The organism is Streptomyces niger (assembly GCF_000718305.1).
Taxonomy (GTDB): Bacteria; Actinomycetota; Actinomycetes; order Streptomycetales; family Streptomycetaceae; genus Streptomyces; species Streptomyces niger.
Genome location: NZ_JOFQ01000002.1, coordinates 1 through 227685, shown reverse-complemented (window position 1 = coordinate 227685; position 227685 = coordinate 1). Strand labels below are relative to the sequence as shown.

Below are 227685 nucleotides of genomic sequence, written 5' to 3'. Positions count from 1 at the left end.
CCCCGAGACCGGTGCGCGGACCGACGAGGCCGCCGCCCTGATCGGCGACGCACGCCGCCGGATCGACGATCTCGACGGCCGGATCATCGGCCTCGTGCAGGAACGGATGGCCGTCTCGGCGGTGATCCAGAAAGAGCGCATCGCCTCCGGCGGGCGCCGGGTGAACCTCTCCCGCGAGATGGAGGTCCTGGAGCACTTCCGGGAGCAGCTGGGCCGGCCCGGCACCGCGCTCGCGATGACGCTGCTGGAGCTGTGCCGCGGGCGCATCTGAGTTCGGGCGGCCTCTCACCCGTACGGACCGTGACCGGGCGGCGCGGGGCTTCGTTGTTCCCGGTGCCACGCCAGCCAGGCGCGGCCTGCAGGGCTACGCGTAGACGCCGCCCCGTGGGCGGGAACGCCGGAGCGATGAGACGCCTGCCGCGCTGAAGCGGCCGGCGCCGTGGGACCTCGCTGCGGTGCTGTGACCGGTCGGCAGGGGACAGCAGTCCGGTCACATCCGATGGGGCGGTCGGCCCCGGGGACGCCTGGGGCCGACCGCATCCGGTCGAAACGGTTGCGCCGGATGAGGCGTATCCAGCACGATGCATGAAGAGCCAAGCACCTCGGACCGGGGTGGCTTCCGGCATCGCCATTGGTCTATACCACCGGAACGTATCGTTCCTGCAGACGACAGGCGGTACCGGCCATCCCAGTACGCCCCAAAGCCTCATAGGCGCTTCCCCCCAGCGCCTTCCTTCGGCGCCGCCGCTGCCCTGACGCCGGCGCCGGGCAGCAAGGGCCCCGCGGTCGCCCGCACCCCCTCGCGGACGGCGCCCGGGGCCCTTCGCTCTGCCCCCTCCCTGCCGGGCCCCCCGCTGCGCCCCTCTCGCAAATATGCGCGATCTTGCGTGCAACCTTTTCGGCATACGGCTGGTCATGTACGTGTAAACGCACGGCCATACCGCGCCCCACCGCGACGGCCCGCTACCGCTTTCGTGCCGCCCACTCGGCACTCCGGACCCCGAAGAGGTCTTGACACGATGAAGCTTCGCCGTGCACTGACGGCTGCCGCAGCGACGGCCGTCCTCGCTCCCACCGCGCTGCTGGCGGCGCCCGCGGCGTTCGCGACGGACGAGCCCGGCACCACGCCGTCCGCCGAGGCGCCGACGGAGCCGGGCGACGGGGACACCACGACCGACCCGACGACCGACCCGTCCGAGCCGACCACTCCGGCGCCCTCCGGGTCCGCCGGGCCGACGGAGCCGCCGACGACGGACGAGCCCACCGCTCCCGGCCCGAGCGTCGACCCCTCCCACCCCACCGACGACCCGACCGACGGCACCACCCCGCCGGCCACCGACGAGCCGACCGACGAGCCCACCGAGGACCCGACCTGCGAGGACGCGTCGGACGAGGCGGCGATCTCCACCACGCTGCGCGGGCTGCCCAGCAAGGTCGTGGCGGGTTCGGGCTGGCACAACTTCACGTTCCGCGCCTCGAACACCTCCGACAAGGCGATGAAGTCGGTCGACGCGTACGTCATGCTGTCGGCCATCGACAAGGGCGACTTCGACGACGTCTCCGGCCTGCTGAGCGTGCAGTGGTACGACGAGGACGCCGGTGCCTGGGAGAACGTCGACGAGTACGGCTACTTCGCCTCCCTCGCCGACCTCGCCCCCGGTGAGTACGCCGACGCCAAGCTCCGCCTGAAGGTCGACGCCAAGACGCCGGGCAGCTACGGCTTCGCCTTCGCGGTCGGCGCGTACCACGACGAGGACGACCTCTGCGGTTACTCGGAGGGGTCGGAGTACGAGTTCGACGTCCTGGTCGCGGGCAGCAACCCGGGCAACGTGCCGCCGGCGACCGGCAAGCCGAGCGACCACAAGCCCGGCAAGCCCGCTCCGCAGGGCGGGCTGAAGGAGCTGCCGGTCACCGGCAAGCTCGCCGAGACCGGTTCCTCCTCGGCGCTGCCGATGATCGCGGCGGTGGCCGGGGTCACGATGGCCGTGGGCGCGGGTGCGATCTTCGTCGTCCGCCGTCGCAAGACGGACGGTGTTGCCGCGTAACACCGGCGACTGCGTGAGGGGCCGCACCTGGTTCGCCGGGTGCGGCCCCTCATGCGTGAGCGGTCAGCTCTTCGCCTTCGGCGGGATCGCCGGTACCGGCACGAAGGGCAGCTTCAGGGCCGCGAAGGCCTTCTCCGGTACCGCCGGGTGGTGCGGCTCCACCGGCGACAGGCGTTCGTAGGGGCGGCCGGGGGCCGGGCGCGGGTCGGCCTCGCCCTTGTTCGGCCAGAGGGACATCGCGCGTTCGGCCTGGGCGGTGATGGTCAGGGACGGGTTGACGCCGAGGTTGGCGGAGACCGCCGAGCCGTCGACGACGGAGATGCCGGGGTGCCCGTGGAGCCGGTGGTACGGGTCGATGACGCCGTGGTCCGCGTCCTCGCCGATCGGGCAGCCGCCGAGGAAGTGGGCGGTCAGCGGGGTGCCCATCAGCTCGCCGACGTTGCTGCCGGCGAAGCCGTTGATCTCCTCGGCGATCAGGGTGGCGGCCTCGGTGGCGGCCGGGATCTGCGCCGGGTTGGGTGCGCCGTGGCCCTGGCGCGCGGTGAGCAGACCCTTGCCGAGGCCACCCGGCTTCCGGTACGTGGTCAGGGAGTTGTCCAGGGACTGCATGACCAGGCCGATGATGGTCCGCTCGGACCAGCGGCGGTTGGAGAGCGAGCGGGCCAGCAGCACCGGGTGGCGCACGGTCCTGCCGAGCCAGCCGAGGACGCGGGCCGCGCCGCCGTCGCGTACGGGGACCTGGAGGATGGACAGGCCGCCCATCGCGTTGGAGCCCTTGCCGTAACGGACCGGCTCGATGTGGGTGTTGGCGTCCGGGTGGATGGACGAGGTGATCGCGACGCCGCGGGTGAAGTCGACCTTCTGCTCGCCGGTCTTCTTCCGGTACCGGCGGTTGTCGGTCAGCGCGCCGACCAGGGCCTCGGAGTTGGTGCGGGTCAGCTCGCCCAGCTTGGGCGAGAGGTGCGGCAGCAGGCCGGTGTCCTTCATCCGGTGCAGCAGGGTCTGAGTGCCGTACGTGCCGGCGGCGAGCACGACCCGGCGGGCCGTGAAGATGCGGCCCTTGCCCTTGCGCTTGTCGTCGGTGGGCAGGGTCTGGACGGCGTGGCCGCCGCGGGAGTCCTCGGTGACGGCGACGACGGAGGTCATCGGGTGGATGACCGCGCCCGCCTTCTCGGCGAGGTAGAGGTAGTTCTCGGTGAGGGTGTTCTTCGCGCCGTGCCGGCAGCCCGTCATGCACTCGCCGCATTCGGAACAGGCCCTGCGGGACGGGCCCGCGCCGCCGAAGTAGGGGTCGGGCGCCTCGCCGCCGGGCGTCGCCTTCGCCGTGCCGTCGGCGTCCTTGCCGTCGCCGAAGAAGACGCCGACGGGGGCGAGGTGGAAGGTGTCGCCGACGCCCATCCGCTCGGCGGCGGCCTTGAGGTGGACGTCGGAGGGGGTCACGGTCGGGTTCAGCCGTACGCCGAGCATGCGCTGGGCCTGGTCGTAGTACGGCTTGAGCTCGTCCTGCCAGTCGGTGATGTGGCCCCACTGCTGGTCGTCGAAGAACTGCTTCGGGGGGACGTAGAGGGTGTTGGCGTAGTTGAGCGAGCCGCCGCCCACCCCGGCGCCTGCCAGGACCATGACATTGCCGAGCAGGTGGACGCGCTGGATGCCGTAGCAGCCCAGGGCCGGGGCCCAGAGGTAGTTGCGGATGTCCCAGGAGTTCTTGGGCAGCGTCTCGCGGGTGAAACGGCGGCCGGCCTCCAGTACGCCGACGCGGTAGCCCTTCTCGGTGAGGCGGAGGGCGGTGACGGAGCCGCCGAAGCCGGAACCTACGACGAGGACGTCGTAGTCGTAGCCGTCCGCGGGCTCCTGGTTCTGGGCAGAGTTCTCCCCTGGCATCGGCTCTCCTCGGGTGCGCGCGGGTGCGGTTCGGGTGCGGGGTGCGGCCTTCTGGTGGTGAGGGGTGGACGTGCGGGTGGGGCGTGTGGGTGGGGCAGGTCAGCGGAGACGGAAGGCCTTCATGGCCTTCAGACTGCGGGACATGAACGCCGCGTACTTCTCGTCGTCCATGCCGAACGACGGGGCGAGCGGCATGACCCGCTGGTGGGCGACGGTCTGGGCCTCGGTGTACTTGAGGATGCCCTCGGAGCCGTGGCGGCGGCCGAGGCCGGAGTCGCCCATGCCGCCCATCGGGGACTGGACGCTGCCGTAGCCCGCGGCGTAGGACTCGTTGACGTTGACCGTGCCGGTGTTCAGCTCGGCGGCGACCTTGCGGCCGCGGCGGCCGTCCTTGGTCCAGACGCTGGAGTTCAGGCCGTACGGGGTGGCGTTGGCGAGGGCGATCGCCTCTTCCTCGGCGCGGAAGCGGTAGAGGGAGACGACCGGGCCGAAGGTCTCCTCGTGGCACACGGCCATCGGGGCCTGGACGCCGTCGAGGACGGTGGGCTCGTAGAAGAGCGGACCGATGTCGGGTCGCGGCCGGCCGCCCGTGAGCAGCTTCGCGCCCTTGGCGACGGCCTCCTCGACGTGCCGGGTGACGGTCTCCAGCTGGCGCTCGCCGACGAGCGAGCCCATGTCGGCGCCGTACGCGAGGGCGTTGCCCAGCCGCATGGCCTTCGTACGGGCCACGAAGCGCTCGGCGAACTCGTCGGCTATCGACTCGTGGACGTACAGCCGCTCGATGGAGATGCACAGCTGGCCCGCGGAGGAGAAGCAGCCGCGGACGGCGCCGGCGGCCGCCTTGTCGATGTCGGCGTCGTGCAGCACCAGCATGGCGTTCTTGCCGCCCAGTTCGAGGGAGCAGCCGACCAGCCGGGCCGCCGCGCCCTGCGCGACCTCGCGCCCGGTGCGGGTGGAGCCGGTGAAGGAGACGTAGTCGGCGTGCTTGACGACCTCGGGGCCGACGACCGGCCCGTCACCGATCACGACCTGCCAGACCTCCGGCGGCAGGCCCGCCTCGATCAGCTGCTCGCGGGCCCACAGGGCGGTCAGCGCGGTCTCGGTGTCGGGCTTCATCACGACGGCGTTGCCCGCGACGAAGGCGGGGAGGGCGTCGCCGACGGACAGCTCGAAGGGGTAGTTCCAGGGGGCGATCTGGCCCACCACGCCCTTGGGCTTGCGGAGTTCGGTGACCTTGGTGAGGGTCGGCACGACGCCGGTGTGGCCCTTGGGCTTGAGGTACGCGGGGGCCTTGCGGCCGTAGTGGCGGGCGGCGACGGCGACCGCCTGGACCTCTTCGTGGGCGTGCAGCCGGGCCTTGCCGGTCTCCAGCTGGATGAGATCCAGCACCTCGGCCTGGCGCTGGAGGACCAGGTCGTGGAAGCGGAGCAGGATCGCGGCGCGCTTGCGTACCGGGGTGGCCGCCCACTGGCGCTGGGCGACGCGGGCCCGCTCGAAGGCGTCCGCGACGTCCTCGGGGGTGGACTCGGGCAGCTCGGCGAGGACGTCGCCGGTGAACGGCGTGTGGTTCGCCGTCCGGCCGCTGCCCACCACGCCGCGCGTCAGGCGGGCGACCAGGTCCTTGGTGACCACGTCGGCAGCGGTGCGGGTGCCCGCCGCTGCGGAGGCGACCGGGTTGCCGTCGGCGGGTGCGGTCTGTGCGGTGTCCAGCGAGTCCGTCATGGCGCCGAGGGTATGCCTCCGCGGAGGCTTTGTGTACCCGCCGGTAATAGGTTTTCACCGACCGCCCACAATCGCGCCAGTAATCGCTGGCCAGAACGCCGCTGGGCAGGGGATTCAATGCCGGCGGGTGGCGGACGGTCAGCCCGTGGCCGGGGTTCGCAGCACCTGGAAGGTGGCCAGCGCGGTATCGAAGTGTCGTTTCGCCACCGCCCGGTCGCCGAGCGGCGCGGAGATCCACACGTCGTACATCCGGCCGCCCTCGGTCCAGCTGAGGTCGTAGGTGCGGCGCGGCCCGCCGTCCCCGGATCCGCCGTCCCAGGTGAACTCCCACAGCGCCGCCCGGTGCCCCTGGTGGGTGGTGGCGGTGACCCGGCCGTCGCGGTAGCCCCGGTAGTTCTGCGGCCCCTTGATGTGCGCCTCCCGCATCGTGCCGAGCGGCCCGCCGGGCTGCGGCGGCTGGACGTGGATGCCCAGCCGGAACCGCTTGCCGGCCGAGTAGTAGTACACCCGCGGCTTCTCATAGGACCGCGTGAACCCGTCCGGCACGACGAGCGCGAAACCCTGCGGGTCGCGGACGGTGCGGTAGCCGGGCGGGGCGGTCGCGCCCGGACCCGGATTCCCCGACGCCGTCGCGCTCGGACCCGGATTCCCCGACGTCGACGCCGTCGGGGCCGGCCCCCGCCCGCCGTCGCCGTCCGTCCCCTTCAGCACCAGGACCGCGGCGCCGGCACCCGCGCCCGCCAGCGCCAGCGCGGCCGTCACGGCGAGCAGCACGGTACGGGTACGCCCGGTGTGCGGCCGGGCGGCGGCGGCCAGCGCCCGCCCGTCCAGCGCGTCCCGCAGCGGCGCGGACGCCCCCCGGGCGGGCGCGGGCGGCAGCGGCACCTGCTCCTCGGGCGTGAGGTCGGCGCCCGGCTCCGGCATCCGCCCGGTCTGGAGGTAGCCGCGCAGCAGCCGCTCGGTGCCCGCGACGGTCAGCCGGCGCTCCGGGTCGCGCTCCAGCAGCCCGCTGACGACCGTGTGCAGCGGCCGGGCCGCCTCGGGGATGCGGATCTCGTCGGAGAGCACGGCGTGCAGCACACCACCGAGGGAATCGCGGTGGAAGGGCGTCCGGCCGCCGCTGAGCACCGTGCACAGCAGCACACCCAGCGACCACAGGTCGCCCTCGGGACCGTGGCCGCGGCCCGACATCCGCTCCGGCGCGGTGTACTCGGGCGAGCCGACGAACGTCCCCGACTCCGTCAGCGTCGACCCGCCCGGCACCTGCGCGATGCCGAAATCGGTGAGCACCACCCGGCCGGTGCCCGCCTCCAGCAGCACGTTGGCGGGCTTGATGTCACGGTGCAGGACACCGTTGGCGTGCGCCACGCGCAACGCACCGAGCAGCGCGACCCCGATGCGGGCGGCCTCCCTCGGGGCCAGCGGGCCGCCGGTCGCCAGCCGGTCGGCCAGCGAACCGCCGTCCACCAACTCCATCACGATCCACGGACGGTCGTCCTGGGTCACCACGTCGTGCACGACGATGACGTTCGGGTGCTTGATCTGCGCGACCGTACGGGCCTCGCGCAACATCCGCTCGCGCAGGACGGACACGTCCCCGGCCCCCCGAAGGCCGTCCGTGCCGCGGAAGCCGTCGGTGCCACGGAAGCCGCCGTTACCGCGCGAGCCACCGCTGTCACCGAGATCGTCGTCGAGGTTCAGCTCCTTCACCGCGACCTGCCGGCCCAGCAGTTCGTCGGTGGCCCGCCAGACCGTGCCCATCCCGCCACGGCCGAGCCGGCCCGCCAGCCGGTAGCGGCCGGCGATCAAGCGGCCGTGTCCCCCGAAGCTCCCCATGGAGGCCATCTTGCCCCACCGTTCGCGAAGCGGAAGAAGGCACCGACCGCTCCGCACCCTGTCGCGAACGGACACCCAAGTGATCAACTGGCCATATGGAGGCAGTAGTCACGAGCGTGGTCGCGGTGGTCGGCACGTTGCTCGGCGCCGGCACCACCCACCTTTTCCAGCGCCGCGAGACCGAACGCAGCCACGCTCTCGCCCGCGAGGAGAAGTTGCGGCAGGAACGCATCGACGCGTACTGCGCCTACGCGGGAGCCCTGCTGGAGTACCGCAGGGTGCTGGTCCACCGGTGGTTCGTCCTGCACGAGGGCGACGAGCTCTGCGGCGAGGACACACCCGAGCTGCGCGAGGAGCAGTACAAGGCCCGGCGCGCCGCCCATGAGGCGATGTTCCGCGCCCAGATGGTCAGCGACGACGCCGGGGTGGTGGAGCTCGCCGAGCAACTGATGGCGGACGTGACGGAGCTGCACTCCGTCGAGACCCGGCGGTCGCTCACCGAACTCCGCGCCCACACCCGCCAGGAGATCCGCGACTTCGTCTCGCTGGTCGCGGGACGGCTGCGCTGAGCGGCGCGCGACGCGCCCGGTCCCGTTCCGTCCCGTCCCGTCCCGTCCCGTCCCGTCCCGTCCCGTCCCGTCCCAGGAGACATACCGCGGGGCCCGCAGCACACAGAGGGAACCTCCGCGCGCACGCGCACCGTCCTTGAACAATGACAGGGGACGGCGGGCGCACCGCACGACGGGCGACCGCGGACGACGGCACGACGCACGGCGCGACGACGCACGGCGGATCGGGGGTCGGTCATGGTGATGCGGGACGGCGGACTGCTCGACGTACGGCCGGGCGCCGACTCCGGCCGGGCCGCTCCCGAACACAGCGGCGCCTATCTCGCGGCCGGACTGGCCCTGGCGCTGTACGCGGGCGCGCTGCTCGCCTGGGTGGTGACCGGCGCGGTCGACGCCCGGGTGAGCCCCCTGGACTTCGCCGAAGGCCTCTTCAACCCGCTGGCCGGGCCGGTGGGCGCGCTGGAGCCGCAGGAGTGGGCGCTCGCGGTGGCGCTGGCCGCCGTCGCCGGGGCGGCGCTGGCGCAGCGCACCGTCGCCCGCCCCGCCGCCGTCCTGCTCGCCTGCCTCGTCCTCGCCCGCTCGCTGCGGGAGGGCGTCGGGCTGCTGCACCCCGGGTACCGCTCCGCCTACCGCTTCGAAGCGATGGGCGGCTGGACGCTGGCCACCCACGTACTGGGCCTGCTGACCGGCATCGTCGTGCTCTGCGTCCTGCTGCCCGCGCGCCCCGAAGCGCACCAGGGCCGGGACGCCGGCTCCTGGTGGCAGGGCCGGGTCTCCCGGATCTGCGGGGTGCTGTTCCTGCTGGCCGGGCTGTTCGAGACGGCCTGGATGGTGCGGCTGCTCACCGCGGGCGCGCAAGGGACGGGGTCCTACCTGGCCGGCGCCGTCGACGCGGCGGTGAGCCCGTCGGTGGACGCGCCGGTCGCCGGGGTGGCCTTCTCCGCCCTCGCCTCGCTCGCGACCTGGCTGATCGTCGGCCGGCTCGCGCTGAGCGGGCGACGGGACGTACGGGGCGCGCTGCTGGTCTTCGCCGCCGTCCAGCTCTACCTCGTGGTGCGGACGGTGGTGGGCTACACGGTCACCGGGGCCTTCGGCGCCGGGACGCGGACCGTCGAGGGAACGCTCGACCTGGCCTGCACCGCCTACTTACTGGCCGCGATGACCTCGGTACTGGTACTCACCACGGGGCGGGCGTTCAGCCCCCGCCGCGGCAGCACGCACTCCTGGGCGCGCACCCGACCCGAGTGAAACCGGGCCGGGAGAGAAGCGGGCCGGGTGAGAACGAACCGGGAGAGAAGCGGGCCGGGTGAGAACGGGGCCGAAGAGGACGTTCGGTACCGAACACACCGATGGCGGCCGTCGCGTGTGGGGGTCGCGGCGGCCGCCGGTGTGAGCTGCACCGCGTGACCCGCTCGTGGCCTCCTCAGTGGTGCAGCATGAGGAGCACTCTGCCCGCGGGTGCCGTCCCGCGGCATCCTCCGCAGGTCGCGTGCGGACCCCCGCCCAACGGCGGGGGTGCGGGCCCGCCTCGCGGAGTCGGTACGGCACGACAGGAAGGGGCGACCGGTGATCCGTGTCGCTGTGGTGGACGACGAGCGGTTGGTCCGGTCCGGGCTGCGGATGATCCTGGGAACGGCGCCGGACGTGGAGATGGTCGCGGACTGCGGCGGCGCCACGGCCGTCGAAACGGTACGGCGCAGCGGAGCCGAGGTCGTACTGCTCGACATCCGCATGCCGGACGTCGACGGTCTCACCGTACTCCGCGGACTGCGGGCCGCGCCCGAACCCCCCGCCATCGCCATGCTCACCACCTTCGACGCGCAGGAGTACCTGACCGCCGCGCTGCGCGAAGGCGCCGCCGGCTTCCTCCTGAAGGACTCCGACCCCGAGCAGCTGATCCGCGCCGTGCGCACGCTCGCGGCGGGCGGCAGCGTGCTGGACCCGGGCGTCACCCGCGCCGTCATCGGCGGCTACCTCACCGCCGAGACGCAGGCCGCCGCCGCGGAGGCCGTACGCGCCCTCACGCCGCGCGAGTCGGAGGTACTGGCACTGCTCGGCGAGGGCCTGGGCAACGCACAGATCGCCGGCCGGATGGGCCTCGCGCCCAGCACGGTCAAGGACCACGTCAGCGCGCTGCTCGCCAAACTGGGCGGCATCAACCGGGTACAGGCGGCGATCGTCGCCGACCGCGCGGGACTGGTCACGGGAGGCCCCAGATGAGACCGACCGACACGCCCCCGGAAACGCCCTCGGAAACGGCCTCGGAAACGGCCTCGGTGACGAACGCGGAAGGCACGGGAGGCACGGAGGGCGCGGGAGCCATGAGAGGCACGAGAGGCACGAAAGGCACGGAAGCCATGAGAGGGCCGGGAGGCGAGCCAAGCACGGCGGACAGGAGAGGAGCGGGAGGTGCGGAAAGTACGGGCGGCATGAGAGGACCGGGAAGCGAACCAAGCACGGCGGGCATGAGAGGGCCGGGAGACGCGCAAGGCGCGGGGGACATACCGGCGGCCGCCCGCCGCACCGGCATCCGCGCGCCCCGACTGCGCCGACAAGCCGTCCTCGTCGTCCCCGCCCTGCTCGGCATCGCCGACTCCTTCCTCGTCAACGACGTCGACCAGCCCCTAGAGCTGGGCGTCTCCCTCTTCGCCGCGCTCGCCCTGCTGCTGCGCCGCCGGCTGCCGCTCACGGTCTTCCTGGCGACCCTGCCGGGCCTCTACATCGGCTACATCTGGTTCGCGCCGATGATCGCCCTGTACACGGTCGCCGCACTGCGGCCGAGCCGCCTCCGGCTCGGTGCCTGCGCGTTCCTGCTGATCGCCGCGCACTTCTTCCCGTACCCGATCGGCGACTGGGAGCCGACCGCATACCGGGAGAACACCCTCGTCCTGATCGACGCCTCGGTGACCTCCGCCGGGCCGATCGGGCTGGGCCTGCTGGTACGCACCCGGCGCGAACTGGCGGCCCGGGTCGCCGACCTCACCCGCAGCCTGGAGCGCGAGGACCGGCTGATCGCGGACCGCGTGCTGGCCACGGAGCGGGCCCGGCTGGCGCGCGAGATGCACGACGTGGTGGCCCACCAGGTCAGCCTGATCAGCCTGCAGGCGGGCGCGCTCCAGGTCGCCTCGGAGGACGCCGGGGCGCGGGAGGGCGCGCGGACGATCCGGCAGCTGTCGGTGAGCACGCTGGAGGAGCTGCGGCACATGGTCGGCATCCTGCGGGCCGCGGGCGGCAGGGCACCCGAGGAGCAGGACGGGGCGGCGCAGCCCGCGCCGGCGCCCCAGCCGGACCTGGCCGAACTGCCGCGGCTGATCGAGATGTCGGCGCTGGACGTGACGTACGAGAACGGCGTGGAGGGGGACGCGCCGACGGACCGGACGGTGGAGCGAGCGGCGTTCCGTACGGTCCAGGAGGCGCTGACGAACGTCCGCAAGCACGCGCCGGGCGCCCAGGTACGGATACGCGTCGCGCAACCGCCCACCGCCGAGGCGGGCCTGCTGGTCGAGGTGCGGAACGGGCCGCCGGACGCGGACGCGGACGCGCCCCAGCTGCCCGGCGGCGGTCACGGCCTCGTCGGCCTGCGGGAACGCGCACAGAGCCTGGGCGGCACGCTGGAAGCCCGCCCGACCCCGGACGGCGGCTTCGTCGTACGCGCGGAATTCCCACCACGGGCGGCCTGAGGGAGCGGCGAGATCGGAGGAGCGGGGGGGAGAAGCGCCCGGGGGGGGACGGTGCCGGGGCGTTGTCGGACCCTGGGGCTACTGTGTTGAGAAGGGGACCTCGCGCTCCCCCCATGGGGGAGAAATCGGGGGAAACGGTACGCCGGGAAGGCGTCAGGCAGACAGCGGCGCGGCGGTTTCGTCGACGGCGGTGGACACGTCGGGGTAGACCTCGAAGAGGCGGCGCACGCCGAGCGCCGCGAGCACGCGGTTCACGTGCGAGCCGTCGACCGCGCCCTGGGCTGGCAGGATCAGCCGCAGTCGGCCCTGGCAGGAGCGCATCAGCCGGCGCGCGGCGATCAGTACGCCGACGCCGCTGGAGTCGCAGAACTGCACGCCGGACAGGTCCAACACCACGCTGCGGCGCCCCTCCGCGACCGCGTCGTGCACGTGCTGGCGCACCGAGGGGGACGTGACCAGATCCATTTCACCGGACACCCGCAGCACCGCCCAGCGGCCCTGCTCGTCCTCTGCCACCTTCAACGTCACGCGCTCGAAGCCTTTCGCTCGCTCTCGGACCGGACGCCTCCGGAGCCATCCGGAACGCACCCTTCCCCGCATCGGCTGCCCGGACCTGCTTCCCCGAAACTCCTGAGAAATTCCTCGCGCAACAGGCCGCCACGTCCCAGGCTATGCCCTGGATCACTGGCTTTCCTCCCCGCATCCGGTCACACACGAATAACGTGCGGGCAAAAAAGGGCATGAACGATCCGTATCAGTCGACTTTCGTCAGGAACTTCAATCAGAAAGTGACGGGACCTATACCATCCGCAGTCGCCGCACGGCTCGTTTTGCCGTAAAGGAAGGTGCGCCGGCGGACCGGAGCACTACATTCGATGACACGGCGCACACACGACGGACTCTGTGACGATGAACTTCTGTGACGGTGGGCACAGCGGCGACGGGGAAGGGGGCCGTGGATGGTGAACGAAGCGCCGCCGCGCTGGGACAGGCGGATGCAGCAGCGGCTCGCCCGCGGTGAAGCGGCCGCGCTGGGCGAGCTGTACGACCGTTTCGCTTCGCTCGTGCACAGCCTCGCGCAACGCGTTCTGGAGGACGAGGGCGCCGCCGACCGGATCACCCGCGAGGTCTTCGGCTACATATGGGAGAACCCGGACGCGTACGACCCCAAGCAGGGTTCGCTGCGCTCGTGGGTCGCCACGCTCACGCACCGCCAGGCCGTGCACCGGCTGCGCCAGACCGAGGCCGCCTCCGCGCTGGACTGCGGCGCCGACGCACCGGAACCGGCCGAGATCGAGCAGAAGATCAACGCCGCCTCGACCGCGGCCCGCGCCGACTACATCGTCACCTCCATGCCGGCGCCGCTGCGTGCCGCGCTGGAACTGGCCTACTTCCAGCGGCGCGACTACCGCCAGACCGCCGCCGACCTCGGCGTCACCGAGGACGAGGCGCGCCGCAGGCTCCGGCTCGGCCTGCAACTCCTCGCCACCGCGCACAACCACCAGGCGGGCCCGCCCACGCCGGGCCGCCCGGGCGCCCTGCCCCCACCGCCGCCACCGCCGACCGGCTCCGGATACGGGCGGGCACTGTGAACGGCCCCGAGGACTGGGACCGTTTCGGCCCGCAGGGTCCCGAGGAGCCGGGCCGCCCCTGCCCCGGCCGCGGCGAGCGACCCCGCATACCGGCCCCGCGGCGCCCCGCCGAGGACCAGGGCCCGCTGCCGGACGTGCGCGTGCCGCGCCCCGAGCCGGACCCGCCGGCGGAGCGGGACGCCCCCGAGGACGACACGAACAACGCGAACAGCCCGGACAGCCCGGACGGCGGTGCCGAGCGCGCCGCCACGCAGAAGGACGGGACCACGGACCAGGACCCGGCCGGCACCGACCGGCCCGAGCCGCCGCACGCGGTGCTCAAGTCGCTGCTGGGCGCCTGGGCATTGGCCGCCTGTTCGGCCGAGGAGACCGCCGCCGTCGAGGCGCACCTCACGGACTGCGCCACGTGTGCCGATGAGGCGCTGCGGCTGCGGGACGCGGTGGGTCTGCTGCACCCGGCCGACAGCCTGGACCTGGACCCGCTGCTGCGCAGCCGGGTCCTGGAGGGCTGCCTGGGCCGCCGTCCCGCCCGTATCCCGGTGCCCGAGTGGGCGGGGCCGTACGACGCGGAGACCGCCAAGCTGGACGCGTTGCTGCGGGACATGGGCGAGGCGGAGTGGCGGGCGCCGGTCCGGCTGCGGTGGTTCGAGAACGACCGGGCGGCCGGCCGGACCACGACCGTGGCGGGCGTCATCGGCCATCTGATGTCCGTGGACGGCCTGGTGGCAGGCGCCCTCGGCCTCACCGACCCGCTGGGCGCCGAGATTCCGGAGGACTCCCCCACCGATCCGACGGAGCGCACGCTCGCGTACTGGCGTACCTCGGTGCACGAGGAGTCCCCGCTCGCCACCCGTGAGCCGTGGCGCGAGCAGACCCACGCGCTGATACGGACGGTGGCGTTCGCAGGCCGTGGGGTCGCCGAACTGGCCGTGCCGTACGGCGACTTCCGGCTGCCGCTGCGCGACTCCATGCTGGAGCGGGCCTTCGAGTGCTGGGTGCACGCCGGTGACATCGCCGACGCCGTGGACTATCCGTACGAGGCGCCGGCCGCCGACCACATGCACGGCATGGTCGACCTGGCCGCCCGGCTGCTGCCCTCCGCGCTGGCCGTGCGGCGCCGGACCGGACTGGCGACGCCGCCGCGGCGGCTGGTCGAGGCGGGCACGCCGGGCCGCACGCTGCACCTGGAGGTGGAGGGCAGCGGCGGCGGGCACTGGTACATCTCGCTGGACTCGCCGGGCGCGCTCGGCACGCCGGACCACACCGTCGCGCACATCGCCCTGGACAGCGTGGAGTTCTGCCAGCTGGCCGCGGGGCACGTGTCGCCCGAGGACGCGGCGGCGGGCCAGCACGGCGAGCGGGACGCCATCCGCGACGTCCTCTTCGCGACGGCGTCGCTCTCGCGCCTCTGACCGGTCAGAGGCGCGAGGGACGGAGCCAGAGGCGCGAGGGACGGGGTCAGAGGCGCGAGGGGCGGGGCCTCAGGCGCGAGGGGCGGGGCCTCAGGCGAAGACGACCGTGCGGCTGCCGTTGAGCAGCACGCGGCGCTCGCTGTGCCACTTCACGGCCCGGGCGAGCGCCTGGCACTCCACGTCCCGGCCGACGGCGACGAGCTGGTCGGGCGTGACGCCGTGGCCGACCCGCGCGACCTCCTGCTCGATGATCGGGCCCTCGTCGAGGTCGGCGGTGACGTAGTGCGCGGTGGCACCGATCAGCTTCACGCCGCGGGCGTGCGCCTGGTGGTACGGCTTCGCGCCCTTGAAGCTCGGCAGGAAGGAGTGGTGGATGTTGATGATCCGGCCCGACAGCTCCTTGCAGAGGTCGTCGGAGAGCACCTGCATGTACCGGGCCAGTACGACCAGCTCGACCTGTTCGGCGCGGACCAGCTCCAGCAACTGCGCCTCGGCCTGCGCCTTGGTGTCCTTCGTCACCGGGATGTGGTGGAAGGGGATGTCGTAGGAGGCGACCAGCTCGGCGAAGTCGGTGTGGTTGGAGACCACGGCCGCGATCTCCACCGGCAGCGCGCCGATGCGGGAGCGGAAGAGCAGGTCGTTCAGGCAGTGCCCGAACTTGGACACCATCAGGATGACGCGCATCTTCTCGTCGCCCCGGTGGATCTGCCAGTCCATCTGGAAGGAGTCGCCGACCGCGGCGAAGCTGGCGCGCAGCTTCTCCAGGGTGACGGGGGTCTCGGCGCGGAAGTGGACCCGCATGAAGAAGAGTCCGGTGTCCCGGTCCCCGAACTGCTGGCTGTCCACAATGTTGCACCCGGTCATGAAGAGGTAGCTGGACACCGCGTGGACGATGCCCTGCTTGTCCGGGCAGGACAGGGTCAGGACGTACTGATCGGAGAGGGCGGGCTTCGACTGGCTCATGAGGACAAAGGGTCGCACATTCCGGCCCCTCGTACACCGTCCGGTCGCCGCCGCCAGCCCGGGCCTCGTGTGGCCCGGCTCACTCCTGCGGTTCCAGGCCCCTGGTGAGGATGGCCAGCACCTCGAGGGAGCGCGGCGGTGCGTCCGGGTCCTCGCCGTCGGCGGTCGCCATGCGGACGTGGGCGTCCCGCGCGGCTCGTACGGCCTCGGGCCAGCCGTGGTGCTCCAGGTACGCGGTCGCCGGGGCGTCCGCGCCGACCTGGTGCAGGATGCGCAGCACCCGGAGGACGGCGACGTCGACCAGCGCGGCTTCCTGGGAGTCCCGGAATATGGTGCCGACGTACTTCTCGGCGGACCAGTTGTCCAGCCAGGTGTCCTCCACCAGCCGGTACACGGCGTCGGTCACATCGCCGTAGCCGGGGAGGCCGGCCACCCAGGTCTCCTGCTGGAAGGCGGGGTCGGAAAGCATGTGCAGCGCCGAGCGCACATTGGCGCGCCAGCGCCACCAGGGCATGTCGTTGAGCGGCATGGCGCCCATGGTGGTCGAGCGGCGGCCGCGACGGGAAGACTTCTCCGAACCTTGCACAGCAATCGATCGTACGGTCTCGGTCAGGAGGCGGTGGCCGGGCCTCCCCCGTCACCGGACGAATCGTGCCGTCGGGGCCTTCCCGCCACCGGATGAGCAAGCCGTCGAGGCCTCTCTCGCTGTTCACCTCCGTGTCACTTTCCGTTACCCGGACAGCACTCAGGTGTTCCGTCCTGGCCGGAAAAGTGCGGGGACATGACCGGACGGCGTCGTTCCTTCCCCCGTTTCTGCCACCGCGCCACCGCTATCCGTTCAGCGACGGCGTGCACGGCGGTGCTGGCGTCCTTGCTGACCGGTTGCGGCTCGCTGCCCGGCGCCTCGGGCAACGCCGCCGGCGCCGGGAGCGGCGCTCCGATCACCGTCATGACCTGGGCCCCCTCGGGCACCAAGGGCACGAACATGGCCGGCATGCCCGCCATGGCCGAGGCGTACGCGCGCTGGGTCAACGCCAAGGGCGGCATCGCCGGCCACCAGCTGCGGGTGCTCACCTGCAACGAACGCAACGATTCGGTCGCCGCGGCGCGCTGCGCCCAGAAGGCCGTCGACCACCACGCCGTCGCGGTCGTCGGTTCGTACAGCCGCCAGGGCCGGTCCTTCATGGGCCCGCTGGAGGCCGCGAACATTCCGTACATCGGCGGGTACGGCGTCTCCACGGAGGAGTTCGACAGCCCGCTGTCCTACCCGGTCAACGGCGGTCAGGCGGCCCTGCTGGCGGGCAACGGGCGGCAGCTCGCCGACGAGTGCGAGCGGGTCTCGCTGGTCCGCCCCGACACCATCCAGGGCGACCAGATGCCGCCGCTCCTCAACTCCGGCCTGGCCACCGGCGGCCGCACGGCGGCCCACGACGTCCGGGCGCCCGAGAACGCCACCGACTACACCGGAGCGGCGCAGCAGGCGATGGACGAGGTCGGCGCCGACCCGGCGTTCTACGGGACGGCGGAGTTCGGCGCCCGGGCCAAGGGCGCCTGCGTCACCGCCACCCTCGGCGAGCACACCGACACGTTCTTCGACTCCTTCCGCCGTCTCCAGGAGGACAAGCCGAAGGTCCAGATGGCGTCCGTGCTGGGCAGCGTGAACCAGACCCTGGTGGACCGTACGGGCGGCAAGTCCAGCCCGCTGGAGGGCGCGCTGGTCACCGGCTGGTACCCGGACGCGCGCGACCCGCGCTGGAACACCATGCGCGACGTGATCACCGAGCACGCCTTCGACGACAACCGCATCGACCCCGCGGACGCCGGCGTGCAGACCACGTGGATCGCCTACACGGTGCTGCGCGCGACCGTCGAGCAGGTCACCGAGGAGGGCCGGGACGTCACCGCACGCTCCCTCCAGCAGGCGCTGGACAGCGGGGACCGGGCGGTCGACACCGGCGGCCTCACCCCGAAGCTGCGCTGGCGCTACGACGACATGCTCGCCGTGCAGTCCTTCCCCCGGATCGTGAACGCGATGGTGACCTACCAGGTCGTACGGGACGGCCGACTGGTCACCACGCACTCCGGCTTCGTGAACCTCACCAAGACGCTGGAGAAGCCGCGGAAGGACGCCTGAGGGAGGCCGACGAGCCTACGTGGCGTACGTGGCTCGGAGCAGCTTCGGGCCGGGCCTCAGAGCTGCTCCGGGCTGTGCTCGGTCAGGCCGTACTTCTTGGCGACCGGGTTCCAGAGCTTCGCGGCTTCCTTCTTGTTCGTGGTGGCCTGGCCGCTGGCGGTGTTGCCCTGCACGGCCGCCTTGGTGCCACGCGCCTTGCCCTTGTGGCAGCCCTTCTTGCCCGCGTGCGCGATCTGGTCGGCCCAGGTGGCGTAGTGGTTGTCGGCCGCCGCCGAGGACTTCCAGGCGTTGGTCAGCGCGGTGGTCAGCGCCAGGTGGTCGGGCACCTGGTCGACGGAGAGCTTGCCCAGCCGGGCGACCAGCTCGTTGCGCTGCTTCGCCGCGTCCCGCAGGTCCTTGGCCGCGTCGCCGAGCTTGGTGCAGGACTTGATGTTCCCGACCGCGCCGATCACCGCTGAGCGGCTGTTGTTGCTGTCCTTGAGCAGCGCGTCCAAGTCCTTGGCCTGGGCCTCGGCCGGGTCCGCCGTCGGCGACGGCTGTTCCCGCTTCACCGTGCCCGCCGACGACTTGCCGCCCTCCTGCTTCGTGCTGTCGTCGTCGCCGCTGCCACTGAGGGCGTAGCCGACACCCAGCCCGGCACCGACGCACACCACCACGACGGCCCCGATGATCGCGGCGGGCGCGAGCTTGCGACGGCGCCCGCCGCCACCGCCGTGCCCCTGGCGGTCCTCGGTGGGGAAGCCGCCCTGCGGCGGGAAGCCGGCCGGCTGCGGAGCCGGGCCCGGCTGCTGCTGCGACGCCGGGGGCTGCGCCCCGTACGGCTGCTGCCCTCCGAAGCCCTGCGCGGCGGGCTCCTCGAAGCGCGGCATCTGCTGGGTGGCGGCCGGGGAGTCCGCCTCGGCGGCACCGGCCGGCCCGTCACGGAAGAGGCCGTCGAACTCGGCCGGCGTCGGCCGGTCGCCCGGCATGCCCGGCCGGATGGCGAACGGCGCGCCCGACGGCGGCTGCGGCGCACCGCCGCCGACCGGCGGGATGAGCTGGGTCGCCGCCTCGGTGCCGTCGGGCGAGGCGGGCGCCTTCGGCATGGTCGGCCGCCGCAGCATCGTGGTGGACTCGGCGTCCGACTCGCGCCGCTTGTTCTCGGGCGGCAGCGAGCCGGGCATCGGCCCGGGCGCGCCCTGCGCCGGCGGCATCGGCTGCGCACCGGGGCCGGCGTGCCGACCCGGCCCGCCCTGCTGCCCCGGTCCGTCCTGCCGGCCCGGCTGGCTCTGCTGGCCCGGCTGGCTCTGCTGGCCCGCGAACGGCGGGATGAGCTGGGTGGCCTCGCTGTCCCCGGCCGTGGGCGGCAGGTACTGCGTGGCATCGGCCTCCCCGGCGGCGGGCGGCAGCGGGCCGGCGCCCTGGCCGCCGGCGGGCGGCGGCAGCGGCGCACCCGCCCCGTGCTGCTGGTCGGCCGCGGGCGGCAGCGGCGCAGCGGGCTGCCGCTCGGCCCGCACGAGCGCGCCGCCGGAACCGCTCCCGGCCCCGTCGGTACCGGACTGCTCAGGGGCGGCGGACTGCTGGGAAGCGGCGGGCTCCTGGGGGTAGCCGTAACCGCCGTTCGCGCCGGTGCCCCGGTCGGCGTCCGTGCCGCCGCCGTAGACGCCCTGGCTGCCGCCGTACGCGTTCGGGGCACCGTAGGTGCCCTGGCCGCCGTACGGGGGCTGCTGCGCTGCCGGGGGCTGCTGGCCACCGAAAGGAGCCTGCTGGCCACCGAAGGAAGGCTGCTGGCCATACGCGTTCTGCGCGCCACCGTAGGAGGGCTGCGCACCGCCTTGGAAGGACTGCGCACCGCCCTGGGAGGGCTGCGCACCGCCCTGGGAGGGCTGCGCACCGCCCTGGGAGGGCTGCGCGCCGTAGGAAGGCTGCTGCCCGAAGGCGCTCGGGGCGTCGCCGTACGAAGGCTGGTGCGGCGCGTCCCCGTGCCGACCGCCGTGAGTGCCATGGCCGCCGTAAGAGGGCGGGGCGTCGTAGGAAGGCGGCTGCGCCTCGAAGGAAGCCTGCGCCTCGAAGGAGGGCTGCGCGCCATAACCGGACTGCTGACCGTAAGCGCCGCCCTGGCCGCCGTACGAGCCCTGCGCGCCGTACGCGTCCTGGCCGCCCGGGTGTCCCGGACCGGCCGACGGCTGCGCCGGCGGCATCGGAGGCACCGGTGCCTGGCCCTGGGGCGGCGGGTAGGCGCCCTGCTGCGGCGCCCCGAAGGAGTCCTGCTGCGGGGCCCCGTAGACACCCTGCTGCGGGGCCTGGGAGGGCCCCCAGGGCTCGCCCCACGGCTGGCCGGCGGCGGGCGCTGACTGCTGGTCCGGCACGTACGGCTCGCCGCCGTTCGCCGGCAGCACCACGCCCTCGCGCGCGGGTCCGCCCGCAGGACTCTGCGGGTCGCCACCCTGTCCGCTCTGCGTCACCGGGACTCCTACTTCTGCTTCTTACGAAATCGTCGGCTCACGCTACCGGGTAGCAGTCGCGTTCGACCACGTCCCCTGGTCACCGGCCACTTGACACCCACCAGTCGCACGCGTCGATGTCAGCAGATCCACGGACAAAGGTGACGCACGACAGAACGGCACACAGCAGACGGCCGCCGCTCCCCGAAGGGAGCGGCGGCACCGCCCTGCTCCGCCTACGCCGCCCGCAGCTCCAGACGCGCCGCGAACTCCCGTACCACCGCCTCTTCCCGGTACGGCTCCAGCCGCGCCTGGAAGTCCTCCAGGTACTCCGCTCCTCGTGAGGACCGCAGCCCGCTCAGCAACTCGGCAGCGCGCGTACCCGTGTGGCACGCCTGCTCGATCTCGCGCTGCTGCACCTGCGCGCTCGCCAGCAGCACCAGCCCGATCGCGCGCCGCCGCGCCCGGCTCTCGGGGAGCCCGGCGAGCGCCTGCTCGGCCTGCTGGCCGGCCGCGGTCGCCTGCCCCAGGTCGCGGTGGCAGTGGGCCAGTTCGTCGGCGAGGTAGGCGGGGTCGAAGTGCGAGATCCACGCCGGGTCGTCGCCCGCGTCCGTACCGGCCTCGGCCCGCTCCATCGCGCCGACCGCCCGCGCGGCCACGCTCTGGAACGCCCGCTCGTCCCCCATCAGCGCGTGCCCGCGCGCCTCAGCGGCGCAGAACATCGCCTCGGCCCGCGGCGTCACGTGCCCGCGCGAGCCCTCCTGGGCCGCCCGCGCGAGCTGGGCGATCTCGCGGGGGTTGCCGAGCGAGGCGGCGAGGTGGCTCATGCTCGCGGCGAGCACGTACCCGCCGTACCCGCGGTCGCCGGCCGCCTGGGCCAGCCGCAGCGCCTGGATGTAGTACCGCTGCGCAAGACCCGGCTGCCCGGTGTCGACGGCCATGTAGCCGCCGAGCTCGGTCAACCTGGCGACGGCTGCGAAGAGTTCGCGGCCGACCGACTCGCGGTACGAGCCGGCGAGCAGCCCGGAGACGACGCTGTTCAGGTAGTGCACGACGACCGGGCGGACGTGCCCGCTGCCGTACTGGTGGTCCAGCTCGCTGAGGGCGCTCGTCATCGAACGCACCGCCTCGACGTCCGAAAGGCCCACACGGGCCCCGGCGTTGCGCGCGACCTGGGTGTCGGCGCCGGTGATCAGCCAGTCGCGGCTCGGCTCGACCAGCGCGGACGCGGCGACGGTCGAGCCGCTCAGGAAGTCGCGGCGGCCCACGTCACTCCGCCACAACTCGCAGACCTGCTCTATCGCGCCGAGGACGGTGGGCGAGAACTGCAACCCGACGCCGGAGGCGAGGTTCTTGCCGTCGGCCATGCCGATCTCGTCGATCGTGACCGTGCGCCCCAGCTTGCGGCCCAGCGCCTCGGCGATGATCGCGGGAGCCCGGCCGCGAGGCTGCTGGCCGCGCAGCCATCGGGCGACGGACGTCTTGTCGTAGCGCAGATCCAGGCCGTGCTCGGCGCCGCACACGTTGACGCGGCGGGCGAGTCCGGCGTTGGAACAGGCAGCTTCCTGGATGAGCGCCTGCAGCCGTTCGTTCGGCTGCCGCGCTACGAGTGGCCTGGCGGCCATGCTGTACCCCCTGTGTACTGCGGCGCGTTCACCGTCGAACGCCGTCCCCGTCCATCATTTCCCGCCCGTACCCGTGATATCCGTGATACCCGCCATATCCGAGTTGCTCGGGATATCGGAGATATCAGCGAAATCCAGCGGTACCTTCCGCATGCTGCCAATTGCCCGCCGGGCCGGCCCCTCCCTCCGTTCCCTCCATGAGCTTCCGCTGCGGACACGGGCAGGTACGAGCACATACGGGAAGCGCGCGGCGCCCGCCTTCTGTGTGCGTACGCGACGTCACCGCACCGGAACGCCGCCTCTTGGGACGCCCACACGACGCACGGCCCGCCGCCGGGCGGCCTTCCCGCCCTCACGCAAGTGGCTACCCACCGTCCGCCGCGCGGCCCCGTACGCGCCCCCGCCCGTGCATCCATGCGCCCCACATGCAAGAACGTTGCGCCGGGCCGTGCCACGGGTTGGCCGTAACCCTTGGTGACAGCGGAAGTTGTCCCCTTCGTGGAAGAGAGCAGCGGAGTCACTCAAGCCCCACAAGTCCCTCAGCAGCGCGGTGAGCGGCTGCTCGACATTGCGGTGCGTTACGCGACGGAACGGCATTGGGACGTACTCCCCGGCGCATGGCTGGAAGACGACGGCGCGACGCCGTATTGCTCGTGCGGCGCCCGTGATTGCCCCGCCCCCGGCGCCCATCCCCTCGCGGCCGACTGGTCCACGGCCGCCACCGGCAGCGCCTCGGTCATCCACACCCTGTGGACGAAGCATCCGCGCGCGACCATCCTGCTCCCGACGGGACGTACCTTCGACGCCCTGGACGTGCCCGAGACCGCGGGCTGCCTGGCGATGGCCCGCATGGAACGGCGCGACGTGCCGCTCGGCCCGGTCATCCGCACCCCGGCCCGCCGCATGCTCTTCCTCGTCCTCCCCGGTGCCGCCGCCAAGGTCCCCGACCGCGTACGGAAGCTGGGCTGGTCCTCCCCCGCCGGCCTCGACCTGATCGTCCACGGCGCGGGCACCTACCTCCCCGCCCCACCCACCCGCACCGGCCGCCACGCTCCGGTCCAATGGGCCGTTCCCCCCACCCCCGTCAACCGCTGGCTCCCCGACGCCGAGGACCTCCTCAACCCCCTCGCCTACGCCTGCGGCCGAGAAGCAGCAAACCTCCGCTCCTCCTGAGGCGGAGCCCCGGCGGAAGCGGGGGGTGAGGTCGGGGGCTGGGGGCGGGGGCGGAGCTCTGGGACGCTGAAGGCTGAGGGACGGTGGGGCTGGGCCGGGGGACTTGGGCGGGCGTTGGGGTGGGGGCCGGTGGGTGCGGGACCTGGCCCCTTCGGGGGCCCTCCCCCCGGATTGTGATCTTGAGCGTTCTGTTGCGTCATGCCGGTTTGTCACCGGCCGCCTATCGTTGGCGGGGGCGGGGGCGTGACCAGTCTCTGCCGAGACGTCTATCGACAGGGGAACCGGTGACGACCGAAGGTTCGGGTGTTGTGGAACAGGCTGGCACGGCGGGTGTGCCGGCGGCTGTGCGTATCCACAACCTCTGGAAGAAGTATGGAGATCACACTGCCGTCGCGGGCATTGATCTGACGCTGCCCGCGGGGCGGTTCATCGGGCTGGTCGGCCCGAACGGCGCGGGCAAGACCACCACGCTCTCGATGGTCACCGGCCTGTTGCGGCCGGACTCGGGGCAGGTGGAGATCGGCGGGCACGACGTCTGGCAGGACCCGGTCGCCGTGAAGTCCCGCATCGGCGTACTGCCCGAAGGACTGCGGCTGTTCGAGCGGCTCTCCGGTGCCGAACTCCTCTCGTACATCGGTCGGCTGCGGGGGCTGCCCGGCGACGAGGTGGACAAGCGCGCCGACCAGCTGCTGGACGTGCTCGACCTGTCGGGAGCGCGGAACAAGCTGGTCGTCGACTACTCCACCGGTATGCGGAAGAAGATCGGGCTGGCGGCCGCGCTGCTGCACAATCCGGAGATCCTGTTCCTGGACGAGCCGTTCGAAGGAGTGGACCCGGTCTCCGCGCAGACCATCCGCGGCGTGCTGGAGCGCTACACCCGTTCCGGTGCGACCGTCATCTTCTCCAGCCACGTGATGGAGCTGGTCGAGTCGCTGTGCGACTGGGTGGCCGTGATGGCGGGCGGCAAGATCCGCGCGGACGGGCCGATCGCCCAGGTACGCGGGGAAGCGCCCACGCTCCAGGACGCCTTCCTCGAACTGGTCGGCGCGGGCCGCACCCGGGCCGGTCAGAACCTGGACTGGCTGGGCGGGGGCAACGCCCGATGAGTACGCAGGTCCAGCCGGTGAGCCGGCAGTCGGCCGCGAGACCGGCCCCCGCCCTCACCCCCCTCTTCGTACGGCTCAAGCTGACGCTGCTCAAGAACGGGCTGCGGCAGTCGGCCGGCCGCACCGCGGCGTACGTCACCTCGATCGTCGTCACCCTGGTCATCGCGGCCGGCCTGTTGCTGGGCATGATCCTGCTGCGCGGCGTGCCGGGCGCGGCAACGCTGGCCGTGCTGCTGACCGGGCTGGTCACCCTCGGCTGGGCCGCGATGCCGCTGTTCTTCCCGAGCGGTGACGAGACGCTGGATCCGACGCGGCTGGTGATGCTGCCGCTGCGGCCCCGGCCGATGATCGTTTCGCTGCTGATCGCCTCGCTCATCGGCACCGGGCCGGTCTTCACCCTCGTCCTGGCGGCCGGTTCCGTCATCGCCGTGGCGCACGGCGCGGCGGCCGCGGTCGTCGGAGTCGTCGCGACGGTACTGGTGCTCCTGGTGTGCGCGGCGCTCGCGCGTGCCATCGCCACCGCGAACGTACGGCTGCTCAGCAGCCGCCGCGGCCGTGACCTGGCGGTCCTCAGCGGGCTGTTCGTCGCGGTCGGCGCGCAGGGCATCAACCTCGGGGCGACGAAGCTCTCCCAGGCGCACAGCCTGACGGTGCTGGAGCCGGTCTCCGACGTGCTGCGCTGGATCCCGCCGGCCTCCGCCGTGGACGCCGTGGCCGCGACGAGCGAGGGCGCGTACGGGCGTGCCGCGATCGGGCTCGCGCTCTCGGTACTCGCGCTGGTGCTCCTCCTGTGGTGGTGGCTGCGCACCCTCACCCGGGTCATGACCTCGCCCGACTCCTCGACCCTGCAGGCCGCGGAGACCGACAGCGGCCGCAAACGGGCCGGCAAGGCGGGCGGCGGCTGGGCACGGTTGCTGCCGGGCGGGCGTACGGGGACGGTCATGCAGCGCACGCTGCGCTACGCCTGGCGGGACCCGAAGACGAAGATGGGCTGGATCTCCGGACTCGGCGTCGGCCTGCTGCTGCCGGTGGTGTCGGTGGCGCAGGGCAACGGCAGCGTCTACACCGCCTGCTGGTCGGCGGGGCTGCTCGGGATGCAGATGTACAACCAGTTCGGTCAGGACACCTCGGCGTTCTGGATGGTCGCCTCGACGATCTCCACGCGGCGGGACGCCTACGTGGAGCTGCGCGCGCGTGCGCTGGCGCTGTGCCTGGTCGCCGTGGTGTACGTCTCGCTGGTCACGGTCGGCGCCGCGGCGGTCCTCGACGACTGGGAGGTGTTCCCGGAGGTGTACGGGCTCGCGCTCGCGCTGCTGGGTGCGCTGGTCGCCGTCGGCGCGTTCGCGTCGGTCTTCTTCCCGTACTCGGTGCCTTCGGAGGGCAACAAGAATGTCGCCCCGGGGCAGGCCGGGATCGCCTGGATCAGCATCTTCGGCGGGATGGTCGCGGGCGCGGTGCTCTGCGCCCCGATCCTCGGCCTGACGATCGGCCTGCATCTGGGAGGGCTGCACGGGCTGCTGTGGCTGGTGCTGCCGGTGGGCGTGGTCTACGGGGCGGGCATCGCCCTGCTGGGGCTGCGGCTGAGCGCCCGTCATGTGCCGGGCCGGCTGCCGGAGATCCTGGCGGCGGTGAGCAAGGGCTGAGCTCCACCAGGGGCCGAGCCACACCAGAGGCCGGGCTCCACCAGAGGCTGAGCTCCACCAGGGGCTGAGCCGACTTAAGGGCTGAGCCGGCCGGTTCCGCCCCGCGGGGCCCGCCGCCCATCGTGAGACGCGTGCCCCGGAGCCTGAGCTCCGGGGCACGCGCAGGTGCGAACGGCGAGACGGTTCCGACGAGGCGGGACAGCCCCGGCGAAAGGATCCGCCCCGCCCGCCGCCGGCGGCCCGTCAGGCCGGCAAGGCCGTATGCAGGAACGGTTCGAGGCACCGGCGCCACTCCTCGGGGCGTTCCCACGGGAAGAAGTGGCCGGCGTCGGGGATCTCGGCGTACGCGCCGCGCGGGAGGACGCGGACCATCTCCTGCGCCTCGGCGCGGCCCAGTTCGCCGTCCAGGCCGCGGACGACGAGCGTGGGGCACTCCACCAGCGCCAGTTCCTCCCAGTGCGCGTCGTGCACCCAGGCCTCGCGGACGGCGAGCATCTGGCGGCGGGAGAAGACCGGCCGCCAGCCGTCCGCGCGTTCGGCCATCACCTCCGCGAAGAACTCGCCGCGAGCCGGCCGGGGCCGCTCCAGCGTGGGGTCGTCCTCGCCGAACCATTTGCGGACGTCGGCGAGCGTGGCGAAGGGGACCGGCCAGGAGCGGAACCACTCCTCCCATTCACGTTGCGAGGCCGCGCCCAGCGCGGAGGCCCGCATGTCGCAGATGACCAGGGCGCTGACGAGGTCGGGACGCCGGGCGGCGAGCTGCCAGGCGGTGAGCGCGCCCATGGAATGGCCGATGAGTGCCACCGGTGCGAGGTGCAGCTCCTCGATGGCGGCGATGGCGTCGTCCACGTACGTCAAGCGGTCGAACGGTCCGTCGCCGGGCTTCTCGCTGCGGCCGTGGCCCCGTTGATCCAGGCCCACGGGGCGGTAGCGCGCGCCGAGCCAGCGGGCGGTCTCCGCCCAGTGCGCCGCGCGCCCCATCAGGCCGTGCAGGAGCAGCACACCGGGACCTCGTCCGTTGTGCTTCTGCTCCGATCCCTCGCCGTAGGCCTTGGGAGGGTCGGTGAACTCCCAGGCCGCGAGCCGTACGCCCCCGCTACCGGTCACGTCGATGCGCCGCACCATTGCTTGGCACCCCCATCCGTCCCCTTGAGCAGCCCCACACTATCGAACCCATATTCGAATGTACTGCCGTCGCGTCTCAACACCCCTCGTACGAGTGACCATGCTCAAGGATTGGCCGCCCGCGGCAGGGAAAGAGTGTGAGCGGGAGGCGGGCCCTGACGGGAAGAGGGCCCGCGGGGGAAGACCCTGAGAGCTCGGGGCTCCGGGTCTTCGCGGGGGGACATGGGGAGGCAGGGCCCCGGCTGCTCGCAGCGCCGGGGCCCCTGCTGTCGGTGGCCCCCCAGCCAGGCGACGTTTCCGTCCGCGGACTCATCCGAGCCCCCTCCCCAAGGGGTGCACGGCGACCGCTCGGATGGTCCCCAGCCACCCGCCGCCGCCCGTCCCCAGGTCCTCGACGCCTCACGACCATGCGTCCGCGCGCATGTGACAGCGCCAGGGTGACACGGAGCCGCGCCCACCGCTCGCATTCCGCCAAGTCCATGGCGGGCGAGCGGCCGGAGCCCGCCTTCGTACCGGCAGTCGCTCCAGGTCAGGGGCACAAAACAGGCGGAAGGGGCAGCGAAAAAATCTTCGCGGGACCACGAAGCGGAACGTGCCCCGGGAAACGGCGTTGTAGCCGTTGCACCGGGTGGGCGCCTGCGCACGGCATGCGGAAGCGGCGCCCCGCCGGTGAAGCGGAGCGAAGTTGCGCGGACGGAGCGAGCGCCGCGACGGCCCCGGCGAGCGGGCCGCCGACGCTCAGCGCTTCGCCACGAAGACGTGCTGCGCGATGTCCGTGGCCAACTCGGCGGCCTCGCCGCTGCTGCCGACCAGCACCCCGGCCGGCGACTCCGTCACGCTCACCACGGCCCCCGGCTGCACCCCGGCGCGCCGCAGCGTGTACATCAGCTGGGCGTCCGTCTGGATGGGCTCGCCGATCCGCCGTACGACGACGGTCTTGCCGTCGGCACCCGGGTCGAGGTCCATCAGGTTCAGCAGGCCGTCGTCCAGGAACGCATCGGCCTCGGCCTTCTCGCCCAGCTCGTCCAGGCCCGGGATGGGATTGCCGTACGGCGACTCGGTCGGGTGGCGCAGCAGCTCCAGGACGCGGCGCTCGACCGCCTCGCTCATGACGTGCTCCCAGCGGCAGGCCTCGGCGTGCACCTGCTCCCACTCCAGGCCGATCACGTCGACGAGCAGGCACTCGGCGAGCCGGTGCTTGCGCATCACGCGCGTCGCCAGGCGGCGCCCCTCCTCGGTCAGCTCCAGGTGCCGGTCGCCCGCGACCGTCACCAGGCCGTCCCGCTCCATCCGCGCAACGGTCTGGCTGACCGTCGGGCCGCTCTGGTCGAGCCGCTCGGCGATTCGAGCGCGCATCGGGACCACACCTTCCTCTTCCAGTTCGAGGATGGTGCGGAGATACATCTCCGTGGTGTCGATCAGTCCGGACATGCGTGCCCCTCGGCTGTGTCGTGCGATGGCCCTGAACTCAATTCTGACGCATCCCACCGACAACGGTGCCGCCCGCGGGCCGAAGGACGCTCCCGCGTCCTGCCCGCAGCCGGCCCGCGGGCGACCGTCCGGCCCGTGACCAGGGCCGTCCCGGGCAGCGCTCGATGACCATCGGCACCTTTCGGCCGTACGGAGCGGTCGCCGTATTGACAGGGCACTGGTCCAGACCGCAACGTGAGCCGCGCCACGACCGCGGGACCGGCCACGACCGAGCGCCACAGGCGCGACCGTGTACCGCTGCGGGCGGCCGTGCACGACTGCGGCGGGAGACTCCCCTCCGGCGCCGACCGGCCGGACGGGACCATACGAGGAGAAGGGGCGCTCCGCGATGGGCGAGGGCGAGAGCAACGGGCTGGCCGGGCAGTACTTCGACGCCGCGATCGGCCTGCTGCGGACGGTGCGCGACACCGAGGGCGGGCGGATCGCCGAGGCCGGGACGCTGATCGCCGACACCGTGGCGGCCGGCGGCCGGATCTTCTGCTTCGGCGCCGGGCACTCCTCGCTGCCCGCCCAGGACACGGTCTACCGGGCCGGCGGACTGGCGGTGATGAACCTACTGTCCGTGCCGGGCGTGGTGGGCGTGGACGTGATGCCGGCGACGCTCGGCAGCGCGCTGGAGCGGGTCGACGGGCTGGCCGCCGCGGTCCTGGACTCCAGTCCGGTGCGGGCCGGCGACGTGCTGGTGATCATCTCGCTGTCCGGCCGGAACCCGCTGCCCGTGGAGATGGCGATGAACGCCCGCGCGCTGGGCCTGAAGGTCATCGGGCTGACCTCGGTCGAGTACGCGGACGGCACCAAGTCGCGACACGTCTCCGGTACGTACCTCAAGGACCACTGCGACCTCGTGCTGGACAGCCACATCCCGGTCGGTGACGCGGAGCTGACGGCGCCGGGCGTCGAGGCGCCGTTCGCGCCCGCTTCCACGGTCGTCACCAGCGCGGTCATGCAGGCGGTGGTGGCGACCGCGGCCGGGGCGCTCGCCGAGCGCGGCATCGATCCGCCGCTGCTCCGCTCGGGCAACGTCGACGGGGGCCACGACTGGAACGGCCGGGTCATGCGCGAGTACGCGGACCGGATCTTCTACCGGCACTGAACGCCCCGGGCTCCGGCTCCGAGCAGCCCGGGCTCGGGCACGTGAACGAGCCGGACTCCGGCACTGAACGGCCCGGGCTCGGGCATGTGAACGGCCCGGCGCTCCGGCACTGAACGCCCCGGGCCCCGGCTCCGAGCAGCCCGGGCTCGGGCACGTGAACGAGCCGGACTCCGGCACTGAACGGCCCGGGCTCGGACATGTGAACGGCCCGGACTCCGGCACTGAACGACCCGGGCTCCGGAGCTCGGCGCTCCGGAGCCCGGAAGCACGGGGCGGCGCGGTGTCGGGACCGCGCGCCCAGTCGTCATCTCTTCCGCACCACGTCCGCCAGGTCCAGGGACGCGGCGATGCGGGATGCGACGTCCTCGGCGTACGCGGCGTCCGCGCGGTCGAACGGACGGCGGGAGGCGCCGCGCAGGAAGGTGGCCACCCCCACCGTCCGGCCTCGGCTGCGCAGCACCACGCACAGGCCGTGCACCGTCCCCTCGGGCCACTTCCGGGCCGCCGCCCAGCCCTCCGGGGAGGCCGCGAGGCCCGCGCTGGCCCGGACCGAGCCGCGGCGCCGGTACGCCTGGACGGCCGGGTGGCCCGGTACGTACGCCAGCGGGATGCCGGTGACCGCGACGGGCTGGGAGGGGCCGGGCGAACCCGTGGGCGAGGCGAGGGCGCGGACCAGCCGGGGCGCGGGGTCGGCGGTGTCCTCGGGCTGCGCGCCCAGGTCGGCGTCCTCCAGGGACGTGGCCGCGTCCAGGTCGGAGAGCGGCGGGCCGGCGGGCGCGGGCGGGACGGCCAGGTCGACCAGGCCGTGGTCGGCGAAGCCGGCCAGCGCGAAGTCCAGCTGGACGGCGGCGGCCTCCATCGGATCCTCGCACTCGGCGGCCGCCCGGCCCGCGCGGTGCAGCTGGTGGGCGCGGAAGCGCTGCAGCGAGCTGTCCTGTTCGCCGCGCTTGATGTCGGTGATGTCCTGGAAGAGCCAGCCGACGCCGAGCGGTACCGGTTCTTCGGCGAGCGGGGACGCCAGCCGCAGGAAGCCGCTGCGCCAGCATCGGCGGGGCTCCTCGGCCTCCTCGGAGCGCAGCGTCACCCACAGTTCGGTGGCGGCCGGCGGCGCGCCTTCGGCCAGGACGTGTTGGAGGGCGCCCTCCAACTCCTCGACCCCTTGGGCGAGCAGGTCCCCCAGCGGGCGCCCGAGGACGTGCGTGCGCCCGAGCCCCAGGGCGCGCGCCGCGTGGGTGTTGACGACGGCGGGGCGCAGGTCGGCGTCGACGAGGACCACGCCCCAGGACGCGTCGTCGAAGAGGGCCTCGCTGAGCGCGATGGAGCGTTCGAGGTCGATCTGGGTGTGCACCTCGCTGAACGCGCAGTACACCCCGGCGGGCGTGCCGTCGGTGCCGGTGACGGCGGAGGACTGGGTACGGACCAGGACCCGGCCGCCGTCCTTGGTGAGCAGTGCGAACTCGTGCACCTGGCGGCCCGGTGCGGTCATGGCGGCCATCACGGCCGCGTGCACCTCGTCGGCGTCCTCGGGGCGCACGGCCCAGCCGGCCAGGCCCGGGCGGCCGACGGCTTCGTCGGCGGTCCAGCCGAGGATGCGTTCGGCCTCGCGGTTCCAGTGGGTGACGGTGCCGTCGGCGTCGAAGGCGCACAGGGCGGCATCCATGCCGTCCAGGAGGGCCGCGAGCAGGCCGGAGTCCTCGCTGTCGGGTGGCGGCGGTGGGTCCGTTTCCGCTCCCTGGTCGTGGCTCTGGTTCGGACGGCCCGGCTCCCCGGGCAGCGCGGCATTGAAGTGGCGGGACGAAGCAGTCACTGGCACCCCCTGCTGGACGCGGCTGCACGTGCTGCACGTCGGATCATTCAACTGGAACGTGATGCAGCCCACACCCCATTCCGGAAAATCTCTGCCCGCCGGAAATTCGGTTGTGGAGGGCCGGAGGGGTTCCTAGTGTGTGGAGCACACGAGAAGGGAGGTGGTTCGGCAGATGTATGCACACCGGACGCGTGAGGTGGCTGCGGGCTAGCGGCCCGTCGCTTCACTCAGTGCAGCGCCGGACCAGCGCACGAGACCTGTGCGCAGCCGGCCAATCCCAAGCAGTCACCCGACCCGCGGGCCGCCGGTTCGTCCGACCGGCCCCCGGCGCCTCCCGGCGCCGGGGAGAAGGCCCGCGGGTCGTCTGCGTCTCCGGCCGCACGGCAGGGGCTCGTACGGCGCAGGGCGCTCCCCGCCCTACGGGGCCAGGCGCTCCACCGTCCAGCCGCCGCCCGGCGTACGGACGTACCGCAGGCGGTCGTGCAGGCGGTTCTCGCGCCCCTGCCAGAACTCCACGCTCTCGGCGGCGATCCGGTAACCGCCCCAGTGCGGCGGCGCCGGCACCTGCTCGCCTTCGGGGTAGCGGGCCGCGAGGTCGGCGTACGCCCGCTCCAGCTCCTCGCGGGAGGCGACCACCGAGGACTGTTCGCTGGCCCAGGCGCCCAGCTGGGAGCCGTGCGGGCGGGTGCGGAAGTACGCGGCGGTCTCGTCGCGGCCGATGCGCTCGGCGGTGCCGGCGACGATGACCTGGCGGGCGAGCGGGTGCCAGGGGAACAGCAGCGAGACGGCCGGATTCCGCCCCAGTTCGCGGCCCTTGCGGCTGGTGTAGTTGCTGAAGAAGACGAAGCCCCGGTCGTCGAAGGCCTTCAGCAGGACCGTGCGGGAGCTGGGCCGCCCGTCCTCGTCGGCGGTGGAGACGACCATGGCGTTGGGTTCGTGTATGCCGCTCGCGGCCGCTTCCTTGAACCAGCGCGCGAACTGTTCGTACGGGGTGCCCGCGAGGTCCTCCTCGGTGAGGCCGTGCGCGCGGTACTGGGCGCGCATCGAGGACGGGTCGGGGTGGGCTGCGGATGCGGCGTCGGCAGGGTGCACGCGCATATCTTGCAGCATCCGGCGGGCGGTGCGGGCGGCCGACGGCCGGCCCGTGCGCCACTCGTGGCCCGGCAGTCTGCCCGTCTTCGGGAGCGCGTAACCCTCCCGTCAGGAAATCGCACAGTGTGCCGGATGTCACGCTTCCCCGCACGTGCGGAACCCACCAAAATCATCTGCGGGGACGCTGTGGACTCCGCACATCCGGAGATATGGTGTCCGCCCCTGAAACGCACTGAACGCCGGAACCGAACCGGTGACGCGCCGTCACCGCACGCGGTCCGACCGGAATGCGGGGACCGCCGGGCGAGCGAGAGCAGTCCAGGCAAGGAGTTCCGAGACCGCATCACACGTGACCGCACGGCCCCGACCGCACGGCACCGTGGCCACGAGCCGCGCCGCCGTCCCTAGCTTGAGGAGCAGCCTGATGTCCGACTTCGTACCCGGGCTCGAAGGAGTCGTCGCGTTCGAGACGGAGATCGCCGAACCGGATAAGGAAGGCGGCTCGCTGCGCTACCGCGGCGTCGACATCGAAGACCTGGTCGGCAACGTGTCGTTCGGCAACGTGTGGGGTCTGCTGGTCGACGGGGCCTTCAACCCGGGCCTGCCGCCCGCCGAGCCGTTTCCCATCCCGGTGCACTCCGGTGACATCCGGGTGGACGTGCAGTCCGCGCTCGCCATGCTCGCCCCCGTGTGGGGCCTGAAACCGCTGCTGGACATCGACGAGGCCGAGGCCCGCGACAACCTGGCGCGCGCCGCGGTCATGGCGCTGTCCTACGTCGCCCAGTCGGCCCGCGGCCAGGGCCTGCCGATGGTGCCGCAGAAGGAGATCGACAAGGCGGACACGATCGTCGAGCGCTTCATGAAGCGGTGGCGCGGCGAGCCCGACCCCAAGCACGTGAAGGCCGTCGACGCGTACTGGACGTCGGCCGCCGAGCACGGCATGAACGCCTCCACCTTCACCGCCCGCGTCATCGCCTCCACGGGCGCGGACGTGGCCGCCGCGCTCTCGGGTGCGGTGGGCGCGATGTCCGGTCCGCTGCACGGCGGCGCGCCGTCCCGCGTGCTGGGCATGATCGAGGAGATCGAGCGCACCGGTGACGCCAAGGCGTACGTGAAGCAGGCCCTGGACCGCGGCGAGCGGCTGATGGGCTTCGGGCACCGCGTGTACCGCGCGGAGGACCCGCGCGCCCGCGTGCTGCGCCGTACGGCCAAGGAGCTGGGCGCGCCCCGCTACGAGGTCGCCGAGGCGCTGGAGAAGGCGGCGCTGGAGGAGCTGCACAACCGCCGCCCCGACCGGGTGCTGGCCACCAACGTGGAGTTCTGGGCGGCGATCACGCTGGACTTCGCCGAGGTGCCGGCGCACATGTTCACCTCGATGTTCACCTGCGCCCGTACCGCCGGGTGGAGCGCGCACATCCTGGAGCAGAAGCGCACGGGCCGGCTGGTGCGGCCGTCGGCGCGGTACGTGGGCCCGGGCGCCCGCAGCCCGCGCGAGGTCTCGGGCTTCGAAGACATCGTGGCCCGCTGACGGCCTGCGGACGGACGGGACGGGCGCCCCGGCGGGGCGCCCGTCCTCATGTCCGCAGCGCCTCGTCGAGCAGCAGCGCCCACTGCGCCACCACCCGGTCGCGGCGGGCCGTGTCGTCGCTGAGCAGAGTGGCGAGGCCGAGGCCGCGGGCCATGTCCAGCAGGCCCTGGACGGTCTCGCGTACCCCGGGTACGGCCTCGTCGGCGCCCAGCAGCTCCACGGCGATGCGGTGCGCCTCGCGGCCGACCCTGGCCTCCAGTTCGGTGACCCGGCCGTGCAGCTGGTCCTCGTTGGCGGCGGCGACCCACAGGTGCAGTGCGGCCCGGAAGAGCGGGCCGGTGTAGAGGTCGACGACGGCGGTGACCACGGCCCGGCGGTCAGCCGGCGCGGAGGCGGGGAAGAGGGCGCGCAGCGCCTGCGAGCGCTCCTCGGCGACGTACTCGACGGCCGCGGTGAACAGGTCCTCGCGGGTGGGGAAGTGGTGCTGCGCCGCGCCCCGGGAGACGCCCGCGCGCTCGGCCACGACGGACACCGTGGAGCCTGCCCAGCCGTGCTCGGCGAGGCAGGAGACGGCCGCTTCCAGCAGCCTGCGGCGGGTGGCGCGGCTGCGGTCCTGCTGCGGCTCCTTGGGGGCGCGGGTCATCGTGCCCATGACGGCTCCCGGCGCTCCAGGAAGGCCGTCATGCCCTCGCGGGCCTCTTCGGAGGAGAAGAGGCGGACGGACTGCTCGGCGCGCGCGTCGGTGTCCCGGTCGAAGGCGCGCAGCACGGCCGCCGAGGTGAGTTTCTTGGACTCCGCCAGGCCCTGTGGCGAGCCCTTGCGCAGGCCTTCCAGCACCGGTGCCAGCGCCGCGTCGACGTCCTCGGCGGCCAGCGTCACCAGGCCCGTGCGCGCGGCCTCCGCGGCGTCGAAGCGCTCGCCGGTGAGGTAGTAGCGGGTCGCGGCGCGGGCGTCCATGCGCGGCAGTACCGGCATCGAGATGACGGCCGGGGCCAGGCCGAGCCGCGCCTCGGTGAAGGCGAAGGTCGCGCCGGGCCCGGCCACGGAGATGTCGCAGGCGGCGAGGAGGCCGAGGCCGCCGGCCCGTACGTGGCCGGTGACCCGGGCGACGACGGGGACAGGCAGTTCGACGATCTCGCGCAGCAGCCGGGCCAGCCCCAGCGGGCCGTCCTCGGCCGCGCCGGACGTCGCCTCGGAGAGGTCGGCGCCGGCGCAGAAGGTGGTGCCGGTGTGGGTGAGGACGACGGCGCGGGTGCCCGGGTCGGCGGCGGCGTCCGCGAGGCCCTGTCGCAGTTCGGTGACCAGTCGGGCGGAGAGCGCGTTGCGGTTGCCGGGCGAGTCCAGGGTGAGCGTGGTGAGGGCGCGCTCGTGTGCCCGCGGCACCAAGGGGGTCTCGGGTGCGTCGGTCATGAGTCCTGCGAACTCCTTTCCCGGGCGCGGAGTTCGCGCCGCAGGATCTTGCCGGTGGCGGCGCGCGGCACGGTGTCCGTGAACTCCACCCGGCGGATCTTCTTGTAGGGGGCCACCCTGTCCGCAACGTACGCGATGATCTCCCGTTCGGTGAGCAGAGCCCCCGGTTGCGGTACGACGTAGGCCTTGGGGATCTCGTTGCCGTCGGCGTCGGTCACGCCGATGACGGCCGCGTCGGCGATGTCCTCGTGCCCGAGCAGCAGTGCCTCCAGGTCGGCGGGGGCCACCTGGTACCCCTTGTACTTGATCAGCTCCTTGACCCGGTCGACGACGTGCAGCCAGCCGTCCGCGTCGCAGTGGCCGATGTCGCCGGTGTGCAGCCAGCCGTCGGCGTCGATCATGGCGTCGGTGGCCTCGGGGCGGCCGAGGTAGCCCTTCATGACCTGCGGGCCGCGGATGAGGATCTCGCCGGTGGCGCCGGGGCCGAGGTCGGCGCCACCGGCCAGGTCGACGATGCGCATCTCGGTGCCGGGCAGCAGCTTGCCGACCGCGCCGGGCGGCGCGTCGCGGGCGTCCCGCGGTACGACATGGGTACCGGGCGAGAGTTCGGTCATGCCGTACGCCTGGAGGAGCGGCGGCAGCTTCAGGCGCGCGGCGCAGGCGGCGGCCAGTTCGGCGTCCAACGGGGCCGCGGCGCTGAGCAGGTACTCCACGGACGAGAGGTCTCTGCCCTCGACGGCCGGGTGCTTGGCGAGCGCCAGGACGAGGGGCGGGGCCACGTACACGGCGGTGACCCGGTACTTCTCGATGGCCCCGAGGAAGGTGTCGAGGTCGAAGCGGGGCAGCACGACGACGGTGGCGCCCTTGCGGAGCGGGGCGTTCATCAGGGCGGTGTAGCCGTAGATGTGAAACATGGGGAGGACGGCCAGAACGCGGTCGCCGGGCTCGGCGGTGAGGACACCGTCGAGCTGCACGAGGTTGGTGGCGATGTTGCGGTGGGTGAGCATCACGCCCTTGGGCGCGCCGGTGGTGCCGGAGGAGTACGGCAGGCATGCCAGGTCCTCGGCCGGGTCCAGGTCGACCTGCGGCTCGGGCGCCCCGCCGGCCAGCAGGTCGGCCAGGGAGCGGTGGCCCGGCGCGGCGTCGCACACGAAGATCTCGGTGATGCCGCCGCACTTCTCGGCGGCCGTACGGGCGGCCGGCAGCAGCGCCGAGACGGTCACCAGCCAGCGGGCGCCGGAGTCGTGCAGCTGCTTGGCCACCTCGTCGGCGGTGGCCAGCGGGTGCACCGGGGTGACGGCGGCGCCGCAGCGGGAGGCGGCGTAGCAGACGACGGGGTAGGCGACGGAGTTCGGGCTGTGCAGGGCGAGCACGTCGCCCTTGCGGACGCCCGCGGCGGCGAACGCCGCGGCGAGGCGGCGGGTGCGGACGTCCAGTTCGGCGTAGGTGAGGGTGGTGCCGGTCAGGCCGTCGATCAGGGCCGGCCGGTCGCCGTGCTCAGGGACCGACCGGCCGAGCACGGCTTCGTGGATGGGCTGGTCGAGGGGGGCGACGTCGGGGTACTCGCTGCGGAACACCATGGACTCACGGCCCTTCGCTCGGTGGACGCAGCCGGCTGTGGCGGCTGCGGTGTCGGACGATGTTCCGCAGCATGGCGGTCTCAGTAGGACTTGGGGAGCCCCAGGGACTGGTGGGAGACGAAGTTGAGGATCATCTCGCGGCTGACCGGGGCGATTCTGGCCACCCGCGCCGCGGTGATCATCGAGGCGAGGCCGTACTCCGCGGTGAGGCCGTTGCCGCCGAGGGTGTGCACGGCCTGGTCGACGGTCTTCACCGCGGCCTCCCCCGCCGCGTACTTGGCCATGTTGGCGGCCTCGCCCGCGCCCATGTCGTCGCCGCTGTCGTAGAGATGGGCCGCCTTGTGCATCATCAGCCGGGCCAGCTCGATGTCGATGTGGCACTGCGCGAGCGGATGGGCGATGGCCTGGTGGGCACCGACCGGCACCTTCCAGACCTGCCGGTCGCGGGCGTACTCCACCGCCCGGCCCAGGGCGTAGCGGGCCATGCCGAGGGCGAAGGCGGCGGTCATGATGCGCTCGGGGTTGAGCCCGGCGAAGAGCTGGAGGAGCCCGGTGTCCTCTCCCCCACTGTCGAGAGCGTGGGAGGTGCCCCCACCGACGAGCGCGTCGGCGGGCAGCCGCACGTCGTCCAGTACCAGCTCGAACTGCTTTTCCGGGGCGGCGAGTTCCATGGTGATCGGGGTGCGGGAGAAGCCCGGCGCGTCCCGCGGGACGATGAAGAGGCAGGGCTTGAGCCTGCCCGTCCTCGCGCCTTTGTCAGACACAGCCTCGGTGCGGCCGACGATCAGCGTGGCGTCGGCGATGTCGACGCCGGAGATGAAGACCTTGCGGCCGTTGAGTATCCAGTCGCCGGTCTCCGGGTCGCGGCGGGCCGTGGTGGTGATGCGGTGCGAGTTGGAGCCGGCGTCGGGCTCGGTGATCCCGAACGCCATCTTGCGGGACCCGTCGGCGAGGCCCGGCAGCCACTGCCGCTTCTGCTCCTCGGTACCGAAGCGGGCGATGACGGTGCCGCAGATGGCGGGCGAGACGACGAGCATCAGCAGGGGGCAGCCCGCGGCGCCCAGCTCTTCGAGGACGATGGCGAGTTCGGTGATGCCGCCGCCTCCGCCGCCGTACTCCTCGGGCAGGTTGACGCCCAGATAGCCGAGTTTCGCCGCCTCGGCCCAGAGGTCGTCGGTGTGCTTGCCCTCGGCCACGACGCGGGTGAAGTACTCGCGTCCGTAGCGCTTGCCGAGCGCGGCGACGGCGGCACGGAGGGCCTGCTGCTCTTCGGTTTCGATCACGGGGGTGCTCACGGGAACTCCTTCGAGGGGGAGAAGCGTGCGGTGTCAGTCCGAGACGACGGCGAGCAGGGCGCCGACCTCGACCTGGCGTCCCGGTTCCGCGTGCAGCGCGGTCACCGTGCCGGTCGCGGGCGCTGTGATCCTGTGCTCCATCTTCATGGCTTCCAGCCACAGCAGCGGCTGGCCGGCCTCGACGACGGCCCCCTCGGCGATCCCGTCCGCCACGCGGACCACCGTTCCGGGCATGGGCGCCAGCAGCGATCCCGGCTCCTGGCGGGCCGTGGGGTCGGGGAAGCGGGGCAGGGCGACGAGGGCCGTGGCCCCGAGGGGCGAGTCGACGTAGGCCCGGTCGCCGTACGCGGTGACCTCGTACGCACGCCGCACGCCCGCGACCTCCAGCACGACCCGGTCGGGACCCGCGTGCACGACCAGCACGCCGTCGGCAGCCAGGCCGTCACGGGTGTGCCGGTAGCGGACCTCGTGCTCCTCGCCGCCAGGCTCCGTCCGGTACCGCTTGACCTGCGGCTGGGAGGTCACGTTGCGCCAGCCGCCGAAGCGCGAACGACCGTGCGCGTCGGCGAGGGCGGCGGCCAGCGGCGCATACGGGTCGGGGGCGGCGGCCGTGAGGGCGGGCAGCTGCCGGTCGTAGAAGCCGGTGTCCATCGTGGCGGCCGTGAACTCCGGGTGGCGCAGCGACCGTACGAGCAGGTCGCGGTTGGTGACCGGGCCGTGGATCCGGGCCCGCTCCAGGGCGCCCGCGAGCTTGCGCACGGCGGCGGTGCGGGTGGGCGCCCAGGCGACGGCCTTGGCGAGCATGGGGTCGTAGTGGATGCCGATGGGGTCGCCGTCGGCGTAGCCGGAGTCCAGGCGGATGCCGGGTACGTCGAGGCGGTGCAGGGTGCCGGTCTGCGGGGCCCAGCCGGCGGCCGGGTCCTCGGCGTACAGGCGGGCCTCGACCGCGTGGCCGCGCGGCTCCGGGGGCGTCTCCGGCAGCGCCTCGCCCTCCGCGACACTCAGCTGGAGCGCGACCAGGTCGATGCCGAAGATCTCCTCGGTCACCGGATGTTCGACCTGGAGGCGGGTGTTCATCTCCAGGAAGTGCGCGGTGTCGCCGACGACGAGGAATTCGACGGTGCCCGCGCCGCGGTAGTCGGTCGCGCGGGCCGCCCGTACGGCCATCTCGTACAGCCTCGCGGTCAGTTCGGGCGTGAGGCCGGGCGCCGGGGCCTCCTCGATCACCTTTTGATGGCGGCGCTGGAGGGAGCAGTCGCGGGTGCCGAGGGCCCAGACGGTGCCGTGCGCGTCGGCGAGGATCTGCACCTCGACGTGGCGCCCGTTCTCGAGGTACGGCTCGACGAACACCTCGCCGTCCCCGAAGGCGCTCGCGGCCTCGGCCCGCGCTGCCGCCAACTCGCCGTTCAGCTCGGCGAGTTTCCGTACGACGCGCATGCCGCGGCCGCCGCCGCCCGCCGCCGCCTTCACCAGCACGGGCAGGTCGTCCGCCGTGACCTCGGCGAGCGGGGCGATACCCATCAGCTCCTTGGCCCGGGTCTTGGACGCCATCGCCTCGATGGCGGCGGGCGGCGGGCCCACCCAGGTCAGGCCGGCGTCGGCGACCGCGGCGGCGAACTCGGCGTTCTCGGAGAGGAAGCCGTAGCCGGGGTGCACGGCGTCGGCCCCGGCGTCCAGCGCGGCCTTCACGACGAGGTCGCCGCGCAGGTAGGTGTCGGCGGGCGCGTCGCCCGGGAGGCGGACGGCCGCGTCGGCCTCCCGGACGTGCGGCGCGCCGGCGTCGGCGTCGGAGTGCACGGCGACGGTGGCGATGCCCAGCTCCCGGCAGGTGCGGAAGATGCGGCGGGCGATCTCGCCGCGGTTGGCGACGAGCAGGGAAGAGATCACTGAAGCGTTCCTCGCAGCACTGGTCACTGGACCCCTCACATCCGGAAGACGCCGAAGCCGCCGCGCGCACCCTCGACGGGTGCGGTGTGGATCGCGGACAGGCACAGGCCGAGGACGGTGCGGGTGTCGCGCGGGTCGATGACGCCGTCGTCGTAGAGCCGCCCGGACAGGAACATCGGCAGCGACTCGGACTCGATCTGCTGCTCGACCATGGCGCGCAGCCCGGCGTCCGCCTCGTCGTCGTACGGCTGTCCCTTGGCGGCGGCCGAGGCGCGGGCCACGATCGACAGGACGCCGGCGAGCTGCTGCGGCCCCATGACGGCGGACTTGGCGCTGGGCCAGGCGAAGAGGAAGCGCGGGTCGTAGGCGCGGCCGCACATGCCGTAGTGGCCGGCGCCGTACGAGGCGCCCATCAGCACACTCAGGTGCGGCACCGTCGAGTTCGACACCGCGTTGATCATCATCGCGCCGTGCTTGATGATGCCGCCCTGCTCGTACTCCTTGCCGACCATGTAGCCGGTGGTGTTGTGCAGGAAGAGCAGCGGGACGTCGCGCTGGTTGGCGAGCTGGATGAACTGCGCCGCCTTCTGCGACTCCGCGCTGAAGAGGACGCCCTGCGCGTTGGCGAGGATGCCCACCGGATAGCCGTGCAGCCGGGCCCAGCCGGTCGTCAGCGAGAGCCCGTACAGCGGCTTGAACTCGTCGAAGTCCGAGCCGTCGACGAGCCGGGCGATGACCTCGCGCGGATCGAACGGGGTCTTCAGGTCGCCGGGGACGATGCCCAGCAGCTCGTCCGCGTCGTACTTGGGCGGTTCGGGAAGCGCGGGTTCCGGGTGTGCCTTGCGCCAGTTCAGGCGGGCGACGACCCGGCGGGCCTGCCGCAGCGCGTCCGGCTCGTCCACCGCGAAGTAGTCCGCGAGCCCGGAGGTGCGGGCGTGCATCTCGGCGCCGCCGAGCGACTCGTCGTCGCTCTCCTCGCCGGTGGCCATCTTCACCAGCGGCGGCCCGCCGAGGAAGACCTTGGCCCGCTCCTTGACCATGATCACGTGGTCGGACATGCCGGGGACGTACGCGCCACCGGCCGTCGAATTGCCGAAGACCACGGCGACGGTCGGGATGCCGGCCGCGGAGAGCCGGGTGAGGTCCTTGAAGAGCGCCCCGCCCGGGATGAAGATCTCCTTCTGACTGGGCAGGTCGGCGCCGCCCGACTCCACGAGCGAGACGACGGGCAGCCGGTTGGCGTACGCGATCTCGTTCGCCCGCAGCGCCTTCTTCAGCGTCCAGGGGTTGGAGGCGCCGCCGCGTACGGTCGGGTCGTTGGCGGTGACCAGGCATTCCACGCCCTCGATCACGCCGATCCCGGTGACCAGCGAGGCGCCCACCGTGTACTCGGGGGAGGCGCTCCCCCAGGCGGCGAGCGGGGACAGCTCCAGGAACGGGGTGTCGGGGTCGAGCAGCAGCTCGATGCGCTCGCGGGCGAGCAGCTTGCCGCGCCTGCGATGCCGCTCGACGTACTTCTCCCCGCCGCCGGCGACCGCCTTGGCGTGTTCGGCGGCCAGCTCGTCCAGCTTGGCGAGTAGTGCCGCGCGGTTCTCCGCGTACTCGGGGCTCGCGGTGTCCAGCCCCGTGCCGAGCACGGTCACAGCAGTACCTCCGGTATGTCCAGGTGGCGGGCGCGCAGCCACTCGCCCAGGGCCTTGGCCTGCGGGTCGAAGCGGGCCTGCGAGGCCACGCCGGCGCCCAGCAGCCCGTCGATCACGAAGTTCAGCGCCCGCAGGTTCGGCAGCACGTGCCGCTCGACGGGCAGGTCGGCGGTCTCCGGGAGGAGCGTGCGGAGCCGTTCGGTGGTCAGCTCGTGCGCCAGCCAGGCCCACGCCTCGTCCGTACGCGCCCACACCCCGACGTTGGCCGCACCCCCCTTGTCGCCGCTGCGGGCCCCGGCGACGAGGCCGAGGGGCGCGCGGCGGGTGGCGCCGTCGTGGTGCAGCGGCTCGGGCAGCATGGGGGCACCCCCGGCGGTCGCTGGGGGAGGATCGACCTCGCGCACCAACTCCTGTGTGGTGTCGGGTGGTTCGATCGCCACGCGACGGCCGTCCGGCAGTACGGCGGTGTGCGCGACCTCCCCGGCCGGTACGTACGCCGCCTCGAAGACGCCGTACGGGGCGCCCTTGCCGGGCGGGGCCGTGACGTGGAAACCCGGGTAGCTGCCGAGGGCCAGCTCGACCGCGGCCCCGCTGATCACCCGGCCCACGGCTTCCTGTTCCGGGTCGCGGACCACCAGCCGCAGCAGGGCGCTGGCCTCCTCCTCGGACGCCGCGTCGGGGTGGTCGGTGCGGGCGAGCCGCCAGTCCACCTCGGCGGGCCGCCGGCCGGCCGCGTCGAAGGCCGCCGCCATCTGCTCGCGCACGAGCTGGGCCTTGAGGTCCACGTCCAGCCCGGTCAGCACGAAGGTGACCTCGTTGCGCCAGCCGCCGAGCCGGGTCAGGCCGGTCTTGAGGGTGGGCGGCGGCGCCTCACCGCGTACGCCGTCGATGCGTACCCGGTCCGGGCCGTCCTCCGTGAGCCGGACGGTGTCCAGGCGGGCCGTCACGTCGGGCCCGGCGTACCGCGCGCCCGTCGTCTCGTACAGCAGCTGCGCGGTGACCGTGCCGGGCGTGACGGCGCCGCCGGTGCCCGGGTGCTTGGTGATCACGGATGAGCCGTCGGCGGCGATCTCGGCGAGCGGGAAGCCGGGTCTGCGCACGTCGAGCGCGCCGAAGAAGGAGTAGTTGCCGCCGGTGGCCTGGGTGCCGCACTCCAGCACGTGCCCCGCGATCACCGCCCCCGCCAACCGGTCGTGGTCGTCGGGCCGCCACCCGAAGTGCGCGGCGGCGGCCCCGCTGACCAGCGCGGCGTCGGTGACCCGGCCGGTGACGACCACCTCGGCGCCGGCCCGCAGGCACTCCGCGATGCCGCCACCGCCGAGGTAGGCGTTGGCGGTCAGGGTGCCTTCGGGCCAGCCCGGGCGGCCGAGCAGGTCGTCGCCCTCGACGTGTGCGACGCGCACCGGGACGCCGACCTTCGCCGCCAACTCCCGTACGGCGTCGGCGAGACCCGCCGGGTTCAGCCCGCCCGCGTTGGTGACGATCCGTACGCCGCGCTCGGCGGCCAGCCCGAGGCCGGTCTCCAACTGCCGCAGGAACGTCTTGGCGTAGCCGCGCCCCGGGTCCTTCAGCCGGTCGCGGCCGAGGATGAGCATGGTCAGCTCGGCGAGGTAGTCACCGGTCAGGATGTCGAGGGGGCCGCCGGTGAGCATCTCCTCCAGCGCGTCGAAGCGGTCACCGTAGAAGCCGGAGGCGTTGCCGATACGGAGGGGGCCCGGGGGCGCGGGCTCCTCGGATGTCGCGGGGGTCACGCGGTGGGCTCCTTCGGGGCGGCGGCCGGGCGGGGGCCGCGGCCCGGGCCCGGCGGCCCGGCGAAGGCCTGCGCGATGGTCAGCCACCGCTCGGCCTCTGCGCCCTCGGCCCGTACGTCCACGTCCGCGCGGTGCGCCCGCTGCGTGACCAGCAGGCAGAAGTCGAGCGCGGCACCGGTCACCCGCTGTGCCGCGTTCTCGGGGCCCCACGTCCAGAGCCCGCCGTCCGGGCCGCGCAGCTCGACCCGGAACTCCTCCTCCGGGGGCGTGCGTCCGTGCGCGACGTAGGCGAAGTTCCGGGCCCGCACGCCGATGTGGGCGACGTGTCGCAGCCGGACCGTGGGCTCCCGTACGACACCGAGCGCGTCGGCGACGTCCTGGCCGTGCGCCCAGGTCTCCATCAGCCGGGCCGTGGCCATCGAGGTGACGCTCATCGGCGGCCCGAACCACGGCAGCCGGCCGCCGGCGTGCCCGGCGAGCGCCTCGTGCAGGGCCGCCCGGCCCGCACGCCAGTGGGCGAGCAGCTCGGCGGGCGGCCGGCGGGCCCCTTCCTCGGCCCCCTCGTCCACGAAGGTGTCCGGGGAGGCGAGCGCCGCCTCGGCGGCCCGCCGGAAGCCGTCGGGATCGGTGGCCGCGCGCAGCGCCTGCTCGTCGGTCCAGGCGAGGTGGGCGATCTGGTGGGCGATCGTCCAGCCGGCGGCGGGCGTCGGCAGCGCCCAGCGGTCTTCGGCGAGCTGCCCCACGAGGCCGTCCAGCGCCTCCCCCTCCGCATGCAGGTCGGCGAGGACCGGGCTCGGATCGGACACGCTGCACTCCCCTCGTCCACCCCCTGGAACGCCTGAAACGCAGGCGCTCAGGGGGCGTTGGTGTGTGTGGGTGGTCGTGCGGTGATGCGTGTCAGAGCGTGGCAGCGCGCCGGACAGGAATCAAGCATGCGAGCATGATTTTTTCGACGACACACTCGCGGCTTGCCCGCATCACGCCCTGCCGGGCCCGGCAGGGCACCGCAGGGTACGAGAGATGGGGTCAAGGTTCGCGTCCGCCGAGGCACGCCCCGCGCAGGGGGACGCGGACATCAGCAGCAGGCATGAGGGGTTGCCTCTTTGACGGAGCCGTCGGGCTTATGGACGCCCTCACCAAGAAGGTGGATGCGGCCGAACAGGAGGGGCGGGCATTGTGCGAGTTGTGACGCGCATGGCCGACGGAGTGCACCGTCGGTGACCCGATAGCTCGGTGCGTCATAAGGCCGGGAGACGTCGACCTCCCGGCCTCCCTGCTCCCCAGGCTGCCACATACAGGACTTCTCTCAGCTCACCACCGTAGGCTGCGCCCGATGATTGAGACTGTCGTGTTCGATGTGGGTGAGACGCTGGTCCGGGACGATCGCTACTGGGCATCGTGGGCCGACTGGCTCGGCATCCCCCGGCATACGCTTTCGGCGCTCGTCGGTGCTGTGGTGGCACAGGGACGCGACAACGCCGACGCGGTACGGCTCGCGTGTCCCGGCGTGGACCTCGCGACCGAATACGCCAAGCGGGAAGCGGCCGGGCGAGGAGAGGCTCTTGACGAGAGTGACCTGTACGACGATGTGCGGCCCGCATTGGCGCAGTTGCGGGCATCGGGCGTCCGCGTCGTGGTCGCTGGGAACCAGACGGAGCGTGCCGGGAAGCTGCTGCGTGGTCTTGATCTGCCCGCCGACTTGGTGGTGACCTCGGGCGAGTGGGGGGTGGCCAAGCCGGCACCGGGATTCTTCGCCCAGGTGCTTGCGGTGTCGGGCGCTGCCGCTGACGCGACCGTTTACGTGGGCGACCATCCGGCCAACGATGTGTTCCCGGCGAAGGCGGCCGGACTGCGGGTGGCACATGTGCGGCGGGGCCCGTGGGGGTTCTTGTGGGCCGATGACCCGGTCGTGGCACAGAAGGCCGACTGGCGCATCGATTCGCTGACCGCGCTGGTGGGAATCGTGCAGGCAGACCGTCGAGGGCGCCACACCTGATCGTGGCGAGAACGGTCCGTCCGGGGGCACGGGGCGGCACTGAGCGGTACGGTCCGGGTGATCGCTGTCGTGCCGGACGGAGCCGCGATGCGTGCCGATGCACACGGAAGGGTGGGGCAGCGGATCGCTGCCGCTCGCCGTGTTCGCCGTATGACCCAGGCCGAGCTCGCCCGCGGGTCTTTCGTCTCGCTCAGCATGCTCCGCAAGATCGAGCAGGGGCACCGTTTCCCCAGTGAGGACACGCTGGATGCCATTGCCGGGGCCCTCGAAATCGATGCCTCGCGGCTACTGACCGATCGCGCGGGCCATGACAGTCGTGTCCGTAGCGCTCTGCCCGCACTCTCGGACGTCATCGGCACGTACGACATCCCCGAGGACGGGCCGGTAAGGCCTCTGCAGCAACTGCGTACGGCGGTACAACAAGCCGTGGACTGGCGTCTCAGCGCTCAATACACGCGAATCATAGGTGCACTTCCCGGGCTGCTCGGCGAACTGGCACGGGCGCTGGACAACGCTCGGGGCCGGCGCCGGGAAGCGTTGGCAGGACTGCTGACCGACGCGTACCGGGCCGCGGACGCTGTGGCTTACAAGTACGGCGCCTACGATCTTTCCGCCCGGCTCGTGGAGTTGATGCGCTGGGCCGGTGCGCAAGCCGGCGACCCGTTGCTGGACGCGGCAGTCGCTTACGTTCGCACCGAGACCTTCTTCGCGGCGCGTGCCCACGGCCCGGGGTTGCGTGCGCTGGAACGGGCACTCGACGCCGTCCCGCCCCCGGCCACGGCGATGGCAACCGCCGCACGCGGTGCCCTGCACATGCGAGCCGCCGTGATCGCCGCCCGGGTACGCGACGCCGACAGGGCAGGTGTTCACCTGGAATCAGCGCGGGAGCTGGCGGACCGCGTACGTGAAGGCGTGTACCAAGGGACCGCCTTCGGGCCGGACAGTGTTCGGGTGCATGAAGTGTCAGTGGCGGTAGGCCTGGGTGACGAGAACGTGGAGCGGGCTCTGCACCGCACGAAGTCATGGACGCCGCCGCCGGCGATGGGCGCCGAACGCCGCTCAGGTTTCTACATCGAACTCGCACGCGCTCAGCTCTGGGCCGGGCGCCCTGACGAAGCCTTCACCAGCCTGGGGACCGCTCGGTCGATCGCGCCGCAGCACACGCGCGAGCATCCGTGGGCGCGTGAGGATGCGGCCACTCTTCGCCGCCTCAAGCGCGCGGATGCCGAATCACTCACGCATTTCGTGGAGTGGATCGGCGCTGTCTGATCCCTGCGCGCGGTGACACCACGTGTGTCACTTGCGGGCCGCCGGGAGACGCACCATCGGCACGGTCATGAGAACCGATCCAGTGGAGGCCACCATGCCGAACGCGTCCCCGGGCGCCGGGACAGCCACCTCGCACAGGGGGCAGGCCGCCCTTCTCGAAAAGGCTGTGGTGGAACGAGAGTGGGGAATGGGGTTCAAGCTGGTCGATGCCTCTGTTCCGCAGGCTCGAATGCACACCAGATGTCTCCTGACGCTTTGGGAGTGGGGAGGGGACGTCGAGGACGCCGCTCTGGTCGTGGGAGAGCTGGTCACCAATGCGGTACGCCACGGACGACGGGCCGGGCATGTGCTGTTCCTGCGCCTGGCGATACTGGACATTGGCGCGCTGCGCATTGACGTATCGGACCCGGTAGCGGCCCTCCCCGGCTTCGAGAGCGACCGCCCGGGACGGATCGACGCAGACGACGAACACGGGCGCGGCCTCGCTCTGGTACGGGCCCTGGGTGCGGACGTGAGCTGGTTCTTGCGGCGGAACTGCGGCAAGACCGTACGCGCCTGCCTTCACCCGCGCCCTGCGGTCCCGGCGCCTGTCACCGGTCATGCCGGAGGGCATGGTGACCGGGCTGGTGCCCTGCGGTAGCGACAGTGCGCGGTGCGGACACACGGTGATCCGCGACGTGTGACAGCAGGTCATGTACCTCAGCTGTCCCGCAGCCCTCTTCTTCGTTCTCTCCGTCGGCGTCCTCGGGCGCCGACGTGACCGAGGCGTACACGCCCGCTCTGCGGCCCGGATGGCCGCTTGACTCGAGCGGGGGCACGACAGGGGCGGGACTGTCCTGCCCAGCAAACACAAGGGGAGTGCCATGGCCTTGACGAGGCTCGCCGTTCTGCGAGTGGACCCGGAGGAGGACGACGGGCAGGGTGGCAATCCGCCCACTGGCGACAGTGATGACGGCCGCGACTACTACAGCTGACCGGCCGTAGCCCGCTGCGCCACTTGGGGCCGGCTCTGTGCCAGGGCCGGCCCTGCCGCTGAGAGGACGAAGATGCCCGGGCAAGGACCATTCGATCTACCGAAACATGTCGCCAACGCCATTACGCCGTTGAGCAGACGACTCGTGGTCAACCGGCGTGGCTCGACCGTGTGGGACGTGGTGACGGCGGACGGGCGGAAAGCGGTCAAGCTGGGGTACCCCACTCAGAAGCACCGATGGACGGCGCTCGCGCCCGCACGAGAGGTCTCGGTCCTGCGCCAGCTGATTCCCGAAGACGTCCATTGCGGCGAATGGGAGCACGGCACGTGGAGTGCTCAGCCGTGGCGCGAGGGCGAATCTCTTTTTGACCTGTGGAAGCTCCATCGGCATCCGACGAAACCGGCACCGCCGGACCTTGAGGTAGCGCATTCCTGTGCCGTAGCACTGACCGGCCTGCATGGGCGCGGTTGGGTGCACGGCGACGTCCAGCCCAACCACTTCGTTGTCGGGCCCGCCGGCACAAACCTCATCGACCTGGCGCTCGCACATGGCGGGAATGTCCCGGACAGCTACGACTTTCCGTATCGCGGCTGCCTGGTCCACTACGAAGCACCGGAGATCTCCCGCGGCATCCTGGAGCACGGCACCGCCGTGCCGACGGAGCAGGCAGACGTCTATGCGCTGGGCGCATCGTGGTTCATCTCTGCTACCGGCTGGCGGCATGTCGACTATCCCGACGCGGCCTCCCGGTTGGATCAGCGTCAGGCCATCGTGAGCAAGCCGCATCGGCCGATCAACGTACCGGGGCCGTTGGGCGGGATTATTGAGCAGATGATGAGCCGCAACCCCGCCGATCGGCCGGGCGCCGATGATGTTTGCCGTGAGCTGCGCACCGCACGCTGAAACGCCCCGGAGCACGCGGGGTCGTGCCTCTGCCGGACACGACGCCACCTTCCACGTCTCAGTTGCCGTGCGCGTACAAGGAGAAGCGGCGGCGGTTGACCTTGCCCGAGGTGAAGCCCGCGACCAGGCGGTCGCCGCCGCGGCGCAGGACCGCCAGCCCCTCCGGTTCGCGCGGGCTGAGGTTCCGCCCGGCCGTCGTGCGGACTTCCTGCAGGACGGTGCCGGTACGCAGGTCGATACTGGCCAGGCGGGCGTTGCCGAGTCCGGAGGCGGGGTTGCCGCGGCCGTACGGACTGCCGGTGAGCTGGTACGCGTAGTCCCCCGAGAGCGCCAGGCCCTGATAGAAGACGCCCTTGCGCAGCGGCGGCTGCGCAACGTCGGTGAGCGGCTCGGGCTTCGCGCCGCGCGGGCCGAAGTCGTCCAGGTCGTAGAGCGCGTAGCGGTAGACGCCCCGGCGGCGGTAGCGGAGCAGCAGCCGGCCGGTGACCGTGTCGATCGCCGGCTGGTTCTTCGTGGTGCCGGGCTGCGGGCGGAAGGTGGCCAGCGAGCGGTCGCCGGCCCGCAGGACGCGGTTCGGGGCGTAGGTGAAGCAGGCGATGCCGCGGCCGTAGCCGGAGGTGGGGTTGACGTCCCACTCCGTCCACAGCAGGGGTGCCCGGCCCGGCCGTTCCTGGACGCCGAGCGAGCCGCCGTGCCCGAAGCCCTTGAGGAACATCCGGTCCTTCAGCCGCCCGGACATCGTGAGGCGGTTCAGCGTCAGGTCGCCGCGGGCGACCCGCTGGGAATGGGTGTACGTGCGCGTCTCGCCCTTGAGGCGGACGCCGCCCTGGACGACCTGGAGGGCGTAGACGTAGCCGTTGTCCTCGTCGAACGCGAAGGACTGCAGGACCGAGCCGTGCGTGAGCCGCTTCTTCTGGAACAGCGAGGTGGCCGGCCCGGAGAGGTCGATGTACCCGCCGCTCGGTGCGGCCGCCGGCAGGTCGATGTCGGGCATGCCGACCTCGGCGGGGACCGGCTTCACCATGGGGACCGGCTCGCGGCCCGGCCCCGGTGGTCGCGGGGCCGCCTCGGCCCGGTCGGTGAGCAGCGCCGGACCGCCGAGAATCGCGGCGCCTCCGAACCTGAGAAGTTCCCTGCGCCCGATCCCCGTCATACCGCGTCGCCCCACCGTCGCCGTCCCGTGATCGCCGTCCGTACGTCCTCGTTCCGTACGGGAGACGTGCCACGTCCTCGTTCCCGTACGGGAGACCTGTGACCGGGGAGGGACAGCCGCCACACGCGATTTCCGGCGGCTTCATCCATCCGCCCCCGGCCCCTCACACCAACGGCGGCAGGGGACGGGGCGGAGCGGGCGTCGGCGAGGGAGGTGGGCGCGGTCACCTTCCCGGCCGCGGTCGCCGTGGCGGGAGTGTCAGTGGCCGGAGCTCGCGGAGCGGACGGCGCCGACGCTCGCGAGGACGACCATGGCGATGGCGGCGATCTCCGCCCAGCCGAGCGACTGGTGCAGGACCAGGAAGCCGGCGGTCGCCGCGGCGGCCGGCTCCAGGCTCATCATCACCGCGAACCCGGAGGCCGGGAGCTTGCGCAGGGCCAGCAGCTCCAGGGTGTACGGGGCGACCGAGGACATCATCGCGACGGCCGCGCCGAGGCCGATCGTGACCGGGTCGAGCAGCGCCGTCCCGGCGCTCGCGATGCCCAGCGGGAGGCTGAGGACGGCCGCGACGGTCATCGCCAGCGCCAGCCCGTCGGCCGCCGGGAAGCGCTGCCCCGCGCGGGCGGCCAGCAGGATGTACGCCGCCCACAGCCCGCCGGCCGCCAGCGCGCAGCCGGCCCCGACCAGGTTCAGGCTGTCGAAGCCCTGCCGGCCCAGCAGCGCGACGCCGCCCAGCGCGAGCGTCGCCCACACCAGGCTCAGCGCGCGCCGCGAGGTCACGATCGAGAGGATCAGCGGGCCGAGGAACTCCAGGGTGACGGCCGCGCCCAGCGGGATGCGGTCGATGGCCTGGTAGAAGAGCGAGTTCATGCCGGCCAGCGCGACGCCGTAGGCGAGCACGGTAGCCCAGTCGCCGCGCGAGTAGCCGCGCAGCTTCGGGCGGCAGGCGACCAGCAGGACCAGCGCCGCGACGACGAGGCGCAGGGTGACCACGCCGAGCGCGCCGGCCCGCGGGAAGAGCAGTACCGCCACCGAGGAGCCGAACTGCAGGCAGATGATCCCGCCCATGACCAGCCCCACGGACACCATGCGCCCGCGGGGGCCGTTGGCCGCTTGCGCCCGCTCGGCCCGTCGTACCTCTTCGGAGGCCGGTACCGCGACGGGCACCGCGCCCGCGTCGGCCGCCGTGAGCTTCGGGGATGCACCGGCGTCCGTGAGGCCGGAGGTGGCACGGGAGCGAGGGCCGGCCTGCGTGCCGGTCTGGGGAGACGAATGATTCACGTCCCCCAAGCTACGGTCCGACCGCCACTCGAAAAAATGCACTTTCCGCGACTTCGTTGCGATCGCACATTTCCGGCCGTTCCGTCACAGGTGCTCCGCCAGCACCTCCGCGAGGTGACGTCCGGGGCGTTCGCCCAGCTGAGCCAGTTGAGTACGGCACGAGAAGCCGTCGGCGACGATCTCCGCGGACGGAACCGCATTCCGTACGGCGGGGAGTAGTTGCTCTTCCGCACACGCCACGGAAACGTCGTAATGGCCCTTCTCGAAGCCGAAGTTGCCCGCGAGGCCGCAGCAGCCGCCGCTCAGCTCCCCGGTCAGCCCCGCGCGCTCCCGCAAGCGGCGCTCGGCCGCGTCACCGAGCACGGCGTGCTGGTGGCAGTGGGTCTGACCGGCGACGGGGCGGTCGATCCGGGGCGGCTGCCAGTCCGGCGCGTACTCCTCCAGGTACTGGGCGAGGGTGCGCACCGAGCGGGCCAGCTCCGCCGCGCGCGGGTCGTCCGAAAGCAGCTCGGGCAGATCGGTGCGGAGAGTGGCGGCGCAGCTGGGCTCCAGGACGACCACCGGGCCGCCGAGCGCCGGGCCGATGCGGTCCAGGGTGCGCCGCATGACCTTGCGCGCCTGGTCGAGCTGGCCGGTGGAGACGTAGGTGAGGCCGCAGCAGACGGGCTTGGCGCGCGGCCCCGCCGGGTGCAGGACCTCCTTCCCGGCCGCCTCCAGGACCTGGACGGCGGCGCGGCCGACGGACGGGGCGAGGTGGTTGGTGAAGGTGTCCGGCCAGAGGAAGGCGACCTGGTCGCTGGAGAAGAGGTGCGTGCCGGAGCCGAGGCGGGCCCGGGACCGGCGGGCGAACCAGCGCGTGAACGGCTCCGGCGCCAGCTCCGGGATCGTCCGCTCCGGCGCGATGCCACCCGCCCGCTTGGCCAGCGCGGCGAGCGGCCCGACGCCGGCCGCCGCGTTGAGCACCGGGGCCAGCCGGGCGACGGACGCGGCGCGCAGCCACAGCGGCAGCCGGCCCATGGCGTAGTGCGCGGCGGGCCGCAGCCGTCCCGCGTAGTGGTGGTGCAGGAACTCGGCCTTGTACGTCGCCATGTCCACGCCCACCGGGCAGTCGCTGCGGCAGCCCTTGCAGGACAGGCAGAGGTCGAGCGCGTCGTGCACCTCGGCCGAGCGCCAGCCGTCCGTGACCACCTCGCCCGCCAGCATCTCGTGCAGCAGCCGGGCGCGGCCGCGGGTGGAGTGCTGCTCCTCCCCCGTCGCGCGGAAGGACGGGCACATCACGCCCGCGCCGGAGACGGCGGTGTTGCGGCACTTGGCGACGCCGACGCAGCGGCGGACGGCGGCGGAGAAGTCCCCCTTGTCGTGCGGGTAGCCGAACTCCACGTCGACGGGCTGCCGGGGCAGCACGGCGAAGCGGAGGTTGTCGTCCATGCGGTCGGGGCGGACGAGCATGCCGGGGTTGAGCCCGCCCGCCGGGTCCCACATGTCCTTGAAACGTCCGAAGAGACCGACGAGTTCCGATCCGTACATCTTCGGCAGCAGCTCGGCGCGGGCCTGCCCGTCACCGTGCTCGCCGGACAGCGACCCGCCGTGCGCGACGACCAGGTCCCCCAGGTCGTGCGAGAAGGCTCGAAAGCGCCGGATGCCCGGCTCGCTCAGCAGGTCGAAGTCGATGCGTACGTGGATGCAGCCGTCACCGAAATGGCCGTACGGGGTGCCGCGCAGCCCGTGCTGGGCGAGCAGCGCCCGGAAGTCGCGCAGATAGCCACCGAGCCGTTCCGGCGGCACGGCGCAGTCCTCCCACCCGGGCCACGCTTCACTGCCGTCGGGCATGCGGGTCGCCGTCCCCGAGGCGTCCTCCCGGACCCGCCACAGGACGCGCTGCCCCGCCGGGTCGGAGACGACCATGTGGTCCGTGACGCCGTCGGCGGCCGCCGCCCGGCACAGCTCCTCGGCCCGCGCCCGCGCCTCCTCGGGCGAGGCGCCGCCGGTCTCCACGAAGAGCCAGGCACCGCCCTTGGGCAGCCCGCCCGCGTCCGGTACGAGGTCGGAGGCCATGCCCTCCACCGTCAGGGGCTGGTACGGCAGCAGGGTGTGCGCGGCCTCGGCGGCGGCGCTCTCGTCCGGGTACCCCAGTACGGCCAGGGCGCGCGCCGCCGGCGACTCGACCAGCCGCACGGTGGCCTCGGTGAGCACGCCGAGCGTTCCCTCGCTGCCGGTGAGCGCCCGCGCCAGGTCGACGCCCTTCTCGGGGAGCAGGGTGTCCAGCGCGTATCCGGAGATCCGGCGCGGCAGCTCGGGGAAGCCGGTGCGCAGCAGCGCGAGGTGCTGATCGACCAGGGCGCGCACGCCGTCCGCGAGGGCGCCCGGCACCCCGTCGAACCCCTGGCCGGCGCGGACCCGCTCGCCCCCGTACGTCAGCACGTCCAGCGCGCTCACGTTGTCCGCGGTCGTCCCCCAGGCCACCGAGTGCGAGCCGCAGGAGTTGTTGCCGATCATGCCGCCGATCGTGCAGCGGCTGTGCGTGGACGGATCGGGCCCGAAGGTCAGGCCGTGCGCGGCGGCCGCGGTGCGCAGCTCGTCGCAGATCACGCCGGGCTGGACCACGGCGGTCCGCGCGTCGGGGTCCAGCGACACGATCCGCCGCATGTGCCGGGTGAAGTCCAGCACCACGCCCGTGCCGGTGGCCTGCCCGGCGATGGACGTCCCGCCGCCGCGCGGCACCACCGGCACACCGTGCTCCCGGCAGACGCCCAGCGCCGCCGCGACGTCCGCCGCGTCCCGGGGCGCGACGACCGCCCGCGGCACCCGCCGGTAGTTCGACGCGTCCATGGTCACCAGCGCCCGGTCCGCCGTACTGCCCGACACCTCTCCGCGTACGGCCGCCGTCAAGGCCCGTACCAGCTCCCGGTCCGCCGTTCCTGTCCCTGTCTCCCTCTGCGCACGCTCAGCCATACCCCTCAGCCTGCCCCGCGGGACGCCGGGTGATGGCCTGCGACGCCCGGCCCTCCCCCGGCACGCCACCCGGCCCGTCCTCGGACACTCCTGTCTCAACGGCTGGACTCCGGTCAGAATGCGGCGGCGCGACGGATTAGGCTGCGCACGTGGCTGATATCCAGATTCCCGCTGACATCAAGCCCGCCGACGGTCGCTTCGGCGCGGGCCCCTCCAAGGTGCGTACGGAGGCGGTCGACGCGCTGGCCGCCACCGGAACCTCCCTCCTCGGCACCTCCCACCGCCAGGCACCGGTGAAGAACCTGGTCGGCAAGGTGCGCGAGGGCGTCCGCGACCTCTTCCAGCTCCCCGAGGGCTACGAGGTCGTGCTCGGCAACGGCGGCTCCACCGCGTTCTGGGACATCGCGACGCACGGTCTGATCGAGCGCAAGTCCCAGCACCTCACGTTCGGTGAGTTCTCCTCCAAGTTCGCCAAGGCCAGCAAGCTCGCGCCCTGGCTGGAGGAGCCCACCGTCATCTCCTCCGACCCCGGTACGCACCCGGAGGCGCGGGCGGAGGAGGGCGTGGACGTCTACGCCTTCACCCACAACGAGACCTCCACCGGTGTCGCCATGCCCATCAAGCGGGTGGCGGGCGCCGACGAGGGCTCGCTCGTGCTGGTGGACGCCACCTCCGGCGCCGGCGGCCTCCCGGTCGACGTCTCCGAGACGGACGTCTACTACTTCGCCCCGCAGAAGTCCTTCGCCTCCGACGGCGGCCTGTGGATCGGCGTCTTCTCCCCCGCCGCCCTGGAGCGCGCCCGCGCCGTCCACGCCTCCGGCCGGCACGTGCCCGAGTTCTTCTCCCTCCCCACGGCGATCGACAACTCCCTCAAGAACCAGACGTACAACACCCCGGCCCTCGCCACCCTCTTCCTGCTCAACGAGCAGCTGGAGTGGCTGAACGGCCAGGGCGGTCTGGACTGGGCGGTCCGCCGCACGGCGACCTCCTCGCGCACCCTGTACGGCTGGGCCGAGGACTCCAAGTACGCCACCCCGTTCGTCACCGACCCGGCCAAGCGCTCGCAGGTCATCGGCACGATCGACTTCAACGACGACGTGGACGCCGCGGCCGTCGCCAAGGCGCTGCGCGCCAACGGCATCGTCGACACCGAGCCGTACCGCAAGCTCGGCCGCAACCAGCTGCGCATCGCGATGTTCCCGGCCATCGACCCGGCCGACGTCGAGGCCCTGACGAACTGCATCGACTACGTCATCGAGAAGCTGTGACCAGCCGCCTCCACTGACACCCTCACGGGCCCCGGCGAAACGATCGCCGGGGCCCGTGGCCGTCCCACGACACCGTCCGCGCTCAGCGGCGGCCGCGGCGGCGGACGGCCAGGATCGCGGCGATCGCGATGCCGATGACGATGACGCCGGTGACGGCCGGGCTGCTCTTCTCCGAGTCGCCGGAGCCGGAGTCGGAGGAGTCGCCGGAGCCGCCCGGGCTCTTGTCACCGCCAGGGGTGGCGGAGCCGTCGTCGGAGACCGAGTCCGGGAGCTGCTCGCCGCTCAGGCCGACCGGCTTCACCTGGCTGTCCCTGCCCTCCGACCCGAACATCAGGAACCGCCCGTCCGGCGTGAACGTCACCGACTCGCCCTGTCCCTGGAACGGCACGCCGATGGATCCGATGTCGTCCTTCGGGCGGCCGTCCCGCCAGTGGTACATCCGGCCGCCGAAGTAGCTGCGCAGCATCAGCCGGCTGCCGTCCGGCGAGAACGCCCCGTCGGTGACCCACATGTCGATGCCGGAGACGCGCCGGAAGACGTTCGGCCCGGACGTGCTCAGCCGTTCGGGCCCGGCGTAGAGCGCGGCGCCCCCGTCCTCCTTCTTGGACACGAGGTAGACCCGCCCGGTCTTCGGGTGGACCATCATCGCCTCGGCGTTCCGCGGCCCGTCGGCGTACGTCACGTCGTACTGGGTGGCCGTCACCGTCTGGTCGCGCAACTGCTTCGGCTCCGGGAAGCGGTAGATCCAGACGTGGTCCCAGGAACCGTCGAGGTTGTCGCCGATGTCGCCGACGTACAGGTCACCGTCCGCGCCGACCGATATCGCCTCCACGTCGCGCGGGTCGCCGACGCCGCGCATCGTGACGGTCGCGACCGTCCGCCCGGTCCGCGAGTCCACGGCGTAGACGTACGGCCCGTCGTCGCTGTCGTTGTGCGTCCAGTAGACGCCGGGGTGCGCGCGGCTGGCGGCCAGGCCGCTGGACTCGGTGATCCGCGGGTCCTTGATCGTGAACGGCTCCGGGTCACCGCCGGGCGCGGCCACGGCGCCGGCGGCCGACGCGAAGAGCAGTACCCCCGCGGCACCTGCCGCGCACAGAAGCGAACGCATGCCCCCAGCTTCCCATCAGCACCCCGCTCCTCGGGGACGCGTGGCCAGCGTCACGTACCGGCCGGGCCGGCGATCGGCGAAAATGGCCGGATGCGGATCATGTTCGTCGGCGACTCCATGACCATCGGCTCCGCCGGCGACTACACCTGGCGCTACCGCATGTGGCAGCACCTCAACCGGACGTACGGCGGCCCCTACCGCATCGTCGGCCCGCGCGACACGCTCTACGACGTCGCCGCCGCCGCGCCCGTCTCGCCCGACTACGGCGACCCCGCCTTCCCCGAGCGCGCCCGCCGCCACCTCGCCGGCTGGGGCGAGGGCTGGCTGCACATGGCCCCCCTCATCGCCGACACCGTCCGCACCCACAAAGCCGACACGCTGCTCATCTCCCTCGGCCTCATCGACCTCGGCTTCTACACGGACGCGGAGCAGACCGCCGCCAACGCCCGCCGCTTCCTCACGGAGGCCCGTTCCGCGCGGCCGCGCCTCCGCGCCGTGCTCCTCCCCGTCATCCCCAACGTCCGGGCGCTGTCGGACGTTCCGTTCGCCGCCGAGTGCGACCGCTTCAACGAACTCCTGGCGAAGGCCGTCGCCGACCTCTCCACGCCGCAGTCGCCGCTGCTCCTCGCGTCCCCGCCGGCGGACTACGTCCTGGACCGCGACACGTACGACGGCACCCACCCGTCCCCTTCGGGCGAGCACCTGCTCGCCGCGGCGTTCGCCGACGCGATGCACCAGGGCTGGGGCGTGGGCGAGCCGTACCTTCCCGCGGCCCCGTGAGCCCGGACCGGTGCGCTCCGCGGGAGGGCGCCCGGGGGCGGCGGAGGACTTACCTGGCCGTGGACGGCGGCGCCACCGCCTGATCCGCCGCCCTAGGTGGCCCCGGCCACCACCCGCACGACCATCTCCTGCAGCAGCTCCGGCTCGACGAACGGCGCTTCCGCGCAGGGCAGTGACCGCCAGTCGAGCGGCCAGGTGTCCCCGTACAGCGCGGGTACGCCCACGAAAGCCGTGTGCCGTGCGTCCCGCCCCATCACCTCGGCCCCCACCGGCCAGGCGTATGCCGCGGCGGTGCGCGGCGGCAGCAGGAAGTAGGAGTTCCGACCCCGGGTCGAGGCCCGCACGATGGGCCCGGCCCGGAAGTCGGTGAACGCCATCAGCTCGTACGCCACTTGCTCCCCCAACAGGTCCCCGATGCGGATGGCGTCGAAATGGACGCCGACGAGCCGCAGGGCATGCCCTGACGCGGGCAGCCAGGAGGGGACGAAATCGGGTGACATTCGCGAGTTCATGCCGATGACGATTCCTCGCCGCGGTTCACTGTGACCAGTGCCACACGATTGCCGTGCACGACGGTGCACTTCAGGGAGGTAGCTGTGCACTCACGTGAGAACGGCTCGGGTAACTCGAAGGCATTCGGCGCGTTGTTGCGCTTCCACCGGGAGCGGACCGGCCTGTCGCAGGAGGCCCTCGGGCGCCGCGTGGGCTATTCCAAATCCCAAGTAGCCATGGTGGAGCGCGGAGAGCGGCCGCCCAAAGGCCACTTCGTGTCCGTCGCGGACGAGACGTTGGGTGCACAAGGTGCACTTCTTGCAGTGGCAGAGCAATTGCGCACCAGCCACATGCCGTCCTGGTTCGACGAGTACGCGGCCGAAGAAGCAAAGGCCGTCGCCGTCCACACTTACGCGAATCACGTTATGGCGGGCCTGTTGCAGACCGAGGCGTACGCTCGCGCGGTCTTCGGTTGTCACTGCCCGCCGCTGGACGACGAAACCGTCGAAGGAAGGGTCGCGGACCGCCTGGAACGCCAGAAGCTGTTTCACCGCAAGCCCGTGCCCATCATCAGCATGGTGCTGGAGCAGGTCGCGATCACCCGACCACTCGGCGGGCCGGGCGTCCTCCGAGAGCAACTCCGTCATCTGCTCGACGTCGCACGGCTGCGGCACGTCGAGATTCAGGTCATGCCGACGGACCGTTGGACACATGGCGGACTGGACGGGCCGATGATCCTGCTGGAAACGGACGAGCACCGACAGCTCGCCTACATCGAAGGGCAGGACGGTGGCTACTTCGTGAGCGAGCAGGCTCAACTCGGTAACCTGCTCAGCAAATATGGCATTCTGCGAGCTCAGGCCCTCACTCCCGAGGAGTCCGCCGAACTCATCGAACAGGTGGCACGAGGACTATGAGCACCGACCTGCAGTGGTTCAAAAGCTCGTACAGCGGCACCCAGGGCGAATGTGTCGAGGTCGCTGTCGAATGGATCAAGTCCAGCTACAGCGGCAGTCAGGGTGGCGATTGCGTGGAGGTGGCCGTCACCCCCTCCGTCGTCCACGTTCGGGACTCCAAAGACATAGCGCGGCCCGGCGTTACCGTGTCCCCCGACGCGTGGGACAGCTTCACGTCCTTGATTCGAGTGGACTCCAAGGCGTTGGCTGTGGAGTCATGGAGTACACGCAGCTAGGACGTACGGGGCTCAAGGTCAGCCGGCTCGTGCTCGGCACGATGAATTTCGGGCCGCAGACCGACGAGGCCGAAAGTCACACGATCATGGATGCCGCGCTGGGCGCGGGCGTCAACTTCTTCGACACCGCCAATGTGTACGGCTGGGGCGAGAACAAGGGCCGCACGGAAGAGATCATCGGGTCCTGGTTCGCCAAGGGCAGCGCGCGGCGCGACAAGGTCGTGCTCGCGACGAAGGTCTACGGGAACATGTCGCCGGACGGCGACAGCGTCTGGCCCAACGACGACAAGCTGTCCGCCGTGAACATCCGGCGGGCCGTGGACGCCAGCCTCAAGCGGCTGGGGACGGACCACATCGACCTCTACCAGTTCCACCACGTGGACCGGGCCACGCCGTGGGACGAGATCTGGCAGGCGATCGACGTCCTCGTGCAGCAGGGCAAGATCCTGTACGCGGGTTCCTCGAACCACGCGGGCTGGCACATCGCGCAGGCCAACGAGGCGGCCGCGCGGCGCGGGTCGTACGGGCTGGTCAGCGAGCAGTGCCTGTACAACCTCGCCGAGCGGCGGGCCGAGATGGAGGTCATCCCGGCCGCGCAGGGCTACGGGCTCGGCGTGATCCCGTGGTCGCCGCTGCACGGCGGGCTGCTGGGCGGCGCCATCCGCAAGGAGCAGGCGGGCGGGGGCGGCCGTACCGCTTCCGGGCGGGCCGCCGACACGCTCGCCGACCCCACGGCACGGGCGCAGATCCAGGCGTACGAGGACGCCGTGGACAAGCACGGGCTGGAGCCGGGCGAGGTCGCCCTGGCGTGGCTGCTCACGCGGCCCGGCGTGACCGGGCCGATCGTGGGGCCGCGTACGACGGATCAGCTCGCGTCGGCGCTGCGGGCCGTGGAGCTGACGCTGCCGGACGAGCTGCTGCGGTCGCTGGACGAGATCTTCCCCGGCCCTGGCCCGTCCCCGGAGGCCTTCGCCTGGTGAGTGCGGGGGGGGGGGCGGCGCCGCGCCGTTGTCACCGGCGGCGTAGCCGTCACTGCACGGCGGCCGCCACGATGACGACGATCAGGAGTACGGCGAGCAGGCCGGACATGATCCGGTTACGGGTTTTGGGGTCCACCCTTCGAGCGTAACCGGACTGCGGGGCGGGCCCGCAGCCAGTACCGGCGTCCGCCCGGCTCCTCGGCTCCCCGGCGCGCTCAGCGCCCCAGTGGCCAGGTGGCCACCGTCTCGTAGCGGGGCTGTTCGCCGGGGACGCCGGAGGCGGGCAGGTTGCTGCGGACGAGGGCCAGGTCGGACACCGTCCACTCGGCGCTCCCGTATGCGGTGAGCGCGTCGACGAAGGGGACGAGGTCCAGGCGGGCCTCGCCGCCGCGGGCGCGGGCGAGGGTGAGGTGCGGGGTGTAGGGGCGGTGCTCGTCCATGTCCACGCCGGCCCGGCGCGCCGCGGCCCCCGCGGCGTCCGCCAGGTACCGCATCGGCTCCAGGCCGCCCGCCGCGCCCGCCCACAGCACCTTGTGGTCGAACCGGCCGCCGCCGCTGATCCGCAGCGGGAACGGACGGTGCCGGTGGGCGGCGCGGGCCAGCCGGGTGTGCAGCTCGGGGAGGAGGCCGTCGGCCACCTCCCCGTAGAAGGCGAGCGTGAAATGCCAGCCCGCGTGCCCGGTCCAACGAAGCCGCTCCGCGCCGGGCAGCCGGCGCAGGTCCGCGGTCTCCGCGGCCAGTTCGTCGATCACCGCCTGCGGCGGAAGAACCGCTGCGAAGAGTCTCATGCGGCCATTCTGGCGTGCGCGGTCGCGCCGTGGTTGCGCGCAGTTCCCCGCGTCCCTGAGGGCAACGGCAGCTCGGCCGTACGAGCTCCCTCCCAAGGTTGCTCGGGCAAGGGGAACCCCCATACTCTCGCCACGACGCCAGCAGAAGGAACGGCCATGCCGCCCACTGGACGTGGAGATCGACGAGGAGGTCCGGAAGCCCTCGTCGCCTGACCGTCTCCAGAAGGAAGGTCGCTCGTGACCACCGCCGCTGTCCCTCCCGCCGGGTCGCCCGTCCCCCGCCCGGCCCAGACTCCCGACGCGCTCAGAGAGGCTCTCGCCGTCGTCGCCCCCGATCGGCTCGACGAAATGGCGGCGAGCAAGGACGAGGCTTTCGCCCAAGCCGTCGAACAGCAATCCCTCACCCCGGTACGGGCATGGGTCCTCACCTGGGCCCGGGACATCGAGATCGCCCGCCGCCCCGACCTCGCCGCCCGCTACCAGCACGCCAACAGCCACCTTGAGGACGAGGACCCGGACACCGCCCGGAAGGCTCTCGAAGAACTCACCGCCGTGCTCGATGAAGCACTGGCGGAGGTACGTCGGTGAGCTGGAGGTGGGAGTACGCCTTCGGCGCTGAGCAGGCGTCCCACACAGCACCGCCGGAGTTCGTCACCGAGGTGGAGAAGAAGGTCGCGGAGGTGGTGCGGATGTGCGAGGCGAAGTACCTGGACGGCACCCTCCACCAGGACGCCAGCTCCAGGGGCGGCGACATCACCGTCCGCGGGGGGATGTTCCGGTATCAGATCGTCGTCCGCCGCGAACGGGTCTACATCGTCCAGGTCACCTATCTCGGCTTCTGACCGACGGTCCCCGCGCCCCCGGAGGGGCGCGGGAAGGCGGTGGTCAGGCGGCTGTCGCGACCTGGTCCGGGGTGGCGGGGTGGCGCGGGACGAACGCGACGTGCTGGTGGCCCCGGCGGAGGTCGATCTTCAGGCGCAGGCCACCCGCGCGGGCCAGGAAGAGTCCGACCCCCACCGCCGCCAAGGCGGAGATCGCGCCGCCGGTGAGGAAGCCGATTCGGGCGCCGTACGCGTCGGTGACCCAGCCGACGAGCGGTGCGCCCAGCGGCGTACCGCCCATGAAGACCATCATGAACAGGCTCATCACGCGGCCGCGCATGGCCGGGTCGGTGGCCAGCTGGACGCTGGAGTTGGCGGTGACGTTGATCGTCAGGCCGCACATGCCGATCGGGACCAGCAGGAGCGCGTACAGCCAGAACGCCGGGGAGAGCGCGGCGGCGATCTCCAGGACGCCGAAGAGCAGCGCCGCGCCGACGAGGAGCCGGAGGCGGGAGGTGCCGCGCCGCGCCGCGAGCAGCGCGCCGGCCAGCGAACCGGCCGCCATGAGCGTGTTGAGCAGGCCGTACGTGCCGGCGCCCGAGTGGTAGACCTTGTCCACGAAGGCGGTCAGCCAGATCGGGAAGTTGAACCCGAAGGTGCCGATGAAGCCGACCAGGACGATCGGCCAGATCAGGTCCGGGCGGCCGGCGACGTAGCGGAGGCCCTCGCGGAGCTGGCCCTTGCCGCGCGGCACCTGCTTCCCCGGGTACAGCTCGGCCGGCCGCATCATCAGCAGGCCGATGATCGGCGCGATGAAGGACAGGCCGTTGAGCATGAAGGCCCAGCCGCTGCCGACGGCGGTGATCAGTACACCGGCGACGGCGGGGCCGACCAGCCGCGCCGACTGGAAGTTCGCGGAGTTCAGGCTGACGGCGTTGCGCAGGTCGTCGGGGCCGACCATCTCCGAGACGAAGGACTGCCGGGCCGGGTTGTCGACGACCGTGACCAGGCCGAGCAGGAAGGCGACGAGGTAGACGTGCCAGACCTGGACCTGTCCGGTCAGGGTCAGTACCGCGAGGGCGAGTCCCGTGAGGCCCATCGCGGACTGGGTGAGCAGCAGCAGCTTGCGCTTGGCCAGCCGGTCGGCGATGACGCCGCCGTACAGGCCGAAGAGCAGCATCGGGAGGAACTGGAGCGCGGTGGTGATGCCGACCGCGGTGGAGGAGCCGGTCAGGCTCAGCACCAGCCAGTCCTGGGCGATGCGCTGCATCCAGGTGCCGGTGTTGGAGACGACCTGGCCGGTCGCGAAGAGACGGTAGTTGCGTATGCGCAGCGAGCTGAAGGTGCCCTTGCGCGGCTTGTCGGCAGCCGCGGCGGGTTCCGCGGGGGCGTGGGCAGCGCCGGTCCCGCGGTCGTCGGGGTCAGGTGCGGGGGCGGAATCTGTTCCGGATCCCGTACTCAAGTGGGTTCGCCTCCTCGGCGGTCGGTGGCTCTGTCACGGTGCGCACAGGCGGCTCCGGCGGCTGCGGCTCGTCCTTCTCGGCCCGGTGCTGCGCGCTAGAGGTGCGCGAGCTTCTCCAGTACGGGAGCGGCGGCGCGCAGCGCCTCCCACTCGTCGTCGTCCAGGCCCGAGGCCAGCTCGGCCAGCCAGACGTTGCGCTTGCGGCGGCTCTCTTCGAGCATTTCCTCCGCCTGCTCCGTCTGCATGACGACCTTCTGACGCCGGTCGTCGGGGTGCGGCTCCAGCCGGACCAGCCCCTTGGCTTCGAGCATCGCCACGATGCGGGTCATCGACGGCGGCTGGACGTGCTCCTTGCGGGCCAGCTCGCCGGGGGTGGCGGTGCCGCAGCGCGCGAGGGTGCCCAGCACCGACATCTCGGTGGGGCTCAGCGATTCGTCGACCCGCTGGTGCTTGATCCGGCGGGACAGGCGCATGACGGCGGACCGCAGCGCGTTCACGGCGGCAGCGTCGGCGCCGAGGGACAGTTCCGGCATGTTTGTTAGCGTAACTCATTACTCTGGCTAAAGAAAGCCGGGGAACGCCGGACTGTATGTATCACCCAAACGAGTGAGAGGGTGGCGGAAAGTGACGCGCCAGAACGGGCCGGACGTGGAACGTTGACCGCATGGGATCGAGAGTGCTCAGCCTGCGCGTCGACGGTGAGCTGCTGGAGCGCATCGGACAGCACGCGGCCAAACGCGGCATGAGCGTCCAGGATTACGTGATCCGGACGCTCATGCGCGAGGACTTCGACGAACGCTTCAAGACGTCGGTCGAGGAGACGGAGCGGTTCTACGCCGCTCCGCCGATATAGCGGAGCGGCACCGCTCCCGTGGATTCGGTCGACGGACCCCGGTGACTACTTCAGGCCGAGCGCCTGCTCGATCGGGTTGAGCAGGAAGTAGACCAGGAAGCAGAGGCCGACGACGTTCAGCAGCCACGGGACCTGCCGGAACCGGCCGGTCGCGGCGCGCAGCAGGATGAAGGCCACGACACCGATACCGATACCGGTGGTGATGCTGTACGTGAACGGCATCGAGACGATCGTCAGGAACGCCGGGATGCCGACCGTGAAGTCGCTCCAGTCGATCTCGCGGACGTTGGACGACATGATCAGGAATCCGACGACGAGCAGGGCGGGGGTCGCGGCCTGCGACGGCACCACCGTGGCGAGCGGGTTGAAGATCAGTGTGAGCAGGAAGAGCCCGCCGGTCACGACGTTCGCCAGGCCCGTACGGGCGCCCTCGCCGACGCCGGCGGTGGATTCAACAAAGCAGGTGTTGGCCGAGCAGGAGCCGAGGCCGCCGCCCGCGACGCCGATGCCGTCCAGCATCAGGATCCGGCCCATGCGCGGCAGCTGGCCGTTCTCGTCGGTCAGGCCGGACTCCTCGCCGACGCCGATGATCGTGCCCATCGCGTCGAAGAAGCCGGAGAGCAGCACGGTGAAGACGAAGAGGCAGCCGGTGAGGATGCCGACCTTCTGAAAGCCGCCGAACAGGCTGATCTGACCGACCAGGCCGAAGTCGGGGGTGCCCACGACCGCGTCCGGGATCTTGGGCACGGCCAGGCCCCAGGCGCTGTCCGGCAGGCCGGCGACGGTGTTGATGATGATCGCGACGATCGTCATGACGACGATGCCGATGAGGATCGCGCCCTTGGTCTTCCGTACGGTCAGCACGAACATCAGCGCCAGGCCGAGCACGAAGACCAGCACCGGCCAGCCCTGGAGCTGGCCGCCGGTGCCCAGGCCCAGCGGCACGGTGGTGTGCGCGGAGTCCGGGTTGCGGCTGACGAAGCCCGAGTCGACCAGGCCGATCAGGCTGATGAAGAGGCCGATGCCGATGGCGATGGCGCGGCGCAGCCCGTTGGGGATCGCGTCCATGACGCGCTGCCGCAGGCCCGAGGCGACCAGGATCATCAGCACGATGCCGGCCCAGACGACCATGCCCATCGCGTCCGGCCAGGTCATCTGGGGCGCGAGCTGGAGCGAGACCAGCGCGTTGATGCCCAGTCCGGCGGCGAGCGCGATGGGGACGTTGCCGATGAGGCCCATCAGGACGGTGGTCAGGCCGGCCATCAGCGCGGTGGCGGTGACCAGCTGGGCGTTGTCCAGGTGGTGCCCGTTCATGTCCTGCCCGCCGGCCAGGATGATCGGGTTCAGGATCACGATGTAGGCCATCGCGAAGAAGGTGGCCAGACCGCCGCGCACCTCACGGGCGACCGTGGAGCGGCGTTCGGAGATCTGGAAGAACCGGTCGAGACCGTTCTTGGGCTCGGGCGTGGCGCCGGAGGGGGAATCGGCGTCGGCCCGGGTGGTGGCCGGGGTGGGCATCGGTGAAGACCTCAGTGGTACGGGCCTGGGGAGGCGTGGGCGGCCCGGTTCCCGGACCACACAGACGATCGGATCAGTTTTGTTCTATCAGACGAGAGAAACCGGTCAGATCCGGAAAGGTTCAGTATGAATAAACAAATCGATGATCGCTATCTCCGCGCGTAGACCCTTGCGCCGCAAGGCCGGAACCGGGTTCCGACACGGTGCGGCGAGTGCCGGGGACGGTCGGCGGAGCGGCCCGCCGTAAGCTTGCTGGTATGTGGAAGAAGTCCGAACTGCGCGAGGCCCCCGCTCCCCTGGAAGGGCCCGTCGTCGCCACCATCACCGGCGGCACCGTCATCTGGTTCGTGCTCTTCCTCGCCCAGCTGCCGTTCTACGGCTGGTTCGACGACCGGGGCACCACCTGGTGGGTCTGGACCTGTCTGGCCGGCGGCGGCCTCGGCCTGCTCGGCGTCTGGTACGTCCGCCGGCGCGACGCCGCGATCAAGCGCGACGCGGCATTCAAGCGCGACGCGGCGGCGAAGCGCGACGGGGGCCGGGCCGCACCCGGCGCCTGACCCCCGGCCGTTCCGTTCGGCTCCCGTCAGTCGAACCAGCGCGCCCGCGCCAGCTCCTCCGTACGGGTCGGATCCTCCAGCAGCGCCGCCACCTCGAAGCGGCGCGGCCACTGCCCGGTGGCCCAGGCCAGCCCGGCCGCCACGCCCTCGAACGTGGCCGCGTGCACCGTGCCGTCGGCCGCGCGCCGCCAGTCCAGCTCGGTCTCCCCGGCGTCCGCGGCCACCAGCAGTTCGTCGTGCTCCACGTACGTACCGGGCGTGTCGGGGCCCAGCAGCACGCGCACCGCGTCCGGCACCTCGCGCTCCGTGCCCTCGCTCCGCACGTCGGCGGTGCACTCCTCGCTCAGGCGGCGTACCTGCAGCAGCTCGGCCAGCGCGGCGGCGCGGTCCGGGCTGACCGGCAGCAGCGGCCGGTCGCCGGCCAGCGGCAGCAGATCGGGCGCGTCCGCGATGACCGCGTCGGCCGCGTCCACCACCCGTACCGCGTCCCCCACCACGGCCCGCAGCTCGTCCGGCAGCGTGACCTGTTCGGGGTCCAGCCCGGCCAGCGCGCCGTACAGCGCGTGCAGCTGAGCGGCGCTCACCTCGGCGTCCTCGTCGGCCAGCCGCCCGAGCAGTTCGGCGGCGCCGCCCGGCTCGTCCAGCAGCGCCCCGACCGAGGTCCGTACGCCCAGGGCACGCAGCACCTGCGCGTCGACCTCGCCGGCGTCCGCCGCCTCGTACAGGCCCGCCAGCAGCGGGTCGCCGGCCGCGGAGCGCAGGCCCGCCGGGCGGCGTCCGTCGAGCACGGGGTGGCCGCGCAGCCACCACGCCGTGTACGGGCGCACCGTCTCCGTCGTGCCGTCCGGGAGCAGCACCCGCACCGGGGTGGTCAGCGCGTCCCGCAGCGGCGGCTGCGACAGCATGGCCAGCACCTGCGGCCAGGCGTCGTCGTCGACCAGGTCCAGGTCGCGGACGGCGATGATCTCGGTGGCGACCGGGGGTACGGGGGTCTCGGGCAGCCCGTCGAGGGCGTCCTCGCACCACACGTCCACCGCGTCCAGCAGGCCGACGTCGTCCGGCTCGGCGAAGTCGCCGTCCCGGGGCTCCAGCTCGTCCGGGTCCAGGACCACGTCCTGGGCGCGGACCAGCGCGAAGTCCGCCAGCACGCCGACCGCGGTCAGCGGCTGCTCGCCCCAGCGGGCCGCCAGCTCCGCGTCCACGCAGGCCAGTTCGCCGTCCCGGATGACGCGCTCGAAGGCGCTGCCCGGATAGACCAGTTCGCCTGCGGGGGCGGGCTCGCCGTCCTCGTCGGGCAGGGCCAGCGCGCCCAGCCACGGCTCGTCGCCCGGTGCCAGCCCCGCGTCGCGGACCAGCCCGAGCACCGCCTCGGCCAACTCCTCGCCCGCCAGCGCACCGCCGGGGCCGTCCGCCGCCTCCTCGGCGAAGACGTCGTACTCGTCCTCGGCGTCGTCCAGGGAGTGCGCGACCGCCGCGCGCACCTGAGGGGTCGTCAGGACGGCGCGCGGCGTGGCGGGCACCGCGCCCAGCTTCTCCAGCAGCGGGTGGACCGCGTCCGGGTGCGCGACCTTCAGGCCCAGCCGGGCCAGGGTGCGGTGCCGGGACGCCGTTTCCGCGCCCTCCTCCCGAAGGGGCAGCAGCACCTGGCGGGGGCCGATCGTCGTCCGGACTCCACCGCTCTCCTCGGCCGGCCCGCCCGCGAGCGGTACGGGGAGCCCGCTCAGCCGGTCCGGGTCGGTGCCGGCCAGCGAGGCGTACAGCCGCCGCCACCAGGCCGGCGCGCGCTCCACCCCGGCCAGCCGGTCGACGACCTCGCCCAGCGGCACCCGGGCCACGCTCAGCGCACGCAGCTCGGGCCGGCGCTCCAGGCCTGCGGGGAGCAGGCTGGGGAACAGCTCGGCCAGGACGGCGACGGTCTCGGCGCCCGCGCCCTCCACCAGTTCGGCCTCGACGGGGCGCAGCACGTACGGCCCGTCGGCCTCGGCAGCGGCCGGTTCGTCAACCTCCGGCCAGGTGCCGAGCCCGCGGGCGGCCTCGCGGCGCACCGCGGCGCCCGTGCCGGCGCCGGGCAGGAACGGGATCCGCGGCAGCCGCTCCAGCACCAGGCGGCGCAGCTCGCCGTCCAGGCCGCCCTTGCCCAGCGGCCCCGGCACCAGGTCCAGGGTGGAGACGGAGGCCGGCTCCCAGTCCCGGAGCAGCGCGGCGTAGGTGTCGGCGGCACGCTCGGCGACGAAGTCCGCGAGCGGCCCCGGCGCGACGTGTCGGCGGGTCGGCTCCAGCGGCAGCGACGCGATGAGCAGCGCGGGCAGGCCCAGCGGCTCGTCGGTGGGGGTCGGCGCGTGCACGACGGGCGCGGTGGCCGGGCGTACCGGCTCGCCCTCGGCGTTCACCGGCACCGCCCAGGTCACCGACCAGGCGGGCCGCAGCCGTTCCTCGACGGGGCGGTCACCCAGCAATGCCGGGTCCAGGGGGCCGGCGTCGGACGCGACGCGCCAGCGCACCGTGCCGCGCACGCTGTCCTCGACCACGACGTACGGGCCGTCCGCGCCGCGCCGCAGCGTGCGGACGCCCTCGGCCGTCTCGATGACGACCTCGCTCAGGCCCGGCAGGGTCAGCAGCAGCGCGTCGTCGGCGGCGGCCAGCAGGCGGTGCGTCAGATCCTCGGCCGCGCCGTCCCGCAGCGGCAGCACGACCGCCGTGTCGTACCCCTCGGGGGCCGTGCCCTCGGCGGGCAGCGGCAGCCGCAGCAGCGGCACGTGGCCGTCGCGGCGGCGCAGTTCGTTGCCCAGGCCCGGGCTGTGGGCCGCCACGTCCAGGGCCATCGAGCGCGCCTCGGCCAGCGACCAGCGCACGCCGCCGGTCCGGCCGACCACCGCCGGTTCGTCGGTCACGGCCAGCACGGCGGCGAAGCCGACGCCGAAGCGGCCGACCGCGCCCGCCGCCGCGTCGCCGTCCCGCTTTGCGGAGGCGCGCAGGGTGGACAGCGACTCGACACCCGTGGCGTCCAGCGGCGCGCCGGTGTTGGAGGCCACCAGGACCGCGTGCGCGCCGTCCTCGCCGGGGTGCAGCGTCAGCCGCAGCCGACCGGGCACGCGCGCGCGGGCCGCCGCGTCGGCCGCGTTCTGGGCCAGTTCGACCACGAGCCGGTCGCGGTACCCGCCGAGCGCGAGGTCCTCCTCGGCATTGGCGTCCTCGCGGAACCGGGCCGGGGAGCCGGCCCAGGCGTCCAGCACGCCCCGCCGCAACCGCGCGGCTCCGAAGGGGTCCGCGCCATCGACGGGGTTCTGGACGGTCGCCCTACGGCTCACGGCTGCTCCCTCACACCCAGCTTCCCGCCCCGCGGGGCGGCTTCGCGTGCCATTCTTCCGCCTCGGGTGCCCCGCGAACGGCCGGGGTACGACACGCCCCGATCGACGGGGCGAGAACGAGAGGGCTCGCACCCGGCGTACCCAAGGGCACGGGGTGCTCCGGCGTACGCCGAGTGGGCCGCAGGGCGCGCGTGTACCGGGATGCGCTCCGAGATGCGGCTGCGCGGCCCGGAATTCGAACTCCGGCCGCGGCTGCGGCTGCGGCGGCGGCTCGGCGTACGGCAACCCCGGCCCCGTGCCCGTGCGGGCGGCGGGCCGTCGCTCCCGCGGATCAGCCGTGGCCGCCCGCGGGTCAGCTGTGGCCGAGCTCTTCGGCCGGTTCGCCTTCCGAGACGGAGCCGCCGGTGCGGTCCGGGCGGAGCGGCATCGGCTCGACGACGGTCTCGTCGATGACCGGCGGGGCCGGGCGCGGCGGCTTGGGCATCACGGCAGCCTCGGAGTGCCCCCCGCAGCCGTACGCCAGCGAGACGACCCGGCCGTCCGCCGGGGAGAACTCGTTCGCGCAGACGCCGAAGGCCTGCCGCAGGGATCCGGCCAGCGGTACGAGGAAGCCGCAGCTCATGCACGCGGCGGGGGCGGCCTGCGCCATCGGGGTCTTGGCGCCGTACGCCTCCTCCCAACGGTCCGCCGCCGTGTGCAGGCCGTACCGGGAGAGCACCCGGGCGCGGCCCATGCCCAGCTCCTCGGCGACCGCGGCGATGGAACCGCGGGCGGGCGCCGTGGACTGGTGCGCGGGGGTGCCGGCGACCACGTCGGCGTCCTCGGCCTCGGCCAGCTCCGCGAGCGGCCCCTGGCGGGCCTCGGTGGTCTCCGCGGCGCTCGCGGCAGCCTCGGTGCCGGCGCCGGGCGCGGTCCGCGCGGCGCGTGCCGCGTCGGCGCGGTCCGCCGCCGTCGGGCCGGTCGCGTCCGCGTCCGGTGAGCCGGGGGCCACGGCCGGGACGCCCACGCCGCCGTTGTCGCCGAACGTCTCGTCGGCCGCGAACCCGGGCTCCAGCCGCAGGTCCTCGGACTCGGTGGGCAGCAGATCGCCCGGGCCCATGTCGCCGGGGCGCAGCCGCTCGCTCCACGGCACCCATTCGGGGGCCAGCAGCGCGTCGGGGCCGGGCAGCAGCACCGACTCGTCGAGCGTGACGACCTTGGCGCGGGAGGCGCGGGCGACGGTGACGGCCCAGCGCCAACCTCGGTACCCGGGCTCCTTGCATTCGAACAGATGAGTGACGACGCGGTCCCCGTCGGCCACTGCGTCGACGTGCTCACCGACCATGCCCGGCAGGGCGGCCTCCTCGGCCGCCCCGCGGGCGAGTTCGACGGCCTCGGCGCAGAGGCGGTCGGGCGTACGGCTTCGCATCGCAGCACTCACAAGAATCGATTCTCTCTTCCACGCCGTCTCACGAGCGCGCCGGCCGGAGCCGTCCTGAACCTGTCCGGACGACCGACGGGCCGGGGCGGGCGGAGCGGACCTGGGGACCGCGTCGACGTCCGCGCCCGATCAGCCCTCCATGAGCAGCGCACCTTCACGAACCATTCTGCGGGATCGAGGCAAGGCGCGCGGACAAGAGCGACCGCCGGTGGCGCGCTACACACGCTACCCCTTCAATCGTGTACGACCCCCCGGCGGGAGCGGCAAATGTCAGCGGCAGCCGCCCGCGGCCCCTCCACCACCCCGTGCCCGCCCGGGAAGGAACCCGCGGAAACTCATGGAAACTGGCATCAGCTGGGCGAGTTGGGGCGCCGATTCGGGCACTATGACGAGGTGGCCGCCGCCAGGGCATCGACCGAAGGCAGCGGCCCGGTCCGTGGCACGGGCCGGGCCGTCGGCCGCGCGAGCCGGGCCGCCGGGGCCGCGGCACGCCGTCCGTTTGCCGCCGTCGGGCGCGCCGTCCGCCGCGCGACGCACGCGCACGGCGCGGGCGAGTCGGGCCTCGGGAAGCTGATCGAGCTGCACGCGGTGAACTCCGCGGGCGACATGCTCATCACCGTCGCGCTCGCCTCGACCGTCTTCTTCGCCGTCCCCACCGACCAGGCGCGCGGCCGGGTGGCCCTGTATCTGGCGGTCACGATGGCCCCGTTCGTGCTCCTCGCGCCCGTCGTGGGGCCGCTGCTGGACCGGGTTCCGCACGGCCGGCGCGCCGCGATGGCCGGGGCGATGCTGGCCCGCGCGGTGCTCGCGCTCGGCATGTCGGGCGCGGTGGCCTCGGGCGGCCTGGAGCTGTACCCGGCCGCGCTCGGCGTGCTGGTGTCCTCCAAGGCGTACGGCGTGGTGCGTTCGGCCGTGGTGCCCCGGCTGCTGCCGCGCCGCTTCTCGCTCGTGAAGGCCAATTCGAGAGTCACCCTGGCCGGGCTGCTGGCTACTGGAGCGGCCGCCCCGCTGGGCGCCGGGCTGTACCTGCTCGGCCCGGCCTGGCCGCTGTACGGCGCGTGCGCGGTGTTCGCCGCAGGCACGTTTCTCTCCTTCTCGTTGCCGCACAAGGTCGACTCGGCGCGCGGCGAGGCACCGGTTCCTCCGGCGGGCCGGCGGACGCGCCCCCGGCCCGGCCTGCGCACGGTCGGCCGGTCCGTCCTGCGCGGTCTCCAGGCGAACTCCGCGCTGCGCGCGCTCTCCGGCTTCCTCATCTTCTTCCTGGCGTTCCTGCTGCGCGAGCACCCGCTGGGCGGGCTGAGCCCGGCGGCGTCGCTCGGACTGGTGGCGGTGGCGGCGGGCGCGGGGAACGCGCTGGGCACGGCGATCGGGGCCTGGCTGCGGGCGCGCGGCCCGGAGGTGATCATCGCGGTGGTGCTGGCGCTGGCCCTCGGCGTGACGGTGGCCGCCGCGCTCCTCTACGCCGTACTGGCCGCGGTGATGGTGACCGCCACCGCGGCGACGGCCGGGCTCTGCCAGGCGCTGGCGAAGCTGTCGCTGGACGCGCTGATCCAGCGGGACGTGCCGGAGACCTTCCGCACGTCCGCCTTCGCCCGGTCCGAGACGCTGCTGCAGCTGTCGTGGGTGGTGGGCGGCGCGCTGGGCATCGCGCTGCCGCTGCACGGCGTGCTCGGCCTCGCCGTGGCCGCCGCCGTGCTGGCCCTGACCGCCGCCACGACCGTACGGGGGCTGCTCGCCGCCGCCCACCGGCACGGCGCGGCGCGCCCCCGCGTGGCGTAACGACCGAGGCGTGCGCATCGCCTCGCATGGCGTAACCCGCTCCACACGGAGCGCCGCGCACCGTACCCCGGCGTCGTGCGGGCCCGGCGGCCAGATAGCCTGCCCGCATGACCGCGTTCTCCTCCTCGCTCCGGGGCAAGGGCCGCCGTGCCGTCGCCGCCGCGGGCGCCGTGTCCCTGGGACTGCTCGTCCTCTCCGCCTGCGACCAGCCCACGCCGCGGGCGACCGTGACCGTCGGCCAGGACTCCGTCACGGCCGAAGCCTCCTGCTACGAGGACGGCAAGACCATCGGCGACCTGACCTCCAAGCAGAAGGCGGAGCAGGCCAAGTTCGAGAAGTGCATGACGGCGAAGCCGGACCAGACGATCACCGTGCACCCCGGTGACAAGGTCCGCCTCGGCGTCGAGCCGGACATGGCCGAGCAGGGCTGGATCGCGATGGCGAACGGCATGCCGGTGACCAGCCTGAGCAAGCAGACCTACACGTCGGTCGAGGGCGACCGGGTCTTCTACAACCAGCAGTCCCAGCAGATGGCGGACTCCGCGACGATCTCGATCATGACGTCCAAGGGCGGCAAGTACACCGGCGTCTGGAACATCAAGCTCAAGCGCGCCGCCTCCTGAACACCTTCGAACCGCCCGGTCACCTGATGCACATCCTGGTCGTCACCGCCGTCCCCGCCGAACGCGACGCGGTCACCGCCGCGACGGCGGAACGGCCCGAGTGCCTCACCCTGCCGGGCGGTTTCGTGTTGCACCGCACCGTGCGGCGCGACTCCGCCGAGGGCCCGTACGCCCTCGACGCCCTCGCCGCCGGCGTGGGACCGGCCGCCGCCGCGGCCGGCACGGCCACCGCGCTGACCGCCGCCGCGCTCCGCGAGCGCCCCTACGACCTCGTGGTCTCGGCCGGCATCGGCGGCGGCTTCGCACCCGGCGCGCCCGTCGGCGCGCTGGTCGTCGCCGAGGAGATCGCGGCCGCCGACCTCGGCGCCGAGTCCCCCGACGGCTTCCTGCCGGTCACCGCGCTCGGCTTCGGCACGGACGCGCACCGCCCGCCCGAAGACCTGGTCGCGGCCGTCGCCGCGGCCACCGGCGCGCTGCCCGGCACCGTCCTCACCGGTTCCACCGTCACCGGCAGCACGGCCCGTGCCGCGGAGCTGCTGGCCCGCCACCCGCGGGCGCTCGCCGAGGCGATGGAGGGCTTCGGCGTCGCCGAGGCCGCCACGGCGCACGGCGTGCCGGTGCTGGAACTCCGTACGATCTCCAACCCCGTCGGCCCGCGGGACCGCGCCGCCTGGCGGATCGGGGAGGCGCTCGCCGCCCTCACCGCCGCCTTCGCCGATCTGCCGCGAGCCCTGTCCTCAAGGAGCACGCCATGAGCCAGGCGCTCAAGATCGCGTTTTCGCCCTGCCCGAACGACACCTTCGTCTTCCACGCCTGGGCACACGGCAAGGTCCCCGGCGCCCCCGCGCCGGAGGTCACCTTCGCGGACATCGACCTCACCAACGGCATGGCCGAGCGCGGCGAGCTGGACGTGCTGAAGGTGTCCTACGCCGAACTGCCCTGGGTCCTGGACGAGTACGCGCTGCTGCCCTGCGGCGGCGCGCTCGGCCGCGGCTGCGGCCCGCTGGTGCTGACCAAGGACGCGGCCGCCCCGGCGGACCTCAAGGGCCGTACGGTCGCCGTGCCGAGCGAGCGCTCCACCGCGTACCTGCTCTTCCGGCTGTGGGCCGCCGACCAGGTGCCCGGCGGCGTGGGCGAGGTCCGCGTCATGCCGTTCGACGAGATCATGCCCGCCGTGCGGGACGGGCTCGTCGACGCCGGACTCGTCATCCACGAGGCCCGCTTCACGTACCAGAACTTCGGCCTGACCTGCCTGGCCGACATGGGCGAGCACTGGGAGACCACGACCGGGCTGCCGATCCCGCTCGGCGCGATCATCGCCAAGCGGTCGCTGGGCGAGGAGGCGCTGCGCGAGCTGGCCCGCACGATCACCACGTCCGTACGCATGGCGTGGGACGACCCGGAGGCTTCGCGCGCCTACGTCCTGGAGCACGCGCAGGAGATGGACCCGGCCGTCGCCGATCAGCACATCGGGCTGTACGTGAACGAGTTCAGCGCCGACCTGGGCGAGGACGGCTACGCGGCGGTGCGCGGGCTGCTCACCCGCGCCGCGGCCGAAGGGCTCGTACCGCCCCTCGGCCCGGACGCGCTGAAGTTCGTATGACGGCCGGCCCCCGCGGGACCTCCCGCGGGGGTGCTTCCGGACGGCCGGTGCGCCGGCCTCAGACGTCCAGCTGGTCGGCGACCGCGCGCAGCATGCCGGCGATCTTGCCGCCGTGCGCCTTGTCGGGGTAGCGCCCGCGCTCCAGCTGCTGGGCGACGCCTTCCAGGAGCGTGGTGAGGTCCTGCACGATCGAGGCCAGCTCGTCGGGCTTGCGCCGCTGGGCCGCCGCGACGGAGGGTGCGGGGTCGAGGAGGGTCACCGAAAGTGCCTGGTCACCACGCTGGCCGGCCACGACGCCGAATTCGACGCGCTGGCCCGGCTTGAGTGCGTCCACGCCGGCGGGCAGCACCGAAGAGTGCACGAAGACGTCACCGCCGTCGTCGCGGGAGAGAAAGCCGAAGCCCTTCTCGCTGTTGAACCACTTGACCTTGCCGGTAGGCACGTCTGTCCTCGTCCTCGTACTCGTCGGGAAAGAATGGGGTAGCTGCGCACACAACAGCTCTGGATAGCAATGCAGCGGGTCTGCAGACCCGCCGGCACCAAGGCTAATGGTCCGGGGCCGGGTGACAAGACGTCGCCGGGTGGTTCCTCACCGCTTCCGAGCGGGGACTTACCCTGGTCGTGTGTCTGACAATCCTCCCGTCCGGGGTGCGACCCCGGCGATCGCCGAAGGTCCGCGCGCCGGGGACGCCCTGGTCCGGATCGGCGCGATCGTGTTCCTTATTGGCGCCTTCGCCACGCTCGCGACGATGGCACCGCTTTTCCTCGGTTCCGACCCGTTGCCGCCGGTCTTCTACTGGGTCTGCATGCTCATGGGCGCGGGCTTCCTGATCGCCGCCGCCGGAGTGCTGCGCTCGATCGCCGCCCAGCGGCGGCAGGCCCGCGAGGCGTCGGCTCAGCCGCGCGGGGCGTCCGCGAGGTAGCCCTCCAGCCACGCCGGGAAGGCGGTCAGGCCGGGCAGGACGACGTCCGCGCCGGCCGCCCGCAGCTCCTCCTCGGAGCACGGCCCGGTGGCCACCGCGACCGAGAGCGCGCCCGCGGCGCGGGCACCGCGCACGTCGCCGGTGTGGTCGCCGACGTAGACGCTCGCGCCGTACTCCCGCAGCGCTTCCGCCTTCCCCTCCGCCCACAGCGAGCCGACGACCGCGTCGGCGTTGATGTCCAGGTGCTTCAGGTGCAGCTTGGCGTTGGGCTCGTACTTGGCGGTGACGACGATGGCGCGCCCGCCCAGGCGCTGCACGCCGGCGATCGCCTCCCGGGCGCCCGCCATCGCGAGCGTGCCGGTGATGGCGTGCTCGGGGTAGAGCGCGCGGTAACGGTCGGCGATCTCGGCGACCCGCTCCTCGGGGAACCAGTTGCGGATCTCCTGCTCCAGCGGGGGCCCGAGCCGGGTGGTCACGAGGTCGGTGTCGATGTACGTCCCGGTGGCCGCGGAGAGCGCCTCGTAGGCGTCCTTGATGCCGGGACGGGAGTCGATCAGGGTCATGTCGAGGTCGAAGCCGACCGTCACAGTATGCGTGGGCATGACACCCATTGTGCCTCTGGCCCTCGGCGCCACGATCCGTACACTTAGCGTGGCCTTACCTGCATCCTCCGTAGGCGTACGCTCCCCTCCCCCACGCGTGTAACCACCCCTCTGCACACTGGCTCCCGCGGAAGGGAACCGATGTCAGTCGCCCCGGTCGGCAGCCCCCGAGCCCCTCTCACCCGACGCCGCCTCTGCCGGACCGCCGCAGCGGTGCTCGCGCTGCTGCTCGCGGTGGCCCTCTCCCTCGCGGTGGGCAACCGCGCGATCGCGCCCCGCGAGGTGCTCGACGCGCTGTTCCACGGCGGCGACACCGAGGCGGCGCAGATCGTGCTCTTCCTGCGGCTGCCGCGCACCCTCGTCGGGCTGCTGGTCGGCGCCGCGCTCGCGCTGGCCGGCACGGCGATGCAGGGCCTCACCCGCAATCCGATCGCCGACCCCGGCGTCCTCGGCATCAGCCAGGGCGCCTCGGCCGCTGTGGTCCTGGCCATCGCCTTCGCGGGCGTGCACTCGCTCTCCGGCTACGTCGGCGTCGCGTTCGTGGGCGCCGCGCTCGCGGCCGTCTTCGTGTACGCCGTCGCCGCGCGCGGCCGCGGCGGTGCCACCCCCGTCAAGCTCGCGCTGGCCGGCGCCGCGATCAACGCGCTGCTGGTCGCGGTCACCATGGCGGTGCTGACGACCAGGGCGGCAGCGCTGGACGAGTTCCGCTTCTGGCAGGTCGGCTCGCTGACCGGCCGGGACGCCGCCGTGGCGTTACGGATCTGGCCGTTCCTGATGGTGGGCGCCGTGCTGGTGATCGCCGTCGCGCGCGGCCTGGACGCCCTGGCGCTCGGCGAGGACGTCGCGAAGGGGCTGGGCCAGAAGGTCGCCACCGTACGGATCGTGGGCGGGCTCGGCGCCGCCCTGCTGACCGGCGCGGGCGTCGCGGCGGCCGGCCCGGTCGCCTTCGTCGGCCTCGCCGCTCCGCACCTGGCCCGCGCCCTCGTGGGCAGCGACCACCGCTGGGTGCTGCCGACGGCCGCGCTGATCGGCCCGGTGATGGTGCTGGTCGCCGACACCGTGGGCCGAATCCTCTACCCGCCCTCCGAGGTGCCCGCCGGGGTGCTGACCGCGCTGATCGGCGTCCCGTTCCTGGTCACACTGGTCCGCCGGAAGGCGGTGGCGGCATGACCACGACCGCCGCCGCACCGGCCCCGATACGCCCGGCCGGCTACGCGCTGCTGCGCGCCGGCCCGGCCGCCTTCCTGATCCACCGCCGGGCCGCGCTCGTCGCCGCCCTGCTCACCCTCGTGCTGGCCGCGGGCTGCGTCGGGTACCTGTCGCTCGGCGAGCACGTCGTGGCACCCGGCGAGGTGATCCAGGTGGTGCGGGGGCGGCCCTCGCCGGACGGGCTGGTGGTCGGCGCCCTGCGGCTGCCCCGGCTGTGCGTCGGGCTGCTGGCCGGCGCGGCCTTCGGCGTGGCCGGCGCCCTCCTCCAGACCGTCGCGCGCAACCCGCTCGCCAGCCCCGACATCATCGGCATCACCCAGGGCGCGAGCGCGTGCACCGTGGCCGCGCTGACCTTCGGCATCGGCTCGTACGCCGTACTGCCCTACCTGTCCGTCGCGGGCGGCCTGCTCGCCGCCGCGCTGGTCTACGTCTTCGCCTGGCGCGGCGGGCTGCACGCCACCCGCTTCGTCCTCATCGGCATCGGCTTCGCCGTCGCCCTCCGCTCGGTCACCCAGCTGTTCCTGACCAAGGGCGACTACCTCGTGGCGCAGAAGGCCCAGGTCTGGATGGTCGGCTCGCTCAACGGGCGGGGCTGGGCCGAGGCCGTGCCGCTCGCCTGGGCGCTGCTCGTCCTGGTCCCCTGCGTCCTGTGGGCGGCCCGCGCCCAGCGCACCGTCTCGATGGACGACGACACCGCGACCGCGCTCGGCGTACGGCTGGGCCGCACCCGGCTCGGCCTGGCCACCCTCGGCGTACTGCTGGCCGCGCTGGCCACCGGCGCCACGGGACCGGTCGACTTCGTGGCGCTGCTGGCCCCGCAGATCGCCCGCCGGCTGACCCGTACGGCACAGATACCGCTGCTCTGCTCGGCGCTACTGGGAGCGTGCGTGGTGGTCCTCGGCGACCTGCCGGCCCGCATGCTCTTCGCGCCGACCGAGCTGCCGGTCGGCGTGCTGACCGCGGCCATCGGCGCCCCGTACCTGATCCATCTGCTCGTACGAGGGCACAGCGGCCGCCGCCGTGCCGCGGGAGGAAGCGCGTGACCACCACCGGCGACCGCACCGCGAGCAGGCTCACGGCCCGCGGCCTGACCCTCGCCTACGAGGACCGCACCGTCGTCGACGGGCTGGACCTGGACGTCCCGCACGGCGCCGTCACCGTCGTCGTCGGGCCGAACGCCTGCGGCAAGTCCACGCTGCTGCGGGCGCTGGGACGGCTGCTGAAGCCGCGCCGGGGCGCGGTGCTGCTGGACGGTACGGACCTCGCCCGCCTCCCCACCAAGGAGATCGCCCGGTCGGTCGGCCTGCTGCCGCAGACGCCGGTCGCGCCCGAGGCGATCACCGTCGCCGACCTCGTCGCGCGCGGCCGCCAGCCGCACCAGCACTGGTGGCGGCAGTGGTCGGCGGCGGACGAGCGGGCCGTCACCGAGGCGATGGCCCGTACCGACGTCACCGACCTCGCCGACCGGCCCGTGGACGAGCTCTCCGGCGGCCAGCGGCAGCGCGTCTGGATCGCCCTGGCCCTGGCCCAGGAGACCGACCTGCTCCTGCTGGACGAGCCCACCACCTACCTGGACATCGCGCACCAGGTCGAGGTGCTGGACCTGGTGCGGCAGCTGAACCACGAGCGCGGCCGGACCGTCGTCGCCGTCCTGCACGACCTCAACCAGGCCGCGCGCTACGCCGACCACCTGGTGGCGATGAAGGCCGGGCGGATCGTCGCCCAGGGCCCGCCCGCCGAGACCGTCACCGCCGCGCTGGTCCGCGACGTCTTCGGCCTCGGCTCGGTCGTCGTCCCCGACCCCGTGACCGGCTCCCCGCTGGTCGTCCCCGGCCGGCCCTGGCAGTCCCCCGCCGACGGCTGACCGTCCCGCTCCGCAGCCTCCCTCGGCTCCGGGCCCCCCTCGGCTCCGGGGCCTCTCCTCCGTCCCCCTCCGAAAGGCCCGCTCATGGTCTCCGTACCCGGCCCCCTCCGCGCCGCCGCCGTTCTCGCCGCGGGCGCCGTGGCCCTCTCCGCCTGTGGTGCCACCGGCGCCACCGGGTCCAAGAACGGCGGCGGCTCCTTCAAGGCGGCCGACTGTCCCGCCCAGCCGAAGACCACCTGGGCGAAGCCGGCCGACGGCGCGCACACCGTGCCCACCGCCATGGGCGGCGTGCGGGTCCCCGCCCACCCGAAGCGCGTCGTCGTCCTGGACACCGCCGAACTGGACTCCGCCCTCACCCTGGGCGTACGGCCGGTCGGCGCCACCCACGCCGACGTGGCCTCCGGCTTCCTGGCGTACCTGCCCAAGAGCGAGGTCGCCGGGATCGAGGACGTGGGCACGATCGGCACGCCCGACATGGAGGCGATCGCCGCCCTGAAGCCGGACCTCATCCTCTCCAGCAAGGTCCGCGACGGGCAGCGCTACGCACAGCTGGAGAAGATCGCCCCCACCGTGCTGACCGAGACCACCGGCTACCCGTGGAAGCAGAACTTCGCCACGCACGCCGACGCACTCGGCAAGGTCGAAGCAGGGAGGAAGACGGCCGCCGCGTACGAGAAGCACGCGGCGGAGGTCACCGACGCGCTCGGCGGCGCCGACGCGGCAGCCGGGCGGACCACCAACGTCGTCCGCTTCGTCGAGGGCGCCGACACCCGCATCTACGGCTGCCGGAGCTACCTCGGCACGATCCTGGACGACATCGGCACCGCCCCCACCGACGTGGTGAAGGACGCCAAGGACGGCCTGATGACCGAGATCGGCCCCGAGCAGATCACCCGCGCCGACGCGGACGCGGTCTTCCACTCCGCGTACGGCAGCCCGGAGAAGTCCAAGGAGAGCCAGGTCACCGGCGGGGCGCTGTGGAAGAACATGAAGGCCGTCAAGAACGGCCACGCCTTCCGCGTCGCCGACCAGCTCTGGTTCCAGGGCATCGGCTACACCGCGGCCGACAGGATCCTCGACGAGCTGCAGAGGGACCTGACGGAGTAACGACCGGTTCGCGCCCGGGGCTCCGGCCCCGGCCCCTCACCGCGGCCGTCGTCGCATCCGCCACAGCAGGAACAGCGCGGAGGCGACGGCCGCGACACGGACGACGACCGGGAGCGCCTCGGTCAGCTCCGGACCGAGCCGGTCCTGGCCGAGGGGGTCGCCCCACTTGCCGGCGAACCGGCCCCACAGCCAGACCAGCACCGCCGCGCACACCAGGCCCGGCACGCCCAGCGCCGCGAACTTGGCCTCGGCACGGGACAGCTTGCGCGAGGAATACGCCACGACCCAGCCGAGCGCGGCGGCGAGCCAGCTGCCGACCGCGGCCCCCGCAGCGAGCAGCAGCACCGCCAGCACCAGCACCGGGCTCGGCTTCGGACGCGGCGCCGCAGCCACCGCCTCGCCGGCACCTTCGGCCGCGGGCGCGGCGGCCGGCGCGGCAGCCGCCTCCCGCCGCCGGGGCAGCACCTTGCCCGTGGCCTTCTTCAGCACGCCGGGCAGCCCGCGCCGGCCCTTTTCCGCGGCCTCCGTGCCGACCGCCGCCGCGTTCTCGGACCCCTCCCCCTCGGACCCCTCCTCGTCGGTCTCCGGCGGGCGCCGTATCTCCTCGATCTCGATGCCGCCGACAAAGCCGGGCACGGTCTCCCCGGGGCCGTACTGCTGGACCGTGCCGAACGGCTCGGCCCCCACGCGCCACCAGTCCGGCTCCTCCTCGGGCGCCGCCTCCCGGTCGGGCGCCGCGTCCCGGCCGCCGAGCTGGTCCAGGTCCGCGAGGTGCGGCGGCGGGGCGCCCTGCTGGGGTACCACCGGCTGCGCTCCGCTGCGCGGCGACGGCACCGGCCCGCCGCCCTTCTTCGGCTGCCGCTTGAGCAGCGAGGGCAGCGCGCCCGACCGCCGCTCCATCGCGGCGGCGGGCGGCTTCTCGGGTACCGGCTCCTCGCCGTTGACCGCGGCCGCCACCCACGCCTCGGGCGTACCGAGCTTGGCCAGCAGCCGTTTGACGTCGCCGCCCTGCGTCCGGCCCGTGTCTATCCGCGCCCGCAGCCGCGCCACCAGCTCCATGCGCTGCCGGGCCGTCAGCCCCCGTCCCTGCGCCAGGTCGCCGACTCTGCTCAGGTAGTCGTAGACCAGCTGATCATTCTCGATCCCCACCGAAACACCTCTGCGCCAGGCCGATTCCCGCCGCTCCGACGGTACCCCTCCGGCCGCCGCCCACCGCGTTTTTCCACAGGCGACGGAGCACGCTTTTCCCCAGGGGACGGACACGGAGTCCGGGCGCGCACCCATCGGATCATCGGCCGCCAGGCGGTAACGTGGGGCGAATGAGCGGCAGCAATCCGTCCCCCCGCACGCTGGCCGAGGAGTTGCGCAACCGGCCGGACGACGACCTGTCCGCTCTGCTGCGGTCCCGGCCCGACCTGCTCAACCCGGTCCCCGGCGACCTGACCCAGCTGGCCACCCGGGCCGGCACCCGGGCCTCCGTGGTCCGCGCCGTGGAGCGGCTGGACACCTTCGCGCTGCAGACCGCCGAGGCGCTCGCCGTCGCCCCCGACCCCTGCCCGTACGGCACGCTCGCCGCGCTGATGACGGGCGACGCGGACGCCGCCGACACCGACCCGGGGCTGCGCGAGGCCGTCACCGACCGCCTCCCCGAGGCGCTGGCCACCCTCCGCGCCCAGGCGCTGGTCTGGGGCCCCGACGACCGTCTCCGGCTGGTCCGCACCGCCCGCGAACTCCTCGCCCCGAGCGCCACCCACCCCTCCCCCACCGGCCTGGGCCCCACCGTCGCCGAGGCCTCCGCCGGCATGTCCCCCGGCCGCCTCCAGGAGATCCTGGCCACCGCCGGACTGCCCGCCACCCCCGACCCCGTGACCGCCGTCGCCGCGCTGACCTCGCTCTTCGAGGACCGCACCGCCATGTCGGCGCTGCTGGACGAGGCGCCCGCCGAGTCGCTGGCCGTCCTGGACCGGCTGGTCTGGGGCCCGCCGTACGGCTCGGTGACCGCGCAGCCCGCGCCGCACCTGCGCTGGCTGCTGGACCGGGGCGTGCTGCTCCCCGTAGGCGCGCGCAACGTCGTCCTCCCTCGCGAGGCCGCCCTGCATCTGCGCGCCGGGCGCGCGCACCGGACGCCGGAGCCGCAGCCGCCCGCCCTCGCGCCGGCGACCGCGCGCGACCCGGAGATGGTGGACCGCACCGCCGCCGGCCAGGCGTTCACCGCGCTGGCCACCCTCGAAGAACTGCTCAAGGAGTGGGATCTCGGCGGCCCCGCCGTGCTCCGCGCCGGCGGCCTGAGCGTCCGCGACCTCAAGCGGACCGCGACCGCGCTGGACACCGGCGTGCACACGGCCGCGTTCTGGCTTGAACTGGCGTACGCGGCCGGCCTGGTGGCCTCCGACGGCGAGGCCGACGAGCGGTACGCACCGACGCCCGCCGCCGAGGACTGGCGGCAGCTGCCCGCCGAGGAGCGCTGGGTCCGGCTCGTCACCGCCTGGCTGGCCGCGACCCGCACGGCGGGCCTGGTCGGCACCGCCGACGCCAAGGGCCGCACCCTCGCCGCGCTCGGCCCGCACCTGGACCGCTCCCCGGCCCCGGACGTACGCCGCCGCGTCCTCGCGCTCCTCGGCAGCGTCCCGCCCGGCACCGCCGTCCCGCAGGACGCCGTACTGGCCCGCCTGCGGTGGGAACGGCCGCTGCGCGGCGCCGCCCAGGCCGCCCCCGGCACCGCCCCCGAGAACGGCCACGCCGCCGACCACAACGCCCACACCGCCCACACCGCCCACACCGCCCACAACACGGCCCAGAACGCGGCGCACGCAGCCCCGCAGGACCTCCGCTCCCGCATCGCCCTGTGGTCCCTCCATGAAGCCGAACTCCTCGGCCTCACCGGTCGCGGCGCCCTCGCGGGCCACACCCGCGCGCTCCTGGAGGCGGGCCCGGACGCAGCCCCCGAAGAGGCGAGCCGGGCCGCCGCCACCGCCCTCGCGCCGCTGCTGCCCACCCCCCTGGACCACGTCCTTCTCCAGGCCGACCTGACCGCCGTCGCGCCCGGCCCCCTGGAGCGCCCGCTCGCCGACGCCCTCGACGTCCTGGCCGACGTGGAGTCCAAGGGCGGCGCAACGGTCTACCGCTTCACGCCCGGCTCCGTACGCCGCGCCCTGGACGCCGGCCGTTCCGCGGCCGACATCCAGGCCTTCCTCACGGCCCACTCCCGTACGCCGGTGCCGCAGCCGCTCGCGTACCTGATCGACGACGTGGCTCGCAGACACGGGCAGTTGCGAGTGGGCGCCGCCTCCGCCTACGTGCGCTGCGACGACGACGCGCTGCTGAACGAGATCCTGGCCGACCGGCGCGCCGACGGGCTGCGGCTGCGCCGCCTCGCACCGACCGTGCTGGCCGCCCAGGCCGCGCCGGACGCGCTCCTGGAAGGGCTGCGCGCGATGGGGTACGCGCCGGCCGCCGAGTCCGCCGAGGGGGATGTGGTGATCGCCCGCGCGGACGCGTACCGCACCCCGCCGCGTACCGCCCCGGCCCCGGTCCCCGACGGCCCGCCGCCCCCGGACGACACGCTGCTGGCGGCCGCCGTACGGGCCATCCGCGCGGGCGACCTCGCGGCCACCGCCGAGCGCAAGCCGGGCACGCCGGCCGCAGCGCCCGCGCCGGGCCGGCTGCCGCGCACGACGTCCGCCGAGACGCTCGCCACCGTGCAGGCCGCCGCGCTGACCAACTCGGCGCTGTGGATCGGCTACGTCAACGCCGACGGCGCCGCCAGCCAGCGCGTCATCGCACCGGTCCGGGTCGAGGGCGGCTTCGTGACCGCGTACGACCACACCGCCGACGAGGTCCGCACGTACGCCCTGCACCGCATCACCGGCGTCGCCGAACTCGCCGACGACGCGGCTTCGTGACGATCACGGGTGCGCGCGTACTTGAGACACGTACCGGAGACGCGTAACGATCATGGGTGCGCGCGTACTAGAGGCACGTACCGGAGACGCGTATCTGAGAGGCGTGCCCGATGCCCGCATCTGAAACGCGTACCCGAGAGGCGTACCTCCTGAGAGGCGTACCCGAGGCGCGCATCCGAGACGCGTATCTGAGCTGTCGGGGCGCGCGCATCCGGCTGCAGGGGCGCGCGCCCGCACGCCCGCACTCCAGGCCCGCCGCCCGCTTCGGCACGGATGCGGCACACTGGACGTTTGCCGTACGTACGGACGGCGGGCCTTCCGGTGACGGCGGCGGGCGCAGGCGAAGCGAAAGGCGAGGCGCGTGAACGGACCCCTCATCGTCCAGAGCGACAAGACGCTGCTGCTGGAGGTGGACCACGAGCAGGCGGACGCGTGCCGGCAGGCCATCGCCCCCTTCGCGGAGCTGGAGCGCGCCCCGGAGCACATCCACACCTACCGGGTGACGCCGCTGGGCCTGTGGAACGCGCGGGCCGCCGGCCACGACGCGGAGCAGGTCGTGGACGCGCTGGTGGCGTACTCCCGCTACCCGGTCCCGCACGCGCTGCTCGTCGACATCGCCGAGACGATGTCCCGGTACGGCCGCCTCACGCTCTCCAAGCACCCCACGCACGGCCTGGTGCTCACCACCACCGACCGCCCGGTGCTGGAGGAGATCCTGCGGTCGAAGAAGGTGCAGCCGCTGGTCGGCGCCCGGATCGACCCGGACACGGTCGCGGTGCACCCCTCCGAGCGCGGCCAGATCAAGCAGACGCTGCTCAAGCTGGGCTGGCCGGCCGAGGACCTGGCCGGCTACGTGGACGGCGAGGCGCACCCGATCGAGCTGGCGGAGGACGGCTGGTCGCTGCGCCCGTACCAGCAGCAGGCCGTGGAGAACTTCTGGCACGGCGGCTCCGGCGTCGTCGTCCTGCCGTGCGGCGCGGGCAAGACCCTGGTCGGCGCGGGCGCGATGGCCGAGGCCAAGGCCACCACGCTGATCCTGGTGACGAACACGGTGTCCGCGCGCCAGTGGAAGCACGAGCTGGTCAAGCGCACGTCCCTGACCGAGGACGAGATCGGCGAGTACAGCGGTACGAAAAAGGAGATCCGGCCGGTCACCATCGCGACGTACCAGGTGCTGACGACCAAGCGGAAGGGCGTCTACCCGCACCTGGAGCTGTTCGACTCCCGGGACTGGGGCCTGGTCGTCTACGACGAGGTGCACCTGCTGCCCGCGCCGGTCTTCAAGTTCACCGCCGACCTCCAGGCGCGGCGCCGCCTCGGCCTGACGGCCACCCTCGTACGCGAGGACGGCCGCGAGTCCGACGTCTTCTCGCTCATCGGCCCGAAGCGGTTCGACGCGCCGTGGAAGGAGATCGAGGCGCAGGGCTACATCGCGCCGGCCGACTGCGTCGAGGTCCGGGTCAACCTGACCGACTCCGAGCGGCTGGCGTACGCCACGGCGGAGAGCGACGAGAAGTACCGCTTCTGCGCGACCACCGCGTCCAAGCAGAAGGTCACCGAGGCGCTGGTCCGGCGGCACGCGGGCGAGCAGACGCTGGTGATCGGGCAGTACATCGACCAGCTGGACGAGCTGGGCGAGCACCTGGACGCGCCGGTCATCAAGGGCGACACCAGCAACGCGCAGCGCGAGAAGCTCTTCAACGCGTTCCGCGAGGGCGAGCTGTCCGTGCTGGTCGTCTCCAAGGTCGCGAACTTCTCGATCGACCTGCCCGAGGCGACGGTCGCGATCCAGGTCTCGGGCACGTTCGGCTCCCGCCAGGAGGAGGCGCAGCGCCTCGGCCGAGTGCTCCGCCCGAAGGCGGACGGCCACGAGGCGCGCTTCTACTCGGTCGTCGCGCGCGACACCATCGACCAGGACTTCGCGGCCCACCGCCAGCGCTTCCTGGCCGAGCAGGGCTACGCGTACCGCATCGTGGACGCCCACGAACTCCTGGCGGACGAGGGCGCGTAGAGCCGAGCGGGCCGGCACGCCCGAGGTGCCGGGGGCCGCTGCCGGGGCTTCGTTGTCAGTACCCCTCAGTACTGTGTTGAGAAGGGGCCCCAAATCTCCCCCATGAGGGGAGATGAGGGGCGAAACGGTACGCCGAGCCCGCGCCCCACTCCTCACGCCCCGCCCCCCGCCCCCGCCCCCTAACGCGGTGTCCGAGGTGCCGGGACGGTTTCGTGGCCGGGCGTGGCCGGGCGGACCAGTGCCCCCGCCGCCACCCCGGTCAGCGCGCCGCCGCGCCAGAGCACCGCCGCGAGCAGCACGGCCATGCCGATCAGGGGGTACGGCGCGGCCAGCGGCTGCTGCCACCACGGGAGCGCCAGGTCCAGGTCGCCCTTGTGCGGCGTCAGCCACATCGTGCGGGCGGTGAACAGGACGGTCAGCGCCCACCAGGCCGCGCGCCGCCACGCGTCCCCCCGTACGTGCGTGGCCAGCACCGCCAGCAGCGGGACGCACCACACCCAGTGGTGGGACCAGCTGATCGGCGAGACGAGCAGCGCCGTGAGCGCCGTGCACAGCACGCCCCACGCCTCCCGGCCCGCGACCAGGCCCGTCCGGCGGGCCGCCGCCATCCCCACCACGGCCGTGAGCACGGCGCCGGCTGCCCAGACGGTGCCGGGGTGCGGGGTGTGCAGCAGGCGTGCGACCAGGCCCTGCAGCGACTGGTTGTCGACGATCCAGGCCTCGCCGACCCGGCCGGTCTCGTAGAGCCGCTCGGTCCAGAACTCCACGCTGGCGCCGGGCAGTGCGACGACGCCGAGCAGGACGGTGCCGAGGAAGCCGGCGAGCGAGACCAGTGCCGCGCGTACCCGCCCGGTGAGCAGCAGGTACACCGCGAAGAGCGCGGGGGTGAGCTTGATGCCGGCCGCGATGCCGATGGCCAGGCCCTTGCCGCGGGCGCCGGCGGGCCGGGTGAGGTCCCACAGTACGAGGCAGGTGAGCGCGAGGTTGATCTGTCCGAAGACCAGCGTCTGGTACACCGGCTCCAGCCAGACGGCGAGCGCGGTGGCGGCGAGCAGCGAGGGGACGCGGTGGGTGGCGCGCAGTCCGGCGAGGCGCGCCGAGAGGTGGATCAGCAGGGCGAGGAGCGCGACGTTGACGAGTACCGAGGCGGCCTGCAGGACGCCGGGCGAGAACCACGCCAGCGGGACGAACAGCAGGGCGGCGAACGGCGGGTAGGTGGCAGGGAGGTGCCACTCGGTGACCCGGAAGCCGTAGAGGTCGCCGCCGGTGAGGACGGAGTCGCCCATCGCCCGGTAGACGAGGATGTCGGAGGTCGGCATGGGCACTATGAGGTGCACGATGCCGAGCGCGGCCAGGGAGGCCGCGAGCAGCGCCGCCGCGGGGAGCGTGTGGCGCGGGAGGGTGCGGGGCGGTCGAGGGGCCCGGGTGGGGACCGTACGGCCCGCCGGCGGGTCCGGCGTTTCCCGGGTGGTGCGTGGTCTGCCCACGAGGGGCGTTGTCCGCTGGATCGGCTTCCCGTCGGCGGCAGACACGCGGGTGACCCCTCCTTGTCGCCATATGCTGATTGCACCCTGTTTACAGCGACGTTAATCGATCACACACGAACTTTCGTGACGGTTTCCGGACGTCCGGATGTCATTCCCTGGGCCGTACGGTGCCGGGGTCCGAGGTCCGGTCGGCACCGGGTGCCCGGTCGTCGGCGTACTCGCCCAGGACGACGACGCTGAGGGCGGTACCTGCGAAAACCTTCACGGCCCGCAGGGCGCTGCCCACGGGGTGCCGGTGCCGGGCGTCTTCGGCGACGGCGCGGGCGCCGTGTCTGGCACGGCCGGCCGCCTTGGGGTCGGGTGGCGTGTTCAGGTGACTGGTCATGTCTCCATGATGGGATTCACCCGGACGCCGCACATCCGACCAAGGACCGATCCGCGTGTCGCGCGGCGTACAGCCCCGGACGCACCGCGCGACGGCCCACCCCTAGGGGTCGCGGGCCCCTTTTTTATTCGGTCGCGCGCGCATTGGGTGCTGACTACAATCGCGCGTCTGCCCGCTTCCCGCCGACCCCGTCGCGGAGCGCCGCCGCCCGGACGGAAACCGGCCGGCCCTCATCCACCCACGCATTCCGCCCGGAGGCGACGCCGTGCCCTCGCACGCCCCTGACCAGAAGGAAGAGCACCACCCGGACGACCCCCTCGACCCCCTCGCACATGAGCGAGCTCATCTCGCCGCTTCCCGTGCCGCCCTCCGTGCCATGCGCGAGGACGCCGAAGCGCTGAACATCAAGGACGTCACGGCGAACTGGGTCAACGCCGAGGTCCTGCAGGGCGAGATCGACGCCCGTATCAAGGCGCTCGCCGACCTCTCCCACACCCCGCTCTTCTTCGGCCGCCTGGACTACCTGCACGCCCCGGGCATGGATTCGGCCGAGGGCGCGGAGGGGGCTGATTTCTACATCGGGCGGCGGCATGTCCACGACGCCGACGGCGACCCCATGGTCATCGACTGGCGCGCGCCGGTCTCCCAGCCGTTCTACCGGGCCTCCAAGAAGGAGCCGATGGACCTGCGGCTGCGCCGCCGCTTCGGGTACACCGGCGGCGAGCTGACCGCGTACGAGGACGAGCACCTCACCGACCCGGCCGAGGCGGAGCGGACCAGCAAGCTGCTCCAGAGCGAGATCGAGCGGCCGCGCGTGGGCCCGATGCGCGACATCGTGGCCACCATCCAGCCCGAGCAGGACGAGATCGTCCGCGCCGGGATCGGCGGCACCGTCTGCGTCCAGGGCGCGCCCGGCACGGGCAAGACCGCAGTCGGCCTGCACCGGGTCGCGTATCTGCTGTACGCGCACCGCGAGCGGCTGGCACGGGCCGGCACCCTCGTCATCGGGCCCAACAAGTCCTTCCTGCACTACATCGAGCAGGTGCTGCCCGCGCTGGGCGAGCTGGAGGTCAAGCAGGCCACTGTCGACGATCTCGTGGCGCACGTGGAGGTGCGCGGCGCGGACGACGCCGCGGCCGCCACGATCAAGGGCGATGCGCGGATGGCGGAGGTGCTGCGCCGCGCCGTGCGCTCGCACGTCACGATGCCGACCGAGGCGTGCGTGGTGGTCCGCGGGTCGCGTCGCTGGCGCGTCCCGGCGTACGAACTGGAGGAGATCGTCACGCAGTTGTTGGACCGCGGCATCCGGTACGGCGCGGGCCGGGAGGCGCTGCCGCACCGCATCGCGCACGCCGTGCTGGTCCAGATGGAGCGGGCCGGCGAGGCGCCCGACGACCGGGTGCAGGACGCGGTCGCCCGGAACGCCGCGGTGAAGGCGACGGTCAAGGCGGTCTGGCCGCCGGTCGATCCGGCCAAGCTGGTGCTGCGGCTGCTCGGCGACGCGGACTTCCTGGCCGAGCACGCCGCCGGGATCCTCACCGATGAGGAGCAGAAGACGATCCTGTGGACCCGGCCGGCCCGCAGCGTACGCAGCGCCAAGTGGTCCGCCGCCGACGCCGTCCTGATCGACGAGGCGCACGACCTGGTGGAGCGCACCCCTTCGCTGGGGCATGTGGTGCTGGACGAGGCGCAGGACCTCTCCCCCATGCAGTACCGGGCCGTGGGCCGGCGCTGTTCGACGGGCTCCGCGACCGTGCTCGGGGACATCGCCCAGGGGACGACGCCGTGGTCCACGGACACGTGGGAGGAGGCGCTGGCCCATCTGGGCAAGCCGGAGGCCGCGGTCGAGGAGCTGACCCAGGGCTTCCGCGTGCCGCGCGAGGTGATCGCGTACGCCTCGCGGCTGCTCCCGGCGATCGCGCCGGACCTCTCCGAGGCGACCTCCATCCGTGAGTCGCCGGGTGACTTCGCGATCCGCCCGGCGGCGCCGGACGCGCTGGACGCGGCGGTGGTCGACGCCTGCCGGGACGCGCTTTCGAAGGAGGGCTCCATCGGTCTGATCGCCGCCGAGCCGCGGCTGCCCGTGCTCCGCGAGGCGCTCGCCGCGGCCGGGCTGGCCACGCTGGAGCCGGGCGAGGAGACCTCGCCGGATGCCCGGCTCACGCTGGTGCCCGCCACCTTGGCCAAGGGTCTGGAGTACGACTACGTGGTGTTGGACGAGCCGGCGGCGTTGGTGGACGCCGAGCCCGACCATCGGACCGGGCTGCGCCGCCTGTACGTCTGTCTCACGCGTGCCGTGTCGGGGCTGACCATCGTGCACGCGGCGCCGCTGCCGGCGGAGCTGGCGGGCTGACGCGCCGCGCCCGGCGCGCTGCGCAGCGCGTTCGCCGGCCGCGGGCCGCTCAGCCGTCGAGTGCCGTGCGCCAGGTCTCGACGGCGGCCGGGGAGACCGGCGCCGTCCAGCCGTGCGGGCGCGCCGCGCCGCCGATGTGGAAGGCGGTGACGCCGGCGGCCCGGAGGTGGGGCACGTGGCCGAGCGCGAGGCCGCCGCCCGCCATGATCTGCGGGTCGTACCCCGGTTCGCCGGTCGCGGCGCGGGCGGCTTCGGCCAGCAGGACCGGCAGTCCGTCGTCGACGCCGGCTGCGGAGCCGGCGGTGAGGTAGGTGTCCAGACCGGGCCGGCCGTCGAGGCGCTTGCGCAGGCCGTCGCGGTCGGCGGCGCGGTCGATGGCCCGGTGAAAGGTCCAGCGGCAGCCGTCGATCGCCTCGGCCAGCGCGTCCAGCGCTGCGAGGTCGGGGCCGCCGTCCTCGGCCAGGAAGCCGAGCACGAACTCCTCGGCGCCCTCCGCCCGGAGGGCCGCGGCGTCCGCGCACAGCGCGTCGAGCGTCCGGGCGTCGCCCGCCGCGAAGCCGTCCGCGGCGCGCAGCATGACGCGCAGCGGGATGTCGACGGCGGCCCGTACGGCGGCGACGGTCTCGCGCGGCGGGGTCAGTCCGTCGGACGCCATGTCCGTGACCAGTTCGAGGCGGTCCGCCCCTCCGGCCTCGGCCGCGGCGGCATCCGCGGCATCGAGCGCGATCACCTCAAGGATTGGTCTAGACATGTGAGACACGTGCTCAAGAGTGCCACACTCGGCAAGCCATCGCTACGGAGCGACACCGATACGGCGCGAAAGCGATCCGGATGGGGCGGCCGGGCACTCGACGAGGTCGGGCGGGACACAGCGGCGATCGACGCGGAGCACGGTGGTGGGGCGATCGGTCCGGATGCGCACAATGGGCGTATGGCTTCCACTCCGACGGACCCGACGGACCGCCCGGACCAGGGCGACGACCTGCGCGGTCGCTGGCACGACGCCGTATCGGCGCTCCGGGACGCCGGTGCCGGCACCTCCGGCGCCGCCCCTGCCGCGCTGCCGGATCCCGCCCCGTACGCCGACAACCTGCTCGCGCGCTGGGCCGAGCCGCAGCGCCGATACCACACGACCGCTCACCTGGCCGCCGTGCTGGACCGGATCGACGAGCTCGCCGCGCACGCCGCCGAGCCGGACGTCGTACGGCTCGCCGCGTGGTTCCACGACGCCGTCTACCGGCCCGACCGCTCCGAGAACGAGGAACGCAGCGCGGCGCTCGCCGAACGGGCGCTGCCCGAGCTGGGGATCGACGCGGAGCGCACGGCGGAGGTGGCGCGGCTGGTGCGGCTGACGGTCACGCACGATCCGGCCGAGGGCGACCGCAACGGCGAGGTGCTGTGCGACGCGGACCTGGCGGTGCTGGCGGGCGCTCCGGAGCAGTACGCCGCGTACGCGGCCGCGGTCCGGGAGGAGTACGGGTTCGTGCCGGACGACGCCTTCCGTGCGGGCCGGGCCGACGTGCTGCGGCAACTCCTGGCCCTGCCGCGGCTGTTCCGCACGCCGGCGGGGTACGACAAGTGGGAACGGCTGGCCCGGCGGAATCTCAGGACGGAGCTCGACCTGCTGACCTCGTGAGGCCGACGGTCGGGGTGGGGCGGTCGCGCCGGGGTCCGGGGCGCGCCGCACGCAGGTTCACCGCTCCTCGCTCACTCCGCTCAGCGACGCTCCCCCCGGCTGCGCGCGTTCGCCAACGCCGTGCGGGCGGCGAGCCGTTCGCGCGGAGTGGCCTCCCGGGCGTCGGACGGCGGGCAGTCCCATTCGCGGCCGCCCCCCGGCGGGCGCAGCTGCACGTAGGGCCCCTCGTGCCCCATCACCTCGCCGATCCTGCCGAACCGGGTGTCAACCACGTACGACCCCTTCGCCGGGAGCGTCACCGGGTACCTCATCTCTCCGGTCGCTGACCTCACTGCGCCTCACCGCGCCTCACTGCGCCTTATCGCGCTCCGTCGCGCCTCACTGGTTGTGTCTATATGGTGACGGTCCGGGGTTAAGCTTGACAGAGGGTGACATCCAACAACACCAGGTGCACGACAGGGAGTGGGCCATGCCGAAGCCGAAGCAACTGGACGCGTCGCTTTCACCGAGGGCGCTCTACGGCGCTGAGCTGCGATTCAAGCGGGAGAGGGCAGGGCTTACGCAGGCCGAGCTCGGAGCACCCATGTTCGTGAGCGGGTCGTTCATCGGCCAGCTCGAATCAGGCGCACGACGTATGCAGACGGAGTACGCACAGCGGATCGACGAGATCCTCGACACCGACGGGTTCTTCGCGCGGAACGCCGAAGCCGCTCAGCGCTCGCGCTATCCGGAACACTTCGCGGACGCCGCGGAGTTCGAATCGTTAGCCGTGTCGATCAGGGAGTACGCACCTCTGCTCGTCCCGGGGCTGCTGCAAACGGAGGAGTACGCGCGGGCCGTGTTCCGTGCGGTGCATCCGGTGGCCCCTGAGAGCGTCATCGACGATCTGCTGTCGGCGCGGCTGGACCGCGCCCGCATCCTCGACAATCCAACAACCCCGTTGTTCTGGGCGGTGCTGGACGAGAACGTGCTGCGCCGTCCGGTGGGCGGTCCGGGCGCGATGCACGCCCAGCTGACCCATATCGCGGCACTCATGCGTCGAAATCGCGTCATCGTGCAGGTGCTGCCCTACTCGGAGGGGGCCCACGCCGGTCTCGAAGGTTCGCTGAAGCTGATGACATTCGCAGATGCACCGCCCGTCGCGTACCTACAAGGCCTTGAAACAGGTCAGATGTTGGATGAGCCTTTGCGTGTGGAACGGTACGGCCTGGCTTACGATCTCGTCCGGGCCGCTGCACTGTCACCCGAAGCGTCCCTCGTTCAGATCGAGTCGGCGGCGAAGGAATTCCAGGATGGACATGGATAACGACACGTTCCACTCGGCGCGGCACCGCGCCGTTCCCGGCGCGGGCCACGGTGCGCACAGCACCGCGGCCCGCCGCCCGTCGGGCCACGCGCCCGACCTCTCCGGCGTCCGCTGGCGCAAGAGCAGCTACAGCGGCGGCAGCGGCGGCGACTGCGTCGAGATGGGCCTCGGCGCGCCCGGCGCGGTCCCGGTGCGGGACAGCAAGGTCCCGTGCGGCCCGGCGATCGTCGTGGCGCCGACGGCCTGGTCGGCCTTCGTCACGGCGGTACGGGACGGCGCGCTGGACCGGGTCGCCGGCGCCTGACGGCCGCCGGAGCGGGGCGCGGCGGGTAACGGCCGCGTCGCCTGCCGATGACGGCAGCCGTTCGGGCCGATGACGGTCACGTCGGCGCGACCCCAGCGGGAATGACAGGCCTGTTCACACTGTTCATGCGTGTCATGCCTGTCCCTTCCGATCGCGCCGAACGCGCCCGAATGCCCATTGCCGTCTATATCCTCGGCCTGTCCGTCTTCGCTCTCGGCACGAGCGAGTTCATGCTCTCCGGAATCCTCCAGCCACTGGCCCGGGACATGGACGTCACCATCCCGCAAGCCGGACTGCTCGTCTCGGCTTTCGCGATCGGCATGGTGGTCGGCGCTCCGACGCTGGCCGCCGCCACTCTCCGCCTGCCGCGTCGGACCACGCTGATCGCGCTGCTGGCGGTCTTCGGGCTCGGCCAGGTCGCGGGCGCCCTCGCGCCTTCGTACCCGGTGCTCTTCATCTCCCGTGTGGTGAGCGCGCTGGCCTGCGCGGGTTTCTGGGCGGTCGGCGCGGCGGTGGCCGTCTCGCTCGTGCCGTTCACGGCGCGGGCCCGCGCGATGGCCGTGATGGTCGGCGGTCTCTCCATCGCCAACATCGCGGGGGTGCCGGCCGGCGCGCTGCTCGGCCAGACGGCCGGCTGGCGCGCCGCGTTCTGGGGCGTGGCGGCCCTCTCCGCGATCGGTCTCGTGGGCGTGGTCGCCCTCGTGCCGCGCACGGAGGTGCCCACGGGTGAGGACCGCCCGCAGCTCCGCCGCGAGCTGGCGATCTACCGGGACAAGCAGGTCTGGCTCGCGCTCAGCGCCACCGCGCTGAACGGCGCCGCGGTCTTCGCGCTGTTCTCCTACCTCTCCCCGCTGCTCACCGACACCGCCGGGCTGGCGGAGAGCTGGGTGCCCACGGTCCTGGCGCTCTTCGGCGTCGGCGCGCTCATCGGTACGTACATAGGCGGCCGGATCGCCGACGCGCACCTCTTCCCCACCCTCTTCGGCGGCATCGCGGCCTCCACCGTCGTACTGGCGGTGCTCGCGCTGACCGCGCACAACTCCGTCGCCGCGATTGCGCTGTCGCTGATGCTGGGCGTCACGGCGTTCGCCACGGCGCCGGCCCTGAACGCCCGGATGTTCAACGTGGCCAACGCGGCGCCGACGCTGGCAGGCGCCACCACGACGGCCGCGTTCAACATCGGCAACACGCTCGGCCCGTGGCTCGGCGGCCTGGTCATCAGCGCCCACTGGGGCTACCCGGCCGTGGCCCTGACCGGTGCCGCACTCGCGGCGGCCGCCGTCCTCGCCACCGGCCTCTCCTACCGGGCGCAGCGCTCCGCCGGCTCGGCCTCCCGCCTGGTCGCGTCCTCGGACGAGCCGGGCACTCACGAGCCGGCCGCGCACGAGATGGCGGCGGAGGACCGGAGCGCGCCGGCGGGCACGAAGCGCCTCTGAGAAGACCGCACCTCACCGCGTACGAAGGGGCGGCGCCACGGCTCCTCAGCCGTGGCGCCGCCCCTTTCCTTCAGGTGTCAGTGCGGCCGGTGCTTCGGGCGGCGCAGCCCTGCGGCGGTGAGCCGGCGTACCAGTTCCTTGCTGCCGATCTCGACGGCGCCGGCTCCCACGGCGTCGGCGTACCGTTCCGCCGGCAGGTCGTAGTGGTCGCGCTCGAAGGCCCGCCGCGGCGCGCCGATCCCGGCGGCGAAGGCGTGCAGCTCCTCGAACGACACGTCGCTCACCAGATGCGACCACAGGCGGCCGTGCCCCGGCCAGGTCGGCGGGTCGATGTAGACCGTCACGCCGGGTCCTCAGTGCCCCGGGGTGCCCAGCGAGCCGACACGGGCCACCGAGACCGCCGTCTTCGCGCAGACCCAGTGCGGGTCCGGCCCCAGCTCCGGCTCGACGTCCAGCGCGTGCGGGTCGCCGCCCTCGGTGCACACCGGGCACAGCGGCCAGCGGCCGTACCGCTCCAGCAGGGAGTCCTGAACGTCCTGGGCGACGAGCCCGGCGACGAATTCCACCCCCTCCGGCCACTGCTCGACCCACCACCGCCGGTGCGCGACCGCGTCCTCCACCAACGAGACGATGTCCGCGTCGGCGACGTCGCCCGCCATCAGATCCGCGATCACCAGGGCCCGTGCGGCATGCAGCGCCTGTTCCAACTCCATGTACCCATTGTCGCGCGTACGCGCCGGAGCCCCACACGCGTTCCCGTCCACCGACCGGCCCCAAGTTGTCCACAGGCCACGGAAAGGTATTGACGCCGCGTACAGCTGAAATTACTTTTCAGTGGTGAGCACCAGATTGAAGGAAACTTTCAGCGGCCCGTCCGGCGACCACCCCGCTCCCCGGACCGGCCCCGGCGCCGCCCGCCGCCCCCAGCCGGCCGGCGCCCCGCCCGCCCCCGCGGCCCTCGCCGCCAAGGTGCGCACCCTGGGACCGTCCATGACCCGCTCCATGCAGCGGGTCGCGGAGGCCGTCGCCGGCGACCCGGCCGGCTGCGCCGCGCTCACCGTCACCGGCCTCGCCGAACGCACCGGCACCAGCGAGGCCACCGTCGTCCGCACCTCCCGCCTGCTCGGCTACCCCGGCTACCGCGACCTGCGGCTGGCGCTCGCGGCCCTCGCCGCGCAGCAGGCCACCGGCCGGGCGCCGGCCGTCACGGCCGACATAGCGGTCGACGACTCCCTCACCGACGTGGTCACCAAGCTCGCGCAGGAAGAGCAGCAGTGCCTCGCCGACACCGCGGCCGCGCTGGACACCACGCAGCTGGAGGCGGCCGTCGCCGCGCTCGCCGGCGCCCGCCGCATCGACGTGTACGGCATCGGCGCCTCCAGCCTCGTCGGCCAGGACCTGGCCCAGAAGCTGCTCCGCATCGGCCTGATCGCGCACGCGCACGCCGACCCGCACCTCGCCGTGACCAACGCCGTCCAGATGCGGACCGGTGACGTCGCCGTCGCCATCACCCACTCCGGCCGCACCACCGACGTCATAGAGCCGCTGCGGGTCGCCTTCGACCACGGCGCGACGACGATCGCGATCACCGGCCGCCCGGACGGCGAGATCGCCGCCTACGCCGACCACATACTCACCACCTCCACGGCCCGGGAGAGCGAGCTGCGCCCGGCGGCCATGTCGTCCCGTACGAGCCAGCTGCTCGTCGTCGACTGCCTGTTCGTCGGCGTCGCCCAGCGCACGTACGAAACGGCGGCCCCCGCCCTCTCCGCCTCCTACGAGGCCCTGGCGCACCGCCACTCCCCCCGCCCCCGCTGACCCGTAAGCGCGCCCCCACCTCCACCGGCCCGTGCGCGCACCACCGCACCACCGCCCCAGCGCCCCACCCGCAGCCGTACCGGGAGAACCCCTCACCATGACTTCCACCGCTGACCACGCCGATCTGCGGGCCCAGTTGGAGACCCTCACCACCGAGGCGTTCCGGCCGGAGCTCGCCGAGATCGACCGGCTGTCCACCCTGGAGATCGCCCGCACGATGAACGGCGAGGACGCCACCGTCCCGACCGCCGTCGCCGAGCAGTTGCCGCGGATCGCCGCCGCCATCGACGGCACGGCGGCGCGGATGGCCCGCGGCGGCCGGTTGATCTACGCCGGGGCCGGCACGGCGGGCCGGCTGGGCATCCTCGACGCCAGCGAGTGCCCGCCCACCTTCAACACCGCCCCCGAGGAAGTGATCGGGCTGATCGCCGGCGGCCCGCCCGCCATGGTCACCGCCGTGGAGGGCGCCGAGGACAGCAAGGACCTGGCCGCCGCCGAGCTGGACGCGCTCGCGCTGACCGCCGACGACACGGTGGTCGGCATCTCCGCCTCGGGCCGCACGCCGTACGCCATCGGCGCCGTCGAGCACGCCCGCGCCCAGGGCGCGCTGACCATCGGGCTGTCCTGCAACGCCGGCTCCGCGCTCGCGGCCGCCGCCGACCACGGCATCGAGGTCGTCGTCGGCCCCGAGCTGCTGACCGGCTCCACCCGCCTGAAGGCCGGTACGGCCCAGAAGCTGGTCCTGAACATGCTCTCGACCATCACGATGATCCGGCTGGGCAAGACCTACGGAAACCTGATGGTCGACGTCCGGGCGTCGAACGAGAAGCTGCGGGCCCGGTCCCGGCGCATCGTCGCGCTGGCCACCGGCGCCTCCGACGCGGAGATCGAGGACGCGCTCACCGCCACCGACGGGGAGGTGAAGAACGCCATCCTGACCCTCCTCGGCGCCGTGGACGGCCCGACCGCGGCCCGCCTGCTCGCCGACTCGCAAGGGCACCTGCGCGCCGCCCTCCAGGCTGCCGCCCAGGACAGCTGACCACCCGCGCGCTCCCTCCGGGAGCTGCGCCCTCTCCCCGCGCGACGACGCGCAGCCCTCCGACAGAACAGCGCCTGCACATGACCTCTGCATCTCCCCAGGGGAACTCCGGCTCCCCGGACAAGAACCGTGCCACCGCTGCCGCGCTCCTGCCCCTCGTGGGCGGCGCTGCCAACATCACGTCCGTCGCGCACTGCATGACCCGGCTCCGCCTCGGCATCAAGGACCGCGCGCTGGTCCAGGACGATGCCCTGAAGGCGCTGCCGGCCGTCATGGGGGTGGTCGAGGACGACACGTACCAGATCGTGCTCGGCCCCGGCACGGTCGCCCGCGTCACGCCCGTCTTCGAGGAACTGGTCGAGGAGGGGCGGGCCGTCGCACCCGAACCGGCCACAACCGGGACTGCTCCATCCACCGCCGAGGCCACTCCGCCCACGACCGGAACCGCTCCATCCACCGCCGAGGCCACTCCGCCCACGGCCGGGCCCGCTCCATCCACCGAGTCCACCGGCTCATCCGGCAACGCCACCGCCTCGTCCGGCAACGCCACCGGCCCGTCCGGAACCGCCGCCGGCCCGGCCGCGCCCGGCGCCCCGGCCCCCGCCACCGCCGACGAGCTGGCCGCCCAGGGCGCCGCGATCAAGGCCCGCCGGAAGGCGGCGAACGCCACCCCCTTCAAGCTGTTCCTCCGCCGGATCGCCAACATCTTCGTCCCGCTGATCCCGGCCCTCATCGGCTGCGGCATCATCACCGGCATCAACGGCCTGCTGACCAACCTCGGCTGGCTGCCCGCCCTGGTCCCCGCGCTGACCGCCGTCGCCGCCGGCTTCATGGCCCTGATCGCGGTGTTCGTCGGCTTCAACACGGCGAAGGAGTTCGGCGGTACGCCGATCCTCGGCGGCGCGGTCGCGGCGATCATCGTCTTCCCCGGCGTCGCGAACGTCACCGCGTTCGGTCAGCGGCTCTCCCCCGGCCAGGGGGGCGTCCTCGGCGCGCTCGGCGCCGCCGTCCTGGCGGTGTACGTCGAGAAGTGGTGCCGCAAGTGGGTGCCCGAAGCGCTGGACGTCCTGGTCACCCCGACCCTCACCGTCCTGCTCACCGGGCTGGTGACGATCTTCGGCCTGATGTACGCGGCGGGCGAGGTCTCAGCCGCGATCGGTACGGCCGCCAACTGGCTCCTCGCCCACGGCGGTGCGCTCGCCGGCTTCGTCCTCGGCGGCCTCTTCCTGCCGCTGGTGATGCTCGGCCTGCACCAGGCCCTCATCCCCATCCACACCACCCTCATCGAGCAGCAGAGCTACACCGTCCTGCTGCCGATCCTCGCCATGGCAGGCGCGGGCCAGGTAGGCGCTGCCATCGCCGTCTACCTCCGCCTCCCCCGCAACGGCTCGATCCGTACGACCGTCAAGTCCGCGCTCCCCGCCGGCTTCCTCGGCGTCGGCGAGCCCCTGATCTACGGCGTCTCGCTCCCTCTCGGCCGCCCCTTCATCACCGCCTGCGTCGGCGGCGCGTTCGGCGGCGGCTTCGTCGGCCTCTTCAACCAGCTCGGCACGGCCGTCGGCTCCACCGCCATCGGCCCCTCCGGCTGGGCCCTGTTCCCCCTCCTCAAGGGCAACCACGACCTGGGCGCCACGGCCCTCGTCTACGCCGTCGGCCTGCTCGCCGGCTACGTCGTCGGCTTCCTGGCCACCTACTTCTTCGGCTTCAGCAAGCAGATGCTGACCGACCTGAACGCCGCCACACACACCTCCGCAGCCGACGCCCCGGCGTCCCACCCCAAGGCCGCCCCCGCCGCACCCACCAGCTCCCCTTCGGACAAGGAACCGGCGGCCCTCTGACCCACCGGCCGCCCGACGTCACCAGAACCGGTGAATCCGCTCGCCCGCACCGTATTATGTCGTTGACGACATAATACGGTGCGTCGCATGGACGCCCTGTACGAGCTACGTCCCACCCTGGCCGGGGAGGACACCAGGATCACGTACTGGTTCGCTCTGCAGCGTCGGATCGTGCTGCTCACGGTCTTCCGCAAGACCGTATGCGCGAGACGGCTCAGGTCTCCCACGCGGTGACGGCCCGTAAGGTGTGCGAGAGCGAGCACGGCCCGGCCCACACGACGTACCGCCGCGGCGAGGAAGGGGACGCGCGATGAATCACAGCCGCTGGAAGCCGGCCCGCGAGAAGAAACTCGCCGAGGGGCACGCCGAATCGCCCGAAACCACGGCCGAACGCGCGGAGAACCGGCTGGCGATGGCCTTCGCCGAGGCGGTGTACGACCGCCGCACGGAACTGGGGCTGACCCAAGCAGAGGTCGCCGAGCGCGCCGGGCTCGCCCAGGCGAAGATCTCCCGCATCGAAGGCGCGGACGCCGTGCCGACGCTGCCCCTGCTGCGACGCCTGGCCCGCGCCCTGGACGCGTCCCTGAGCATTGCCCTGGACGATGAGCACGAAGAAGTCGCTTTCATCGCCCATCCCGCCGCCTGACACTGACCAACCGCGGTCGGAAACGCCCGAGGGCGGCACCCCCTTCGCAGGGGTGCCGCCCTCGGTCCGTACAGCGCGTACAGCGATGAACAGCTGATCCGTTCCCGGAAGGGGTGGATCAGAAGTCCATGTCACCGCCCGGCATGCCGCCCGGAGCGGCCGCGGCGGCCTTCTCCGGCTTGTCGGCGATGACGGCCTCGGTGGTGAGGAAGAGCGCCGCGATGGAGGCGGCGTTCTGCAGCGCGGAGCGGGTGACCTTGGCGGGGTCGATGATGCCCTCGGCGATCATGTCGACGTACTCGCCGGTCGCGGCGTTCAGGCCGTGGCCCACGGTCAGGTTGCGCACCTTCTCCACGACGACGCCGCCCTCGAGGCCGCCGTTGACGGAGATCTGCTTCAGCGGGGCCTCCAGGGCCAGCTTCACAGCGGCGGCACCGGTGGCCTCGTCGCCCTCGAGCTCGAGCTTCTCGAAGACCGAGGAGGCCTGCAGCAGGGCCACGCCACCGCCGGCGACGATGCCCTCCTCGACGGCCGCCTTCGCGTTGCGAACGGCGTCCTCGATGCGGTGCTTGCGCTCCTTGAGCTCGACCTCGGTCGCGGCGCCGGCCTTGATGACCGCAACACCGCCGGCGAGCTTCGCCAGGCGCTCCTGCAGCTTCTCGCGGTCGTAGTCGCTGTCCGAGTTCTCGATCTCGGCGCGGATCTGGTTGACGCGGCCCTGAACCTGCTCGCTGTCACCGGCACCGTCGACGATGGTGGTCTCGTCCTTGGTGATGACGACCTTGCGGGCGCGGCCGAGCAGGTCGAGACCGGCGTTCTCCAGCTTGAGGCCGACCTCCTCGGAGATGACGGTGCCACCGGTGAGGATGGCGATGTCGCCGAGCATGGCCTTGCGGCGGTCACCGAAGCCCGGGGCCTTGACGGCGACGGACTTGAAGGTGCCACGGATCTTGTTGACGACCAGGGTGGACAGGGCCTCGCCCTCGACGTCCTCCGCGATGATCAGCAGCGGCTTGCCCGACTGCATGACCTTCTCCAGCAGCGGAAGGAGGTCCTTCACGTTGGAGATCTTGGAGTTGACGATCAGGATGTACGGGTCGTCGAGCGACGCCTCCATACGCTCCATGTCGGTGGCGAAGTACGCCGAGATGTAGCCCTTGTCGAAGCGCATACCCTCGGTGAGCTCCAGCTCCAGACCGAAGGTCTGGGACTCCTCGACGGTGATGACGCCTTCCTTGCCGACCTTGTCCATGGCCTCGGCGATGAGCTCACCGATCTGGGTGTCGGCCGCGGAGATGGAGGCGGTGGAGGCGATCTGCTCCTTGGTCTCCACGTCCTTCGCCTGCTCCAGCAGGGCGGCGGAGACGGCCTCGACGGCGCGCTCGATGCCGCGCTTCAGGGCCATCGGGTTGGCGCCGGCCGCGACGTTGCGCAGGCCCTCGCGGACCAGGGCCTGGGCCAGGACGGTCGCGGTCGTCGTGCCGTCACCGGCGACGTCGTCCGTCTTCTTCGCGACCTCCTTGACCAGCTCGGCGCCGATCTTCTCGTACGGGTCCTCGAGCTCGATCTCCTTGGCGATGGACACACCATCGTTGGTGATCGTGGGGGCGCCCCACTTCTTCTCAAGGACGACGTTGCGGCCCTTGGGGCCAAGGGTGACCTTGACGGCGTCGGCGAGCTGGTTCATCCCGCGCTCGAGACCGCGCCGTGCCTCCTCGTCGAACGCGATGATCTTGGCCATGTGAAGTGGTCCTCCCGGACAGGGGTGGAAACGCAGTGGACCGCGCTGGTGCCCGCGACGGACGGCCTGCGGTCCCGTGGTTCCCTGCCCCACCGGTCCGCGGACCTCACCGGCCCGATCCGAAGTTCTGTCACTCTCACCTTCAGAGTGCTAACGCAATGATTAGCACTCGACCCCCCAGAGTGCAAGCGCCTCCGAAGGAGGCTCGATGAGGGGTGGTGGCCGGGAGACGGGTGGGCGCAAGCGCCTGTCCCAGGCTGCGGGCTCGAGCCGCAGCCACGCAAGGGGGCGAGCCGGCGCGCCCCGCGCACAACAGAAGGCCCGCACCCCCTCAGGGGGCACGGGCCTCCGTACGCTGCAGTCGGTCGGCGCTTCAGCCGGCCACGCGAACCATGTCCGCCTGCGGCCCCTTCTGGCCCTGCGAGATCTCGAACTCGACCCGCTGACCTTCCTCAAGGGTGCGGTAGCCGTCCATCTGAATCGCGCTGTAGTGGACGAAAACATCCGCACCACCGTCGACCGCGATGAAGCCGTACCCCTTCTCCGCGTTGAACCACTTGACGGTGCCCTGAGCCATTCCTAACTCCCCTATTGCTGGCCCTTGCGCAGGACCGCACTCCGCGGACCCGGGTCAGACCTCACCCCTTGGGAGGGTGTGCGCCGGAACGCGTCGACCGCCGCTGAATGTATCTGGACCGATGCCCAGCGCAACAGGTCAATCGGACGAGAATTCTGCCCACGACCATTCGCCGATATCCGGCGAAGTCTCAACAATTCTGGGCAAGCCGGGCCGGGCATAGCCCATCAAGCACGACAAATTGCGCACACACTTTGGGCACATCTTGTCGTGTTCTCATATGCGGCAGGCACGCGCGCGAAGAGGATTCGCCTCAACTGTATCGCCTTTAACGACATGGAATCGCCCCGTCCGCTTCTGCTGCGGACGGGGCGATTCCGGGGTGCGTATCTCGTCATTCACGAGACGGTGCACAAGGGGCGCGCACAGGGCGCACAAAGGGGCGTACGGCGCTGTTTCAGCAGCCGCCGGCCACCGCGGGGATGATCGAGACGCTGGCGCCGTCCGGCGTCGCCGTCTGCAGGCCGCCCTCGAAGCGCACGTCGTCGTCGTTGACGTAGACGTTCACGAAGCGGCGCAGCTTGCCGGTGTCGTCCAGCACGCGGGCCGCGATGCCGGCGTGGTTCTTCTCCAGGTCGGCGATGACCTCGGAGAGGTTGGCGCCCTCGGCGGGGACCTCGGCCTGGCCGCCGGTGTAGGTACGCAGGATGGTGGGGATGCGGACGTTGACGCTCATGTTCTTCTGCCTTCCGGGTTCAGGTGCTACGAGTGCGAGGCGGCGCTCCGGCCGGGGGCCAGGGCTCAGCCGAGGCCGGCCTCGCGGAAGGAGTCCAGGCTCGGACGGATGGTCGCGGTCGGCCCGGTGGTCGGCGCCACGGCGTCCAGCGTCTTCAGACCGTCGCCGGTGTTCAGGACGACGAGGGACTTGGCCGGGTCGATCCGGCCGTTCTCGATGAGCTTCTTGGTGACGCCGACGGTCACGCCGCCCGCGGTCTCCGCGAAGATGCCCTCGGTGCGGGCCAGCAGCTTGATCGCGTCCACGACCTGCTCGTCGTTGACGTCCTCCACGGCACCGCCGGTGCGGCGGGCGATGTCGAGCACGTACGGGCCGTCGGCCGGGTTGCCGATGGCCAGCGACTTGGCGATGGTGTTCGGCTTCTGCGGGCGCACCACGTCGTGGCCGGCCTTGAAGGCCGTCGAGACCGGGGAGCAGCCCTCGGCCTGGGCGCCGAAGATCTTGTACGGCTTGTCCTCGACCAGACCGAGCTGGATCAGCTCCTTGAGGCCCTTGTCGATCTTCGTGAGCTGCGAGCCCGAGGCGATCGGGATGACCAGCTGGTCCGGCAGCTCCCAGCCGAGCTGCTCGCAGATCTCGTACGCGAGCGTCTTGGAGCCCTCGCCGTAGTACGGGCGGAGGTTGACGTTCACGAAGCCCCAGCCCTCGCCCAGCGGGTCGCCGATGAGCTCGGAGCAGAAGCGGTTGACGTCGTCGTAGTTGCCCTCGATGCCGACCAGGTCTCCACCGTAGACCGCGGCCATGACGACCTTGCCGGCCTCCAGGTCGTGCGGGATGAACACGCAGGAGCGGAAGCCCGCCCGACGTGCCGCGGCGCCGACCGCGCCGGCCAGGTTGCCGGTGGAGGAGCAGGACAGGGTGGTGAAGCCGAAGGCGCGGGCCGCCTCGACGGCGATGGCCACGACGCGGTCCTTGAAGGAGTGCGTCGGGTTGCCGGAGTCGTCCTTGACGTACAGGCCGCCGGTGACGCCGAGCTCGGCGGCGAGGCGGTCGGCCTTGACCAGCTTGGTGAAGCCGGGGTTCAGGTTGGGCTTGTCGGCCACGTCGGCGGGGACGGGCAGCAGCGGCGCGTACCGCCAGATGTTGTCGGGACCGGCCTCGATCTGCTTCTTCAGACTCTCGGGGTCGCCACTCGGCAGGTCGTACGCCACTTCGAGCGGCCCGAAACATTCCTGACAGGCGAAGATCGGGCCCAGCGGGAAGCGGGTGCCGCACTCGCGGCAGGACAGCGCCGCGGCGGGGCCGAGGGAGACGGCAGAGGTGGTGGTCGCCGGGGTTTCAGGGGTCGTCCCCTGAGAGGTTGCAGTAGCAGCTTGCACAGCCATGGAGGCGAGGCCCTTTCTCCTCATCTTCCTCACGACGCATCTCGCCGTGAGACGGATTTGGCACCTTCCCTAGCCGGGAGCCTCGCGCGGCGGACATCAGCGTCCTGGCGGCAAGACCGGCTGGAGGGTTGCCGGGGCTTCAACGGGCCGTATCCCTCTGCCCCTCTGGATGAGCGGTATGGCCTGCATATGAAACACAGGCGTTTGTTCAGCGGTGACCCCGGCATGCGGTGGTCATCCGCGTTGTTCAAGACTGTAACCGAAGGGGTGGACGGTTGAGATAGCCGTCCGAACCGCGAGATGGCTCACATCGCGTAGCAAGAGGCTCACGCGCGTAGCAAAAGGAGACGGATACGTGCTGGAAGAGGTGGAGCGCTGGCTGGCCGGCCGCTCCTGGTCCGCCGCCGACCGATCGCTCGACCAGCTGTTGGCCGCGAAGGTCCGTTCGGGGCAGACGGTCAGCGTCGTGCTGCCCGCGCTCGACGAGGAAGCCACGGTCGGCACGATCGTGGAGATCATCCGTCGCGACCTGATGTCCGACGCGGTACCGCTGGTCGACGAGCTGGTCGTGGTGGATTCCGGCTCCACCGACCGCACCTCCGAGGTCGCCGCGGCGGCCGGTGCCCGGGTCGTGCACCGCGACGCGATCCTGCCCCGGCTGGCGACGTCGCCCGGCAAGGGCGAGGTGCTGTGGCGCTCGCTGCTGGCCACCAGCGGCGACATCGTCTGCTTCGTCGACGCCGACCTGCGCGAGTTCTCCGCCGACTTCGTGTCCGGGATCGTCGGGCCGCTGCTGACCGAGCCCGAGGTGCAGTTCGTGAAGGCGATGTACGACCGGCCGCTGGGCGACGGGGCCGGCGGGGCCGACGGCGCGCAGGCCGGCCAGGGCGGTCGCGTCACCGAGCTGGTGGCCCGCCCGCTGCTCAACCTGCACTGGCCGCAGCTGGCCGGCTTCGTCCAGCCGCTGGGCGGCGAGTACGCGGCCCGCCGCTCGCTCCTGGAACGGCTGCCCTTCCCCGTCGGGTACGGCGTCGAGCTGGGCCTGCTGGTCGACGCGCTGCACACGGTCGGCCTGGACGCGCTGGCGCAGGTGGACGTGGGGGTGCGCAGGCACCGGCACCAGGACGGGCAGGCCCTCGGGCGGATGGCCGCGGCGATCTACCGCACGGCCCAGCTGCGGCTGGCGCGCGGGCACCTCGTACGCCCGCGGCTCACCCAGTTCGACCGCGGCGAGGAGGGCGGTTTCGTGCCGCGTACGACCGCGGTGGACACCGAGGAGCGGCCGCCGATGCGCGACATACCGGAGTACGTGGCGCGGCGGGCGGCCTGAGGCGCGGGAGGGGCGTACGGCGCGGGGTCGAGGGGCCGTGCGGGGCGGGTGCGCCGGGGCTCGTCCGGCCTCGCGCGCGGGCCGCGCGCGGCGCCCGACGTGCGGCTCCGCCCGGAACGCGCTGCGGGCCGTACGTTTGAGCGGTTCTGTGGCGGGTTAGGTCATCGGCATGGTCTCCTCCAGCTCAGGTGCCCAGGTTCTCGTCGCGTCCAACCGCGGCCCGGTCTCCTACGCCCTGGGCGCGGACGGCACGCTCACTTCCCGGCGCGGCGGTGGCGGACTGGTCTCGGGCCTGTCCGCGATCGGTTCGGACGCCGGGGCCGTCTGGGTGTGCGCAGCGCTCGGCGACGGTGACCGCGAGGCCGCCCGGCGGGCGGCCACCGGTGACGGGCTGCTGGACTCCGCCGACACCGGCGGACAGCAGGTCCGGATGCTGGACATCCCGCCCGAGGTGTTCGCCGACGCGTACAACGGCATCGCCAACTCCGTGCTGTGGTTCGTCCACCACCTGCTGTACCAGACGCCGCTGGAGCCGGCGTTCGACGCGGACTTCCGCGCCCAATGGGCGGCGTACGAGGCGTACAACGCCGCCTTCGCCGACGCGCTCGCCGAGGCCGCGGCGCCGGGCGCCGCCGTCCTCGTGCAGGACTACCACCTCACGCTGGTGCCGGGGCTGCTCCGGGAGCGCCGCCCCGACCTGCGCATCGGCCACTTCTCCCACACCCCGTGGGCGCCGCCGGACTACTTCCGGCTGCTGCCGGACGACGTGGCGGCCGAGGTGCTGCGCGGCATCCTGGGCGGCGACCGGGCTGCGTTCCTGACCCGCCGCTGGGCCGAGGCGTTCGCCGAGTGCTGCGCCGTGGTGCTGGGCGCCGAGGTGGCGCGCGACGGGGACGCGGGCCTGCGGGTCACGTACGAGGGCCGGACCACCCGGCTCGGCGTGCACGGCCTGGGCGCCGACGCGGACTTCCTGCGCGACCGGTCCCGGCAGCCGGACGTCGACGACCGGCTGGCGGACCTGCGCGAGCAGATCGGCACCGATGAGGACGGCGCGCCGCGGCGGACGATCGTGCGGGTGGACCGCACGGAGCTGTCGAAGAACATCGTGCGCGGGCTGCACGCGTACCGGCGGCTGCTCACCGACCGGCCCGAGTGGCGCGGCCGGGTCGTGCACATAGCGTTCGCCTATCCCTCGCGGCAGGACCTGGCGGTGTACCGGGAGTACACCGAGGAGGTCTCGCGGGTGGCCGGGGAGATCAACGACGAGTTCGGCACGGACGGCTGGCTGCCGGTCGTGCTGCACGTGAAGGACGACTTCGCACGGTCCCTGGCCGCCTACCGGCTCGCCGACGTCGCGCTGGTCAACCCCATTCGCGACGGCATGAACCTGGTCGCCAAGGAGGTGCCGGTGGTGTCGGAGGCGGGCTGCGCGCTGGTACTGTCCCGGGAGGCCGGGGCCTGCGCGGAGCTGGCGGACGACGCGCTGGTGGTCAATCCGTACGACATCGAGGCCACGGCCGGCGCGCTGCACGAAGCGCTCACGATGCCGCAGGACGAGCGTGCGGACCGCTCGAAGCGGCTCGCCATGGCGGCGACGGCGCTGCCGCCGGCGCGGTGGTTCCTGGACCAGCTGGCCGCGCTGTCGGCCTGAGGCCGGTTTTCCGGCGCGAGGGCGCTGCCCCGGACGGTGCGTTTGCCGGCTGCCGCGCCGTCCTGGTTGCTCGCGCAGTTCTTTGCGCCCCTACCGGCTGCGCCCCTGCGGGGCGTGCCTCAGGGGCGCGCCAGCGCCTCTGCCAGGCCCGTCAGCAGTTCGACGACGCCCTGGGGCCCCGGTACGACCAGGTCGGCGCGGTCGGCCAGCTCCTCGGCGCCCTCGCCCACGGTCGCCGAGCTGCACACCAGCACGCCGGCCTGGCCCTCGGCGCGGAGCGCGTCGACGGCGGCGTACGCGGCCAGGTCGCCGAGGTCGTCACCGGCGTAGAGGACCGCGCCGGCGCCCACCTCGCGGACGTACGACGTGAGCGCGACGCCCTTGTCGACGCCGGGCGGGCGCAGCTCCAGGACGAAGCGGCCCGGCTCGACGATCAGGCCGTGCCGGTCGGCGAGGGCGGCCAGCGGCGCGCGCAGCCGGTCGAAGGTGCCCTGCGGGTCGGCGGTGCGGCGGGTGTGCACGGCGACGGCCCGGCCGCCCTTGGTCTCGATGGCGTCCTCGACGGAGGCGTCCCGCCAGGCGCCGGTGTCCGCCAGCAGCGCGGGCAGCTCGGCGGCCGCAGCGGCGACGCCGGGCGGCGGCGCGGGCGCCTCGATCCGGCCGGTGGCGGCGTCCCAGCGCTCGGCGCCGTAGTGCCCGAGGACGACGAGGTGGTCCAGGCCGGCCGCGTCGGCGAAGCCGCCGAGCCGTACGGCGGTCTCCGCAGGACGGCCGGTGATCACCACGACGGCGCGCAGCAGCGGCGCGAGCCGGGCGAGGGCCCGGACGACGCCGGGGTGCGCGCGGGCCTGTTCGGGGTCGGGGACGATGTCGGCGAGGGTGCCGTCGAAGTCGAGGGCGACGACGGCTTCGGCGGGCCGGGCGAGGAGGGTGGCCAGGCCCGCGCGGCCCGCTTCGGACACCGGCTGCGCGAGGAGGTTCTCAGGGCTGCCCATGGGACCGAGCCTAGCGGTGGGGCGCGACGTACGGAGGAGGTACGGGGATCTTGCGGCGACCGCGGCGCCGGCTCAGCGACGCGCCCGCCGCTCCTCCCGTATCCGGCGCAGCCGATTCACCGTGACGGGGTCGTGGGCGAGGGCGCGGGGGTCGTCCAGGAGGGCGTTGAGCAGTTGGTAGTAGCGGGTCGGCGAGATGCCGAGCCGCTCGCGTATGGCGCGCTCCTTGGCGCCGGGCCCTGCCCAGGAGCGGCGCTCCACGGCGAGCACGGCCTCGTCGCGCGCTGAGAGCCGCTCGGACGGCGATTCGGACACCACACGACCACGATAGCCCCGCGGTACGACATCCCTACCGATCACCCGCGTGGGCGGTGTCGGGCCGCGTCGGGCGGCCCGCCGGGGCAGCCTCCGGCGCGCCGCTCGTCCGGCGTCAGCGGGTCGCGCTGTCCGCCTCGTTCGCGGTGTTCTCGATGTCGGTGAGGACCTGCTGCGGGTCGCCGCCGCTGCCGACCGCGCCGCCCATCTCGGCCTTGACTGTCTTGCTGACGAGCGGCCAGGAGGTCTTGTCGGCGGGGTAGAACTCCGCGTCCGGCAGCTGCCGGAGGAAGCTGTGCAGCTTCTTGTACTTGTCCTCGGCGAGCATGCCCTGGGAGGCGGAGACGGTGACCGGCAGCAGGCCGTAGTCGCCGGAGAACTTCAGGACGTTGTCCTTGTCGTAGACGAAGTCGAGGAACTTCCCGATCTCGGCGCGGTGTCCGTGCTGCTTGAAGCCCATCATCCAGTCGGCGACGCCCATGGTGGACTTGGCGGGGCCGTTGATGCCGGGGAGCGCGACGGTGCCGTAGTCGACGCCCTTGGCCTTGGCCTGCTGCATCAGGGTGGGGTGGCCGTTCAGCATGCCCACCTTGCCGTCGGCGAAGGCGTCGAAGCCGGCCTGACGGTTGAGCTTCGCGGGGTCGCCGCCGGTCAGTCCCGGGGTGACGAGGTTGTCCTTGACCCACTTGAACGTCCGGACGTTCTGCCGCGAGTCGATCGTGTACTTGCCGATGGAGTCGGTGTAGCCGCCGCCCCCGCTGAGCATCCAGATCATGGTCTCGGCCTGGGTCTCCTCGGGGCCGAGCGGCAGCGCGAACGGCGTCTTCACGCCCGCGTTCTTCAGGAGCTGCGCGTCCTGCTTGATGTCGGACCAGGTCTTGGGCGGGTTGTCGATGCCGGCCTGGGCGAAGAGCTTCTTGTTGTAGAAGAGGCGGCGGGTGCTGGCTCCGAAGGGCAGCCCGTACTGGACGCGGTGGTACTCCCCCGCGTCGGCGAGGCCGGGCGTGAAGTCCGCCTGGGTGCTGATGGAGAGTAGGTCGTCGGCGCTGTAGAGCTTGCCCTCGGCGGCGTAGTCGGCGTAGGCGCCGATCTGGGCCATGTCGGGGGCGTTCCCGGCCTCGACCCGCTTCTCGACCTCCTTGTCGACGTCCTCCCAGCTGTAGACGTCGACGTCGACCTTGATGTTCGGGTGCTTCGCCTCGAAGGCCCGCACCACGCCGTCCCAGTAGTGCTTGCTGGAGTTGGCCGCGTTGTCGCCGTAGTCGGCGGCGACCAGTTTCAGGGTGACGTCGTCGCTGCCGCCGGGCCCGCCGGAGCAGGACGCCAGGGTCAGCGTCATGGCCGTCGCGATACCCGCCGCCGCCAGGCTCTTGTAGCGTCGCCGTACTGCCATTACGTACCCTTTTCCGCCTTCGTGTGCCGTCTTGGTGTGCCGTACGTCCGGGCGCGCCGCGGCGGCGGGGATCACCCCCACCGGGCGCATGAGCTGCGAGTCTGCCCCGCATACCGTCACAAGGTCTACACCAAACCAGGTCTCCGTTTCGCATCAGCGAACCGGAACGCGGGCCTCCTGCCGGCCCGCCGCGACCGCCCGGCGCACGCGGCGCGGGCGGAGCCCCCGGTGACGTCCGGGCGGACTACCGGTCAACTCCCTGTGTCCCGCGCCCGAACATCACCCCCACAGGGTAGCTACGCGCGGAGACCGCAAGTGGACTAGACCTTTCACCGTCTCACGCGGGAGACTGGCCCGCGTGAGACATGTCATCGCCCTCGATGTGGGCGGCACCGGGATCAAGGCCGCACTCGTCGGTACGGAGGCCGCGCCTTCCGGGTCCTCCCCGGGCGCGCCCGCCCGGCCGCCCGTCCTGCTGCACGAGGCCCGCCGCCCCACGGGGCGCGAGCGCGGCCCCGAAGCGGTGATCGGGACGATCCTCGACTTCGCCGCCGAGCTGCGCGAGCTGGGCGCCCGGAAATACGGCGCACCCGCAGCGGCGGCCGGCGTCGCCGTCCCGGGCATCGTCGACGAGACCACCGGTACCGCCGTGTACGCCGCCAACCTCGGCTGGCGCGACGTCCCGCTGCGCCGCCTGCTCTCGGAGCGGCTCGACGGCGTACCCGTGGCGCTCGGCCACGACGTACGCACCGGCGGGCTCGCCGAGGGCCGGATCGGCGCGGGCAAGGGCGCCGACCGGTTCGTCTTCCTGCCGCTGGGCACCGGCATCGCGGCCGCCATCGGCATCGGCGGCCGCATCGAAGCCGGGGCGCACGGCAGCGCGGGCGAGATCGGGCACATCGTCGTACGCCCCGAGGGCCCGGAGTGCGGCTGCGGCCGGCGCGGCTGCCTGGAGACGCTGGCCTCGGCCGCCGCCGTCGGCCGGGCGTGGGCCGCCGCCTGCGGTGATCCGGACGCCACCGCGGCGGACGCCGCGAAGGCCGTCGAGTCCGGCGATCCGGCGGCCGCCGCCGTCTGGCAGGAGGCCGTCGACGCACTCGCCGACGGCCTGGTCACCTGCCTCACGCTGCTCGACCCGCGGACCCTGATCATCGGCGGCGGGCTCGCCGAGGCGGGCGACACGCTGTTCGCGCCTCTGCGGGAGGCGGTCCGGCAGCGGGTTACGTTCCAGCCGCTCCCCTCGATCGTTCCGGCGGCGCTCGGGGACGCGGCCGGCTGCCTGGGTGCAGGACTGCTCGCCCGGGATCTACTCTCCACGGAGGTAACTGCCTGATGGCGGACCGAACCATCCTCAGCGGCGCCCGGGTGGCGCTGCCCGCGGGCGTCGTCGACGAACTCACGCTCACGGTCGACGGGTCGCAGCTCGCCGTGGGCCCCGCGGCCGGCACCACCACCGTCGACCTGTCCGGGCACCTGATCGTTCCGGGCTTTGTGGACATGCACGTGCACGGCGGGGGCGGCGGCTCGTTCTCCTCCGCCGACCCCGAGGAGTGCCTGAAGGTCGCCGACACGCACCGCCGCCACGGCACCACCTCCATGGTGGCCTCGACCGTCACCGGCGACCTGGCGGACCTCTTCCGGCAGGCGGCCGTCCTCTCCGAGCTGGTCGAGCAGGGCGAGCTGGCCGGCATCCACTTCGAGGGCCCGTTCATCTCGGCCCACCGCTGCGGCGCCCACCAGCCCGAACTGCTGCGCGACCCGGATCCGGCGGACGTCCGCAAGCTGGTCGACGCGGCCCGCGGCACGGCGAAGATGATGACCCTCGCGCCCGAACTGCCCGGCGGCCTGGACTCCGTACGCCTGCTGGCCGACTCCGGCGTCATCGCGGCGATCGGCCACACCGACTCCACGTACGACGCGACGCACGAGGCCATCGAGGCGGGCGCCACCGTCGCCACCCACCTCTTCAACGCCATGCCGGCCCTGAACCACCGCACCCCCGGGCCGATCGCGGCGCTTCTGGAGGACGAGCGGATCACCGTCGAGCTGATCAACGACGGCACCCATCTGCACCCGGCCGTACTGGAACTGGCCTTCCGTCACGCGGGCGCCGACCGCGTCGCGTTCATCACCGACGCGATGGGCGCGGCCGGCATGAGCGACGGCATGTACCCGCTCGGCCCGATGCAGGTCGAGGTCAAGGACGGCGTCGCGCGCATCCACGACGGCCCCACCGCCGGTTCGATCGCGGGCTCCACGCTCACCCTGGACCTCGCCTTCAAGCGCGCCGTCACGATCGACGGCATCGGCATCGAACAGGCCGTCCAGGCCCTGTCGGCGAACCCGGCCCGGCTGCTGGGCATCGACGACCGCACCGGCACCATCGAACCGGGCAAGGACGCCGACCTGGTCGTACTGAACGCGGCGTACGACCTCGTAGGTGTCATGCGGCGGGGTGAGTGGGTGGTACGGCCGCCGCAGGCCGGGTAAAGACCCGGTGCGGACGTGGTCCGGGCGGGCACCCCGCCCGGGCTGGGCCGATTGATCCGGGTCCGCGGCCCCGGCGATCACCGCGCTCTGTGCCAACTGCCGTCGGCAATGGCATGATCGCTCGCGCACTCGTCCGTACACGGCCGTCCCACGCGGCCACCCGACCACTGCGCGGGAGGGGGAACCATGATCCTCACGGTCACGCTGAACGCCGCACTCGACATCACCTACCGGGTACCGCGGCTCCGCCCGCGCGACAGCAACCGGGTCACCGAGGTGGCCGAACGCCCCGGCGGCAAGGGCCTGAACGTCGCCCGGGTGCTCGCCGCCCTGGGACATGACGCCGTCGCCACCGGTTTCGCCGGCGGCGACACCGGGGACGCGCTGCGCGCCATGCTCGCCCAGGAGACCGGCGTCACCGACGCGCTGGTCCCCATCGGCGCCGCCACACGGCGCACCGTCGCCGTCGTGGACACCGCGGGCGGCGACACCACTCAGCTCAACGAACCGGGCCCCACCGTTTCTCCCGCCGAGTGGGAAGCGTTCCTCACCCGGTACCGCGAACTCCTCGACGGCGCGCAGGCGGTGGCCCTGTGCGGCAGCCTGCCGCCCGGCGTCCCCGTGGACGTGTACGCGCGCCTGACCCGTACGGCCCGCGCGGCCGGCGTCCCGGTCCTCCTCGACACCAGCGGCGAACCGCTGCGCCGCGGCCTCGCGGCCCGGCCCGACCTCGCCAAGCCCAACGCCGCCGAGCTGGCGTCGCTGACCGGCCACAACGAACCGCTACGGGCGGCACGGGACGCGCGCCGCCGGGGCGCGCACACGGTCGCGGCCTCGCTCGGCGCCGACGGCATGCTCGCGGTCACCGCGGACGGCTCCTGGCAGGCCGCGCCGCCGCGGCGGATCGCCGGCAACCCCACGGGCGCGGGCGACTCGGCGGTGGCCGGACTGCTGTCCGGCCTGGTGGAGGGGGTCTCCTGGCCGGACCGGCTGGTCCGCGCGGTGGCCCTGTCGGCCGCGACGGTCCGGGCCGAGGGCGCCGGCGAGTTCGACCGCGCCACGTACGAGGAGCTGCTGGGCGAGGTCACCGTGACGGACGGCCCGGCCGCGGCCTGAGACGGCACCGGCCGGCGACCGCGAAGCGGCCCCGGCCGGCGCTCCCGGACACGGCTTCGTGCCCGGCGCTTCCTGCTACGGCTTGGTGACCTGGCCCGCCTTGAGCCACACCTGGTCGAGGTTGAAGTCGCACTTGTTCCCCTGCTCGCAGGAGATCTTGATCTCGTTGGTGCCCTTGGTCAGCTGCACGTAGGCGTAGGTGCGGGTCCAGCCCTTCTCCCAGTCGCCTTCCTGCGCCCCGGCGAAGTTCTTCATGTTCAGCGCCGAGTCGCGCGCCTTGCCGTTGATCGACAGGGTGGCGTCGGCGTCCTTGCCGGGCACGCCGTACCCCACGAAGACGGTGTACTGGCCGTCCTTGGGCACGTCCATCTTCCACGTCGCCGCGGAGCCCGGCGTGTTCATGCCGGTGACGTACAGGCCACCGGACGAACGGGCGCCCGGTATGTCCTTGGCGGTGGTCGCCGAGCCGTCCAGCCGCAGGCTGCCCGCGTCGGCCTTGGGCAGGTCGAGCTCGGCCGGCTTGTCGGACGGCTTGGAGCTCGGCTCGGCGCTCTCGCTCGCGGACGCGCCGGCCCCGCCGGCCTCGTCGCCCTTGTCCTCGCCGCTGTTGGAGATCATCGCGACGCCGATGCCGACGCAGACCACGGCGACCACGGCGATGGCGCCGATGAGCAGGCCGTTGCGGTTGCGGCGCGGCCCCTGACCGGAGCCGCCGGCACCGTGTCCGCCGGTGCGCGCCCGGTCGCCGCCCGGCAGCGTCTCGGGCGCCGCGTAGTGCGCGTTCTGGCCGTACGCCGGCTGCTGCGGCGCCTGCTGGCCGTACTGCTGCTGCCCGTACTGCCGCTCACCGACAGCGCGCACCTGGTTGTAGGACCTTCTGGGGACGCCCGGCTGCCGCACCGCCGCGCCGGCGCCCGACGTACCCTGCGCGCCCGCCTCGCCGCCCTCCGAGCGGTAGAGGTAGCCGAACGGATCGTCGTTCTCCGGCGTGTCCGTGCCGTTACTACCGGCCGTCATTCCGCGTCACTCCCCAGCGGTCTTGCAAACGAATGTCTACGTACTGATGTCTACATGCTTGTGAGGCCCCCGGCGGCCAGCGCCGCATCGGCGCAGCCTACCCGGTGCGGAGCGGCGTACGCCGGTTCCGTACGGCCACAAGATCCCTACAGGACGGTGAACGGTGGGCGCTCACCGGGGTAGGCGGCGGTCAGCGCGGTGCCGGCGCCACCGGGCGGGCGGCAGGTGTCTTCCGCCACATGGCCGGGAGGCGGGACGGATGGGGTGGGCGGGATGAGTGGGACGGGTGGGACGGTCGGTCCAGTGGGTCCGACGTGATGGATGTGCCGGATGCGGTTGCGGACGACGGCCGCCGACTTGAGGCGCAGGCCCCGGCCCGGGGGTGCCGGTCCCGGACGGGGGGGGCGGGCCCAGCCCGGGGGCGGGCCCAGCCCGGGGGCGGCCCCGGCCCGGAGGTGCGGCCCGGACCCGGGGGGGGGCGGGCCGTCAGCTCACCCGCCGGTTCGCCTTGGACCGGGACCGCTTCTCGACGTACATCCGCTGGTCAGCGGATTGCAGGACCTCCTCGGCCGACATCCCGCAGCCGGCCCAGCCGATCCCGAAGCTGGCACCGACCCGCACGGCCCGGCCGTCCACCCGGATCGGCGGAATGATCGCGTTCCGCAGCCGGACGGCCAGGTCCTGGGCGTCCGCCTTGCCCAGCCCGTCCGCGAGCACGACGAACTCGTCACCGCCGAGCCGGGCGACCGTGTCGCCGTCGCGCACCCCGTTGGTCAGCCGCCTGGCCACCTCGATGAGCACCGCGTCACCCGTGTGGTGCCCGAACCGGTCGTTGATCGACTTGAAGCCGTCCAGGTCGCAGAAGAGCACGGCCAGCCCCTTGGCCCCGTCGTCCTCCGGCCCGTCCGACGGCGCCACCGCGTGCACGTGACTGTCGTAGACCGGCCCCGTACGGGCCAGGTGGAAGCCCTCGAACGGTTCGCCCCCGCCGTCCGGCAGGAAGTCGTGCCCGTCGTCCTCCCCGCCGATCGACGAGGCGAACGCATCCGCCTCGTCCGCGCCCGGCGGCCGTGAGCACAGCCGGGCGCTGAGCCGGGCTCGCAGCTCGGCGGCGTTCGGCAGGCCGGTCAGCGAGTCGTGGCTGGCCCGGTGCGCGAGTTGCAGCTCGTGCCGCTTGCGCTCCTCGATGTCCTCGACGTGCGTGAGCAGGAAGCGCGGGCCGTCGGCGGTGTCGGCGACGACGCTGTTGCGCAGGTTCACCCAGACGTATGACCCGTCGCGGCGCGCCAGCCGCAGCTCGGCCCGGCCGCCCTCGGCGGAGGTCCGCAGCAGCGTCCCGATGTCCTCGGGGTGCACCAGGTCGGAGAAGGAGTACCGGCGCATCACGGAGGCCGGGCGCCCCAGCAGCCGGCACAGCGCGTCGTTCGTACGCAGCAGTCGCCCGTGCTGGTCGCCGCCCATCTCGGCGATGGCCATGCCGCTCGGCGCGTACTCGAAGGCCTGCCGGAAGCTTTCCTCGCTCGCCCGCAGGGCCTGCTGCTCGCGCTCCAGCCGGACCAGCGCGCGCTGCATGTTTGCCCGCAACCGGGCATTACTGATCGCAATCGCAGCTTGGAAAGCGAACATCTGCAACGCCTCGCGGCCCCAGGCGCCCGGACGGCGCCCGTTGCGCGGCCGGTCGACGGAAATCACGCCGAGCAGCTCGCCGCCGCCGGAGGAGGCCGCGTACATGGGCGCGAAGAGGCGGTCCATCGGATGCCACTCGTCGGGGAAGCGCGGCGTGGGGCCGGCGGCGTGCCACTGCGGGACGTCGTCGTCGTCCAGCACCCAGCCCTCGGTGTGCGGGATGAAGCACAGGTCGCCCCAGCGCTCGCCCATGCTCAGCCGGCGCTCCCAGGACTCCCGGGAGCCGACCCGGCCGGACAGCAGTGCCTCCGCACCTGCGCTTCCGGCGACCGCGGCCACCACGAGGTCGCCGTCGGGGCGTACGAGATTGACCGCGGCGAGCTCATAGCCCAGCCCGGTGATCGCGCCGTCGGCGACGGCCTGCAGCGTGTCCGCAAGGCTGCGTGCGGTGTTCAGGTCGGCGACCACTTGGTGCAGCTGCCGCAGGGTCGCAAGACGGACGTATGGCTCCGACTCGGTCTCCATCGCTCGCTCTCCCTGAGACCTCGACAGCAACTCCAGGCTTCTTCTCGTCCTCTAGTCGTCCGATTGCCACGGCCACTGAATCACAGTGAGCTGTTCACCCGGTACACAGGGTCAACAATTACCCCTCGCTGTGACTCAAGTCACAGCACACGCCGGGAAGTTGTCCACCTCCCCCGAAAGCCCTTTCCTCGCCTTCATAAACTTCCTGAACGCAAATTCCGTCACTCGGCGGCCTCGGTCGACAGTCCTAGGACGCGGTTGGTCCCAGGGCCCGATGCGGGCCGCACGCAGACCCGATTAGCGTTCATTGTGTGTTCACGAACAACTCTGCCGCCGACGTCACCGATCCGCGCACCGCCCCCACCCCGGGCACCGCCCCGCGCCCGGCCACGGAGACGGTCTTGCCTTCGAAAGAGACGGCTTCCCGCCCGGAGGAGACCGGCTCGCGTCCCTACGAGATCGGCTCGGGTCCGGAGCTGATCCCGCATGCTGGTGGGGTGAGTGCCGACGAGTTCCGTGCCGCCCTGTCCCGGCTCGCTGCCGGGGTCGTACTGATCACCGCCCTCGACCCGGAGGACGACCTGACCGACGGGGCATTTCCCGCCGACGGTGAGGTGCCGACCGGGGAGGACGCGGGGATGACCGCCACGGCGTTCATGTCCGTCTCGCTCGACCCGCCGCTGGTCATGGTGAGCGTCCGCAACGAGTCCCGGATGGACGACATCCTGGAGCGGCAGCCCCTGTGGGCCGTCTCGGTCCTGACGGAGGGCCAGCGCAACATCGCCGGCCAGTTCTCCATGAAGGGCCGCCTCAGCGACCGCCTCCTCTTCGCGAGCGTCCCGCACGTACGGGGCGAGCAGACCGGCGCCGCACTCGTGAAGGGCGCGCTCGCCACGATGGAGTGCCGCACGGAACAGCGCGTCGTCGCCGGCGACCACACCCTGACCATCGGCCGCGTACTCAGCGCCCACACCCCGCACGTGGAAACCAACCCACTGACGTACTTCAGGGGGCGCTACCGGAAGCTGGGGTAACGGACCGCTCACGCCCCTGGCAAGCACTCGCCCTCTGAGGAAGTGCAGCGGGTCGAGGCCTGGGAGAGTCCGGCGGGTCGAGGCATGGGGGAGCCCGGCGGGTCGAGGCCTGAGGGAGCCCGGCGGCTCGGGGCCAGCGGGGCGGCGGGACCGTCGGTGCCACGGGGCTCGGTTGGCGGGTGGCAGGTGACGGGTCCCATCGGCGCCTCGGAGCCCGGCAGGCACAGGTGACGGGCCCTATCGGTGCCACGGGTGCACGGGACCCGGCAGCCAGGTGACGGGCCCACGGACCCACAGGTCCCGGCTGGTGGGTGGCGGCTCAGTGCCAGTCGCGGCCGGAGCGTCCCCGCTTCGTGTCCCCGCGCTGCTTCTTCTCCCGCAGCCTGCGCTCATTGATGCCCCGCGGTATCCGCGTCTTGCGACGCGGCTTCGGCGGCGGCGCGGACGCCTCCGCCAGCAAGGAGGCGAGCCGGACCGCCGCGGTCTCGCGGTTCCGCCACTGCGAGCGGTGCTCGGAGGCCCGTACGGACACCACGCCACCGTCCAGCAGCCGCCCGCGCTCCGCCAGCCGCTGCAACGCGCGCTCCTTCCAGACCTCGGGCAGCGCATCGGTCGCTGCGAGGTCGAAGCGCAGCTCCACCTGGCTGTCGGAGGTGTTGACGTGCTGGCCGCCCGGTCCGGATGACCGCGAGAAGCGCCAGACGAGCTCCGCCTCCGGAAGGACGACCGAACCACGGATGACATAGGGCCCGGACATGCCCCAATGATCGCGCGCCCACCCCGGTCCCGTCACCCGCATTTCCCCGCCCGGGTTCTGCGGCAGGCCCAGCCCAGGTTCTGCGGCGGCGCCCGTTCGAGAACCCGGCCCGGCCCCGGCCGGAAGGCAGGCCCGCGGCCCGCGGCCCGCATCAGGACTTGGCAAAGAAAGTAAAGATAGCTGGAACCTCCTGGTCGCCGGTCGACGTTGTGAAGGGTGACGGTAGCTTCGTCCGCAGTACGGAGCCCGACGATTCGACGAGTCGACAAGGAAAGGGACATCCCATGGCTGTAAGCCTGTCCAAGGGCGGCAACGTCTCCCTCACCAAGGAGGCCCCGGGCCTGACCGCCGTCACGGTCGGCCTCGGCTGGGACGTCCGCACCACCACGGGCACGGACTTCGACCTCGACGCGAGCGCGATCGCGGTCAACCCGAGCGGCAAGGTCTACTCGGACCAGCACTTCGTGTTCTTCAACAACAAGGCCACGCCGGACCAGTCCATCGTGCACACCGGTGACAACGTCACCGGCCAGGGCGAGGGCGACGACGAGCAGATCAACGTCAACCTCGCCGCGCTGCCCGCCGACGTCGAGAAGATCGTGTTCCCGGTCTCCATCTACGACGCCGAGAACCGCAGCCAGAACTTCGGCCAGGTCCGCAACGCCTTCATCCGCATCGTGAACCAGGCCGGCGGCACGGAGATCGCCCGCTACGACCTCAGCGAGGACGCGGCGACCGAGACTGCCATGGTCTTCGGCGAGCTGTACCGCAACGGCTCGGAGTGGAAGTTCCGCGCCGTCGGCCAGGGCTACGCCTCCGGCCTGGTCGGCATCGCCCAGGACTTCGGCGTCAACGTCTGAGCAACACCTGACTGCCACGGCAGCCGACTGTCATCGCAGTCGACTGTCATTGCAGTCGGCTGGCCAGGACAGCCGACTGACGGAGGCCGTCCGCGCCGCGCCCACCGGGTGCGGCCGGGCGGCCTCCGCTGTACGACGGGTACGCGACGCCCGCCCGGACGCCCGCCCCAACGTCCGCCCCATCCCGACGGTCGAGGGGCGAGGGCCCCCGGGGGGCAAGGTCCGGCGGCCGAGGGGCGAGGATCGGGAGCCGCGGGCCGGCGGCCAGCGGCCAGCGGCCAGCGGCCAGCGGCCAGCGGCCAGGAGGAACGCCCCGGGGGCCACCCGGAACCGGGCCACGCCTGCCCGAACTCCCTCACCCTCACCCTCCCCCTCTCCCTCGCCGTCGCCCCCAGCAAATCTCGTCGCCTCGCGGCGGGCTTGCGCGCCTGCCTTGGGGTGGCCGACCGGGCGTAGCCCCCATGGACGGGGGCAGGGCGGAGCCAGGGCGTCAGGGTCCGACTCGCTCAGGCGGCCGCGATACCCGGCGGCGCGGCTGCGCCCCCTTCGGTCGCGCCGCTGCTCTCCCCCGCCACCGGCGGCGTAGCGAGAACCGCGATCTCATCGAGCGACAACCCGAGCGTCGAGGCCAGCGCCGCCACGGTGAAGAAGGCCGGCGTCGGCGCCCGCCCCGTTTCGATCTTGCGCAACGTCTCGGCGGAGACCCCCGCCGCCGCCGCGATCTCGACCATGCTGCGATCACCGCGCGCCGCCCGGAGCAACGCCCCCAGCTGCTCGCCGCGTTCGCGTTCCCAGGGAGTGAGAGGTGTACGGACCATGCTGTGATACTAATACCGGTAAACAAATACCGGTATAAAAATTGGCGCGCGGCGAGATGCAGCGAACCGTGGGCGTTGGTCATGGCCGACAGACCGAGACCGCACCCCGCGCAACCACCCGCCCACACGGGCGCTCAAGCCCCCATCACGCAGCGCGCCCCGAACACGAAGGACCCGACCATGGTGGAGATCAAGACCGACACCGCCCTCGACGCGATGCGCACCGCAGGCCGCGTCGTCGGCGACATCCTCAGCGCCGTACGCGACGCCGCCCCCCCCGGCACCCGACTGACCGAGCTCGACGAGGTCGCCCGCTCGGTGCTGCGCGAGGCAGGCGCCACCTCGCCCTTCCTCCACTACCGCCCGTCCTTCGCATCCACCCCCTTCCCCGCCACCATGTGCACCTCCGTCAACGACGCGATCGTGCACGGCGTCCCGAGCTCGTACCGGCTGCGCGACGGCGACCTGCTCAGCATCGACTGCGGCGCGGTGGTGGACGGCTGGGCAGGCGACGCGGCGATCACCGTCGCGGTCGGCACCCCGAGCCCGGAGGACCAGCGCCTCATGGACACCACCCGGCGCGCCCTGGAGGCCGGCATAGCGGCGGCCGTCGTGGGCGCCCGCATCGGCGACATCTCGCACGCCATCGGCAGCATCGGCCGCGCCGCCGGCTACGGAATCCCGACCGACTTCGGCGGCCACGGCGTGGGACGCCAGATGCACGAGGACCCGTCCGTACCCAACGACGGCCGGCCCGGCCGCGGCTTCGTACTCCGCCACGGCCTCGTCCTCGCCATCGAGCCGATGTTCCTCGCCGGCGGCAGCAACGCGTACTACACGGCGAGCGACGGCTGGACGCTCCGTACGACGGACGGCAGCCGCGCCGCCCACTTCGAGCACACCATCGCCATCACCGACGACGGCCCCCGAATCCTCACCCAGCCCTGACCGCACCCCGAGCGTTCACCCCTGCCTCGCATCGTCACTCGACCCTGACCCCACCCGCGACCGGTCACCCCAACCCGACCGTTCACCGGAACCTGACCGTTCACCTCGCCCTCGACTCCTTCGAGCCCTGGGGCCGGCCGGCCGCGCTGGGACAAGCTCGGCCCGCCCCAGGCACACCCCACCCCCGAGCGATCACCGCAACCGGCATGCGACCATCACCTACGTGATCGACCTCGGCTACTCGCTCTCCCGGCGCTTCCCGGACCCCCCGCAGACGGACTACCGCACCGCGGACACCCGCGCGCTGCGTCACGACCTGTTCTGCGGTGACGTCTACCTCGCCGACACCAACGAGGACCGGGAGCTGTCCACTGCCTGGGGCTGGGTACCGGTTCTGGACTTCGCCTGGGCCCTCTGCGACATCGTCGAGCAGCTCGACCGCGACCCCCACGGCAGCCGCGCCGCCCGCCCGCAACACGCCGAGCTGGACTTCACCGAGTCCTCCGACCGGATCCTCTTCGAGCGCCGGTTCGGGTGGGTGGACGTCACCGCCGACTGGATGCCGGTCGACGAGGCCCCGCTCAGCTTCAACCACGCCGCGCTGCGCCGCGAGGCCCGCGACTTCCTGCACGACCTGATCGCCGACCTCACGGACATGCACGACGGGCTGGCCGACAACCCGCTCGTATGGGACCTCCAGGCCCGCTTCCCCCGCATCTGATCATTCCGGCTGCCCTTCCCCCATCGGCGCTCCCTCCCCGCCCCCTCCCCGCCCCCTCATCGGCCCCTCATCGGCCCGCTCGCCGATCCCCCACGTCGATCACCCCCGTTGATCGTTCGGCTCCCCTCACTCCACCGTGACGCCCACCTGTGCCGCGAAGGCCGGTGCCAGGTCCATCAGCTGTGACGTGCTGATCACCGCACCCGCGAGCCGGTCGATGCCCCGCGCGATGTCCAGCGTCGCCGTACCCCGCAGATCGACGTCCCGCATCCGCGCCTCGCTGAAGTCCGTACGCGCCAGGGTGCAGCCCTCGAACGTCACCCTCTCCAGCTCGGCTCCGCCGAAGTCCGCCTCCACCAGCACGCACTCCTCGAACGCGACGTCCCGCAGCTTCGCCTTCCGCAGATTGAGGAAATCGATCTTCCCGCCGCGTACGACGACCCGCTCCAGCACCGCACCATGCAGTTGCGTACCGCCCAGCCGCGCGTCCGCCACCTCCACGTCGCGGAACGACGCCCCCGACAGATCCGTACCGACGCCCCGCACCCCCTCCAGCACGCTGTCGATGAAGCGCGCCCGGCTCAACACCGCCTCGTCCAACGAGCATCGCCGCACAGCGCAGTCAAGGAACCTGGCACCGCGCGCCGACTGCCTCCCGAAGTCCGCGTCGGCGAACTCCAGCCCGTCGTAGTCCCCTTCCGGCTCCCACTCTCCTCCCTCGTACGCCACCAGTTCCGGCAGCCGTATCGCCGGCCGCCGCACGGCCCGCCTCGTCCGCCCGGCGCTCTCGGCTCGCCCGGCCATACGACCACCGCCCATTTCCGCACCACTCCGTCTCCGCCCGCGACCCCACCCACGCCCGCGCGCAAGTCCTCTCGCGAGCCGGCCTCCGCAGGCACTCATCCGTCAGCCGAAACCCGACGTCCGGCGCCCAACACCCGGCGCCCAACACCCGGCACCTGACACCCGGCCGACCGACACCCGTCTTCGCCCTCGCCCGACCTCTTCACGACCCATCCTGCACCCCGCCACCGACAATCCGCCGACGCCAGCCCCAGCCTGTGGATAACCCCTCCACAGCCAAGCCGCCCTCCCCGCGTCAACCTCCCCGCATCGCCCCCTCACCCCACCGCCGAATGTCGCGCCCGTCCGCCCCGCAGGCAGCCGGGCAGGCCGCCGGGACGCCGAGACGCCGGGACGCCGGGACGCCGGGACGCCGGGACGCCGGGACGCAAGAGCGCTATCCCACGATTCCCATCTCCCGCGCCGTGTTGTTCAGCCGCCGCCCGCCCGTCTCCGTACACGTCACGATGTCCTCGATCCGCACACCGAAGCGCCCCGGCAGATAGATCCCCGGCTCGATCGAGAAGCACATCCCCGGAACCAGCGGCAGATGCTCGCCCTCGACCATGTACGGCGGCTCGTGCGTGGTCACGCCGATGCCGTGCCCGACGCGGTGGATGAAGTACTCGCCGTACCCGGCCGCCTTGATCACCTTTCGCGCCACCCGGTCGATGTCCTGACACGCGGCGCCCGGCCGCACCGCCTCGAAGGCCGCCTGCTGTGCCTCCCGCACGATGTCGTGGACCTTCCGTTCCTCCGAGGACGGCTCACCCACGTGTACGGTGCGCGTCGTGTCCGAGCCGTACCCGTCCTTCAGCCCACCGAAGTCCAGTACGACCATGTCGCCGTCCTCGATGACCCGGTCGTCCGCCTCGTGATGCGGGTCGGCCCCATTGGGTCCGGAACCCACCACCGTGAAGTCCACCTGGCTGTGCCCGTGTTCGAGCAGCAGCCGCGCGAGGTCCGCCGCCACATCGCTCTCCCGGCGCCCCGCGAACGGCACGCCCAGGATCTCCTCGTACGTGGCATCCGCGGCCGCACCCGCGGCAGCCAGCCGCTCCACCTCGTACGCGTCCTTGACCGCGCGCAGCATCGGCAGCGCCTCCGTGAGCGAGGCGTACGCGCTGCCCGGCAGCGTCCGCTGCATCCCGAGGAGGTGCATCGCCCACGCCGAGTCGGAGATCCCGTACCGGCGCTCCGGCTCCAGCAATCCGGCCAGCACCGCATACGGGTCCTCGCCGTCCCGCCACCCCACGAGCTCCGTCGCACCGGCACCGGCGGCATGCTGCGCGTCGGCCCGCTCCAGTACGGGCACCACCAGGCGCGGCCGCCGGTCGGCGCTGACGACCAGCGCGGTCAACCGCTCGGTCACGGCCGTCGGCTGGTACCCGGTGAGCCACACCAGGTCGGGCCCCGGCGTCACGATCAGCCCGGCCAGCCCGGCATCCGCCGCCGCCCGCCCGGCACGCTCCATCCGCTGCTCGAAGTCCTTCCGCGTCAGCACCGCACCGTTGTCGGACCCTGCTCCTACGCTTGTCGTCATCCCGACCTCTCCGTCGCCCACCGTCGCCCTATCGGAACCCACCATGCCCGGAACTTACGTCGGACACGGCCCATCAGAGCCCGACCCTGCCGCACAATCCGTCCCCGGTCACTCCCCCGCACGCCGTGCAGGCGAAGGCCGTCCCCGCCTCATCAACGGACCGGCCCACAGAGTGCCCCGGACGGCCGAACCCGTCCGGGTAACTCCCCCTGGATAGAGTCGGTTCCCGACCGGCGCCGGGGTGCCCTGTGTGGCCGCCCGGCGCGCCGTGCCGGTCGCGCCGTCTCGTCTGCCGTCGGCCGGCGCCGCCCGGCGTCGCCTGCTGTCAGGAGGCGGGAGGAACCATGTTCACCTTCGATGTCGACCCCAAGGCGCTGTTGCGCGAACGCACCCGCCAGTTGGTCTCGCTCGGCATCCCGGCGAGCACCGTGGCGGACGCCGAGCACCGGATCGACGACATGTGGGGAACGGGGCCCACCAGCTGGGTGCCGGTCTGGACGCAGCACGCCGAACGCGCCGCACGGCAGGGCCACCTACTGCTGGCTTCACTGTGCTGGGGAGCCGCGCGCTTCCCCGTGTCGGCAACCCCCGAACGCCGCGCGGCGCATGAACAACAACTCGACTGGTACCTGAAGGCCACAGAGCGGTTTCCGGTGCGGTTCCAACGGAAGATCGTCGAGGTACCGGACGGCCGCCACGGCACCACCGCTGTCCCACTTCACCTCTTCCGTCGCCGACAGGCAGCGGGCGGCCGTCCGCGCGGCGTACTCCTGCTGTCCGGCGGCGTGGACACCTGGAAGATGGACCTGCACCGGCTCGCCGTGTCCTCGGCGCTCGCCACGGGGCTGCTGGTGGCGGCGGCGGACATGCCCGGTACCGGCGAGTCGGCGGTACCGCTGACCCACGACGCCGATGCCGTGCTCGGCGGCGTCGTGGAACAACTGCGCGTGCAGTACCGCCGGCCGGTGGGGTTCCTCGGGTTGAGCTTCGGCGGTCATTGGGCGGCGAAGTTGGCCCTGCAAGGAAGGGTGGACGCCGCCGTGGACATCGGCGGGCCGACCGGCGTGGCCGTACGCGGTGACGACGAGCTGCTCGCCATGCCACACGGGATGCCCGGCATCGTCGGCAACGCCCTCGGCCTCGACCGCCAGCCCGACGGCCGGCAGGCCGCCGAGTTGCTGGCCCGCTTCTCGCTGCGCGACCAGGACCTGCTGAGGTCCGCCGGCGCGGCACCGCTGCTGGCCGTCAACGGCGCCGACGACCAGTACGTACCCCTCCTCGACACCACCGGCCTGGCGCACGCGCCGAACACCACGGTGTGGGTCATCCGGAACGCAACCCACTGCGCTCCCGAACGCTTCCTCCCGCTCATGGCCGCCGCCTGGGGTTGGCTCCTGGCCCGCCTCACTCCCAGCCACCGCACTCACCTGTCGGAAAAAGCGGCGCGCCTCCCCCTGCGCCCCTTCCTCATGCCCCCGGCGGAAGCGGCTGCGCGGGCGCTACGAGTTCACGACGGCACGGCGCCGGTGGGCGAGGCCGGCCGTTCCTGAAGCGGCGTCAGCTCACCGCTGAGGTAGCGGTCCCGGGTCCTGGCCCGTTGGATCTTTCCGCTGGTGGTGCGCTCGACCGTGCCGGGGGCCACCAGGACGGTCTCGGCCCGGGGGATCTGGAAGGCGTGCCGGACGTGGCTGGTGATTGCGGCGGCCAGCTCGCCGACGGCCGTACCGTCCAGTTGGCGCGGCTTGATCTCCTGGACCAGGACGAGCTGTTCGGGGCGGCCACCCAGCGCGAACGCGGCGGAAGCACCCGAGGCGAGGACAGGGTGGGAGCCCCGGACGGATTCCTCGATGTCGTGCGGGTAGAGGTTGCGGCCGTTGATGATGATGAGGTCCTTGACGCGGCCGGTGACGTAGAGCTCGCCGTCGATCAGGGTTCCCAGGTCGCCGGTGCGCAGGAACGGCCCCTGGCCGTCGGCGGTGCGGGCTCCGAAGGTCTCCCGCGTCAGGCCGGGGTTGTTCCAGTAGCCGGCCCCGACGCCGGGCCCGCTGACCCAGATCTCGCCGATCCGCTGTTCCGGCAGTGCCTCCAGGGTGTGGGCATCGACGATGCGCACGTCGAGGACCCCGTGCCGTCCGCTGCTGACCAGCCGTTGAATGGCGGCACCCGGCCGGGTGGGGGCGAGCCGGCCGTGCTGGAAGGCGTCGGCATCGACGGCGTGCACTGCGGCGCCGCGCAGCCTGGGAGTGCCGGTCACCAGGAGCGTCGCCTCGGCGAGGCCGTAGCAGGGGCTCATGGCTTCGGGGCGCAGGCCGGCCGTGGCGAAGCGACGGGTGAACTGCTCCATCGCGGGGATGCTGATCGGTTCCGCACCGTTGAGCGCGACCTCCAGCGTCGACAGGTCGAGCGCGGCCAGTTGCCGGTCGCTGACGCGCCGGGCGGCCAGTTCGTAGGCGAAGTTCGGCGCCGGGGTGATGTCGGCACGGTAGTGGCTGATGGCCTGGAGCCAGGCGGCGGGCCGCTTGAGGAAGGCCATCGGCGACATGTAGTAGAGGGTGCCGCCCACATAGAGCGGGTGCAGGAACTGGCCGATCAAGCCCATGTCGTGGAAGTGCGGGAGCCAGCCCACACCGCGTGTCCGGTGGCTGGAGCCGATGGCCTCACCGATCGCCGCCTGGTTCGCGACGACGTTGCCGTGGGTGATGACGACTCCCTTGGGTGTGCTCGTCGAGCCCGAGGTGTACTGGAGGAAGGCGACCGTGTCCGGCTCCAGCGGTACGGGGCGCCAGTCGTCGGGGTCGGCGTCGAGAGTGTCCGTGGCGGCGTGGCGCAGCGTGCGGTCGCCGGAGGCCAGCCAGTCGTCCAGAACGGGCATCGTCGGGGTGTCGCTCAGCAGGTAGCCGATGCCGGCGTCCGCGACGATGCCCGCCAGGCGGTCGAGGCTGCGCCGGTGGCCGTCCGGGGGCGGCGCCGGCACGGCGATCACCCCGGCGTACAGGCATCCGAGGAACGCGTCCAGGAAGGCCGGCCCGGGCAGGCAGGCGAGCAGCACGCGGTCACCGGGTCGGGTGCGCTGCTGAAGCCACGCGGCGACCCGGCGGGCGCTGCGGTCGAGGTCGGCGTAGGTGGCGATCACCTCCCCCGCGTCCGGCACGCCATCGGTCAGGTAGACCGTGGCGACCTTGCTTCCCTGGCCGGCCGCCAGGTCCCGGAGGACCGTGACGAAGTCGTGCCGGATCGCCGGCTCATGCATGGTCGATCTCCCACTCGTGAGGTCGGCAGCGGGGCTGGCGCCGTCCGCTGGTGAAGGGCAGGCATCGGTCACGGTCGAAGCGCTTCGGGACAGCCCTCGGGCGCTCCGCGGCTCGTCGATGCTCCGCCGCGGTATCGGTTCGGTGCCGTACGGGCAGGGACAGGGGGCCGGCGCGTGAGAGGCGTTGGAGCGTATGCCCCGTCACGCTCCCCCCGTGGTCCCGCCAGAGGTGGCGCGGGCGTCACCTGCCCGGTCGGGAGGGCCAGGCGCCGTACGGCAAGGGGTGTGGCGGATGGGTGCGCGCTCGTGTCCTCCGGCAGGCCGGGCACCAGCCGCCACGGCTGTACCGCAGGTGCCGGGTACGCTCCGCGCGGCGGGGCGGGGGCCTCCGGGAGTGCCAGGTCGGCGAGGCACATCTCCTTATCGAACCGGACGTCGACCGGCAGGAGTTCTCCTGTACGGGTCACACCGAATGCCTCGTCCCCGGCGACGGATTCGCCCTGTCGGTCGCCGAGGCGGCAGTACGCCACCGCGGTGCCGGCTTCCCGCGCCCGCCGCGCGCACAGTTCGAGCCGGGCAGCGGCCTCCGCCCGTTCGTACGGCGCCGCGTCGAGCACGACGAGGAGGCGCACACCGGCCGCGCGGGCCGCTGTCACCACGCCGTCGTCCCCGAGGAGGTCTTCAGCGCGGACGAGGGCGACGTCCAGGCCGCGCAGCCGGAGCACCGGCAGCCGGTCGCCGGGTGTGCCGCAGCGGGAGGCGTCGGAAGCGGCACCAACGGCATGCCCTGCCTTGTGTACGGAGAGCCGTCCGCGGTGGAGGACCGCGGTCGGCAGCTCGCCGCACCCCGCCGTGGCCGGGGCACGCCGACGCAGGTCCTCCGTGGAGCGGCCGGTGCGTACCTCCCCGGAGAACACGACCAGGTGCGCTCCATGGGCGGCGGCGCGCCGGGCCACTTCGACGCTCGGGGCGCCGTTGGCGGTGTCGAGCCGGGCAAAGGCGATGCGTAGCTGCGTCACGGTCCGTTCTCCTGGTGACGGCGGGGCGGAGGTCTCGGCCTCAGGTGGCGTGCGGTGGGGCCACGGGCGCGGCCGGCGGGGCTCCGACGGCGTGCAGCCCGCCGTCGACGTGCACGATCTCTCCCGTGGTGGCGGGGAAGCAGTCCGACATCAATGCCGCGCAGGCGAGCGCGGCCGGTTCGGGGTTCCGCACGTCCCATCCGAGGGGCGCCGTGGCCGGCCACTGTGCGGTGAGCCCGTCGAATCCGGGGATGCTCCGGGCGGCGGTCGTGGCCAGCGGCCCCGCGGCCACCAGGTTGACCCGGATGCCTTCCGGGCCCAGGTACCGGGACAGGTAGCGGGCGCACGATTCGAGAGCGGCCTTGGCCACCCCCATCCAGTCGTACGCCGGCCATGCCCTGGATGCGTCGAAGGTCAGGCCGACCACCGACCCGCCGTCCTTCATCAGAGGGCGGCAGGCCATCGTGAGGGACTGGAGGGAGTAGGCGGAGACCTGTAGTGCGGTGGCCGCGTCGGGCCATTCGGTGGTCAGGAAGTTGCCGCCCAGCGCGGCCGGCGGGGCGTAGCCGATCGCGTGCACGACGCCGTCGAGCCCGTCCACGTGCTCGGCCACCTGTTCCGCGAGCCGGGCGAGGTGGCCGGCATCCGTGACGTCGAGTTCGATCACGGGCGGCGGGTCGTCCGGGCCGGACGGCAGGCGCTGCGCGAACAGCCGGGTCATCCTGGGCCGCGGGTGCGCCGTGAGGATCACCCGCGCGCCCAGCTCCTGTGCGACCCGAGCGACGTGGAAACCGATGGAGGTGTCGGTGAGGACACCGGTGACCAGGATCTTCTTGCCGTGAAGGAGTTGCTGCATGGCCATGTCCCGTGCCGTCACTCCTTCACGAACGTCAGCGCGACGTTGTGTCCGCCGAAGCCGAAGGAGTCGCAGACGGCGACGGCCGCATCGGTCTTCCGCGGCTCACCGGCGACGACGTCCATCTCCACCTGCGGGTCCAGCTTTTCGAGGTTCGCGGTGGGCGGGAGGAGTCCGTGGTGGAGGCTGAGCACCGTGCTGATGGCCTCGGTGGAGCCGGCCGCGCCGAGGAGGTGCCCCAGTGCCCCCTTGGGGGCCGTCAGCACGGGGTGGTCGCCGATCGCCTCCTTGATGGCCACCGTCTCCGGAATGTCCCCGACGACGGTGGAGGTGGCGTGCGCATTGACGTGGCCCACGTCGGCGGGGGTGACCCGGGCGCACCGCATCGAGGCGCGGATCGCGGTGGCCTGACCGCGCCCCGTCGGGTCGGGGGCGGTGATGTGGTGGGCGTCGGCGCTGGTGCCGACGCCTGCCAGTCGTGCGTACACCTTGGCGCCGCGGGCCGCGGCGTGCTCGGCCCGCTCCAGTACGACCATGCCGGCGCCCTCGCCGAGCACGAAGCCGTCCCGGTCCGCGTCGAAGGGACGGGAGGCGCGCCGGGGGTCGTCGTTGCGCAGGCTCAGGGTGCGGGTCCTGGCGAAGGCGGCCATCGTGACGCCGGTGAGGCTCGCTTCCGCTCCTCCCGCGACCACGATGTCCGCTTCCCCGGCGCGCAGCATGCGCCACGCCCACACGAGCGCCTCGGCGCCCGACGCGCACGCCGACACCGGCGCATGCACCCCGGCGCGGGCGCCGAGGGCCAGCCCCACCTGTGCGGCCGGTCCGTTGGGCATCAGCATCGGCACGGTCAGGGGCGACATCTGGCGCAGCCCCTTGCCGGTCAGCAAGTCGGCCTGTTCCAGGAGCGTGCGGATGCCGCCGATGCCGGTGCCCACGACGACCCCGACCCGGTCCGGGTCGACGTGGTCCTGCGCCTTGGCCTCCTCCCACGCCTGCTGGGCCGCCACGACCGCCACCTGCTGGCATCGGTCCAGCCGGCGGACCGCGCCCCGGGGCAGGACCGACGCCGGCTCGACGGCGAGCGGTGCTGCGATCCTGACCGGCAGCCGGAACTTCTCGACCAGCTCGGGATCCAGCTGCCGACCGCCGCTGCGGCCGGCCAGCATGGCCTCCCAGGTGGACCAGACGTCACCACCAAGGGGTGTGGTCGCGCCGAGACCGGTGACCACGACGTCATTGTTGCTCATGACAGCCTTTCGCGGGTGTGAGGGGGCCGTCAGGCACGTTTCCGCTGGACGAGTTCGACCGCGTCGCGCACGCTGAGCAGGTCGGCCAGCGCCTCCGGCGGGATGTCCAGGTCGAAGGCGGCCTCGGTCTGCGCGGCTATTTCGATCATCGAGAGCGAGTCGATGTCCAGGTCGTCGATGAAACGCTTGTCCATCGCGACGTCGGCGGCGGGTATTTCGGCGATTTCCTCGATGATTTCCGCCAGCTTCCGCAGGATTTCCTGCTGCTCACCGGCGAGGGTCGCGTCCGTGGTCACGCCGTGGTCCTTTCCGCGCGATTGCGCTGCTCGTCGAGTGGTGCTGCCGGTACGCCCAGTACGCGGCTGAAGAATGCGGCGCCGTCGGCCCGTATTTCGGCGCCGTGGCCGGTGCAGCAGTGGTCACCGTCCGCGTAGGTCAGCAGGGAGACGTCCTGCCCGGGGTGCAATTCCTTGAGGGTTTGCTGCAGCCATTCCTTGTCGCGAACCTTGACCAGCGGGTCCTTCGCGCCATGGATGATCCGTACGGGGACGCGGACCTTACTCAGCAGTTCCTCGTCGGTGATGGAGAAGGTCGTCCGGTAGTCCGGCAGGTCATCGGGCGATTCAATGCCGAGGACCTGGCCGTACTTGCTCTTCAGGAAGTACGGGAGCTTCTTCCACCGGCCGGCGTCGATGGGTCCGCCGAGGTCGTAGACGGCCGCGACCCGTTCGTCGGCGGCCGCTGCCTTGACGGCCCACAGGCCGCCCCAGCTGATGCCGATGACCCCGACCCGTTCGGCGTCCAGGCGGTACGGCTCGGCCAGGGCATCGATCGCCGCCGGCACGATGCCGTGGAAATCGGCCGGCCAGGTCTTGTCCTCCAGGATCAGGCTCTCGCCCTGGCCCGGCCCGTCGATGCCCAGCACGGCGAAGCCTGCCGCGCAGAGCTCGTTCTCCGTGGCCAGGTGTTCCTCCTTGGTGTCGTCCATCCCGTGGAGGATGACGACGAGCGGACTGCGCTCGGGATCACCGGTCGGGAGGTGGAGGTTGCCCGCATAATCGTGACCGTTGAACGGAATGCGCACCTGGAGGTAGTTCTCGCCCCAGGCGAGCGTTTCGGCCTCGACGTAGTAATCGCGGGACTTGCGATACGCGTCACGCTTGAGGTCGGTCATGGGCAGGCAACCCCACTGAGCCATGTGCGCGAGGTAGGAAAGCCGCCGCAGGTAGGCCACCCGCTCGTCCACGGTGTGCGAGGAGAGCGCGGGCAGATTTCGCTCGGCGTCGGTCACCAATTCCATGGCCGCGTGCGGCCAGTCCTCGATGCTGTCGATGGCGCCGAGGAATTTCATGAGGATCTCGTCGTCGATGCCGGAGGCGCGCCAGCGGTTCCAGAAGGGCCGAGTGACGCTCTTGACCCCGATGACGTGGGAGAGCGAACTCACCGCACGCCGGGCGACATGGTCGACGAATCGGTACCCGGCGAATTCCTCGCCGCTCTTCGGTGCGGTCGTCGTGCTCCTCATTCGTCCACCCCGAACTTGAGGCGCTCCACCGGGGTCAGTTCCATGAGCTTCGCGCCGCGGCGGACGGCGTCCTCGTCGAGGGCCGCGACAGGGGCGGGCTCCGGACTGTCGCTGAGCCGACGCTCGTTGGCGTCGATGATCTGGTACAGGTCGAAGCCGTACTGGTTGCGCATGACCTTGCGGCCCAGCTCGTTCATCATGCAGTTGGTGCTGCAGGCTCCGGTGTTCCTGGGCATGTGCCAGCCCGCCCTCTCCAGGTCGGCGATCTGCTCCGGGAACGGGGGCTTCTCGACGAATTCGTAGAACGGGATGAGCACGCTGCGGCAGTCGGCGGTGGCGAGCAGCTCGGCGGAGTCGGGGGCGGTGGCCCGCGCGTGCTCGCGCATCGGGGCGACGAACTTGTCCAGCAAGCTCGTGACCGGGGGCAGCGCGCCACCGGACAGGGCCGGCGAGCCGGCCAGGTCCATCCGGTTCTGGCCCTTCTGGGTACCGATGAAGCAGAAGGCCACGTCGTTGTCACGGCAGAACAGGGTCGCCTGGGCCGCGATGGTCGCGAAGCACGGCCAGCACGCCGAGCCGTAGGTCATGGCGGCCCTGATCAGGTCGGGGTCATCGGTCTCGTTCACCCCGAAGCCCAGCCGGAAGAGCGTGTCCATCGGATCGCGTTCCGGCTTGGCGATGACCAACTCGACGCCGAGCTTGTTGCACAGCGCCTCCGCGTTCTTGATCGCGGCGGGTGACTGGTACCCCTGGTCCAGCATCCAGGCCACGACATTGAGGCCCTGCCGCTGGGCCAGCTCGATGAGCATCCAGCTGGAGTCCTTGCCGCCGCTGTAGAGCACCATGGCGTCGACCGAGCCGGACCGCTTTTCCGGCACGCTGTTGACCAGGTCGGTCAGCGAACGGATGCCGGAGGGCAGCGCCCCCGGCAGCTTGCCGAGCGCCGAGGCCACTGCACGCGTTCCGCGGCTGGACTTGGCCTGGTAGGTACGGAGGATGAGGTCGAGGATCCACTTGTTGTCCGCGCTCTGCCCGGTCCGGTCCACGATCTCGGTGCCGGTGGCGCAGTGCCGGCACTGCGCCGGGTCGGGTGAGGACGGCCGGCCCTCCGCGGCGAGCAGGTAGGCGTCGTACGCCAGCGGCATGCCGCAGCGGCGGCATACGGAAGTGTCCGGGTTCACTGACCGCTCCATTCGGGTGTCAGGCCGCCACGCTTGCCGCGGCGGCTTTGATCTTGTCGATGGGCAGGGGGTTGGGACCGCACTGCAGGGTGGGAATGCGCAGCCCCTGACGGTGGTAGGCGTCCTGGTAGGCGAGGATCGTGTCGATCGTGGGCTCGCCGACCGTGCGTGGCAGGTCCTCGTCGAGCGCGAGGAGCATCCCTTCGGTCTGGCAGGTCCAGGCCGTCGTGCTGGAGCCGTCGGCCCCCGCGTCGGCGAAGTCGAAGGGGAAGGCGGACCGGTAGCCGATGCCCGCGCAGTCCACCAGGCCCGCGTCGCAAGGCACGATGTCGGCGGCCTCGACGCAGCGCTGCCAGGCCTTCTCCCGGTCCCAGCAGAACGGCTGGCTGTCGTCGATCAGGATCGTGCCGGGCGCGACCTTGTCGATGTCCACCACGTACGGCGTGCTGACTGCGCTCACGAGGACGTCGGTGGCGTAGCAGGCGCTGTCCGGGGCGAGCGCGCCGAGCGCGTCGGTCACCTCGAACGAGGTCTGCGCTCCGGTCTGTTCATGGAAGACCTGCGCCAGCCGTTCGAGCTTGCCGGCGGCCTGCGGGCGGTCCACCAACACCAGTTCCCGCGGCGGTTGCCCGCTCGCCTGCAGCAGCTCCATGAAGGCGCGGCCGATGCTGCCGACCCCCAGGACGGTGAGGCGCTGGTCGCCGGGCGCGCGCTCCAACTGCTCCAGCGCCTGCCAGTAGGTCTGGTGCACGCCCACGGCGGTCAGCGCGTGTCCGGTGGTCAGGGTCAGTCCCGCCTGCTTCGCGGGTTCCACGAGGCGGCGCCCGTAGAGGGACAGTGCCCCGGTGAGCCCGCCGAGGCAGAGGATCCTCGCCCCGGCCTTCGCCGCCATGCGGACGGCGTCCTCCTGCAGGATCTGCGCGCACCGCCGCCGGCTCTCCGGGTCGATGAGCTCGTGGGCGTAGAACGGCAGGAACATGATGCCGACGGTGAAGTCCCCGGTGCTGACGATCTCGCCGAACATCGGCTGCAGGTGCCGCTGCAGCCGCGCGATCTCGGGTCGGTCCAGCTTGTCGATGAAGGGGAACAGCCGGCTCGCGTCCGCCTCGTCGCGGGGATGCGTCAGCAGTACGACATCGACGCTGCCCTGCTTGTTGTCGGCACGCCAGTCGAAAAAGGAGTCGGGACCCAGGTAGCTCTTGGGCGCGGGCATGTCTGTCCTCCGGGTAGCGGTTCGGTGGAAGGGGGAATGACGAGCCGGGGTGGGCGGCACCACCGGATCGGCGCCGGGCCGGGCAGCGCGGCCTAGGGGGCAGTGATCACCTGGGCGCCGTAGGTCAGGCCGTGACCGAAGCCCAACAGCAGGACGGGGTCCCCGGAGCGCAGCTCTCCGCGCTCCGCCATCCGTGACAGCGCGAGCGGGATCGATGCCGCCGCGGTATTGCCCGAGGTGACGATGTCCTCGGCCACCAGCGCGCGGGGCGCGCCGAGTTGCCGGGCAAGGCTCCTGATGATGCGGAGGTTCGCCTGGTGGGGTACGAACGCGGCGAGGTCGTGCGGAGCGATGCCCGCGCGCCGGCAGGCCTCCAGGGCGACCGGGGCCAGCGAGGTGGCCCAGCGGTAGACGGCCTGGCCGTCCTGCGCGAAGAAGGAGTCGCGGCTCCGGACGGTGATCCTCTCGGCGTGCTCACCGGCGCTGCCCCAGACGACCGGGCCGATCCAGGCAGCGGGGCGCTCCCGCTCGGTCACCACGGCTGCTCCCGCGCCATCGGCGAAGATCACGCAGGTCGTCCGGTCCTGCCAGTCCAGCCAGGCGGACATCTTCTCGGCGCCGATGATCAGCGCATTCCGGGCGGAGCCCGCACGGAGCGCGTCCGCGGCCGCTGCCAACGCGTAACTGAAGCCGGCGCACCCCGCGTTCACGTCGTACGCGCCGGGGGCGGCGATGCCCAATCGGTGCGCCACACCGGCCGCGGCGCCCGGGATCTGAGTCTCCTGGCTGGACGTCGCCACGATCACCAGGTCGATCTCCCCGGGGGCCAGGCCACCGGCCGCCAGCGCCTTCCCGCCCGCGGCCACCGCCATGTCGGCCACGGACTCGTCCGGGCCGGCGAGGTGCCGGCAGGCGATGCCGACCCGGCTGCGGATCCACTCGTCGGTGGTGTCCACCATGGTCGCCAACTCGGCGTTGTCGACCACGCGCGCCGGCTGGTGATGGCCGAACGCCGCGATGCGCGGCCCGGTCCGCGAGCCCCGGCGCTCGGTACCGACGCGCCGCGACGATCCGTACGGTAACTGCCTGTCCATCCTGGTTGCTGCCCCCCTGAGCGTGATGAGGCGTCTTCCGCCCATCGCTGTTGATCTCTGGGGTCCAGCCTCACCCGGGGGAGAGAGCGCCAGCAATATCACCCGTGCCCAGACTCCGGCGCGCGCCCGTTTGGCATCCACGAGGAAAACACCAGGTCGGAGCGGTTCTCGCGAAGGAGTGTCCTGGATCGGCGGACATCCGAGCCCCTTGACGCCCCCTGATGGGGCAACAGAACATGAACCGGGTTACGAATTCGGATTCAGGTTTCTTCCATGGAGGAAGACGTGGCTCAGCTGAAAGGCAATCAGCCTCTCCCCCGCGGCCCGAGCAAGCCGCAGCAGCGACGCAGCCAGGAGACCCATGCCGCGCTGCTGCACGCCGCCGACGCGGGATTCAGCACGGACGGCTGGCGCAGCACGTCGGTGGAGCGGATCGCCGCTGCCGCCGGGACATCCGTGGGCAGCGTCTACACCCGCTTCGGCAGCAAGCGTGACCTGCTGCTCGCCGTGGTGGCGGAGCGTCTGGAGGAAATCACCGGGCTGGTCGAGGCAGCGGAGTTCACCGAGCTGCTGGGCGACCCGGTCAGCCGGCTGAAGCAGATGGTCTCACTGGCCGTACGACGGCGACGCGGCGCGGCCGGGCTGCTCACCGCCTGGGCGGACGCCTGCATCGACCACCCGGAGATGCGGGAGCTGGAGCAGGGCATCCGCGAAAGCATCATCAGCCAGCTGCGGGACCGACTGGAGATGCTCTCCCTGCTGCCGGGTTTTCGGCCGGAGATCGATCTCGACCATCTCGCCATCGCCGTGTGCGGCCTGATCGAGGGCCTGCACATGCCGCCCTGGTCGCACCTCGCGGACGAGGACGCGGCCGAGATCTGCTCCCGGCTCATCCTGCACACCTGCCTGCGCGACGAAGCCATCCCGTCGAACTGACCTGACGGACGTGAGGACGCCGCACCGACGGCGTCCTCGCCCGACGAGACGAGGGCACCCATGACCGATGGGCTGACCGTGACGAGGCCCGCGGACGCGACGCCGGGCCCCGCGGTGGACGACAAGGAACCGGCGAAGGAGACGCCACCGAGAGAGGGACAGCAGGCGGAGCCGACGAAGGCGCAGAAGAAAGCCGAGAAGGAATCCGGCAGTCGGGGTACCCCTCGCCGGATCTTCTTCATCGCACCGCTGCTCTACCTGGGAATTTTGAGCGTCCTGCAGTTCAACTTCACGCGCATGCACGACTCGCTCGAACACATCGACGGCAAGCTGGACGGGGTGACCTCCGGACTCGCCACCACCAACAAGCAGCTGGCCGGCACGAACAAGCAGCTCATCAGCACGAACAAGCAGCTGACCTCGACCAACAAGCAGCTCACCACCACCAACAAACAACTCGGCGCGACCAACAAGAAGCTTGCCGCGCTGAGCGACATGAAGAATCAGATGACCAAGCTCAACACCGAGATGGGCGCCATGAAGAACCTCATGAAGCCGCTCCCGGGAATGGCGAGCAAAATGACTTCCCTCAATACGAAGATCAGCTCGCTGAACACGAGCATAGAAAAGCTCGAAAAGAACACCTCCGCCCTCCCCCAAGTAGCACGTGACATCAAGGGGATGAAGTCGAGCATCTCGTCCCTCGACAAGGAGATGGGCGGCACGAACAGCACGCTCAAGGGCATGAAGAAGCGGCTCGACGACATGGACGAACGCCTCAAGATCATCCCCAAGCTGTGACGAGCGCCCACATGTCGCAGGCGACCGGCACGCGCCACGACTGGTCGGCTACCGAAGGAAGGAACCATGCATGATCGGGGCTACCGAGGGGAGGCCGGCCGGGCCGCGGGCCGCGACCGGCGGCCTGCCCGACGCCGACCAGGAACGGATGGATCTGCTGGTCGACGCCATCGCCCCACGCGTCACCTGTCTCGCCGGGACGATATTCGACCGCGCTTCGACCGACGAGAGCCTCTTGCGCAGACGCGTCGTCCACTGCCTGACCATCGGACTCACGGCCTGCGCGCAGGCCCGCCGGCCGCACGAGGAGGAGTGCCGCGAACTCCGGGAAGCGGGACGTGCGATCGCCGGTACGGGCGGCACGCCGCCTGCCCTGGTAGGCGTGCACAGCGTACTGATCCTGGGGCACAGCGAGGCCCTGCGCGCCTGCCAGGACCTCGCAGCCCCCGACGACCTCGCCGACCGACTCGAAGAGGGAGCGGGCCTGCTCCTGCAACTCAGCGAGGAAATCACCGCATGCATCGAAGCGGGCTACACGGACGAACGTGACGCCCGGAACGGCAACGGCGACCGGAACCGGCCGGTCGACGCGCTCTGCACGCTCATCACCGAGCAGACCAACTCCCTGTGGCGCCCCTACCTGACCGGAATCGTGAAGCAGGCGGGGCTGGACAAGATGTTCCCCGTCGTCATGGGGCTCACCTACGGCTCCGTCGGGGACGCCTCCGGTGCACCGGAGCTCCACAACGGCCGTTCCCTCCGCATGATCACCGCTGCGCTACCGGACCCGGAACCCCACACGCTGCTGCTGTGCTCCGCCGAGAACACCGGGCAGTTCCTCGCCTGGGTCGACCGGCACGTGGCGGCGACCACGATCTACACCCGGGCCGTCGCCTTCGACGAGGCACCCGTTCGGTACCGCACCACGCGGGAGCTCCTTCCGGCCGGCAACCCGCTCGGCGGCGGGAAGCGCCTGCTCAACGCCAGGTCCCTGCTCTGGCAGCGGATGCTCGCGACCCAGCGCCCCGAGTACCTCCAGGACTACACCGAGGAAGTGATCGGGCCGATCCTCCAACTGCCGGCGGACCAGCGTGCCGCGCTTTTGGAGACTCTCGACTCCCTCGACAGGAGTGGCGGATCCGTGCGCAGCGCGGCCACGGCGCTGAACGTGCACGAGAAGACGGTCCGCTACCGCGTCGGCCGCATCGAGGCCCTCACCGGCCTGAACGCCCTGAGCAGAACCCACTGGTCCCAGCTCCACCGAGCGGTCCAGCTCCAGGCCATGCTCCCGACTCCCCGATCAGCCGGCGCTTGAGCGCCACGGCATCCACGCGCGCCGCGGTCCATCGACGGCCCACTGCGCTCAACACCGAAGAGGCCGGCGATTTCTCGCCGGCCTCTTTCCATGTCATTTACCGCGCCGTGAGCTACCTTTGAATCGGAGCCACCGCGTAGCCGGATATCCACGGACCAAGCTTGTGGATCTTGCGCAATCCCTGTGATCGTTCAGTGAGGCCGGCATACACGGCCCGCCGCGTGCGGCAGGATGCCTGCCGCGACCGGAATTACCGCAGCACGCCGGTCGCATGGAGTGAGGGCTGTCCTTCGACCGGCAGCCGGACCACCACTCCGCCGAACGACCGACCGGGGGGACAAGAACCGTGCAACAGAGATTCAGGCTTTCGGATCGCTTCGTCAACAGCGCGTCACCGGGAATCTTCATCCGCCGTTCAACAGACGATATCTTCCCGAGCTGACGGCACATACCGCCCACCGCGTGTGCTGTGCACCAGGAAGCGGCACCACGATCCGATTTCGCGGCGCACTTCCGCCGACCTCGTCATCACCTTCCTTGACCGATATCCGCTGCAGGAATTCCGCTTGACGGGCTCCGCACCTGCATCCCGTAGGCAGATCCCGCGGCAGGTCCCCGCGCCCCGACACCGCGAACACCACCTGCACAGTCCGCACGGGGACCCGCACATCGCCTCGGACACCGGATACCCCTGCACGCCACGTCTGTGCCCGTACGTCGCATCCGTGCGTCGCACGCCCCGCCCATACCGCGTGCGTCACGCCCGTACGTCGTACGCCATCCCTCGTACGTCGTGCGTCGCCTCTGTACACATGCCGACGTTCCGACGAGGGGAACGGGCGGAGTGGCGACGGCGGTGGCGGAGGGCGGGTCACGGCGGGACGGGTGGGGTGGCGATGGCCGTGGCGGAGGGCGGGTCACGGCGGAACGGGTCGGTCGGGGTCGACCGAGGACCGATCGGAGCGGGACGGGGCGAGTCGGGACCGGTCGAGGGGCCGATCGAGGCGGACAGACGCTGCGCCGCCCCTACCCGGCCCTCACCCGGCCCTCGTCAGCCTCCACCGGCACCCGGTAGAGCCCGCCCTGCCTCTCCAGCCCGTCCAGCCCGTCCAGCCCGCCTGCCGAGCAAACCGACGAGACGAATCGACGAACCGAGCAAGCCCACCGACCCGCGCAACCCCTCGACGAGCATTGCGCATGAGCCTCAAGGAGAAGAACGGAAGATGAGTGGGGGAACAAGGACTCCGACAGTCGAGGCGACACCCGAACACCAAGGCGCGCCCGACCCTGACACCGAGCGAATACGCCGGCTGGCCAACGCCGTCACCCCGCGCGTGGCGGCGCTGGCCGGCGCCCTCTTCAACCCGGGCACCTGCACCGGAGCGCACCTGGAAGGGCAGGTCACGCGCTGCTTGCTCATCGGCCTGACCAGCTGCGTGGAAGCCCGTCCGCTGACCGCCGACGAACGCCGTGGGCTCCAGGAAGTGGGGCGGCGACTCGCCCGCAAACAGGCACGCCCCCCGACACTCCTGAGCCTGCACGGTGTGGTCCTGCTCGGGCACAGCGAGGCGCTCCTCGTCTGCCAGGACCCCTCGCTCGCGCCCGGCCTCACGGACGTTCCCGACCTCGCCGGCCTCACGCACCGGCTCCAGGAGGGCGCCTCACTGCTCCTACGCCTCAGTGAGCAGATGACGCGCTGCATCGACGACGGGTACGCGGAGGAACAGATCGCGTCGAGCCTCGCCGCGGACGAGGAGCGTCCTCTCGACGCCCTCTGCTCGCTGATCACTGAGGCAACGACGTCCTGGCAACGCCCGTATCTCGCGAAGATCGTGCAGGCGAGCCGGCTCGCCGACATCTTCCCTGCCACGGTGATCATCGCGCAGGGCCACCTCGCGTCGGGCCACCCTGCGTCGGGCCATCCCGCGGAGGGCAACCGCCCCACGGTCGCCCGGCTGGGCGACTGCGCGAGCGCCGTCATCGCCCCTCTCGACACCCCGTATCAGCACACCCTCATCCTCTGTTCCGCCGACGCCACCGAGCCCCTTCTGTCCTGGCTGCGGCACAACGCCACGGCACCCGCCATCTACACCCGATCGGTCGCCCTGCACGAGGCCCCCGCCAGGTACGTCGCCACGCGCGACATCCTCCACTCCAGCGACCTGACGGCTACGGACCGACTGACCGACGCCAGGTCACTGCTCTGGCGCCGGGTCCTGGCGAACCAGCGCATGGAATACGTCGGCGACTACGTCGAAGAGGTCATCGGCCCCATCCTGCGACTGCCCGAGACCCAGCGCGACCCGCTGCTGGAAACCCTCGAATCACTCGACGGCTACGACGGCTCGGTCCGCGACGCGGCCGCCGACCTGAACGTCCACGAGAAGACGATCCGCTACCGCGTGAGTCGCATCGAAACCCTGACCGGCCTCAACGCCCTGGCCAGGAACCACTGGCCCCAACTCCACCAAGCCGTCCAGCTCTGTGCCATGTTCCCCACCCTGCTCCTCCAGTAACCAGGTCCTGAGAAGCACCCCACCTGAACACCAAACGCCCCGGCCAGAACCCTAAGAGGTCCCAACCGGGGCGTTTGCGCTGTTCAGCGCTTTGAGCCCCCTGTCGGATTCGAACCGACGACCTTCGCTTTACAAGATCTTCTTCTGCAGATCAGAGAGCAGTGTCCCGGCGCCCCCCTTGGCCAGAGGGCTCTTCACTCGGGCCTGGCAGTACGGCGATGTACACGCTCGTTGCCGTCAAGCGCTGCCGTCAGGTACCTGTCCGGGACCGCGGCTCGAAAGGAGGCTAGACGTACTCCGCTACCTCGGCAGATACGTCCACCTCGTCAGGTACGTCGTCTCGGTTGCTTGACTCTTCGGCCTCACGGACACCCCAAGTGGTGAGTCCCTGCAACGCAGCCTCCGAAGGCGGCTCCCACCCGAATGCAGCGCTGAGGACGTGCATGGCCAGACGAGGGGGAACGGCATTTCCGATCTGCTGACCCACGTCGGTACCTGACCACGGGTAATCGGCGGGGAATGTCTGGAGACAGCCCGCTTCCGAGTGAGTGAAACGAGGCAACTCAGTACCGTCTGTAGAGACAACGCGATTACGAGAGATTTTTCCGGTGACCGTAGCCGACGGATGCCAGGAAGAACGTCGGCCGCGAAGCTTGGGATCCCCTCCCGTTCCATAGTTAGAGATCACGTGAAAATCCGACGGGCGATTGAGAGCATCGGCCATGGTCCTCCACGGCAGCAGGCTGGCGTCCCCGTCCTCGCGCGGAACGCCTTTTCGGTAGGTTCGATGCGTGGGTACCGGGAGGGCCACTTCTTCTTCGCCCAGGCGCGCGATCAGCACGGCTCTTTTACGGGTCTGCGGAACCCCATATGCTTCGGTGCGCAGCAGCCCGCAGGCCACGGAATATCCCTCACCTCGCAACGCCTCGGCATAGGATTCCCACACCGGAAGCACCGCCGGAACCTGCTCAAGGACAATTGCCCGATATGGCTTCTCGTGATCGTCGATCGCTTCGAGCGCCCAGCGGAGGGGCTCCAGCACCAGCCCAGTCCGCTCGTCCTCCATCTCCAGGAGTTCCGCAGCGATCTCTTCACGGCCCTCTCGGGCAACCATGCGCTTGACGTAGCTCAGTACGTCATCGAGCGCCCTGCGGCCTGCCCCGCTGCCAGCAACAGTGAAGGTCTGGCAGGGAGGGCCGCCGGCAAGCACGTCGGCGTCGGGGAAGTCGGACGGCCCGTAGGCACGTACGTCCCCTTCCACTGTCACCAGGCCAGCAGCGCGACGTGTCGTACAGGCTGCGGCGTCCCATTCCACGCCCGCCGTGGCGATACCAAGCTTCTCCGCCGCCACGTCGAGTCCGCCGGGGCCAGCGAACAGGTCCACAATCTGCACGGGCTGCACTTGATCTCCTGGTGAGTCGTCATGGGCTGCCGCCGCCACAGGTTTCATGCGCTCGGCCACACGCCTCCTGCCTGAGCTCGGCAGCGACCCGACAGCGTACCGTGGACCACCGACAGCGATGCTGCCTAGCGTCGGATGATCGGCTACTCGTCCGATTCCTTACTGACTATCGGGGCCTCAATCGGAGCGTCCCCCTGTCGCCAGATGCCATAGCGAACCCCGTTGATCACCTCTGACGGACGGGCATCACCTTCCGGCACCACGGCCAGCCTGGCGGATACCCAAAAGCCCCTCTCCGGGATGGGCAAGCCCAGCGCCTCAGCGATCCGCGGGGCAGGCCGTGTATGCCCCAGAACCACGATGCCTTCGGGACGAAGGTGCTTGCGTGCGTCGCGGACTCGCTTAGGGCTGTCATGTTGCGTGGCAACAGTTACCACTGTGGTCCGATCGACGAGTTGTCCGGGGACTTGACGGAAGAGCTCGTTGACGCGCAGCTGGCCCCCGTTCCCGGACCCTCGGTATTCGTCCGACGCGCGGAAAATGGCCTGGATCTTTTCAGGTGACTCATTTTTCAAGTTGAGCAGAAAGTTGGCAGGCAACTTCCCATCCTTGACAATCCAACTGATACCAGCTCGACTTGCCGCGGAAGTACCACGCTTCTCATCTCCGTTGAGCCCGACATTGAGCACCTCCTCCGTGATCCGCAGCAGTCCTACCTGGAATTCTCTCGTGCGGTCGTCCGCCCGCATTACCAGACAGATGTGCCCCATTGCCTCCTTGGGGATTGTCCACGTTTTTCCCATGGTCCACTTGGCATCCACGTGCTGACCAGCGATCATGTAGTCCATCGGCGAGCCGTAGCCGAGGTCAAATTCAGCGCGCACGACAATCTCGACCTTGGTTCCGAGATACGTCTTCTCGGTCTTTTCGACTCGCCCATCCCCCTCCTTAACGTACAAGTCATATCGACCTGTGCGTTGCCCATCCAGGACCTCGTCAATGGACTTGCGGAACGCCTGAGCGAAACGGTTGACATAATCCTTCTGGCCAACGAACCACGCCCGGACGGCTTCCACGCCCGGATCGCTACTCACACCGCGCGAGGCCGGCTGAAGGGATTCCAAGTCGAACAGGGAAAAGTCTTGGGTCACCGCCTAACCTTACGAGCGCCCGCCATCCCGGCGCCAGATCTTTACTCGCTCGTCAAAGTGACCGCCAAGACGTATACCGACTCAAAGGCCGCTTAAGGGACCGCGTGCCCACTGTGAGTCCAGACTTTTCAGTCGGAGCATCTGTATCGGCTAGGCGCCCTGGCCTTATCTTCCGGCGGGCTTCCGGCAGCGCTGGGACTGCAGACCGAGCTATAGGGTGCCGAGATATTCCACGAGGTCGTCATAGTCTCGGATTCGACGCTGGTCCACCATGCGATGAAACACATCGCGTAGCTTCATCCGGCTTCTGTTTCCCGTGTAGAAATCGTCCACAGCCGACACGAGAGCAGGAAGGTGCAGGTGGTAGACGCAGTCCAGGTCTCCGGTGCCCTGGCCAAGCCGCGCCAAAAAGTAGGGCCGTGGTTCCATAGTGACCGCCGCAAAGTGGGGCATACGGCCACGTCTCAGTGCTGCCATCTTCGCCCCATGAGTTCGAGGATCCTGCAGGCGGTCTGTTCTAAGAGACCACTTCAAGGAGAGCCCGGCAACTAGGTGCGGAATGTCGGAGTGAGCCTCCGGCATCGATGGCCGGTGCACGGCGATGTCCAACCTCGGAAGAGACTCGTCCCCCAGCAAGTCCAGTAGAGGGCGTCGACGGGCGTTGGAGCGCTCTACAGCCTGGCTGAGCTCTTGCACCAGTTGGGCACCTTCTGCATCCCACTGACCATGTTCCAGAGACAGATGGGACTGCAACCTCTCCAATGCTGCAGAGATTTCCAGTGAATCGTCTGCAGTTAGCTGCTTAAGAGCATTCAAATGGGCATACTGTTCAAAATCGTCAGCCGCTCGCTCTCGGTCCACCACAAGATGCGGGGCGGTCGCGGTGAGCTTCTCTTTGAGGTCATCCCTCATGGAGTGGCTCCAGATATGATCAATCTTCACCGACTCCTTGCCCTCTTCGACTCCGATCTTCTCGAAGAGACAGTTCCCCAGCTCTACGGATTCAGGTTTACTACTGTCGCTGGTATTGGGTTTACCTGCTCTGTATCCACAGAGATCAGCCGCAAACGGGGCTGGCATGAATACTCCCTCTCAAGAAATTTACACTCGACGTGCAGCTAAAGCCCGTAGAGTCCCAAGTTTAATGACTTACATGCTATAGGTAGCGGGCGCCAGGACAATTCTGCAGGTCAGCTATGCAACGATTTACCTCTTCAGTCGTCGGCAGATGAAGAACTCCAAATCCATGCTGTGGAGCCATCTGCATGCGCACGAAACTGAAACCTCGCTGATCCTCAAGGTAGTACGCCGGAGTCTTCTTACGGCCAGTTTGACCCTCTTTAAAGTTCGCGTTCGCCACGAACATCTCTACTGTGGCGTTGCCGCACCACGCGTCGACCCGGAACAAGGCGTCAGCCAAAGGGTGAATGCGGGCGTCCAAACCGGACTCTCGAAGCTTCGCAACGAGGTACAACTCACGCAAGAAGGAGTAATAGCCGTTTCCAACTCGCCACGCCATGGCGTTCCTGGCTGCCTCTTCGTCTTCCCCTTCACGTGTCACGAGATCTCGCACCTTGTCTTGCGCCTGACGCGAGAAAAGAATTCCAGCCTCGTCAAATTTGCAGAACTCTCGGAACTCTTCATAAGAGAAGAGGTCGCCTTTTTCTTCGAGCAAGAAGTGAAACAAGTGCACCATAGCGAATTCGGGAAACCAGTCCCGTATTTTTACCTGCCTATAGGCCGCCGTTGCAGTGATGTGTTTCAGGGGGTGCCCAAAGGTGAACGACTCGAACTGTGCCGAACTCACCGTGTAGGGCGTGGCACTCACGTGCTCCATGACACGCTCGGCAACGCGAGGCTTTCTGCTCTTCCACTGCAGAAAGGTGCGCCTGGCCTCGCCCTGCGTAGCGAAGAGCTGTTCCACATCCGCTGCCGAGGTCATCATCGCCGTCACGCTACCCCCAAGTCGTCAGTGTACGAACAGAACTGAGGTTAGGTCAGCCCACTGACAGTGCCCACCCTTAGGCCCCGGTGTACGCGCTCTGGGAGCACCTTGGGATTGCTTCGCCGCAGTCCCCTCAGCGGCTGCACCAGGCCAGAGCGCGAGCTGAGGATGCCCACGCCGGGGCGTGCGTGGGCGACATCAACGGGTTGTGCTCACCAAGGCTCTGCGGGTCTGTACCGGCGCCGCTCTCGCGCCCCTGCTCTTTGCCGCTCGCCGCAGACTACGACTGGCACGGAACGGCAGCTTTCAAGAGCTCTCCGCTCACGGCCGGCCTCACTGTTCTGACCTGCCAGAACAGGCTCCGGCAAGGTTCTATGCACATATCTGGCTCGTCGGAGGCCCGCGACCCGTCACATCCACCCGTCCAGGTTGGCTGGCCAAGCGGGCCGTGTACCTGCGGCTTCTTCATCCCGATGACGTGGCTGACGCCCTGGCAAGGTGCAGTTGACGCGTCTGATCGATCAAAATCCCTGACTCTCGGCGCGCGTGTGCGCTCTCATGGAGACATGAACCGACACCGTTGGCAGTCTCGACGACGTACGAGTGCGCGCATGCAAGCACTACAAAGCCATGTATTCCGCGAGCTTATGCAAAACGTCGTGACAGATCTTGACCCCGCGCGCTCATTCAAAAAATGGACGATGCGCATCACACTTCTCGCCATAGCGATTTTTGCTGCACTTATATGGCCACCGAACATACCTGAGTCCTGGTGGATCATCGTGCGGCCGGACTTCACGGGGCTGAGTAAGGACGAGTTGGTGACCGCCCAAGGGCAGCTCAGGTTATTTGGAGTACAGGCATTTGCCGCTATCGGAGCCAGCATCGCATTACTCTATACCGCCAGAAACTTTGCACTCGCCCGTAGAGGCCAAGTGACTGACCGTTTCACAAAGGCACTGGAACGGCTTTCCTCATCACAAATATATGTGCGCATCGGGGGAATACTCGCCCTGAAGCAGATACTTCAGGACGCACCGAATCAAGCTGAAGATGCGGCCCAGGTACTCCAAACATTCGTACATGAACACACGGAGGAACAGGGTGAAATCGACGGCACCGAATGTGTGCTGCCGGATGTTCAGGTGGCGCTGAGCGCCCTAGGACATGCTGTTCATCGAGCGGGTACATCACTGCAACTGCGAACTCGAAAGCTTGCGGGCGCCGACCTGAGAGGGTTCCGGCTAGAGAACGCTGACCTGGCGGGTTCGAGCCTGAAAGGCGCAGAGATCAGCCTCTGCTCGCTGATCGACACAGATATGAGCGGCATCGACGCGACGGACGCAAACATGAGCCATTCACGCTTCTGGGACTGCGACTTCTTCGAAGGGCGGTTGCATAAAGTCGAGATGGAGTTCGCCGACTTCTCGTACGCTACGTTCAACGAAAGTGAGATCACTCCGCTTTATGCATACAGGGCGCGATTTTCTCACTGCGTTATGATTGGCGCTAAGCTATCGGGGGTGTTCAGGGAGTGCGACTTCCGTCACGCCAACTTCATAACCGCAGACTTGCGCGGAATGAATGTGGTGGATGCGAACTTCGAAGGGGCAAAGTTCGAAAGAGCGAATCTGGATGGTGCAGATCTGTCGAAATCGTCGGGTCTTACAGTGGATCAACTCCTTATAGCTGACATAACTTCGACCACTATCCTCCCTGAAGGGATGGAAGGGGATCAGCGGATCCAGGAGAGGATCGCGCGAGTGGTTGAGCTGAGAGAGGAAGAGGAAGAGTGACTGCGCAGCAGACTGCCGGGCCACGTGTCCTCTGCAGTGTGTGGCCTCGTCACACAGCCCCGGCCCCCTCCGACCTCCTCACGGCTCACCGCAAACGGGCGTCCGTGCGACTCTAGGGGGCGATACCGATGTGGATGAGAGGGGACCAGATGCCCGGGGCGAGCCCGCGCGGTACGTACCTGCTGATCGCGGATGCGCTCCGCAAGGAGATTAGGGAAGGGCGCATCACCAAGGAGCTCCCTTCCGAGTCCGCCCTGATGCGTGACCACGGCGTGGCGCGCACCACAGTCCGGCGCGCCCTGGACATCTTGCAGAAGGAAGGTCTCATCCATTCGGCACCTGGTGTCGGCAGGGTGGTCAGCGACGGTACTGAGCGGCGCCCCTTGGTGGAGCGGGTGAGGGACCTGATTGCGGAGCGAGATCTCGCGGTGGGCGACGCGTTCCCGTCCGAGGCGCGGCTCTGTGAAGAGTTCGGTGTCTCTCGGACCGCCGTGCGCGCGGCTCTGTCGACGCTGGAGGGGCAGGGCTTGCTGGAGGCCGTGCACGGGAAGGGGCGCTTCGTGCGTGCTCTCCCGCGTCCTGCGGTGAATTCGTAGGCTGGCGGCATGGGACTCACCGAGCGGGCATACGCGCTCTCCGAATCGCTACTCGCCGAACCTCTCCCGCGCCGATGGGCGCACTCACTTGGAGTCGCGAAGCGCGCGGCCTCGCTGCGACCGATCCTTGGCTCCGACGCTGAGTTGATGGAGGCCGCCGCAGTCCTTCACGACATCGGGTACTCGCCCTCGATCGCCACCACCGGCTTCCACCCGCTCGACGGCGCGCGCTTCCTGCGCGATCAGGAAGGGATGGACGAACGAGTCGTTCGGCTCGTGGCCCATCACTCCTGCGCGCTGCTGGAAGCGGAGGAGCGAGGGCTGCGGGAGGAGCTGGCGGGCGAGTTCGAGTTGGAGCGGCCGGACCTCGTTGATGCGCTGATCTTCTGCGACATGACTACGACACCGGACGGTAGCCACACCACATCGGCCGATCGGCTGGAGGAGATCGTGTCCCGGTACGGCCCTGACACGATCGTGGGCCGCTTCATCCAGCGGGCAGCACCGGAGATTCACGCGGCCACGGCCCGGATCGAAGAGCGTATGGCAATGGCTGGTGCAGATCAGCCGATGTAAGGCGCCGGCCGCGAATCATCCAGACCGTGCGTGATGCGCAGCCGCATCGAAGGGTGGATGTCGAGAGCGTCCAGGTCCGCTGGGGCAACCCAGCGGACCTCTTTGGATTCGTCGCTCGTACGCAGCGAGCCGCCCGTGGGGTGCGCGCGGAAGCAGATGGAGAACTGCTGACGGACTTCTCCATCGTCGTACGCCATGACGTGCCGTGGGTCGGTGTAGAGCCCGCTCACGCCATCGACAGCGACCGTGATGCCGGTCTCCTCTTCCACCTCGCGCACGACGGTCTCAGCGATCGACTCACCGATGTCGTGGCCGCCCCCGGGAAGGGCCCACAGGTCGTTGTCGGTCTTGTGGATGAGCAGCAAGCGCCCGTCCTCGTCGCGGACGACCGCGGTCACTGAGGGCACGACAGAGTTCGCCTTCGGGGCGGCTGGGTCGTCGTAGTAGTCGATGCGGCTCATACGTGGGTCTCCGCGCAATCCGTGGGTGACGAGATCGGACGGGCGCTTTCCCACACCCGCTCGACGCTCTCGGCGTACGTGTCGAACAGCTCCCCGCCTGGGACCCGCTGGAGATGCAGCACGGGCGCGAGGTACGCGCCGACGCCGTAGACGTGACCGTTGGCGAGCAGCTCGTTGTCGCTCCGATAGATGGAGTTGTAGAGGGTCGTGCTGTGCAGGCGGAATTCCACGCCGGGCAGGCCGAAGAGCGAGCTGTAGTTCATCAGCGCATTTCGAATCTTGCTGGCCATAGCGCCGCCAATCCCCTCGTCGGCACCGCGGGTCGCGACCTCGGGACTGTCCGGGTCCCCGAGCATGAAGCGGACGGGTACGCCGGCCGCCGACTTCTCCTTGACCAGCCGCAGGAACGCGGGATCTTCCGTGAGCCAAAACCCGGAGTAGACCAGCACGTCGAAGTGGGTCTGAGACTTCGCGTAGAGCTGCGGCCAGAGGCTTTGCGGCACCGCCGACCGGTGGGGGTACAGCTTGACCAGCTCAGCGCCGCCGGATGCGGTCACCTCCGCCATCGTCCGCTCATCCGGCCAGAGATACGAGATCTCGTACCGGAGCAACGAGGCGAGCGCGTACTGGAAGCGGCGGTAGGGCTTGCGGTCCGAGTTGCTGACCCAGCGCTCGACCGTCTTGCTGGCTACGCCAAGCCGTTCGGCGACTTCCTCGAAGGTGAGCCCCCGCTCGACTATCGCGCCTCGAAGTCTCTCGTTCGCCATGCGCCGCCCTTCCCCCGCGCTGGGACGTCCTGGGACGACTTCGACCTTAGTGAGACGTCCCTGAGCCGTCCACCAGCGCAGTCGTCCGTCTGACGCTCTGCCAGCAATCTAGAAGCACATCGAGAGAACGCCCCTCCGAGGGCGGGACTCTTGACGACACGGGAGATACATGTGTTACATGTATCTCGCGATTGCCTCGCAGGCCCGGAAACGGGACCAAGCGGCTGTCGCACGTGCACGACCAACGGGGGCTGCGTCCGCGGACGTGGCTTCAAGGGGCCCGGGACAGAGCGGGCCGAGGGACCCGGATCCCTGGTCAGCCGGAGGGCAAGACCGAAAGGTCACTTCGTCTCAGCCTGAAACGGGAGCTCGTGTTCCCGAAGGAGACGACTACGTACGACCACAACCACTCCGCAGCTCTGCTGCGGCCGGTTGCCTCCTCCGCCCGTCCGGCTCCGCGTACTGCGCGGTGTCGTACGGGCGGGGCCGAGGGGAGCCGGATGCACCGCTCCAACGGCGCGCGGCCCCGGTGCTGGAACACCGGGGCCGCTGTTCGGGCCGTTCCTGTCGAAGGGAGCACGACCCATGAAGCACATCGGCACTGATCAGGCGGTCGTTACCGCCAACGAGGCCGACCGCGAGCCGTCGGCCTCCGAGCTGGACGCGATCGAGCGCGAGATGCCCGTCATCCAGGCGGAGATCGAGCTGCTGGACGCGCAGATCGCCCTCCTGGACCGGCCAGCCTCCGAGCTGGACACCCGCCGTATCCGCCGGGCCCGCAAGAAGCTGCTCGCCGCCCGCGCCGAGCTGGCGAATCAGGCCGGGACGGGGGAGGCCGCGTGACCACGCTCCACTCCACCCCATCCGTGGACCGTACGGACGCCAACCTCACCGCGGCGCATGCGGAGGTGAAGGCGGAGATCGCCCGCACCGACACCAAAGCCTCGCTGCTGCTGGCCTTCAACGGCGCGGTGCTCGCCGCAGTGTGGACGGTGGTGACCGGCACGCGTCTGCCGCTGCCGGCCGTCATCGCCTGCGGCGCGGGCGCCGCGCTGATCGTGGCCTCCGCGGCAGTCCTGCTGGCCGTGACCCGCCCCCGCCTCGGCGGCGCGGGCTTCCCCCACTGGGCCACCCTCACCACCGCGGAGCTGCTGGCCGACCTGAGCGGCGATGACCGGGCCGAGCACATCGGCACGCTCTCGCGGATCGCGGTCGCCAAGTTCACCCGGCTGCAGCGGGCGGTGGACCTCACCCGCGCCGCCGGTGTGGTGTTCATCGTGGCCGCCGCGATCGTCGTTGGAGGTGCCCTGTGAGCCGCCGGGACTCCCCTTCCGAACGGCGGGTGTTCACGGCGGCAGGCGCTGGCATGAACGGTGTTCAGGTCCGTTCAGCGGAGCGCGCGCTGTCGGTGGGCACTTGGTTGATCGTGGCCGGGGCCATGCTCTACTCCGTCCTGACCGTCACCCCGCTGATGGCCGCGCACACCCCGGACGGCTGGGTGTGGACGGCCCCGATCCTGCCGCTGGTGGTCGACGCCGCGGTGGTCATCGTGGTCCGGCTGGACTCGGTCCTCGCCCGGCTGGGCGGTCACGGTGGCCGCTGGCCGATCGCGCTGCGCTGGATGACCGGCGGCATGACGCTGGCCCTGAACGTCGCCGACTCCGCCCTGAACAAAGACTTGGTCGGAGTGGCTGTCCACTCGGTGGCGCCGCTGCTGCTCATCGTCACCGCCGAGACGGGCCTGGCCTACCGGCGGGCCATCACCGCCGCTCTGCAGGCGCAGGAGGCCCAGCAGCGGGCCGATCGGGAAGCCGCCGAGCAGGCTGCTGCCGAGCGTCGGGAGGCGGCGGAGCGCAGGGAGCGGGAGCGGCGCGAGCATGACGCGCAGCTCGCCCGTGAACAGCGTGAACACGAAGCGGCTCTGATTCGCGAGCAGGCTGAACGCGAGGAGCGGGCCCGGCGGGAGGAGCGCGAGCGGGAAGAGGCCCGCGAGCGTGCCGAGCGCGAGGAGCGTGAACGCGAGCGGCGGGAGCGTGAACAGCAGCAGCGCGAGCGTGAACGCCGTGAACGTGAGGCTGCCGAGCGTCGTGAACGGGAGCGGCGGGAGCGCATCGAGCGTGAACGCCGTGAACGCCAGCAGCGCGAGGAGCGGGCCGAGCGTGAACGCCAGGCCCTGCTGGCCGCCGGGCCGGCCGCCGAGAAGCTCCCCGAGGACCAGGCCCGCGCGAGGGTGCAGGCCGCGTTCGCGGCGGAGCTGCCGGTGCGGGCCGCGGCCGAGCTGACCGGCTGGTCCGTCGGCTGGGTCTCCACCCGCTACCAGGAACTGCGCGACTCCTCCCTCCCTGCCGCCTCCGAGCCCCGCGCTCTGGAAGGAGCGTCCTTGTGAAGCTCTCCCCGCACACCGCTCCGGCCGAGCCGGAGGACCTGCTGATCCGGATGCACAACCTCTTCGGTGCCGCGGTGGACGTCACCGGCAGGCCCTACGGGGACACGTCCCGCTGGGTGTGCCACGGCTGCGGGGCCCACTCGGAGTTCCCCGACACGGACATCCTGGCCTTCACCCGCATGAAGGCCAACGCCCACGCCGGTGAATGCCGGGCCGCCTACCACCGGCTCGAAGAATGACCGCCCGCCGGGACCTGTACGACCCCGGTGGCGAGCGGTACGGCATCCCGACCTACCCGTTCCGGCTCGCCCCGGACGGGTTGGCCACCCGCCGCCAGCTGCGCGCCCGGGGGCTGCGGCCGGGCGGACAGGAGATCGCCGCGCAGCTCCTGTGGTGCTCGCGTCGCTACCAGCCCAAGCGCCGGTGCGGCCTGCGAGTCGCCTACCTCTACCGCATCGACCTGGCCAAGCCCGTCCGGCCCATGACCCAGGCGAAGCGGGCGGCGCTGGCCAAGGCGAACGCCGCCCGCCGTACCTGCCCCAAATGCGGTCACGACGGGGGCTACACCCTCCCCACCTCACTCGGCATGTGTGTGGCCTGCGCGGACGCTCCCGCGCTGGCCGCTTAGAGGAGCCTCACGTGAACAGCATGAACCGCACCCTGCGCCGCTACAGCTTCCCCGTGTCCCTCGTCCTGGGCGGTGGCCTGGCCGCAGCCGCCGGGACCCAACTGGCCTCCTACAGCGTGCCGTCGGGTCTGTCCTTCGGATGCGCGCTGTGTATCTGCAGCACCTTCACCTCGTTCCTGCAGACCGTGGCCGAGGCGCTGACCACGACCACGCACCGCTGCCGCAAGGAAGGGTGCGACTTCGCCGTCCGTCTCGGCGCGCAGGCGGCCGAGAACCGCAGGTGGCAGGAGATCGCCGCCACGCACCCCCACCGCCACTGATCGGGAGGCTGCCATGTCCCCAACTTCAACAGAAACCAAGCCTTCCGCCACTACAACCACCCTGGCCCCGGTGGAGCACAAGCAGGTCACACCGGCCCCGCAGACCAAGGAGCCGGCTTCCGCGCCGGGGCAGACGCTGGGCGGGGTGCTCATCCCCGGCGGCGTACTGGCCGGGCTGATCGGCTTTTGCTGGCTGTCCCACCAGTTCGGCCTGCCCGCCGTGCTGCTGGCCGTCGTCGCCTGCGCCGCCGTCGCCACAAGCGCTCTGGTGGTACGGGCCGGACGCCGTGTGCGGAAGGCGGGCACGGGCCGACTGGGCCGCTCCTCCTTGCGTTCTCCCGGCACCGGACACCGCGCCTCTGCCCTACGCGCCGGGCGCGGCCCGGCCGGCGGCGGGGGCGGACGGATTCCAGGCGCTCGTTCCGGGGGCGGCTCACTGGCCCGTTCGGCTTCCGGAGCCGGCGGGCGGGGCACAGCCTCTGGTCCCTTGAGCAGCGCGGCGCGGAAGCCCGGCGGGCCGTCGGCGTCCAAGCTGCGCAAGCCGCTCACCGCGTCCGCGAACACGAGCGGTCAGCCCGCCGGCCTGGGGCGCAACGCGGCTGCCACGGGCGGCTCCGGCCGCCGCCTTCCGTCCCCCGCCGGGGCCGCGCGTACGCCGGGCCAGGGCGGCGGAAGCTCCCTGGCCAAGCCCGGCCGCGCTGGCGGTGCCGGCGCGCGAACGGGGCCTGCAGGGCGGCTGTTCCGGACGCTGAGCCGGAAGTCCCCCACCACCCCAGGTCACACCGGCGGAGGCGCCGGCCCGAGCGCGAAGCCGCAGTCGAGCGGCGGCAAGGGGAACTACAAGCCCGCGCCGCAGTCCGGGCCCGCGGCCCCGGGGCGGCTGGGGAAGGCCGCGAAGGCGCTGTGGAAGGCCACCAATCGCGGGCAGTCGGGCGGCAAGCAGCCGAACGCCGGCAAGCTCAAGTCTCGGCCCAAGCCGCAACCGCACGGCAAGAACAAGTCCAAGGGCGGCAAGGGCAAGCACGCGCCGAAGAAGCAGAAGCGGCAGTTCAGGCCCGCGGCCATGTCCGCGCTGCGGCGCGGCCAGTACTGGGCGGGCCGCAAGCTGCGCAAGCACACCAGCGCCCTGACCCGCCTGCGCCTGCGCAAGGCCGCCGCCCCCTTCCGGGCCACGGCCCGCGCAGCCGCCCGCTACGGCTCGCCGCTGCTGGCCCACGCCTGGCGCCTGGGCTCCCGCGTCCTGCTGAACGGGCATCTGGCGCTGGGCTCGGTGCGGTTCTCCACTGTCGGGCCGAACTGGCTGCGGCCTCTGGCCCGCGTCTTTCACACCCTGACCACCCCCGCCGCCCGGGCCTTGGCCTGGGCGGGCACTTGGGGCTGGCTGAACCGCTGGATGTACCGGCACACCGGCGCCGGCACCACCCCGCCCAAGGCCCGCCGTACCGCGCCGACCGGCGGCCGGACGGCCGGAGCACACCGGCCGGTGCACAGCCCGACCCGCATCCTCACCCCCGCGACGAAGGGAGTCCCTGTGTCCTCCATCGAACCCGCGCTGCCGCTGCAGTACGCCGCCGATGCGGTCCGTACCGCCGGCGCCATGATGGTGCTCAACCCGGCCGGGAACATGGTCGGCTACGAGGCGACCATCAACAGCCTGGCGGAGATCCAGCGCGCGATTGGCGACGTGATCTCCATGGCCGCGCACTCCAGCCGGGAGAACTTCAAGGTCAACGAGGCCATTCCCGAGGCGTACGACGACACCGCCGTCTACGCCCACGCGCTCGCCGGACGGCTGGACTCGATCCCGACGCTGTACCGGATCATCCACGCCGAGCAGATCGACAACATCGAGAACCCCACCATCCAGGGCGCCAAGTGGGACCAGTCCGCCAACTGGCAGTAACCCGCTAACCCGTCATCACCGCAGGTCAGGCACCGACCGTCGGTGCCTGGCCTGCGGCCTTCCGGCTCACCTCGACCGATCGAACGGAGACCCTGCTCATGCTGAGCCGTCCCAGCAACCACGAGCCGATCCCCTGGCGGCACGGCGTAGTGTCCACCCCGCTGTTCACCGCCGCCACCGTCTACGCCGGCGGCCTCGGCCTCGGGCTGGCTGCGGACGCCGGTACGGCACTGCCGCTGGGCTGGATCGGCGTCGGCTCCCTCACCGGCATCGCCGCCGCGGCCACCTCCCGCTTCATCCGCACCTCCGGTCAGTCGGCGTTCCGCCGCTGGTTCCACACCGGCTTCACCGCCACCTGGACCAGCGCCGCCTACGCCTGGATCAACTGGACCGCCCACGGCAGCCCCTGGACGCTCGCCTCCGCGGCCGTCGTAGGCGCCGCCACCGCCGCCCTGACCCCGTTCTACGCGATCGACCGGGGCCTGCGGGCCGAGGAGATCGCCGCCCAGTGGGCCGCCGAGGCCGGCACCGGCTACGGCGACCGTGCCGAATGGGCGCGCTTGTTCGAAGAGGTCGGGGCGAAGGGCGTGGAGGTCGGCAAGAGCCAGCGCACCCGCGGCGGCTACGCCATGCCCCTGAAGCTCACGAGCACGTCCTTCGAGCAGTTGCTGACCATGCTGCCAGCCCTGGAGACCCGCAAGGGCGACATCCGCCCCGGCTCCCTCCGCCTGGTCCGCAGCGACTCCGGCCTGGCTTCCGAAGCGATGCTGCACGTCACCACCCGCAATGTCCTGGCCGAGACCATCGACCTGCCGGACGACTACCACCCGCTGACCATCCGGGAACCGCTCACTCTGGGCCTGCTGGAGTCCGGTGAGCCGATCGAGATCCTGTTCCGCCAGGTCAGCATCATGATCGCGGGCATGAAGGGGTCCGGAAAGAGCGTCCTGCTCCACGTCATGATCTCCCTGCTGACCCGCTGCACGGACGCGGTGATCTGGATGATCGACATGGCGCAGGGCAACACCGCCAAGCGCTGGCTGCGCCCCTGGGCCCAGCAGTGGAAGGACGCCGACGGCCGCCTGATCGACCGCCCGATCCTGGACTGGGTGGCCACCGACCCGGCGGAGGCGGTACGGCTGCTGAACGCCGCGCTGGCCATCACCGACGGCCGGGCCCGCCGGATGAAGGGCGGGAAGATCCAGCCCAAGGACACCGAGCCGGCCGTCATCGTGCTGTCGGACGAGAACTCCGACCTCATGGCGTGGACGCCGGAAGCGCTCAAGGCGAAGATCCGGCTGCTGAAGAAGGGCCGGAAGGCCGCCGTGGACGTGGTCGACGCCGTGCAGCGCGGTACCGGCCCCAACACCGGCGGCGGTGAGGTCGATTCGCAGTACGACATCACCATCGGTATGCGCTTCGCCAAGAAGCAGGAGGGCCAGTTCGTCTTCCCCGGCCACTACCAGCAGGTCGACCTGTCCAAGCTGCCCGGCAAGGGCGCCCTCTACATCCTCGACCAGGCCCGCGCCCAGGAAGGCGGCATCGGCCCCGAGCGCGGCAAGGTCTACTTCGCCAACGACGAAGACGAGCACGCCGACGGCACCCCGCGCCACGACATCGAAGAGCTGGCGGTGGTCCGCTGGGACATTCGCCCCGACCTCGACCAAGCGGCGCAGGAGGACGCCGCGCCGTTCGGCTACCACGAGCGCTGGTCCGACCCCGAGCGGATCGCCTGGCTGCTGGACGCCCTCGGCCTGCCCACCCCGGCCGGTACCGGCGCCCGCGCCACAGGCGGGACGAGCGCCGCGGGCGGCAACGCCGCGTCGAAGCAGCCGACGGGGAGCATCGGGACGCTCACCCCGATGAAGCCCATCGAGTACTACATCGACAAGGCCAAGAACCCGCAGGCCGAGCCGCCACAGGAACCCACGGCCCCGGCCGCTGAGCACACCACGGGCGGAGGCTCGGGCGGGGGGCAGGATGATCCGCAGGTGGCCGCCGCGATCGCGCGGGCCCTGGAGGAGTTCGAGCGCATCACCGAACAGGCCGCCGAAACCACTGCGGACGAGGAAGAGGCTGCCGAGGCGGCGCCGGCCGGGCCGGAGTGGCTGCCCACCGCGATCGACGCGATCGAGTCCGCCGGGGCGATGGGCATGAAGCCGGCCGCCATCGCCGACCTTGTCGGCCGGGACCGCAAGACGGTTCGCGAGGCCCTCAAGGCCGCCGCCGAACGCGGCGAACTGGTCTACCGCGACCGCGGACCGCACTCGGTCTACGTCCACCCCAACCACGCCTGACCCTCACGCACGGTTACCGGGTAGTGGGTAGTGGGGCGCGACACCCCACTACCCACTAACCCCGCGAACCGCCCACCTGGGGGTTCTCAACAGGGGCTCCCCAGTAGACGCCCCACTACCCACTACCCAGTACTCACTACCCACTACAGCTACACACCGTGACCACCGCGTGGGCGGCTCTTCCTCCGAAGGGCCGCCCACCGCCGTACCGACGGGAGCTCCCTGTGGCCCTGACCGTCTCCGCCGCCGTCCTCTTCGGCGCCCTCACCTTCTTCCTCATCCGCGGCCGCCAGGTCGGCTCCGGCAGCGCCCTCGTGCTCTTCCTCTTCGGCTTCTTCGCCGCCGAGACCGGAGCCGCCAAGCCCATCTACGCCGCGTGCCAGGCGATAGCCAGCGCCCTCACTCAGCTCACCGCCTGACCCCGCCCACCCGTTGGAGGAGGAACCGTGGACCACCAACCCGCCTACCCGATCACCACCGCCCCCGCCCAGCGGGCACCCGCCACCCTCCAGCAGTCCACTGCGCTCCGGATGCCTGTGCACGAGATCCCGCCCGGCGTCCAGGTGGTCACCCTGCCCGGCGGCGTCCGCACCCTCGCCTACGCCGAACCGACCACCCCGCCGTCGCCCGTGGTCCCGGTCGCGCAGTCCGTCCCTGCCTGGGCCAAAACCACCGCCCTACTCGTGCCCACCACCGGCTTCGGCATCGGCGCCGCCGGAGTCGGCCTCTCCTACGCCGCACCGGGACTGATCGCCATGAGCCACGCCCTGTGGGCCGCCGTCGCCCTCATCGCCACCGGCAGCGCCGCGGCGGTAGCCCTGCTCAAGCGCTGCCGCCGCCCCGCACCCGCCCAGATCACCCAGAACATCACCGCCACCGGCCTGTTCGGCCGCGCCAGCGGGACCGTCAACCACCACTGACCACTCCAGGGCACACCGAAGGCGACCGCCCACTCTCGCCAAAGACGTGCGGTCGCCCTGGTCTCCAGCCCTTCCACAGACATGGAGGACTCCAGCATGACCCAACCCACCGACATCCGGCGAGCCTTCCGCGGCCAGCAGCCGCGCTTACTGGCCGCGTACTGCGGCGTCGGCGGCGACACCCGCGGCTACCAGGCCGCCGGGTTCCACGTCACCGGCGTGGACCTGACCCCGCAGCCCCGGTACATCGGCGACGCCTTCCACCAGGGCGACGCCATCGAGTTCATCCGCGCTCACGGGCACGAGTTCGACCTGATCCATGCCGGGCCGCCGTGCCAGTTCGACTGCACCCTGACCGCCGGCACCAACGCCGCCCGCCGCCACCGGTACCCGGACCTGCTGGAGCCGACCCGGGAGGCGCTGGAGGCCACCGGTCGGCCGTACATCATCGAGCAGCCGCCGGGGCGGGCGTCGAAGCGGATGCGGGTGGACGTCACGCTGTGCGGGGAGATGTTCGGCCTGGCCGTCATCCGCCACCGCAACTTCGAACTCGGCCACTGGACCACTCCCAAGCCCGCCCACCTGCCCCACCGCGGCCGCGTCGCCGGGATGCGCCACGGCGTCTGGTACGAGGGGCCGTACTTCGCCGTCTACGGCGAGGGCGGCGGCAAGGGCACCGTCGCCCAGTGGCAACGGGCCATGGGCATCCACTGGACGGGCGTCCGCAAGGAGATCGCCGAAGCCATCCCGCCCGCCTACGGCGAATGGCTCGCCCGCGCCTTCCTCGCCGCCCACGTCGGCGCGCTGGAGGTGGCCGCATGAACCAGCACCTGCACACCGCGTTGGAGCTGGCGAAGGCCGGTATCCCGGTGCTGCCGCTGCGGGCGGGCAAGCTCCCGTTCGGCAACTGCCGCGCCTGCGCAGGCAGCGCCTGCGGGGACCGACCGAACATGCTGGCCGCCGGCCCCTGCCAGTGCCCGGCGCCCTGCCACGCCTGGGCCGCCGGCACCACCGACCCGCGCGTGCTCACCTCCCCGGCCTGGGCTGCGGCGTGGCGGCAGGCCGCAGCCGTCGCCTACCACCCGGCCGGCACCGGGCTGACCGTCGTGGACCTCGACAACCCGGACGCCGTCGCCTGGGCCCGGCAGACCCTGCCGCCCACCCGCACGGTGCCAACGACTCGCGGGGAGCACTGGATCTACCGCGGAACGATGCAGTCCTCCAACGGGGTCCGGCCCGGCGTGGACATCAAGTCGCGCATGTCCTACGCCCGGTGGCTCGGCCCCGGCACCGGCGCCATGGCGGCGCTGCCGGACCAGGTGCGCGCCCTCGTCGTGAAGGAACCCGCCTCGGTCCGGCCCGCACCGCCGGCCGTCAGCGTGCCGGCCGGAGAGGGAGAGTGCCCGCACCGCACCCCCGTCTACCTGGAGCGGGGCATCGCCATGGCTGAGCAGCGCATCACCGAAGCCCACGTTGCCATCCACAACACGGTCTACCGCACCTTCCTCGCCGTGCTGTCCGCCCACGGCCGGTGCGGCTGCCTCACCGAGGCCCACATCGAGCGGCTGTTCACCGCCGCGCAGGCCAAGGGCGAGAAGCCCCGCCACTGCACCGACGCGTGGACCAACGCCCGTACCACGTTGGGACTGTGACATGTCCGAGGACGAGAAGACTCCGGCCCGCGAGGTCATCGCCGACTACGCGCAGGCCCACTTCCGGTACTTCCGCACCGCCGACGGGACCGTGTACGCGCAGAAGAACGGCCACCCCGTGGCCCGTCCGATCCGCTCCCAGGGCACCTCCGGCAGCCACCGGCAGGAACTCATGGTCGGCCTGTTCAAGGACGGGGTCGGAGTGTTCAACGGCACCGCGCTCAAGGAGGCGCTGGACTTGATCGAAGCGCTCGCGATGACCGAGGACACCCAGCCCGTCCACATCCGCGTCGCCCCCGGATTCGACGGCGCGACCTGGCTGGACCTGGGCAGGGACGACGGGCAGTCGGTCCGTATCCACCCCACCGGCTGGGACATCCGCGTTCCCGACCCGCGGGAGGTGTGCTGGCGGCGCACCCAGCTCACCGGGGAGCTGCCCCTGCCGGCCAAGGACACCGACGGCAAGGGCATCGATCTACTGCTGCGGCTGTGCAACTTCGCCGGGGCGGAGACCGAGTGCCTGGCCATTGCTTGGCTGATCGGCTGCCTGGGGCCGTCCGTGCCCGTCCCCGCGCCGTTCCTCACCGGCCCGCAGGGCGCGGGCAAGTCCACGGGGGGCCGGATGCTGGTGAGGATCATTGAGGGCATGAGCGGGGACCTGCGCCGCGCGCCGAAGGATGAGGAGAATCTGCTCGCGGCCGTCGCCGCGGGTTGGGTGACTGCCCTGGACAACCTCTCCCACATGAGCCCGGACCTGTCCGACGCCATGTGCTGCATCGTCACCGGCGCGGAGAACGTCAAGCGCGCGCTGTTCACCGACGGCGACGTCTTCCGCGTCGGCTACCGGCGTCCCCTGCTGCTGACCGGCATCGACGTCGGGGTCATCCGGCCCGACCTTGCCGAACGACTCCTGCCGCTGCGCCTGGAGCGGCCCAAGATCCGGCGCACCGAGGCCGAACTGTGGGCGGAGTACGCGGAGATCCTGCCCACCGTGCTCGGCTCGCTCCTGGATCTCACGGTCAAGGTCCGCGCGGTCGACGCGGAGACCCCGACCGACCTGCGCATGGCCGACTTCGCGCACCTGTGCGCGCAGCTCGACGCGGCCACCGGCCTCCGATCGCTCGACGCCTATCGGGCCAGCCTGGACGACCTCAACGACGACGTGATCGAAGGCGACCTGCTCGCGCAGACCGTCCTCAAGCACGCCGAGAGCCTCGCTGCAGGCACCGAGCAGCGGATGACCTCAACCGAGTGGCTGCACCTCCTCAGCGGGCTCTACAGCGGCGACGAACTGCGGCCCCTGCCCAGAGGGTGGCCGACCACGGGCAAGGTCCTCTCCGACCGGCTCAAGCGCCTCCAGCCCACGCTGGCCGCGCGCGGTGTCCTCATCGACTCCGGCCGCACCAGCGAGGGCCGCTACCTCGAAATGACCCGCGCAGCGGCCGCGACTCCGCACGAGCACAAGCCCATGTTCTGACCCGAGCCCCGCGGCCCGCCCCCGGACAAGCAAGAGGAGCACCACCACGCCGGGCGTGCTCCTCTTGCTGTTCGGCGGAACGCCGCCCGAAGGTCGCGCCGCGCAGCGGCTCCTTCCTCTCGCTCTGAGAGACCGCCGCACTCCAACAGACACCCCCTCTTTTGTCCTAAGAGGGAAGACGCTGCGTCATCTGCGTCATGCAGGCGAAAAAACGGGCCCTGACCTGCGACTACGGCCATGACGCAGATGGCGGACTCTGCGTCATCCTGCGTCATCTGCGTCATGCGATGACGCAGCCCATGACGCACCGATGACGCAGCCGCAGACCACTGCGTCACACAAAACACCAGGTCAGAAGCCCGAATGACGCTGATGACGCAATGACGCAGAAATCCGCACCTCGGACAGACACGGGCCCCTGAGCCCCGCACCAACTCCACTCGCAGGCCCCGCCCTCTCCCGGAGGTCTCAACGTGCTGACCGTAGCCACGAGCGAACCCCAAGCCCTCACCGTCCCGGAAGTCATGACCCGGCTGAGGCTCAGCCGCAGCAAGGTCTACGACCTGATCCGCTCCAAACAGCTCCCCAGCTACACGTCCGGCCGTGCCCGCCGTATCCCGGTCGACGCCGTACGCCACTACATGCAGGAACGAATCGAGGAGAACGCCGCCTGATGGCAGCCCGAAAGAGGAACCCCAACGGCGCCGGCAGCATCTGGCAGCGCAAAGACGGCCGCTGGGAAGGACGCGTCTACGTCCCGCAGCCCGACGGCACCCGCAAGCGCAAGACCATCTACGGCGCCACCTGGGAGGAGTGCGACGAGAAGCGGCAGGAACTCGTTCGGCGCGACCGTCAGGGCATCCCGACACCCACCCGGTCCGCCAAGCTCTCTGAGTGGCTGCCGTACTGGCTGGAGGAGTACATCAGGCCGCAGCGCAAGCGCACCACGTACGTGAAGTACGAGATGCACACGCGGCTTTACCTCGTGCCGCTCCTGGGCAGTCGCCGCCTGGAGTCGCTCACCACAGCGAACGTGCGGCGGATGATCTCGACGGTGACCGCACAGGCGTCGGCAGCCACCGCGAAGGAGGCTCACAGCGTCCTCCGTACGGCCCTCACGGCCGCCTGCCGGGAAGAGCTGATCAGTCGCAACGTGGTGCAGTTGGTCCCGGCCCCACGGGTCGAGCCGCGCGAGCTGCGTCCGTGGTCGCTGGACGAGACGTTGACGTTTCTGGAAGCCGCGCGGCGCGACCCGCTGTATCCCGCCTTCGTCCTGGCCATCGCGCTTGGCCTGCGCCGGGGAGAAATCCTGGGCTTGCACTGGCGGGACGTGGACTTCGACCGGCGGACGCTGACCGTCCGGACCACGCTGAATCGTGGCGGAAAGGACCTGTACCTGGATTCGACCAAGAACCGGCGGGCCAGGGTGATCCCAGTTCCGCTCATGTGCGTGGCTCCTCTGCGGTGGCAGCGCCTGCGGCAGGCCAATCAGCGGGCTGAGGTCGGATCGAAGTGGCACGACAACGGCCTGGTGTTCACTACGCGCAGCGGGCTGCCCATCGAGCCACGGAACCTGTACCGATCCTTCCTACGGATCACGGAGTCGGCCGGCCTGCCTCAGGTCCGTCTGCACGACACCCGGCACGGGTGCGCGTCCCTGCTTTTCGCGGCCGGCGTCGCGCCTCGCACCGTGATGGAGATCCTGGGGCATTCCCAGATCGCCGTCACGATGAACGTCTACACCCACGTGAACGACGACCACCGGCGGGAGGCGATGAGTCACATGGACCGGCTGCTCAAGCGGCGCCGGTAGCAGGGACTGCCGTCAACTTCTGCCGTCAACGCCTCCGTGATCGCTGATCACGGAGGCGTTTTCCCTGGTCAGGGGTAGAGCCCCCTGTCGGATTCGAACCGACGACCTTCGCTTTACAAGAGCGGTGCTCTGACCAGCTGAGCTAAGGAGGCGTGTCACGTGAAGTGTACCCAGGGCTCAAGGTTACCCGGCGGGGGAATTTCGTGATGTCCGACCTACTGACACCGGGTGCCGGTCCGGGTACCGTCCCTGGCAGTCGGTGTGCAGTGGACTACACCACAGCGCACGGGCTCTCCCATTCCTTCCTTTACTCGGATCGTCCGGCACGTTCCTGCCGGTGAAGGGACATATCACCATGGCTACGGTCACGTATGACCAGGCAACCCGGGTCTACCCGGGTTCCGACAAGCCCGCCGTCGACAAGCTCGACATCCAGATCGAGGACGGGGAGTTCCTCGTCCTGGTCGGGCCGTCCGGGTGCGGCAAGTCCACCTCCCTGCGGATGCTCGCCGGCCTGGAGGACGTCAACGGCGGCGCGATCCGGATCGGGGACCGCGACGTCACTCACCTGCCGCCCAAGGACCGGGACATCGCCATGGTGTTCCAGAACTACGCGCTCTACCCGCACATGACCGTCGCCGACAACATGGGCTTCGCGCTCAAGATCGCCGGCGTGAACAAGGCGGAGATCCGGCAGAAGGTCGAGGACGCGGCGAAGATCCTGGACCTGACCGAGTACCTGGGGCGGAAGCCCAAGGCGCTGTCGGGTGGTCAGCGGCAGCGCGTCGCCATGGGGCGCGCGATCGTGCGTGAGCCGCAGGTGTTCCTCATGGACGAGCCGCTGTCGAACCTCGACGCGAAGCTCCGTGTCCAGACCCGTACCCAGATCGCCGGCCTGCAGCGCCGCCTCGGGATCACGACCGTGTACGTCACGCACGACCAGGTCGAGGCCATGACGATGGGCGACCGGGTGGCCGTCCTGAAGGACGGGCTGCTGCAGCAGGTCGACTCGCCGCGCAACATGTACGACCGGCCGGCGAACCTCTTCGTGGCGGGCTTCATCGGCTCCCCCGCGATGAACCTCGTCGAGGTACCCATCACCGATGGTGGTGTGAAGTTCGGGAACAGTGTGGTGCCGGTGAGCCGTGAGGCGTTGAGTGCGGCGGCGGACAAGGGCGACCGTACTGTCACGGTGGGCGTGCGACCCGAGCACTTCGACGTCGTCGAGCAGAACGGCGGCGCGGCGAAGACCCTGACCAAGGAGTCCGCGGACGCGCCCGCGGGCCTGGCCGTCACCGTGAACGTGGTTGAGGAGCTGGGCGCCGACGGGTACGTGTACGGCACGGCCAAGGTCGGCGACGAGGTCAAGGATCTGGTCGTACGCGTCAACGGCCGCCAGGTGCCGGAGAAGGGCGCCCAGCTGCACGTCGTGCCGCGGCCCGGCGAGACGCACGTCTTCTCCACGTCTACGGGCGAGCGGCTCAGCGACTGACAGCCACATCGGGTCAGCTGAGCTGAGCCGAACCGAGCCGAACTGAGCCGAGGTGAGCTGAGCCAGGTGAGGTAGCTGGCGGGTGGGGCGGTTTTCCTTGTGGAGGCCGCCCCCTTCCTCTCGCCCTCGCCCCGGCCCATGCCCCGATTCTCGGCCTAGCTCTCGTCCTCGCCCTCGCCCCACCCCGATCGATTCTCGACGTCGGCCTCGCCTGTCGGAGTTGTGCTGGGGGGGGCGGCGAAGGAGAGCGGGTTTGGAGCGGGGGGTGGAGTGGGGAGGTACGGGGCTTCCCGTTGTCGACAATTGGGCGGGCAGTTCCGCCATTTCGAGCAGCGTGCGTCAACATCATTTAACACGCGACAGGCGATTTCATCCCTCGACCGAGTGACTAAATGTCGCCAAATCATCACTGCTCGCTACCATCACGACGTGAACTCCGCAGCCCGGCGTATCGGCCGAACTCTCGCTCTCGTCCTGCCCGTCGTCCTCGTACTCTCCGGGACACTCGCTGTCACCCGCGTGCCATGGGCCTCACCGACCTCCGAGTCGCAGATGCTCACCGCGTCCTCCGGTACGGCCACCAACCACCAGCCGCGCAATCGCGCCGCGCAGGACGTCCTGCGGGACCGCCTGCTGGCCGAACTTCAGGAGAAGGACCCGGGGACCGCCCTGACCCACCTCCAGGAGGCCACCACCAAGCGGCCGTCGCTGGCCAAGCACTGCGCGTCGATCGCCCGCGCGCTGGGCCGCGCCGCGGTGCAGAAGTACGGCGCCGCGCACCGCGCCCAGGCGTACTCGCGTCCCGTCTGTGACACGTCGTTCGCGAGCGGGGTCGCCGCTGCGCAGTGATCGACCATCCCGTAACCACCGAACTGGTAATACTCGAAGTCGAAGTGACGGACAACGCCACGATCGAATTCGTGACGAGGGAAGACACAGAGACTGAACCTGTCGCGGGGGAAGTCGCAGAGATTGGACTTGTGGAGAGGGAAGTCGCGAAGACTGAACTCGTCGCGACTGCGTCCGTAACGGCCGCATCCACAGCGACCGCACCCACGGCGACCGCATCCACGGCGACTGCGTTCGCAGCGACTGCGACTGAATTCGCGAAGACTGACCCTGTAGAGGCAAGAAGCGTCACGATCAGACCATGTGACGAACGGTGTGATGACGGACGTACCGCGGTGGGCCGCCGGGCCGATCGTCGTACGGCCGTCATCCTCGCGGGTGGCGGGCCAAGACGTATGGCCGTCGGACAGCGGCGTCTCGTACGTCGGGTGACTGGGCGCAGCGCCCGTACCCGGCCCGCCACAGCCAGCACATAGGGTGCGGATCATGACAGGCGTCCCGTATCCGCATCCCACGCAGGCCGTGGTCCTGGCAGGCGGCCAGGGCTCGCGACTTCGCCCGTACACCGACGACCGGCCCAAGCCGATGGTCGAGATTCCGGGCACCGGGACCCCGATCATCGGCCATCAGCTCGCCTGGCTGGCGGCCGAGGGCGTCACCGACGCGGTCGTCTCCTGCGGCCACCTCGCCGAGGTCCTCCAGGACTGGCTGGCCGAGGCCGAACTTCCCTTGCGCGTCACCACCGTTGTGGAGGACGAACCACTGGGCCGCGGTGGCGGACTCAAGTACGCCGCCGCCTCTCTTCCCCGCCCCGATCAACCCTGGTACGCGACCAACGGGGACATCTGGACGCGCTTTTCCCTGCGCGAGATGGCGGACTTCCACCACGAGCGCGGCGCCGACGCCACGCTGGCGCTGGCCCGGCCGCGGATTCCCTGGGGCGCCGTCGAGACCGACCCCTTCGGGCACGTACTGGACTTCATCGAGGCGCCGCCGTCGCCTTATCTGATCAACGCGGGTGTGTACGTCTTCTCCGCGGCCTTCACGGGGCTGCTGCCGGACCGTGGCGACCATGAGCGCACGACGTTCCCGCGGCTCGCGCGCGAGCGTCGGTTGGCCGGTTTCCCGCTCCCGCAGGGCGCCTACTGGCGCGCGATCGACACTGCGAAGGACCTCACCGAGGCCGCCCAGGAGCTCGCCCGGTACGGCCCCTGAGACGGACGCGAGCACGAGCACGGACACGAGCACGGACACGGAGCAGGGGTGGGGTGGGCGGGCGGGCCTCTGGGCAAGGGAGCAAGGGAGCAAGGGGGTGGGCCCAGGGCCCGGGGCCAGGGGTGGGGTCACCATCACATGCCACCGCCACCCGCCCCACCGCCCCTTCATGCGGCAGAGGAGGTGGCGGTTGACGGGTGGCGGGTGACGGTTGACAGGTGGTGGGAAGGACGGGCAGGGAGCGGGCCAGGGGGTGAGGGGGTGGACGGGCGGGTCAGCCCAGGAGGCCGCCCAGGGTGCCGCCGCCGGAGGAGCCTCCTGAGGAGCCGCCGCTGGACGAGCCGCTCGGGGAGGAGCCGCCGCCCGTCGTGCCGCCGCCGGTGCCGGCCGTGGAGGTCGGGGCCCGGGTGGCGGGGGCGGGGTCGACCGGGGCCGACTGCTGGGGTGGGCCGCTCGTGGTCCGGCCCGGCTGGGCGCCCTGAGTGGCGCCGGCCGTCTCCCGGGTCGCGCCCGGCTGCGAGGCCGACGGGGAGACCGACGAGCCCGTACCGCGGGAGGTGCCCGCCGTGGGCGAGGCGCTGCCCTGGGCGGTACCGCCGATGCGGCCGTTCTCCGTACGGTTCGGGGCCTCGCGCGGGGTGTGCAGCGGGCGGCCGGGGAGGCTGTTGGTCGGCGGCTCGCCCGGCTTCGGGACGGTCGGGCCGGAGGCGGAGCGTACGGCGCCGCCCAGCAGGGAGCCGATCAGCAGCGTGAGGCCGGCGACCACCGCGGTCATCACGGCGCCGCGGCGCAGCACGCGACGCCGCAGGTCCCAGACCTCCACGCGGGGGCCGAGGTTGCGCCAGGCCTCGCCGGCCAGCCGCGCGTCGAGGGAGTAGACGGGGGCACCCGCGATGATCAGCGGGCTCCAGGCGGCGAGGTAGATGATGTCCGGGGCGTCGTACACGGGGACGTTGCGCCAGCTGACGGTCATCAACAGGGCCGCCGAGAGCAGCCCGCCCATGGAGGCGGCGACCCGCTGCCAGAGGCCGCAGACGGTCAGTACGCCGACGACGACCTGGAGGAAGGCGACGGTGAGGCCGGCGCCGACGGGGTGCGCGAGCGCGAAGTCGCGCAGCGGGGTGGCGAGTGCCCAAGGATGCAGCGACTCCAGCCACTTGACCATGGAGCCGCGCTCGCCACCGTCGAAGTACACGGGATCGCAGAGCTTGCCCATGCCGGCGTAGATGGTGATGAAGCCGAGGAAGACGCGCAGGGGCAGCAGGACGACACCGAGGTTCATCCGGCGGTCGGGGTAGAACGCCTGCTTGTCGCCTGCGAAGCGGCGGCCGTCGCCGTGACGCGGCTCGAATTGCGCGTCGGTGTACGGGCCTTCCGCGTCGGTGTTCGGGCCTTCGCCGGCGTACGGGCCTTCACCGCTGTACGTGCCTTCGTCGCCGTACGGATCTTCACCGCCGTACGGGCCTTCGGGCCACTCGGTCCCGGGGGCACCGCGGCCACCGGCGCCGGCGGACGCGCCGCCGTACGCACCGGCGTACGAGCCGTCGGCCCCGCCCGCGTACGCACCGTCAGCCCCTCCGGCGTACGAGCCGGTCCGGGGGCCCGCGTGCGCGCCCTCCTGCCACGTGCCGGCCGCGCCCGTCGTGATGTACGCGCCGCCCTCGTCCGCGGCGTACGCACCGTCGGACCAGGTGTCGTCCGTGGGGCGGGCCTGCGGGAGCCGGGGCATCAGCTCGGTGTCGTCGGAGGCGTCACGGGGCCCGATCACGCCGGCCGACGACGGCGGTCCGAAGTCGGCCGCCACGTCCGGCCTGATCCGGGGCAGGACCTGGGTCGCACCGGCGTCGTCGCCGCGGCCGCCCGCGCTGTTCCGCACGGCGTGCAGCAGCTGGGTGGTCGGCGCCGAGGCGTCGCCCGGCGTCGTGCGGCCGGTCCAGACGACGGGGGCGCGCCGCCGGGCGGGCGCTGGCCCGGCAGCGCCGGTGCCGGGCGCGGCGGCGGCCGTGGCACCCCGCGCGGCGCCCGCCGCCGAGGGGGGCGCGAGCTGCACGCGGAAACTGGCGTGATTGACGATGACCTGCGCGGGGTCGCACGGCACCTTGACCGAGCTCAGTACCGGCTCGTCATCGAAGCCCGGCGAGCGTCCCCCCGTAGGCCTGCGGGGTGTTCTGGTGTCCACGCTCATCTAACCGAGTGACCAGCGTTTAAGACACTGCCTTGACCGGGTCGATCTGTCCGAGACCCGTCAAAACTTCCCGGGATGCACAGAGGGTGATGTTCTGCCCCGGGTTGCCGGCGCAATTCGCCCCGATATGTCGGTGGCGTACGTGGCTGCACGGCGACCCCTGCCCCGCAGTCCGCGCACGGACGGATTCTGACCCTCGCGCACACCGGGACGGAGCCTCATCCCGTACCCGTACCCGTACTCACCGGGGGCGGGTCATCGCCCGCCCCCCCGGAGCACACGCGTGTCAGGCCCGGCGGCGGGCCGCCTCCCACAGGACGACGCCCGCGGCGACGCCGGCGTTCAGCGACTCGGCGCCGCCCGGCATCGGGATGCGGACGCGTACGTCGCAGGTCTCGCCGACCAGGCGGGAGAGGCCCTTGCCCTCGCTGCCGACCACGATGACGACCGGGCCGTCCAGCACCTCCAGGTCCTGCAGCTCCATGTCACCGTCGGCCGCCAGGCCCACGACCGTCATGCCCGCCTTCTGGTACGTCTCCAGCGCACGGGTGAGGTTGGTCGCGCGCGCCACCGGCGTGCGCGCCGCCGTACCGGCGGAGGTCTTCCACGCGCCCGCCGTCATTCCGGCCGCGCGCCGCTCCGGTACGACCACGCCGTGGCCGCCGAACGCGGAGACGGAACGGACGACCGCACCGAGGTTGCGCGGGTCGGTGACGCCGTCGAGGGCGACGATCAGCGGGTCCTCGCCGTTGTCGAACGCGGCCGCCGGGAGGTCCTCGGGGTGCGCGTAGTCGTACGGCGGGATCTGCAGTACCAGGCCCTGGTGGTTGAGCCCGTTGGTCATGCGGTCCAGCTCGGGGCGCGGCGCCTCCATGAGGTTCAGGCCGCGGTCGGCGGCGAGCTGGAGCGCCTCGCGCACCCGCTCGTCGCTGTCGATGAACTGCTGGACGTACAGCGTCGTCGCGGGGATGTCCTCGCGCAGCGCCTCCACGACCGGGTTACGGCCGACCACCAGCTCCGCCGTACCCTTGGCGCCGCCGCGGCGCGGAGCCGGGCGGCGGTTGCTCTGTACCTGCTTCGCCTTGGCGTTGGCGATGCGGTTCTTCACATGTCCCTTGCGGGCGGACGCGGGCGGGGTGGGGCCCTTGCCCTCCAGGCCCCGGCGCCGCTGGCCGCCGCTACCGACCTGCATGCCCTTCTTGTTGGACGTGCGGCGGTTCCTGCGCTGGCTGTTGCCGGCCATGGGTCACCTGTCTCTTACTGCTCTCGACGTCTCTCGACGTGGATGTGATGTCTGCTGCGTATGCATATGAGTGTCGCCCGCGGCGCCCTGTGCGGGCTACCGGGACGGGGCTGCGCCGCCCGCGCCCACCGGGGCGCGGGCGCCGGCGTCCGCGTCGCCGCCGTCCGTCACGACAGCGACCAGCGCGGCCCCGACGGGGTGTCCTCGATGGCGAGGCCGGACTGCTGGAGCTGGTCGCGGATCGCGTCGGCGGTGGCGTAGTCCTTACGGGCGCGGGCCGCCTGGCGCTGGTCCAGGACCAGGCGCACGAGGGAGTCGACCACGCCGTGCAGGTCCTCGCCGCGCTCGGAGGTGGCGCCGGACCACTGCTCGTCCAGCGGGTCCAGGCCCAGGACGCCGAGCATGGCGCGCACCTCGGCCAGCCGGGCGACGGCGGCTTCCTTGTCGTCGGCGGTCAGCGCGGAGTTCCCCTGGCGGACGGTGGTGTGCACGATCGCCAGCGCTTGCGGGACGCCGAGGTCGTCGTCCATCGCCTCGGCGAAGGCCAGCGGCACCTCGTCGGCGGGCTCGACCGGTCCCCCGGCCAGCTCCACGACGCGCTGGACGAAGCCCTCGATGCGCGCGAACGCGGACTCGGCCTCGCGCAGCGCTTCCTCGCTGTACTCGATCATCGAACGGTAGTGCGGCGTGCCGAGGTAGTAGCGCAGCACGATGGGGCGCCAGCGCTTGACCATCTCGGAGACGAGCACGGAGTTGCCCAGCGACTTGGACATCTTCTCGCCGCTCATCGTGACCCAGGCGTTGTGCGCCCAGTACCGCGCGAACTCGTCGCCGTAGGCCTTGGCCTGCGCGATCTCGTTGTCGTGGTGCGGGAAGACCAGGTCGACGCCGCCACCGTGGATGTCGAACCGCTCACCCAGGTACTTGTGGGCCATCGCGGAGCACTCCAGGTGCCAGCCGGGCCGGCCGCGGCCCCAGGGGGTCTCCCAGCTGGGCTCCCCTTCCTTGGCCGCCTTCCACATGGCGAAGTCGCGCGGGTCCCGCTTGCCGGTCTCGCCCTCCCCGGACGGCTGCTTCAGCTTGTCCAGATCCTGGCCGGACAGCTGGAGGTAGTCGGGGTAGGAGCGGACGTCGAAGTAGACGTTGCCGTCGGCGGCGTACGCATGACCGCGTTCGATCAGACCGCGCATCATTTCGATCATCTCGGGGACGTGTCCGGTCGCGCGCGGCTCGTACGTCGGCCGCAGGCAGCCGAGGGTGTCGTACGCGGTGTTGAACGCGACCTCGTTCTCGTACCCGATCGCCCACCAGGGGCGACCCTGCTCGGCCGACTTCCTGATGATCTTGTCGTCGATGTCCGTGACGTTGCGCACGAACGTCACGTCGTAGCCGCGGTACTCGAACCAGCGGCGCATGATGTCGAAGTTCAGTCCCGACCGAATGTGCCCGATGTGCGGGGCGGCCTGCACGGTCGCGCCACACAGGTAGATCGAGACGCAGCCCGGCGTGAGCGGGACGAAGTCACGGATCTGCCGGGCGCTGGTGTCGTACAGGCGAATGGTCACGCATCAAGGGTAGACGGAACGAGGCAGTGCCCCGCGACCCGATGGGCCACGGGGACACAGAAGCGTGACACTGGCGAACGTTTCGTCACTCTTCGCGGCGATATAGGGCTTATGGCGCGGACCGGGGACGAGGCGCGCTCAACCCCGTCTACGTAGCGTCCGCGTGCCGTCTACGTAGCGCCGGCATGCCGGCCACGTACCGCCCGCGTGCCGTCCACGTAGCGCCGTCCGTGCCGTCCGCGTACTGCGCCCGTGCCGTCCACGTAGCGCCGTCCGTGCCGTCCGCGTACTGCGCCAACGTCCCGCCGAGGCACGCCATTCCCCTCGGGTCCCCGGGAGGCGGCCCGATCCGTTCGGATCCCCGGATCTTCGGATCCCCGGATCTTCGGGTGCCCGGATCTTCGGGTGCCCGGATCTTCGGGTGCCCGGAAAGGCGGGCCGATCCGTGACGGGGCGTGACCCACGAGGGCAGGACGAGAGGGCGGTGAGCTCAGCCCGCTCGGTACACCAGGGCCGTGGCCAGGGCTGCCAGGCCTTCGCCGCGGCCGGTGAGGCCGAGTCCGTCGGTGGTGGTGCCGGATACCGCGACGGGTGCGCCGGCCGCGGCCGAAAGGGCCTTCTGGGCCTCCTCGCGGCGCTTGCCGATCTTCGGGCGTACGCCGATGACCTGCACGGCGATGTTGCCGATCTCGAAGCCCTCGGCGCGGACGATGCGGGCGGCCTCGGCGAGCAGGGTCACGCCGGAGGCGCCGGACCACTCGGGGCGGCTCGTACCGAAGTGCGCGCCGAGGTCGCCGATCCCGGCGGCGGAGAAGAGGGCGTCGCAGGCGGCGTGCGCGGCGACGTCGCCGTCGCTGTGCCCGGCGAGCCCGTAGCCGCCGCTCGCGGCCTCGTCCCACAGCAGACCGGCACACCACAGCTCACGCCCCTGCTCAAAGGCGTGTACGTCCGTCCCGATCCCCACCTGGGGCAACGTGACCATGAGATTTTCCTCCCTGCGAGTGAACATCGAACCGCGCGAGAACTCTGCCTCGCCCCCGCTCGTCATGCGGGTAGGGGGCCCACCCCGCAGCCCCCGTATACGCCCCGGCCCCGCCCCAAACCCCCAGGCAGCCGAGACCGAACCAGGCCCGAACCAGAACCCCAGCCCCGCCCCCGAAGCGGCCGACACCTGACAGCGCAGCCCGCCACCAGGACGTGACCCCACTCTCAGGTGCACCCATTGGTCGGGCGCACCCGCCTGTCAGGCGCGCCCGACCGTCAGCGCGTCCGCCCGTCAGTCAGGCATCTACGCCCGCTGTCAGGCACGCCCGCCCCAGACGTCCTTACCTCCTCAGACGTACCCGCCCCTCAGACGCGCCCGATCTCTCCGACGCGCCCGCCCCCCAGACGTCTCCGGCCCTCACGCGCACTCGCCCTCACGCGTACCCGTCCGTCACGCGCCTGCGTGCCAGTACGGCCTCGGCGAGTACCAGGTCCAGCGGGCGGGTGACCTTGAAGGCCTCTTCGTGGCCGGGCACGACCACGACCGGCGCGCCGAGCCGCTCGACCATGCCGGCGTCGTCCGTCGCGCCCTCGCCGTCGAAGGTGACGGTCGTGTGCGCCTTGACCAGCATGTCGCGGTCGAAGCCCTGCGGCGTCTGCACGGCGCGCAGCCGGGCGCGCTCCGGGGTGCCGACGACCGGCTCCTGCCCGCCCTCGGGATCCGGCCGCACTTCCTTGACCGTGTCGGCGAGCGGCAGCGCCGGGACGACCGCCGGGGCACCGGCCCGTACGGCGGCGATCACGCCGTCGACGGTGTCGACCGGGACGAGGGGCCGCGCGGCGTCGTGGACGAGCACCACGTCGACGTCGTCGGGCAGTGCCTGCAGGCCGAGGGCCACGGACTGCTGGCGGGTGTCGCCGCCGGGGACGACCAGCAGTTCGGTGCGCTCGGGGAAGGTGTGGCCGTCCAGCAGCGCGCGGACTTCCGGTGCGCCGTCGGGCGGCGCGACCACGACGACGAGCGAGACGGCGCGGGAGGCGGCCATGGCGCGTACGGCATGGATGAGCATGGGCGTACCACCCAGCGCGCGCAGGGCCTTGGGGGCGCCGGGGCCGAGACGTACGCCGCGGCCGGCCGCGGGGATGACCGCCGCCGTGCGAAGTCGACGGGAATCTTGAGACATCGGTTGCACTCCGTGAGCCGGGGGTCGCACCCCGAATTTCGAGCGGCAGGTTTGTTTACTCGGCCGAGGTGGGTATGGCCTCACCGTGCCGGGCGCGACGCCCCGACCGGACCCTTCCGTGACGCCGGTCGAGCCAGCTGCCCGGGCCCGGCACGTCCGCACCTTCACATCGGTCGACAAGCTCGATGATCAGGCCGATCGGGGTGGGTCGCAGACATTTTCAGACGTCGCAGACGGCTTCGGTCGTCGCTGACATCGCCAAACACCGGTGAGGCCGCCAGCCTCGGCGCTGAGCCACGTGTCTACGTTTCGAGTCACGTGTCCTCGTCGAGTCACGTGTCCTCGTTGAGTCACGCGTTGTCGTCGAGCCACGTGCCCTCGGCGGGTCCGTGTCCTCGACGAGCTCCGCGTTCTCCGTGTCGGGCCGCGCCCCGGCATACAGCCAGGAACGTCCAAGCGGCACGTGAGGCGGGGGCCGTCAGCGCGTCAGATATGCCGCAGCGCCCGGCAACGGACCGCTTCCGTGCGGAAGCAGTCGTCGCGCGGGCACCGCGGCATTTTCGTGCTGAGCGCCGAGTACGCCCTGGGCAGTCAGGGCAGTCACTGTGGACCCCAGCGCCGTCGCTGTGGAATTCCCAGCGACACGGAGACGACATGGAGACCCAGCAGCGAGGTGACCCAGCAGTGTCGGGCGTCAGGACGCGAGGACCTCGTCGAGCAGAGCCTCGGCCTTGTCTTCGTTGGTGTTCTCCGCGAGAGCGAGCTCGCTCACCAGGATCTGGCGCGCCTTGGCGAGCATGCGCTTCTCACCTGCGGAGAGACCGCGCTCACGCTCACGACGCCACAGGTCGCGAACCACCTCGGCGACCTTGATCACGTCGCCGGAGGCGAGCTTTTCGAGATTTGCCTTGTAGCGACGGGACCAGTTCGTCGGCTCTTCTGCATATGGTGCGCGAAGCACCTCGAAGACCCGGTCGAGCCCGTCCTGGCCGACCACATCGCGCACACCGACGAACTCCGCATTGTCCGCTGGCACACGAACCGTCAGGTCGCCCTGGGCGACCTTCAGCACCAAGTAGGTCTTGTCCACGCCTTTGATCTGGCGAGTTTCGATGGCCTCGATCAGCGCGGCCCCGTGATGGGGATAGACCACGGTGTCGCCAACCTTGAACGTCATGTGACAGGTACCCCTTCCGTGGCTATCCATCCTAACACGGGAACGGTTGGTTCTGAATGGCGTTTTCGCAGGTCAGGGCGCATCTCGGGGCTTGACAACGATGGCCGTAACGTGCATCGACCGCCCGCCGGAAGCAGGTATTCGCAGGTCGGAGGCGCTTCTTGAGCGCAGCGAAACACGTACGTCACACCCCAAGATGACCTTGATCGAGAGGTCGAACGTCCCGTTTTGCCGGGATCCGGATGGCGGGCTTCCACTGCTCCGTTCGGTGTCTCACGATCACTCTCCCGACCGCTCCGGCCCGAATCGAGAATTGATCACCGTGTCACTCGGACGGGTGCACCGGACATGATCAATTCGTGTGACGCGGCGCATTCCTTTGCCTTTGCCGCTATTCCTCTGACGGGCCCGGCGGATTCGCGCCCCCACGGCCACTCGAACGGACGGTAGGTGAATTCTTCCGGCAGTTCCCGTGAGGACTTCGGCAATCCGGCCGCACGCCGACCGCGACTCGCCCAGCGAGAGCGCCGGCGAACGGGATCGGACGTGTTCAGGACGGCCGGTCGTGACCATGTGATCGGCGCGTGATCGCTCAGGGGCGGGTCGGGTGCGGCGGCGCAAGGGCGGCTCGGTAACCTAGCGGCGCTGACACACCCTTAGGGCGGCTTTACGTACGGCGCCGAGCGCGGCGTACGGAAGGGCCGCCCAGCCGTCCACCCGCGACCGGGCATGACCGTTCGGCCGCCGAAGCTCGTCCTAGGAGATGCCGCCGCCGTGAGCCGCAGCCTTCGACGCGGCGCCCTCGCCGCCACCGTCCTCACGCTCTCGATCGCCTCGCTCTCCGCGTGCGGGGCCGGAAACGACGCCGCGACGCTGCAAGTCAAGCCGGACAACGCCGCGACCTCCGTCGGCGACATCAAGGTCCAGAACGCCACTGTGATCACCCAGCCGAAGCCGGAGGCCAAGGGCCCGGCCGTCGTGTCCGCGACCCTGTTCAACGGGGGCGCGAAGGACCAGACGCTGGACTCCGTCACGCTCGACGGCAGCGGCAAGCAGGCCGAGCTGAAGCCCGCCAAGGGCTCCGGCAAGATCACCGTGCCCGCCGGCGGCTCCGTCGTGATCGGCGGCAAGGGCAACGCCTCGGCCGTTCTGGCCAGCGGCCGCGAGGCCGTCAAGGACGGCGACGCGCAGAAGGTGACCTTCGCGTTCAGCCGTACCGGCAAGGTGTCGCTGCGGGCGTTCGTCGTCCCGGCGAACAGCTACTTCAAGGACTACGGGCCGAGCGAGGTCCCGCAGCCGGGCCAGACCGGCGCCGCCACGCCGTCGGACACCGGTGCGCCGTCCGAGTCCGCGTCCGGCAAGCCGTCGGAGTCGGGCAAGCCGTCCGAGTCCGCCTCGGGGTCCGCGCACGCCGGTCACTGAGCGGAGTCCGCGCACGCCGGTCACTGAGCCGTAGCGGCGCCGTCACGGTAAGTCGTCACGGCACTGCCACGGCGCCCACAGCCCGGCTGACGCCCGTCGCGCCCCGCTGCCACAGTGGGAGCACGGCGGGCGCGGCTGTGCGTACGGCGAGCGGGCCGCCGTACGTGCACCGTCGTGCATCCTGATGCGCGTACACGGATGCGCTCCTCCTGATACGCGTGCATGGATGCACTCCTCCCGATACGCGTACACGTACGCGCTCGTGTCGGTACGCGTACACGCTCGTCGCTGCCCGTCGGTCCCGCCGGGGCGCGACCGCAACGCCACAAGCGCCCCACCCGGTATCGGGGCGGAGCGCTGAAGCGTCGCGCGTACTGCTACAGGTGCGGATACCTGTCGGTTCAGGCCCGTCTCGATCCAGTCCCGTCTCGGTCCAGGCCCGTCTCGATCCAGTCCCGTCTCGGTTCAGGCCCGTCTCGGTCCGGTCCCGTCGGTTCGGCTTACGGCTCGAACTTGTAGCCGAGGCCGCGGACCGTGACCAGGTAGCGCGGGGCGCCCGGGTCCGGCTCGATCTTGGCGCGCAGGCGCTTGACGTGGACGTCGAGGGTCTTGGTGTCGCCCACGTAGTCGGCGCCCCAGACCCGGTCGATCAGCTGCATACGGGTGAGGACGCGGCCGGCGTTGCGCAGCAGCATCTCCAGCAGGTCGAACTCCTTGAGCGGCAGGTCGACCTTGCCGCCCGAGACCGTGACGACGTGCCGGTCGACGTCCATCCGGACCGGGCCGGCCTCCAGGGCCTGCGGGGTGACCTCCTCCGGCTCACCGCGGCGGCGCAGGACCGCGCGGATGCGGGCGACCAGCTCCCGCGAGGAGAAGGGCTTGGTGACGTAGTCGTCGGCTCCTATTTCCAGCCCGACAACCTTGTCGATCTCGCTGTCCTTGGCGGTCACCATGATCACCGGGACGTTGGAGCGGCCGCGCAGCTGGCGGCAGACCTCCGTACCGGGCAGGCCGGGCAGCATCAGGTCGAGCAGGACCAGGTCGGCGCCGTTGCGCTCGAACTCGTCCAGTCCGTCGGGGCCGGTCGCGGCGATGGCGACCTCGAAACCCTCCTTGCGGAGCATGTACGACAGAGCGTCGCTGAAGGACTCCTCATCCTCGACGACGAGCACTCGGGTCACGGAAGGACCTCCGGGGCAGGATAGGGCGCACGTAGCGCTTCCGGGGAAGTGTGGTGGTGGGTGACGGCCGGGCCGCTGAAGGTGTCGTACGGACCGTCCTCGCCATCGAGGTCGTCCGGGTCTGTCGCGGGGTCCTCCCGGCGCGCGTCGCGGTCGCGGACCGCGCCGGCTTCCGGGAGCCGCAGGGTGAAGGTGGAGCCCTGTCCTTCGGAGCTCCACACCGTGACCTCCCCGCCGTGCGAGGCGGCCACGTGCTTGACGATGGCGAGACCGAGTCCGGTACCGCCCGTGGCGCGGGAGCGCGCCGGGTCGACGCGGTAGAACCGCTCGAAGATCCGGTCCCGGTCCTTCTCGGAGATGCCGATGCCCTGGTCGGTGACGGCTATCTCGATCATCGCGCCGCCGGCCGCCGGGACACGGCGGCCGGCTATCCCGACGCGGGTCCGGGCCGGGGAGTAGTTGACGGCGTTCTCGACGAGGTTGCCGAGGGCGCCGGCGAGCTGGCTTCTGTTGCCCCATACGTGCAGGTCGGCGGTGCCGCCGACGGCCATGGTGATGGACTTGCTGCTGGCCTGCTGGCGGCAGCGGTCCATCGCCTCCTCGACCAGCTCGTCCACACGCACGGGCTCGGCGTCCTCCAGGGGGTTGTCGTTCTGCACCCGGGAGAGGTCGATCAGCTCCTGGACGAGGCTGGTCAGGCGGGTGGCCTCGGACTGCATGCGGCCGGCGAAGCGGGACACCGCCTCGGGGTCGTCGCTCGCGTCCATCACGGCCTCGGAGAGCAGCGAGAGCGCGCCGACCGGGGTCTTGAGCTCATGGCTGACGTTGGCCACGAAGTCGCGGCGGACCGCTTCTATGCGGCGCGCCTCGGTGAGGTCCTCGACCAGCAGCAGGACGAGCCGGGAGCCGAGCGGGGCGACCCGCGCGGAGACGGCGAGGGCGTCGCCGCGGCCGGTGCCGCGGCGCGGCAGGTCCAGCTCGACCTGGCGTATCTCGCCGTCCCGCCGGGTGTCGCGGGCCATCTGCAGCATCGGGTCCACGGCGAGCTTGCCGCCGCGTACGAGCCCGAGGGCGTACGCGGCGGAGCTGGCCTTGACGACGCCGTCGGCCTCGTCGAGCACGACGGCGGAGGACCGCAGCACCGACAGGACGGTGTCCACGCCGGGGGGCAGGACGGCGTCGGTGTGCAGGGACGTACGGGTGGGTTTGGCCTGGTCGCGTTCGCTCCAGCGAAACGCCAGCATGGCGATCACGCCGGTACAGCATCCGGCGATCGCTGCCACTGCGGCGATGGCCGCGTCCACGTTCATGAGTCCAGGTTATGCGCCGGTTGTGACAGTTCCACAGCCATCAGAGGGTCACCTCGAACACCCGTTGCCGAGAGTTCACCTTCACGTCGGGGTTGGTTCACTCCGGATGGGCGAACCGGTCGCATCCGGGCTCGAACGTGGGAGCGTGGGGATCGTAGACCCACGCCACCAGGGGCGCAGCCCATGCGACGCCACAGGGGGCGCACCGCCCACGCGCGACGACGCAGGGGCACGGCCCGGAGGTCGGCGGGCATCGCAGGCCCACACCGAACGACTCGATGCGAGAGAAGGTCACTGATGCGGGACGCGTACCACGAGGAGCTTGACTCGATCGGCGAAGGCCTGGTCGAGATGGCCAGGCTCGTCGGCTCCGCGATCGGGCGCGCCACCACGGCGATACTCGACGCGGACCTGAAGCTGGCGGAGAACGTGATCGCCGGGGACGAGAAGGTCGACGATCTGCAGCGCGATCTGGAGGCCAGGGCCATAGCCCTGCTGGCGCGCCAGCAGCCGGTCGCCACGGACCTGCGGATCGTGGTCACGTCGCTGCGGATGAGCGCGGACCTGGAGCGGTCCGGTGACCTGGCGCAGCACGTCGCGAAGCTGGCGCGGCTGCGGTTCCCGGAGTCGGCGGTGCCGCGGGACCTGCACGCCACGATTCTGGAGATGGGGCAGCTGGCGCAGCGCCTGATGGCGAAGGCCGGCGAGGTCATCATCACGAAGGACGTCGATCTGGCGCTGCAGCTGGAGCAGGACGACGACGCGATGGACCTGCTGCACCGCACGCTCTTCCAGCACCTGATGGACGACCGCTGGAAGCACGGCATCGAGACGGCGGTGGACGTCACGCTGCTGGGCCGTTACTACGAGCGGTTCGCCGACCACGCGGTGTCGGTCGCGAAGCGTGTGGTGTACCTGGTCACGGGCGAGCACGCGGACGAACTCGCGCCGTCGACGGCGGTCGAGGGCGCCTGAGCGCTCCGAGAGCGAGGCGCACGGACGGGCACGCGCCCCGGTCCGTGCGGCCTCGCGCCGTTGGTGCGCCGTCCTGGCTGGGTAAGGGAGGGGAGGAACCTCCCTTATGGCTGCCAACCAGGAGGCACTTCATGCCCCACACGCCTGTTTCCAGCACCCCCGCGCCCGAAACGGCCAACAGCTGCTCGTGCGGCCCCGGCTGTTCCTGCGGCTGCCAGTCGGGCGGCCCCTGCCAGTGCGGCGGCAGCTGCGGCTGACGCCGCCGCGCCCGAAGCGCCAACGAGCCCTCGGTCTGCGGACGCAGACCGGGGGCTCACTGCTGAGCCGAGCCGCAGCACACCCGAGTGCCCTCGTGCGGCAGGCCGACTACTCGGCCGGTGGCAACTCCACAGCCTCAGGAGCGACGACGGCGTACGACGCGGAGAGATGGGGCGACCGGTAGTCCCACGTCATCCGCTCCCCCACTACCGTGACGCTCTTCCCCAACTTCGACCTGACAGCTTCCAACGCTGCACGGACAGCGGCTTCGTGAGCGTTCTTGATTCGCTGTTCAGAGTTCCGGCCTTTGCCTACTTCGAACTCGAGCGTCACCGTCATGATCTTCGATCTGGCCATACGTTCCCCCGCTCCGGGCACCCTTAGCACCGAAGCAATCGAAGCATCAACCAATCACCCAAGGTAGGCATATGACAGCCGCGTCGGAAGCGCGGACTTCGGGTGGCGAGCGACTCTCGCAAGCTGGCGTACGCGGGCGGCGTGGGGCGGTTTCTGTGACCTGGGGCCCAGAGAAGGCCCGAGGCAGCGCCGGGCCCCCTGCCCGCGGTTTTCCGCGAGCAGGGGGCCCGGCGCCGGAGAAGGCTCGGGCTTACTTCTTCTTGCCCTGGGTCTGGGGGGCCCGCTTTTCGCCCCAGGTCAGAGGGGTGGACACCCCAACTGACCTGGGGCCCGGCCGTCGTTGTTGGTCGTTGCCGGTCGTCGTTGGTCAACCTCGGAGGGCCCAGAGAGGGCCCAGCGTGGGACCTCTAAGAGCTCTAACGCTAGCGACGCGGCCCGCTAACGTTAGCGGGCCTACTAGCGGTCAGAAGCGGGGCTGGCCAGCGTGTTAGCGGTTAGCGGGTCACCCTGGCCAGCGCTTCGGTCCGGAACTCACGGGTGGTAACACGGCGTGCTTGTAGTGGCCTTGTTGTCGCTTGTAGCGACAACAAGCGCGGTTCGGCGACGCTCAGTTGCCGACACGGAGGTCATAGAAGCCTCGCTGCCCGGCGAGTGGCCCGCTTGTCTTGTCGCTTGTCATCCGCCCGGCAGGGGGATCGTAGAACGCTAGCCGCGAGCCCCTGAAAGCGGCTCTCACCTGCGATGCGACAAGCGCGCGACAAGACAAGCGACAAGCCGCACGACAAGCTGGCCAGCAGGGCCAGTCGTTCCCATGCCAGTGAGGGAGCAAGAAGGACCGCCCTTCGGGCGGGCATTCCTCTGGTCGCCTACGGTCGTCCACGGCACGGCCAATCGGCGAAGTACGGCTGTGTGGCAAACACCGAGGCCTTACCCCGAGCCGAGGCGATCCGACGATTCCGCACGGGCAGAAGCCGATCGCCTTGTGCTCAGCGGGACGCCGGGTTGCCGTTGAGGTAGGCACGGGCTGCCACGACGAACGGCGGGACCGCAGCCACTACGTGTTCGTACGCCTCTTCCATCATGCGTCTTTCTTCCTGCCTCTCCTCAGGTGTCGTGGCACTGCTGTTCACCACGGTTTGGGCAGCCCGCTCAAAGTCCTCGGCGTATTGCTCGATTGCCTCGGCAAGCGGCACCAGATGCTCGGGACCTTCCAGCGAGACCAGGGCTACCGCATGACGCACTGGTTCAAGTTGGCCCTGGAGCCGAAAGCGCCCGAGCCGGCGCTGCTGCTCGGCGTCAGCCAGGTTTGCCACCACCCCAGAGAGCAGTGTTTCCCTCCAAACGTCATTTCTCCTCGTCGTGCGGAGGTAGGTACGCGCCGCGGTGAGCAGGGCGGCGTAGGCCTCTCGCTGAGCCGTGCGGCGGATGGAGTCCACCGGCGCCCGGAGAGCAGCCCGGGCCTGAGCTCGGCCTGCGAAGTACGCGGCGCTGGCGGTGGCGAGAACGGCGGGAGTGGCTACGAGAGCAGCAAGGACTTCGGCTTCCACCTTGCGATGGTGTCCCCTCCCACACGCGTGTGGGGGCTTCTTGGAGTATCCCGGCGGCAGCTCTCGCAACCCCGGGTATCGCTGTCCGTGACACCAACTGTGGGACTCCCACGGCCGTGAACGGAGAGGCCCTTGGAGCGGCTGAGCGGCCCCTGGGGGCGGTTTCGGGGGGCTTTTCTGTGGGAGTCCCGCACCCTCACATGCAGGTCAGAGACTCCCACAGCGTGTGGGAGTCCCACAGGCTGTGGTGGGCACTGTGGTGGGCTCCGTGCGGGAGTCCCACAGGCGCCCCGGTGTCACTGACAGCTACTGGTTACTGGCTACTGGCTACTGGCAACCCACTTGCCAGTAGCCCGCGCGATTTTTCCACGTCCGGGCGTCACCTGTCCCTTCGACTTGCCACTAGCCAGTAGCGTTCGGTAATCAGCGGCGGACCATCCGAGGTGACGTGGCCGGTCGCTTGAAAGGCCACCAGGCGCCGGAGAGACGCTGAGGAGAAGAGGCCACCCCCCTCAAAGCGCAGGTGGTCTCTTCAACACCGTCGACACCAACACGGCATGCCGCGAGAGCCGTCCGCCGGCCTCCCCCCTGTGACGCACTTCCCCTCGGCTCTTCAGCAGGCAGCCGAGAGCGGCGCTTGCCCCCCTGGTCGAAAAGCCGTCCCTGTGCCCTCGCCCTAGAGAGTTGGGAGAAAGTAGCGTCCGCAGCGTCCGGAAGTTCCTAGAAACCGCTCCTGAACTGCACGGACGCTGCGGGCGCTAAGCGAATCGTTCAGCGTCCGCAAGCCTCCCCCCTTAAGAGCATCAGCGCAGGTCAGAGCGCTCTTAAGTGAGGGAGGTACGCGGACGCTATAACCGGGAGAGCTGGAACACGGGGGCAATGTTTCAGCCGCCCTGCCTCACGTCCGCCTGCACAAGCAAGAAGAGCACCACCTCGCACGGCGCCCGGAGTGCTCTTCTTGTTGTTCGGCGCCCCGGCGCCGCTTGATGGTCGTGCCGCGCAGCGGCTCCTTCTTCTCTCTGAGAGACCGGTGCTCTACAACAGAGACCCCCTCTTTTGTCCTAAGAGGGAAGACGCTGCGTCATCCGCGTCATGCAGACGGAAAAACGACCCCTGACCTGCGGCTACAACCATGACGCAGACGGTGGCCTCTGCGTCATCTGCGCCAACTGCGTCACCCGATGACGCAGTCCATGACGCACTCCTGAACCGCTGCGCCACACAAAACGCCAGGTCAGAAGCCCGTATGACGATCATGACGCAATGACGCAGAATCCTGCACCTCGGACAGATGCGGACCCCTTCAGAGGGTCGTGCGTCACGGTTGGTTACTGGGTACTGGGTAGTGGGGCGTCACATCCCACTACCCACTCGCCCTGAAGGTCTACGCGCACCTCATGCCGAGCAGCCGCGAGCGGGCCCGGAAGGCTCTCGGGCGAGCGCTCCAGCCACAGGATCAGCCGAAGGACTGAGGGCCCAGAGAGGGCCCGGGCCGTGAAAATGCCCCTGAGCCGCGCCGTCTGCGCAGCTCAGGGGCATGATCAGGTGGGCTACTTCTTCTTGCCCTGGTTTTTCACGGCCTCGATGGCGGCCTTGGCGGCTTCCGGGTCGAGGTAGGTGCCGCCCGGGTTGAGCGGCTTGAAGTCGGCGTCGAGCTCGTAGGTGAGCGGGATGCCGGTGGGGATGTTCAGGCCGGCGATGTCCTCGTCGGAGATGCCGTCGAGGTGCTTCACCAGGGCGCGGAGGCTGTTGCCGTGGGCGGCGACCAGGACGGTGCGGCCGGTGAGGAGGTCGGGGACGATGCCGTCGAACCAGTACGGGAGCATGCGGACGACGACGTCCTTGAGGCACTCCGTCTGCGGGCGCAGCTCCGGGGGGAGGGTCGCGTAGCGCGCGTCGGCGAACTGGGAGAACTCGGCGTCGCGGTCCAGCGGGGGCGGCGGGGTGTCGTACGAGCGGCGCCAGAGCATGAACTGCTCCTCGCCGAACTCGGCGAGGGTCTGGGCCTTGTCCTTGCCCTGCAGCGCGCCGTAGTGGCGCTCGTTCAGGCGCCAGCTGCGGTGGACGGGGATCCAGTGCCGGTCGGCTGCCTCCAGGGCCAGCTGCGCGGTGCGGATGGCGCGCTTCTGGAGGGAGGTGTGCACGACGTCGGGGAGCAGGCCGGCGTCCTTGAGCAGCTCCCCGCCGCGGACCGCCTCCTTCTCGCCCTTCTCGTTCAGGTTGACGTCCACCCAGCCGGTGAACAGGTTCTTCGCGTTCCACTCGCTCTCGCCGTGGCGGAGGAGGATGAGCTTGTACGGTGCGTCGGCCATGCCTTTGAGCGTAATCGAAAAGGGGCGCCGCTCCGGCAACGGCCCGGCCTGTGGACGCAGGGCCGCTCGTCTGCGCCGGGGCCGCGACGTTTGACGGTCGTTGCTAATTCTATGGCGTGTGGTGGCCCCGGTTTGTAGGTTCCCCTTGGCGGGTGTGCCGCTTACATCTCCGGTTACATCGCCGGTTACATCGCCGCTTGCATCGGTGCTGGGGGGAGACAGGGTGAGACGGGTTGTCGTCGCGAGCGTGGCGGGGCTGCCGCGGCAGTTCTGGTGGCTGTGGACGAGCACGCTGATCAACCGGTTGGGGGCCTTCGTCGCCACCTTCCTGGCGCTGTACCTCACGGTCGAGCGCGGGTACTCGGCCTCGTACGCCGGTCTGGTCGGCGCGTTGTACGGGTTGGGCGGGGTCGTGTCGTCGGTGGTGGCGGGCGTGGCGACCGACCGGCTCGGGCGGCGGCCGACGATGCTGATCGCGCAGCTGACGACCGCCGGCTCGGTGGCACTGCTGGGCTTCATGACGGACCCGGTGGCCATCGCGGCGGTGGCCTGCGTGGTGGGTATGGCGAGCAACGGCTCGCGGCCCGCGGTGCAGGCGATGATGGCGGACATCGTCGCGCCCGAGGACCGGGTGCGGGCCTTCGCACTGAATTACTGGGCCCTGAACATGGGGTTCGCGATCTCCTCGTCGCTGGCCGGACTGCTCGCCCAGTACGGCTACCTGCTGCTCTTCCTCGGCGAGTCGGCGCTGGTGCTGGCCTGCGCGGTCGTGGTGTTCGTGAAGCTCCCCGAGTCCCGGCCGGGCGAGAGGACATCGGAAAGCAGCACTGCGCAGGAGCCGGTGCGGCGCGTGTCGATGGCGACCGTGGTCCGGGACGGGCGGTTCATGACCGTCGTCGGGCTGAACCTGCTGCTGGCGCTGCTCTTCCAGCAGGCGTACGTCTCGCTGCCGGTGACGATGGGGCTCGCGGGGTTCACCAGCTCCGACTTCGGACTGGTGATCGCCGTCAACGGCGTGCTGATCGTGCTGCTGCAGATCCCGGTGACCCGGTTCATCGAGCACCGCAGCCCGGCGGCGCTGCTGATCGGCTCGGCGCTGCTGACCGGTTACGGTTTCGGGCTGACCGCGTTCGCCGGTTCGGTGGCGCTGTTCGCGGTGTCCGTCGCGGTGTGGACGCTCGGCGAGATCATCAACTCGCCGACCCAGATGGGGCTGGTGGTGCGCCTCTCCCCCACCCACGGCCGCGGCCGGTACCAGGGGATGTACTCGCTGTCCTGGTCGGTGGCCGCGCTGGCGGCGCCGCTGCTCGGCGGCACGGTCATCGACCGGTACGGGCCGGCGGCCCTGTGGGCCGGCTGCGCGGTCGTCGGCACGGTGGCCGCGGCCGGCTACGGGCTGCTGCTGCGGCGGATGAACGCCGAGGAGCGCGCGCAGGCCGCGGCCGAGCGGGCCGCGGCCCCGGCTCATGCCCCGGCGCCGGTCACGGACGCAGCCGGCGCTGCGCCTCGTACAGGTTCCGCGGCCTGACGGCTTCCGGGTGGCCGTAGGCCACGAGCCTGCTGTGCAGGTCGCCCGCGAAGTCCGGCTTGTCGATCTGGCCGAACTCGCGGACCGGGGAGATCCCGGCGGTGACGCTGTACGGGGCCAGGCCGTCGATCTTCACCATGCCGGCCCGGCCGTTGGTGACGCGGATGTTCCAGTGGGTGAAGCGGGCCCCGAAGAGCGGCCCCGCGCGCAGGTCGCCGCCGTGCCGGCCGGTGTTGTCGACGACGATTTCGGTGCGGACGTTGGCGAACGGCATGCCGCGGTGGGAGTCGAACGTGCCCATCTCCATCCGGCCGCGCGACCAGACGTTGTAGCTGGACAGGTTCTCGACGTTGATGCCGTGGAGGATGGTGTCGGGCGGTGCGGGGACGCTGCGCCGTTCGATCACGAAGTCCTCGAAGAGGTTGTCGTGCGCGCCCTCGCGGCAGAAGTACGGATGGTGGGAACCGCGGCCCGCGACACGGGTGTTGCTGACCGTGCACGAGGACGAGGCGGTCAGCCCGATGCCGTTGTCGACGTGGCGCGCGACGACGTCCCGCACCCAGCAGTCGTAGGCGCACTGCAGGAGGACGCCGTTGTAGCCCTTGTCGTGGAGGTGCGGGGACTGCGGTGTCTTGACCGCCTCGATCGTCAGGCCCTCGACGCCGGCGCCGGTGAGCGCGGGAACGTGGGTGGTGAGCCGCGGGTCCCACTCCGGGCGTACATCGAGGGGCAGCGGGCGCTCGAAGGTCACCTCGCGACCCTTGATACGGACGATGCGTACGGGCCACTCGTACGGGACGAAGCTGTTGAGTTTGGCCCTGCCGTCCCAGGTGTACGAGGCGGGGCCTGGGCCGCCGCCCGCCATGTGCTGGAGGAGGGTGTGGTCCTTGTCGTCGGCCAGCTGGAGGAGGACGAGGGTTCCGGGGCGCAGGCGCGAGGTGTCGGCGACCTTCACGGTCCAGTCGCCACGGCGCGCGGGGCGTACGGCGGTGAGCGTGCGCCACTCGTTGCGCTTGTTGCCCGTCCAGCCCTCGAACGGCCAGTGCTTGCTCCTGATCGCCGCGACGAGGGAGTCGTAACGGGCCGTGGGGCAGAGCCAGATGAGGCCGCCGGTCCAGGACCAGGCGGACTTGTCGCCGCCGTACCGGCTGCCGTACGGGCCGATCAGCTCGGTGAGGTGCTTGGTGGCGAGCAGCTTGGTACGGCCGCTGCCGGCGCCGCGCAGCACCACGTTGTCGCGGCCGATGCGGATCACGTCGTCGATGCGGAAGGTCCCGGGCGGGAGGGTGACGATGCCGCCGCCGCGCCGGCCCGCGGCCTCGATGGCGCGGTTGATGGCCGGCGCGGAGTCCGTCCTGCCGTCCGCGCGGGCGCCGTGGGCCCGCACGGCGTCGATCACGGGGAGGCGGCCGGTGGGCCGGGGCCCGCGCCGGCAGCCGGCCCGGCCGACGTACGGAATCTGCGGATGCGTGAAGGGGCGGGCGGTGAACTCGTCCCAGAGCGTCGTGCGATGGCCGCCCGCCGTGGCCGGCGGGGCGGGCAGTGCCGCCGTCGCCGCCGCAGCGGCCGCGCTGCCCAGCAGAGTGCGCCTGCTGATGTCCATGGGCCACCCTTCATGCAGGTGAAGAGGTGCATGGGAGAGAGGCCGCGAGCATGGCACGGGCCCGTCGGACGGCGGAAGGGCGGAAACGGGGGCGCGGGGAGATGGGCCGGAAAGCGCTACTTGCGCCGGCCGGGCACAGCGAAGTGGAACGGGGCCGTTACTTGTCCTGCCCGGTCAGGTGGGCGAACGCCGCCAGATTGCGGGTGGATTCGCCGCGCGAGACCCGCCACTCGTACTCCTTGCGGATCGCCGAGGCGAAGCCCATCTCCAGCAGCGTGTTGAAGGAGCCGTCGGCGTTCTCCAGGACGGTGCCGAGGATGCGATCCAGCTCCTCGGGGGTGACCGCGGCCAGCGGCAACTTGCCGACGAGGTAGATGTCGCCGAGCTTGTCGATCGCGTAGCCCACGCCGAACAGGCGGGTGTTGCGCTCCAGCAGCCAGCGGTGCACCGCCTCGTGGTTCTCGTCCGGGCGGCGGACGACGAACGCGTTGACCGACAGGGAGTGCCGCCCGACCAACAGCGAGCACGTCGTGGAGAGCTTGCGGGTGCCGGGCAGCTTGACGACGTAACTGCCCTCCGCCGGCGACTCCCACTCCAGCCCGGCGTCGTTCAGCGTCTCCTCGACGACCCGTCGCGCGTCCGCGACCCTGCTGTCCTCAGCCATGCAGTGATCGTAGGCGACGGCGCCGTTCCTGCAACGCGGCGGTGTACACGTCGGCGGTGGCCGCGGCCGCGGTGTCCCAGCCGAAGGACTCGGCGTGCCGGGCGGCCGCCGCGCCCATCCGCAGGGTGAGCGAGGGATCGTCGGCGAAGCGGCGCAGCGCGCCGGCGTAGTCCGCCGGGTCGTGTCCGTCGATCAGGAAGCCGCTGACGCCGTCCTTCACCGCGACCGGCAGCCCGCCCACCGACGCGGCGATCACCGGGGTGCCGCACGCCTCGGCCTCGATGGCCACCAGTCCGAAGGATTCGCTGTACGAGGGCATGACCAGCACGCTGGCTGCCCGGTACCAGTCGGCGAGCTGGTCCTGGCCGACCGGCGGCCGGAACCGCACCACGTCGGCGATGCCCAGCCGCGCTGCGAGCTTCTGCAGGCCCTCGGGCTTGGTCAGGCCGCTGCCGCTCGGCCCGCCGACCACGGGGACGACGATCCGCGAGCGCAGCGAGGGGTCCTGGTCCAGCAGCACCGCGACGGCGCGCAGCAGGATGTCGGGGGCCTTCAGGGGCTGGATGCGGCCGGCGAAGAGCGGGATCAGCGCGTGCTGGGGCAGGCCGAGGCGCGCCCGGGCCGCCGCCCGCTCGTCCGCGACGTCGCTGCCCGCCGTGCCGCTCGCCGGGCGGAAGCGGTCGAGGTTGACGCCCGGGTGCACGACGGCGACCTTGCCGGGCTCGGCCTCGTAGTGCCGGACCAGCTCGCCGGCCTCCTCGGCGGTGTTGGCGATCAGTCGGTCCGAGGCGCGCACGATCTGCGTCTCGCCGATGACGCGCGCGGCCGGCTCGGGGGTGTCGCCCTCCGCCAGCGCGGCGTTCTTGACCTTGGCCATGGTGTGCATGGCGTGCACCAGGGGGACGCCCCAGCGCTCGGCGGCGAGCCAGCCGACGTGGCCGGAGAGCCAGTAGTGCGAGTGGACCAGGTCGTAGTAGCCGGGGCGGTGGCCGGCCCAGGCCTGCATGACACCGTGCGTGAACGCGCACAGCTGGGCGGGCAGGTCCTCCTTGTTCAGCCCCTCGTAGGGGCCCGCGTCCACGTGGCGTACGAGGACGCCGGGGGCCAGCTCGACGGCGGGCGGGAGGTTACCGGTGGTGGCCCGGGTGAATATCTCGACCTCGATGTCGATCGCGGCGAGACGCTTGGCGAGCTCGACGATGTAGACGTTCATGCCGCCCGCGTCGCCCGTGCCGGGCTGGTGCAGCGGGGAGGTGTGCACGCTCAGCATCGCCACTCGGCGCGGCTTGCGCGAGCCGCCCAGCCGCAGCCTGGCCGGGCCGGCGAACTGGCTCTGGGGACGGCCGCGGAGCCGGGACACGTATTGGCTCACTGCGAGCTACCTCCCACATTCCGGCAAAATCCGGCGGAAACCGATGCCGGTACCGCCTCTCAACCGGCCAACAACGGAGTCGGCCGAGCCATTTCCCGCCAGGCGCCGCACCCCGCCCTCTTTGCCAAAGCGTGACCCTGAGGGGGCGCGGCGGGCGACGGGACGGGGGCCCGCCGAGCGCCCTCGCGGCCGAGTGGACGGGTGCCCGCCACGCAGCACATAAAGTCATGTCATGGCCCGCAGCTCCTCCTCGTCCCCGTCCGCACGCCCGGTCGGGAGCGCCACCCGCGGGACCACCAACCCGAACCGGCTGCGCCGCATGGACCGCTGGATCGCCGCCACGCACGGCCCGCAGCTGCGCCGCACCGCCGACCCGGTCGCCGTCGATCTGGGCTACGGGGCCGCGCCCTGGACCGCCGTCGAGCTGCTGGACCGGCTGCGGACGGCGCGCGGGGACGCGGAGGTGGTGGGGGTGGAGATCGATCCCGAGCGGGTCGCGGCGGCCCGGCCGTACGAGCGGGCCGGTCTCGCCTTCCTGCACGGCGGCTTCGAGGTGCCGCTGCCGGGCGCCCCGGGCCGCTCCCCCGCGCTCATCCGGGCCGCGAACGTGCTGCGGCAGTACGACGAGACCGCGGTGGCCGAGGTCTGGGCGCGGCTGTGCGCGCGGCTGGCGCCGGGTGGGCTGCTGGTGGAGGGCACCTGCGACGAGATCGGGCGGCGGCACGTCTGGGTCGCGCTCGGCCCCGAGGGCCCCCGCACGGTCACCTTCGCGGCCCGCCTCGGCTCCCTGGAAACCCCCTCCGACCTGGCCGAACGCCTCCCGAAAGCGCTGATCCACCGCAACGTGCCGGGCGAGCCGGTGCACGCCTTCCTCCGGGACTTCGACCGGGCCTGGGCGGCGGCGGCGCCGTACGGCTCGCTCGGCGCCCGCCAGCGCTGGATCCGGTCCGTCCGCGCGCTGCGGGACGCGGGTTGGCCACTGGCCGACGGGCCGCGCCGGTGGCGCCTGGGTGAGGTCACCGTCCGCTGGACGGCGCTGGCGCCACGCGGCGCGGCCTGAGGGGTCGGCTCCGTACCTGCCGGCGGGCTCAGCCCTTGATCTGCTTCGGCCCGCCCGTGCCGCCGCTGATCTCGATCCGGCGCGGCTTGGCCTGCTCGGCGACCGGGATGCGCAGGGTGAGGACGCCGTTGTCGTACGCGGCGTCGATGCGGTCGGTGTCCAGGCTCTCGCCCAGGAAGAGCTGGCGGCTGAACGTGCCGGTGGTGCGCTCGGCGGCGATCAGCTCGGCGTTCTCCGGCGCGGGCGAACGGCGCTCGGCACGGACCGTCAGGACGTTCCGCTCGACGCCGAGGTCGATGCTCTCCGGGTCGACGCCGGGGAGGTCGAAGTGGACGACGAAGGTGTCGTCCGCACGGTAGGCGTCCATCTGCAGGGACGCCGGCCGCGTGGCCGTACCGAACAGCTGCTGGGTGAGCCGGTCGAATTCACGGAACGGATCGGTACGCATGAGCATCACGGGTCATCTCCCTTCGAACCGCTGACTGCTGTCTGCGATGCCCTTCGCCTCCGGTATAGCGCCACGAAGAAAAATTGACAAGCCCCGACTCAAGTCAGTCGGGGCTTGTCCAGCGGAGCGAAGAAAGGCGAGGTCAGGCCGTGTGCAGCGCCTCCATGAGCGCGTCGACCAACGGCCGGTCCCGCTCCTGGGTGAGGAGGCCGCGGGCCTCGGCCGGCGGCAGCCAGACCACCCGGTCGACCTCGTCGTTCGGGACGAACGTGCCGCCGCGCGCCTCGGCCGCCCAGTAGCGGACCTCCTTGGGGCGGCCGTTCACGTCGTAGTGCGTGGCCGGCAGCTCGGGGCCCGGGCGGCAGTCCGTGCCGGTCTCCTCCGCGACCTCGCGCACCGCGGCGGCCAGCGCCTCCTCGCCCCGCTTGAGCTTGCCCTTCGGATGCGACCAGTCGTCGTACTTCGGCCGGTGCACCAGGGCGACCTCCAGCCCGCCCGGCACCGGCGCACGGCGCCACAGGACACAGCCCGCCGCCCGGATCACCGTCTCGTCGCTCATCCGGTCCGCCAGGCGCGGGTGAAGGCGTAGCGGGCGGCCTCGACCTCGTGGCGCTGGTCGGCGTGGAGGACGCCGAGGGCGTACGCGGTGGCCGGGGCGATGCGCGGGGTGCGGGCAGCAGCGGCGGCGGCCGCCGCGGCCTCGGCCGCGTCCCGGTGCCGCTCCAGCGCCCGGCCCGCCTCCGCCAGCCGCAGGTCGGTGATGCCGCCGTCGGCGACCTCCTGCGCATACCGGCTGTGCCGCAGCAGCAGCCGGACCTGGTGCCAGGAGGCGTCGTGGCGGTCGTCGGCGGCCAGCGCGGCGGCGTTGTACGGGTGTCCGGCGCGGGTCAGCGGCAGTGCGGTGACGGCCTCGGCCAGCCTGCGGTGCGCCTGGTCGGCCAGCGGCGGCAGCGCCTCGCCGGCCAGCCGGTCGGCGGCGCTCTTGTCCAGCGGGACCTCGGAGGCGAGCACCGCCACGGCGTCCGCGACGGCGTGGAAGCGCGAGGAGCCGAGCGCCTGGAGGGCGGCGGAGTGGGCGCGGGTGCGGGCCAAGGTCAGCTGCCGGTCCAGCAGCGCGCCGGCCCGCGCGGCTCCGGCCGCGGTGGTGGCGGCCGGGTCCTTGGGGTCGCGGGCGCGCTCCTCGCGGGGGCCGGTGTCTCTGCCCCGTGCCGTACGGGCCGGCGGCCGCTGCTGCGCCGTACCGTCCTCGGGCGCTCTGGAGGCGCCGCCCGGGTCGGCGGGCCCGGCCAGCCGGTGCAGCGCGGACAGCAGGCGTTCGAGCCGATCGGCGTAGGAGTGCTCGCGGGCCAAAGTGCCCGACAGCCAGCTCAGTTCGGAGCGGAGCTGGTCGGCCCAGGCCTCGTCGGTCAGCGGCCGGAAGGTGAGCAGCGCGCCGCTGATCCGGCGGGCCGCGGCCCGCAGTTCCCGGGCCGCGTCGCCGGCGCCGCGCGCGTCCGAGCCGCTCTCGCGGTGCAGGCGCAGGCCGCGCAGGAACGCCGTCGACTGTTCGTGGAGGTAGGCGGAGAGCACCTCGCCGGCCGTCGCCCGGTCCGGTGACGGCCCGTTCACCGCGCCGAGGAGGCCGGTGGGTGCGGGCGCGGTGCCGCGGTTCGCTCCGTGCATCATGCCGTCCTCCTCACGGTGACCGTGGCGGCCGGGCGCGCGGCGGCGGCCGGTCCGGCCGTGGCAGCCGGTCCGGCCGCGGCCGCGCGGGCACGGCTGCGTGCGCTGGGCGGGGAGAGGTCAGGTCGCAAGGCCACGCCGGCGCCTCCGGGCGTCGATGAGCATTTCTTGTACGTTCCGCAGCGGCCTGCCGTCCGCGTCGGTCGCATGCCGGGTCCAGTCGCCGTCCGGGCCGAGGTGCCAGGACGAGGTCGCGTCCGACATGCCGGTCTCCAACAGGCGGACGAGCGAGGCGCGGTGGCCCGGGTCGGTGACCCGGACCAGCGCCTCGATCCGCCGGTCGAGATTGCGGTGCATCATGTCCGCGCTGCCCAGCCATACTTCCGGCTCCCCTCCGTTGCCGAAGGCGAAGACTCGCGAGTGTTCGAGGAAGCGACCCAGGACGCTGCGCACGCGGATGTTCTCGCTCAGCCCCGGCACGCCGGGCCGCAGGGCGCAGATTCCGCGTACCCAGATGTCCACCGGTACACCGGCCTGCGAGGCGCGGTAGAGCGCGTCGACGACGGCCTCGTCCACCATGGAGTTGACCTTGATGCGGACGTGGGCGGGGCGGCCGGCGCGGTGGTGCGCGATCTCCTTGGTGATGCGCTGGACCAGGCCGTCGCGGAGCGAGGTGGGGGCGACCAGCAGCCGCCGGTAGGTCTCCCGGCGGGAGTAGCCGGAGAGCCGGTTGAAGAGGTCGGAGAGGTCGGCGCCCACCTGCTGGTCGGCGGTGAGCAGCCCGATGTCCTCGTAGAGCCGGGCCGTCTTGGGGTGGTAGTTGCCGGTCCCCACATGGGAGTAGCGGCGCAGCATCTCGCCTTCCTGGCGGACGACGAGGGAGAGCTTGCAGTGCGTCTTGAGGCCCACCAGGCCGTAGACGACGTGGCAGCCGGACTCCTCCAGCTTGCGTGCCCACTTGATGTTGGCCTGCTCGTCGAAGCGGGCCTTGATCTCGACCAGGACGAGGACCTGCTTGCCGGACTCGGCCGCGTCTATCAGGGCGTCGACGATCGGCGAGTCGCCGGAGGTGCGGTACAGCGTCTGCTTGATCGCGAGGACGTGCGGGTCGGCCGCCGCCTGCTCCAGGAAGGCCTGTACGGAGGTGGAGAAGCTGTCGTACGGGTGGTGGAGCAGGACGTCGCGGGCGCGCAGCGCGGCGAAGACGTCGGGTGCGGAGGCGGACTCGACCTCGGCGAGGTCGCGGTGGGTGCCGGCGACGAACTTGGGGAACTTCAGCTCGGGCCGGTCCAGCGCGGCGATGCCGAAGAGGCCGGTCAGGTCCAGCGGGCCGGGCAGCGGGTAGACCTCGGCCTCGGAGATCTTCAGTTCCTGGACCAGGAGGTCCAGGACGGCCGGGTCGATGGACTCCTCGACCTCCAGCCGGACCGGAGGGCCGAAGCGGCGGCGCAGCAGTTCCTTCTCCAGAGCCTTGAGGAGGTTCTCCGCGTCGTCCTCCTCGACCTCCAGGTCCTCGTTGCGGGTGACCCGGAACATGTGGTGCGCGCGTACCTCCATGCCCGGGAAGAGCTCTTCCAGGTGCGCGGCGATGACGTCCTCGATGGGGACGTAGCGCTGCGGGGAGGCCTCCAGGAAGCGGGAGAGCAGCGGCGGGACCTTCACGCGGGCGAAGTGGTCGTGGCCGCTGACGGGGTTGCGGACGACGACGGCGAGGTTCAGGGAGAGGCCCGAGATGTACGGGAAGGGGTGGGCCGGGTCCACGGCCAGCGGGGTCAGCACGGGGAAGATCTGGTGGCGGAAGAGGGTGAACAGGCGGGCCTGTTCCTTCTCCGTCAGCTCCGGCCAGCGGATCAGGTGGATGCCCTCGCCGGCGAGCTCGGGGGCGACGTCCTGCTGGTAGCAGGCGGCGTGCCGGGCCATGAGCTCGCGGGAGCGGGTCCAGATCAGGTCCAGCACCTCGCGGGGCTGGAGTCCGGAGGCGGAGCGGGTGGCGACTCCGGTGGCGATCCGGCGCTTCAGGCCCGCGACCCGGACCATGAAGAACTCGTCGAGGTTCGAGGCGAAGATGGCCAGGAACTTGGCGCGTTCCAGCAGCGGGGTGGCCGGGTCCTCGGCCAGTTCCAGTACCCGTTCGTTGAACGCCAGCCAGCTGCGTTCGCGGTCCAGGAAGCGGCCGGCGGGCAGCTCGGCGCCGTCGTCGCCCAGCGCGCCGTCGACGTCGTACGCGTCGAGGTCGGCGTCGAGGTCGGGTTCCAGCTCGGGCAGGGGCGGGGCGACCGTGTTCGGGCGGTGCGCGGCGATCGACCCGACCGAGGGCTGAGCCTGTGCGGCCGGCGTCTGGGACGTTGCCTGGGCGCTGGTCTGCTGGTCCATGACCTCATTGTTCCGCGCTTCCGGGCGGGAAAGCGCGTCGGGAGGCGGCGGGGCGGCTCGGAGCCATCGGTCACCGGCCGGCTGCGCGGAGGGCTGCATTCAGTGATGCTCGCAAGCGAGTTTGAATCGCCGGTGAAGCAGACATGGCGGACAGGCAAGCGAGGGGCTACCCGGAGGGGACATTACGGTGCCGGACGGCGGCGCGGCGGCGGTACTCGTACCCCACCGCCCACGCCTGACACTCCGTCAACAGCGGTGCACGGCAACCGCGCTGTCCGTCACGTCTCGGTGCGGTACATCAGGTCCGTCTCGTGCGTGACGAAGCCGAGCCGCTCGTAGACGGTGACGGCGGGGACGTTGTCCGCGTCGACGTAGAGCATGGCCGTCGGCACGCCCTCGGCGGCCAGGTGGCGCAGGCCGATCGCGGTGAGCGCCTTGCCGAGCCCGCCGCCCTGCGCCGCGGGCCGCACGCCCACGACGTAGACCTCGCCCAGGCCCTCCTCGGCGTGCTTCTTCGTCCAGTGGAAGCCCAGCAGCTCCCCGGACCTCTCGGCGAGGAAGAACCCCTTCGGGTCGAACCAGGCCTCGGCCTTGCGGTCGTCCAGGTCACGCTGGGTGAGCGAGCCCTGCTCGGGGTGGTGCGCGAAGGCCTCGGCGTTCGCGGCGAGCCAGGCCGCGTCGTCCGTGCCGGGCTGGAAGGTGCGGACGGTGACGCCCTCGGGCAGCACCGGCTCCGCCAGGTCCAGGTCGGTCAGCGGGCGGCGCATCTGCCGCAGCTCACGGAAGAGCGTCAGGCCCAGGGTCTGCGCGAGGTGGCGGGCCGCGGGGTGGCCGCCGTGCGCCCAGAGCCGCAGCCGCCGCCCGGACCGCTCCAGCAGCGCGCCGCCGAGCTTGCGGCCCAGGCCCTGGCCGCGGAATGCGGGGTGGACGACCAGCTCGGCGGCGGGCGCCTCGACCGGGTCGGTGTCCTCCAGCTGCCCGTACCCGACGACGCGGTCGCCCTCGGCCCGGACCACGAAGTGCTTGACCCCTTGCCGGTGCCCGCCGCGCAGCTGCAGCCGCCCCTGCTCGGAGACGGCCGGCTGCCCGTCCGTCCGCGCCGCCGTCTCGATCAGTTCCAGTACGGCACCCGCCACGTCCGGCGTCAGCGCGTCCAGTACCTGCATGCCCCGGTCGGGCCGGCCCGTTTCCTGTGCAGCGTCAGTCATGTCCCGAAGCGTACGGCGCCGGGCGCATCCGGTGCCGACCGCCGTCGCACCGGATGCGGACGCCGTCGGGCCGCCGTTCCCGTGCCGCAACCCTGCCGTCATCCGACACCCCTGTTGCGCTACGCGCGTTGACCGTAGGCTTCCGGTCGCTCACACACTCCTGTTCCGCTGTCCACGAGGGGGACGATCCATGTCAGCTACTCCGCACCGGCGCCGACCGAAGCGCCGGCTGGCGGCCGCCGCGACGGTGCTGGCCGCCGCGGCCGGTGCCACGGCCGCCGCCCTGCCCGCCGACGCCGGCGGCCACGGCGGCCCCGGCCACTCCTCCCGCACCGTCGACGTGCAGCTGCTCTCCTTCAACGACTTCCACGGCAACCTGGAGCCGCCGCAGGGCTCCTCCGGCACCGTGGAGGAGGAGCAGGCGGACGGCGGCAAGAAGAAGATCGAGGCCGGCGGCGTCGAGTACCTGGCGAACGCGCTGCGCACGGCGCGCAGAGGCCACCCGTACTCCGTCACCGCGGCCGCCGGTGACCTGGTCGGCGCGAGCCCGCTGCTCTCCGGCCTCTTCCACGACGAGCCGACCGTGGAGGCGATGAACAAGCTGGACCTGGACGTGACCGGCGTCGGCAACCACGAGTTCGACGAGGGACGCGCGGAGCTCGCCCGGCTGCAGAACGGCGGCTGCCACCCGAAGGACGGCTGTTACGAGAAGGGCCGGACGTTCGCCGGCGCCGACTATCCGTACCTCGCCGCCAACGTCACCGACGAGAAGACCGGCAAGCCGATCCTGAAGCCGTACACGGTCTGGAAGCACAAGGGCGTGAAGATCGGCTTCATCGGCGTCACGCTGGAGGGCACGCCGGACATCGTCAGCGCCGAGGGCGTGAAGGGCCTGAAGTTCCACGACGAGGCCGAGACCATCGACAAGTACGCCAAGGTGCTGCGGAAGCAGGGCGTGAAGTCGGTCGTCGCACTGATCCACGAGGGCGGCGCGCCCGCCTCCACCGCGTACAACTACGACTGCGACAGCCCGGGCCCCGGGGACGGCATATCCGGGCCGATCACGGACATCGCCAAGAAGGTCACCCCGGACGTCGACGCACTGGTCACCGGGCACACGCACCAGGCGTACGCGTGCACGATCCCGGACCCGGCCGGGCAGCCGCGGATGGTCACCTCGGCCGCCTCCTTCGGCAAGCTCTACACCGACACCACGCTGACGTACGACCGGAAGACCAAGGACATCGTGCGGACGGCCGTGAAGTCGGCCAACCACGTGGTCAGCCGCACCCAGCCCAAGGCTGCCGACCTGACCTCGCTGATCAAGCGCTGGGACAAGCTGGCCGCGCCGGTCGCGAGCAAGCCGGTCGGGTACGTCTCCGCGGACATCGAGGGCCGCGGCGCGAGCACCCCGGAGTCGCCGCTCGGTGACGTCATCGCCGACGCGCAGCTGGAGGCCACCGCCGACAGCGGCAAGGGCGGCGCGCAGCTGGCCCTGATGAACCCCGGTGGCGTCCGCTCCGACCTGGCGTTCAAGGCGTCGGGTGGCGAGGGCGACGGCGTGGTGACGTACGGCGAGGCGTTCACGGTGCAGCCGTTCACGAACATGACGAACGTCGTCTCGCTGACCGGGAAGCAGCTGATCACCGCGCTCCAGCAGCAGGTCAGCGGCGCCAACGCGGCCTCCCCCAAGATCCTCCAGGTCTCGAAGGGCCTCACCTACACCCTGGACATGAGCAGGTCCGGCGCCGACCGGATCGTCACGGACTCGGTGCAGCTGAACGGCGAGCGGATCGACCCGGCGAAGAGCTACCGCGTCGCGATGAACGAGTTCCTGGCGGGCGGCGGCGACGGTTTCGCCGCATTCAAGGACGGTACGGACAAGTACGTCGGACCGTCCGATCTGGAGGCGTTCACCGCATATCTCGGCGCCCACTCCTCGGCGTCCGGCCCGCTGGACCCGCCGAAGGCGGACCGCATCACCGTGGTGAAGTAACGGACCATATCCACACTTACCGGCAGTAGGACTTGCGTTCGACGGCCGTATGCATGGTGGGATGTGCCGATGCGACCCCCCACACGCATATCGGCATCACACGCTCCGCAGGACGCGCGGGAATCGCAGGAGCCCCGCGCGTCCCAGGTCCCGTCCACGCCGGGTGACACCCGCGAGATGGCGCCGGTCAACCCGTACGCGGAGCTCGCCGGGCTGGCCGACCCCGAGCCGGAGCCCGGCCCCGCGCGGTCCTACCTCAACGAGCGCCGCGACGGTGACGACGGCGACGACCCCTTGGGGCTCGGGCTCCGCGCGGACACCGAGGACGAGGACGCCTGGGCGCCGCCGAACCACCGCAAGGCCCGGCGCGGCCTCGGCCGGTTCGCCGCCGTGCCGCTCGCCGTGAAGCTGGTCGCCACGGTCCTGGTGGCCGCCTCCTTCGCGGGCCTCGCCGACCGGTTCGCCGTGCTGTACGCGCAGAACAAGGCGGCCGAGAAGCTCAAGGACTCGCTGCACCTGGCGGCCGACCCCGAGGTGGACATCGAGGGCTTCCCCTTCCTCACCCAGGTCGCCGACAAGCACCTGGACCGGGTGCGGGTGGCCATCCCCGACCTGGCCGCCGACCGCGTCTCGCTCGCGAAGTTCGAGGCGACGGCGGAGGACGTCACGCTCGACGGCGACCTGCCCACCTCCCTCAAGGGCGGCACGGTCGGCCGGATGCGCGGCGACGTGCTGCTCTCCTTCGAGGACATGAACCGCGAACTGGGGGCCTCGCAGGTCAAGTTCAGCGAGCTGGGCCCCGACTCGGTACGCGCCGAGGGGCGGCTGCCGATCGCCGGGCACGAACTGCGGATGCACGCCCGCGCCCACATCCGGCAGGCCGGCGACCGCGGCATCTCCACCGAGATCAGCGGCATGCGGCTGGACATCGGCGACATCGCGGTCTACCGGCCCGGCACCGGCAAGGGCGAGGGGCTGCAGCTCACCCGCAAGACGGCCCGGCAGCTCAGCCGGGAGGCCGCCAAGATCAAGGCGATGCTCGGCATCCCGGCCATCGCCGACCGCATCGGCATCCCGCAGGACACCATCGACGCCGCGCTGCACAACGAGGCGAAGCTGCACGACCTGATCGGCACCCCGCGCTTCATCAACAAGCTGATGAAGGTCAACCTCGTCAACGTCGTGACCGACCACCCCTGGCTGCTGCAGAAGGTCGGCATCGATCCGAAGATCCTCGGCGGCCTGGCGGGACTCACCAAGCCGGAGATCGCGGACCGCTTCGATCTGTCCTTCCGGCTCCCGGCCACCCCCGGTGACGTGCGACTGCGCACCGTCTCCGTGGAGCGGGACGGCATCCGCGCCCGGCTGACGGGCACTCAACTCCCGTTCGGTGACGCGGCGAAGAAGCGGCCCTGACGCGATACACGCGGGATTCAAGGGGCGGGTGTAAAGAACCGTGAACGCGGTAGTCCCGTCCTATCAGGTGAACGAACGGTGCACCCGGGATGTCCGGGTGCCGACGTCAGGAGGAACCGTGCGCCACCGTTCCACCCCCACCGCAGCGCGCTGCGCCGTGGTGGCCGCGCTGCTCACCGCCCCGCTCGCCGTCGCCGTCCCGGCGAGCGCCGCACCCGCCGACACCGCACCTGCCACCGCCGCCAAGGGCCCGGCGGGCACCGCCCCGCAGGCCGACTTCAACCACGACGGCTACGCCGACATCGTTGCCGGAGCCCCCGACGGCACGGTCGGCGGCAAGGCCAAGGCCGGCTACGTCACCGTGGTCTACGGCTCGGCCTCCGGCGCCGCCACCGGCAAGCACCAGGTCATCAGCCGCGCCACCGCCGGCATACCCGGCGATCCCGCCGAGGGAGCCCGCTTCGGCTCCCGCACCGTCGCCCGCGACCTGGACGGCGACGGCACCAGCGACCTCGTCGTCACCGGCGCCGGCGGCCCGGTGGTCCTGTGGGGCTCCACCGACGGCAAGGGCGGCGCGAGCAGCCTGCCGGACATCGGCGGCCACAACCTCACCGCCGGCGACTTCGACGGCGACGGCCACACCGACCTGGTCGGCGACGCCAACGGCTCGGGGGACTCCGACTCCTCCGGACTGCACGTGATGTACGGGCCGTTCACCCGCGCCGGGGCCCCGGCCCGGACCGCGGACTTCGACACCGGCCACCTCTTCCCCAGCGAGGAGCTGGTCGCCGGCGACCTCAACGGCGACGGCCGGGACGACCTCGTCAGCATGCACGCGTTCGAGGAGATGTCGGAGTCCAGCGAGCTGTGGAAGGGCGGCGCCGACGGCCTGGCCACCAAGCCGACGCACCTGCCGGACGCCGCGTCGGCCACCGTCGGCGACGTCGACAAGGACGGCTACGGCGACCTCGTCTACCGCCCCGTCCCGGGCGGCGTCGTCGAGGACCTCCCGTACGACAAGGGCACGGTCAAGGTCGCGTACGGCTCGGCCGACGGCCCCGGCAAGCGCACCACGACGATCACCCAGGACACCGCGGGCGTCCCCGGCGCCGGTGAGGAGGGCGACCAGTTCGGCTACTCGCTCAGCGCGGGCGACGTGAACGGCGACGGCTACGCCGACATCGCGGTCGGCGTCCCGTACGAGGACCTGGCCGCCGCCTCCGGCGCCAACCTCAAGGACGCCGGCAGCATCGTGCTGCTCAAGGGCGGCAAGGGCGGCCTGTCCGGCACCGGCGCGCAGGCGCTGAACCAGACGACCACCGGGGTCCCGGGCGTCGCCGAGGCCGGCGACCGCTTCGGCCAGGCGGTCTCGCTGCTGGACACCGACAAGGACGGCAAGGCCGACCTCGCGGCCGGCGCGCCCGGCGAGGACGGCACGACCCTGAAGGACACCGGCGCGGTCTGGGCCCTGCGCGGGGCCTCCGGCGGGCTGACGACGGACGGTGCCGTTTCGTACGGGCCCGGCGCGATCGGTGCGCCCGAGGCGGGCTCGGGCCTGGGGTCGGGCTTCGCCCGCTGATCAGCCGGGTGCAGGCGGATCCTCCGGGGGCGGTACCGCCGCTCCCGGCAGGGTCAGCTCCGCCAGCGTGCCGCCGCCCTCCGCGGGCCGCAGCCGCACGCCGCCGCCCGCCTGCTGAGCCGTGCGCGCCACGATCGACAGGCCGAGGCCGCTGCCGGGCAGGCTGCGCGCCGAGGGCGAGCGCCAGAACCGCTCGAAGACGTGCGGGAGTTCGTCGGCCGCGATGCCGGGCCCGTGATCGCGTACGGACAGCAGGCCGCCGTGCAGGCGGACCTCGACCGTGGAGCCCGCGGGGCTGAACTTCACCGCGTTGTCCAGGAGGTTGACCACCGCGCGCTCCAGCGCGGCCGGCTCGGCCCGTACGTACCAGGGGTCGAGGGCCGCGTCGAGGGTGAGGGACGGGCCGCGCAGCCGGGCCCGCTCCAGCGCCGTCGCCGCGACCTCGTGCAGCGCGACGACCGGCGGTGCGCTGTGGCCGCCGGCCCCGTGGTCCGGTGTCCTGGACAGCTCCTGGAGGTCGCCGATCAGCGCGGCCAACTCGCCCATCTGCGCCTTCACCGACTCCAGCAGGGCGAGCTTGTCCTCGGCGGGGATCGCCCGGCCGGTGCGCTCGCTGCGTTCCAGCAGGTCGATGTTTGTCCGCAGGGAGGTCAGCGGGGTCCGCAGCTCGTGGCCCGCGTCCGCGATCAGCTGCTGCTGGAGGTCGCGGGAGGCGGCGAGCGCGGCGGTCATGGAATTGAAGGAGCGGGACAGCCGGGCGATCTCGTCCTCGCCCTCGGTGGGGATGCGGATCGCCAGGTCCTCGGTGCGCGCGACGTGCTCGACGGCGGCGGTGAGCCGGTCCACGGGTTTCAGTCCTGCCCTGGCCACCCACAGGCCGGTGGTCGCGGCGCCCAGCACGCCCACCCCGGAGACGATCAGCAGGACCAGCGCGAGCTGGTTGAGCGGCCGGGTGACCTGGTCCATGGGGGCCGCGACGGAGACCGCCACCTGATTGCCGAAAGCGTCGGTGGCGGACCCGCGGGACACCTCGGTCGAGACCCGCATCTCCGCCCCGTCGGCGGCCCGCGCGGTGTGCATCGCGTGCCGGGCACGGCCCTGCGCGACCTCCACGTCCGCGTGCGTGGCGGGGATCTGCGACCTTTCCGGCGAGGTGCACACCCGGCCCTCCACCGACACCAGCTGGACGGTGTAGGGGCCGGCGGGCGGGAAGCTGACGCCCTGTGCCGTGCCGTTGCACTCGGCGCTCAGCGCCCGTACGTACGCGTCGTTCACGCTGACGCTCTTCAGAGTCGTGTCCAGCTGCTCCGTCAGCCGGTCACGGGTGATCACCCAGCAGGCGGCGGCCGAGGCGGCGACCGCGAGCGCGACGGCGAGCGCGGTGAGCATCGCCAGCCGGGAGCGCAGTGGCAGCCGGCGGTAGCGCTGGGCCGCTCGCTCGCGGACGTTCACTCGGCACCGCCGGAGCGCAGGACGTAGCCGACGCCGCGCACCGTGTGCACCAGCCGGGGCTCGCCGCCGGCCTCGGTCTTGCGCCGCAGGTACATCACGTACACGTCCAGGGAGTTGGAGGACGGCTCGAAGTCGAAGCCCCAGACGGCCTTGAGGATCTGCTCGCGGGTGAGGACCTGGCGCGGGTGCGCGAGGAACATCTCCAGGAGGGTGAACTCGGTGCGGGTCAGCTCCACCGGGCGGCCGGCGCGGGTGACTTCGCGGGTGGCGAGGTTCATCGTCAGGTCGGCGAAGGTGAGCGTGTCGCCCTCGTCGGGGGTCGCGCCGGCGGCCGCCGCGTAGGAGCTGCGGCGCAGCAGCGCGCGGATGCGGGCCAGCAGCTCGTCCAGTTCGAAGGGCTTGACCAGGTAGTCGTCGGCGCCCGCGTCGAGCCCGGTGACCCGGTCGCCGACCGTGTCGCGCGCGGTGAGCATCAGGATCGGCACGGTCAGGCCGTTCGCGCGCAGCCGGCGGGCCGCGGTCAGGCCGTCCATGCGGGGCATCAGGACGTCCAGCACGATCAGTTCGGGCCGGTACGCGGTCACCTTCTCGACCGCGTCCAGGCCGTCGACGGCCTCTTCGGTGCCGTATCCCTCGAAGGCGAGCGACCGACGCAGGGCCTCGCGGACGGCGGGCTCGTCGTCGACGATCAGGATGCGGGCGGACGTCTCGCCCTGCTCGGCGGCGCTCATGTTCTCGGTGACCTCGGTGGGAGTGAAGGGAGGGGCCAGGACCCTCTCAGCCTCGCACGGCCCGTCGGCGGGGGCGCCGCGCGGCGCGGGACGGCGCCCGGTACGGCGCGTGCGGCGGATCGTGGGGTGCGGCGCCGCCCGCGCTCAGGCTGACGGCCGTGGCGAGCGCGCGCCGCGCGCGGTGCAGCGGAACGGCGGTGCGGGTCCGCGCGATGCGGGTCCTGGTGGTGCGGGACCTTACGGTGCGGGACTTTGCGGTGCGGGTCCTCGCGGTCATGGTTGCCTCCTCGTACGCGTACAGGTGGCGGGTGCTGGTCAGCTGTTCGTCGTGCCGCCGGCGCGCAGGTTGTCCAGGTCCGCCTTGACGGTGTTGATCGGGATGGCGAAACCGAGACCGACGCTGCCTGCGCTGCCGCTGCTCCCGGCGGAGCTGCCGGCGGCGGAGTACATCGCGGAGTTGATGCCGATGATGCGGCCGGACATGTCGATCAGGGCGCCGCCGGAGTTGCCGGGGTTGAGCGAGGCATCGGTCTGGATGGCCTTGTAGCTGGTGGTCGAGTCGCCGGTGTCGCCGTTGTACTGGTTGCCGCCGAACTCGAACGGCCACGGCATGTCGCCCTGGCCCCGGCCCTGCTGCTGTTGCTGCTGGTCCTCCTTGGGCACGGTCACCTCGCGGTCGAGCGCCGAGACGATGCCGCTGGTCACCGAGCCGGTCAGCCCCTCGGGCGAGCCGATCGCGATGACCTGGTCGCCGACCGCCAGCTTGCCGGAGTCGCCGAGGGTGGCGTGCGTGAGGTCCTTGGCGCCCTTGACCTTGATCAGCGCCAGGTCCTTGTCCGGGTCGGTGCCGACGACCTGCGCGGTCTTGGTGGAGCCGTCGCTGAAGGAGACGGAGACGGTGTCGGCGCCGGAGACCACGTGGTTGTTGGTGACGATCTCGCCGTCGCCGGTGATGACCACGCCGGAGCCGGTGGACTCCCCCTCCGTGGTGCGGGCCTTGATCTCGACTATCGCCGGGCTGACGGCCTTGGCCACCGAGGAGACGCCGTTGCTGGAGGTGGCGCCCGCGTTGACCACGGCGGTGCTCCGGCCGCTGCCGGCGGCCTGCGTGGTGCTCCCGATCAGCGCGGCGCTGCCGCCGCCGATCAGACCGGAGGCCAGCGCGACCGCGGCGATCAGCGCGACGGGGCGGCGCACCTTGCGGCGCGGGGCGCCCTCGGGGCCGCTGTCGGCGGGCGCGGCCGGCGGGGCGTACGGGGGCGGCGGCGGGTAGGCCGCCTGCGCGGAGCCGTCGTACGGGCCGAACGACGCGTACGGGGTGGTCTGCCGGGTGTCGTACTGCGGGGTCTCGTCGCCGCTTCGGCGGTAGCTCTCGGTCATGTCCACCACTGTGCGAGCGGTGCATGAGAACCGTCTGAGAGCCCCCTGAGAGGTCCGGCAGAAGTGGGTATGCCCGGTATAAAGATGTCCGGTATGAAGATGTCCGGCGCCGAGGTCAGCCCTTGCAGCCGCAGGACTGGCGGATCACCAGCCGGGACGGGTACTGCCGCAGCCGCTCCCGGCGCGACCCGGCCAGCCGCAGCGCGTCGTCCAGCACCAGGTCCACCGCCGTACGGGCCATCGCCTCGCGGTCGGAGCCGACCGTGGTCAGCGGCGGGTCGGTGAGCGCGGCTTCCTTCACGTCGTCGAAGCCCGCCACCGCCAGCTCGCCCGGCACGTCGATGCGCAACTCGCGGGCCGCGCGCAGTACCGCGATGGCCTGATCGTCGGTGGCGCACATGATCGCCGGCGGCCGGTCCGGGCTCGCCAGCAGCTTCAGCGCGAGCGGGTACGCCTCGTAACGGTTGTACGGGGCGTGGAAGTACCGGCCCTCGGTCGAGCGGCCGGCCTCCTGCATGGCCCGCTGCCAGCCCTTGACGTGGTCGGTGACCGGGTCGCCGGACTTGGGCGTCTCCTCCAGGCCGCCGAAGAACGCGACGTAGGGGTGGCCGTGCTCCAGGAGGTGGCGGGTGGCGAGCTGGGAGCCGCCGATGTCGTCCGCCATGACGGCGACATCGTCTATGGCGTCCGGGCGGCGGTGCAGCAGCACCACGCGGGCGTCCCAGGTGTCGATCTCGGTGGCGGCGTGCTCGCTGGGGCCCTGGCTGATCAGGATGAGCCCGGAGACCCGCATGCCGAGGAAGGCGCGGAGGTAGTGCACCTCGCGCTCGTCCTCGTAGTTGGCGTTGCCGACCAGCACCATCTTGCCGCGCTCGGAGGCGGCCCGCTCCACGGCGTGCGCCATCTCCGCGAAGAACGGCTGGCGGGTGTCGGGGACGATGAGTCCTATGAGGTCGGTGCGCCGGGAGGCCATGGCCTGCGCGACGCGGTCCGGCCGGTAGCCCAGCTCCTTGATCGCGGCGAGCACCCGCTCGCGCGTGGCCGGGGCGACCGGCCTCGGTCCGTTGTTGATGACGTAACTCACCACGGCGGTGGACGTCCCCGCCAGCCTCGCCACATCATCCCGCGTCACCTTGGCCACGCGCGGCAGTCTACGCGGGTGGTGCTACCGCTTGGCAGGGCGTGCGCCGTCGGCCGCCACGCTCCGGTCGGCGGTGTGCTCGCGCGCCTCGGCCACGGCCCGCGCCGCGGTGCGCTCGGCCTGCTGCGCGGCCTTCTCCTTGGCCTCCTCGGCGGCCCGCTCGACCTTCTCCGGCACGACGAAGCGGTAGCCGACGTTGCGCACGGTGCCGATGAGCGACTCGTGCTCCGGGCCGAGCTTGGCCCGGAGCCGCCGTACGTGCACGTCGACGGTCCGGGTGCCGCCGAAGTAGTCGTAGCCCCAGACCTCCTGGAGCAGCTGGGCGCGGGTGAAGACCCGGCCCGGGTGCTGCGCGAGGTACTTGAGCAGCTCGAACTCCTTGAAGGTCAGGTCCAGGACCCGGCCCTTGAGCTTGGCGCTGTAGGTGGCCTCGTCCACCGACAGGTCGCCGGTGCGGATCTCCATCGGGCTGTCGTCCGTGGCGGTCTGCTGGCGGCCCATGGCCAGCCGCAGCCGCGCCTCGACCTCGGCGGGGCCCGCGGTGTCGAGCAGGACGTCGTCGATGCCCCAGTCGGCGGTGACGGCGGCGAGGCCGCCCTCGGTCACGACCAGGACGAGGGGGCAGCCAGGGCCGGTGGAGCGCAGCAGCTGGCAGAGCGAGCGGACCTGCGGCAGGTCGCGGCGGCCGTCGATGAGGATGACGTCGGCGCCGGGGGTGTCCACCAGAGCCGGGCCCTCGGCCGGGGCGACGCGCACGCTGTGGAGCAGGAGGCCGAGCGCGGGGAGCACTTCGGTGGAGGGCTGGAGAGCGTTGGTGAGGAGCAGCAGCGAGCTCATCGGACTCCACCGCCCGTCCGGATCGTCCGTCGGTACCTGTTCCTGCATTGTTCCTGCACGCTTCGCTCGCCCATCGGTTCCTCCTCGGTCCCTGCCTGCGAGGACTTTTGCGGCACTGCTTCGTACGGTCGCGGGCCCCGCGCCGTTGCGAGGTTCGCGTGCCTCCGGAGCGTGATCGCTTCGATACGCTCCGCGCTCCGGAGCGCCTCCGCGCTCATTCGCGCACCACCCGTCCGAAAGCACAAAAGGATCCGGGGGCTACGCTGCCCGGATCCTTCATGCCCGCCAGAATAGCCCACATGTCTTCCCACCCGGCGGCCGACTTTGCGCGATCTTGTGTTCCTTCGATCACTTCGAGTGGTCGGCGCGTCGCCCTGTTGACGGACGACGGCGTGTGCATCGAGGCCGAGTACGCCCCTCGCCGCCCCGCCCCAGAAGGCGCTGCCGCGGCGGCACCCGGAGGGCCCGTCGTGGTCCTCGCGCACGGCTTCACCGGCTCCCTGGACCGCCCCGCGCTGCGCCGCGCCGCCGCCGCGTTCGCCCAGTACACGCCCGTGATCACGTTCTCCTTCCGGGGGCACGGCCGGTCGGGTGGCCGGTCGACGGTGGGTGACCGGGAAGTGCTGGACCTGGCGGCCGCGGTGCGCTGGGCGCGCAGCCTGGGCCATACGCAGGTGGCCACTGTGGGCTTCTCCATGGGCGGCTCGGTGGTGATCCGGCACGCGGCCCGGTACCGACCGGAGCACGAGGGGCGCACAGGTGCGCACACCGACATGGTGGTGGCGGTGAGCGCCCCTGCTCGTTGGTATTACCGCGGTACCGCGGCGATGCGCCGGCTGCACTGGGTGGTGGAGCGACCGCTGGGCCGCCTCGTGGGGCGGCTGGGCCTGCACACCCGGATCCACTCCGAGGCCTGGGATCCGGTGCCGCTCTCCCCCACCGAGGCGGCCCCCCTGATCGCCCCGACGCCGCTGCTGATCGTGCACGGCGACCGCGATCCCTACTTCCCGCTCGACCACCCCCGCGCGCTGGCGGCCGCCGCCGCGCCCGGGTCCACCGACCTGTGGATCGAGCGCGGCTACGGCCACGCGGAGAACGCCGCGGCCCCGGAGCTGCTGGACCGCATCGCCGACTGGCTCGGCGCGCGGGCGGCCGAGCCGACCGGGAACTGATCAGGCGGCGGACTTCCGCGCCACCTCGATCAGGCGGCGGGCTTCCGCAGCACCTCGATCAGGCTGGTGAAGCTCTCCGCGCCGTGCCCCGCCGCCACGCCCCGGCCGAACAGGGCCGCCAGGGCCGCGGGAACCGTGGCGTCCACGCCTGCTTCCCGGGCCGCGCCCAGCGCGTGGTCGGTACTGGCCGCACACATCGCGAGGGTCGCCTCGTCGCCCGGGTACGGTCACCACCACGGCGCTGGAGGCCGTCGGCCGCGCCCCCGACCTGGAGCGTGCCTGCGCCGAGGCGCACCAGCACTGGCAGGACGTGGTGCGCGACAAGTTCCGCGCCGCCGGCATCGCCGCGCCCGACGCGGACGAGCTGGCCCTCACCGTCATCAACACCCTGGAGGGCGCGGAGCTGTCCGCCCAGCTCCGGCGCAGCGAAAAGCCGCTCCTGGTGGCGGGACACCACCTGGAGCGGCTGATCAGGCTGTACCTGTAGGCCGGCCGGGCCGGGGTCAGTCGGTCTCCGCGACCGCCTCGGCGAACTGGGCCGCGTACAGCCGCGCGTACGCGCCGTCCGCCGCCAGCAGGGCGTCGTGCGTGCCCTGCTCGACGATCGAGCCGGACTCCATGACCAGGATCAGGTCGGCGTCGCGGATCGTGGAGAGCCGGTGCGCGATCACGAAGCTCGTCCGGCCCGACCGCAGCTGCGCCATGGCCTGCTGGATGAGGAGCTCGGTACGGGTGTCCACCGAGCTGGTCGCCTCGTCCAGGACCAGGATCGCGGGCTCGGCGAGGAAGGCACGGGCGATGGTGATCAGCTGCTTCTCACCGACCGAGACGTTGCCGCCCTCCTCGTCGATGACGGTGTCGTAGCCGTCGGGGAGGGTGCGCACGAAGCGGTCGACGTGGGTGGCCTTCGCCGCTTCCACGATCTTGTCCATCGAGATGCCCTCGGGGGCGCCGTACGCGATGTTGTCGGCGATGGTGCCGCCGAAGAGCCAGGTGTCCTGGAGCACCATGCCGATGTTCGCGCGCAGCTCCTCGCGGGCCATCTCGGCGATGTCCACGCCGTCCAGCGTGATCCGGCCGCCGCTCACCTCGTAGAACCGCATGAGGAGGTTGACCAGCGTCGTCTTGCCGGCCCCGGTGGGCCCGACGATGGCCACGGTCTGGCCGGGGCTGACGGCCAGCGACAGGTCCTCGATCAGCGGCTTCTCCGGGTCGTACCGGAAGGAGACGTGCTCGAAGGCGACCCTGCCGGTCACGTGGTCGGGGCGCGGGACCTCCTTCGCGTCCGGCTCCTGCTCGTCGGCGTCCAGCAGCTCGAAGACCCGCTCGGCCGACGCGACGCCGGACTGCACCAGGTTGGCCATCGAGGCGACCTGGGTGAGCGGCTGGCTGAACTGCCGCGAGTACTGGATGAACGCCTGCACGTCACCGATGGAGAGCGCGCCCGACGCGACCCGGAGGCCGCCGACCACGGCCACCAGGACGTAGTTGAGGTTGCCGATGAACATCATCGCGGGCTGGATGACGCCCGAGATGAACTGCGCCCGGAACCCCGCCTCGTAGAGGTCCTCGTTCTCCTTGCGGAAGATCTCGGCGGACTCCTGCTGGCGGCCGAAGACCTTGACCAGGGAGTGCCCGGTGTACATCTCCTCGATGTGCGCGTTGAGCTTGCCGGTGGTCTTCCACTGCTGGACGAACTGCGGCTGCGCCCGCTTGCCGATCCGGGTGGCGACCACCACCGACACCGGCACGGTGACCAGCGCGACCAGCGCCAGCAGCGGCGAGATCCAGAACATCATCGCCAGCACGCCGACGATCGTCAGCAGCGAGGCGACGATCTGGCTGAACGTCTGCTGGAAGGTCTGCTGGATGTTGTCGATGTCGTTGGTCGCGCGGGAGAGCACCTCGCCGCGCGGCTGCCTGTCGAAGTAGCTCAGCGGCAGCCGGGCCAGCTTCTCCTCCACCTGCTCGCGCAGCCGGTACACGGTCTTCTGGACGACCGTGGTGACGATGCGGGCCTGGACGAAGCCGAAGAGGGAGGACGCCAGGTAGATCGCGAAGACCCACAGGAGCACCGTGCCGACGGCGCCGAAGTCGATGCCGTGGCCGGGGACCACCGGCATCGTGCCGAGGATGTCGGCCAGCCCGTCCTTGCCCTGGTGGCGCAGGGCCTCGACGGCCTGTTCCCTGGTGATCCCCGCCGGCAGCTGACGGCCGACGATGCCGGCCACGATCAGGTCGGTGGCGTGGCCGAGCACCTTCGGCCCGGCGACCGTCAGCGCGACGCTGACCGTGCCGAGCAGCAGCGCGACGGTGATGACGGCACGCTCGGGCCGCATCTGACGCAGCAGCCGCTTGCCCGACCCCTTGAAGTCCATGGACTTCTCGGTGGGCTGGCCACCCATGAAGCGGGCCGGGCCCGCACCGGGTCTGGGGCCCGCCTGCGGGGCCGCCTTCTGCGGGGCGCCCTTGTCCAGGCTGCTGCCCTTGTCCGGGGTACTCACGCCGCCTCCTGCTCGGTGAGCTGGGAGAGGACGATCTCCCGGTACGTCTCGTTGTCCGCCATCAGCTCGGTGTGCGTACCGGTGCCGACGACCCGGCCCTCGTCCAGGACCACGATCCGGTCGGCCCCGCGGATGGTGGACACCCGCTGCGCGACGATCACCACGGTCGCCCGGCCGGTCTCGCGCGCGAGCGCGGCCCGCAGGGCGGCGTCGGTGGCGTAGTCCAGCGCGGAGAAGGAGTCGTCGAAGAGGTAGATCTCGGGCTTGCGGACCAGCGCGCGGGCGATGGCCAGGCGCTGCCGCTGGCCGCCGGAGACATTGCTGCCGCCCTGCGCGATCGACGCCTCCAGGCCGCCCTCCATACGCTCGACGAAGTCGCGGGCCTGCGCGGTCTCCAGCGCGTGCCACAGCTCCTCGTCGGTGGCGTCGGGCTTGCCGTAGCGCAGGTTGGAGGCGACGGTCCCGGAGAAGAGGTACGGCTTCTGCGGCACCAGGCCGATGGCGTCGGAGAGGGTGCGCGGGTCCAGGCCGCGTACGTCCTCGCCGTCCACGAGCACCGCACCGCCGGTCGCGTCGAACAGCCGGGGCACCAGGCCGAGGAGGGTGGACTTGCCGCTGCCGGTGGAGCCGATGACGGCGGTGGTCTCGCCGGGGCGCGCCACGAGGGAGACGTCCTTGAGGACCGGCTCCTCGGCGCCGGGGAAGCGGAACTCCACGTCCCGCAGTTCCAGCTCGCCGTGGCGGCGCAGCTCGGTGACGCCGGCCTCGGGCGGGGTGACGCTGGTGTCGGTGGCCAGCACCTCCTGGATGCGCTCGGCGCAGACCTCGGCGCGCGGCAGCATCATGACCATGAACGTCGCCATCATGATCGACATCAGGATGTACATGAGGTAGCTGAGGAAGGCCGTCAGCGCGCCGATCTCCATGCCGCCGCTGTCGATGCGGTGGCCGCCGAACCAGACGACGGCCACGCTGGAGGCGTTCACGATCAGCATGACCAGCGGGAACATCATCGACATCAGCCGGCCCGCGCGCAGCGAGACGTCGTAGAGGTCGGTGTTGGCCTTCTCGAAGCGGGTCCGTTCGTGCTGGTCCCGGACGAAGGCGCGGATGACCCGGATGCCGGTGATCTGCTCGCGCAGTACGCGGTTGACGGTGTCGATGCGCTCCTGCACGCCCCGGAAGAGCGGCCGCATCCGCCGGACGATCAGCGCCACGAGCACGCCGAGCACGGGGACGATGACCAGCAGCAGGCCGGAGAGCGGCACGTCCTGGTTGAGCGCCATGACGACGCCGCCGATCATCATGATCGGCGCCGCGACCATCATCGTGAACGTCATCAGCACCAGCATCTGGACCTGCTGGACGTCGTTGGTGGTGCGGGTGATGAGCGAGGGCGCGCCGAAGGAGCCGAGCTCCCGCGCGGAGAAGGACTGCACCCGGTCGAAGACGGCGGCCCGGACGTCGCGTCCCAGGGCCATGGCCGTACGGGCGCCGAAGTAGACGGCGCCGATCGCGCAGACGATCTGGAGGACCGTCACGGCGATCATCCAGCCGCCGGTGGTGAGGATGTAGCCGGTGTCGCCCTTGACGACACCGTTGTCAATGATCTCGGCGTTGAGGGTCGGAAGATAGAGCGTGGCCAGCGTCTGTATGAGCTGGAGCAGCACGATCAGGGATATCGAGCGTCTGTGGGGGCGCAGATGCGCCATGGCGAGTCGGACCAGCACCCATCGAGCCTATGCGAACGTTTGCCCGCAGCAACCGATATTTCTGTCTTACGGGGGACCGGCCGCAAGGCTTTGCCGCGCCTTGCCCGGAGCCGGGCGCCCGGCGGCGTAGGCCATCATGGAGGCGGCAACGAAGGAGAAGGGGCCGCCCGTGACAACAACAGGCACCGTGCGCTACTGGGCGGCGGCGAAGGCCGCGGCCGGCACGGCGGAGGAGCCGTACGCCGCGAGCACGCTCGCCGAGGCGCTGGAGGCGGCGCGTGCGGCGCACGCGGCGAACCCGGAGTTCGCGCGCGTCCTGATGCGCTGCTCGTTCCTCGTCGACGGCACCGCGGTCGGCGGCCGCGACCACGCCTCGGTCCCACTGTCCCAGGGCGGCACCGTCGAGGTCCTCCCACCGTTCGCGGGAGGATGACCCCGAGATGAGCGACCAGCAGCACGGCCCGTACGGGCAGCGGTACGAGACCTACGAGGACCCGGCGCACGGCAACGGCGCGTACGGCGGCCACGCGTACGGCCACGGCCAGGGCGGTCCCGGTCAGGGCGACCACGGTCAGGGCGGTCACGCCCAAGGCCCGTACGCCCACGGCCAGGACCCCTACGCCCACGGCCAGTACGCCCAGGATCCCTACGTCCAGGGCCAGGACGCGTACGCCGGCGCCCACGCCCCGTACACCGATCCGTACGCCCAGCCGCAGGCGTACCCGTACGCCCAGCCGCAACCGCAGACGCAGACCTGGGACGGCGCGACCTGGGAGACCGAGGCGGGGCAGCCCGCGCAGGCCTCCGCCGCCGCGGCGACCACCCACCTCCCGGCCCAGCCGGCCCCGGCACCGGAGCCCGCCGCGCGCCAGGAGCCCGCGCCGGAGGCCGTGGATCTTTCGCGCCTCGCGCCCAACCAGCGCGCCCGCGCGCTCGGCCACTCGCCGATCATCCCGCCCGGCTTCCAGCCGGCCGCGCTCACCGCGGGGCTCGCCGTGCTGCTCGCGCTGGCGGCGCCGCTGCCCCGGCTGTTCCCGGCCCTCGTGGTCGCGGTCCTGCAGGCGGTCACGGCGGCCGGCTGGTTCCGGCTGAACGGCATGTGGCCGGCCCGCCAGGGCATCGCGCTGGCGTTCCTCGGCGGCCTGGTCACCGACGCCGCGCTGCTGGTCACCGACCGGGACGACGCGCCCGTGGTGGGCATCGGCACGCTCGGCGTGTGGTGCCTGCTCGTCCTCGTCCTGCAGCTGCGCAACCGCCAGAGCGCGGACGAGCGGATGTACGCGCTGACCGCCGGCCTCACCTCGTCCGCGCTGGCGGTGCTGGCCGCCGGCCACCTCGCGGCCGAGCCGCACGCCACGGTCACCGGCGCCGCCGCGGTGGCGGTCGCGGTGCTCGCCCGCGCGCTGCCGCTGCCCGGACCCGTCTCGGTGGTGCTCGCGCTGCTGGCCGCGACCGGCGCGGGGATCGCGGCCGGACAGTTCGGCGGCCACGGCGCGGCCGGTGCCGTCCTCGGCTTCGCGGCCGGCGGCTGCGCGCTGATCGGCCTGCGGGTGGCCAGCTACGACTACCCCTCGCGGTTCGTGCACCTGACGGCCGGCGTCGCGCTGCCGCTGGCGCTCGCCGCCCCCGCCGTCTACGTCCTGGGCCGCACCCTGGGCTGAGCGATTCCCGGCCCCGATGCAACCTCATCCGGCCGGTCACGCTCCTTACGGAGGGAGCGTGACCGGCCGGTTCATACCGTCGCACCAGGGGCCCGGTTAGGCTCGGCGTCACACCGAAGCATGGGGGGAAGGGGTTCGATGCGTGCTCTGAGAAGGCTCTTGGTGCTGCTGGTCGTGCTGGCGGCGCTGTTCGTTGCCGCCGACCGACTGGCCGTGAACTTCGCCGAGGACAAGGCCGCCGACAAGATCCGCGGCAGCCTGGGACTCGACGAGACACCACAGGTGTCGATCAAGGGCTTCCCCTTCCTGACCCAGGTCGCGAGCGGCACCCTCACCGAGGTCGACGCCTCGCTCGGCGGCATCGAGGCCGCCGCCGAGGGCCACCGGCTGCGGGTCACGGAGCTGTCGGCCCGGTTCCACGACGTGAAGCTGAGCAGCGACTACACCTCCATCGAAGGCGCGGCCTCCGCGACCGGCGAGGCCCGGATCGGCTATGCCGACCTGACGAAGGCGGCGGGGGACGGCGTGCGCATCTCGTACGGCGGCACGAGCGGCGGCAAGAGCCAGGTAAAGATCTCGCCGGACGTCCCCGTGCTCGACTCCCTCGACGTGGTCGGCACCGTCTCCACGGTGGGCGGCGACACGATACGGCTGCGCGCCGACGAGCTCCCGACGCTGTGCACCGCGATCCCCGGCTGCGAGGACAAGGTGCGGGCCCGCACGGACCACGACTGGAAGCTGAACGACCTGCCGGCGGGGCTGAAGCTGGACCGCGTGACGACCACCCGGGACGGCATAGCGATCTCGGCGAAGGGCACCGACGTCAAGCTGCCGGGCTGACCCGGCGGCCGCCGCCCGGACCACGTTGTCCATCTCCTGAGACAGGGCTGTCCGCACCGCGGCCCGCAGCGGCCGTCCGGCCCACCGCCGGGCGGCCCGCGCACCGCCGCCCCCACCCTCCGCTTCCACATCACGGACACTTGCGTCTCAGCATTCGACACGCCGGTGACACGCCCCGCCGTCCCTCTTTACGATCGGTGGCATGCAGAGCCTGAAGAGCCGTCCCCTCACGCGGGGACAGGCGGATCTCACGAAGCGGCGGGCAGTCGACCTGTGCCGCGTCGCCGCCATGCTCTGTCGCTCTGTCTGACGGGTTTCTGCCACCCGTCCTCCCGGCCGTGAGGCCATTCCGCTTGTCTTCCCGCGCAGCGCCGCGCGCCCTCTGATGCCGCCGCGCGTACCGGCGTACTCCTGCGCAACCGCATCCGAAACTGCCCCGGAGGAGAAAACCATGAGCCGTAGCGACGTCCTCGTCGACGCCGACTGGGTCGAGGCCCACATCGACGACCCCAAGGTGGTCATCGTCGAGGTGGACGAGGACACCTCGGCCTACGACAAGAACCACATCAAGAACGCGGTCCGCATCGACTGGCAGCAGGACCTGCAGGACCCGGTGCGCCGTGACTTCGTCGACCAGGAGGGCTTCGAGAAGCTCCTGTCGGCCAAGGGCATCGCCAACGACGACACCGTCGTCCTCTACGGCGGCAACAACAACTGGTTCGCCTCCTACGCCTACTGGTACTTCAAGCTCTACGGCCACCAGGACGTCAAGCTCCTCGACGGCGGCCGCAAGAAGTGGGAGCTGGACTCCCGCGACCTGGTCGACGGCTCGCAGGTGCCGCAGCGCGCCGCGACCGAGTACAAGGCCAAGCCGCAGGACGCCTCGATCCGCGCCTTCCGCGACGACGTCGTGAACGCGATCGGCAGCAAGAACCTGGTGGACGTCCGCTCCCCCGACGAGTTCAGCGGCAAGCTGCTCGCCCCGGCGCACCTCCCGCAGGAGCAGTCGCAGCGCCCCGGCCACGTGCCGAGCGCCCGCAACATCCCGTGGTCGAAGAACGCCAACGACGACGGCACCTTCAAGTCCGACGAGGAGCTCAAGGCCCTCTACGAGGACGAGCAGGTCGACCTGGCCAAGGACACCATCGCCTACTGCCGCATCGGTGAGCGCTCCGCGCTCACCTGGTTCGTGCTGCACGAGCTCCTGGGCCAGGAGAACGTCAAGAACTACGACGGTTCCTGGACCGAGTACGGCTCGCTCGTCGGCGTGCCGATCGAGCTCGGCGCCAACAAGTAAGCCCCGACCCTCCCCTACCCCTCAAGGAATTCCCATGTGTGGAGCACAGGCCGGCGGCCCCGACGCGTCGACCATCAAGCCCGGTGAGACCACGATCCAGGGCAGCGTGACCAAGGACGGCGAGCCCGTCACCGGTTACGTCCGCCTGCTGGACAGCACCGGCGAGTTCACCGCCGAGGTTCCGACCTCCGCGACCGGACAGTTCCGCTTCTACGCGGCCGAGGGCACCTGGACGCTGCGTGCACTCGTCCCGGGCGGCACCGCCGACCGCACCGTGGTCGCCCAGCAGGGTGGTCTCGCCGAGGTCGCCATCGCTGTCTGACGCCGACCGTCCCGGACGGTCCGCACACGGCCGGAGGGCCGCACCCCAGGGGTTTGGACGCCTTGGCCGGGGTTGCGGCCCTCCGTGCTGCCCGCCCTCCGTACGGCTCGCCGCCACGGAGGGCGCAGCGCTGTTCAGGCCCGCCGGGCAGATCTACCGTGGAGGTATGTCCGTGCAGCGCCGACACCGCAGGTACTACGCCATGATGGCCACCTGCATCGCGCTCTTCGTCCTGGCGTGGGGCGTCGTGCGGCTGTGGTCGATCCCCGCGGCGGTGGCGATGTGCGTCGTCGCCATGGTCATCCCGCCCGTCGCCGCGATCGTGGCCAATCGCAGGGAACCCGACGAGCGCTGGTGGGACGAGTCCGGCGACCCGGAGTCCGACCGCTGGTGGCGCGAGCTGGACGACAAGGACCACCGGTGAGCGCGGCCCGGCCCGCTGGGGCGGACCTCACAGCGCCGCCGCTTCCTGCGGCGACTAGACTCACCTACGGTCCGTAAACCCTCACTCCGTCCGAGGAGCGCGCTCGTGCTTGAGGCATTCTTCACCACCCTGCTCGTCCTGGTCGCCGTCGGCGTCGTCGCCTTCGCGGGTCTGACCTGGAAGAAGCTGTACCAGGGCCAGCGCTGACGCGTACGGACCGAGACTGTCCACCTCCTATAGATCGCCTGAGCTCTCATGATCGAGATCCCGTCCGACCTGAACCCGGCCCTCGTACCGCTGGCCTTCCTCCTGGGCAACTGGGAAGGCGCGGGCGTCGCCGACTTCCCCGGCACCGAGAAGTGCAACTTCGGGCAGGAGGTCAGCTTCACCCACGACGGCCGTGACTTCCTGGAGTACCACTCGCACAGCTGGGTGCTCGACAGCGAGGGCAAGAAGGTCCGCCCGCTGGAGTCCGAGAGCGGCTACTGGCGCGTCGACGCGAACCGCAAGGTCGAGATCGTCATGGTGCGCGACCAGGGCGTCGTCGAGGTCTGGTACGGCGAGCTGGCCGACCAGAAGCCGCAGATCGACCTGGCGACGGACGCCGTGGCCCGTACCGAGGCCTCGGGCCCGTACAGCGGCGGCAAGCGGCTGTACGGCTACGTCAACAGCGACCTGATGTGGGTCGGCGAGAAGGCCACGCCGGACGTCCCGCTGCGCCCGTACATGTCGGCGCACCTGAAGAAGGTCGCGGACGCGAACCTCAAGGAGTGGGCGGAGAGCCTGCCCGAGGACATGCCCGACGGCGTCTCCTTCTTCAACCCCGACGGCACGCCCTACAAGCCGTAACAGCGCGCCGACGGGCGTACCTACACTGGGGGGCGTGGTGACCACCGACTGGCAGAGCGACCTCCGCAAGCGCGGATACCGTCTGACGCCCCAGCGGCAGCTCGTGCTGGAGGCGGTCGACCGGCTGGAGCACGCCACCCCCGACGAGATCCTCACCGAGGTGCGCAAGACGGCGGGCGGCGTCAACATCTCCACGGTCTACCGCACCCTGGAGCTGCTTGAGGAGCTGGGGCTCGTCAGCCACGCCCACCTCGGGCACGGCGCGCCCACGTACCACCTCGCCGACCGGCACCACCACATCCACCTGGTGTGCCGGGACTGCACGGACGTGATCGAGGCCGACCTGTCGGTCGCCGCGCCGTTCCGGGAGACGCTTCAGGAGACGTTCGGGTTCGACACGGACCTGAAGCACTTCGCGATCTTCGGCCGGTGCCGGGAGTGCACCGAGAAGGCGGCCGCCGCCGACGACGAGGCACCGGCGGCGGACTCCGACTGAGCCGCCCGCTCGATCACCGGGACGGATCGTCCGCCCGGTACTACCGGGACGTAGGCTGGGAGTCATGCTGCGTCCCTCAGAAGCCAGCCCCCTGCTGTCGCTGCCCGGTGCCGTCCCCGCCGAGGCCCCCGACGAAGGCGTCGCCGCGCACTACGGCGACCTCTTCCGCGAGCAACGCGCCCTCGCCGACGGCACGGGCTTCGTGGACCTCTCGCACCGCGGCGTGGTCACCGTCTCCGGCGCCGAACGGCTGAGCTGGCTGCACCTGCTGCTCACCCAGCACGTCAGCGAGCTGGCGCCCGGCCACGCCACCGAGGCGCTGATCCTCTCCGCCAACGGCCACATCGAGCACGCGCTCTACCTCGTCGACGACGGCGAGACGACCTGGCTGCACACCGAGCCGGGCACCCAGGAGGCGCTGCTCGCGTACCTGGAGAGCATGAAGTTCTTCTACCGGGTCGAGGTGGCCGACCGGACGGACGAGATCGCCGTCGTGCACCTGCCGGCCGGCTCCATCACCGAGGTGCCGAAGGACGCCGCCGCCGTCCGCGAGACGCCGCACGGCCGCGACCTGTTCCTGCCCCGCGCCTCCCTGGAGGGCTTCGCCGCCGCGCACGGCCCCGCGATCGGCGTGCTGGCCCTGGAGGCGCTGCGCGTCGAGGCGCACCGGCCGCGGCTCGGCCTGGAGACCGACCACCGCACCATCCCGCACGAGCTGGGCTGGATCGGCACGGCCGTGCACCTCCAGAAGGGCTGCTACCGCGGCCAGGAGACCGTCGCCCGCGTCCACAACCTGGGGAAGCCGCCGCGCCGGCTGGTCTTCCTGCACCTGGACGGCAGCGAGGTGAAGCTGCCGGGGCACGGCGCGCCGGTCCGGCTGGCCGCCGACGGCCCCGAGGGGCGCCAGATCGGCTTCGTCACGACCTCGGCCCGCCACTACGAGCTGGGGCCGATCGCACTGGCCCTGGTCAAGCGGAATATCAAGGCGGACGCCGAACTGATGGCGGACAGCACGGCGGCGGCCCAGGAGATCGTGGTCGAGCCGTAGGGGAAGGGCCCGCCGGTCCCGCGTCAGACCTCCAGCAGCACCGTGAACGGGCCGTCGTTCGTCAGCGAGACCTTCATGTCCGCGCCGAACCGGCCCGTTTCCACGTGCGCGCCGAGCGCCCGCAGCTGCGCGACGACCTCGTCGACCAGCGGCTCGGCGACCGGGCCGGGCGCCGCCGCGTTCCAGGTGGGGCGGCGGCCCTTCCGCGCGTCTCCGTAAAGCGTGAACTGGCTGATCACCAGCAGCCCGGCGCCGGTGTCCGAGCAGGACTTCTCACCGTCCAGGATCCGCACCGACCACAGCTTGCGGGCCAGCTGCGCGGCCTTCTCCGGGGTGTCGTCGTGCGTCACCCCGACCAGCACGCACAGCCCCTCCCCCACGATCTCGCCGACCGTCTCGCCGGCCACGTCGACGCGTGCGCCGTTCACCCTCTGCACCACAGCTCGCATACCGCCATGATGCCGGTCGCCACCCCATGCCACCCCGGCGGGTGCGACACGTCCGCACCACCCGGACAGCCCAACCGGGGCGCCCGTCTTACCCCCACACGGACCGTTCGCCCGGCAATGACCCTGCGCGGGCACCTCTCGCAGTGGCACGATGCCTGCACGCGGTGCGCGGGAACCACGTGGCTCCGGTACCGCACCGCACGAGGGGACGGACACGCATGAGCACCGCCGGCACCGGGCAGACATCCTCCGGTTCCGTACCTTTTGCCCGCACATCCGCCCAAGGGGCAGCGGCGGCCTCCGCCAGCGGGTCCCTGCCCCTGCCGACGACGATGTCCACGTCCCGGCCCGAGCCGACGCGCCCGCCCGGGCGCCCGGCGCGGCCCGGCGACCGCACCGAGGATGGCCCCATGCTTCCCGCAGGCCCGGCACAGCCCCGCCCTCCGCTGCAACGCGACCGCTTCCGTCCGGCCCCCCGGCCCGACCTCTCGGGCCGCGGCCTGCCCGAGATCCGCAAGCTGCGCCGGGACGCCCAGCAGGAGGAGGCCGACCTCAGCTACGTACGGCGGCTGCTCCAGGGCCGGATCGACATCCTGCGCGCCGAGGCCGCCCGGCGGGCCGCGCCGCAGACCACGGTCCTGGACCGGCTGCCGGAGATCCTGACGGACGAGCCCTCGCGGCACCGCTCCTCGGCCCGGCACGTGACGGTCGGGACGCCGCACAGCGAGGAATACCGCCGCCTCGCCGAGGACATGCTCGGCGAGGTCGAGCTGTCCGACCTGGGGGCACGCACGGACGCCGAGCTGCGGGAGGCGATGAGCCGGCTGGTCCAGTACGAGCAGCAGGTCTCGCTGCGCCGCCAGTCCCTGCAGCGCACGGCCGACGATTGCAGCGCGGAGATCGCCCGCAGGTACCGTGAAGGGGAAGCACAAGTAGACGACCTGCTCTCCTGACCCGGCGGCCGACCGCCGGCCGGTCCTCGTGGGAGGCGGGTCCGTGACCCCGGAAGGCCCGCGATGACCTCCTCCGCCGACACCCCCGGTGCGATATCCGCGCAGCAGCAGTCCCTCCCGCCCGTGCTCGCCGAGGTCGTCCGCTCCGGCTTCGTCGAGGGCGTGCACCGCGGCTCGCTGGTCGTCCTGGCCGCCGACGGCAGCGTGGACCTGGCCCTGGGCGACGTGACCGCGCCGGTCTTCCCGCGCTCCACGAACAAGCCGATGCAGGCCGCCGCGATCCTCCGCGCGGGCCTGGACCTCTCCGGCGAGCGCCTGGCCCTGGCTGCCGCCAGCCACTCCGGAGAAAGCTTTCACCTCGATCTCGTGCAGAAGATGCTCGCCGAGTACGACCTCGCGCCCGAGCAGCTGCAGACCCCGCCCGACCTGCCGCTCGACCCCACCGAGGCGGAGAACTACCTGGCCGCCGGCAAGGTCCGCGACCCGCTGACCATGAACTGCTCCGGCAAGCACACCGCGATGCTCGCCGCCTGCGCCGCCAACGGCTGGCCCCTGGAGAGCTACCTCGCCCAGGACCACCCGCTCCAGCAGCTGGTCCTGGAGGCCGTACGGGACGCCAGTGGCGAGGCCGTCGACCACATCGGCACCGATGGCTGCGGCGCGCCCCTGATGTCCCTCTCGCTGACCGGCCTGGCCCGCGCGTACCGGCACTTCGTCGTGGCGGCGCCCGGCACGCCCGAGCGCCGGGTGGCCGACGCGATGCGCGCCCACCCCGAGTACGTCGCGGGCAGCCGCCGCCCCGACACCTGGCTGATGCGCGAGGTCCCCGGCGTGCTGTCGAAGATGGGCGCCGAGGCCGTCCAGGCGCTGGCGCTGCCCGACGGCCGCGCGCTCGCCTTCAAGGTCGACGACGGCGCGACCCGCACCCTCGGCCCGATCCTGGCCCGCACGCTGCGCCTGATGGGCGTCGACGCCGAGGTCCTGAACCGGATCGCGGACGTCCCGCTGCTGGGCGGCGCCGCGCGCGTGGGCGAGATCCGGGCGGCGGCGTTCTGAACCGGCGGCGCCGCGGGGCGCGGTAAATCCGGGCGACAACCCGTCAGGACTGTGGCTAGCGTACGAACATGAGCCTTGAGGTGCGCGCCGTCGGCGAGGAGGAGTTCACCGGCTGGCTGGAGGCGGTGGCCACCGGCTTCACCCGGCCGCCGGGCACGGTCACCAAGGAAGAGGTCGAATTCCGCCGCGGCGGCACCGACTTCACCCGCCTCCAAGGCGGTTTCGACGACGGGCGCTGCATCGCGACCTTCCGCAGCTTCGCGCAGGAGCTGACGGTCGTGGGCGGCGCCCGGGTGCCGGCCGACGCCGTGAGCCAGGTGACCGTCTCCCCCACCCACCGCCGCCGCGGCCTGCTCAGCCGGATGATCGAGCGCGACCTGACCGCGGCGCGCGAACGCGGCGACGCGGTGGCCACGTTGATCGCCGCCGAGTACCCGATCTACGGGAGGTACGGCTTCGGGCCCGCCACCCACTTCACCGAGTGGCGCATCGACGTGGCCCGCGCCCGACTCGGCGCCGGGAAGCCGGGCGCCGAGTGCGGCGGCCGGGTGGAGTTCGTGAGCCCCGCTGAGGTGCGCGCCCTCGGCCCGGCCCTGCACGACCGCTTCCGGGCCCGGCAGCACGGCGCGGTCTCGCGCGACGCACGCTGGTGGCAGCTGGCCACCGGCGAGGTCCAGTGGCCGGCCCTGGACTGGAAGGAACCCTTCCACGCCGTGTACCGGTCGGCGGCCGGCGAGGTCGACGGCCTCGTCACGTACTCCTGCGACGAGCGGTGGGAGCAGAAGCAGCCCGAGCAGACCGCCTACGTCAGAAAGCTGATCGCGGTCACTCCGGAGGCCGAGCGCGCCCTGTGGCACTTCCTCTGCTCGATCGACTGGGTGTGGCACGTACGCACCGGGGAGCGTCCCCCGGACGACACCCTGCCGCTGCTGCTCGGCGACCCGCGTGCGGCGAGCATCGAGGAGCACGCCGACTACCTGTGGATCCGGCCGCTGGACGTGGCGCGCCTGCTGACCGCGCGGACGTACGCGGTGCCGGGGTCCCTGGTGCTGGAGGTGACCGACGCGGCCGGGTACGCCGCCGGCCGGTACCGCCTCGACGCCGGCCCCGAGGGCGCCACCTGCACGCCCACCACCCGCTCCGCCGACCTCACCCTCGACGTACGCGAACTGGCCTCGCTGTACCTGGGCGACGAGTCCGCCACGCGGCTCGCGGCGCTCGGGCGGATCCAGGAGGACCGGCCGGGCGCGCTGGCCACGGCGGACGCGCTGCTCCGGGCCGCGCGCCGGCCGTGGTGTCCGGACATGTTCTGAAGCGTCTTGCCGCCGACTCGCCGTTCGCGGCCCTGGCCTGCATAAAGTGGCCAGTGCAAGCGCACACCACGAGAGCAGGAGGCCGACAGCATGAGCGAGACGACCCCAGGCGCGCAGGGGCCCGAGTCGATCGAGCACGCGCACGACCCCGAGGTGCTGCAGCTGGCGGCCAAGATCTTCGACCTGGCCCGGCACGGCGACACCGACACCGTCGCCGCGTACGTCGACGCGGGCGTGCCCGCCAACCTGACCAACGAGAAGGGCGATTCGCTCGTCATGCTGGCCGCGTACCACGGCCACGCCGCGACCGTCGAAGCCCTGCTGCAGCGCGGCGCGGACGCCGACCGGCCCAACGAGCGCGGCCAGACCCCGATCGCGGGCGCCGTCTTCAAGGGCGAGGACGCCGTCGTACGGCTCCTCCTCAGCCACGGCGCCGACCCGCACGCGGGCGCGCCGTCGGCGGTCGACACGGCCCGCATGTTCGAGAAGAAGGAACTGCTGCAGCTCTTCGGCGAGGGCTGAACACGGGCCCGGGACAGGCTCCGGGGGGCTGCGCGAGGTTCCCGGGCCGGGGAAGCGGCCGCCGTCCCGGGGGCCGCGTGCCTCCGGCACGGCGTCCGATCACGATCACGTTCACGATCACGTTCATGTTCACGATCACGCTTGACCTCAAGTTTTGTTGAGGTCCTAGCGTCGTCTCTGCATTCGCCACCACACCTCATTCCAGAGAGGCACCGTCATGTCTGCAGAGACGCTCCACCTCGCCGTCATCGTCGCCAGCACCCGGGAAGGCCGGTTCGCGCCCGTCGTCGCGGACTGGTTCACCGGGCACGCGACGGCCCGGCCGGACCTCGACGTGGACGTCCTGGACCTCGCCGAGATCCAGCCGTACACGCTGCGCGGCGGCCCCGACGCCGAGGCGTTCGCCAAGCGCGTCGACGCGGCGGACGCCTTCGTCGTGATCACCCCGGAGTACAACCACTCCTTCCCCGCCCCGCTCAAGCACGCCATCGACCTGCTGCACGCGGAGTGGCAGGCCAAGCCGGTCGGATTCGTGTCCTACGGCGGGATCTCCGGCGGCCTGCGGGCCGTTGAACAACTGCGCCTGGTCTTCGCCGAGCTGCACGCCACGACCGTCCGCGAGACGGTCAGCCTCCCCATGGCCGGCCAACTCTTCGACGGCCAGGGCCACCTGCTCGCCCCCGAAGGCCCGGACCGCGCGGCCGCCGCCCTCCTGGACCAGCTGACCTGGTGGGCCCACGCCCTCCGCGACGCCCGCCTCACCAGGCCGTACGCGGGCTGAGGGGTCCGGGCAGGGGGCGGAGAGCCGGGGAGGGAGCGGCTAGCGGGGGAGCGGAGAGCCCCGGGGGAGCGGAGAGCGAGAGGAGCCGCTAGCGGTCGTCGGCCGGGAGCACCCGGTCCACCAGGGCGGCGATCAGCCCGTCCGTCTCCCCCTCCGGCACCACGCCCGGCAACGTGAGCTGCTCCAGCATCAGCCCGGTCATCGCGAGGTACATCAGCATCACCGCCGTACGGTCACCCGGCAGACCGCCCTCCTCGTGGAAGCGGAGATCCTCCGCCAGCACGCCCCGCATGGTGGCCGTCAGCTCCGCGCGCAGTTCGGGCCGCCGGGTGGCCTCCAGGCGCAGCTCCAGCATCGCGAGATAGCCGGTGCGGTTCGCGGTCACCCGGCGGTTGATCCAGCCCATCAGCTCGGTCACCAGCTCGCGCCCGTGCGGCGCCTTCATGACCTCGGCGACCTCGTCCGGGTCCGGGGCGATGCGCTGGTGGATCTGCCCGGTGACCTGCGCGAGCAGCGCGTCCCTGCTGGCGAAGTAGTTGGACGCGGTGCCCTTCGGCACGGCCGCCTCCGCGTCCACGGCGCGGAACGTCAGCCCGCGCGCTCCGTCCCGCGCCAGCACCTCGATCGCCGCGTCCACCAGCGCCGTACGCCGCTCCGGATTGCGTACCACCGGCACCCTCCCTTGTTCATCCCCTTGCAACCACTACACCCAACGTACTACAACTAAAGTGCTTCACCCCACTACAAGGGGAGTGGTCGACGGCACCGAGCCGCCGACCGGGAGGGGAACCCCATGCGCTTCGAAAAGCTCGGCATCGCCGTACTCAGCGACGACACGGCCGCCAGCAGCCGCTTCTACACCGAGCACTTCGGCTTCACGCAGATCGTCGACCTCGGCTGGTACGTCAGCCTGCACCACCCCGAACACCCCGCGTACATCCTCGACTTCGTCCAGCGCGGCCACGAGAGCATGCCGCAGAGCTTCCGCACCCAGGACACGGCGGGCCTCTGCCTCGCCTTCCTCGTCACGGACGCGGCCGCCGAAGAGGCCGCCCTGCGCGCCAAGGGCGTACGCATCACCGAACCGCTGCGCGACGAACCCTGGGGCCAGCGCCGCTTCAACGTCGAAAGCCCGGAAGGCATCCTCATCGAAGTCCTGCAGACCATCGAACCGGACCCCGACCGGGTTGCCGCCAACGAGAGTTGAGAGCCCTTCGCCCGGACGGGCCTTCCGCCCCCCGGACCGGGGGTGGCGTACCACCGCTCCAGGCACGGTGCTGGGATGTCGGCATGAAGCTGCTTCTCAGCACCCTGCCCGCGGCCGGTCACGTCAACCCGGCGCTACCGCTGGCCGCCCGCCTCGTCGAGCGCGGCCACGACGTCCTGTGGCACACCGGCGAGGCGTACGCACCGCAGGTGACGGCCACGGGCGCCCGCTTCGCGCCGTACGACCACGCCGCCGACCTGCGCAGACTGCCTGCCGAACCGGACCCGGGCAGCAAGGGCCCGGCGGCCGGCGTCTCCGCCCTGCGCAAGCTGCTCATCGACCGGATGCCCGGCCAACTCGCCGACTACGAGGCGCTGCTCGCGGACTTCCCCGCCGACCTCCTCGTCACCGACATGTGCGCGGTGGGCGCCGCCACGCTGCGCGACAAGGGCGGCCCCGCCTACGCCACGCTCGGCATCAACCCGCTGATGACCACCGACCCCGAGATCCCGTCGTTCACCTCCTCCCGCCCGCCCGCGACCTCGTTCCTGGGACAACTGCCCAACCGGCTGGCCCACTTCCTGACCCGCAAGGTCCTGGATCCCAAGCTGCGGGCCGCGCTCGACGCACACCGCGCCGACCTCGGCCTGCGCCCCTTCCCCCGCGACCGCCTCGCCCTGGAGCTGACCCGCTCCCCGTACCTGCATCTGATGCCGACCACCGAGGCGTTCGAGTTCCCCCGCCGCCGACTCGCCCCGCACATCCGCTTCGTGGGCCCGCTGCTCCCGGCCCCGCCCGCGGACTTCGACGCGCCGGAGTGGTGGGACGAGCTCGCGGCGTACGAGGGCCGCGTCGTCCACGTCACTCAGGGCACGGTCGCCACCGACCCGGCCGCGCTCCTCCGGCCCACCGTGGAGGCGCTGGCGGCGGAGGACGTCCTGGTCATCGCGACCGGCCCGAACCCCGCCGACACCGTGGGCTCTCTCCCGGACAACGTCCGCTGGGCGCCCTTCGTTCCGCACGCCCACCTGCTGCCGCACGTCTCCGTGATGATCACCAACGCGGGCTACAACGGCGTACTGACCGCCCTCGCACACGGCGTCCCGCTGATCTGCGCGGGCCGCAGCGAGGACAAGGCGGCGGTCAGCGCCCGGGTCGCCTGGTCCGGCGCGGGCCTGGACCTGCGCACCGCCCGCCCGACCGTCCCGGCCCTACGACGCGCCGTCCACACCGTCCTCAACACACCCACCTACCGAACCGCCGCCACCCGCATCAGCGAAGACTTCGCCCGACACGACGGACCGAACGAGGCAGCGAAGCTCCTGGAGGGGCTGGCATAGGGGGCGGTGGAGAGGGCGGTTCGGGGGCGCTTGAGAGGGCGGTGTTGAGAGGGCGGTTCGGGGCGGTGGAAGGGGACTCGGGGGGCTCCAGGGGGCGGGGGCAGGGGGGGCACAGGG

At 71.7% G+C, this 227685-nt stretch carries 205 protein-coding genes, 2 tRNA genes, 1 pseudogene and 1 riboswitch (1 of these 209 only partly in view); of the genes and pseudogenes, 110 read left to right on the top strand and 98 right to left on the bottom strand.

The annotated features are described in order from the left end of the window. Both IF20_RS04880 and IF20_RS04875 read left to right on the top strand, forming a co-directional pair. Window positions 1-271, top strand: partial view of a chorismate mutase gene (locus IF20_RS04880; RefSeq protein ID WP_052863700.1) — the 3' portion only. It extends 101 nt beyond the left edge of the window; only the last 271 of its 372 coding nucleotides appear in the window; its start codon lies off the left edge, out of view; it ends in the stop codon at window positions 269-271. 748 nt (window positions 272-1019) lie between these two features. Beyond that, window positions 1020-2045 carry an LPXTG cell wall anchor domain-containing protein gene (locus IF20_RS04875; RefSeq protein ID WP_052863699.1) on the top strand — a complete coding sequence of 342 codons (1026 nt, stop codon included), beginning with the start codon at window positions 1020-1022 and terminating at the stop codon, window positions 2043-2045. A gap of 63 nt (window positions 2046-2108) precedes the next feature. Here the strand turns inward: IF20_RS04875 and IF20_RS04870 are convergent, their stop codons facing one another. From IF20_RS04870 to IF20_RS04860, 3 genes are all read right to left on the bottom strand, one after another. After that, window positions 2109-3926 (bottom strand): GMC family oxidoreductase, encoded by a 1818-nt coding sequence (locus IF20_RS04870; protein WP_052863698.1) that lies wholly within the window; start codon window positions 3924-3926, stop codon window positions 2109-2111. Between the two features lie 99 nt (window positions 3927-4025). Next, window positions 4026-5648, bottom strand: coding sequence for a succinic semialdehyde dehydrogenase (locus IF20_RS04865; protein ID WP_052863697.1), 1623 nt, complete (start codon window positions 5646-5648; stop codon window positions 4026-4028). Between the two features lie 138 nt (window positions 5649-5786). Continuing rightward, window positions 5787-7484 (bottom strand): serine/threonine-protein kinase, encoded by a 1698-nt coding sequence (locus IF20_RS04860; RefSeq protein WP_052864040.1) that lies wholly within the window; start codon window positions 7482-7484, stop codon window positions 5787-5789. 95 nt (window positions 7485-7579) lie between these two features. Between IF20_RS04860 and IF20_RS04855 the strand changes: the two genes are divergently transcribed. From IF20_RS04855 to IF20_RS04840, 4 genes are all read left to right on the top strand, one after another. After that, window positions 7580-8053, top strand: coding sequence for a hypothetical protein (locus tag IF20_RS04855; RefSeq protein ID WP_052863696.1), 474 nt, complete (start codon window positions 7580-7582; stop codon window positions 8051-8053). A gap of 237 nt (window positions 8054-8290) precedes the next feature. Further along, window positions 8291-9301 carry a hypothetical protein gene (locus IF20_RS04850; protein ID WP_052863695.1) on the top strand — a complete coding sequence of 337 codons (1011 nt, stop codon included), beginning with the start codon at window positions 8291-8293 and terminating at the stop codon, window positions 9299-9301. Window positions 9302-9619: 318 nt separating this feature from the next. Further along, window positions 9620-10273: a response regulator gene (locus IF20_RS04845; RefSeq protein ID WP_052863694.1), complete on the top strand. Its 654-nt coding sequence runs from the start codon at window positions 9620-9622 to the stop codon at window positions 10271-10273. A 245-nt stretch (window positions 10274-10518) separates the two neighbouring features. Then, a complete protein-coding gene (locus tag IF20_RS04840; RefSeq protein ID WP_052863693.1) occupies window positions 10519-11733 on the top strand; it encodes a sensor histidine kinase in 1215 nt (404 codons plus the stop codon). 153 nt (window positions 11734-11886) lie between these two features. Here the strand turns inward: IF20_RS04840 and IF20_RS04835 are convergent, their stop codons facing one another. Continuing rightward, window positions 11887-12261 carry an STAS domain-containing protein gene (locus IF20_RS04835; RefSeq protein ID WP_052863692.1) on the bottom strand — a complete coding sequence of 125 codons (375 nt, stop codon included), beginning with the start codon at window positions 12259-12261 and terminating at the stop codon, window positions 11887-11889. A gap of 431 nt (window positions 12262-12692) precedes the next feature. On the opposite strand from IF20_RS04835, the gene IF20_RS04830 reads away from it, so the two are divergent. Both IF20_RS04830 and IF20_RS04825 read left to right on the top strand, forming a co-directional pair. After that, complete coding sequence (locus IF20_RS04830; protein WP_052863691.1) at window positions 12693-13325, top strand: sigma-70 family RNA polymerase sigma factor; 633 nt, start codon at window positions 12693-12695, stop codon at window positions 13323-13325. Next, entirely contained in the window at window positions 13322-14737 is a 1416-nt protein-coding gene (locus IF20_RS04825) for a zf-HC2 domain-containing protein (protein ID WP_052863690.1), read from the top strand. The genes IF20_RS04830 and IF20_RS04825 overlap by 4 nt, the downstream gene beginning before the upstream one ends. A 90-nt stretch (window positions 14738-14827) precedes the next feature. Here IF20_RS04825 and purU read toward each other — a convergent pair whose 3' ends face one another. Next, window positions 14828-15700 carry a formyltetrahydrofolate deformylase gene (gene purU / locus IF20_RS04820; RefSeq protein WP_052863689.1) on the bottom strand — a complete coding sequence of 291 codons (873 nt, stop codon included), beginning with the start codon at window positions 15698-15700 and terminating at the stop codon, window positions 14828-14830. A gap of 79 nt (window positions 15701-15779) precedes the next feature. Continuing rightward, the gene (locus IF20_RS04815; protein ID WP_110943825.1) at window positions 15780-16292 is read right to left on the bottom strand and encodes an SCO4402 family protein; all 513 of its coding nucleotides are present in this window, start codon (window positions 16290-16292) and stop codon (window positions 15780-15782) included. A 189-nt stretch (window positions 16293-16481) separates the two neighbouring features. On the opposite strand from IF20_RS04815, the gene IF20_RS04810 reads away from it, so the two are divergent. After that, window positions 16482-17834 (top strand): ABC transporter substrate-binding protein, encoded by a 1353-nt coding sequence (locus IF20_RS04810; RefSeq protein ID WP_052863687.1) that lies wholly within the window; start codon window positions 16482-16484, stop codon window positions 17832-17834. 56 nt (window positions 17835-17890) lie between these two features. On the opposite strand, the gene IF20_RS04805 is transcribed toward IF20_RS04810, so the two are convergent. Together IF20_RS04805 and IF20_RS04800 are read right to left on the bottom strand one after the other, a co-directional pair. Further along, a complete protein-coding gene (locus tag IF20_RS04805; RefSeq protein WP_199896492.1) occupies window positions 17891-20278 on the bottom strand; it encodes a hypothetical protein in 2388 nt (795 codons plus the stop codon). A 215-nt stretch (window positions 20279-20493) separates the two neighbouring features. Further along, window positions 20494-21882, bottom strand: a complete 1389-nt coding sequence (locus tag IF20_RS04800) for a hypothetical protein (protein ID WP_052863685.1) — start codon at window positions 21880-21882, stop codon at window positions 20494-20496. Between the two features lie 498 nt (window positions 21883-22380). Between IF20_RS04800 and IF20_RS04795 the strand changes: the two genes are divergently transcribed. The 3 genes from IF20_RS04795 (at window position 22381) to IF20_RS04785 (ending at window position 25804) form a co-directional block, all read left to right on the top strand. Further along, window positions 22381-23055 carry a bifunctional DNA primase/polymerase gene (locus IF20_RS04795; RefSeq protein WP_052863684.1) on the top strand — a complete coding sequence of 225 codons (675 nt, stop codon included), beginning with the start codon at window positions 22381-22383 and terminating at the stop codon, window positions 23053-23055. A gap of 284 nt (window positions 23056-23339) precedes the next feature. Beyond that, complete coding sequence (locus IF20_RS04790) at window positions 23340-24161, top strand: ABC transporter ATP-binding protein (RefSeq protein ID WP_052863683.1); 822 nt, start codon at window positions 23340-23342, stop codon at window positions 24159-24161. Beyond that, complete coding sequence (locus IF20_RS04785; protein ID WP_052863682.1) at window positions 24158-25804, top strand: hypothetical protein; 1647 nt, start codon at window positions 24158-24160, stop codon at window positions 25802-25804. Before IF20_RS04790 ends, IF20_RS04785 begins: the two co-directional genes overlap by 4 nt. Window positions 25805-26047: 243 nt before the next feature. Here IF20_RS04785 and IF20_RS04780 read toward each other — a convergent pair whose 3' ends face one another. Together IF20_RS04780 and IF20_RS04775 are read right to left on the bottom strand one after the other, a co-directional pair. Beyond that, window positions 26048-26929 (bottom strand): alpha/beta fold hydrolase, encoded by an 882-nt coding sequence (locus IF20_RS04780; protein WP_052863681.1) that lies wholly within the window; start codon window positions 26927-26929, stop codon window positions 26048-26050. A gap of 738 nt (window positions 26930-27667) precedes the next feature. Beyond that, on the bottom strand, window positions 27668-28360 hold the full coding sequence (locus IF20_RS04775; RefSeq protein ID WP_052863680.1) for a metal-dependent transcriptional regulator: 693 nt from the start codon (window positions 28358-28360) through the stop codon (window positions 27668-27670). Window positions 28361-28748: 388 nt separating this feature from the next. Between IF20_RS04775 and IF20_RS04770 the strand changes: the two genes are divergently transcribed. Then, window positions 28749-29513: an SIS domain-containing protein gene (locus IF20_RS04770; protein WP_052863679.1), complete on the top strand. Its 765-nt coding sequence runs from the start codon at window positions 28749-28751 to the stop codon at window positions 29511-29513. 304 nt (window positions 29514-29817) lie between these two features. On the opposite strand, the gene IF20_RS04765 is transcribed toward IF20_RS04770, so the two are convergent. Together IF20_RS04765 and pdxH are read right to left on the bottom strand one after the other, a co-directional pair. Next, window positions 29818-31197, bottom strand: a complete 1380-nt coding sequence (locus tag IF20_RS04765; RefSeq protein ID WP_234426532.1) for a PAS domain-containing protein — start codon at window positions 31195-31197, stop codon at window positions 29818-29820. 540 nt (window positions 31198-31737) lie between these two features. After that, window positions 31738-32418 (bottom strand): pyridoxamine 5'-phosphate oxidase, encoded by a 681-nt coding sequence (pdxH, locus tag IF20_RS04760; RefSeq protein WP_407702444.1) that lies wholly within the window; start codon window positions 32416-32418, stop codon window positions 31738-31740. 418 nt (window positions 32419-32836) lie between these two features. Between pdxH and IF20_RS04755 the strand changes: the two genes are divergently transcribed. Continuing rightward, window positions 32837-33940 carry a citrate synthase 2 gene (locus IF20_RS04755; protein WP_052863678.1) on the top strand — a complete coding sequence of 368 codons (1104 nt, stop codon included), beginning with the start codon at window positions 32837-32839 and terminating at the stop codon, window positions 33938-33940. A gap of 46 nt (window positions 33941-33986) precedes the next feature. Here IF20_RS04755 and IF20_RS04750 read toward each other — a convergent pair whose 3' ends face one another. The 8 genes from IF20_RS04750 to IF20_RS04715 form a co-directional block, all read right to left on the bottom strand. Continuing rightward, window positions 33987-34592, bottom strand: a complete 606-nt coding sequence (locus tag IF20_RS04750) for a TetR/AcrR family transcriptional regulator (protein WP_052863677.1) — start codon at window positions 34590-34592, stop codon at window positions 33987-33989. Further along, window positions 34580-35350 (bottom strand): enoyl-CoA hydratase family protein, encoded by a 771-nt coding sequence (locus IF20_RS04745; RefSeq protein WP_052863676.1) that lies wholly within the window; start codon window positions 35348-35350, stop codon window positions 34580-34582. The genes IF20_RS04750 and IF20_RS04745 overlap by 13 nt, the downstream gene beginning before the upstream one ends. Further along, window positions 35347-36930: a 4-coumarate--CoA ligase family protein gene (locus IF20_RS04740; RefSeq protein WP_199896491.1), complete on the bottom strand. Its 1584-nt coding sequence runs from the start codon at window positions 36928-36930 to the stop codon at window positions 35347-35349. Before IF20_RS04740 ends, IF20_RS04745 begins: the two co-directional genes overlap by 4 nt. A gap of 80 nt (window positions 36931-37010) precedes the next feature. Continuing rightward, complete coding sequence (locus tag IF20_RS04735; protein WP_052863675.1) at window positions 37011-38225, bottom strand: acyl-CoA dehydrogenase family protein; 1215 nt, start codon at window positions 38223-38225, stop codon at window positions 37011-37013. Window positions 38226-38258: 33 nt separating this feature from the next. Then, window positions 38259-40112, bottom strand: a complete 1854-nt coding sequence (locus IF20_RS04730) for an acetyl/propionyl/methylcrotonyl-CoA carboxylase subunit alpha (RefSeq protein WP_052863674.1) — start codon at window positions 40110-40112, stop codon at window positions 38259-38261. A 35-nt stretch (window positions 40113-40147) separates the two neighbouring features. Then, window positions 40148-41755 (bottom strand): acyl-CoA carboxylase subunit beta, encoded by a 1608-nt coding sequence (locus IF20_RS04725; protein ID WP_052863673.1) that lies wholly within the window; start codon window positions 41753-41755, stop codon window positions 40148-40150. Further along, on the bottom strand, window positions 41752-43407 hold the full coding sequence (locus IF20_RS04720; RefSeq protein WP_407702456.1) for an acyclic terpene utilization AtuA family protein: 1656 nt from the start codon (window positions 43405-43407) through the stop codon (window positions 41752-41754). Before IF20_RS04720 ends, IF20_RS04725 begins: the two co-directional genes overlap by 4 nt. Before the next feature lie 95 nt (window positions 43408-43502). Further along, entirely contained in the window at window positions 43503-44312 is an 810-nt protein-coding gene (locus tag IF20_RS04715; protein ID WP_052863671.1) for a TIGR03084 family metal-binding protein, read from the bottom strand. A gap of 527 nt (window positions 44313-44839) precedes the next feature. Between IF20_RS04715 and IF20_RS04710 the strand changes: the two genes are divergently transcribed. The 4 genes from IF20_RS04710 (at window position 44840) to IF20_RS04695 (ending at window position 48648) form a co-directional block, all read left to right on the top strand. Next, a complete protein-coding gene (locus IF20_RS04710; RefSeq protein ID WP_199896490.1) occupies window positions 44840-45502 on the top strand; it encodes an HAD family hydrolase in 663 nt (220 codons plus the stop codon). An 87-nt stretch (window positions 45503-45589) separates the two neighbouring features. Beyond that, complete coding sequence (locus IF20_RS04705; protein ID WP_052863670.1) at window positions 45590-46771, top strand: helix-turn-helix domain-containing protein; 1182 nt, start codon at window positions 45590-45592, stop codon at window positions 46769-46771. Window positions 46772-46958: 187 nt separating this feature from the next. Further along, window positions 46959-47411: an ATP-binding protein gene (locus tag IF20_RS04700; protein ID WP_234426501.1), complete on the top strand. Its 453-nt coding sequence runs from the start codon at window positions 46959-46961 to the stop codon at window positions 47409-47411. Between the two features lie 511 nt (window positions 47412-47922). Next, window positions 47923-48648, top strand: a complete 726-nt coding sequence (locus tag IF20_RS04695) for a protein kinase family protein (protein WP_324605552.1) — start codon at window positions 47923-47925, stop codon at window positions 48646-48648. Window positions 48649-48706: 58 nt separating this feature from the next. Here IF20_RS04695 and IF20_RS04690 read toward each other — a convergent pair whose 3' ends face one another. From IF20_RS04690 to IF20_RS04680, 3 genes are all read right to left on the bottom strand, one after another. Further along, a complete protein-coding gene (locus IF20_RS04690) occupies window positions 48707-49801 on the bottom strand; it encodes a phage baseplate protein (RefSeq protein ID WP_052863668.1) in 1095 nt (364 codons plus the stop codon). A 258-nt stretch (window positions 49802-50059) separates the two neighbouring features. After that, complete coding sequence (locus tag IF20_RS04685; protein WP_052864035.1) at window positions 50060-50968, bottom strand: EamA family transporter; 909 nt, start codon at window positions 50966-50968, stop codon at window positions 50060-50062. A gap of 198 nt (window positions 50969-51166) precedes the next feature. Beyond that, window positions 51167-54034: an FAD-binding and (Fe-S)-binding domain-containing protein gene (locus IF20_RS04680; RefSeq protein ID WP_052863667.1), complete on the bottom strand. Its 2868-nt coding sequence runs from the start codon at window positions 54032-54034 to the stop codon at window positions 51167-51169. A gap of 149 nt (window positions 54035-54183) precedes the next feature. On the opposite strand from IF20_RS04680, the gene serC reads away from it, so the two are divergent. Next, window positions 54184-55302, top strand: a complete 1119-nt coding sequence (serC, locus tag IF20_RS04675; protein ID WP_052863666.1) for a phosphoserine transaminase — start codon at window positions 54184-54186, stop codon at window positions 55300-55302. Window positions 55303-55384: 82 nt separating this feature from the next. On the opposite strand, the gene IF20_RS04670 is transcribed toward serC, so the two are convergent. Beyond that, window positions 55385-56410, bottom strand: a complete 1026-nt coding sequence (locus IF20_RS04670; protein WP_052863665.1) for a hypothetical protein — start codon at window positions 56408-56410, stop codon at window positions 55385-55387. A gap of 90 nt (window positions 56411-56500) precedes the next feature. Here IF20_RS04670 and IF20_RS04665 point away from each other — a divergent pair, with 90 nt between their 5' ends. After that, window positions 56501-57190: a GDSL-type esterase/lipase family protein gene (locus IF20_RS04665; RefSeq protein WP_052863664.1), complete on the top strand. Its 690-nt coding sequence runs from the start codon at window positions 56501-56503 to the stop codon at window positions 57188-57190. 92 nt (window positions 57191-57282) lie between these two features. Here the strand turns inward: IF20_RS04665 and IF20_RS04660 are convergent, their stop codons facing one another. Then, window positions 57283-57702 carry a hypothetical protein gene (locus tag IF20_RS04660; protein ID WP_052863663.1) on the bottom strand — a complete coding sequence of 140 codons (420 nt, stop codon included), beginning with the start codon at window positions 57700-57702 and terminating at the stop codon, window positions 57283-57285. Window positions 57703-57786: 84 nt separating this feature from the next. Between IF20_RS04660 and IF20_RS04655 the strand changes: the two genes are divergently transcribed. From IF20_RS04655 to IF20_RS04645, 3 genes are read left to right on the top strand one after another with little or no spacing between them, the layout of a single operon-like run. Continuing rightward, on the top strand, window positions 57787-58599 hold the full coding sequence (locus IF20_RS04655; RefSeq protein ID WP_052863662.1) for a helix-turn-helix domain-containing protein: 813 nt from the start codon (window positions 57787-57789) through the stop codon (window positions 58597-58599). Further along, the gene (locus tag IF20_RS04650; protein WP_052863661.1) at window positions 58596-58874 is read left to right on the top strand and encodes a DUF397 domain-containing protein; all 279 of its coding nucleotides are present in this window, start codon (window positions 58596-58598) and stop codon (window positions 58872-58874) included. Before IF20_RS04655 ends, IF20_RS04650 begins: the two co-directional genes overlap by 4 nt. Further along, window positions 58856-59854 carry an aldo/keto reductase gene (locus tag IF20_RS04645; RefSeq protein ID WP_052863660.1) on the top strand — a complete coding sequence of 333 codons (999 nt, stop codon included), beginning with the start codon at window positions 58856-58858 and terminating at the stop codon, window positions 59852-59854. The genes IF20_RS04650 and IF20_RS04645 overlap by 19 nt, the downstream gene beginning before the upstream one ends. A 215-nt stretch (window positions 59855-60069) precedes the next feature. Here the strand turns inward: IF20_RS04645 and thpR are convergent, their stop codons facing one another. Beyond that, window positions 60070-60642 (bottom strand): RNA 2',3'-cyclic phosphodiesterase, encoded by a 573-nt coding sequence (gene thpR, locus IF20_RS04640; protein ID WP_052863659.1) that lies wholly within the window; start codon window positions 60640-60642, stop codon window positions 60070-60072. Window positions 60643-60879: 237 nt separating this feature from the next. Between thpR and IF20_RS04635 the strand changes: the two genes are divergently transcribed. Together IF20_RS04635 and IF20_RS04630 are read left to right on the top strand one after the other, a co-directional pair. Next, a complete protein-coding gene (locus IF20_RS04635; RefSeq protein ID WP_052863658.1) occupies window positions 60880-61230 on the top strand; it encodes a hypothetical protein in 351 nt (116 codons plus the stop codon). Next, window positions 61227-61484 (top strand): hypothetical protein, encoded by a 258-nt coding sequence (locus tag IF20_RS04630; RefSeq protein ID WP_052863657.1) that lies wholly within the window; start codon window positions 61227-61229, stop codon window positions 61482-61484. Before IF20_RS04635 ends, IF20_RS04630 begins: the two co-directional genes overlap by 4 nt. A 43-nt stretch (window positions 61485-61527) precedes the next feature. Here the strand turns inward: IF20_RS04630 and IF20_RS04625 are convergent, their stop codons facing one another. Both IF20_RS04625 and IF20_RS04620 read right to left on the bottom strand, forming a co-directional pair. Next, window positions 61528-62925 (bottom strand): MFS transporter, encoded by a 1398-nt coding sequence (locus IF20_RS04625; protein WP_052863656.1) that lies wholly within the window; start codon window positions 62923-62925, stop codon window positions 61528-61530. 95 nt (window positions 62926-63020) lie between these two features. Continuing rightward, window positions 63021-63458, bottom strand: coding sequence for a MarR family winged helix-turn-helix transcriptional regulator (locus tag IF20_RS04620; protein WP_052863655.1), 438 nt, complete (start codon window positions 63456-63458; stop codon window positions 63021-63023). 131 nt (window positions 63459-63589) lie between these two features. Here IF20_RS04620 and IF20_RS37385 point away from each other — a divergent pair, with 131 nt between their 5' ends. After that, on the top strand, window positions 63590-63778 hold the full coding sequence (locus IF20_RS37385; RefSeq protein ID WP_030609984.1) for a hypothetical protein: 189 nt from the start codon (window positions 63590-63592) through the stop codon (window positions 63776-63778). A 45-nt stretch (window positions 63779-63823) separates the two neighbouring features. On the opposite strand, the gene IF20_RS04615 is transcribed toward IF20_RS37385, so the two are convergent. Further along, window positions 63824-65296, bottom strand: a complete 1473-nt coding sequence (locus IF20_RS04615) for an NCS2 family permease (RefSeq protein ID WP_052863654.1) — start codon at window positions 65294-65296, stop codon at window positions 63824-63826. A 257-nt stretch (window positions 65297-65553) separates the two neighbouring features. On the opposite strand from IF20_RS04615, the gene IF20_RS04610 reads away from it, so the two are divergent. Next, the gene (locus IF20_RS04610; protein WP_052863653.1) at window positions 65554-65853 is read left to right on the top strand and encodes a hypothetical protein; all 300 of its coding nucleotides are present in this window, start codon (window positions 65554-65556) and stop codon (window positions 65851-65853) included. 26 nt (window positions 65854-65879) lie between these two features. Here the strand turns inward: IF20_RS04610 and IF20_RS04605 are convergent, their stop codons facing one another. Continuing rightward, window positions 65880-69161 carry a sacsin N-terminal ATP-binding-like domain-containing protein gene (locus tag IF20_RS04605; protein WP_052863652.1) on the bottom strand — a complete coding sequence of 1094 codons (3282 nt, stop codon included), beginning with the start codon at window positions 69159-69161 and terminating at the stop codon, window positions 65880-65882. A gap of 352 nt (window positions 69162-69513) precedes the next feature. Further along, window positions 69514-70569, bottom strand: a complete 1056-nt coding sequence (locus IF20_RS04600) for a DUF3027 domain-containing protein (protein ID WP_052863651.1) — start codon at window positions 70567-70569, stop codon at window positions 69514-69516. Window positions 70570-70935: 366 nt separating this feature from the next. On the opposite strand from IF20_RS04600, the gene IF20_RS04595 reads away from it, so the two are divergent. The 4 genes from IF20_RS04595 to IF20_RS04580 all read left to right on the top strand — a co-directional run bounded on the left by IF20_RS04595 (window position 70936) and on the right by IF20_RS04580 (window position 74586). Next, complete coding sequence (locus IF20_RS04595; protein ID WP_407702455.1) at window positions 70936-72360, top strand: MFS transporter; 1425 nt, start codon at window positions 70936-70938, stop codon at window positions 72358-72360. 107 nt (window positions 72361-72467) lie between these two features. Further along, entirely contained in the window at window positions 72468-72983 is a 516-nt protein-coding gene (locus IF20_RS04590) for a hypothetical protein (RefSeq protein WP_052863649.1), read from the top strand. 26 nt (window positions 72984-73009) lie between these two features. Beyond that, window positions 73010-73738 (top strand): futalosine hydrolase, encoded by a 729-nt coding sequence (locus IF20_RS04585; RefSeq protein ID WP_052863648.1) that lies wholly within the window; start codon window positions 73010-73012, stop codon window positions 73736-73738. Continuing rightward, window positions 73735-74586 carry a 1,4-dihydroxy-6-naphthoate synthase gene (locus IF20_RS04580; RefSeq protein WP_052863647.1) on the top strand — a complete coding sequence of 284 codons (852 nt, stop codon included), beginning with the start codon at window positions 73735-73737 and terminating at the stop codon, window positions 74584-74586. Before IF20_RS04585 ends, IF20_RS04580 begins: the two co-directional genes overlap by 4 nt. Before the next feature lie 58 nt (window positions 74587-74644). On the opposite strand, the gene IF20_RS40675 is transcribed toward IF20_RS04580, so the two are convergent. Continuing rightward, window positions 74645-75028, bottom strand: coding sequence for a cold-shock protein (locus IF20_RS40675; RefSeq protein WP_030254499.1), 384 nt, complete (start codon window positions 75026-75028; stop codon window positions 74645-74647). A 181-nt stretch (window positions 75029-75209) separates the two neighbouring features. On the opposite strand from IF20_RS40675, the gene IF20_RS04570 reads away from it, so the two are divergent. After that, window positions 75210-75509 (top strand): hypothetical protein, encoded by a 300-nt coding sequence (locus IF20_RS04570; protein WP_199896489.1) that lies wholly within the window; start codon window positions 75210-75212, stop codon window positions 75507-75509. Here the strand turns inward: IF20_RS04570 and IF20_RS04565 are convergent. Then, window positions 75482-76111, bottom strand: coding sequence for an HAD family hydrolase (locus IF20_RS04565; protein ID WP_110943865.1), 630 nt, complete (start codon window positions 76109-76111; stop codon window positions 75482-75484). The genes IF20_RS04570 and IF20_RS04565 overlap by 28 nt on opposite strands. Before the next feature lie 141 nt (window positions 76112-76252). Here IF20_RS04565 and IF20_RS04560 point away from each other — a divergent pair, with 141 nt between their 5' ends. From IF20_RS04560 to IF20_RS04545, 4 genes are all read left to right on the top strand, one after another. Further along, a complete protein-coding gene (locus IF20_RS04560; protein ID WP_052863645.1) occupies window positions 76253-77281 on the top strand; it encodes a FecCD family ABC transporter permease in 1029 nt (342 codons plus the stop codon). After that, on the top strand, window positions 77278-78363 hold the full coding sequence (locus IF20_RS04555) for a FecCD family ABC transporter permease (protein ID WP_052863644.1): 1086 nt from the start codon (window positions 77278-77280) through the stop codon (window positions 78361-78363). Before IF20_RS04560 ends, IF20_RS04555 begins: the two co-directional genes overlap by 4 nt. Further along, window positions 78360-79184: an ABC transporter ATP-binding protein gene (locus IF20_RS04550; protein WP_052863643.1), complete on the top strand. Its 825-nt coding sequence runs from the start codon at window positions 78360-78362 to the stop codon at window positions 79182-79184. The genes IF20_RS04555 and IF20_RS04550 overlap by 4 nt, the downstream gene beginning before the upstream one ends. An 84-nt stretch (window positions 79185-79268) precedes the next feature. Beyond that, window positions 79269-80291 (top strand): ABC transporter substrate-binding protein, encoded by a 1023-nt coding sequence (locus IF20_RS04545; protein WP_052863642.1) that lies wholly within the window; start codon window positions 79269-79271, stop codon window positions 80289-80291. 36 nt (window positions 80292-80327) lie between these two features. Here IF20_RS04545 and IF20_RS04540 read toward each other — a convergent pair whose 3' ends face one another. After that, a complete protein-coding gene (locus IF20_RS04540) occupies window positions 80328-81440 on the bottom strand; it encodes a hypothetical protein (RefSeq protein WP_052863641.1) in 1113 nt (370 codons plus the stop codon). A gap of 170 nt (window positions 81441-81610) precedes the next feature. On the opposite strand from IF20_RS04540, the gene IF20_RS04535 reads away from it, so the two are divergent. Then, a complete protein-coding gene (locus IF20_RS04535) occupies window positions 81611-84193 on the top strand; it encodes a helicase C-terminal domain-containing protein (protein WP_052863640.1) in 2583 nt (860 codons plus the stop codon). A 361-nt stretch (window positions 84194-84554) separates the two neighbouring features. Next, complete coding sequence (locus tag IF20_RS04530; protein ID WP_052863639.1) at window positions 84555-86204, top strand: DNA repair helicase XPB; 1650 nt, start codon at window positions 84555-84557, stop codon at window positions 86202-86204. A 179-nt stretch (window positions 86205-86383) separates the two neighbouring features. On the opposite strand, the gene IF20_RS04525 is transcribed toward IF20_RS04530, so the two are convergent. Next, window positions 86384-87736: a glycosyltransferase 87 family protein gene (locus tag IF20_RS04525; protein WP_407702443.1), complete on the bottom strand. Its 1353-nt coding sequence runs from the start codon at window positions 87734-87736 to the stop codon at window positions 86384-86386. Window positions 87737-87839: 103 nt separating this feature from the next. After that, window positions 87840-88076 (bottom strand): hypothetical protein, encoded by a 237-nt coding sequence (locus tag IF20_RS04520; protein WP_199896488.1) that lies wholly within the window; start codon window positions 88074-88076, stop codon window positions 87840-87842. A 265-nt stretch (window positions 88077-88341) separates the two neighbouring features. Between IF20_RS04520 and IF20_RS04515 the strand changes: the two genes are divergently transcribed. Beyond that, window positions 88342-90429, top strand: coding sequence for a HelD family protein (locus tag IF20_RS04515; protein ID WP_052863638.1), 2088 nt, complete (start codon window positions 88342-88344; stop codon window positions 90427-90429). A gap of 49 nt (window positions 90430-90478) precedes the next feature. Here the strand turns inward: IF20_RS04515 and IF20_RS04510 are convergent, their stop codons facing one another. Beyond that, a complete protein-coding gene (locus tag IF20_RS04510) occupies window positions 90479-91180 on the bottom strand; it encodes a copper homeostasis protein CutC (RefSeq protein ID WP_052863637.1) in 702 nt (233 codons plus the stop codon). Window positions 91181-91360: 180 nt separating this feature from the next. On the opposite strand from IF20_RS04510, the gene IF20_RS04505 reads away from it, so the two are divergent. Next, a complete protein-coding gene (locus tag IF20_RS04505) occupies window positions 91361-92065 on the top strand; it encodes an HD domain-containing protein (protein ID WP_052863636.1) in 705 nt (234 codons plus the stop codon). An 80-nt stretch (window positions 92066-92145) separates the two neighbouring features. Here the strand turns inward: IF20_RS04505 and IF20_RS04500 are convergent, their stop codons facing one another. Further along, the gene (locus tag IF20_RS04500; RefSeq protein ID WP_052863635.1) at window positions 92146-92376 is read right to left on the bottom strand and encodes a hypothetical protein; all 231 of its coding nucleotides are present in this window, start codon (window positions 92374-92376) and stop codon (window positions 92146-92148) included. A gap of 158 nt (window positions 92377-92534) precedes the next feature. Between IF20_RS04500 and IF20_RS04495 the strand changes: the two genes are divergently transcribed. The 3 genes from IF20_RS04495 to IF20_RS04485 all read left to right on the top strand — a co-directional run bounded on the left by IF20_RS04495 (window position 92535) and on the right by IF20_RS04485 (window position 95111). Further along, the gene (locus IF20_RS04495; protein WP_052863634.1) at window positions 92535-93371 is read left to right on the top strand and encodes a helix-turn-helix domain-containing protein; all 837 of its coding nucleotides are present in this window, start codon (window positions 92535-92537) and stop codon (window positions 93369-93371) included. Then, the gene (locus IF20_RS04490; RefSeq protein ID WP_324605551.1) at window positions 93358-93675 is read left to right on the top strand and encodes a DUF397 domain-containing protein; all 318 of its coding nucleotides are present in this window, start codon (window positions 93358-93360) and stop codon (window positions 93673-93675) included. The genes IF20_RS04495 and IF20_RS04490 overlap by 14 nt, the downstream gene beginning before the upstream one ends. 170 nt (window positions 93676-93845) lie before the next feature. Beyond that, window positions 93846-95111: a Cmx/CmrA family chloramphenicol efflux MFS transporter gene (locus IF20_RS04485; protein WP_110943821.1), complete on the top strand. Its 1266-nt coding sequence runs from the start codon at window positions 93846-93848 to the stop codon at window positions 95109-95111. Between the two features lie 77 nt (window positions 95112-95188). Here IF20_RS04485 and IF20_RS04480 read toward each other — a convergent pair whose 3' ends face one another. Together IF20_RS04480 and IF20_RS04475 are read right to left on the bottom strand one after the other, a co-directional pair. Further along, window positions 95189-95455, bottom strand: a complete 267-nt coding sequence (locus IF20_RS04480; RefSeq protein ID WP_052863633.1) for a DUF4031 domain-containing protein — start codon at window positions 95453-95455, stop codon at window positions 95189-95191. A 9-nt stretch (window positions 95456-95464) separates the two neighbouring features. Beyond that, a complete protein-coding gene (locus IF20_RS04475; protein ID WP_052863632.1) occupies window positions 95465-95824 on the bottom strand; it encodes a hypothetical protein in 360 nt (119 codons plus the stop codon). Between the two features lie 124 nt (window positions 95825-95948). On the opposite strand from IF20_RS04475, the gene IF20_RS04470 reads away from it, so the two are divergent. The 5 genes from IF20_RS04470 to IF20_RS04455 all read left to right on the top strand — a co-directional run bounded on the left by IF20_RS04470 (window position 95949) and on the right by IF20_RS04455 (window position 100452). Continuing rightward, the gene (locus IF20_RS04470) at window positions 95949-96929 is read left to right on the top strand and encodes a MurR/RpiR family transcriptional regulator (RefSeq protein ID WP_110943863.1); all 981 of its coding nucleotides are present in this window, start codon (window positions 95949-95951) and stop codon (window positions 96927-96929) included. Between the two features lie 97 nt (window positions 96930-97026). Next, entirely contained in the window at window positions 97027-97968 is a 942-nt protein-coding gene (murQ, locus tag IF20_RS04465; RefSeq protein WP_052863631.1) for an N-acetylmuramic acid 6-phosphate etherase, read from the top strand. A gap of 80 nt (window positions 97969-98048) precedes the next feature. Beyond that, window positions 98049-99806, top strand: a complete 1758-nt coding sequence (locus IF20_RS04460) for a PTS transporter subunit EIIC (RefSeq protein ID WP_052863630.1) — start codon at window positions 98049-98051, stop codon at window positions 99804-99806. Between the two features lie 87 nt (window positions 99807-99893). Continuing rightward, entirely contained in the window at window positions 99894-100040 is a 147-nt protein-coding gene (locus IF20_RS40670; protein ID WP_324605550.1) for a type II toxin-antitoxin system RelE/ParE family toxin, read from the top strand. A 76-nt stretch (window positions 100041-100116) separates the two neighbouring features. After that, on the top strand, window positions 100117-100452 hold the full coding sequence (locus tag IF20_RS04455) for a helix-turn-helix domain-containing protein (protein WP_052863629.1): 336 nt from the start codon (window positions 100117-100119) through the stop codon (window positions 100450-100452). Window positions 100453-100570: 118 nt separating this feature from the next. Here the strand turns inward: IF20_RS04455 and groL are convergent, their stop codons facing one another. The 4 genes from groL to thrC all read right to left on the bottom strand — a co-directional run bounded on the left by groL (window position 100571) and on the right by thrC (window position 104891). Continuing rightward, window positions 100571-102193 (bottom strand): chaperonin GroEL, encoded by a 1623-nt coding sequence (gene groL / locus IF20_RS04450; protein ID WP_052863628.1) that lies wholly within the window; start codon window positions 102191-102193, stop codon window positions 100571-100573. A gap of 373 nt (window positions 102194-102566) precedes the next feature. Further along, the gene (locus tag IF20_RS04445; RefSeq protein WP_003986833.1) at window positions 102567-102770 is read right to left on the bottom strand and encodes a cold-shock protein; all 204 of its coding nucleotides are present in this window, start codon (window positions 102768-102770) and stop codon (window positions 102567-102569) included. A 457-nt stretch (window positions 102771-103227) separates the two neighbouring features. Next, on the bottom strand, window positions 103228-103506 hold the full coding sequence (locus IF20_RS04440) for a MoaD/ThiS family protein (protein WP_052863627.1): 279 nt from the start codon (window positions 103504-103506) through the stop codon (window positions 103228-103230). Between the two features lie 65 nt (window positions 103507-103571). Then, window positions 103572-104891, bottom strand: a complete 1320-nt coding sequence (gene thrC / locus IF20_RS04435) for a threonine synthase (RefSeq protein WP_110943820.1) — start codon at window positions 104889-104891, stop codon at window positions 103572-103574. 17 nt (window positions 104892-104908) lie between these two features. Beyond that, a riboswitch (SAM riboswitch) is annotated at window positions 104909-105067 on the bottom strand. A 179-nt stretch (window positions 105068-105246) separates the two neighbouring features. On the opposite strand from thrC, the gene IF20_RS04430 reads away from it, so the two are divergent. Beyond that, the gene (locus tag IF20_RS04430) at window positions 105247-106221 is read left to right on the top strand and encodes a glucosyl-3-phosphoglycerate synthase (RefSeq protein WP_052863625.1); all 975 of its coding nucleotides are present in this window, start codon (window positions 105247-105249) and stop codon (window positions 106219-106221) included. Window positions 106222-106390: 169 nt separating this feature from the next. Next, window positions 106391-107872 (top strand): alpha,alpha-trehalose-phosphate synthase (UDP-forming), encoded by a 1482-nt coding sequence (locus IF20_RS04425; protein ID WP_052863624.1) that lies wholly within the window; start codon window positions 106391-106393, stop codon window positions 107870-107872. Between the two features lie 119 nt (window positions 107873-107991). Here IF20_RS04425 and otsB read toward each other — a convergent pair whose 3' ends face one another. From otsB to IF20_RS04410, 3 genes are all read right to left on the bottom strand, one after another. Next, on the bottom strand, window positions 107992-108867 hold the full coding sequence (gene otsB / locus IF20_RS04420) for a trehalose-phosphatase (protein ID WP_052863623.1): 876 nt from the start codon (window positions 108865-108867) through the stop codon (window positions 107992-107994). Window positions 108868-108939: 72 nt separating this feature from the next. Then, window positions 108940-109185, bottom strand: coding sequence for a DUF3263 domain-containing protein (locus IF20_RS04415; protein ID WP_052863622.1), 246 nt, complete (start codon window positions 109183-109185; stop codon window positions 108940-108942). Between the two features lie 112 nt (window positions 109186-109297). Next, complete coding sequence (locus IF20_RS04410; protein ID WP_052863621.1) at window positions 109298-110575, bottom strand: extracellular solute-binding protein; 1278 nt, start codon at window positions 110573-110575, stop codon at window positions 109298-109300. 358 nt (window positions 110576-110933) lie between these two features. On the opposite strand from IF20_RS04410, the gene IF20_RS04405 reads away from it, so the two are divergent. From IF20_RS04405 to pfkB, 3 genes are all read left to right on the top strand, one after another. Next, window positions 110934-111908 (top strand): ROK family protein, encoded by a 975-nt coding sequence (locus IF20_RS04405; RefSeq protein WP_052863620.1) that lies wholly within the window; start codon window positions 110934-110936, stop codon window positions 111906-111908. Next, window positions 111908-113065, top strand: a complete 1158-nt coding sequence (gene nagA, locus IF20_RS04400; RefSeq protein ID WP_052863619.1) for an N-acetylglucosamine-6-phosphate deacetylase — start codon at window positions 111908-111910, stop codon at window positions 113063-113065. Before IF20_RS04405 ends, nagA begins: the two co-directional genes overlap by 1 nt. Window positions 113066-113251: 186 nt before the next feature. After that, a complete protein-coding gene (gene pfkB / locus IF20_RS04395; protein ID WP_052863618.1) occupies window positions 113252-114181 on the top strand; it encodes a 1-phosphofructokinase in 930 nt (309 codons plus the stop codon). 75 nt (window positions 114182-114256) lie between these two features. On the opposite strand, the gene IF20_RS04390 is transcribed toward pfkB, so the two are convergent. Together IF20_RS04390 and cdgB are read right to left on the bottom strand one after the other, a co-directional pair. Then, window positions 114257-115198, bottom strand: coding sequence for a carbohydrate-binding protein (locus IF20_RS04390; RefSeq protein ID WP_052863617.1), 942 nt, complete (start codon window positions 115196-115198; stop codon window positions 114257-114259). Between the two features lie 486 nt (window positions 115199-115684). Continuing rightward, window positions 115685-117349 (bottom strand): diguanylate cyclase CdgB, encoded by a 1665-nt coding sequence (cdgB, locus tag IF20_RS04385; protein WP_052863616.1) that lies wholly within the window; start codon window positions 117347-117349, stop codon window positions 115685-115687. 458 nt (window positions 117350-117807) lie between these two features. Here cdgB and IF20_RS04380 point away from each other — a divergent pair, with 458 nt between their 5' ends. After that, window positions 117808-118383 carry a flavin reductase family protein gene (locus tag IF20_RS04380; protein WP_052864029.1) on the top strand — a complete coding sequence of 192 codons (576 nt, stop codon included), beginning with the start codon at window positions 117808-117810 and terminating at the stop codon, window positions 118381-118383. Between the two features lie 319 nt (window positions 118384-118702). Here the strand turns inward: IF20_RS04380 and arfB are convergent, their stop codons facing one another. Beyond that, window positions 118703-119140: an alternative ribosome rescue aminoacyl-tRNA hydrolase ArfB gene (gene arfB / locus IF20_RS04375; protein ID WP_052863615.1), complete on the bottom strand. Its 438-nt coding sequence runs from the start codon at window positions 119138-119140 to the stop codon at window positions 118703-118705. A gap of 284 nt (window positions 119141-119424) precedes the next feature. Here arfB and IF20_RS04370 point away from each other — a divergent pair, with 284 nt between their 5' ends. After that, entirely contained in the window at window positions 119425-120000 is a 576-nt protein-coding gene (locus IF20_RS04370; RefSeq protein ID WP_052863614.1) for a TerD family protein, read from the top strand. Between the two features lie 506 nt (window positions 120001-120506). On the opposite strand, the gene IF20_RS04365 is transcribed toward IF20_RS04370, so the two are convergent. After that, complete coding sequence (locus IF20_RS04365; RefSeq protein WP_052863613.1) at window positions 120507-120818, bottom strand: helix-turn-helix domain-containing protein; 312 nt, start codon at window positions 120816-120818, stop codon at window positions 120507-120509. 180 nt (window positions 120819-120998) lie between these two features. On the opposite strand from IF20_RS04365, the gene map reads away from it, so the two are divergent. Then, window positions 120999-121766 carry a type I methionyl aminopeptidase gene (gene map / locus IF20_RS04360; protein WP_052863612.1) on the top strand — a complete coding sequence of 256 codons (768 nt, stop codon included), beginning with the start codon at window positions 120999-121001 and terminating at the stop codon, window positions 121764-121766. Window positions 121767-121989: 223 nt separating this feature from the next. Beyond that, window positions 121990-122487, top strand: a complete 498-nt coding sequence (locus tag IF20_RS04355; RefSeq protein ID WP_052863611.1) for a hypothetical protein — start codon at window positions 121990-121992, stop codon at window positions 122485-122487. 126 nt (window positions 122488-122613) lie between these two features. Here IF20_RS04355 and IF20_RS04350 read toward each other — a convergent pair whose 3' ends face one another. Together IF20_RS04350 and IF20_RS04345 are read right to left on the bottom strand one after the other, a co-directional pair. Next, a complete protein-coding gene (locus tag IF20_RS04350; protein WP_052863610.1) occupies window positions 122614-123291 on the bottom strand; it encodes a pentapeptide repeat-containing protein in 678 nt (225 codons plus the stop codon). 436 nt (window positions 123292-123727) lie between these two features. After that, on the bottom strand, window positions 123728-124873 hold the full coding sequence (locus IF20_RS04345; protein WP_052863609.1) for an aminopeptidase P family protein: 1146 nt from the start codon (window positions 124871-124873) through the stop codon (window positions 123728-123730). A 344-nt stretch (window positions 124874-125217) separates the two neighbouring features. Between IF20_RS04345 and IF20_RS04340 the strand changes: the two genes are divergently transcribed. Beyond that, on the top strand, window positions 125218-126423 hold the full coding sequence (locus IF20_RS04340; protein ID WP_052863608.1) for an alpha/beta hydrolase: 1206 nt from the start codon (window positions 125218-125220) through the stop codon (window positions 126421-126423). On the opposite strand, the gene IF20_RS04335 is transcribed toward IF20_RS04340, so the two are convergent. Continuing rightward, window positions 126381-128123, bottom strand: a complete 1743-nt coding sequence (locus tag IF20_RS04335) for a fatty acyl-AMP ligase (RefSeq protein ID WP_052863607.1) — start codon at window positions 128121-128123, stop codon at window positions 126381-126383. The two genes, IF20_RS04340 and IF20_RS04335, sit on opposite strands and share 43 nt — an antisense overlap. A gap of 296 nt (window positions 128124-128419) precedes the next feature. On the opposite strand from IF20_RS04335, the gene IF20_RS04330 reads away from it, so the two are divergent. After that, on the top strand, window positions 128420-129133 hold the full coding sequence (locus IF20_RS04330; protein WP_052863606.1) for a hypothetical protein: 714 nt from the start codon (window positions 128420-128422) through the stop codon (window positions 129131-129133). Between the two features lie 49 nt (window positions 129134-129182). On the opposite strand, the gene fabI is transcribed toward IF20_RS04330, so the two are convergent. From fabI to IF20_RS04295, 7 genes are all read right to left on the bottom strand, one after another. Next, entirely contained in the window at window positions 129183-129998 is an 816-nt protein-coding gene (fabI, locus tag IF20_RS04325; RefSeq protein WP_052864028.1) for an enoyl-ACP reductase FabI, read from the bottom strand. Window positions 129999-130015: 17 nt separating this feature from the next. Further along, on the bottom strand, window positions 130016-131245 hold the full coding sequence (locus tag IF20_RS04320; protein WP_052863605.1) for a beta-ketoacyl-[acyl-carrier-protein] synthase family protein: 1230 nt from the start codon (window positions 131243-131245) through the stop codon (window positions 130016-130018). Window positions 131246-131274: 29 nt separating this feature from the next. After that, entirely contained in the window at window positions 131275-131541 is a 267-nt protein-coding gene (locus tag IF20_RS04315; RefSeq protein ID WP_052863604.1) for an acyl carrier protein, read from the bottom strand. Next, window positions 131538-132770: an alpha/beta hydrolase family protein gene (locus IF20_RS04310; protein ID WP_052863603.1), complete on the bottom strand. Its 1233-nt coding sequence runs from the start codon at window positions 132768-132770 to the stop codon at window positions 131538-131540. The genes IF20_RS04315 and IF20_RS04310 overlap by 4 nt, the downstream gene beginning before the upstream one ends. Then, on the bottom strand, window positions 132767-133951 hold the full coding sequence (locus tag IF20_RS04305) for an adenine nucleotide alpha hydrolase family protein (protein ID WP_199896487.1): 1185 nt from the start codon (window positions 133949-133951) through the stop codon (window positions 132767-132769). Before IF20_RS04305 ends, IF20_RS04310 begins: the two co-directional genes overlap by 4 nt. Before the next feature lie 19 nt (window positions 133952-133970). Then, window positions 133971-135164 (bottom strand): hypothetical protein, encoded by a 1194-nt coding sequence (locus IF20_RS04300; RefSeq protein WP_052863601.1) that lies wholly within the window; start codon window positions 135162-135164, stop codon window positions 133971-133973. A 92-nt stretch (window positions 135165-135256) separates the two neighbouring features. Next, complete coding sequence (locus IF20_RS04295) at window positions 135257-136258, bottom strand: beta-ketoacyl-ACP synthase III (RefSeq protein ID WP_110943819.1); 1002 nt, start codon at window positions 136256-136258, stop codon at window positions 135257-135259. A gap of 285 nt (window positions 136259-136543) precedes the next feature. Here IF20_RS04295 and IF20_RS04290 point away from each other — a divergent pair, with 285 nt between their 5' ends. The 4 genes from IF20_RS04290 to IF20_RS04275 all read left to right on the top strand — a co-directional run bounded on the left by IF20_RS04290 (window position 136544) and on the right by IF20_RS04275 (window position 141826). Next, on the top strand, window positions 136544-137194 hold the full coding sequence (locus IF20_RS04290; protein ID WP_199896486.1) for a TetR/AcrR family transcriptional regulator: 651 nt from the start codon (window positions 136544-136546) through the stop codon (window positions 137192-137194). Between the two features lie 60 nt (window positions 137195-137254). Beyond that, window positions 137255-137995, top strand: coding sequence for a hypothetical protein (locus IF20_RS04285; protein ID WP_052863599.1), 741 nt, complete (start codon window positions 137255-137257; stop codon window positions 137993-137995). Between the two features lie 70 nt (window positions 137996-138065). After that, the gene (locus tag IF20_RS04280) at window positions 138066-139310 is read left to right on the top strand and encodes a PucR family transcriptional regulator (RefSeq protein ID WP_052863598.1); all 1245 of its coding nucleotides are present in this window, start codon (window positions 138066-138068) and stop codon (window positions 139308-139310) included. Window positions 139311-140533: 1223 nt separating this feature from the next. Then, the gene (locus tag IF20_RS04275) at window positions 140534-141826 is read left to right on the top strand and encodes a helix-turn-helix domain-containing protein (RefSeq protein ID WP_199896485.1); all 1293 of its coding nucleotides are present in this window, start codon (window positions 140534-140536) and stop codon (window positions 141824-141826) included. A gap of 94 nt (window positions 141827-141920) precedes the next feature. Here IF20_RS04275 and IF20_RS38955 read toward each other — a convergent pair. The 5 genes from IF20_RS38955 to IF20_RS04255 form a co-directional block, all read right to left on the bottom strand. Next, window positions 141921-142017, bottom strand: a tRNA-OTHER gene (locus IF20_RS38955). 95 nt (window positions 142018-142112) lie between these two features. Further along, window positions 142113-143288: a DNA cytosine methyltransferase gene (locus IF20_RS37370; RefSeq protein WP_234426500.1), complete on the bottom strand. Its 1176-nt coding sequence runs from the start codon at window positions 143286-143288 to the stop codon at window positions 142113-142115. Between the two features lie 83 nt (window positions 143289-143371). After that, complete coding sequence (locus IF20_RS04265) at window positions 143372-144379, bottom strand: NaeI family type II restriction endonuclease (RefSeq protein WP_052863595.1); 1008 nt, start codon at window positions 144377-144379, stop codon at window positions 143372-143374. A gap of 210 nt (window positions 144380-144589) precedes the next feature. Next, the gene (locus IF20_RS37365; RefSeq protein ID WP_110943817.1) at window positions 144590-145459 is read right to left on the bottom strand and encodes an NgoMIV family type II restriction endonuclease; all 870 of its coding nucleotides are present in this window, start codon (window positions 145457-145459) and stop codon (window positions 144590-144592) included. A 76-nt stretch (window positions 145460-145535) separates the two neighbouring features. After that, entirely contained in the window at window positions 145536-146324 is a 789-nt protein-coding gene (locus tag IF20_RS04255) for a hypothetical protein (protein WP_199896484.1), read from the bottom strand. Between the two features lie 659 nt (window positions 146325-146983). Between IF20_RS04255 and IF20_RS37360 the strand changes: the two genes are divergently transcribed. The 3 genes from IF20_RS37360 to IF20_RS04240 all read left to right on the top strand — a co-directional run bounded on the left by IF20_RS37360 (window position 146984) and on the right by IF20_RS04240 (window position 149292). Continuing rightward, window positions 146984-148120, top strand: coding sequence for a pentapeptide repeat-containing protein (locus tag IF20_RS37360; protein ID WP_199896483.1), 1137 nt, complete (start codon window positions 146984-146986; stop codon window positions 148118-148120). Window positions 148121-148269: 149 nt separating this feature from the next. Further along, on the top strand, window positions 148270-148716 hold the full coding sequence (locus IF20_RS04245) for a GntR family transcriptional regulator (RefSeq protein WP_052863591.1): 447 nt from the start codon (window positions 148270-148272) through the stop codon (window positions 148714-148716). A 9-nt stretch (window positions 148717-148725) separates the two neighbouring features. After that, the gene (locus IF20_RS04240; RefSeq protein WP_052863590.1) at window positions 148726-149292 is read left to right on the top strand and encodes an HD domain-containing protein; all 567 of its coding nucleotides are present in this window, start codon (window positions 148726-148728) and stop codon (window positions 149290-149292) included. Here the strand turns inward: IF20_RS04240 and IF20_RS04235 are convergent. Then, a complete protein-coding gene (locus IF20_RS04235; RefSeq protein WP_052863589.1) occupies window positions 149280-149753 on the bottom strand; it encodes an NUDIX domain-containing protein in 474 nt (157 codons plus the stop codon). The genes IF20_RS04240 and IF20_RS04235 overlap by 13 nt on opposite strands. Next, on the bottom strand, window positions 149750-150520 hold the full coding sequence (locus tag IF20_RS04230; protein ID WP_052863588.1) for a helix-turn-helix domain-containing protein: 771 nt from the start codon (window positions 150518-150520) through the stop codon (window positions 149750-149752). The genes IF20_RS04235 and IF20_RS04230 overlap by 4 nt, the downstream gene beginning before the upstream one ends. 585 nt (window positions 150521-151105) lie before the next feature. Between IF20_RS04230 and IF20_RS04225 the strand changes: the two genes are divergently transcribed. The 15 genes from IF20_RS04225 (at window position 151106) to IF20_RS04155 (ending at window position 163916) form a co-directional block, all read left to right on the top strand. Further along, window positions 151106-151363 (top strand): DUF6284 family protein, encoded by a 258-nt coding sequence (locus tag IF20_RS04225; RefSeq protein WP_052863587.1) that lies wholly within the window; start codon window positions 151106-151108, stop codon window positions 151361-151363. Further along, window positions 151360-151833, top strand: a complete 474-nt coding sequence (locus tag IF20_RS04220; protein WP_234426499.1) for a Pycsar system effector family protein — start codon at window positions 151360-151362, stop codon at window positions 151831-151833. The genes IF20_RS04225 and IF20_RS04220 overlap by 4 nt, the downstream gene beginning before the upstream one ends. A gap of 53 nt (window positions 151834-151886) precedes the next feature. Further along, a complete protein-coding gene (locus tag IF20_RS04215; RefSeq protein WP_052863586.1) occupies window positions 151887-152906 on the top strand; it encodes a hypothetical protein in 1020 nt (339 codons plus the stop codon). Further along, window positions 152903-153145 carry a hypothetical protein gene (locus IF20_RS04210; RefSeq protein ID WP_052863585.1) on the top strand — a complete coding sequence of 81 codons (243 nt, stop codon included), beginning with the start codon at window positions 152903-152905 and terminating at the stop codon, window positions 153143-153145. Before IF20_RS04215 ends, IF20_RS04210 begins: the two co-directional genes overlap by 4 nt. Beyond that, a complete protein-coding gene (locus tag IF20_RS04205; RefSeq protein ID WP_052863584.1) occupies window positions 153142-153534 on the top strand; it encodes an RRQRL motif-containing zinc-binding protein in 393 nt (130 codons plus the stop codon). The genes IF20_RS04210 and IF20_RS04205 overlap by 4 nt, the downstream gene beginning before the upstream one ends. Before the next feature lie 11 nt (window positions 153535-153545). After that, entirely contained in the window at window positions 153546-153854 is a 309-nt protein-coding gene (locus IF20_RS04200; protein ID WP_052863583.1) for a hypothetical protein, read from the top strand. 70 nt (window positions 153855-153924) lie between these two features. Beyond that, window positions 153925-155757: a hypothetical protein gene (locus tag IF20_RS04195; RefSeq protein ID WP_199896482.1), complete on the top strand. Its 1833-nt coding sequence runs from the start codon at window positions 153925-153927 to the stop codon at window positions 155755-155757. Window positions 155758-155855: 98 nt separating this feature from the next. Continuing rightward, window positions 155856-158054, top strand: a complete 2199-nt coding sequence (locus IF20_RS04190) for a hypothetical protein (protein ID WP_052863581.1) — start codon at window positions 155856-155858, stop codon at window positions 158052-158054. A 224-nt stretch (window positions 158055-158278) separates the two neighbouring features. Further along, the gene (locus IF20_RS04185) at window positions 158279-158473 is read left to right on the top strand and encodes a hypothetical protein (protein WP_052863580.1); all 195 of its coding nucleotides are present in this window, start codon (window positions 158279-158281) and stop codon (window positions 158471-158473) included. Window positions 158474-158500: 27 nt separating this feature from the next. After that, complete coding sequence (locus IF20_RS04180; protein ID WP_052863579.1) at window positions 158501-158974, top strand: hypothetical protein; 474 nt, start codon at window positions 158501-158503, stop codon at window positions 158972-158974. 96 nt (window positions 158975-159070) lie between these two features. After that, complete coding sequence (locus IF20_RS04175; protein ID WP_052863578.1) at window positions 159071-159796, top strand: class I SAM-dependent methyltransferase; 726 nt, start codon at window positions 159071-159073, stop codon at window positions 159794-159796. After that, complete coding sequence (locus IF20_RS04170) at window positions 159793-160626, top strand: bifunctional DNA primase/polymerase (protein WP_052863577.1); 834 nt, start codon at window positions 159793-159795, stop codon at window positions 160624-160626. Before IF20_RS04175 ends, IF20_RS04170 begins: the two co-directional genes overlap by 4 nt. A 1-nt stretch (window position 160627) precedes the next feature. After that, the gene (locus tag IF20_RS04165) at window positions 160628-162103 is read left to right on the top strand and encodes an ABC transporter ATP-binding protein (protein WP_052863576.1); all 1476 of its coding nucleotides are present in this window, start codon (window positions 160628-160630) and stop codon (window positions 162101-162103) included. A 473-nt stretch (window positions 162104-162576) separates the two neighbouring features. Next, complete coding sequence (locus IF20_RS04160) at window positions 162577-162777, top strand: helix-turn-helix domain-containing protein (protein ID WP_110943815.1); 201 nt, start codon at window positions 162577-162579, stop codon at window positions 162775-162777. Continuing rightward, window positions 162777-163916 carry a site-specific integrase gene (locus IF20_RS04155; RefSeq protein WP_052863575.1) on the top strand — a complete coding sequence of 380 codons (1140 nt, stop codon included), beginning with the start codon at window positions 162777-162779 and terminating at the stop codon, window positions 163914-163916. Before IF20_RS04160 ends, IF20_RS04155 begins: the two co-directional genes overlap by 1 nt. Before the next feature lie 78 nt (window positions 163917-163994). Here the strand turns inward: IF20_RS04155 and IF20_RS04150 are convergent. Beyond that, window positions 163995-164068 (bottom strand) — tRNA-Thr (locus IF20_RS04150). A gap of 203 nt (window positions 164069-164271) precedes the next feature. Between IF20_RS04150 and IF20_RS04145 the strand changes: the two genes are divergently transcribed. The 3 genes from IF20_RS04145 to IF20_RS04135 all read left to right on the top strand — a co-directional run bounded on the left by IF20_RS04145 (window position 164272) and on the right by IF20_RS04135 (window position 167472). Beyond that, a complete protein-coding gene (locus tag IF20_RS04145; protein ID WP_052863574.1) occupies window positions 164272-165408 on the top strand; it encodes an ABC transporter ATP-binding protein in 1137 nt (378 codons plus the stop codon). 429 nt (window positions 165409-165837) lie between these two features. Further along, window positions 165838-166257 carry a hypothetical protein gene (locus IF20_RS04140; RefSeq protein ID WP_052863573.1) on the top strand — a complete coding sequence of 140 codons (420 nt, stop codon included), beginning with the start codon at window positions 165838-165840 and terminating at the stop codon, window positions 166255-166257. A 486-nt stretch (window positions 166258-166743) separates the two neighbouring features. Then, on the top strand, window positions 166744-167472 hold the full coding sequence (locus tag IF20_RS04135; protein ID WP_052863572.1) for a nucleotidyltransferase family protein: 729 nt from the start codon (window positions 166744-166746) through the stop codon (window positions 167470-167472). Between the two features lie 274 nt (window positions 167473-167746). On the opposite strand, the gene IF20_RS04130 is transcribed toward IF20_RS04135, so the two are convergent. From IF20_RS04130 to IF20_RS04105, 6 genes are all read right to left on the bottom strand, one after another. After that, window positions 167747-169657, bottom strand: coding sequence for a DoxX family membrane protein (locus IF20_RS04130; RefSeq protein ID WP_110943814.1), 1911 nt, complete (start codon window positions 169655-169657; stop codon window positions 167747-167749). A gap of 286 nt (window positions 169658-169943) precedes the next feature. Next, entirely contained in the window at window positions 169944-170900 is a 957-nt protein-coding gene (gene rlmB / locus IF20_RS04125; protein WP_052863571.1) for a 23S rRNA (guanosine(2251)-2'-O)-methyltransferase RlmB, read from the bottom strand. 167 nt (window positions 170901-171067) lie between these two features. Beyond that, the gene (cysS, locus tag IF20_RS04120) at window positions 171068-172465 is read right to left on the bottom strand and encodes a cysteine--tRNA ligase (RefSeq protein ID WP_052863570.1); all 1398 of its coding nucleotides are present in this window, start codon (window positions 172463-172465) and stop codon (window positions 171068-171070) included. Between the two features lie 490 nt (window positions 172466-172955). Next, on the bottom strand, window positions 172956-173447 hold the full coding sequence (ispF, locus tag IF20_RS04115) for a 2-C-methyl-D-erythritol 2,4-cyclodiphosphate synthase (RefSeq protein WP_052863569.1): 492 nt from the start codon (window positions 173445-173447) through the stop codon (window positions 172956-172958). 436 nt (window positions 173448-173883) lie between these two features. Beyond that, window positions 173884-174633 (bottom strand): 2-C-methyl-D-erythritol 4-phosphate cytidylyltransferase, encoded by a 750-nt coding sequence (ispD, locus tag IF20_RS04110; protein WP_052863568.1) that lies wholly within the window; start codon window positions 174631-174633, stop codon window positions 173884-173886. Between the two features lie 694 nt (window positions 174634-175327). Beyond that, window positions 175328-175810: a CarD family transcriptional regulator gene (locus tag IF20_RS04105; protein WP_003953493.1), complete on the bottom strand. Its 483-nt coding sequence runs from the start codon at window positions 175808-175810 to the stop codon at window positions 175328-175330. A 774-nt stretch (window positions 175811-176584) separates the two neighbouring features. On the opposite strand from IF20_RS04105, the gene IF20_RS04100 reads away from it, so the two are divergent. Then, window positions 176585-177232, top strand: a complete 648-nt coding sequence (locus IF20_RS04100) for a copper chaperone PCu(A)C (RefSeq protein WP_052863567.1) — start codon at window positions 176585-176587, stop codon at window positions 177230-177232. A gap of 500 nt (window positions 177233-177732) precedes the next feature. On the opposite strand, the gene IF20_RS04095 is transcribed toward IF20_RS04100, so the two are convergent. Together IF20_RS04095 and IF20_RS04090 are read right to left on the bottom strand one after the other, a co-directional pair. Beyond that, the gene (locus IF20_RS04095) at window positions 177733-178413 is read right to left on the bottom strand and encodes a response regulator transcription factor (RefSeq protein ID WP_006603892.1); all 681 of its coding nucleotides are present in this window, start codon (window positions 178411-178413) and stop codon (window positions 177733-177735) included. Beyond that, window positions 178410-179723, bottom strand: a complete 1314-nt coding sequence (locus IF20_RS04090) for a sensor histidine kinase (RefSeq protein ID WP_052863566.1) — start codon at window positions 179721-179723, stop codon at window positions 178410-178412. The genes IF20_RS04095 and IF20_RS04090 overlap by 4 nt, the downstream gene beginning before the upstream one ends. Window positions 179724-180020: 297 nt before the next feature. Between IF20_RS04090 and phoU the strand changes: the two genes are divergently transcribed. Further along, window positions 180021-180698 (top strand): phosphate signaling complex protein PhoU, encoded by a 678-nt coding sequence (phoU, locus tag IF20_RS04085; RefSeq protein WP_052863565.1) that lies wholly within the window; start codon window positions 180021-180023, stop codon window positions 180696-180698. 1601 nt (window positions 180699-182299) lie between these two features. Here phoU and IF20_RS04075 read toward each other — a convergent pair. After that, window positions 182300-182860, bottom strand: a complete 561-nt coding sequence (locus tag IF20_RS04075; protein ID WP_199896481.1) for a hypothetical protein — start codon at window positions 182858-182860, stop codon at window positions 182300-182302. Window positions 182861-184410: 1550 nt separating this feature from the next. Next, on the bottom strand, window positions 184411-185172 hold the full coding sequence (locus IF20_RS04070; protein WP_052863562.1) for a phosphoglyceromutase: 762 nt from the start codon (window positions 185170-185172) through the stop codon (window positions 184411-184413). Window positions 185173-185395: 223 nt separating this feature from the next. Here IF20_RS04070 and IF20_RS04065 point away from each other — a divergent pair, with 223 nt between their 5' ends. After that, window positions 185396-186700 (top strand): MDR family MFS transporter, encoded by a 1305-nt coding sequence (locus tag IF20_RS04065; RefSeq protein ID WP_234426498.1) that lies wholly within the window; start codon window positions 185396-185398, stop codon window positions 186698-186700. On the opposite strand, the gene IF20_RS04060 is transcribed toward IF20_RS04065, so the two are convergent. The 3 genes from IF20_RS04060 to mshA all read right to left on the bottom strand — a co-directional run bounded on the left by IF20_RS04060 (window position 186654) and on the right by mshA (window position 190339). Then, window positions 186654-188303 carry a glycosyl hydrolase family 28-related protein gene (locus IF20_RS04060; RefSeq protein WP_052863561.1) on the bottom strand — a complete coding sequence of 550 codons (1650 nt, stop codon included), beginning with the start codon at window positions 188301-188303 and terminating at the stop codon, window positions 186654-186656. The genes IF20_RS04065 and IF20_RS04060 overlap by 47 nt on opposite strands. A 157-nt stretch (window positions 188304-188460) precedes the next feature. Then, window positions 188461-188967 (bottom strand): type III secretion system chaperone family protein, encoded by a 507-nt coding sequence (locus IF20_RS04055; RefSeq protein WP_052863560.1) that lies wholly within the window; start codon window positions 188965-188967, stop codon window positions 188461-188463. Further along, the gene (gene mshA, locus IF20_RS04050; protein ID WP_052863559.1) at window positions 188960-190339 is read right to left on the bottom strand and encodes a D-inositol-3-phosphate glycosyltransferase; all 1380 of its coding nucleotides are present in this window, start codon (window positions 190337-190339) and stop codon (window positions 188960-188962) included. Before mshA ends, IF20_RS04055 begins: the two co-directional genes overlap by 8 nt. Before the next feature lie 232 nt (window positions 190340-190571). Here mshA and IF20_RS04045 point away from each other — a divergent pair, with 232 nt between their 5' ends. Further along, window positions 190572-191399, top strand: a complete 828-nt coding sequence (locus tag IF20_RS04045) for a class I SAM-dependent methyltransferase (protein ID WP_052863558.1) — start codon at window positions 190572-190574, stop codon at window positions 191397-191399. A gap of 28 nt (window positions 191400-191427) precedes the next feature. Here IF20_RS04045 and IF20_RS04040 read toward each other — a convergent pair whose 3' ends face one another. The 5 genes from IF20_RS04040 to mshD all read right to left on the bottom strand — a co-directional run bounded on the left by IF20_RS04040 (window position 191428) and on the right by mshD (window position 197090). Next, window positions 191428-191853, bottom strand: a complete 426-nt coding sequence (locus IF20_RS04040; protein ID WP_110943812.1) for an Hsp20/alpha crystallin family protein — start codon at window positions 191851-191853, stop codon at window positions 191428-191430. Window positions 191854-191989: 136 nt separating this feature from the next. Then, window positions 191990-192406, bottom strand: a complete 417-nt coding sequence (locus IF20_RS04035) for an NUDIX hydrolase (RefSeq protein WP_052863556.1) — start codon at window positions 192404-192406, stop codon at window positions 191990-191992. After that, a complete protein-coding gene (locus tag IF20_RS04030; protein WP_110943811.1) occupies window positions 192403-193512 on the bottom strand; it encodes a CHAD domain-containing protein in 1110 nt (369 codons plus the stop codon). The genes IF20_RS04035 and IF20_RS04030 overlap by 4 nt, the downstream gene beginning before the upstream one ends. Before the next feature lie 117 nt (window positions 193513-193629). Next, a complete protein-coding gene (locus tag IF20_RS04025) occupies window positions 193630-195882 on the bottom strand; it encodes an RNA degradosome polyphosphate kinase (RefSeq protein ID WP_052863555.1) in 2253 nt (750 codons plus the stop codon). A 278-nt stretch (window positions 195883-196160) separates the two neighbouring features. Beyond that, window positions 196161-197090: a mycothiol synthase gene (gene mshD, locus IF20_RS04020; RefSeq protein ID WP_052863554.1), complete on the bottom strand. Its 930-nt coding sequence runs from the start codon at window positions 197088-197090 to the stop codon at window positions 196161-196163. 190 nt (window positions 197091-197280) lie between these two features. Between mshD and IF20_RS04015 the strand changes: the two genes are divergently transcribed. The 3 genes from IF20_RS04015 (at window position 197281) to IF20_RS04005 (ending at window position 202081) form a co-directional block, all read left to right on the top strand. Continuing rightward, a complete protein-coding gene (locus tag IF20_RS04015; protein WP_052863553.1) occupies window positions 197281-199086 on the top strand; it encodes a bifunctional metallophosphatase/5'-nucleotidase in 1806 nt (601 codons plus the stop codon). 177 nt (window positions 199087-199263) lie between these two features. Next, window positions 199264-200502 carry an LmeA family phospholipid-binding protein gene (locus IF20_RS04010; protein WP_324605548.1) on the top strand — a complete coding sequence of 413 codons (1239 nt, stop codon included), beginning with the start codon at window positions 199264-199266 and terminating at the stop codon, window positions 200500-200502. Between the two features lie 118 nt (window positions 200503-200620). After that, window positions 200621-202081, top strand: coding sequence for an FG-GAP-like repeat-containing protein (locus tag IF20_RS04005; RefSeq protein ID WP_052863551.1), 1461 nt, complete (start codon window positions 200621-200623; stop codon window positions 202079-202081). Here IF20_RS04005 and IF20_RS04000 read toward each other — a convergent pair whose 3' ends face one another. The 6 genes from IF20_RS04000 to IF20_RS03980 all read right to left on the bottom strand — a co-directional run bounded on the left by IF20_RS04000 (window position 202082) and on the right by IF20_RS03980 (window position 207622). Then, entirely contained in the window at window positions 202082-203470 is a 1389-nt protein-coding gene (locus IF20_RS04000; RefSeq protein WP_110943860.1) for a sensor histidine kinase, read from the bottom strand. A 59-nt stretch (window positions 203471-203529) separates the two neighbouring features. Then, the gene (locus IF20_RS03995) at window positions 203530-204264 is read right to left on the bottom strand and encodes a response regulator transcription factor (protein ID WP_052863549.1); all 735 of its coding nucleotides are present in this window, start codon (window positions 204262-204264) and stop codon (window positions 203530-203532) included. 46 nt (window positions 204265-204310) lie between these two features. Next, window positions 204311-204541, bottom strand: coding sequence for a hypothetical protein (locus tag IF20_RS38950; protein WP_199896480.1), 231 nt, complete (start codon window positions 204539-204541; stop codon window positions 204311-204313). A 38-nt stretch (window positions 204542-204579) separates the two neighbouring features. Further along, window positions 204580-205644, bottom strand: coding sequence for a S1C family serine protease (locus IF20_RS03990; RefSeq protein WP_052863548.1), 1065 nt, complete (start codon window positions 205642-205644; stop codon window positions 204580-204582). Between the two features lie 115 nt (window positions 205645-205759). Then, window positions 205760-206785, bottom strand: coding sequence for a LacI family DNA-binding transcriptional regulator (locus tag IF20_RS03985; protein WP_052863547.1), 1026 nt, complete (start codon window positions 206783-206785; stop codon window positions 205760-205762). 24 nt (window positions 206786-206809) lie between these two features. Next, the gene (locus IF20_RS03980; protein WP_052864021.1) at window positions 206810-207622 is read right to left on the bottom strand and encodes a winged helix-turn-helix transcriptional regulator; all 813 of its coding nucleotides are present in this window, start codon (window positions 207620-207622) and stop codon (window positions 206810-206812) included. A 299-nt stretch (window positions 207623-207921) separates the two neighbouring features. Here IF20_RS03980 and IF20_RS03975 point away from each other — a divergent pair, with 299 nt between their 5' ends. Then, window positions 207922-208794: an alpha/beta hydrolase gene (locus tag IF20_RS03975; RefSeq protein ID WP_110943810.1), complete on the top strand. Its 873-nt coding sequence runs from the start codon at window positions 207922-207924 to the stop codon at window positions 208792-208794. A gap of 29 nt (window positions 208795-208823) precedes the next feature. Here the strand turns inward: IF20_RS03975 and IF20_RS38945 are convergent. Then, window positions 208824-209006, bottom strand: a pseudogene (locus tag IF20_RS38945) (imine reductase family protein); the annotation flags it as partial. On the opposite strand from IF20_RS38945, the gene IF20_RS40870 reads away from it, so the two are divergent. Then, window positions 208943-209281 (top strand): LmrA/YxaF family transcription factor, encoded by a 339-nt coding sequence (locus IF20_RS40870; RefSeq protein WP_407702453.1) that lies wholly within the window; start codon window positions 208943-208945, stop codon window positions 209279-209281. The pseudogene IF20_RS38945 and the gene IF20_RS40870 sit on opposite strands and share 64 nt — an antisense overlap. A 16-nt stretch (window positions 209282-209297) precedes the next feature. Here the strand turns inward: IF20_RS40870 and IF20_RS03970 are convergent, their stop codons facing one another. Both IF20_RS03970 and IF20_RS03965 read right to left on the bottom strand, forming a co-directional pair. After that, entirely contained in the window at window positions 209298-211199 is a 1902-nt protein-coding gene (locus tag IF20_RS03970; RefSeq protein WP_110943859.1) for an ABC transporter ATP-binding protein, read from the bottom strand. Between the two features lie 95 nt (window positions 211200-211294). Then, window positions 211295-213028, bottom strand: coding sequence for an ABC transporter ATP-binding protein (locus IF20_RS03965; RefSeq protein WP_052863545.1), 1734 nt, complete (start codon window positions 213026-213028; stop codon window positions 211295-211297). Between the two features lie 118 nt (window positions 213029-213146). Between IF20_RS03965 and IF20_RS03960 the strand changes: the two genes are divergently transcribed. The 10 genes from IF20_RS03960 (at window position 213147) to ygfZ (ending at window position 219947) form a co-directional block, all read left to right on the top strand. Next, window positions 213147-213443, top strand: a complete 297-nt coding sequence (locus tag IF20_RS03960; RefSeq protein WP_199896477.1) for a MoaD/ThiS family protein — start codon at window positions 213147-213149, stop codon at window positions 213441-213443. Between the two features lie 7 nt (window positions 213444-213450). Then, entirely contained in the window at window positions 213451-214671 is a 1221-nt protein-coding gene (locus IF20_RS03955; RefSeq protein WP_110943809.1) for a hypothetical protein, read from the top strand. Window positions 214672-214809: 138 nt separating this feature from the next. Then, the gene (locus tag IF20_RS03950; RefSeq protein ID WP_052863543.1) at window positions 214810-215511 is read left to right on the top strand and encodes an LmeA family phospholipid-binding protein; all 702 of its coding nucleotides are present in this window, start codon (window positions 214810-214812) and stop codon (window positions 215509-215511) included. Window positions 215512-215713: 202 nt separating this feature from the next. Beyond that, entirely contained in the window at window positions 215714-215821 is a 108-nt protein-coding gene (locus tag IF20_RS40865) for a putative leader peptide (protein ID WP_407702440.1), read from the top strand. A 141-nt stretch (window positions 215822-215962) separates the two neighbouring features. Continuing rightward, a complete protein-coding gene (locus IF20_RS03945; protein ID WP_052863542.1) occupies window positions 215963-216808 on the top strand; it encodes a sulfurtransferase in 846 nt (281 codons plus the stop codon). 34 nt (window positions 216809-216842) lie between these two features. Beyond that, complete coding sequence (locus IF20_RS03940; RefSeq protein WP_030254814.1) at window positions 216843-217130, top strand: DUF1416 domain-containing protein; 288 nt, start codon at window positions 216843-216845, stop codon at window positions 217128-217130. A 166-nt stretch (window positions 217131-217296) separates the two neighbouring features. Further along, the gene (locus IF20_RS03935) at window positions 217297-217554 is read left to right on the top strand and encodes a DUF3099 domain-containing protein (RefSeq protein ID WP_110943808.1); all 258 of its coding nucleotides are present in this window, start codon (window positions 217297-217299) and stop codon (window positions 217552-217554) included. A 255-nt stretch (window positions 217555-217809) separates the two neighbouring features. Next, window positions 217810-218403: an FABP family protein gene (locus tag IF20_RS03930; protein WP_052863541.1), complete on the top strand. Its 594-nt coding sequence runs from the start codon at window positions 217810-217812 to the stop codon at window positions 218401-218403. 34 nt (window positions 218404-218437) lie between these two features. Further along, entirely contained in the window at window positions 218438-218899 is a 462-nt protein-coding gene (locus tag IF20_RS03925; protein ID WP_052863540.1) for a Fur family transcriptional regulator, read from the top strand. A 64-nt stretch (window positions 218900-218963) separates the two neighbouring features. Further along, window positions 218964-219947 carry a CAF17-like 4Fe-4S cluster assembly/insertion protein YgfZ gene (gene ygfZ, locus IF20_RS03920; RefSeq protein WP_052863539.1) on the top strand — a complete coding sequence of 328 codons (984 nt, stop codon included), beginning with the start codon at window positions 218964-218966 and terminating at the stop codon, window positions 219945-219947. Between the two features lie 23 nt (window positions 219948-219970). Here the strand turns inward: ygfZ and dtd are convergent, their stop codons facing one another. Further along, window positions 219971-220396 carry a D-aminoacyl-tRNA deacylase gene (gene dtd, locus IF20_RS03915; RefSeq protein ID WP_052863538.1) on the bottom strand — a complete coding sequence of 142 codons (426 nt, stop codon included), beginning with the start codon at window positions 220394-220396 and terminating at the stop codon, window positions 219971-219973. Between the two features lie 410 nt (window positions 220397-220806). Here dtd and IF20_RS03910 point away from each other — a divergent pair, with 410 nt between their 5' ends. The 5 genes from IF20_RS03910 (at window position 220807) to IF20_RS03890 (ending at window position 225021) form a co-directional block, all read left to right on the top strand. After that, window positions 220807-221349 (top strand): RsiG family protein, encoded by a 543-nt coding sequence (locus IF20_RS03910; protein ID WP_052863537.1) that lies wholly within the window; start codon window positions 220807-220809, stop codon window positions 221347-221349. Between the two features lie 63 nt (window positions 221350-221412). After that, window positions 221413-222405: an asparaginase gene (locus IF20_RS03905; protein WP_052863536.1), complete on the top strand. Its 993-nt coding sequence runs from the start codon at window positions 221413-221415 to the stop codon at window positions 222403-222405. Window positions 222406-222473: 68 nt separating this feature from the next. Continuing rightward, window positions 222474-223718 carry a GNAT family N-acetyltransferase gene (locus tag IF20_RS03900; RefSeq protein ID WP_052863535.1) on the top strand — a complete coding sequence of 415 codons (1245 nt, stop codon included), beginning with the start codon at window positions 222474-222476 and terminating at the stop codon, window positions 223716-223718. Window positions 223719-223808: 90 nt separating this feature from the next. Then, on the top strand, window positions 223809-224240 hold the full coding sequence (locus IF20_RS03895; protein ID WP_052863534.1) for an ankyrin repeat domain-containing protein: 432 nt from the start codon (window positions 223809-223811) through the stop codon (window positions 224238-224240). A 217-nt stretch (window positions 224241-224457) separates the two neighbouring features. Beyond that, complete coding sequence (locus IF20_RS03890) at window positions 224458-225021, top strand: NADPH-dependent FMN reductase (protein ID WP_052863533.1); 564 nt, start codon at window positions 224458-224460, stop codon at window positions 225019-225021. 88 nt (window positions 225022-225109) lie between these two features. Here the strand turns inward: IF20_RS03890 and IF20_RS03885 are convergent, their stop codons facing one another. Continuing rightward, a complete protein-coding gene (locus IF20_RS03885; RefSeq protein ID WP_052863532.1) occupies window positions 225110-225691 on the bottom strand; it encodes a TetR/AcrR family transcriptional regulator in 582 nt (193 codons plus the stop codon). A gap of 123 nt (window positions 225692-225814) precedes the next feature. On the opposite strand from IF20_RS03885, the gene IF20_RS03880 reads away from it, so the two are divergent. Continuing rightward, window positions 225815-226228 (top strand): VOC family protein, encoded by a 414-nt coding sequence (locus IF20_RS03880; RefSeq protein ID WP_052863531.1) that lies wholly within the window; start codon window positions 225815-225817, stop codon window positions 226226-226228. An 83-nt stretch (window positions 226229-226311) separates the two neighbouring features. Continuing rightward, the gene (locus IF20_RS40430; protein ID WP_110943806.1) at window positions 226312-227568 is read left to right on the top strand and encodes a glycosyltransferase; all 1257 of its coding nucleotides are present in this window, start codon (window positions 226312-226314) and stop codon (window positions 227566-227568) included. Window positions 227569-227685: the final 117 nt, after the last annotated feature.

Bases quoted from the DNA above. Each gene is read 5' to 3' on its own strand.
- IF20_RS04875 (WP_052863699.1), top strand. From the start codon at position 1,020: ATGAAGCTTCGCCGTGCACTGACGGCTGCCGCAGCGACGGCCGTCCTC.
- IF20_RS04870 (WP_052863698.1), bottom strand. From the start codon at position 3,926: ATGCCAGGGGAGAACTCTGCCCAGAACCAGGAGCCCGCGGACGGCTAC.
- IF20_RS04865 (WP_052863697.1), bottom strand. From the start codon at position 5,648: ATGACGGACTCGCTGGACACCGCACAGACCGCACCCGCCGACGGCAAC.
- IF20_RS04860 (WP_052864040.1), bottom strand. From the start codon at position 7,484: ATGGGGAGCTTCGGGGGACACGGCCGCTTGATCGCCGGCCGCTACCGG.
- IF20_RS04855 (WP_052863696.1), top strand. From the start codon at position 7,580: ATGGAGGCAGTAGTCACGAGCGTGGTCGCGGTGGTCGGCACGTTGCTC.
- IF20_RS04850 (WP_052863695.1), top strand. From the start codon at position 8,291: ATGGTGATGCGGGACGGCGGACTGCTCGACGTACGGCCGGGCGCCGAC.
- IF20_RS04840 (WP_052863693.1), top strand. From the start codon at position 10,519: ATGAGAGGGCCGGGAGACGCGCAAGGCGCGGGGGACATACCGGCGGCC.
- IF20_RS04830 (WP_052863691.1), top strand. From the start codon at position 12,693: ATGGTGAACGAAGCGCCGCCGCGCTGGGACAGGCGGATGCAGCAGCGG.
- purU (WP_052863689.1), bottom strand. From the start codon at position 15,700: ATGAGCCAGTCGAAGCCCGCCCTCTCCGATCAGTACGTCCTGACCCTG.
- IF20_RS04810 (WP_052863687.1), top strand. From the start codon at position 16,482: ATGACCGGACGGCGTCGTTCCTTCCCCCGTTTCTGCCACCGCGCCACC.
- IF20_RS04800 (WP_052863685.1), bottom strand. From the start codon at position 21,882: ATGGCCGCCAGGCCACTCGTAGCGCGGCAGCCGAACGAACGGCTGCAG.
- IF20_RS04785 (WP_052863682.1), top strand. From the start codon at position 24,158: ATGAGTACGCAGGTCCAGCCGGTGAGCCGGCAGTCGGCCGCGAGACCG.
- IF20_RS04780 (WP_052863681.1), bottom strand. From the start codon at position 26,929: ATGGTGCGGCGCATCGACGTGACCGGTAGCGGGGGCGTACGGCTCGCG.
- IF20_RS04775 (WP_052863680.1), bottom strand. From the start codon at position 28,360: ATGTCCGGACTGATCGACACCACGGAGATGTATCTCCGCACCATCCTC.
- IF20_RS04770 (WP_052863679.1), top strand. From the start codon at position 28,749: ATGGGCGAGGGCGAGAGCAACGGGCTGGCCGGGCAGTACTTCGACGCC.
- pdxH (WP_407702444.1), bottom strand. From the start codon at position 32,418: ATGCGCGTGCACCCTGCCGACGCCGCATCCGCAGCCCACCCCGACCCG.
- IF20_RS04755 (WP_052863678.1), top strand. From the start codon at position 32,837: ATGTCCGACTTCGTACCCGGGCTCGAAGGAGTCGTCGCGTTCGAGACG.
- IF20_RS04750 (WP_052863677.1), bottom strand. From the start codon at position 34,592: ATGGGCACGATGACCCGCGCCCCCAAGGAGCCGCAGCAGGACCGCAGC.
- IF20_RS04745 (WP_052863676.1), bottom strand. From the start codon at position 35,350: ATGACCGACGCACCCGAGACCCCCTTGGTGCCGCGGGCACACGAGCGC.
- IF20_RS04740 (WP_199896491.1), bottom strand. From the start codon at position 36,930: ATGGTGTTCCGCAGCGAGTACCCCGACGTCGCCCCCCTCGACCAGCCC.
- IF20_RS04720 (WP_407702456.1), bottom strand. From the start codon at position 43,407: ATGCTCACCGGCGGCCCCCTCGACATCCTGACCGGTGACTACCTCGCC.
- IF20_RS04710 (WP_199896490.1), top strand. From the start codon at position 44,840: ATGATTGAGACTGTCGTGTTCGATGTGGGTGAGACGCTGGTCCGGGAC.
- IF20_RS04705 (WP_052863670.1), top strand. From the start codon at position 45,590: ATGCGTGCCGATGCACACGGAAGGGTGGGGCAGCGGATCGCTGCCGCT.
- IF20_RS04700 (WP_234426501.1), top strand. From the start codon at position 46,959: ATGGGGTTCAAGCTGGTCGATGCCTCTGTTCCGCAGGCTCGAATGCAC.
- IF20_RS04690 (WP_052863668.1), bottom strand. From the start codon at position 49,801: ATGACGGGGATCGGGCGCAGGGAACTTCTCAGGTTCGGAGGCGCCGCG.
- IF20_RS04680 (WP_052863667.1), bottom strand. From the start codon at position 54,034: ATGGCTGAGCGTGCGCAGAGGGAGACAGGGACAGGAACGGCGGACCGG.
- IF20_RS04670 (WP_052863665.1), bottom strand. From the start codon at position 56,410: ATGCGTTCGCTTCTGTGCGCGGCAGGTGCCGCGGGGGTACTGCTCTTC.
- IF20_RS04665 (WP_052863664.1), top strand. From the start codon at position 56,501: ATGCGGATCATGTTCGTCGGCGACTCCATGACCATCGGCTCCGCCGGC.
- IF20_RS04660 (WP_052863663.1), bottom strand. From the start codon at position 57,702: ATGAACTCGCGAATGTCACCCGATTTCGTCCCCTCCTGGCTGCCCGCG.
- IF20_RS04650 (WP_052863661.1), top strand. From the start codon at position 58,596: ATGAGCACCGACCTGCAGTGGTTCAAAAGCTCGTACAGCGGCACCCAG.
- IF20_RS04645 (WP_052863660.1), top strand. From the start codon at position 58,856: ATGGAGTACACGCAGCTAGGACGTACGGGGCTCAAGGTCAGCCGGCTC.
- thpR (WP_052863659.1), bottom strand. From the start codon at position 60,642: ATGAGACTCTTCGCAGCGGTTCTTCCGCCGCAGGCGGTGATCGACGAA.
- IF20_RS04620 (WP_052863655.1), bottom strand. From the start codon at position 63,458: ATGCCGGAACTGTCCCTCGGCGCCGACGCTGCCGCCGTGAACGCGCTG.
- IF20_RS37385 (WP_030609984.1), top strand. From the start codon at position 63,590: ATGGGATCGAGAGTGCTCAGCCTGCGCGTCGACGGTGAGCTGCTGGAG.
- IF20_RS04615 (WP_052863654.1), bottom strand. From the start codon at position 65,296: ATGCCCACCCCGGCCACCACCCGGGCCGACGCCGATTCCCCCTCCGGC.
- IF20_RS04610 (WP_052863653.1), top strand. From the start codon at position 65,554: ATGTGGAAGAAGTCCGAACTGCGCGAGGCCCCCGCTCCCCTGGAAGGG.
- IF20_RS04600 (WP_052863651.1), bottom strand. From the start codon at position 70,569: ATGCGAAGCCGTACGCCCGACCGCCTCTGCGCCGAGGCCGTCGAACTC.
- IF20_RS04590 (WP_052863649.1), top strand. From the start codon at position 72,468: ATGACCGCGTTCTCCTCCTCGCTCCGGGGCAAGGGCCGCCGTGCCGTC.
- IF20_RS04585 (WP_052863648.1), top strand. From the start codon at position 73,010: ATGCACATCCTGGTCGTCACCGCCGTCCCCGCCGAACGCGACGCGGTC.
- IF20_RS04580 (WP_052863647.1), top strand. From the start codon at position 73,735: ATGAGCCAGGCGCTCAAGATCGCGTTTTCGCCCTGCCCGAACGACACC.
- IF20_RS04565 (WP_110943865.1), bottom strand. From the start codon at position 76,111: ATGCCCACGCATACTGTGACGGTCGGCTTCGACCTCGACATGACCCTG.
- IF20_RS04560 (WP_052863645.1), top strand. From the start codon at position 76,253: ATGTCAGTCGCCCCGGTCGGCAGCCCCCGAGCCCCTCTCACCCGACGC.
- IF20_RS04555 (WP_052863644.1), top strand. From the start codon at position 77,278: ATGACCACGACCGCCGCCGCACCGGCCCCGATACGCCCGGCCGGCTAC.
- IF20_RS04545 (WP_052863642.1), top strand. From the start codon at position 79,269: ATGGTCTCCGTACCCGGCCCCCTCCGCGCCGCCGCCGTTCTCGCCGCG.
- IF20_RS04535 (WP_052863640.1), top strand. From the start codon at position 81,611: ATGAGCGGCAGCAATCCGTCCCCCCGCACGCTGGCCGAGGAGTTGCGC.
- IF20_RS04520 (WP_199896488.1), bottom strand. From the start codon at position 88,076: ATGACCAGTCACCTGAACACGCCACCCGACCCCAAGGCGGCCGGCCGT.
- IF20_RS04510 (WP_052863637.1), bottom strand. From the start codon at position 91,180: ATGTCTAGACCAATCCTTGAGGTGATCGCGCTCGATGCCGCGGATGCC.
- IF20_RS04505 (WP_052863636.1), top strand. From the start codon at position 91,361: ATGGCTTCCACTCCGACGGACCCGACGGACCGCCCGGACCAGGGCGAC.
- IF20_RS04500 (WP_052863635.1), bottom strand. From the start codon at position 92,376: ATGAGGTACCCGGTGACGCTCCCGGCGAAGGGGTCGTACGTGGTTGAC.
- IF20_RS04495 (WP_052863634.1), top strand. From the start codon at position 92,535: ATGCCGAAGCCGAAGCAACTGGACGCGTCGCTTTCACCGAGGGCGCTC.
- IF20_RS04490 (WP_324605551.1), top strand. From the start codon at position 93,358: ATGGACATGGATAACGACACGTTCCACTCGGCGCGGCACCGCGCCGTT.
- IF20_RS04485 (WP_110943821.1), top strand. From the start codon at position 93,846: ATGCCCATTGCCGTCTATATCCTCGGCCTGTCCGTCTTCGCTCTCGGC.
- IF20_RS04475 (WP_052863632.1), bottom strand. From the start codon at position 95,824: ATGGAGTTGGAACAGGCGCTGCATGCCGCACGGGCCCTGGTGATCGCG.
- murQ (WP_052863631.1), top strand. From the start codon at position 97,027: ATGACTTCCACCGCTGACCACGCCGATCTGCGGGCCCAGTTGGAGACC.
- IF20_RS04460 (WP_052863630.1), top strand. From the start codon at position 98,049: ATGACCTCTGCATCTCCCCAGGGGAACTCCGGCTCCCCGGACAAGAAC.
- IF20_RS40670 (WP_324605550.1), top strand. From the start codon at position 99,894: ATGGACGCCCTGTACGAGCTACGTCCCACCCTGGCCGGGGAGGACACC.
- IF20_RS04455 (WP_052863629.1), top strand. From the start codon at position 100,117: ATGAATCACAGCCGCTGGAAGCCGGCCCGCGAGAAGAAACTCGCCGAG.
- groL (WP_052863628.1), bottom strand. From the start codon at position 102,193: ATGGCCAAGATCATCGCGTTCGACGAGGAGGCACGGCGCGGTCTCGAG.
- IF20_RS04445 (WP_003986833.1), bottom strand. From the start codon at position 102,770: ATGGCTCAGGGCACCGTCAAGTGGTTCAACGCGGAGAAGGGGTACGGC.
- IF20_RS04440 (WP_052863627.1), bottom strand. From the start codon at position 103,506: ATGAGCGTCAACGTCCGCATCCCCACCATCCTGCGTACCTACACCGGC.
- thrC (WP_110943820.1), bottom strand. From the start codon at position 104,891: ATGGCTGTGCAAGCTGCTACTGCAACCTCTCAGGGGACGACCCCTGAA.
- IF20_RS04425 (WP_052863624.1), top strand. From the start codon at position 106,391: ATGGTCTCCTCCAGCTCAGGTGCCCAGGTTCTCGTCGCGTCCAACCGC.
- otsB (WP_052863623.1), bottom strand. From the start codon at position 108,867: ATGGGCAGCCCTGAGAACCTCCTCGCGCAGCCGGTGTCCGAAGCGGGC.
- IF20_RS04410 (WP_052863621.1), bottom strand. From the start codon at position 110,575: ATGGCAGTACGGCGACGCTACAAGAGCCTGGCGGCGGCGGGTATCGCG.
- nagA (WP_052863619.1), top strand. From the start codon at position 111,908: ATGGCGGACCGAACCATCCTCAGCGGCGCCCGGGTGGCGCTGCCCGCG.
- pfkB (WP_052863618.1), top strand. From the start codon at position 113,252: ATGATCCTCACGGTCACGCTGAACGCCGCACTCGACATCACCTACCGG.
- IF20_RS04390 (WP_052863617.1), bottom strand. From the start codon at position 115,198: ATGACGGCCGGTAGTAACGGCACGGACACGCCGGAGAACGACGATCCG.
- cdgB (WP_052863616.1), bottom strand. From the start codon at position 117,349: ATGGAGACCGAGTCGGAGCCATACGTCCGTCTTGCGACCCTGCGGCAG.
- arfB (WP_052863615.1), bottom strand. From the start codon at position 119,140: ATGTCCGGGCCCTATGTCATCCGTGGTTCGGTCGTCCTTCCGGAGGCG.
- IF20_RS04370 (WP_052863614.1), top strand. From the start codon at position 119,425: ATGGCTGTAAGCCTGTCCAAGGGCGGCAACGTCTCCCTCACCAAGGAG.
- IF20_RS04365 (WP_052863613.1), bottom strand. From the start codon at position 120,818: ATGGTCCGTACACCTCTCACTCCCTGGGAACGCGAACGCGGCGAGCAG.
- map (WP_052863612.1), top strand. From the start codon at position 120,999: ATGGTGGAGATCAAGACCGACACCGCCCTCGACGCGATGCGCACCGCA.
- IF20_RS04350 (WP_052863610.1), bottom strand. From the start codon at position 123,291: ATGGCCGGGCGAGCCGAGAGCGCCGGGCGGACGAGGCGGGCCGTGCGG.
- IF20_RS04345 (WP_052863609.1), bottom strand. From the start codon at position 124,873: ATGACGACAAGCGTAGGAGCAGGGTCCGACAACGGTGCGGTGCTGACG.
- IF20_RS04340 (WP_052863608.1), top strand. From the start codon at position 125,218: ATGTTCACCTTCGATGTCGACCCCAAGGCGCTGTTGCGCGAACGCACC.
- IF20_RS04335 (WP_052863607.1), bottom strand. From the start codon at position 128,123: ATGCATGAGCCGGCGATCCGGCACGACTTCGTCACGGTCCTCCGGGAC.
- fabI (WP_052864028.1), bottom strand. From the start codon at position 129,998: ATGCAGCAACTCCTTCACGGCAAGAAGATCCTGGTCACCGGTGTCCTC.
- IF20_RS04320 (WP_052863605.1), bottom strand. From the start codon at position 131,245: ATGAGCAACAATGACGTCGTGGTCACCGGTCTCGGCGCGACCACACCC.
- IF20_RS04310 (WP_052863603.1), bottom strand. From the start codon at position 132,770: ATGAGGAGCACGACGACCGCACCGAAGAGCGGCGAGGAATTCGCCGGG.
- IF20_RS04300 (WP_052863601.1), bottom strand. From the start codon at position 135,164: ATGCCCGCGCCCAAGAGCTACCTGGGTCCCGACTCCTTTTTCGACTGG.
- IF20_RS04295 (WP_110943819.1), bottom strand. From the start codon at position 136,258: ATGGACAGGCAGTTACCGTACGGATCGTCGCGGCGCGTCGGTACCGAG.
- IF20_RS04285 (WP_052863599.1), top strand. From the start codon at position 137,255: ATGACCGATGGGCTGACCGTGACGAGGCCCGCGGACGCGACGCCGGGC.
- IF20_RS04280 (WP_052863598.1), top strand. From the start codon at position 138,066: ATGATCGGGGCTACCGAGGGGAGGCCGGCCGGGCCGCGGGCCGCGACC.
- IF20_RS04275 (WP_199896485.1), top strand. From the start codon at position 140,534: ATGAGTGGGGGAACAAGGACTCCGACAGTCGAGGCGACACCCGAACAC.
- IF20_RS37365 (WP_110943817.1), bottom strand. From the start codon at position 145,459: ATGCCAGCCCCGTTTGCGGCTGATCTCTGTGGATACAGAGCAGGTAAA.
- IF20_RS04255 (WP_199896484.1), bottom strand. From the start codon at position 146,324: ATGATGACCTCGGCAGCGGATGTGGAACAGCTCTTCGCTACGCAGGGC.
- IF20_RS04245 (WP_052863591.1), top strand. From the start codon at position 148,270: ATGCCCGGGGCGAGCCCGCGCGGTACGTACCTGCTGATCGCGGATGCG.
- IF20_RS04240 (WP_052863590.1), top strand. From the start codon at position 148,726: ATGGGACTCACCGAGCGGGCATACGCGCTCTCCGAATCGCTACTCGCC.
- IF20_RS04235 (WP_052863589.1), bottom strand. From the start codon at position 149,753: ATGAGCCGCATCGACTACTACGACGACCCAGCCGCCCCGAAGGCGAAC.
- IF20_RS04230 (WP_052863588.1), bottom strand. From the start codon at position 150,520: ATGGCGAACGAGAGACTTCGAGGCGCGATAGTCGAGCGGGGGCTCACC.
- IF20_RS04225 (WP_052863587.1), top strand. From the start codon at position 151,106: ATGAAGCACATCGGCACTGATCAGGCGGTCGTTACCGCCAACGAGGCC.
- IF20_RS04215 (WP_052863586.1), top strand. From the start codon at position 151,887: ATGAACGGTGTTCAGGTCCGTTCAGCGGAGCGCGCGCTGTCGGTGGGC.
- IF20_RS04205 (WP_052863584.1), top strand. From the start codon at position 153,142: ATGACCGCCCGCCGGGACCTGTACGACCCCGGTGGCGAGCGGTACGGC.
- IF20_RS04190 (WP_052863581.1), top strand. From the start codon at position 155,856: ATGCTGAGCCGTCCCAGCAACCACGAGCCGATCCCCTGGCGGCACGGC.
- IF20_RS04175 (WP_052863578.1), top strand. From the start codon at position 159,071: ATGACCCAACCCACCGACATCCGGCGAGCCTTCCGCGGCCAGCAGCCG.
- IF20_RS04170 (WP_052863577.1), top strand. From the start codon at position 159,793: ATGAACCAGCACCTGCACACCGCGTTGGAGCTGGCGAAGGCCGGTATC.
- IF20_RS04165 (WP_052863576.1), top strand. From the start codon at position 160,628: ATGTCCGAGGACGAGAAGACTCCGGCCCGCGAGGTCATCGCCGACTAC.
- IF20_RS04155 (WP_052863575.1), top strand. From the start codon at position 162,777: ATGGCAGCCCGAAAGAGGAACCCCAACGGCGCCGGCAGCATCTGGCAG.
- IF20_RS04145 (WP_052863574.1), top strand. From the start codon at position 164,272: ATGGCTACGGTCACGTATGACCAGGCAACCCGGGTCTACCCGGGTTCC.
- IF20_RS04135 (WP_052863572.1), top strand. From the start codon at position 166,744: ATGACAGGCGTCCCGTATCCGCATCCCACGCAGGCCGTGGTCCTGGCA.
- IF20_RS04130 (WP_110943814.1), bottom strand. From the start codon at position 169,657: ATGAGCGTGGACACCAGAACACCCCGCAGGCCTACGGGGGGACGCTCG.
- rlmB (WP_052863571.1), bottom strand. From the start codon at position 170,900: ATGGCCGGCAACAGCCAGCGCAGGAACCGCCGCACGTCCAACAAGAAG.
- ispF (WP_052863569.1), bottom strand. From the start codon at position 173,447: ATGGTCACGTTGCCCCAGGTGGGGATCGGGACGGACGTACACGCCTTT.
- ispD (WP_052863568.1), bottom strand. From the start codon at position 174,633: ATGTCTCAAGATTCCCGTCGACTTCGCACGGCGGCGGTCATCCCCGCG.
- IF20_RS04105 (WP_003953493.1), bottom strand. From the start codon at position 175,810: ATGACGTTCAAGGTTGGCGACACCGTGGTCTATCCCCATCACGGGGCC.
- IF20_RS04090 (WP_052863566.1), bottom strand. From the start codon at position 179,723: ATGAACGTGGACGCGGCCATCGCCGCAGTGGCAGCGATCGCCGGATGC.
- phoU (WP_052863565.1), top strand. From the start codon at position 180,021: ATGCGGGACGCGTACCACGAGGAGCTTGACTCGATCGGCGAAGGCCTG.
- IF20_RS04070 (WP_052863562.1), bottom strand. From the start codon at position 185,172: ATGGCCGACGCACCGTACAAGCTCATCCTCCTCCGCCACGGCGAGAGC.
- IF20_RS04060 (WP_052863561.1), bottom strand. From the start codon at position 188,303: ATGGACATCAGCAGGCGCACTCTGCTGGGCAGCGCGGCCGCTGCGGCG.
- IF20_RS04055 (WP_052863560.1), bottom strand. From the start codon at position 188,967: ATGGCTGAGGACAGCAGGGTCGCGGACGCGCGACGGGTCGTCGAGGAG.
- IF20_RS04045 (WP_052863558.1), top strand. From the start codon at position 190,572: ATGGCCCGCAGCTCCTCCTCGTCCCCGTCCGCACGCCCGGTCGGGAGC.
- IF20_RS04040 (WP_110943812.1), bottom strand. From the start codon at position 191,853: ATGCTCATGCGTACCGATCCGTTCCGTGAATTCGACCGGCTCACCCAG.
- IF20_RS04035 (WP_052863556.1), bottom strand. From the start codon at position 192,406: ATGAGCGACGAGACGGTGATCCGGGCGGCGGGCTGTGTCCTGTGGCGC.
- IF20_RS04030 (WP_110943811.1), bottom strand. From the start codon at position 193,512: ATGATGCACGGAGCGAACCGCGGCACCGCGCCCGCACCCACCGGCCTC.
- IF20_RS04025 (WP_052863555.1), bottom strand. From the start codon at position 195,882: ATGGACCAGCAGACCAGCGCCCAGGCAACGTCCCAGACGCCGGCCGCA.
- mshD (WP_052863554.1), bottom strand. From the start codon at position 197,090: ATGACTGACGCTGCACAGGAAACGGGCCGGCCCGACCGGGGCATGCAG.
- IF20_RS04015 (WP_052863553.1), top strand. From the start codon at position 197,281: ATGTCAGCTACTCCGCACCGGCGCCGACCGAAGCGCCGGCTGGCGGCC.
- IF20_RS04010 (WP_324605548.1), top strand. From the start codon at position 199,264: ATGGCGCCGGTCAACCCGTACGCGGAGCTCGCCGGGCTGGCCGACCCC.
- IF20_RS04000 (WP_110943860.1), bottom strand. From the start codon at position 203,470: ATGCTCACCGCGCTCGCCGTCGCGCTCGCGGTCGCCGCCTCGGCCGCC.
- IF20_RS03995 (WP_052863549.1), bottom strand. From the start codon at position 204,264: ATGAGCGCCGCCGAGCAGGGCGAGACGTCCGCCCGCATCCTGATCGTC.
- IF20_RS38950 (WP_199896480.1), bottom strand. From the start codon at position 204,541: ATGACCGCGAGGACCCGCACCGCAAAGTCCCGCACCGTAAGGTCCCGC.
- IF20_RS03990 (WP_052863548.1), bottom strand. From the start codon at position 205,644: ATGACCGAGAGCTACCGCCGAAGCGGCGACGAGACCCCGCAGTACGAC.
- IF20_RS03980 (WP_052864021.1), bottom strand. From the start codon at position 207,622: ATGAGCTCGCTGCTGCTCCTCACCAACGCTCTCCAGCCCTCCACCGAA.
- IF20_RS03975 (WP_110943810.1), top strand. From the start codon at position 207,922: ATGTCTTCCCACCCGGCGGCCGACTTTGCGCGATCTTGTGTTCCTTCG.
- IF20_RS03970 (WP_110943859.1), bottom strand. From the start codon at position 211,199: ATGGGTGGCCAGCCCACCGAGAAGTCCATGGACTTCAAGGGGTCGGGC.
- IF20_RS03960 (WP_199896477.1), top strand. From the start codon at position 213,147: ATGGAGGCGGCAACGAAGGAGAAGGGGCCGCCCGTGACAACAACAGGC.
- IF20_RS03955 (WP_110943809.1), top strand. From the start codon at position 213,451: ATGAGCGACCAGCAGCACGGCCCGTACGGGCAGCGGTACGAGACCTAC.
- IF20_RS03950 (WP_052863543.1), top strand. From the start codon at position 214,810: ATGCGTGCTCTGAGAAGGCTCTTGGTGCTGCTGGTCGTGCTGGCGGCG.
- IF20_RS40865 (WP_407702440.1), top strand. From the start codon at position 215,714: ATGCAGAGCCTGAAGAGCCGTCCCCTCACGCGGGGACAGGCGGATCTC.
- IF20_RS03945 (WP_052863542.1), top strand. From the start codon at position 215,963: ATGAGCCGTAGCGACGTCCTCGTCGACGCCGACTGGGTCGAGGCCCAC.
- IF20_RS03940 (WP_030254814.1), top strand. From the start codon at position 216,843: ATGTGTGGAGCACAGGCCGGCGGCCCCGACGCGTCGACCATCAAGCCC.
- IF20_RS03935 (WP_110943808.1), top strand. From the start codon at position 217,297: ATGTCCGTGCAGCGCCGACACCGCAGGTACTACGCCATGATGGCCACC.
- IF20_RS03930 (WP_052863541.1), top strand. From the start codon at position 217,810: ATGATCGAGATCCCGTCCGACCTGAACCCGGCCCTCGTACCGCTGGCC.
- ygfZ (WP_052863539.1), top strand. From the start codon at position 218,964: ATGCTGCGTCCCTCAGAAGCCAGCCCCCTGCTGTCGCTGCCCGGTGCC.
- dtd (WP_052863538.1), bottom strand. From the start codon at position 220,396: ATGCGAGCTGTGGTGCAGAGGGTGAACGGCGCACGCGTCGACGTGGCC.
- IF20_RS03910 (WP_052863537.1), top strand. From the start codon at position 220,807: ATGCTTCCCGCAGGCCCGGCACAGCCCCGCCCTCCGCTGCAACGCGAC.
- IF20_RS03905 (WP_052863536.1), top strand. From the start codon at position 221,413: ATGACCTCCTCCGCCGACACCCCCGGTGCGATATCCGCGCAGCAGCAG.
- IF20_RS03900 (WP_052863535.1), top strand. From the start codon at position 222,474: ATGAGCCTTGAGGTGCGCGCCGTCGGCGAGGAGGAGTTCACCGGCTGG.
- IF20_RS03895 (WP_052863534.1), top strand. From the start codon at position 223,809: ATGAGCGAGACGACCCCAGGCGCGCAGGGGCCCGAGTCGATCGAGCAC.
- IF20_RS03890 (WP_052863533.1), top strand. From the start codon at position 224,458: ATGTCTGCAGAGACGCTCCACCTCGCCGTCATCGTCGCCAGCACCCGG.
- IF20_RS03880 (WP_052863531.1), top strand. From the start codon at position 225,815: ATGCGCTTCGAAAAGCTCGGCATCGCCGTACTCAGCGACGACACGGCC.
- IF20_RS40430 (WP_110943806.1), top strand. From the start codon at position 226,312: ATGAAGCTGCTTCTCAGCACCCTGCCCGCGGCCGGTCACGTCAACCCG.